Below are 230,045 nucleotides of genomic sequence, written 5' to 3'. Positions count from 1 at the left end.
GGTCGTGACTAAAGTCGCGGCGCGCGAAGGCCTGAACGTGAAGGTGATCGAGTTCAACGACTACGTGCAGCCGAACGCCGCGCTCGACTCCGGCGATCTCGACGCCAACGGTTTTCAGCATCAGCCGTTTCTGGACAGCCAGATCAGGCAGCGCGGCTACAAGATCGTCAACGTCGGCCTGACCTATGTCTCGCCGATGGGCTTCTATTCGAAGAAACTGAAGTCGCTCAAGGACTTGCCGGAAGGCGCGAAGGTCGGCATCCAGAACGATCCGTCGAACGGCAACCGCGCGTTGCTGCTGTTGCAGAAGTACGGCGTGATCAAGCTGAAGCCGGGCGTCGGCACGAACGGCGTCAACGCAACGCCGCTCGACGTCGCCGGGAATCCGAAGAAGATCAGGCTGGTGGAACTGGATGCCGCGCAACTGCCGCGCGCGCTCGACGACCTCGACGCGGCGTCGATCAACACCGACTACGCGGTCAAGGCCGGCCTGCAGCCGACCAAAGACGCGATCGCGATCGAAGACCTGAAGGGCCCATACGCGAATCTGATCGCGGTGCGTGTGCAGGACCGCAATCAGCCGTGGGTGAAAAAGCTGGTCGCGGCGTATGAGTCGGATGAAGTGCGCAAATACATCGACACGCAGTTCAAAGGCGCGATTATTCCGGCGTTCTGAGCTTAATTGCTCAGCAACGAGCCGCTTCTGAACGCCTTCGCCCCGGCAATCCGCGCGAACTCCAGCCCGGCCGTCGCGAAACGCGTCAGATGTCGTGCGTACAGCACGCCGGCCACGCTGCTTTTCAACGTGACGACGCGATCCGTCAGCGGGTCGACGATGTCGGCGATTTCATGGCCGGCGTCGACCCAGGTGCCGACTTCGCAGCGGTACACCAGCACGCCGCTGATCGGCGCGACGATCGGCTCGGCGCCGGCCAGCGGCGTGGCGGCGAATTCGAGCGGCGGCAGCGGGGCGGCCGTGCCGTCGATCACGCCGCGCGAGGTCAGATACTCGACGATCGCCTGCGCGTCGCGCTCGGCATACTCGTACGACACCTCACGCTGGCCGCGCAGTTCGATCGTGACCGAGATCGAGCCGTTCGGAATCGGGAAGCGCTCGCCGAAACGGCCGCGCAGATCCGACCAGCAGAAGCTGTGAATTTCGTCGAACGGATTGCCCACCGAATTGAGCGCCAGCAGCGAGGCCTTCGCGTCCAGATAGCGCGCGAGCGGCTCGACTTCCGGCCACAAGTCGGGGTTCGTGTAGAGGTGCAGCGCGGCTTCCCAGTCGCAATGCAGATCGAGCACGACGTCGGCGTCGTACGAGAGCTTTTGCAGCGCCAGACGTTGCGATTCGAGTTCGGTTTCGGGCTTTTGCGCGTCGAGCGCTTCACGCATGGCCGTGCGGATGGCGCTGCGGTTCGCGTCGATGTCGTCGGTGAGGCGCGCCTCGATCACCGGCTGCACTAGCGCCGACAGATCGTGGAAATTGCGGTTGAAGTTCTGCGCGGTGTTGGTTTCGAAGCGGCCGGTCAGGTGGCCGAGAAAATGCTGATTCAGGCCGATCGGGTTGGCCACCGGCACGATCACGACTTCGCCGCGCACCTTGCCGGCGGCTTCCAGCGCGGCCAGCTTGCGGCGCAGTTCCCACGACACCAGCATGCCGGGCAACTCGTCGGCGTGCAGCGACGACTGGATATAAATCTTCTGCCCGCCGCCGGAACCGTAATGAAAACTCGTCAGGTTACGGGCAGTGCCGAGCGTCGGGGCAATCAGCGGATGGGTTTGGGTTTGCATGGTCTTCGGAGTCGCGGGCAAGCGGGGCGTGCCGCGCTATGTCGTTGATTTCAGTGGGAAAGCAGGTTGGGTGGCAACGCAAAAGCAGGGCGGAGGCGGCGCGTATGGCGCGCCTCGACCGCACGATCTTAGCCGATCCGGCGCACGGCGTGGGTCGAGCGGGCGGCACAAACGAAACGGGCCCCGCGTGTGGCGGAGCCCGTTTTATGCAACCCGGCACGCGCGCCGTCAGGCACGCGGAGAGGGCTTAGCTGCCGTACACGTCGAAGTCGAAGTACTTCTTCTCGAGCTTCTTGTACGTACCGTCCTTGATGATGTCGGCGATGGCCTTGTCGACCTTCACCTTCAGATCGGTGTCTTCCTTGCGCATGCCGATGCCTGCGCCGTTGCCGAGGACCTTCTCGTCGACGATGTCCTTGCCTGCGAAGTCGTAGCCGGCGCCGCGCGGCGTCTTCAGGAAGCCGATTTCAGCTTCCACGGCGTCTTGCAGCGACGCGTCCAGACGACCCGACAGCAAGTCGGCGTAGACCTGATCCTGGTTCTGATACGGAACGACCTTCACGCCCTTCGGCTCCCAGTAGGTCTTCGCGTAGGTTTCCTGGATCGTGCCCTGCTCGACGCCCACCGCCTTGCCCTTCAGCGAGTCAGCCGTCGGCATCACGCCCGAACCTTTCTTCGACACGAGGCGCGTCGGCGTGTTGAACAGTTTCGACGAGAACGCGATCTGTTCGGCGCGTTGCGGCGTCATGGACATGGACGACAGCACGCCGTCGAACTTCTTCGCCTTCAGGGCCGGAATCATGCCGTCGAAGTCGTTTTCGACCCACACGCATTTGGCCTTCAGGCGCGTGCAGATTTCATTGCCGAGGTCGATGTCGAAGCCAACGAGCTTGCCATCCGAGCCTTTGGACTCGAACGGGGGATAGCTGGCGTCAACGCCAAAACGGATAGTCGACCAATCTTTAGCGTGTGCGCCAATCGAGACGGTAGCAAGCAGAGCAACCGTCAAAGCCGCTAGCAGTTTTTTCACTGTTTAACTCCTCGGTGTAGTTCAAATACGCCCGTATGCGGTTTTGCCGCGGCGGGCCGCCCGGCGCGACTCACGACCGGGCTTGGGTGGAAGCCGCCAGCCGGGGCGGCCAGCAGCGCGCGCCAAGCTTATCAGTTCAAAAATATTGGGAAGCTAGTGAAACACCGGATGGCGGGTGAGGATAGCTTTTAACGCGAGAATGTGGTGGGGTTTAAAGTGCCGACCGCGCCGCACCAGAGTTCGCCTTTACCCATCATTTCCGCCTCGCGTGCATTCATGCCCGCGCATGCGCCATGCGAGTCCTGCAAGTCCTGCGGATTGGCTGAATCGCGCTGAATACGCGCGAGCGACGCGCGGTTCATTTCGCCTTGCAGCCAGTTTCCAAAACCCATGACCGAGCCGGCCACGACGGCCAGCAACATCCATTCTGTTTTCTTCAAGCGCATTGTGGTTGTCTTGTTCGACGACCCGAAAACCGGTTCGCTTCATGCTTTGCCCTGGCCGTGACCGGCGCGGGACAAGTTAACGTTATCGGCAGCCTCGCCGTTCTTCTTTAAGTATTGCCCCGGTGTAAGCGCGGCCTGCTTGATACCATAATTCATCGGGCATAGTTGTTCTTTCGAATCGCGCTATTAAGCAAACTTGATTACGCCCTGTTACTACGCGCATGCGTTTCAAGCGGCGGGCCGCCAAATTAAAGATTCCGCATAAATCGCCGTTAATGCGGATGTGCCCGTTTGACCGGTCACGCCAGGTTGCCCGTTTTTCCCGACACCGTCGTGGCCGAAAACAAAATTGTATTGCTTTAGCGCTATCATCAATGCTCCTCGCGCTCGCTTCCTGCGGCGCAATGAGCGTATCTGTCTGAAGAAAGTCACCGAACACCACCTGCGCGGATCGCCTCCGCGTGCGGGCGTTCGTCGGCCAGGCCTTCTGCTAAACGGTGTTGTATATGCACAAGATGTTGATGGCAGATGACATGCGCGGTTGTAAACGATTCTTCCCGCGGAGAATCGCGGGCGCTGCAGCCCGCGCGAATGGTTCGCGCGGCCGGGCTTTATCCGTAATGCTGGCGTTTCTGATCGGCGCGGTTTTTTGCTGCGGGCTTTTCTCTGCCGCGCCGGCGCAGGCCGGCGAGAAAATCCTGCGCGTACTGGCGTGGCCCGGTTATGCCGACGACGACGTGGTCAAGACCTTCGAGTCGCGCTACAAGGTCAAGGTGGAAGTGACGCTGGCCGATTCCGACGAAGCGTTGTGGACGCTGATGCACAGCAAGGACACGCCGCCGTTCGACGTGCTCGCCGCCAACACCGCTGAAATCCAGCGCTATACGCGCGCCAATCTGCTGGCGCCGCTCGATCTCGCGAGCCTGCCGAACACGAAACTGCAACTGCCGCGGTTTCAGGCGCGCACGTCGATCGAAGGGCTGACGTCGGCCGGCAAGGTGTACGCGATTCCGTTCACGTATTCGTCGATGGGCCTGATCTACGATCGCAAGCAGATCGCGGTGCCGCCGCATTCCATGCGCGAGTTGTGGAATCCGAAATACCGCGGCAAGGTGCTCGATTTCAACAGCGCGCAGCACAACTTCTCGTTCACCGCGCTGGCGCTTGGTTACACGCATCCGTTTCAGCTCGACGCCACGCAGATTCACACGATCGCGCAGAAGCTGGTCGATCTGCGCCGCAATCTGTTGACCTATTACACGCTGCCCGAAGAAGCGACCGCGGTTTTCATGCAGCACAAGGTCGCGCTGATGTTCGGCAATTACGGCACCCAGCAGGTCGAATTGCTGCGCCGTGCGGGCGCGGACGTAGGCTATGTGATTCCCGACGAAGGTGCGCTCGCGTGGCTCGATTGCTGGTCGATGACGCGTTCGGCGCAGGACCCTTCGCTCGCGCTCGCGTGGATCAACTACATGCTCGAACCCGGCGTGAGCGGCTTGCTCACGCAACGTCAGGGGCTCGCCAATACGTTGAGCGCGCCGGTCGACAATAGCGAAAAAGCGCACATCGTGTGGATCGGACCGGTGGAGGATATTCAGCGTCGCGAGGACCTGTGGGCCCGAATCGTGTCCGGCGACCGGTCGGAGCGTTTCTGATGATACGGCCCGGCCTGACCGTCAAGTTGTCGGTGCTGCTCGCCTGCATCGGCGTGCTCGCGTCCGGCGCGACCGGCTATTACGCGTATCGCGCCAATCGCACGATGCTGGTGAACGAAGCCGGCCACAGTCTGTTGACTTCCACGGAACTGCTCGGTCAGCGCTTTTCCGCCTCGATCGACGACGTCGGCGCCGACGCCCAGGTGCTCGCGAGTTTGCCGTCCGCGGCGGATGTCGCGCAGACCGACGACGGTCTCGGCAAGAATGCGGCGCGCGAGCAATTGGCGCAGGTGTATTCGAGCTTCATGATCCATCATCCGGAGTACCTGCAGATCCGGTTGATCGCGCGGCAGCACTACGGGCTCGAACTGATCCGCTTCGACCGCGACGGCGACGGCCTTGCGCGCGTGCAGGGCAACAGCCTGCAGGAAAAAGGCCAGTTCGCGTATGTGTTCGAGACGCTGGCGTTTTCGCCGGGCCGCATTTACACGTCGCCGATCTCGGTCAATCACGAGTACGGCGCGCATGGCGCGGAAGGCAAACCGACCTTGCGGCTCGGCACGCCGGTCGCGAACGCGAGCGGCGAGGTGGTGGGCGTCGTGGTGATCGACGTCGACCTCGCCGGTTTGCTCAAACGCCTGCAAAGCGATTTGCCGAGCGACTACCAGGTCTATCTCACCAACGAGTGGGGCGATTTTCTGGTTCATCCCGATCCGTCGAAAACCTTCGGCTTCGACCGGGGGCGGCGTGTGCTGATCCAGGACAGCTTCTCCGTCACCAAACCCCTGTTCGTGCAGTCGCAAAGCGAAATCCTCGTCAACGGCCTCGTGAAGCCGAAGCAGGCGGCGGGTCAGGTGCTCGCCTTCGTGCGGCGGCCGTTCGGCGATTCAGCGGGCAACCGCTTTATTGTGCTCGGACTCGCCAAGCCGCTCCAGGACGTGTTGTCCGGCGCGAATCTGCTCGGCGATCGCATTGTTCGTATGGTGCTGGTGTTCAGCGTGCTGGCGCTGGTCCTTGCCGTGCTGTTCGCGCGCGCGCTGACCAAGCCGCTGCATCTGCTCGCGCACGCGGCGACGCATCTGTTCGCCGAACATGCCATGGAAACGTTGCCGCTCAAACGGACCGACGAGATCGGCGTGCTGGCGCGCTGCTTCGATCGTCTGCGCCGCGAAATCAAATCGCAGATGGACGTGCTGCACACCAAGCAACGCGAGCTCGTGCATCTGGCAACGCACGACGGGCTCACCGGCTTGCCGAACCGCATGCTGTTCATGCAGAAGCTCGAAAGTGCGATCGACGAAGCCACGCGACGTCAGGAGGGCCTGGCGGTGCTGTTCGTCGACCTCGACCGCTTCAAGCAGATCAACGACCAGTTCGGCCATGCGATCGGTGACAAGGTGCTGGCCGCGGTGGCGCGCCGCCTCAAGCAGGTGCTCTGTTCCGCCGACGTGGTGGCGCGACTCGGCGGCGACGAGTTCATCGTGCTGATCGAGGGGCCGCGTTCCGCGGAAGCGGCGCCGGCGATCGCGTCGCGCATCATGGACACGCTGAACGAAACGCTCGTGATGGACGGGCAAAGCATGAACGTGGGCGCGAGCATCGGCATCAGCCAGTTCCCGGACGACAGCGGCACGGCGGAAGAGCTGCTGCTGAACGCCGACGCGGCCATGTATGCGGCCAAATCCGGCGGACGGTGCGCGTATTTGCTCTATCACGATCTGCTTGAAATACGTCGGCGCGAACAGCGCGCCCAGCAGGAAGCGGCACAGGCGAGGGCGGGTAAAGACGCAACGGCCGGCCGCGAGGCCGAGCCGATGGCCTGACGGACGACCTGCCGTGCGTCGTGCCGCGTCTTCGTTAGCGGCTTGCCTTGCACGCCGCTAACGAACGCCTTGCGCGATCCTTCACGCGCGTCGCTTCGCCGGATTTCCCTCTCTCCGACCCGCGCCAGACGGCGCTTTCATCAGACCATTGCGCCTCAAAAACACGAGGCAAGTTTGCCTCCATCGTCGCTTCGGCGAGCGCTCGAGCAATCGTTTGCGCCGATCTTGAGGCAAGTATTTTTCATTTCACTGGAAGCGTTTTCGTCGTCTCAACTTTCGTCGCGGGCTTGCCGACAACGTCGTTATGGCAACAGGATTGACTGGAGATTTTCCGTGAAGCGACAGGTTTGTTTCTTGGTGGCTGCACTGGCGCTCGCCGGTTGCGCGCAGATGCCGCCGTCGACAGCGGCGCATCCGGACAAGGCGCCGAACGAAGTGATCAGTTTCGACATTCCGCCGGACGCACTGGGCGCACGCGATCCGCAACTCACCGCCGTGCTGGCCAAAGCCGGCGCGCTGGCCGCCGCGCAGCCGCAGCCGACGGTCGTGCTCGTCACCGCGTTGGGACAGGATTTCGGCTATCTGAATCAGGCGGTCTGGAAAGGCGTGCCCGCGCAACGCACCGCGCGGGTGAACTTCGAGAACCGGACGGCCGGCTTGGGGCAGCCGTATAGCGTGTCGATCAGGACGGTTCAATGAACGCGCACCTCGTGATCGCTCGCAGCGCATTGCTTACCCTGACCGCACTGCTGGCCGCATCGGCGTTCGCGGGTCAACCGGGTGCGGATCTGCAGTCCGCCGCCGCGTTCCCGCCCGCAGCGGACAAGGTTTATCCGCCGTTGCCGTCGCTCGCCATGCTACCGCCGCCGAGTGCGACCGATGACGACGCCGCGCCGCTCAAACCGACGCCGCATCGCAAGAAATCGCGCGTGTCCGCCCAGATGCAGGAGCGCCGCACGCCGCCGGCGCCGGTGGTGCGGCTGATCGTGTCCGACGCGTCGCACGCGTATCTCGACACCGTACAGCGCCAGATCGATCTGGCCATGAACAAATAGCGCGGCAAGCAGGACCACACACCACGCCGCTTTCACCTCTTTATCGCTCTCGAGCGGAAGGATGAAGCATGTCCTTGAAAATCTTCTTTGCCGCGTTCGCCTGCTGGATGGCGTGCGGTACAGCACAAGCAGCCGATGACTGCTTCAACGAAGCCGCGGCTTATCAAGGCGTCAACCCGTGGGTGCTGCGTGCGCTCGCGTGGTACGAATCGAAGGGCGACCCGAGCGCGATCCGGCGCAACGCCAATGGATCGATCGACGTTGGCCAGTTGCAGATCAACTCGATCCACTTCGGCGATCTCGCGCGCGAAGGGGTGCCGCATCGCGCGCTGATCGATCCGTGCGTGAACGTCTACGTCGCGGCCTGGCTGCTGAAACAGAAGATGGTCAAGCACGGCAACACGTGGCGCGCGATCGGCGCCTACCACTCGGAAACGCCGAGAGAGCGGGACGCCTACGCACGCAGTATCCAGAAGGTGCTGGTGGCGTGGGGGCAACTGTAGTCGGATCGCCAGGCCGTTTTTCCCACGCCCGCACGCACACTCAATCTCAAGCCCGCACCTAGACGATCCGTGCGCCGCCGCGATACGTGGCGCGCGGCACCGGCAGCGTGTCGAGCATCGTCACCCGCACGAAGTCGGCACGCAGGCCCGCTTCGATCGCGCCGCGGTCATGCAAGCCGGCCGTGCGCGCCGGTTCGGCGGAGACTGTTGCCATCGCGCGCGGCAGCGTCCAGTCCGCTTTCGCGACCAGTTCGAACACGGCGGTCAGCAAACTCGACGGCACGTAATCCGACGACAGGATATCGAGTAGATTCGCCTCGGCCAGTTCGAGCGCCGACACGTTGCCCGAATGCGAGCCGCCACGCACGATATTCGGTGCGCCCATGATGGTCGAAATGCCGTGCTCGCGCGCGGCCTCCGCAGCCACGCGAGTGGTCGGGAATTCGGCCAGCACGATCCCTTCGGCGCGCGCCTGTTCGACGTGTTCGACCAGCGTGTCGTCATGGCTCGCCACCGGAATGCCGAGCCGGTTGCAACGTTCGACGATCTCGCGGCGGTGCGCGTCGGCGTAACGGGCCTGTTCGATCGACAACTCGGTCAGCGCGGTCGCGACATGTTCGTCGCTCAGCTTGCCGTTGCGCTCCTGAAAACGGCGCCATTGCTCGCGGTCGTGCCACTGGCGCTGACCCGGCGTATGGTCCATCACCGAGGCGAGTCGCAGCAGCGGATGCGCGCACAACGAATCGAACAGTTCGACTACGTCGGCGGTGGCGATTTCGCAGCGCAGATGCAGAAAGTGTTCAGCGCGCAGCAGGTTGCGTTCGGACAGGCGCGTGAGCGATTCGGCGCATTGCGTTTGCACGTCGCGGCCGCGCAGCCCCACGTTCGAGCGCGAACCGATTGCGAGCGCATCGAACACGGTGGTGATGCCGGCGGCGGCCACCTGCGCATCGTGAATCACGAACGCGGCGTCGGTATTCCATTGCACGCCGGGACGCGGCGCGAGATGTTTCTCGAGATTGTCCGTGTGCAATTCGATCAGGCCGGGCAACAGATAGTCGCCGTCCCAATCCTGCGCTTCGCGCGCCGCGGTCGTGCCGCGCTCGACGTCGCGAATCACGCCGTCTTCGACGTGTACCACGCCGGTGAATATTTCATCTCGCGTCACGATGCGAGCGTTTCTGATCAACATCGACTTGCTCCGTAGTCAGTCAGACTGGAATGGTGCGACTGGGTGGGTGGTTCAGTGTAATGCACGTTTCTCATGCCGTACGGCGCAGATCGATCCGCTCAATGACGCAGCGGCGGCCTCAGTTCGAGCCGGCGCGTCGCCACCTTGTTGCGCGTATCTTCGTCGTGAAAGATGCCGACGATCGCCGCGCCGCGTTCGCGCGCTTCGACGATCAGATCGGCAACCACGTCGCGGTTCTCCGCGTCGAGCGAAGCGGTCGGTTCGTCGAGCAGCAGCAGCGGGTGGCCGGCGATCAGGCCGCGCGCAATATTCACGCGCTGTTGCTCGCCGCCCGAGAAGGTGGCGGGCGCCAGCGTCCACAGCCGCTCCGGCACGTTCAATCGCGCCAGCAACGCCGCGGCCCGCGTGCGGGCTTCGTCTTCGGCAACGCCACGCGACAGCAGCGGTTCGGCGACGAGCGTGAGCGTCGGCACACGCGGAATCACGCGCAGAAACTGGCTGACGTAGCCGACTACGCCGCGCCGCAGTCGCAGCACGTCGTGCGGCTCGGCGCCGGTGATCGACACGGCGCGGCCGTCGTCCGCGGCGTCGCGAATCTCGATCGAACCGGTGCTCGCGAGGTAGTTGCCGTACAGGCAGCGCAGCAGCGTGCTTTTGCCTGCGCCCGATGGGCCGACCAGCACCACGCATTCGCCGCGCTCCACGTCGAGCGACACGCCCGCGAGCGCTTCGATCTGCACGCCGCCCTGGCCATGCAACGTAAAGGTCTTGCCGATGCCGACCGCGCGCAGCATCAGCGCGGCGTTGTCGGCGAATGCGTGCCCGGCGGCGTGGATCGGATTGGCGGTATCAATGGATTGCATCATGAGCCTCAAACCGGCAGAACCGAGGAAACCAGCGTTTGCGTGTACGGGTGCTGCGGATCGTCGAGCACCTGATCGGTCAGACCCGCTTCGACCACTTCGCCGCCTTGCATCACCATCAGCCGATGCGCGAGCAAACGCGCCACGCCGATATCGTGCGTGACGATCAGCACCGACAGATGCAGCGTGGAGGTCAGCGTGCGCAGCAGATCGAGCAGGCGTGCCTGCACCGAGACGTCGAGACCGGCGGTGGGTTCGTCCATGAACACGAGCCGCGGACTGGTCACGAGATTGCGCGCAATCTGCAAACGCTGCTGCATGCCGCCTGAAAACGCGGCCGGAAATTCGTCGATCCGCGACGCGTCGAGTTCGACGCGCTCCATCCACTGCGTGGCCGCGTAGCGAATATCGCCGTAGTGGCGTGCGCCGACAGCCATCAGCGGCTCGCCGATATTCGCGCCGGCCGAGACGCCGCTACGCAGTCCGTCGCGCGGATTCTGCTGCACGAAGCCCCACTCGGTGCGCATCAGCATCCGCCGGCGCGGTTCGGACAGCGTCAGCAGGTCGAGTTTTTCCCCATGCGAGGCGGTGTAGTGCAGCGCGCCGCTGTCGGATTCGGTTTTCAACGCGAGCGCATTCAGCAACGTGGTCTTGCCCGAACCGGATTCGCCGACGATGCACAACACCTCGCCCGGATACAGATCGAAGCTGACGTTCCTGCAGCCGTTGCGGCCGCCGTATTGTTTGGTGAGCGCACGGGCGCTCAGCAGCGGCGTCATGCTGCTTCTCCTTTAGCGGTGGGGCGCGACGACGGATCGAATTCGGCGTCGCCGCGGCGTTCGTGGCAGTAGTCGCTATCGGAGCAGACGAACAGGCGTTGGCCCGCGTCGTCGACGATCATTTCGTCGAGGAAACTTTCCGTCGAACCGCACAGCGCGCACGCGTGCTGCCACTTCTGTATTTCGAACGGGTGATCGTCGAAGTCGAGGCTGCGCACCGGCGTATAAGGCGGAATCGCATGAATGCGCCGCTCGCGGCCGGCGCCGAACAATTGCAGCGCGGGGTTCATATGCATCTTCGGATTGTCGAACTTCGGAATCGGCGACGGTGACGCCAGATAGCGATGATTGACGATCACCGGATAGTCGTACGTGGTGGCGATATTGCCGTGATGCACGATGTCCTCGTACAGCTTCACGCTCATCAGACCGTAGTCCGCGAGCGCATGCAGCTTCTTGCTTTCCGCCACGCGCGGTTCGAGTCGGAACAGCGGCTCGGGCATCGGCACCTGGTAGACCAGAATCTGTTTGTCGGTGAGCGGAGCTTCCGGAATGCGGTGGCGCGTCTGGATGATGGTTGCTTCGACGGTGCGGCGCGTGGTCGCCACGCCGGTGGTGCGCGCGAAAAAGCGGCGGATGTTGACCGCGTTGGTGGTTTCGTCGGAACCCTGATCGATTACCTTCAGCGTGTCGTTACGGCCGATAATCGCCGCGGTGACCTGAATGCCGCCCGTGCCCCAGCCGAACGGCAGCGGCATTTCACGCGAGGCGAACGGCACCTGGTAACCCGGTACGGCGACCGCTTTGAGCAACGCGCGGCGCAGCATGCGTTTGGTCTGCTCGTCGAGGTAGGCGAAGTTGTAGCCGTCCGCGGCGGCGTCGTACGACGGAGTGGGAGGCGGGGTAATAAGCGGTGTAATAAGCGGTGTAGCGGCTGCGGTCATGCTGCCTGCTCCTGCTGATCGTGATCCGTTTGCTGGGGCGTGGTTTGGCTCTCGCTGTCGCTTTCGCTTGCGCCGCGATTCTGCGTGGCGTTCTGCGCGACGTGTTGTGCGCGCAAGCGCCGCACGAGTTCCAGCTCCGATTGAAAGTCGACGTAGTGCGGCAGCTTCAGATGCTGAACGAAGCCCGATGCCTCGACGCTATCGCTATGCGACAGCATGAATTCGATGTCCTGCGTGGGCGAGGCCAGCGTTTCACCGAGTTCTTCAGCGCGCAGCGCGCGATCCACCAAAGCCATGGCCATCGCCTTGCGCTCCGAGTGACCGAACGCGAGACCGTAGCCCTGCGTGAAAGTGGGCGGCACCGCGCCGCTGCCGGCGAACTGGTTGATCATCTGGCATTCGGTGATGTCGATTTCACCGATGTCGACGGTCTCGCCCAACTCGTCGAGTTCCATTTCGACCGAGATCGTGCCGAAGCGGATCTCGCCGGCAAACGGATGCGAGTTCGCGTAGCCGCGTTGCGTGGCGTAACCCATGGCGAGCAGAAAACCTTCGTCGCCGCGCGCGAGATTTTGCAAACGCGTGGCGCGACTCGCCGGAAAAGCGAGCGGTTCGCGCGACAGATCGCCGGGCTCCGGCGCGTTCGGCGCGGGACGTTCCTGTTCGATCAGCCCTTCCTTGTCGAGTAGCGTGACGACGCGCGGCATGGCTTCGGCGGCGACCGGTGCGGCGCGCTTCGTCGACGAGTCGGTCGGTGTGCCGCTTGCGTCGGCATCGCCTTCGGCGAGCAACGCGAAGTCCAGCAGACGCTGCGTGTAATCGTAAGTCGCGCCGAGCAACTGACCGCCCGGAACATCCTTGAAGGTCGCCGAGATACGGCGCTCCACCTGCATGGCTTCGGTATCGATGGGCTGCGTATAACCGAAACGCGGCAATGTAGTGCGATAGGCGCGCAGCAGGAAGATCGCTTCCACCAGATCGCCGGCCGCCTGCTTGATCGCGAGCGCGGCGAGTTCTTCGTCGTAGACCGAGCCTTCGGTCATCACGCGCGCGACCGCCAGACGCAATTGTTCGCGAATCTGCGCGACGCTGAGTTCGGCCAGTTGCGTGTCGCCACGGCGCTCTTTGTCGAGCAGGCGCCACGACGCTTCGATCGCCCGTTCTCCACCTTTGACGGCAACGTACATCAGTTCACCTTCGCTTGAGTTGTGCGGGGCAGGCCGATCAGCGTGTCGCCGCAGACGAGATAACAATCGACACCGCACGGAAACAGCGGCGCGAGCGCGGCGCGTTCGCGCCAGAAGTGTTCGGGCAAGCCGACCGGTGCGATCGTCTCGCTGTGCTGAATGCCGGGACCGCTCAGCACGATCGGCGCACCGCCGGTCAGCGCGTCGACACGGATCAGCAGCGTGACCGCCTGCTCGGGCGATTCCGCGGCGCCGAGCGCGAAGGTCTCGAGCGGCGGCAAGGTGGCGGCGTCGTGGATATAAGCGAACGCGGCCTCAGCGGGATCGTTCGCCAGCGGCGCGCCGGTATGAAAGCGCAACGCCGAACTGAGCGCCGTGTCGGTTTGCGCAAGCCACACCGGCGTGGCGTAGTCGCACAACGCGAGCAAGGCGGCAAACGCGGCGAGGTCGGCGCGCGTGGCAAGCGTGCCACTTACGGCCGGCAACACGTTCTCGACGACGCCGACCGTGCCCGGCCGCGACAACGCGTCGAGCAAGGTGCGGAACACCGCCTGAGTGTCATGCACCGGATCGGCGAAACCCGGCGTGAGCGTGGACAAGGCAATCGGTGAGTTTTCCATTAGTCGCCCCGGACCATCGTGAAGAATTCGACGCGCGTGGCCGCGACGTCCTTGCGCCGCGCGTCGCGTTGTGCGGCCTGTTGAGTGGCAAACGGCCCGATTAGTTGCTCATGCAAGGCCGCGTGATGCTCGGGCATTTGCAGTAATGCGTCCGCCAGCGCGGCGAGTTCGGCGCGGCGGCGATCGCGGCCCAGATGGCAGGCAACGCCGACCGTGGCAACGGCGCCTTCGGCCACCCGCAAACGCAACGTGGCGCGCGTGACCGTGGCCTCGCCGAGATTGAACGGATCGCCGCTGCCGCCCACGCGTCCCCGCACCATGGCGAGGCCGATTTCAGGTGGTCGCAGCCAGTCGTAAGCGGGAGGGGGGGCGTCGTTCAGCGCGTGCTGCAGCGCGGCTTCGAGATCGGCGCGCGGCGTGCGGGCGAGGACGGCCATCCAGGCGCGCCGGACCGATGAAGGCGCAGAGGAAGAGGGCGAGACGGAAGGGGCACTCATCGAAGTTCCTGTTGATCCAGCGAGTCAACATTTGACCATCTATTCATCTAAACGTCTAGACGTTTAGGGGTATGCTCGTCGAGCCGTGTAGCGCTTTGCGGACGTTTCACATTTCCATCACGGCTTGCGCACTACAATGCACGTCATAGCGATAATTTGAACTCAAGGGAATGACAGCACCATGACATCGAACGACAACGCGACGCCGGGCACGATGCTCGAACGCGGCGCTGGCGTTGCGGTATGGCGGCAGATCGAACAGATCCTCGCCAAGGAAATCGCCGCGAGCGGTTTCGGCGAAGAAGGGCGTTTGCCGAGCGAAGGCGAACTCGCCAAACGCTTCGAGGTGAACCGGCATACCGTGCGCCGCGCCATGCTTGGGCTCGCCGCGTTGGGCCTCGTCAGCGTCGAGCAGGGTCGCGGCACGTTCGTGCAACCCGGCGCGATCGACTACACGATCGGCCGTCGCACGCGCTTTACAGAAAACCTGCGTCAGCAGCATCACTCGGCAGCGGGCACGATGTTGTCGGCGATGCGGGTGAAGGCCGAACCGAGCGTCGCGAAGGCGTTGAGCCTGCGAGCCGGCGCAGCGGTCTACCGGATCGAATCGCTGCACGAGTCCGACGGTGTGCCGCTCACGTTCGCGCGCAACTGGTATCCCGCCGCGCGTTTTCCCGAGCTGCCGGAGGTGCTGGAGCGCACCGGCGGCATTACCAAAGCGATGGCGGAACTCGGGGTGAACGACTATCTGCGCAAGTGGAGTCGCATCGGCAGCGTGCTGCCCGAGCCGGAAGTCGCGCGGCGTTTGAATATCAATCGTCAGCAGCCGGTGTTGTGGGTCGAAAACGTCGACGTGGATCTGCAAGGCACGCCGATCAAATATGGCTTCACGCATTTCGCGGCGGACCGCGTGCAACTGCTGGTGGAGCACGACGTATGAGCGGCGCGGCGTGGCGGGCCGATGCGCGTTTCGCGGTCTATTACGCGCCGTCGCGCGAGTCGGCGTGGTGGCAAGCCGGCTCGACATGGCTCGGCCGTGATGCCGAAAGTGGCGACACCTGCGTGCCGCCGCAACCGCCGGGTCTGACACGTCAGCTGACGGCGTTGACCGAAGCGCCGCGCCGTTATGGTTGGCATGGCACGCTGGTCGCACCGTTTCGCTTGGCGGACGGCGTGACGCAAGACGACGTGCTCGCCGCCACGCGTGCATGGGCCGATACACAGCGCCCGTTCAACTTGCCGGTGGAGGCCGCGACGCTGGGCGATTTCGTCGCGCTGCGTCCGGCGGATCAGCACGCGGAGGCTGACATTCGCACGCTCGCCACGAGTGCCTTGCAAACGCTCGACACGCTGCGCGCCAAACCTTCGGCCGCTGATCTCGCGCGCCGGCTCGCCGCGCCGCTGAGCGAGCGGCAACGCACGCTGCTGATCGAATGGGGCTACCCGTACGTGTTCGATGAATTCCGTTTCCATATGACGCTGTCCAGTTCGCTCGCCGACGCGCACGAACGCGCCGTGCTGGTCGCGTGGTGGCAGGCGCACGCGGCGGAACTCGGTCCGCTGCCGGTCGATCATGCGGCGCTGTTCGTCGAGCCGGCGCCGGGCGAGCCGTTCGTGCTGTGGCAGCGGGTGCCGTTCCAGAGCCGCGAGGTGAAATAACTATGGCTGGTCGTTTGATCTACGTAATGGGGCCGTCGGGCGCGGGCAAGGACTCGTTGCTGGCCTTCGCGCGCACGCGTCTGATGGGCGAGCCGATCCTCTTCGCGCATCGTTACATCACGCGGCCGAGCGGCAACGGCGAGGCACACGTCGCGCTGAGCGTCGAAGAATTCGCGGTGCGTTCCGTGCTTGGCCTGTTCGCGCTCGAATGGTCTAGTCACTCGTTGCGCTACGGCATCGGCATTGAACTCGATGGCTGGCTCGCGCGCGGTTGCACGGTGGTCGTCAACGGTTCGCGTCAGCATTTGCAGCATACGTTGGCGCGTTATCCGCACACCGAGGTCGTCCACGTGGACGCCGCGCCGCATATTCTCGAAGCGCGGCTCGGTGCGCGGGCGCGTGAATCGGCGGAACAGGTCGCGGCGAGACTCGCGCGGCGCGCGCCGTTTTCATTGCCCGACGGCGTGCGCTGCACGACGATCGACAACTCCGGCGCGCTCGAAGACGCCGGGCACGTGCTGGTCAAGTTCCTGACGGCCGGGGCGCACGTTCAGTAAACAGCCTTAGCCGGCTGCCGCCAGTCGCTCCCGGGTTGCTTCCTGCAGACAGGAGATGAATTGCAGCACCGCCGGCGTAGGCAGCAGATCGCGCCGCGAGATGATGCTGAGGTCGTAAGTGGGGAGCGCCTCTTCGATCTGCGCGATGCGAATGCCGAGCGGCGCGACCATTTGCGCGAGCGGCCTCGTGAAGCAGCCGATCACGTCGGTTTGCGACACCAGCCCGAGCGTCACCGCGAACGAAGACGGCGCGCGCAACAGTCGCTTCGGCACCGGCAAACCGTGCGTGTCGAACATGGCCATCATCACGCTGTGCGGAAAGTGATCGGCGCCCACGGTGGCGATCCATTCGGCGTCGATCAACTCATGCAGACGCGTGACGTTCGCGAGCGGATGCCCCGCGCGCATCACGACGACGAACTCCGTCGAATAGAGCCGCGCTTGCACCAGATCGCTATCCAGCGTTCGCACATGATGGATCGCGGCGATGTCGAGCGCGCCGTTGCGCAAACGCGCGACCGCGTCCGGAATCGTCACCTCTTCCAGATGCAGACTCACCAGCGGCATCGCCTGGCGAAACTTCGACACCGCCTGCGGCAGCGCCGTTAGCGCGATCGACGGCATCGTCCCCACGCTGACCTTGCCGGCCAGTTCTCCCTTCACCTGTTCGACCGCTTCGACGGTGCGCCGCATGTCGCCCAGCAACTGCTCGGCGCGCGGCAGCAGCGCGAGCCCGCACGCCGTCAATTCGATGCCGCGCACGCTGCGCACCATCAACTCCGCGTTCAGCGCGCTTTCGAGTTCGCGGATGGTATGCGTGACGGCCGGTTGCGTCACGCCGAGTTCGCGCGCGGCGGCGCGCAAACTGCGGTGGTGAGCTGCCGCGACGAAGGCTTGCAGTTGCTGAAACTTCATTAGGGTAATCCCCGTGATAAGGCGTGTTAATCGGGGTGAAAAAAACAGCATCTTATTCGAACAAAACGGCGTGGCTATAGTGCTCGCCTGTTAGCCGCCTTTCGTGCGGCTTGAATTCATGGAGCGATAGCGATGAGCGAAGCCGCGCGTTTTACCGAAGTGTCCGATCTGGCGCCTGCCGCCGAGAGCCTGCGCGAGATCCGTCATCACATTCACCATCACCCGGAGCTGGCTTACGAAGAGCTGCAAACCGGCGCGCTGGTCGCCGACAAGCTGGAGCAGTGGGGCTGGCAGGTCACGCGCGGGGTCGGCCAAACCGGCGTGGTGGGGACGCTGACGGTGGGCGAGGGCACGCGCCGCATCGGCATTCGCGCCGACATGGACGCGCTGCCGATCATCGAGGAAACCGGCCTGCCGTATGCGAGCGGCACGCACGGCAAGATGCATGCATGCGGTCACGACGGCCACACGACCATGCTGCTCGGCGCCGCGCAGCGCCTGGCGGCAACCCGCAATTTCTCGGGCACGGTGCATCTGTACTTTCAGCCGGCGGAGGAAAGCGGCATCGACAGTGGCGCGCTGAAAATGATCAACGACGGCCTGTTCGAGCGCTTTCCGTGCGACGCCGTGTTCGGCGTGCACAACCATCCGGGCGAACAGCCGGGCGTGCTGCTGTTCCGCAAGGGGCCGTTCATGTCGGCGGGCGACAAGGCGATCGTCACGATCCAGGGCGTCGGCGGTCACGCGGCGCGTCCGCATCTGACGGTGGATCCGGTGGTGATAGCGGCGAGCATCGTGATGGCGTTGCAGACGATCGTCGCGCGTAACGTCGACCCGTCGCAGCCGGCGGTGGTGACGGTCGGCTCGATGCATGCGGGCACCGCGAACAACGTGATTTCGAGCAGCGCGAAGCTGGAGCTGAGCGTGCGTTCGTTCAGCCCCGAAGTCCGCGCGCTGCTGAAAAAGCGCATCACCGAACTCGCTGAAAGCCAGGCCGCGAGTTACGGTGGCAAGGCCGTGGTGCAGTACATCGAGGGCTATCCGGTCGTGGTCAATTCGGACGCGGAAACGGACTTCGCCGTGCAGGTGGCGCGCGAACTGGTCGGCGACGACAAGGTGGTCGCGCAGACGGACATGCTGATGGGCAGCGAGGACTTCGCGTTCATGCTGCAGAAACGACCGGGCACGTTCCTGCGTATCGGCAACGGCGCGGGCGAAGACGGCTGCATGGTGCACAACCCGCACTACGACTTCAACGACCGCAATCTGCCGGTCGGCGCGGCGTTCTGGACGCGGCTGGTGGAGCGCTACCTGGGTCAGTGAGTTGGGAGATGAGCGCGCGCCAACCGCGCGCCTCCAACCCAATCACCCGCGCCGCGCCACCATCTCCGACACGGTCTGCGCAGCCTGCTGCAGCGGCTCCAGAAACGCCTTCACCATTTGCTTCGCCGAATTGCGCTGGGCGTTGCCGCTGATGTTCATCGCCGCGATCACACGCCCCTGGCGGTTGCGAATCGGCGCGGACAGTGAAATCAGTCCGCCTTCCAGTTCCTGATCGACGATTGCCCACCCCTGGCGGCGCACCTGCGCGATCAGTTTCTTCAGCTCTTCCTTGTCGGTGACCGTGCGCGGCGTGTGTGCGTAGAGCGGCGCGGAGCTCAGCGTCGCTTCGAGCGCGTCGTCGTCGAGCGCGGCCAGCAGCACGCGGCCCATCGACGTGCAATACGCCGGCAAGCGGCTGCCGATCGACAGGTTGATCGTCATGATCTTGTGCGTCGGCACACGCAGAACATAGACGATCTCGGTGCGATCGAGCACGGCCGCCGAGCAGCTTTCGTGCACTTGCGCGGACAGGCCTTCCATGACCGGCTCGGCCAGATTCCAGAACGGCATCGAGGTCAGATACGCGAAGCCGAGGTCGAGGATCTTCGGCGTGAGGCGGAACAGGCGGCCTTCGGCTTCCACGTAGCCGAGCGTCTGCAGGGTCAGCAGAATCCGCCGCGCGCCGGCGCGCGTCAGGCCGGTGGCGGTGGCGACGTCGGTGAGCGTCTGTTCCGGGCGCGTGGCGTTGAACGCGCGAATCACCGCGAGCCCCCGGGCGAACGACTGCACATACGAGTCGCCCGGTTTGTCCGGGGCCGGATCGGCGCTGGCAGGAACGGCGGAAGACGGCGGCAGGGCTTGGCTCATGGACCTTGAAGGATGCGTTCGGGAAAGCGCGGGCGGCGCACCGCGCAAAGCCGTGACGATAGCTTAAGCCTTCTGTTTCGCCAACTTCGCGCTGGTTTCGAGCAAAAATCCCAGGGTTAGCGTGGATGCTCCCGGCAGACGGACTTTGTATGATGAGCCGACGACTTGATCCATCGGGGTATCGATGTTCGACAGGATCTTCCCCGGCAATCCACCCGCCGCGAGCGAAGTCAGCCCGGAGTCCCCGCCATGACCGCCACTTCACGCCGCGCGCTGCTCGGCTGCATCGCCGACGACTTCACCGGCGCCACCGATCTCGCCAACATGCTGGTGCGCGGCGGCATGCGCACCGTGCAGAGCATCGGCGTGCCGACGGCGGCTGAATCAGCCGACACTTTCGCGGCCGATGCGCTGGTGGTCGCACTGAAATCGCGCACGATTCCCGCCGCCGACGCGGTCGCGCAATCGCTTGCCGCGCTCGACTGGTTGCGCGCGCAAGGATGCCGCCAGTTTCTTTTCAAATACTGCTCGACCTTCGATTCGACCGATGCCGGCAATATCGGTCCGGTCACGGACGCGTTGCTGGACGCGTTGTCCGCCCAAGGCGGCGCGGGCGCATTGACGATCGCCTGTCCGGCGTTTCCCGAGAACGGCCGGACGATCTTTCGCGGCCACCTGTTTGTGGGCGATACGTTGCTGAATGCGTCGGGCATGGAAAACCATCCGCTCACGCCGATGCGTGACGCCAACCTGGTCAATGTGCTGCAACGGCAGACCCGCTCGCAAGTCGGTCTGGTGCGTTACGACACCGTGGCCGACGGCGTGTCGGCCGTGCGCGAGGCGTTCGACGCGTTGCGCGGGCAGGGCGTGCGAATGGCGATCGCCGACGCGCTGTCCGACGCCGACCTCTACACGCTCGGCGCCGCGTGCGCCGAGTTCCCGCTGATTACGGGTGGCTCGGGCATCGCGCTGGGCTTGCCGGGCAATTTCCGCGAGGCGGGGCTGCTCGCCGATCACGCCGACGCTGCTGAGTTGCCGCGTGTGGAAGGCTTGTCGGCGGTGCTGGCCGGCAGCGCGTCGAAGGCAACCAACGCCCAGGTGGCGGCATGGCGCGAGACACGGCCCGCGTTTCGGGTCGATCCGCTCGCCGTGGCGCACGGCGAGGCGGTGGTCGAGCAGGCGCTGGCGTTTGCCCAGCCCTATCTAGAACGCGCCGAGCCGGTGCTGATCTACGCCACCGCCACGCCCGACGAAGTCAAAGCGGTGCAGCGCGAACTCGGCGTCAGTCAGGCGGGGCATCTGGTCGAGGCCACACTGGCCTCGATCGCGCGCGGCTTGCGCGAGCGTGGCGTGCGCAGGTTCGTGGTGGCGGGCGGCGAGACATCGGGCGCGGTGGTGCAGGCGCTCGACGTGCGCACGCTGCGCATCGGCGCGCAAATCGATCCGGGCGTGCCGGCCACCGTCGCGACGGCGACCGATTCCGAACCGCTCGCGCTCGCGCTGAAATCCGGCAACTTCGGCTCGACCGATTTCTTTGCCAAAGCGTTGCGTCATCTCGATGGAGCCGCGTCGTGACCGGCAAGCCCGCTCTGCTCATCACGAACGAAGCCCGCGTGCGCGAGGAAATTTGCGCGACCGGCGCGAGTCTGTACCAGCGCGGCTACACGGTCGGCACGGCCGGCAACATCAGCGCGCGGCTCGACGACGGCTGGCTGATTACGCCAACCGACGCCTGTCTCGGCCGGCTCGATCCGGCCGACATCGCCAAGGTCGATCTGGACGGTCACGCGGTGTCGGGCGGCCCGCCGTCGAAGACCCTGGCGCTGCATCGCGGCATCTATGCCCGCAACAGCGCGGCGCGCGGCATCGTCCATACGCATTCGACGCATCTGGTCGCGTTGACGCTGGCGGGCGTCTGGAGCGAGGCCGACGTGCTGCCGCCGATCACGCCGTACTACGTGATGAAAGTGGGCCACGTGCCGCTGATACGCTACCGTCGGCCGGGCGATCCGCAGGTGGCGGAGCAGATCGCCGCGTTGGCCGATCGGGTTCGCGCGGTGCTGCTCGAACGGCTCGGTCCGGTGGTGTGGGAGCGCTCCGTCGCGCAGGCCGCGTACGCGCTTGAAGAATTCGAAGAGACCGCGCGCCTGTGGTTGATGACGAATCCGCGGCCCGCGCCGCTGAGCGAAGCCGCGCTCGAGGAGTTGCGCGCCGTGTTCGGGGCGCGCTGGTAGTGGATGGTGGCTCCGGCCTTAACCGAGCCGAGGCGAGTCGAACCGAACCGCGTCGAACCGAACCGAGCCGTACCGCTGTTTAAGCCATGAATCGAATCGCGCACGCGGCGCAGGTTTTCCCGCTCATGCCGCGCGCGCAGAATCCATCCGTTTTCCTGGAGTTGCTGTCATGCCCCGTTTCGCCGCGAACCTGACGATGATGTACAACGAGCACGCGTTCCTCGACCGCTTCGCCGCCGCGGCGAAAGACGGCTTCGACGCGGTCGAGTTCCTGTTTCCCTACGACTTCCGCGCCGACGAGATCAAGGCGCGACTCGACGCCCACGGTCTGACCCAGGCGCTCTTCAATGCGCCGCCCGGCGACTGGGCGGCGGGCGAGCGCGGCCTTGCGTCGTTGCCGGGCCGCGAGGACGAGTTTCGCCGCGGCATCGACACGGCGCTCGACTACGCGCGCGTTATCGGCAATCGCAAGCTGCATGTGATGGCCGGCCTGATCGGCGCCGATCAGCCGCGCGCGCAGCATCGCGACGTGTATCTGCGCAACCTTGCGCATGCCGCGCAGGCGGCGCGAGCCGAAGGCATCCTGATCGTGATCGAGCCGATCAACCTGCGCGATATGCCGGGCTTCTTTCTGAACCGCCAGGACGTCGCGCAGGCGATTTGCGCGGAAGTGGGCGCGCCGAATCTGAAGGTGCAGTTCGACTGTTACCACTGCCAGATTGTGGAAGGCGACCTCGCGGTGAAACTCAAACGCGACATGGCCGGCATCGGCCACATTCAGATCGCGGGCGTGCCGGAGCGCCACGAGCCCGATAGCGGCGAACTGAACTACCCGTATCTGCTGGAGTTGATCGACGCGCTCGGCTATGACGGCTACATCGGCTGCGAATACCGGCCGCGCGCGGGGACGTCGGCGGGGCTTGGCTGGCTCAAGCCGTATCTGGACGCCGCCGCCCGCTAACCGCGCCTGAACGACGACGCAATCCCGACGCAACCCCGACGCAACCCCGACGCACCCCGACGCACCCCGACGCACCCCGACGCACCCCGACGCACCCCGACGAAAAAAGGAAAACCGATCATGAAGGTTCTGATTACCGGCGGCGCGGGTTTTCTCGGTCAGCGGCTCGCCCGTGAACTGCTCGCGCGCGGTGCGTTGAAGGACGCGCAAGGCGTGCCGCAAACGCTCACCGAACTGGTGCTGCTCGACGTGGTGCGCGGCGACGATTTCGGCGATCCGCGCGTGCGCACGGAAGTGGGCGACATCGCGGAGCGCAGCGTGCTCGAGCGCGCGATCGACGAGAAAACCACGACGATCTTCCATCTCGCCGCGATCGTGAGCGGCCAGGCCGAAGCGGATTTCGATCTCGGCATGCGGATCAATCTGGACGCGCCGCGCCTGCTGCTGGACATCTGCCGGCAGCGCGGGCATCGGCCGCGCGTGGTGTTCACGAGTTCGGTGGCGGTGTATGGCGGCGATCTGCCCGAGGTCGTGCAGAACGACACCGCGTTGAATCCGCAGTCGTCGTACGGCGCGCAGAAGGCGATCGCGGAGTTGCTGCTCAACGATTATTCGCGGCGCGGTTTCGTCGACGGCCGGGTGCTGCGGCTGCCGACCATCAGCGTGCGGCCGGGCAAGCCGAATGCGGCGGCGTCGTCGTTCGCGAGCGGCATCATCCGCGAGCCGTTGAACGGTGTAACGGCCGTGTGCCCGGTGGCGGGCTCGACGCGCCTGTGGCTGCTGTCGCCGCGCAAGGCGATCGAGAGCCTGATCGCCGGGCTCGAACTCGACGCCGCCGCGCTCGGCAACCAGCGGGTGCTGAATCTGCCGGGGATTTCGGTGAGCGTCGACGAGATGGTCGCCGCGCTGCGCGAGGTCGCGGGCGACGCCGTCGCCCATCGGATTCTGTGGGAGCCGGATGCGCGGGTGGAAAAGATCGTCGGCAGTTGGCCGGGGCGGTGGGATACGTCGCGCGCCGAACGGCTGGGCCTGAGCGGCGAGCGCAGCTTCGCCGACGTGATCCGCAGCTATATCGCCGACGAGCGCATCGCGATTCGCTAAAGCGTGCCACGGGCCTCGTGTGGGCGGCGCCGAAGCAGACGCGCCGGCGCGAGCGCTTCAATCGTCTGATCCTTCGAACGACACGGGTCGCCCGGCGCAGATTCGCCGGCGCGGGACGGTCCGCGCTTGACATGGTTTCCGCCACGCGCCTATTATCGAGTCTGATTGTTCGATATATGACCTTGTGTTCGTGTAAAGAACAAATTGCACATCGACCGGAGACATTCCTATGACCGAAGCATTCCTGTGCGACGCGATTCGCACCCCCATCGGCCGCTATGCGGGCTCGTTGTCGTCGGTTCGCGCCGACGATCTGGGCGCGGTGCCGCTCAAAGCGCTGATGGAGCGCAACAAGGAGGTTGACTGGAACGCGGTCGACGACGTGATCTACGGCTGCGCGAATCAGGCCGGCGAAGATAACCGCAACGTCGCGCGCATGTCGCTGCTGCTGGCCGGCTTGCCGAAAGACATGCCGGGTTCGACGGTTAACCGCCTGTGCGGTTCGGGCATGGACGCGGTGGGGATCGCCGCGCGTGCGATCAAATCGGGCGAGGCGGCGCTGATGCTGGCGGGCGGCGTCGAAAGCATGAGCCGCGCGCCGTTCGTGATGGGCAAGGCGACCAGCGCGTTTTCGCGCCAGGCCGATGTCTTCGACACCACGATCGGCTGGCGCTTCGTCAACCCGCTGATGAAGCAGCTCTACGGCGTCGACTCGATGCCGGAAACCGGCGAAAACGTTGCGACGGATTACGGCATCAGCCGCGCCGATCAGGACGCGTTCGCGCAGCGCAGCCAGCAGAAGGCCGCTCGCGCGCAACGCGACGGCACGCTTGCGCAGGAAATCGTCGGCGTGACGATCGCGCAGAAGAAGGGCGACCCGGTCACGGTGTTGCAGGACGAGCATCCGCGCGAGACCAGTCTGGAAACGCTCGCGAAACTCAAAGGCGTGGTGCGGCCGGACGGCACGGTGACGGCGGGCAACGCGTCGGGCGTGAATGACGGCGCGGCGGCACTGCTGCTCGCGAATGAGGAAACCGCCCGGCGCTTCGGCCTCACGCCGCGCGCCCGTGTGCTCGGCATCGCGACGGCCGGCGTCGCACCGCGCGTGATGGGCATCGGCCCGGCACCCGCCACGCAAAAGTTGCTGGCGCGGCTGAACATGCGCCTCGATCAATTCGACGTGATTGAACTGAACGAGGCGTTCGCGTCGCAAGGTCTCGCCGTGTTGCGCGCACTCGGTGTCGCCGACGACGACGCACGCGTGAATCCGAACGGCGGCGCGATCGCGCTCGGCCATCCGCTGGGGATGAGCGGCGCGCGCCTGGTGACCACCGCAATGTATCAACTGCATCGCACGCAAGGCCGCTTCGCGCTGTGCACGATGTGTATCGGCGTCGGCCAGGGCATCGCGATCGCGATTGAACGCGTGTGACGGGATGACGGTTGGGGCGATGCGCGCCGTTTATCGAATGGAGGCCTGATTCGGGCTTAAGGCCCGTTTCGATTTTCAATTCGGCCGCGTCGCCCCATTCGCTTTTGATTCAATGTCTGTGCAGTATGTATTTAATGCTGGCTGGATATTTCTGCTGGCATCGAATACGATGAACGGAATCGGATAAAAACGCCGCGGCGGTCCGAAAGGGCGCCGCGGCTTGCCTTTCCAGCCCTTTGCGCTGGCTTGCGCGTCGACTTGAAGTCAATATTCAAACAATTGCGGCTTCCTGTCAGGCATGTACTATCATTCGCGCTGTACCTTTTTTAAATTGTCGTTCTGAAAAACCGGTATTCATGGCGTTATAAATCGGCATATCAGTGTGTCGAATCGCCGTTACGCCAGATCGAACAATTTCTCGAGGAGAGCGGAGATGAAGGCAGCCCTGGCCCAAGCCCTATCGGCAGCAGCATTCACGGTCGCGACGCTCGCGGCGAGTCAGCCGGCGTCGGCACAAGACGCGATGGCCAGCGCCGCGCGCGGTATCGTCAGCGCGGTGCAGCCGGTGCATGTGAAGGCGGAGATCGTCGGTATCGACCCGGGCAGCCGCACGCTCACGCTCAAGGGTCCGGGCGGCAACGCGGTCGTCGTGCTGGTGAGCCAGCAGGTCGCCGGCTTCGATCAACTCAAGGTCGGCGACCGGGTCGACGTGCTCTACAAAAACGCGTTGCTCGTGAAGGCCGACAAGGTCACCGGCAAAGACAACGGAATTCGCAAGCGCGTCGATACGCAGGTCTACGCGCCGGCCTCGGGCGGCTTCGAAGCGGCGCGTCAGATCGAAGTGCTCGCCACCGTGCAGAAGATCGATCACAAGAACCGCCTCGTCACGTTGCGCGGCGCGTATCAGACGCAAACGCTCGAGGTCGGTCCGGACGTCGATCTGAAAGGCGTCAAGGTGGGCGACACGATCCACGCGGTGTTCGTGTCGGCGGCGGCCGTGCAGGTGACGCCGCAAGAAGCGGCGCAATAAGCGAAGTAATAAGCGAAGCAATGAGCGAAGCAATGAGCGCGCGTCTCAGTTCGCCCGGCTGGTCGCGACGCTCATGCGAATCTGCGCGGTGAGCGCGGTTCGCAATGCATAGCGTTTGCGCTTCAACGCATTGCCGGTATCGGCGCCTTGATGCTCGGCCAGATAGCGCAACGGCGGCGCCAGCACGAACCAGCCGTTCCAGCGCGCGAGCGCGCCGCATTCGAGCGACAGGCCGTCATAGTCGGCGGCCACACGGCGTTTGCGCAGGCAGTAGCGCCAGTTCGCGTAGATGTGCGCCTGCTTCGAGACGATAAACGTGCCGCCCGCGTTGAGCGACGCCGCGACGCATTGCGCCAGATAGATCACCAGCACCTTGGGCCGCAGTCCGTGCCAACGTTTGGTCAGCGCGCGAAACAGCTCGCGGCCGTTGACCGTGCGGTCCGGACCTTGCACCGAGCCGATGCACAGGCGCGGCCGCCGCACTTTACCGCCGAGATACGCGAGGCTGAAGGTGCAGGACACAACGCGCTGATCGCGTCCGTCGCGAATACACAAGGTCCAGTCGCCTTCCTTCTGAAACTGTTCGATCGACTCCAGCGACACATACCAGCGCTCGCCGCCAATCGTGAACGACGCGATCTCCGCCGAACCGGTCGCGGCGATCCGCGCGGCGAGCAGCGGCACACGTTGCTGCGTCAGCCCATGATGATCGAGACTCGCCGCCAGGCGCTCACGCGGACTGAAACGGCTGTGCAGAAACGGCCGGTGCATCCGTTCGAGCGCGGTAGGGTGGCGTTGCACCAGGTCGCGCAACGGCGAAATCGCGCAACGGTTCAGCCAGACCTGGGTTGAACGCCAGGACACCAGCGAGCGCAGCCACAGGCGGGCGCGCCGCCAACGGTGAAACAGACTGGTGCCGGGGTAGAGGGCGTGGGCGGCTTGCTGAATCGCTGCGAAGGAAGCCTGGACTCGCGTGAACCACGGCGAGCGGGCGGTCTGGTTGGAAACAGTCGTCATGGCAACTCCTAGGCCTATTTCAACCGGGGCGATGCTATCGGCGCGTTTCAGGCGGCCTTGTTGAATTGGTTGCGCGTTTGTCGAGTTTTGTCGTCTGTGTCGCATGATGTAGGGCGCATCAGCTATGCTGTGCGTCGGACGCGGCCTCCGACGCCGCCATTCATACCGTCAGCCCTGAACGATTCGCCCCATGCCCTTCCGGATACTGCTTGTCGAAGACGATGACCGCCTGTCCGAACTGGTCGCCGCCTATCTGCGCAAACACGAGTACGAAGTCGAAACCGTGCTGCACGGCAACGACGCCGTACCGGCCATTCTCAAGCGCCGCCCGGACCTGGTGATTCTCGACGTCAACCTGCCGGGCAAGGACGGTTTCCAGATTTGCCGCGAGGCGCGCGAGCAGTTCGACGGCGTGATCATCATGGTGACCGCGCGCGACGAGCAGTTCGACGAAGTGCTAGGCCTCGAATTCGGCGCCGACGATTACGTGCACAAACCGGTCGAGCCGCGCGTACTGCTGGCGCGTATCAAGGCGCAGCTGCGCCGTGTCACCGCGCGCACGCCGGAATCGGCCCAGCCCGAGGGCTACGTGTTCGGCAAGTTCGAGATCAACCGCGCGAGCCGCACGGTCAAGCTGCCGGACGGCAGCCTGCCCGATCTGACGTCGGCGGAATTCGATCTGTTGTGGGCGCTGGTCAGTTGCGCGGGCGAGGTGGTCAGCCGCGACGAGCTGATGCGGCAGTTGCGCGGCATCGAATTCGACGGTCTGGACCGTACGATCGACGGCGGCATCTCCAAGCTGCGCCGCAAGCTGCATGACGACGCCAGCACGCCGCAGCGCATCAAAACCGTGCGCGGCAAAGGCTATCAATTCAGCAAGCTGGCGTGGGACTAACAAAGCGGCGCGGCCGGCTTCGTCCCGTAATTCACGGAAATTTGACGCGACAAAAATCCACAGTCGCCTCAGCAAATCGACAGTCGCGCCAGCCTCGCGCGACTAGGATCGCAGACTTGTCCTTCGACCGGTTTCGCGATGTCTGCATCCGTCTCTCCTCTTTCCCGCCATGCCGTGCTGATGATTCACGGCCTGGGCGGTACACGTCATGATTTCGGCACGCTCGATCGCAAGTTCGAGCAGATCGGCTGCGACGTGCATCTGCCGTCGCTCCCGGGGCACGGCTCGAATCCCGACGCGTTGAGCGGCGTGACGCTGAACGACTACATGAAGCTGCTCAGCCGCACGTACCGCGAACTGCTGACGCGCTATGAACGCGTCGACGTCGCCGGTATTTCCATGGGCGCGTTGCTCGCGTTGATGCTGAGCGCGCGCGAACGGATGACCAACGGCCGTTTGATCCTGCTGTCGCCGCCGGTGTTCCTCGACGGTTGGGGCGGTTCGCGCCTGCAGCCGCTGCGCTATCTGCTGTATTGCGTGCCCGGCTTGCGGCATCTGATTCGCGTGCCGGAAGGCGAGCCGTTCGGTATCAAGAACGCGCGGATTCGCAACCTGATCCGCCGGCATTTGCAGAAGGGCAGCGGGGTTCATTACCCGTATGTGCCGCTGTCGGCGATCGAACAGGTCGACTGGATGCGCTTCGCGGCGAAGCGCGCGATGCGGCGTGTTACCTGCGAGACGCTGGTGATGCATTCGGAAGAAGACGAAGTGACGAGCATCCGCTCGGCGGAGTTCGTCTGCGACAATCTCGCCAGCCGTTCGGTGACGCTGGTGCGCTTGACCGACAGCTATCACATGATCACACTGGACAACGAACGCGATACGGTAGCGCAGCAAACCATGGCGTTCGTTCAAAGGGCGCCCATGTTGGCGCCGTAGCACAGAGAGAAAGATGCCACACCGAGCGGAGCCAAAAAAACTCAATCCCTACCGCTACTGCAAGTGGCGTTTGCTTCGTTTTCGCCGCTCGTGGACCGACATTCGGGCCGATCGAATTCCGAGCTGGTCGCGTCTTTATGTACGGGTCTACACGCGTCTGCTGACACTCACCGTGCTCGTGCTGGCGTTCTCGATCACCACACTCGGGCTGGCGCTCAATAGCACGCCGTCGCTCTGGCAAACCTTGATGAATAGCCGGGTGCTGCTGCCTATCCTGATCGTTACGCTGGTGCTGCCGGCCATTACCGCCTACCGCTGGATGCGTCCGGTCTGGCTGGATCTGGTGATGGTTCGCGAACGCGCCATCGACTTCACCGGCGGCCGCTTCAACACGCGTGCGCGCGAGTCGTATAGCGTCATCATCGGTCCGCTGGCGCGCACGTTGAACGCGCTGGCCGAACGCATGGAACGTCTGATCGCCGCGCAGCGCGAACTCACCAACGGCATCTCCCACGAACTGCGCACGCCGCTGGCGCGCGTGCGTTTTGCGCTGGAGAGCCTGCGCGAACCGGCCTCCGCCGCCGAATATCACAGTGCGTTGATGAGCATCGACCAGGACGTCACGGAGCTCGACGAACTGATCGACATGAGCCTGACTTACGCGCGCCTCGAATACAGCTCGCTGCAATCGAACCTCGAAGCGACCTCGCTGGCCGCCTGGTTCGACAGTCAGATCACCGACGCGACCCTGCTCTACGCGGACAAACAGATCGTTCCGCACAAGGATATCGACGTCGCGTTGCGGGTGGTGATGGACAAGCGGCTGATGTCGTACGCCATGCGCAATCTGCTGCGCAACGCGAGCAAATACGCGCAGTCGCGCATCATGGTCGGCCTGAGCGCGCGGCACGGCAACGTGGAGATCTACGTGGAAGACGACGGCGCCGGCATACCGCCCGAGCAGCGCGAGCGCATTTTCAATGCCTTCGTGCGGCTCGATCGCCAGACCGGCGGCTATGGCCTCGGGCTCGCGATCACGCAGCAGGTGCTGCGCGCGCATCATGGCCGCATCGCCGTGACGGACCCGCAGACGCTGAGCGGGGCGCGCTTCGAAATGAGCTGGCCGGTCGGCACGGTGTGAGCTCCACGGCGCTAGCCGGAAAAGTGAACCCGGCCGGTACGACACGAACGCCGTGCAGGCCCGGCCACGCTCGACACGTCAGTACTTCAAGACGTCATCAATACGTGTGGCCGAGCTGGAAATAGAAGTTGCTGCGGCCACCCGGCGCGAACGCCACGCCCAGATAGATCGGTCCGAACGAACTGGTCAGCGCGGTGAAAAACGTCACGCTGCGTTTCAGCGATCCGCTGCCGAAATCGGAGTCGCGATTCCACACGTTGCCGGCTTCGACGCTCAATCCCGCGAACAGGCCGCGAATCGGCGACGCATTGAAGGTGGCGAGCTGGTTCATGTACGTGACCTGGGCGTACGCCATCGAGTTGCCGGATAGCTGATCGGCAGCGTAGGCGGACAAATGCTGGAAGCCACCCAACGTGAAGCCGAACGGATTGGTCAGATTGGTGCCGCCGAAATCGTTGCCCGCCTCGATACTCGCGTTGATGCTGTGGCGCCCATAGCTCGCCGCGACGATGGTCTTGGCGTACACCTCGGTGAAACTGTTGTCGCCCGCGAACAGCGAGCGCTCGGCGCGCAATTCGCCGAAATAGCCCTTGCGCGCGAACAGCGGATCGTCGAGCTGATCGATCACGAGGCGCGCGCGTACGCTGAGCTGCCGGCCGTAGATGTCGGGGAACAGCAGCGGCGAATTGGACGCGCTGTCGTCGAGCGGCAAGTTGTATTCAGGCGTGGCGTAGCCGTGCGCGTACGCGATGCCGACCCGGAAGTCGCCCAGACGCGCGAGCGGCAGGCCGAGGTCGAGGCCCGCGCGCTCGGTCTGCAAGCGGTATTGCGTGACCTTGACGTTGCCCGGGTCGTCGTAGATGTTCGCGTAGCGGCGTTGAAACTCCACATACGGCGCGACGTAGTAGCCGAACGAACTCGACAGCGGCTGGCGCAGCTCCGCATGAAAGTTGAGCAGATCGCTGCCGAGGGTGCTGTCCACGCGTCCTTCGAGCCCGGACTCCGTCAGCCACGGACGGCGATAACCCAGATGCAGCCGGAAGCCGCCTTCGTCCGTCGAACTGCTCGACAGGCCGAGTCCGAACAGCAGGAAATTCGGCCCCCACATTTTCTCGTGCGCGTTGACCACGAGCTTGTGCTGATCGCCGTCGTCGACGAGTTGCTGACTCACGCTGTCGAAGTCGCCGGCGGTGGTGAGCGAGAGCAGGTCCTTGTTGAGCGCGACGGGATCGTAGACGTCGCCGGGTTTGACGTGCAGCGCGTTGCGAATGCGTGACTGCGGCACCGCGCCGTGCGAGTCGATCTCGATCTGTGTGATCCGCACCGGGTGCACGACCGGCGTGCCATGGTGCGCGCGCCACGCGGCGTAATCGGCCGGCGACAGCGCGAGGTGCTGGAGTTGCGGCAGCATCGCGCGCGTGGCGGCGGCGCCCGCCGCGATCGCCTGGCTCGCGTTGGCGAAATCGGTGAAGCTCAGCGACCCCAGCGCCGGCTGGATCAATACGTCTTCAGGTTGCAACTGCTCGCGTTGTCGCGCGACGTTCTGGTGAATCAGAATGCCGATCATCTGCTGCATCACGTCGGCGGGCGACGCCAGTGCGTCGAGCGACCGCAGCGGCGAGCCGATGTCGACCGCGATCACCACATTGGCGCCCATGTCGCGCGCCGTTTCGATCGGCAGATTACTGACGATGCCGCCGTCCACCAGCGTGCGTCCGTCGATATCGGCGGGGGCGAACAGACCGGGCAGCGCCATGCTGGCGCGAATCGCCTGCGGCAGCGAACCATGGTCGAGCACGACTTTTTCGCCGGTGCGCAGGTCGGTGGCGATCGCGCGATAGGGGATCGGCAGGCGGTCGAACGAGACATTGCCCGGCACCGCCGAGGTCCAGTCCTGCAACAGCGCCTGCAGCCGGTTGCCCTGCACGAGCCCGACCGGCAGCCGGAAACCATTCGCGCCGTAGCCGAGCGCGAGGCTGTTCACATACAGCCGCTCGTCTTCACGACGCGATTGCGGAAGATCGGCGCGGTCGGTGACGTCGAACGCGATATCCGCGAGGTTGACGCCCGCGAGGCGGTTTTGCATGTCCTGCGCGGTCATCCCGCTCGCGTACAGGCCGCCGACGACCGAACCCATGCTGGTCGCGGCAATGCAATCCACCGGAATGCGATTTTCTTCCAGCACTTTCAGAACGCCGAGGTGTGCGTAGCCGCGCGCGCCGCCGCCGGACAGCACGAGTCCGACGGACTGCCGGCCCGGCGGACCGGCTTCGGCCTGGCAGGCGGAGTCGGCGGCCAGCGCGCGCTGGCTGAAAGCGGCGATCCCACACGCCAGCAACACGGCAGCAGTGCAGCGTAAATGAAGAGCGATAGGCCGGTGACGCGTGTCAGGCGCTGCTTGTCGTCGTCGGTGGCTGGCCAACACTCGGTTCATCTATTTCGGGATGGAGAGAAAACCGAGAGATTACATGGTTTTGCATCGGTAAAAACAGGGTATTTCGTGTAAGCGGGCGTTTACGGAAAAACGTAAGGGTCGCGCAGTCGATGCCGGCCGTGGCGACTCTCGATCTGCGCGCATAGCGCTCACGCCGTGTGGTTTGCATGGCGTTGCAGGGCGTTGCGATGCCGGGCGGCGCGGCTATCGGCGGGTACGCTCCATACGCTCCCGCGACCGCTCATCGCGCTGCGGCGATCTATGTCGGGATATGTCACGGCCTCGGCAAAATGCCCGCAAACCCTTGTCGCACGGGCTTCCTCCGTGGTGAAACAGGGCGACATATGTTCGTTGCTGATTAACCCGGGCCATCCTTCTATAGTCCGTTCGTCGCCACGCCGAAGTGACCGCAGTGGCCCGAATCCCAGAAGGACATACCGTGAAAATCCGTTCATTTGCCACGCCGGCCACTCCGGCCAACGCCGCCTGCGTTGTCTCAGCCACACCGCTTTCCTCCACTCGCCATGCGCTGCGCAAGCTCGTGCTCAGCGCCACCGTCGCCGTGCTCGCGTTAGGTAGCGCGTCGGCGTTCGCGTGGTCGCAGCACGGCACCGCTTACACCTCGCGCGGCACCTATAACGGCGCGCGTTACGGCTCGTGCGGCGGCGGCAGTTGCTCGCATGCGGGCGGCGTCGTCGGTCCTTATGGAGGTCTGGCCACCAACACCGGCACGGTGACGCGCAACGCGCCGGGGCAATTCTCGAACTCGGGCACCGCGACCGGGCGCTACGGCAACTCCGTCCAGCATGCCGGCGACACCAATTGCGCCGGCGGCACCTGCGCGCATACCGGTTCCCTGACCGGGCCGGACGGTAAAACCGCCACCACGTCCGGCTCGGTGACGAAGACCGCGCCGGGGCAGTATTCGTCGTCGGGCTCGGTCACGGGGGCGAACGGCAACACGGTCGACCATTCGGCGTCGACCAATTGCGCCGGCGCGACGTGTTCGCGTTCAGGCACGGTAACCGGTGCGGACGGTGGCACGGTCAATCACGCCGGCACGGCCACGCGGGTCGCGCCGGGCGTCGTGACGACTTCGACGAGCGTGACCGGCACGCACGGCAATACGGTGACGTCGAGTGGGGCCGTGGTCACGACGGGCGGGGTTGTCACGACGGGCGCGGTCGTTACGACGGGCGGCGCGACGGTGGTGGTTGCGCCCAAGCCGGTGGTGGTCGCGCCGCCGGTGGTTTATGTGCCGCCGCCTCCGGTGGTTTATGCACCGCCGCCGGTGGTTTATGTGCCGCCCAAGGCGGTAGTCGTAGCGCCGCCGGTGGTTTATGCGCCGCCGCCGCCGGTCGTCTACGTGCCGCCGCCCCCGCCGCGGGCGGTTTATGTCGCGCCGCGTGTCGTGTATGTCGCGCCAGCGCCGCGCCCGGTCGTGTGGGTGCCGGGGCACTGGATCGGTAATGTCTGGGTGCCGGCGCACTGGTCGTGAGGAGGCCGGTCATGCGAGTCAGAATCTTCACAAGGATGCTGTCATGCCGCGATCGGACGATGGGCGAGCGGCGCGCGGTTTCGCAGTCGCCCGTCGCGGTTCATGGGGCCCAAGCGATCCGCTCGACTCATGCGGCGCAAGCGGCCCACGCAGCCCAAGCAACCCACACGATCCGCTCCTGCCGCAAAGCAGCTGTATTAGCAACGATCGTCGCCGCCGCGAGCCTTGCGCTCGCCACGAGCCGCTACGTGGCAGCCCATGTCGATACCTCCCACGAGCAGCGGGAAATACAAACCTCGCAGGATTGTTCGGCACGCTACGCCGCGTTGCTCGATCTTGCCGAACTCGCCAGGCGTGACGGCAAATCGTCCGAGGTCGTGGTGCGCGGCCTGAGCGACCGCGCGGGCGCGATGAGCGCGTGTCTGCCGACCGTCCACGCCGCCCAGCCAGGCCGCCGCGCCGACGCCACAAAGAAAAGCGCTCCCGATTCCTGACGGAACCCGGAGCGCTTGCAGAACAGCTACTGCTACTTTTCTACTTCTACTGCCAGATACCAAGCCCCTGGCTTAACGTCCCTGCTGCTGCAGATACTGCTTCACATCGCTCAGCGTCACGCTGCCTTTATGTCCGCTGTCGATCTGATCGAAGTGCTTGGCCACAAAACCCAGCCCCTGGGTTTGCGCCTGCGTCTTCGTGACTGCCGCGCCATTGCTCAGCGCCGAGTTGGCCCCGAGGCGCGCTTCGAGCCGTTGCTGGGCCTGTTGCTGCAGCGCGGTCCCGGTCGACGGTGCGACCGGCGCCGCCCGATTCTGCGGAAAAAACGGACCGTCGACGCCACGCGCGCCGCTCGGCGGCGTCGCGGGCGCCACCGCTTGCGGCGGCAACGCATGCGCACTGCCGATCAAACCGGCGATCGCGAGCAACGGGGAGAGACGTCGCAACTTAGTGAAAAGAGACATGATGACTCACCTGAATTGAGTAATAGGGTATCGCGAACCGCGCATCTCGTCCGGCCGCTCAAGGCGACGGCAGTTGCGTGGAAGCGGTGGCGGTAGCGGTCGGTTCGCTGGCGGGACTTTCGTCGCGCCACGGGGCCGGCAGCGTCCACAGCGCGAGCGCGTCAGGCAGCGGCGTGCCGCGGTAGAAGCGCACCAGATCGCGCTTCATCGCCGGACGGGCGGTGTCGTCCAGATAAATCATGTGGCCGCCCGGGAAGAAGTTGACCTGCAAGTCCGGATTGATGCCGGGCACCGTCTGCAGCCGCGCCAACTGTTTCTCGGTATTGAAGAACGGCGTCGCCAGATCGTGGAAGCCGTTTTCCGACAACACCTTCAGCCTCGGATTGAGCGTCAGCGCGCCGAGCAGATCGGGGATCGTGTCGGGCATCGCCTGGCCGTCGTGCGAGAAATTCCACACCTGGATGATGGCGTCGTTCAGCGGCATATACGTCGCGTTCGGCGCCGTGTAGCCGAGGTAGTCCGGCATCTGGGTCGCCAGCGCGTTGGTGAACGGCTGCGAGATCAGAATGTCGGACGGGTCGCCGTCGCTTGCCAGACGCGGATCCGAGTTCGGCAACGACACGCGTCCGTCATACCGGCCGATCGTCGTGCCGGGCAGCAGGCTCGTCGAGAAGCCATTGACGTTGAAGTAGCCTTGCAGCGCCTGCATCGTCAAACCGGACGGAATGGTCCACGCTTGCAGCGTCTTGTCGTTCGGCAACACGGGCTTGCCGAGCGCGTTCGGTGCGCCGAGCTGACTCAGCACCCACGACTGCGAGTAGCGTCTGAGCTTGCTGTACTCGGCGGTCACGAACAGACTGGTTTGCAGCGCGTAAAGGCCCTGGTTGACCGGCGCCGGCGACACCTGGTTGTAGTACGACGCAACCGCTGCGTAGCCCGGGAAATAGCCCGCCAGCGTATCCGTATCCAGCGCGAGCGCGCTGGTCGAATTGGTGATGGCGACGGCTTCGATCGCATCCGCGAAATAGTTGAGAATCGCGGACTGCAACACGATGCCGGTCAGATGCACGCCCGACGATTCCAGCGCGAGCGCCAGCATGTCGGTACGCGGCGTCCCATACGATTCGCCGTACAGATAGATCGGCGAACTGCTGCGATTGTTGACCGTCAGATAGCGCTGAATGAAGTCGCGCATGATGTCGACGTCGGCGTCGGTCGTCCAGTACTTCTGGTTCGTATTCGGCAACACCGCTTCGGAGAGGCCGGTGCCCGGCGGGTCGATGAAGACCATGTCCGTGGTGTCGATCAGGCTGTCCTTGTTATCGACCAGCGGGTAGTTCGGCCAGTTGCCGAACACCGGATCGGGCGTCGATACGCGCGTCGGCGCGAACGAGCCGAGCCGCAACCAGATCGACGACGAACCCGGGCCGCCGTTGTAGACGAACGTGACCGGGCGCGGTGCACCGTTGGTGCTCGGCGCGGTGTAGGCCACGTAGGACATCGAGGCTTCGGGGTTGCCGTTCGCGTCGGCGGCGGTCAGGTGGCCGGTGGTCGTCGTGTAGTTGACCGGCGCTTTGCCCTGGGTCCACTGGTAATGCATGACCGCGGCTTTTTCCGACACCTGCGAGGGCGTGAGACCGTCCGTGGCGTTCAACGAATAGGCGACCGGATCGATATAGGTCTGATTGGCGGTCGACGCTTGCGACTGCGCGGCGGCCTTGGCATTGAGCTGCTGACTTGCGGGGGTTTGCTGCATGCTCACCGCCGCGCCGTTCGACGAACTGCCGTCGCCGCCGCCGCAGCCGCCGAGAAGCGTGATTGCAACCGCTAAAGTCCCTATGGCCGGCAGCTTGCGCTGGCGTAGAGGGGAGTTGCCTCTAAGACGCTCGTGTCGTTTCATCTCATTCCTTGGTGGATGGGTTCAGCTACCGTTTCACAAAGGTCTCTTCGCGGATGAATGTGCATTGAATTGGAATTATTTTTAATGCATCGCCGACGTGTAATAGTGAACAACGACAGACTCGAACAGCAACACGCGTCAATACCCACGGGCATTAAAAAATGCCCATGCTTATTGAATAAAAATGACTAACACTCTGAATGGGATAAGCCGGTTCTTTTCGGGAATTTTTTCCGTGAGTTCCGTTGGGTAAGAATTCGTAATATCTGCGGCAGAAGAAAAATAGGCGACGCGCTAGGGACTTGTCAAGCATTTAGCGAAATTACGTAATTCGAATATCGGCGTCTTGAATTTAAAGGCCGGTAGGGTTTAGGCGGGGTGAATGACTGCGCGGGTTTGTTTATTACGGCTGTAAATATAATCGTTTGCTAAATGTAATTGTTAATTGACGCATTGCGTCAAATCGCATTCCATAAAAATCGTTCCGGGAATGGGATTGAATACGTAAGCGGGAATCGGCACAAAACCCAGTAACGCATAAAGCCGTTGTGCGGCATTGCTTCGATTGCGCTCTACGCTTTATTGCGGTTCCTCGAGCACCAGCGGAAAGCGGATGTTGAACGTGGTGCCCACCCCTTCGCGCGATACGAAATCGATCTGCCCATCGAGCACGCGGCACAGCTCCTTGACGATCGCGAGGCCGAGACCCGTGCCGGGAATATCGTCGCCCGCGGCGCGTTCGAATTCGTCGAACACGCGGTCCGCATCCGCGGGCGCAATGCCTTCGCCGGTATCCGATACGCGGATCGACCAGTGGTCCGCATCGGCCATCGCGAAACCGAATTCGATTTCGCCGGACTTCGTGTACTTGGTCGCGTTGGACAGCAGATTCACCGCGATCTGTTTCAGCTTGAGCCGATTGGACGTGATCGCGGGCAACGCCGGATCGAAGGCCGTGCGCAGCTTCAGTGCTTTGGCTTCGATCAAAGGGCGCGACGCGGCGTCGAGTTCGTCGAAGAGCTCGCGCAGTTCGACGGTTTCGAGCGTGAGCGGCGCACCGTCGCCGAGCACGACCGAATACTCGACCATTTGATCGACCAGTTGCTTCATGTCGGCGGCTTGCCGGTTCGCCAGTGTCAACGCGGTCTCGGCTTTGGCGGGGGCGCGCGCGATCAATTGCAGCGCGATGGAAAACGCGTTCAGAAAGTTGCGCAGATCGTGAACCACGCTGCGGGTGATCTGCATCCGCGACTCGTACAGATCGCCCACGAGCCGCTGTTTCAGCGTGAGTTCGTGGTTGGCGCGTTCGAGCCTGCCGGTGTATTCGTCGATCTTGCGGTCGCGTTCGCTGACCACCTGCTTGATTGACGTGAGCGTGACCACGCTGAGCGCCTCGGCGATCAGACGCCGCGCGCGGCGTTCGTGGCGGCGCGTGAACGCGCTGTCGCGTTCGGCGAATTCGTCCAGCGCGTCGGCGAGCACCTGATGAAACAGATCGAGTTCGCGCACCAGTTCTTCGATCCGGTAACCCTGGCGCCAGCGGACCATGCCGTGCTTTCTCGCGTCGCTTTCAATGCTCGACTCCACGAGTTCGAGGTCTTCAATGTCGAGCGCGGTGCAGAGTCCGTCGAGAATGTCCGGCAGATGGTCGGCCAGTTGCTGGTAAGTGAGCTTGTCGGCTTCGACGAGTTCGACGTCGCCGAATACGGCTTTCATCCATTGCTCGGTGAAGCGGGTTCGTTCGGTGCGAACGAAGTCGGCGAAATTGCGCAGCGGGCTAACGAGGGTTTCGGCCATGGCACGTTTCAGGATGAAGTTTCTACAACCTACAAAGGCTCGAACCACTCCAGACGCGCCGAACCGGAAACCGGCGCCCGCGCTCCGCGAGAAAACACGCTGTTGGCTGGAGTGAATGAGAAGCTTGGCCGGCGGGCACCGTGCTTTCCGAACACGCCGAAAGCCTGCTGCCGCGGCCAATAATCCGCCTCATTATCACCGCAATTGCGGATCGTGGAACAGCCCTTGCGTGACGGTGGATAGATGATAAAGATGTTCAAACCGGCGACCCCTGATGCATTCAATCCTGTTGGTGGACGACGAGCCGGAAATTCTGGCGGCGTGGCGCCTGATTCTTGAAAACGAAGGTTACGAAGTCGGTTGCGCGAGCAATGGCGTCGAGGCGGTCGCGCGCGTGGCATTGCGGATGCCCGACACGCCCGATCTGATCATTACCGACTGGATGATGCCGCTGATGGACGGCGCGGAACTCTGCCGCCGTCTGCGCGCAATGCCGGAACTCGCCAACGTGCCGATTCTCGTCCACACGGCTGTGCCGCCGTCCTCCGACGGCCGCGACAAACATTGGGACGCGTGCCTGAGAAAGCCGGTCGGCGCGGATCTGTTTTTGACCACCGTGGCGCAGCTTTGCAAGCAGCGGCATTGAAGGAACGGGCCTTGCGGTGGGAGCGGCGGCTTGCCGTTTGCCGCATCGCCCAAGTCTGTTCACGACCATTCACTCCCCGTGACCCGCCTTCACAAAATCGACGAACACGCGTAGCGGCGCGGGCACATGCCGGTGCCCCGGATAGTAGAGAAACGGCCCCGAAAAGCTCGGCCACCACGACTCCAGAATCGGCTCCAACGCACCGCTGTCAAGCTGCGGACGCAGCCAGTCTTCGAACAGATGGATCACGCCCACGCCGGCGACCGCTGCGCTGATCGCCAGATCGAGCGCCGCGCCCGGACGCACGAGCAGCGGCCCAGTCGGATTCAACTGAAGCGCTTCGCCGTCGCGCTCGAAATGCCACATCGGAATCGCGCCGCCGGCGAATTGGCCGCGCAGGCACGCATGCGCGAGCAACTCGCGCGGGTGCTCGGGGCGGCCGTGCTCGTCGAGATAAGCGGGCGCCGCGGCGGTCGCGAAGCGCTGCACGCGCGGCCCGATCGGCACGGCGATCATGTCCTGTTCGAGCCGCTCGTCGTAGCGAATGCCCGCGTCGCAGCCGATCGACAGCAGGTCGACGAACCCGTCCTCCACCACGACCTCGACGCGAATGTCGGGATACGCCTTGAGGAAGGGCACGATCACCGTGGGCAGCGTAATGCGCGCGGCGCTGGACGGCACGTTCAGCTTGAGCGTGCCGGTCGGCTTGTCGCGAAAGCCGTTCAGCACGTCGAGCGCGGCTTCCATTTCGGTGAACAGCGGCGTCAGCTTTTCGATCAGGCGCAGACCGGCTTCGGTCGGCGCCACGCTGCGCGTGGTGCGGTTGAGCAGGCGCAAGCCGAGTTTCGCTTCGAGACGCCGCACGGCAATGCTGAGACTCGACGCGGACACGCCGCCGATGCGCGCCGCGTCGCGAAAGCCGCCAGCCCGCGCGACGGAAACGAAAGCGGAAAGATCATTTAATTCCATGGTGGCTGTGCATATTTTTGAACAACCCGTGCACGTTATGCCTATTTATTTGACAACACAACCCGGTGATACTGCGGCTCAACCCCACCCATTCAAGGAGCGCACCATGTCCGACCTCAAGACCACCGACACTTTCCCGCTAGCCGGACGTCCCGTGCGGCGGATGGGCTACGGCGCGATGCAACTGGCCGGTCCCGGCGTATTCGGGCCGCCGAAGGATCGCGAGGCGGCCGTCGCGGTGCTGCGCGAGGCGCTGGCAGCGGGCGTCAATCACATCGATACGAGCGATTTTTACGGGCCGCACGTCACCAACCAGATCATTCGCGAAGCGCTGCATCCTTATCCGGACGATCTGGTGATCGTCAGCAAGCTCGGCGCGGTGCGCGACGACAAGGGCGGCTGGTTGCCGGCGATGGAGCCGCAAGCGATCGAACGCGGTCTGCACGACAACCTGCGCAATCTCGGGCTCGACGCAATGGAGATCGTCAACCTGCGCATCATGGGCAGCATTCATGCGCCCTCCGAAGGCTCGATCGAGAAGGAGGTCACGGCGCTGGCCGAACTGAAGCAGCGCGGCCTGGTTCGCCATATCGGTTTGAGCAACGTGACGTCGGCGCAGATTGCCGAGGCACAACGCATTACGGAAGTGGTCTGCGTGCAGAACCACTACAACCTGGTGCATCGCCACGACGACGCCCTGATCGACGAACTGGCGGCGCAGGGTATCGCTTATGTGCCGTTTTTCCCGCTGGGCGGTTTTACGCCGATTCAGTCGTCGGCGCTGTCGGACCTCGCGAGTACTTTGGGCGCGACGCCGATGCAGGTCGCGCTGGCCTGGCTGTTGCAGCGCGCGCCGAACATTCTGCTGATTCCCGGCACGTCGAGCCTTCAGCATTTGCGCGAGAACCTGCAGGCCGCGCATTTGACGCTGAGCGATGAGGTTCGCGCCGAACTCGACGCGATCGGCCGCGCGAACGGCGCAGCGTAAGCTTAGGCATCAAGGCGCGGCGGAGATCAGCCTCCGCCACGCCTCACGTGGTTCTCACCGCACCCGCACCCACTTCGAATCGCATCGAGCTCCTGGCACACGCACCACGCCCGCTAGCCGCATCGCGCCAATCGCCCGCTCACACCCGCCATTGCGGAGGTCGACCCGACCCCATGCGCATTCCTGCGATTCTGGAATGGTAGATTGGTCCGCGCTTAATCGGGGGCAAACTCTATGGCGGTGGGCTCAAACCAGTCGGGCGGTGGGTTTCCCGCGTTGACCAGTATCCGGTTCATTGCCGCATTCGCGGTCGTCATCTCTCACTTCTCGGAACGCGACCTGCTGCCGTTGCCGGCTGCGTTGTTCAATTTCATCGACGGCGGCCGCTCGGCCGTGTCGCTGTTCTTCGTGCTGTCCGGTTTCATTCTGACCTTCACGTATCGCGACAAACTGGCCCACGGCGGCGTGCGCTCATTTTACGAGGCACGGGTCGCGCGCATTTATCCGATGATCCTGCTCGGCCTGCTGATGTGCGTGCCGGTTGTGATCTACCTCGTGCTGAATGACAATCCGCAACTCATGCTGGAGTGGTACGCGCTGAAGGGCGCGATCTATCCGGCGCTGCTCGTCAGTCTGATCGCGCAGTTGCTGTTGCTCAACGGCTGGCTGCCGTTTTCGGCCATCAATCAGCCATGGAACGGACCCTCGGATAGCGTCTCCTGCGAGGCGTTCTTCTATCTTCTGTTTCCGTTTCTATTGCGCCGAATGACGACGATGAGCGTCGCGCGAATCGGTTTGATTGCCGTCGCGATGTGGCTCGTGACCGGTGCGTGGATAGCGTTGTTGCAAAACTTCGTACCGCTGTCGCGCAGCGCCGCGATGATTTACGCGATGCCGGTCACGCGGCTCGCCGAGTTCGTGATGGGTATCGCGGTGGCGATCTACTATCTGCGTCTCAGAGCGAGCGGCAGGTCGCAGCATGGTAAAGGCATCGTGCTGATCGGCGTGGCGTTGAGCGCGATCTTCATACTCAGCGTCTGGCGGCCGATCTGGCCGGCCTACTATCTGGAGTCGCCGTTTTACGCGGCGTTGATACTGGGACTCGCGTTGCTGGAGCGACCCGTGTTGGGCCTGTTGAGCTGGCGGCCGCTGGTGCGATTGGGGGAGGCGAGTTATTCGTTGTACCTCACGCATTTGCCGCTTGCGCTCTGGTCGGTGATGCTGGGTTTCGGGCCGTCGAACGGCTGGATCATGATTCCCGTGAGCGTGCTGATCAGTCTGCTGTGCTTCCGCTTCTATGAAGAGCCGATGCGTCGGAAGATCAAGACGCGCTTTGCCAGTCAGAAGACCGCTCGACTGCCCGCGGCGGAGTCGGGGCAGACGGCGGTTTAAGCGCGGCGTGGTCACGTCTCACGCTAAACAGCCTAAGGCCGGTAGCGCAACGCGTCGATCAATACCGCGAGCGCGCGCGACGACTGCCGGCGGCTCGGGTAGTACAGGTGATAACCGGGGAACGTCGGACACCAGTCCTTCAGCACCGCTTTCAGCCGCCCCTCGGCGACATGCGGCCGCGCCAGTTCCTCGGGTACGTACGCAAGACCACAGCCCGTCAACGCCGCGTTGAACATCTGCTGCGTGCCGTTGCATGTCATTTGTCCTTCGACGCGCACCTTCAGTTCGTGCCCGGCCTTTTCGAATTCCCACGCGTACAAACCGCCATAGGTCGGCAGCCGCAAGTTGATGCAGTTGTGCCCGGTCAGATCCTGCGGCGTCTTCGGTCGCGCGCGCTTCGCGAAGTAGGCGGGCGCGCCGACCACCGCCATGCGCATGTCCGGCGCAATGCGCACCGCGATCATGTCTTTGGCCACCTGGTCGCCTAGACGGATACCCACGTCGTAACGTTGCGCGACGATATCGGTCAGCCCGAAATCCACCACCAGTTCGATCTTGATGTCGGGATAGTCGGGCAGCAGTTGCGCGAGCTTCGGTTGAAGAATCGTGTTCGCCGCGTGTTCGTCCGTCGTGACGCGGATCGTGCCGGCCGGTTTGTCGCGCAATTCGCCCAGCGCCGCGAGTTCCTCGTCGATTTCGTCGAAGCGCGGTCCCACCGTGGTCAGCAAGCGCTCGCCGGCCGGCGTGGGCGACACGCTGCGCGTCGTGCGGGTGAGCAGGCGCAGACCGAGCCGCGTTTCGAGGCCGCGGATCGTGTGGCTCAGCGCCGATTGCGATACGCCCAGTTTCGCCGCCGCTTTGGTGAAGCTGCGTTCGCGGGCGACCGCGATAAAAGCCAGCAGGTCGTTCAGATTGTCGCGTGCCATTCATGAATCTCACTCATGGGTGTTTGCCGATTCTACCGTCTAGTCGCGAGCCGCCGCAGCGCTTAAATTGAAGGTCTGATGCAATCGGATCGACGTGAGGCGCGACTTGCCCCACGCATCGATGCCGATGCCGCTTCTTAACCGAACCGAACCGCACCGCACCAAATCGAACTGGAGGATCTTGCATGGCGAACGAACCCAACACCGCGCACAAAGCATTCGGCGATATCGCACCCGCGCTGGCGGACTACACCGACAAGGTGCTGTTCGGCGAGGTCTGGCAACGGCCGGGGCTGTCGCCGCGCGATCGCAGTCTCGTCACCGTGGCCGGCCTTGTGGCGATGTATCGCAGCAACGAACTGCCGTTTCATCTCGGCAAGGCGCTCGACAACGGCGTGTCGCGCGACGAGCTGATCGAGTTGATCACGCACCTCGCGTTCTATTCGGGTTGGCCGACCGCTAGCACGGCGCTCGGCATCGCGCGACAGGTTTTCGCGAGCCGCGACGCTTGATCATCTGATGCGCCCGATCGCCGCTCGGGCGCGTCGCTTCACAGCGTATCGAGCCATGCAGGCGCCAGGCATGGCATGACAGGAGAGCAAGGAATGGATTACCGGTATCTGGGCCGCAGCGCCCTCAAGGTTTCGCCGTTATGTCTCGGCGCGATGATGTTCGGCGGCGAGACCGACGAAGCGACGTCGACGCGCATCATCGACAAGGCCTACGATCAGGGCGTTAATTTCATCGACACCGCGGACGTGTATCACGCGGGACGCTCGGAAGAAATCGTCGGACGGGCTATCGCGCCGCATCGCGATAACTGGGTGGTCGCCACCAAGTTCGGCTATCCGGGCGGCCAGGGTCCGAACGAACAGGGGCAGTCGCGCAAGTGGATCATGCAGTCCGTCGACGCGAGCCTGAAACGGCTCGGCACCGACTACATCGATATTCTGTACTTTCACCGCGCGCTGACCGATGCGCCGATGGAAGAGGCCGTGCGCGCGATCGGCGATCTGATCCGTCAGGGCAAGATCCGCTACTTCGGCGTGTCGAATTTCCGTGGCTGGCGTATTGCCGAAATCGTGCGACTCGCCGATCAGCTCGGCATCGACCGACCGGTCGCGAGCGAGCCGTTATACAACCTCGTGGACCGTACCGCGGAAGTCGAGCAATTGCCCGCCGCGCATCACTACGGTCTGGGCGTCGTGCCGTACAGCCCGCTCGCGCGTGGCGTGCTCAGCGGCAAATACGCGGTGGATACGCCGCCGCCGGCCGACTCGCGCGCGGGCCGCGGCGACAAGCGGATTCAGCAGACCGAGTGGCGTCCCGAGTCGTTGCACATCGCGCGGACTATTGCCGAGCACGCGAAGCAACGTGGCACGACCTCGATCGCGTTCGCGCTTGCGTGGGTGCTGAAGAACCAGATGGTCAGCAGCACGATCGCCGGTCCGCGTACCGAAGCGCACTGGGACGGCTATCTGGAGGCCCTGAAACTGCAACTCGGCCCCGACGACGAGGCACTCGTGAATAGCCTCGTACCGCCTGGCCATGCGTCGACGCCGGGTTATACGGACCCCGGCTATCCGATCGAAGGACGGCGCGTTGCGTGACCGTGTCTCATGACCGTGTGAGGCGCCTGCGAAAACCGGCGCCTCACACCGAAGCCGCGATCGTGTCCCGTAGCCACCGATGCGCGGGATCGCGATGCACGCGCTCGTGCCACAGCATCGCCATCTCGTAGCCCGGCACCTCGACGGGCGGCTCGACCATTCGCAGCGCGCAGTTTTCGTGCACCAGCCGCGCCGGCACCATGCCGACCAGGTCGGTGCTCGCGAGCGCCGACACCATGAACAGAAAATGCGGCACGGACAGCACCACGCGGCGCGTGAGGCCGATCTTCGCGAGCGATTCATCCGTGACGCCGAAGAATCCGCCGCCGTCCGGCGACACGATCACCTGCTCCAGTTTGCAGAACTGCGCGAGCGTCGGCCGGCGCTTCAGACGCGGGTGGCCGGCGCGGCCCACCAGCACGTAGCGCTCGGCGAACAGCACGCGACGGCGCAAACCGTCGGGCGCGCCTTCGCTGGTATGGAAGCCCAGATCGATTTCGCCCTGTTCCGCTTGCCGCATCAGCCGCGGCGGTACCGCTTCGACGACCGCCAGACGCGTGCCGGGCGCGGCCGCTCTCAACGTGGCCAACGTGGGGAGGATGATGGTCGATTCGGCGTAGTCGGTGGCGGCGATTCGCCAACTGTGAGTGGCTTCGGCCGGATCGAACGGACTCGCCGGCGCGACCGCGCGTTCGAGTGCTTCGAGCGCCTCGCGCAACGGTTCGCGCAACGCTTCGGCCCGGGCAGTGGGACGCATGCCGCGCGGTCCCGGCAGCAACAGCGGGTCGCCAAACAGATCGCGCAATTTCGCGAGATGCACGCTGACCGACGGCTGAGAGAAGTTCAAACGTTCGGCCGCGCGCGTCACGTTGTGCTCGGACAGCAGCACGTCGAGCGTGACCAGCAGGTTCAGATCCAGCCTTCTGAGATTAACCAAAGCAATACCTAATATATTGGGAATTCATTTCCAATATACCGGAGCGGAATCTATCGTGGTTTCTTTTAGCCACGAAGGCACGATCATGAACGTTCTAATTGTCTACGCCCACCCGGAACCCAAATCGTTGAATGGGTCGCTGAAGGACTTTTCAGTCAAACGTCTCGAAGACGCGGGGCACACCGTGCAGGTCTCCGATCTCTATGCAATGAACTGGAAAGCACGGCTCGACCCGCACGACAGCATCGAGCGTGTAGCCGGCGAGCGCTTCGATCCGTCGCGCGAGTCGAAGCATGCGTATGCCAATGGATTGCAGAGCAAAGATATCGAACGCGAGCAGGAGAAGCTGAAGTGGGCGGATGCCGTGATCCTGCAGTTTCCGCTCTGGTGGTTCTCCATGCCGGCCATTCTCAAAGGCTGGGTGGAGCGCGTTTATGCGTACGGTTTCGCGTATGGCGTCGGTGAGCATTCCGACGTGCGCTGGGGCGAACGCTATGGCGAGGGCATGTTCGCCGGCAAACGCGCGATGCTGGTCGTCAGCACTGGCGGATGGGAGTCGCACTACAGTTCGCGCGGCATCAACGGGCCGATGAACGACGTGCTGTTTCCGATTCAGCACGGCATTCTGTATTACCCCGGTTTCGACGTGCTGCCGCCGTTCGTGATTCATCGGACGAGCCGTGTCGACGCAGCGAAATATGCCGAGGTGAGCGACGCGCTCGGTCAACGCCTGGACGCGCTGTGGACGACCGCGCCGATCCCGTTCCGGCCGCAGAACGACGGCGCTTATACGATTCCGGATCTCACGTTGCGGGCGGACATTGCGCCGGATCGGGTTGGGTTCGCGGCGCACGTCGAATAGGGCGGCGTAGTGCGATGCAGCATGGGCCCGCTGTCGAAACCCCAAGCTGACGGGGCCGTAGGGTTGGTTGAAATATGGTTGTAAGTCCTCCTTGCTAGAGTCGGCGACAGAATTTTGCCGCCGGATGCCTGACGTGTTCGTCGAACACCTCAGGCCACTTCGTTGCATGGGACCGGAGTCAGCGCTAAAGCGCTAGCGCCGGTCGACACGAGAGCGACAAACCATGATTCAAGCGCGTACGTTCTGGCTCATTCTGATGCTGCTCGTCACGGCCCCCGCATGGGCGTTTCAGTCGAGGGTCGTGACCATTCCGAGCGCCGCCATGCACAAGTCGCTCGAAGCGACAGTGGTGCTGCCCGATCAATACCGGCGCGGCAAAGCGGCCGACCGTTTCCCCGTCGTCTATCTACTGCACGGCTCGGGCGGCGACTACACCGACTGGACCAGCAATTCCCACATCGGCAAACTCGCCGACCGCTACCACGTGATTCTCGTGATGCCCGACGGCGGCCACGAGAGCTGGTATATCGACAGTCCGGTCGATCCGCGCAGCCGTTACGAAACCTATGTGGGCACCGAAGTGGTCGGCTATATCGACGCTCATTTCCGCACCATCGCAACACGCCAGGCGCGTGCGATTACCGGCTTGAGCATGGGCGGTTTCGGCGCCTTGCATATCGCGTTGGACCGGCCGGACGAATTCGGCGCGGCGGGCAGTATCAGCGGCGCGGTGGATCCGCGCGGCTGCGAGGACGAGCCCGGCATCGACGATGTGTTCGGCGATCCCACCCGGCATGCGGACTTCTGGAACAACGAGGCGATCGTCGCGAACGCGCGGACCTTCGGCAACGCGCATATCGCGCTGACGATCGATTGCGGCGTGAACGACTCGCTCGTGCAATCGAACCGCATGCTGCACGCGCGGCTCGTCGAACTCGGCGTGCCGCACGATTATGCCGAGCGGCCCGGCGGCCATACGTGGACTTATTGGGCCAATGCGGTGCAGTACCAGGTGCTGTTCTTCGCCGGCACGTTTAAACGGAACGGAAGCGCCGCAGGTGGCGCTGCGGCCTGACGTCGAACGGTTGCGGCGCCCGCATCGTGCAGGCGCCCCGCCCGCATCTCAATCGATGCCGTGAAACACCGCGTCGTCCGGACCGAGATAAACCGGCGGCCGCCACGCGGCGTCGCGCATGGAATGCTGGACCAGTTTTTCGACACCCAGCAGCACCGCGAAAATCGCCATCCGCACTGGAATGCCGTTGTCGGTCTGGCGGAAAATCGCCAGCCGCGAATCGTGATTCAAATCCACGCTCAGATCGTTCGCGCCCGGCCGGCTGTCGCGCGGCAGCGGATGCATGATCAGCGTATCGGGGCCGCACACGCTGTCCATCAGCGCCTGGTTGATCTGGAAGTCGGGCGTGTAGCCTTCGAACGATTCGTCGGTGAAGCGCTCTTTCTGAATCCGCGTGGCGTACACCACGTCGGCGCCTTGGAGCCCGGTGCGCAGGTCGCTGGTCTGTTCGATCACGTGGCCGTTGCGTGAAATCTGCTCGATGATATAGCTCGGCATTTCCAGCATGGGCGGCGAGATCAGCGTGAACTTGATGCCGCGGTACAGTGCCAGCAGCTTCACCAGCGAGTGCACCGTCCGCCCGTATTTCAGGTCGCCGACCAACGCGATATGAGCGCCGTCGACGATCTTGCCCAGCCGCGAAAACTCGCGCTGAATCGTGTAGAGGTCGAGCAGCGCCTGGCTCGGGTGTTCGCCGGGACCGTCGCCGCCGTTGATCACCGGCACGTTGGTGGCGCGCGCGAATTCGGCCACCGAACCTTGCTCCGGGTGACGGATCACCAGCGCGTCCACGTAGCCGCTCATCACGCGGCTGGTGTCGTAGATCGACTCGCCCTTTGCCATCGACGAAAACGTGAAACCCGTGGTGTCGCACACCGAACCGCCGAGCCGGCAGAAGGCCGCGCCGAAGCTCACGCGGGTCCGCGTGCTGGCTTCGAAGAACAGATTGCCGAGCACCGCGCCTTCCAGCACGCGCGAGATTTTGCGGCGCCGCGCGATGGGTTGCATGATGTCGGCCACCCGAAACAGCGCCTCCACCGAATCGCGCGAGAACTGATCCACCGACAGCAACTGCGCCTTGCCCTCGAACAGCATCTGACTGGCGAGCGACTGCGAATCTACGCTTTGCGTATATTTATCGCCCGGTTCGCCGTGCACCACGATTTCCGACACGAAACGCTCGACGATCTCCGGCATGGCGCGCGATTCCTGCGAGTCGTCCGGCAGCAGCCACGTGTCCAGCGCCCGTTTCGACACACCGATACGGCTGGCGAAGGTATCGCGGGTCATGTTCAGACGACGCATCGCATCGCGGAGGAAGGCTTGCTGCGGGACGCTCATGAGGGCACCTGTCGGGGAAAGGGAGGGCGTGGCGGATGTACGCGGTGCGTATATTAGTTTCCCTGCCGCAGAAGTCAAGCAATTTTGCGATGGGTTTTGCCAAGCCGCGCCGGAGGCGGTTACACTGCGCTTCATGCATGCCGCCCTCACGCTCCGACCCTGTTCGTCGACCGTCGCCCGTCTCGCTTTCGCGAGCGTCGTCGGTGCACGTGCGCGTCGCTTGAGCCGTCGGGCGGTTCGCGCGTTGGGCCGTATTCCGGCCGTTAGCGCCAAAGCCAAAAAACAGCCGCTCATCTGACCGGAGCACGCTGTTCCGTCGTCAGATGTGCGACGGAACAGCGGTCAAGCCACCCCGGCATCTCCCTGTTTTTCCTCCTTCGCACCGCTGCACGGAATCGATACGGTCGTCATCGAGGTAAAGACATGTCTATTTTTTCGGGTATCTGGGTTCCGCTGATCACGCCGTTTGCCGACGGCGCGGTCGATCACGCCGCGTTGCGCGCGCTGGTGCGCCGTTATGCCGAGGCCGGCGTCGCCGGATTGTGCGCGCTCGGCACGACCGGCGAACCGGCCACGCTCGACGCCGCGGAACAGGACGCCGTGCTGGCGACGATTCTCGACGAGGCGCAAGCGTACGCGCATGCTCATGTTGCCGAGCAGAGTCAGCCGCTCCCTGTGCTGGTCGGTGTATCGGGCAACCACACCGCCAGCATGCTCGAGCGCATCGAGCAACTGAACCTGCTGCCTATCGCCGGTGTGCTGATGGCCGCGCCGTATTACATCCGGCCGTCGCAGGCGGGCATCGTCGGGCATTTCACCGCGTTGGCCGATGCCAGTGAAAAGCCGGTCGTGCTGTACGACATTCCGTATCGCACCGGCGTGCGGCTCGAACTGGACACGCTGCTGACGCTCGCCGCGCATCCGCGGATTCAGGCCGTGAAGGATTGCGCGGGGTCGCTCGATACCACGCTCACGCTGATTCGCGACGGCCGCCTGCAGGTGCTCACCGGCGAAGACATGCAGATCTTCACCACCTTGTGTCTGGGCGGCAGCGGGGCGATCGCGGCGTCCGCGCATGTGCGCCCGGAGCGCTTCGTCGCGCTGTACGACGCGCTGGCGGCGGGTCGTCTTGCAGAAGGCCGGCGGATGTTTCACGCGCTCGCGCCGCTGATCCAGGCGCTGTTCGTCGAACCGAATCCGGCGCCCGTGAAGGCGCTGCTAGCCGCGCAGGGATGGATCCGCGACGAACTGCGCATGCCGATGACGCGCGCCGGCGCCGCGCTGGCCGAGCGGCTCAGGGCGCTGGACGCGGAACTGGACGTGGAAGTGGAATGGGACGTGAAACAGGCGGTTTAAATCGTCCCCGGCAGCGACTGCCGTTGCGTCGATCCGTCATGACCCAGCGCCTCGCCGCGGGCGCTGTGCAATTCACGTTCGACGCGCGCCAGCCGCGCGTGGGCGAGGCGGTCGATGGCGCCGCGGTCGAGCGTCGCGAGCATGTCGCGCTCGACCACCAGCAGTTTGAACGCCAGCACGATCAGGCCCGACGCCAGCAGCAGATCACCCGCGAACACCACCGCGTATAACGCCGACGTGGTTTGCGGATTGCCGAGCAGCAACGACAGGTTGGCGCGATCGAGCAGCACGAGCGTGAGCGGCACGATCGCGTTGAGCATCGCGATCACGCTGCCGATCACCACGATCAGCCGCGCCGGCCCGAGTTCCGGGCGACGGCGGCGGCACACCTCATACAGCGTCGCGGCGCGGCAGGGCAGGAAAAACAGCGTGAGCAGCAAGGCGCGCAGCACCAGCGGCGCCTTGAACTGCAACGCGCTGCCGTACAGCACGCAGAACAGCGCCGAAATGGCGAGCCCGGTGCGCCAGAACGCGGCGCTGCCGAACAGGTCGCGCGTGCCGGCCCAGATCAGCAGGCGGCTTTGCAGCGCGAGCGTTGCGGTGGCGACCAGCAGCAGATCGCTACGCCACGTGAGATGCAACGCGAAACACGCCGACGACGCGGCGAGCAGATAGAAACCGATGGCCCAGAAGCGGAACGCGCCGACCCGCGTGAACATACGTGACAGGGCGGTCGTGATGAGAGCGCAGCACAGGAACGTGATCAACCACAGCGAGGTGAACGTCGCTACATCGAATTTCATGAAATCTCCAGCACCTGAGTTGCTTGTTGTTCTTCATTCGTGGAACGACGGTTTGTTACTGGCCGCGACGCAACGTATTTCAGAAAAGTGACAGCTTCATGCAAGCACCATCCGGTTCTTGAGTAGATCGCCGAAATCGTCGGCGCTGAGCGGTTTGCCGAGCAGGAAGCCTTGCATCTCGTCGCACATCATTGCCTTGAGCATGTCCAGTTGCGATTCGGTTTCGACGCCTTCGGCCACCACGTCCATTTCCAGCGAGTGCGCGAGCGCGATGATCGCCGACACGATCGCGCTGCCTTCCGGGCCGTGTTCGTCGAGCCCGTTCGTGAAGAAGCGATCGATCTTCAACTGCTTGACGCGAAAGCGCTGCAGATAGGCGAGGCTGGAATAGCCGGTGCCGAAATCGTCGATTGCGATCTCGAAGCCGCTCGCCTGGAATTCACGGATCATTTCGATGGTTTTGGGCGCGTCCTGCATGGCCACCGTTTCGGTGATCTCGAACATGATCTGCTCGCAGGCCACGCCTTCGGCCTCGACGATCTCGAGCATGCTGGCCACCAGATTCGGCTGCATCAACTGGCGCGGCGACAGGTTGATCGCCACCTTCATTGACGGCAGGCCTTGCGCGACCCACACGCCAATCTGCCGGCAAGCCTCGCGCACGACCCAGTAGCCGATCTGCACGATCTGGCCCGAGCGCTCGGCGATCGGAATGAATTCGAGCGGCGCCAGCGAGCCGAGTTGCGGATGAGTCAGACGGATCAGCGCTTCGGCGCCGACCAGCGCGTCGCTGCCGCCGTGAAACTTCGGCTGGAAGTGCAGCGAGAAATGGCCGGCGGCGAGCGCGTCGTGCAACGCATTCTGAATTTGCAGCGTGCGCGTGACGGCTTCGTTCATGCTCTGTTCGAAGAAGCGATACGTGCTGCGGCCTGCGCGCTTGGCCTCGTACATGGCCGCGTCCGCGTGCTTGAGCAGTTCGTCGACGGTGTCGCCGTCGTACGGATAAAGCGCAATGCCGATGCTCGGCATCACCTGCAGCGGTTGCGAGTCGCCCCAGGCGCCGTTGCGCATCCGTTCGAGCACGCCTTCGGCGAGCGTGCCGGCGTCTGCGCGCGAACTCAGGTTCTCGGACAGCACCACGAATTCATCGCCGCCCAGTCGGGCCACGGTGTCGCTCGAACGCACGCATTGCAGCAGGCGTTGCGCGAAAGCGGTCAGCACCTGGTCGCCGGCCGAGTGGCCGAGCGAATCGTTGATGGTCTTGAAACCGTCGAGGTCCATGAACAGGATCGCGAACACCGTGCGTTGCCGGCGCGAGTTCAGAATCGCGCGCTCGATGCGCTCCGTTAGCGTGCTGCGGTTCGGCAGGCCGGTCAGCGTGTCGATGGTGGCGAGCCGCACGATCTGGCCGTTCAGATTCGATACCGCGCCGACCAGGTAGGTGGTGCGCGCGTCGAAACGCGACAGGATCAGCGTGACGATCAGAATCGCAAAGGTAAGCAGAATCACCGAACTGGCAAGCCACGGCGCGTTCAAGCCGTTGGCCGCGCCGCAAACGGCGCCCAGCGGAATCTCGGCGGCGGCCATGCCGGCGTAATGCATGCCGCTGATCGCGACGGCCATTACGAGCGCCGCGCCCAGACGTTTGAGCACCACGTGGCCGGCGTTTTCGTTGCTGAGCGCACGCGCTATCCATAGCGCGGCGGTCGAGGCGCCGACCGCGATCGCAAGCGAGCCCGTGAACCAGGCCGGCTGGTAGTCGATGCCCGGTGACATCCGCATGGCAGCCATGCCGGTGTAATGCATGCCCGCGATGCCGCAGCCCATCAGCACGCCGCCGGCCAGCAGGCGGGGCGCGGTGAGCCGTTCGAGGGTGGTGACGTAGAGCGCGAGATACGACGCGCCGATCGCCAGCCCGAGCGAACACGCGGTGGTGGCCAGATCGTAGCCGAGCGGAATGGGCAGCGAGAACGCGAGCATGGCGACGAAGTGCATCGACCAGACGCCGACGCCAAGTGCCGCGGCGCCGCCCAGGCGCCACGCATGCCGCAGACGTGCCGACGCCAGCAGGAAGATGCGGCCGGTCAGATCGAGCGCCGTGTACGACGCCAAAGTCGCGACGACGAACGAGATACCGACCAGCCAAAAATTGTATGAGCTCTGCATGTTAAGTCCAACCGCTGCGAAGGAAGCGGCTGAACTTGTTATCGACAGATCGTGGCGTTTATTTAATTGATTTTCAATATGTTAGGCATTGGTTGCGATGCATCGCGTCGATGCGCCGCGGATATGGCCTGATCCGCGGCGCCATTCTGGAGACTCTAAGGCACCGCGTCGGCGACCCGAGGGGGCACGATCGGAAAATCAAAGCGTGATTTCGTACACCGCGTGGCTTGGCGTTAGAAAATTTGTATATCGCGAAAAATATTAAACGAAGGCGATGGTGATGGCGCGCGTGGCTAAGATACGCCGTAATCTACGGCGTTGACTCGCATCGGCGTTCGGTCATGTTTATTTTCTCGTTTCGACAACGTCGTGAGTAATTAAGAGTCGATGAAAACCAATGCCGCATTGACAGATATCGCTGTGGTCCGCAAAGAACTCCTCGATCGTGCCGCCGACAGGACAATGGTTTGTTCTATCAAATTATGGCGTCCGGTCTTTGATCTGACTCTCGACTGGGGTGTGATTATGCTCGCCAGTCTCGGCGCTTATCATCTGGGTCTGCCATTTTATTTACTTGCCCTCGGTATCGTGGGAAATCGGCAAAGGGCGCTTGGCAATTTGCTGCATGAGGCGGGTCACAGAAATCTCTACCGGAGCAGGGTGCTGAACGATTCTCTCGCGGCAACGTTTCTTGCGCCGGCCCTGGCGGCGAATTTGCATCTTTACCGGGTGTCGCATTCGCAGCATCACACCATGCTGGGTGTGCCTGGTCAGGATCCTGACTACATCGCGCCCGATTCGGCCGCCCGGGGTGCGTGGCTGGGCGTGTACGTTCGCCAGCTATTTGCGCGTGCCAACTGGCTAGGTTCCGTTCTGGGGCAGATGACTGATCGTCGTCTTGCGTGGCATGGCTACGTCCGGATCGGGGTGTGGTGGATGGCGCTGCTGGCCGTTTTGACGTTACTTGAAGGTCCCTCGTTTGCAATTTTCTTTACGATTCTATGGCTCGCCGCGAAAGCTACGGTCTTTCACGCGATCACGACATTTCGCGAAATGTGCGATCACTTCGGTCTGCAACCGGGCGGTATTTATTCATTTACCCGAGATGCCGTAATCGGCCGCTGCTGGCATTGGGTGATTCATCCGCACAACAATGGCTATCATTTATCTCATCATATGATGCCGTCCGTTCCCTATTACAAACTGCCTTCCGCGCAGAAGATGCTTGCCGGGTTGCCGAGTTATGCCGAGAAAGCAGTGGTATGCGATTCGTATTTTTTCGGTAACAAAGCCGTGGTTCGCGACGGATCCAGGTTATCGAGGTTTAATTGAGTTCTCGCGAATTGGGTTGTCTGCAGGTTGCGGCACTCCTGGTCTCGGCAAGTTACGGTGTCGGTTTTCTGTTCGGCTCGGGTGAACTTGCAGTAACGCTTGGGATGGCCGGCTGTCTGTATCCATGGCTCACGGCGTTTGGCATGGTGCTGCTCGCGATGTCGGCCGGCAAGGTGTGGTCGTCGCGCGCGCCGATCTGGGCGATGTTCGGCCGGGCCTATGGGTCGGGTGTCCAACGTCAGGTCGCGCTGCTTTCGGCGATCTGGATGACAGGCGTACTGGCTGCGCAAATTCACGGCAGCGCGGCGGTATTGCTGCTCACGGGCTTGCCACAAAACGTCGCGTTGCCGGTCGTACTGGTACTCGTGTTCGCCGCTTCCCGGCTGAATCTGAAAGCCGCGTCGGCGGTGTTTTCGTTGTGCCTGCTTGCCAGCAGCTTCGTACTGGGATTTGCACTCTGGAAGATGGGTGGAGCGACGGTCTATTTCGACGCGGCCCCCCGCTTTCTCAGTGACGTTCATGCAGTGAGCTACAGAGAGCTTGCCGCCATGGCGATTGCCGTTGTGTTTCTGGTGGTGACCGGAGCGGACTACCAGCAGTTCGTGATCGCCGCCAGGCGTAAGGTGGATGCATGGATCGGCTGCGGCCTTGCCGCGATCATTCTGTTGCTGGTCGGCGCGCTGCCCGCATCCGCCGTCATCATTGCTCGTAATACAGGTTTGCTGGCCGGCATGACGAACGCCAACCAGGCGATTCCCGTCATCTTGTCCCATGTATCGTCTCAAGTCGGTCGCGGCTGGGGCGCGGCGATGTTGCTCGCGCTGCTGGGCGCTGCCCTGGGTTCCGGCGCCGCGATCGTGCGGGCCATGAGCAGCGCGCTGCAGACCGTCGTTCCCGCGACCACGGGGGCCCGCGGCGTTTGCCTGTCCGCGGGCATCGTCCTGCTCGGTGGGCTGGTTGCGCAGCGTGGGCAAGGGATTATCGACACCATGGTCGAGCTCAATGTGGTCTATATCGCGAGCGTCGCGCCTCTGTTCGTCTTTTTGCTCAGCGGTTTATCCGTGCCGCGTGTCGTCGCGCAACGGGCAATCGCCGCCGGATTCGCGATGTCGTTGCTGCTGTACCTTGGTAAATGGCTCGGCTTCGCTTCGGGGCAGGTCGAGTTGTCCTTTTTATCCGCGGGTGCGTTCGCGTCGTTTATGGTTCTCGCGTTGAGCAGGCGCACGACCGCATCGACGGTCTAATCGAACGAATATTCGGCGCTGACGGGGGCGGGGAGCTCGTGGTGACCGGAACCGGTCGGGATATCGCAGACCAATGCCGCCTTGGCCGACCTCGCAATGAATTCGGTGACTTGCCTGGCGAGGGGCGGCTCCTGCTCCCAGTGGTGCCAATAGAGCGGTACCCACAGAGAGAGCGACGGCGCCAGATTGAGCAGGCGGCCGGACTCCAGAAGTTCTTTTGCCTGATCGACAGGAACGACGCCGTAGCCGCCGCCAGTTTGAATGGCGCTCAATAATGCGGCCGGTGAAGGGAAATAGTGCTTCACATAGCGTCCCACACTGACACCAAAAAGCAGTCTGAGAAATTCGTCGTGCAACGAATCCTTCTTGTTGAAGAGGATCGCCGGCACGGAAAGCACCTGATGTAGCTTCAGGCCGTCGGGAAAGTACTTCTGCGCAAAAGCAGGCGTCGCCACACATTGGTATTCCATTGCGCCAAGCCGGATAACGTCGAATCCTGGAGCGGCTTTGGGTTCTGTGCAGATGCAACCGACTACTTCTCCACGTAGCAACATCGGCCATGTATGGTCCTGATCTTCCGACAGAACCTCAAGAGCGACAGGCAACTCGTCCAGCAAGGAACGGGCGCAGGCACCGAACCAGGTCGCGAGGGAATCCGCGTTGATCGCTACGGCCAGCATGGCACGCTCACGCTGTTTACCGTCAGGCGCGACCTTACGGTAAACCTCCTGTTCAAACAGCCGAACGGCTTTGACGTGACGAAGCACGGCTTCTCCCGCGGTGGTGGGCAGTATCGGCCGGTCACGAATCAACAGGATAGCCGACAGCGTGCCTTCCAACGACTTGATACGCTGTGACACGGCTCCGCGCGTGATGCTGAGCGCAATCGCCGCGCGTTCGAAACTCTGGTGCTCAACAACCGCGGCGAACGCTTCCAATTGGCTTCTGTCGAGCATCTTTACTCCTGATTAGAAATACATTGCGCCACACAAAATATCTAACCGACGGATTGCCGGTCGATCACGCTGATACTATCGATTTCGTGTCGTTCGCAATGTTGAAAAACGTCAATCGCGCTATTCAAATTGATTGCTTGTACGTCAATGCATGCGTCCTGACTCATTTTCTTCTTATGGGTATGCCTCGTGAATATAAAGTGATTCCGGCCAGAACCACGAAGCCTCGAGAAGATTGCGTAATGAAAGAAATTCTGAAAACGTGTACTGCCGACAAGCCGCTCATTGTCGGTGACTGCATCGTGACCGGCAACGCGTCGCCGGGTTATGTTGGAGATACGGCGCATGGATCGAAGTGCTGCGCGCTCGGCACATCCTGCGCGCGCATCGGCAAATCGTTAAGTTTTCTGGCGCTCTCCGCGGAATTATGCAGTTCCCTCATGGGTATATCAATGGGTGCCCTGCATCAATTTCGCGTTGCAATGTCTTGATCCGATGCGCCTGTTTTCGTGCTTGCTTCAAGGTGTGAAATCGCGGCGAAGCGATTAAAAGAATTGTTCCTTCCCAGGTCGGAGAATATATAAATGAATAGTTTTCATCAGCCGCTTGATGGTAGGCGGATGTTCGTGCGATCTGTCGAACAATTCGAAACATTCGAATTCGCCGATGAGCAACATTCAATACGCATGGCGGTAACAACCGGCGACGCGACTACTTTCGACGCTGGCTCAAGTCATTACATCGTCGTATGCGACGGTGAGTTCCAGGTTTCGCTAGCGGACAGGAAGCATCAACTCTGGGCGGGTTGCTTTGGTAGCTTCCCGGGTGCCGTTCGACTCGAAGGCGAAGGGCGCGCCGTGGTGTTGTCGAGTGTCGGCTATCACAGCCCGATTCTTGCCGGAGGTCCGATCGAGGAGCAAGGGCGCTTGCGGTATGTCGACGGATGTACGTCCAGTTTGCTGTTGCCGCCAACCGTACGTGGCGAGCCGTGTCTTAACTTCATGCATTTGCCCCGCCGGATCTCGCAAACAATGCATACGCACCCCTCTCTGCGGGCCGGGATCATTTTGTCAGGATGCGGTCAATGCGAGACCGAAGACGGTGTCTTCGAATTTCGTCCGGGCACGGCGTTTTTCATTCCGCCGAATCTGCCCCACAGCTTCCAGAGTCATGACGAAACGCTGCGCATCGTCATCTATCACCCCGACTCCGATTCGGGGCCAACACACACCGATCACACCATGTTAAATCGCACCTATGTCGGCGGGCAGTCGGCACAGCAACTGACGAGTATTCATAGCCGGGAAGGAGTTCAGCATGACGCGCGCTAGTTCGCCATTGCAGAAATGGAGTACGCAACTCTATGCGGACAACGCACGCTTCGTGAGCAATCTGGCAGACGCCGCCGTAGGTTTGTTGCAGCCACGTGCGGGGGAACGGATTCTCGACATAGGCTGTGGAGACGGCTATCTGACAGAACAGCTTGCCGCCGGCGGTGCGCATCTGGTCGGCTTCGACTACAGCCCCGAACTGGCCGGCGCGGCTCGCGCTCGCGGACTCGAGGTTCATGTCGGCAATGCCGAGGAGATGGATTTCGACAATGAGTTCGACGCGGTCTTCAGTAACGCCGCGCTTCATTGGATGTTACGCGCCGATGCGCTGGTTGCAGGCGTCGAGCGGGCGCTTAAACCCGGAGGGCGCTTCGTCGGGGAGTTCGCAGGTGCGCGTAATGCCCACCATATCCGCCGCGAGGTTCACGACGCGCTGGCAAAGCGGGGAATCGATCCCGCGGAAGTTGATCCCTGGTACCTGCCGACCGCGCAAGCGTATCGGGAAGTGCTCGAACGGGGCGGACTGCGAGTGTCCAGCATCGAGCTGTTCGATCGTCCCGTCGTGATCGATTATCCGATCGGGGGTTGGATCAGAACATTTGGCAGCCCGTATTTGACCGTTCTTAAGAACGACGATACCAGGATCGAGTTTCTCGACGAAGTCACCCGCAATCTGGTTCCTCATCTCCTTGGCGCAGATGGCCGCTGGACAGTCGACTATACGCGCCTGCGTTTTCGTGCCGACAAACCCTGAGGGTGCCTGCCTGGGTCGGCCCGATGCGGCGTTGAATAATACGAACCAATTCTTGGTGAACACTTAGGTATCTTGTCCTATATGGAAAAGTGGAAAATGTTCGAAACTGGAACGCGGGAGTCGATGCATGGCCTTCCCCGGTTCACGCAGCCCGTGTTGACGTGGATTACAGGCAAGCCACTGCATGCGAGCGATATCCGGTTGATTCTCCCACGCTGGCTTGACGTCACGGCTACGCCTTTGGCAGGCGTCTTCATCGTGTTCGCGTTGGCGCGTCTATCCAGATTCGATACGCCGCTTGCGTGGTTCGGCATCGTGGTGCTTTGGCTGGTGCTGGTTGGCCTCTTCAGGAAAATACAGGTGACTCACCTGCACCACGCGATTCACAACCGCCTGTTCGATAGCGCGGTTCTCAACAAGGCGTACGCACAGTTTGTCCCGGCGCTGCTGTTCGTTCAGAACGGCATCGAGTACAAAAAAGAGCATCTTGAACATCACAACGCCAATTTCTTCACGACGCACGCCGATGCAGATGCCGCCTTTCTTGCCAAACTCGGTTTCCTGCCGGGCCGAACGAAGGGCGAGTTGTGGATGAATCTATGGATGACGGTACTGAGTCCTGTCTTCCATTTGTTGTTCGCGCGGGCCCGTCTGCGGTCGACTTTTTTGCGAGCGAAGCCGACGGCCATCGCCGTGGCGATGGTCGCCGCGTGCGGCTACTCGACCTTGTTCGCGTTGCTGGGATGGCGAGCTTTTTTGATTGCGGTAGCGCTGCCGCTGTTTCCGATCTATCACGTCAGCGCATTGCTTCAGTTTCTCACTGAGCACGCATGGAACGTTGCCGCCGGTCCCGTGCGGGACTGGAAGCACTATGCGGAGCGATGCTGGGCGCGATTCTGCGGCGAGCGGTTCCCATTTCGTCGAAGCGGGATCATGGGAAGCGTGCTGTTCGTCCGCGACGTGTTGATCTGGACACTGAAAATGACGTTTCTGCATCTCCCGATACGGGTGTCGTGTCTGGTGTCGGATCTGCCGGTTCACGACTGGCACCATCTTGCTCACCTCGCGGGGCAGAACGCCAGGGACTGGCAACGCGGTCTTTATCTGCGCCAGGCCGCGATTGCGGACGGTGACCGGGCCGGGTTTGCCGAACGTGAGCTGTGGGGTATGCCGCGGATGATCGATCACCAGTTTGGGTGGCTTGAAAGTATCGTTTGCAAGTACGAATACCAGGCCGGCCAATCCCAGGCAACTGAAACCTAGGAAGAGAAGAATGACTTACGCAAACAATACCAGGAAGACTGTACTGGTTCTGAACACCGAGTTTCCGGCGCCTGTACTGATGAACGCCATCGGGCACACCTCGCTGGGGCTGATCGGTGCGCGCGATCATCGCGACTGGGCGCTTCTCGACTATCCGAGTCCGGCTTTCGAGGCCAGCAGCACGATCAGCGAATATCCCGTGGTGGTTCTTCGTTCGAAGCGATCCGGACCGCTGGAAAAACTCGTTGTGCAGTTGAAGGACGCCGGTATTGCGCACAACGTTTTCATCGATTCCATGCTCGGTTCAACCGCGGCGGAGCAGCAGGAAGCAACACGAGGCGCTGTGCCGGGTACGCAGCGGATTGTTTGCGTCGCACTCTTTGGCGAAGAAACGGAGATCCGGCCATTGATCAAGTCGTTTTCGGTGTACAAAACCTCCGACGCCGTCCATCCGGAATTGGTAGCATGAAGAGCGGCATCTGGAAGGAAATCTTCCAATTGACTCTTCCTGTCGGGATGGGCTATTTGCCGACAGGGTTCGCTTTCGGTGTGCTCGCGATTCAATCCGGTTTGTCGCCCATGATCACCGTGGCGATGAGTGTCTTCATCTTTGCCGGTGCTTTGCAGTTTTCGGCGGTCCCCATGCTGGCTGCCGCAACGGGGCTTGGCACGGTGGTTCTCACCACCTTGCTGATCAACCTGCGGCACGTGTTGTACGCCATTCCGTTACTTGACGACCTCCCGTTGAATCGTGCAAGTAGGAGCTATGTCGTCGCCGTGTTAACGGACGAGAACTATTCTCTACTGACGACTATTCCGGAAGCGGAGAGACGACGTGTAGCCCTCCGCGTCTGCCTGATCAATCACGGCTACTGGATTCTGGGCACTGTTCTGGGTGTTGCATTCGGTGCGCAGGCAGCGCGTTGGATTCCCAATCTCGGCTTTGCATTGCCCGCACTGTTCACCATTCTGGCGATCGAGCAGTATCTTGCGAGGCGGCGCTGGGCACCGGCCATGATCGGCATTGCAGGCTACCTGATCGCACGATCGGTCTTGCCTGGCTACGCGCTCATTTCCGCACTCGCGTTCGGCCTGATTGTGCTTCTTGCCATCGCCGTTGGCGATCGGCACGTGTCGAGCCGCAACAGGCTCGATTGGAGTAGCGATGAGAATCGGTGAACCCTGGCTCGCCGTGGCGGCAATGAGCAGTATTACCGTTCTGCTTCGAGCCGTCCCGTTGCTCATGCGCAAGTCGCTGCTTCGTACGCCCTGGATGCTTCGTTTAAACCGGGAACTACCGTTGTGCGTCATGGTGATTCTTGTCGCGCACTCGCTGGGCGGGTCGGGGGCGTCCGCGCCACTGTTGGCGGAAATCGCCGCGCTCGGCATCGTTGCCGGCAGTTATCTGCACTGGCGTAACGCGCTACTCAGTGTGGTGATTGGTTTGGCAGCACTCTCGCTGCTGGAGCGAAGCCACATGTTCTGGGTTTAGGCAGAACGGTCGCACGCGTTGCACTCAGTGGGATATGACAAATGCAGTCAAACGTAGAAGCGGTTCCCTTGCGTTTCTATTTTACTGTTGTGCTTCTCACGTTGGTCGACAGTACGGTGTTGATCGGAGTCGTCTGCCTGTCGTTGAGGCTGACCGGCTCTGCCATACCGGTAGGCGTTGTGCTTTGTCTATCGGTTGCTTTTCCATTCCTCATCGAACGCCTGCTCGGGAATCGGGTATTGCGAATTACGCTCAAGTCCCTTGCGGTGATCAGAGTCGGCGTCTTCGCATTGGTGATTCTGGGTTCGTGGTTAGGTATGACGCGCGACGTGGCGGGGTTTCTCGGCGTTGCGCTTGCGGTTGGGATTGCAGATTACTTTACCGTGGTTGCGTTCGAAAGCCAGAATGCGCGCTTTGCGGTCGCGAAACTGATGTCGCCTATCCAGGCTTCCCGCTGGTTCCAAACGGCAGTGCAGTTGGGCAACTGTGGCGGCGACATGGTGGGGGGCGGGTTGTTCGATCATGTGGACGGAGCGAGTTTCATATGGGCGGTAGGTATCACCGGACTGCTTGCCAGTTTTTTGCTATTGGGGATGAAATCGCCTCTCGAGGGCGCGTCTTCCGATGTGGCAACGGCTGCCGCCGGCGCATCGACGGTTGGAATGACGCGTGGCTTGCCGCCCGTCAATGTCAGTCGAGCCATGAGCATCGGCATGAATCGGTCGACCGCATTGCTGGTTTGCATTGCGCTGTTCGGATTGCACATCGGTGCGTTCAATAGCATGGTGCCGGTCGTCTTTCTGCAACTCGGCGGGCGGGACGGCACCACCTACGGGCTGGCGGCAGGGTTGGTCGGGATCGGAGCGCTGGCGGCCGTGGTGCTTCCGGGAATACAGATCAACCGGTTTGCGGTGGCGGTGGCGCTCGTGATGTGTGATGTCGTGCTGGTTCAGGTGGACTCACGGTTTATGTTTTTCGGTGCGTCGTTGCTCCTCGGCTATCTGTTCAATTACCTGAGGGTCAATGTACGCGAGCAACTGCTAGGCGCGGCGCGTACCACGGCCGACGCGGACTGGGTCGGGTCTAGAAGCACGTATGCAAACCTCTCCATGCAGTCTTTCGGACCTTTGGTGTTTACGTTTTTATTGAGCGGCGGCGTGCTCTCGCCGCGGGCCGCTCCGTGGCTGATGATTGGAACCGGTGTGGCGCTGGCGGCGGCCACGTTCGCGGTGGATGCGATGGCAGGGCTGCGGCGTCCCGCCGTGCCGGAGCGAGTGGGAACGGATAACCGATAAAGCTGGAGACGCAGGACATGATGAACGACGAGATGCTGCATTACGTGGACAAAAGCGTTCTATGCTGGCTGGCGACTATCGATGAAGGGGGCTGTCCGAATGTATCGCCAAAGGAAATCTTCTGTGCTTGCGGGCAAAGTGAGCTTCTGATTGCCAATATCGCCTCACCGGGCAGCATGTCCAATATTCAGCGTAATCCGTTGGTCTGTGTGAGTTTTGTCGATGTGTTTGTCCAGAAGGGTTTCAAGGTGAAAGGCGAAGCCAGGGTGATCGACAGCACGCAACGTGAATTCGTGGCACGAGCCGAGCCGCTGGCGCGGATGGCCGGCGAGCGTTTCCCGTTCGCAAGTTTGTTCGTGGTGAACGTGACCCGGGTCGAGCCCATCGTCGCCCCAAGCTATCGGCTCTACCTGGACACGGTCGAGTCCGTTCAGGTTGCGTCTGCGATGAAGGCCTACGGCGTGCGGGCAACGGGTTTCTGACATGTGTCGATCCGGTATTTCCGGAGTCGGCTCTCGCACGTCCATGGCATCCGGCGTATCCGGCGGGCCTCGACTATTCCAATTGGGCGTTTGGTAGGGGAGAAAGTCATGTTTGTGCAACGCAAGTCGGAATCCACGGCGAAGTATGAGTACGGCTGCGATCTGCGGAGACTGTTCCCGTGGCAGGGGATCGTCGAACCGTCGTGGGGCGCGGGAATCGCCAGCGTTCGACCCGGGGAAAGTACCACCGTCGACCAGCACGACGAGTTTGAAACCTTTCTCGTTCTGTCCGGCACCGGCCGAATGACGATCGAGGACGAGTGCTGTGAGATGAGTGAAGGCGACGTAGTTTTCATCGAGAAGAACCGTCGTCACTATTTTACGAATCTATCCAACGCCGAACCGTTGGTCTTTATCACTATCTATTGGGACTCGCCACAGGCTAGAGCGTGGCTCCAATCGATTATCGAGGCGGATCGCCCTGACCGTTGAACCGTTCTTCGTTTCGCCAAGGAAGGTAGTGTTTATGGTTATCCATGTAATTGCCCCGCCGCCCACACCGAATGGTGATCTGCATGTCGGACATCTCTCCGGGCCCTATCTGGCTGCGGACATCTACAGCCGTTGTCTGAGGCAGAGCGGAGCGACGGTGAGTTATGTGATTAGCACGGACGACCATCAGTCGTATGTCGATACGTCGGCGACGCGGCTGGAGACGACCCCCGCGCAACTCATCGCCCGCTCCCGTGCGGAGATTCGGGCCACGCTGGATTCGTTTTCGATCGAGCTGACCCGGTTCGCCGCCATCGATCCGGCTTACGTCGACTTTGTGGAGGACTTTTTTCGAACCTTGCTAGTGCGGGAAAAAATCGAAGTTCGATCGACAGCCGTCCTGTACGACCGCGTCAGCGCGCGTTACGCGGTGGAGGCGTTCGTTTCGGGCTTCTGCCGCACGTGTCTTGCCCGCTCCTCGGGAGGGATTTGCGAGGCATGCGGTCATCCCAATCGCTGCATCGACCTGCTGGATGTCGACTCTGAGCGATTCGCGGTACTTCACGAACCTCGCCTGATCCTGGATCTGGAGCGATACCGCTCCAGGCTCGAAGTGCGTCTGCTAGGCATGACGACGCATCGGCCGTGGCTGGGAAACCTGATTCGCTCGCTGCTGGCTAACGAATTGCCGCCCTTCGTGCTGTCGTATAAGACCGGGCGCGGTGTCGACACCGCGTTTGCAGGACTGGGTGACCAGAAGCTCAATGTGTGGGGCGAGATGTTTCCCGGTCACATGTATTTTTTGCAGCAAGCCTCGGGGGCGCTGTCGAGTCGCGATGGGTATATCCAGTTCCTTGGATTCGATAACTCCTATTTCTACGCCATTGTCCATGTTGCGTTGTCCATCGCGGCTGAAGAGGCCGGCTTCGATTGGCCCAAGCCGGGCGCTTTCGTGACCAATCAGTTCTACAACCTCGACAACGCGAAATTCTCTACCAGCAAGGGGCACCTTGTTTGGGCGCGTCCGTTGGCCGAGGAGTTCAACAGCGACCTGATCCGTCTCTACCTGGCGATTCACGGGCCTGAATATCAGGAAGCCAACTTCTCGAAGGATTCGTTTCATGCGACTGCCATTCAATTGGCCGGCGACATCAACCGTCTGGTGTGCGGCTTCAATGACATCGCCGACCTGAGCGCGAAGGCCGACGACGTAGCCGCCGCCACACTGGCCGCGGCCGCGAGGCCGCTGACCGGACTCGATCGATATTCGTCGTCCGACGCGGCCCGGCGAGCAATGAATTGCATCCGCTTTCTCGGTGAGCGCATCAGTGCGGGAGACCTTGGACTGGCTGCCTATGTTCCCGGACTATTGGCGTTGTGTCTGGAGCCGTTCTGCCCGCGTTACTCACAAGCTATCCGGCACGGGTTTGGCATGGCTTCAACGAATTGGGATCGACTCGCGCCGGTTGGACTTTCCGGAACCTTACCGGGCATCGAGATCAAGGCCGGTTCGCCAGCTTGAGTCATGACGCGACAGACGAACACTTATCTTCAACAACTCGTGGGAGCGGTTCCGTGACGTACGATGTTTTGGGCATTGGATTCGGTCCATCGAATATTGCCTTGGCAATCGCAATGGACGAAGGTCGATTCGACGGCAGCGCCCTGTTTGTGGAGCGGGCTTCGAATTCTTTCTGGCATCAGGGCATGCTGCTCGAAGGTACGGATATCCAGAACAACCCACTACGAGATTTGATCACACCGGTCAATCCGCAAAGCCGGTACACCTTCGTTAACTTTCTGCACAAAACCGGGCGACTCTTCCATCACCTCAACATGGGCCGGGTCCATCCACTGCGCCGTGATTACTTCGACTATGTCTCGTGGGTCGCGAAGCAGTTCGACAACGTACGCTATGGACATGCTGTAACGGGCGTCGCGCCCTGCGTGCTTGAGGGGAAGCCTGCCTGGCGAGTCAAGGTGGACGGACAGGAGCTGTTTGCTCGCCGGCTTGTTCTTGGTGTTGGGCGCAATCTCAACGTTCCGAAGCAATTTGAGCTCTCGCGGCGGGTCGTGCATTTCACCGACTATCTGCATGCCATCGAATCGCTTCCGAAAGACACGCCGATCGCGGTAGTCGGCGCGTCGCAAAGCGCGGTCGAAATACTGAACGACCTGCTCGGCCGGGGCTTCGAGAGGATCCGGTCGATTCACCGGACCTTTTCGTACCGCCTCAAAGACACCAGTCCGTTCAGCGATGAGGTTTATTTTCCAGAGTTCGTCGACTACTACCATCGCCTTTCGCCCTCGCAGCGGGCACGACTCGACGAACAGGTGCGTCCCACCAACTATTCGTCCGTCGATGGGGACATTCTGGACGCGCTCTACCAGCGGGTCTACGAGATGAAGCTCTATGGACGGGAGCCCCTCGCGATCGTACGGTGCACCGAAGTCGAAGAGGTCATCCCGTCGGCGGACGCCATAACTTTGAAGTTGCGGGAGCAATACACTGGCGTCCGCTCGGAGATGCAGGCCGGACTGGTGATTCTGGCCACCGGTTTTCTGGATGTTGGGCGCAATGGCCGGGACGGTCTGCCGCATCTCCTCAGGCCTCATTGGGATGCGTTTGCGTGGCAGGGCGACTGCCTCGACGTCGGACGGGACTATCGCATTACCGCCGGCGCGACAGGCGTCGGGTTACCCGCGCTCTATCTCAACGGCCTGTGTGAGTCGTCACACGGGCTAGGGGATGCGGGTTCGTTCAGCCTCGTGTCCGTCCGGGCGCAAACCATCTTCAACAGTATTCAGGGAAGCGTCTGATGCGGCTCGCTTTCACGACTTTTGCGATTCTTCACGAACCGTACGGACATCCGGCGGTCCAGGAGTTCGACGATAGAACGCCGTACGTGTTCAGGGCCGCAGAGATCAGCCCGGGTTTCATCGCGCGTGCCGTCGAGATCGACGACTCCGGACTGCCGAACTTCGAGCGGAACTGGGGGGCCTGGGGCACGTTTCAGGTACCACGGTTTTATACGTTGGGGCGTGAGTTGGGTACCGATCAGCGGGCTTCCACGCTTTCCATCTGGCGCGACGTGCAGTCGGTCTTCGACTTTGCCTACGGTGGTCTGCACCTTCGTGCTTTGAAAAAGCGGGAGCACTGGTTCAAAAAACCGGCGTGGCCGACCTATGCCTGCTGGTGGATTGACGATGCAGGGATTCCGACGTGGAGTGACGCTTGCGACAAGCTCGAGTATTTGCACGACCATGGGCCGACGCCGGGTGTTTTCAACTTTCACTCGTGTTTTGACGAACATGGGAATCCCTTGATGTTGGCAACGCAGTCCCACGCGGGTTGAGCGGGCGGGATCCCAGGAGGGGAGGCGAGATGACGTACTTTGAACACGAAGGGACCGACGACAAAACACTCGAGTCCAACGTTCGAACCTATTGCCGGACGTTTCCGTCGGTCTTTGCCAAGGGTGAGGGCACTTTCATTTACGACGAAGATGGCCGGCGCTGGTATGACTTCCTTAGCGGCGCCGGGGCATTGAACTATGGCCACAATCATCCGCTACTGAAGGCCGCGCTATTGCAATACATCGAGCAGAACGGCGCGGTGACCACGCTCGATCTGAACACGCGGGCCAAGCAGTCCTTCCTGGCATCGTTTGACGACATCATTCTGCGGCCGCGCGATTTGAAGTACAAAGTTCAGTTTTGCGGACCGACTGGAGCGAATTCGGTCGAAGCCGCACTCAAACTGGCCTGCAAGGCAACGGGGCGATCGGGGCTGGTGGCGTTCTCCAATTCGTACCATGGGATGAGCATCGGTGCGATGTCGGTCACCGCCTCGTTCCGGCGTCGCAAGGAACAATATCTGAACCCCAGCTGGGTTCACTTTCTCCCATTCGACGGCTTCACGGGAATGCGGGAAGAACTGCAATTCGTCCGCAAGATGTTGACGTCGAAAGGCAGCGGTATCTCCGCGCCGGCGGCGATCATTGTGGAAGCTGTGCAAGGTGAAGGCGGGGTCAATGTCGCCTCGTCGGAGTGGCTGCGGGAAATCCGCCAGTTGGCCACGGAGATCGGCGCGGTACTGATCCTCGACGAAATCCAGGCGGGTTGCGGAAGGACGGGGCGATTCTTTTCGTTCGAACATCACGGCGTGAAACCCGACATGGTGTGTCTGTCCAAATCCATCAGCGGCATGGGATTGCCAATGAGCCTCCTGCTGATCGCGCCGACATTGGACGTCTGGAATCCCGGAGAACATAACGGCACCTTTCGTGGCTTTAACTATGCGTTTGTCACGGCAAAGGAGGCACTGCAGAAATTCTGGAACTCGCCTGGTTTTGCCGACACGGTCGACGCGCGTTGCCGCTACCTGGCATTGGCACTTCAGGCCTGGAAAAAGGATTTCCAGCTACGGATCGTCAGAACTTCGGTGCTGGGGATGTTTGCCGGCATCGAACTCGCCAGTGAGGATCTGGCGGCGATCGTCCAGAACGAGTGCTTCCGGAACGGACTGATCGTCGAACGCTGTGGACCGTTGAACGACACGCTCAAGCTGTTGCCGCCGGTTCTCATCGAGGCGGAGGAACTTGACGGCGGGCTGAGAATTCTCGGCGAAGCATTGGCGAGGCACTGCAGATGAAGTGCGACTACTGCATCGTCGGCATTGAATCGTGTTGAACGTCAATGAATGGATTCGATGCGCGGTGTTTGCCGGCTTGCCGGCGGGCGGCAATCCAACCGTCGTGGCAAGGCTGTCGACGTGGCCCTCCGACGACGTACTGCTCGCGCTCGCTTCAGCGTTGCCAGCGGAAGAAGTGACATTCCTGTACCGCGACGATGGCGGCGAAATTCGTATCCGGTGGTTTGGTCCACGGGGCGAACTTCCCAATTGTGGTCACGGCGCACTCGCGGCGACGGCCGTCATGCAGTGCGGCTTGCGCGGCATGCCGAGCAAAGCCACGGTGGGACCGAAGTCGGTGCCACTGGCACTGGATCATTCGAAGGGTCTGCCGACGATCGGCATGGCACCGGCCATGCTCCACGAGCGAGCGTCGGCGTCGGTCGAGATCGGACTGCCGGTTATCAGGTTATTCGATGCGGGGCGTGACTATCTTGCTGTCGTACGCGATGAGCAAACGCTCAGAGCGTACCGCCCTGACTGGGATGGTCTCATGCGCATCGGGAAGATCGGTCTGATCCTCTCGGCGCCTGGCGCGACCGGGGTTGCGACGTTCCGTTTTTTCGCGCCCCGGGCCGGCATTCCCGAGGACACGGCTTCGGCTTCGGTGATCCCGGCTCTCGTGAAGTACTGGTTCGGTGAAGCACAAACCCACGGCACCTTTGTTCAATGCTCAGGACAAGATGTGCGGATCACGGCGCGTGTAGCAGGCGACGAGGTGCGTGTCTCCGGAAAAGTGCTTGAGTTGACCCGTGGGCGATTCGATATTGCTCTTTCGACGAGTACAGATATCTCGGTCCATTCGTTTTGACGATGGCCTCCGCGATTGAAATTGGAACGTGACGCTATGGATCCGATCGACACACAGAATAGAGAATTCATGATTGACAACAGCGTGATGCCGTTCCAGCGGTCCGCGGCTCAGACACTTGGGGATCTGCTGCAGTGTGGGTTGTCAGTGCGTCCTGATGCGCCCGCCGTCGTGGATCTTGATCGTGCCGTCAGTTTCCGCACGTTGCACGACATGTCCGTGGCGATCGCGCATGAAATGTCCTCGGGCTACCACGTCCGGTTTGGCGAGCGGGTCGTCGTGCTGGCGGAGAAGTCCGCGACCATTGTTGCCGTCGCGCTCGCCTGCTGGCGGCTCGGCGCGATTTATGTGCCGGTGGATCCGGGCAATCCGCCGAATCGCATCGACACGATTCTGGATTCCATCCAACCTGCGCTGGTGGTCTCCACTGAGTCCCGCCTCGCGGCGGCAGCGGCGTCGGTCGCGCCATATCCCCAACTCTCGTACGAACGGTGCGGATCGCTACCCTCCCGGACCGGGGGCGATCCGGAGCGCGCCGTGCCGCAGAACGCGGCTGCGCTGATCATTCACACATCCGGATCGACGGGCACGCCAAAAGGCGTGGTTCTGTCGCATGCCAGTGTCATCGAGTATTTCCGCAATCACAACGAGTTTCTGGCATTCGGACCGGCGAGTGTCGGCATGAACAACGGCCCCTTCTATTTTGATGTTTCCGTTCAGGACACATTCCTCCCGCTGTATTTCGGGGCGTCGGTCGTTTTCCATCGCGGATTGTGGGTCAGCGCGGTCATCCTCTCCCTGATTCTAAAGTACCGGGTGACGCACTTCATCGCCGTTTCTTCGATACTTGAGTTGATTTCGAAAGATCAGGACAGGTTGCGGTCGCTGGCCGATTCGAACCTCAAAGTGGTGGTGACGGGCGGCGAGGTATGCGCCCCCCGCCTGCTCAATCGGTGGCTGGCAACGGTGGACGGCTTGCGCGTGCTGTACGGATATGGTCCGACCGAAGTCAATTCGCTGTGTACCACCTTCGTCATCACTGAGCCGGAACCGGAGCGGGTCAAGCTGTTCCCGATCGGCAAACCTTTCCGGGGGCACAAGGCGCTACTGCTGGACCACGATCGCGCGGTCGTCGATATCGACGATGTGGTCGGCACTCTGGCGATCAGCGGTCCGCAGTTGATGCTGGGCTACTGGAAAGATCCGCTGCTGACCTCGAGCGTGATCTTCGAGCACGTGGGCGAACGCTACTACGTCACCGGCGATCGGTGCCATCGGGATCCGGACGGAAATTACCATTTCGACGGCCGAATGGATTCCGAAGTCAAGATTCGCGGCCGACGAATCAACCTCAACGAAATCCGCAATGCGCTGACGGCTTGCGAGGACGTATCTCATGCGGTGGTGGTCACCGCGGAGGTCGAGGGCGAAACAAGGATAGTGGCCGGCGTCACGATAACCGATACCGACGACACGATCGAAGAAAGACTGCTTACCTGGCTTGGCTTGCGCGTGCCGGACTACATGGTGCCCTGGTACATAGGGATATTTGCCACCGCGGTGCGAACAGCAACCGACAAGATCGACGAAAGGCAGATAAAGACGCGACTACTCGAACGGATCGCCGTCCATCCGCATGGTCGCTATTTTCGTGTGGCCGGCTGACCCGGCGTGCCGGGTTCTTCACATTCAATTGGAAAGGAGTTTTTCATGGATCGGCAGTCATTGGTCGATGCGGTACTCGACGTCATTCGCGAGAGCGTGGCGCCTGGGACGAGGATTGCAGAGGATAGCGGATCGATGGCGCTGCTCGACCTGGGTGTCGACTCGATGCGATTGATCTCGATCATCGTGGCATTGGAAAGCAGGATCGGACTCGACTTCGACAAAGTCGTAGGGATGAACCCGCCACGCACGGTCAACGATCTGCTGGAACTCGCCGCCAAAGGGTGTGAAGACGGATCGATCGCAACAGGAGGTCTATTGTGATTGATTGTCTGATCATCGGGCAGAGCGATGCGGATTTCGACAAGCATGTCCGTATGCTGAAGTTTTCATTCGGCGCCGATTCCGGCGTGTACCAGGACCTGGATTTTGCTTTCGTGACCTATAAAGGGCAGCACTACCGGGCACTCGAGTTCATCAATCTGGTGAACCGGGAGAGGATCGAACATCCGTTGAGCAATATGGACTTCCTGTGGCCGACCATCGCGGTATTGGGCTCCTTTCTGCACAAGCACGGATTGACGTTCGACTACGTAAATCGTTATGCGTACGAGAAGGAATTGCTGCAGGATAAATTGGCGCAGAACCGCTTTAGAGTTATCGCGATCACCACCACGCTCTACGTGACGGATGCGCCTATCAAGGAGATCATCAGTTTTATAAGGCGTTGCGGCTCCGATGCCTTGATCATCGTCGGCGGCCCGCATGTCAAGAACCGGTTGGCGGAGGTCGATTTCACGTTAGTCGACAAGGAGTTTCATGGTGTCGGTGCTGACCTGTTCGTCAATAGCGCCGAAGGGCAGATGACGCTGGTCAACACGATCAGGTGTCTGCGAGACGGCGGCGCGCTTGCCGGTGTCAAAAATCTTATCTGGCGAAAGGATCTTCGCCCATCCGTGCCGGCGCAGCGAGACGATTCACTGCAGACGAAGCCTCGTGGAACCGGCGTCGTTATTCCGATCAGCGGAGAGGAGACAGGTTGGATCGGTGAACACTTTGTTTTCAATCCGGTCCTCGTCGAAGACAATCCTCTCGAGGAGAATCCGGTCGACTTCAGTCTCTTCCGCAGGGAGGACATGGGCGAGTTCTATTCGCTGGCCACGGCAAAGTCCTGTCCGTTTGCCTGTGCATTCTGCTGCTTCCCGACTCGCGCGGGAGAATACCGGTACATCGATGTGCCGCACGTCGAGCAGTACCTCGACAACGTGAGGAGTCTGGGGATTAAGACATTGACGCTTCTCGACGATACGTTCAATGTACCCAAGACCCGATTCAAGGAAATCTTGCGGATGATGATCCGCAACAACTATGGGCTCCGATGGAATTCCTTTTACCGCAGCGATCAGGGAGACCAGGAGACGATTGAGTTGATGGCTGAATCGGGCTGCGAGGGCGTGTTCCTTGGCATAGAGAGCGCTAGCGACGAGATGCTGAAAAAGATGAACAAGACTTCTCGCAAGAAGCACTACCAGACTGCGGTGCCGCTGCTGAAGAAGCACGGCATTCATACGCACGCGAATTTCATCATCGGCTTTCCCGGGGAAACGGAGGCGACTGTCAAGGAAACGCTCGATTTCCTTGAGGAGTATCAGCCTGACACATACAAGGGGCAGCTCTGGTATGCCGACAACAAATCTCCGATCTGGAAGCGCAAAGACGAACTCAACATCAAGGGTATCGGTTTTCGCTGGTCGCACGAGACGATGAATTCCGATGAGGCCGCACGCTGGCTCGACTACGTGTTCGCCAATGTAAAAGGATCGGTCTTCCTGCCTGAGGACGGTTGCGGTCTGTGGAGCGTGTTCTACCTGCAGCGCCATGGCATGAGCAAGGCTCAGGTACATGAGTTCCTGCAGGCTTTCGAGGCGGGTATCCGGCTTAAGCGGCAGGATCCGTCCCGGCAGGAACTGCCGGATTTTTTGGTCAGGAGATTGTTCGAAGCCGGAACGATCCCGGGCTCCGGCCCGGTGAATACGAAGCGGATGAGCACGTATGCCGGCTGAGACGCCACTGCTGAAAGGCAAATCGTTCGATTACGACCGCGATTTATATGACCGGCAGTTCATGAGTTGCCTGTTTCGGCACGCCGTCGTCTGGTTCGGCAAGATGGGGCTGCCCGCGGATCTGCTCTTCTACGACGCGCTCGCGTCGTCGGACGCGGTCATGCAGCAGATGGTCGTCGACAAGTTACCGAAGTTCGCTTTTCGCTGCGATTCGTTTTCCGACGCCGATTTCGATTTGATCGGGGTGAAAGAAATAGGGGTGCTCGCGGATACGTTCGTTGAGGTGAGGCCGCTGATCGTCAAACAGATCGAAAGCGGGAAAGCCGTGTTGCTGGAAGGGAATGTTTTCTACTTCCCTCATTGCCCGGAGTACCGCAATGCGCACGCGCAGCACGTGGTAGTCATCGATCACATCATGCCTGACGGTAGTTGGCACATCGTCGACGATGATCCCGCGAGCGTACTTTGCGAGTATGTTTATGAGGATGCCGTCGTTGCGCGGTTCTTTGAAAATAGCGTCAATCGGAAGTTGAGATACTACGAGTTGGACCCATCCCGGCCGCTGGGTGAGGTCGTGTCGTTGATCGACGACCGGTTTGAGGCGTTCGTCAGAGGGCACCGCGATACGTTTACCTTCTACGATGCGGTCAGGGATATTCTCCGCAATCCCTACGACTCGAACGTGAACAAGCATCGGCTGCTGCACGATTGTTTTTCCATCCTCGCCGGCTCACGCAAATGTTTTGCCCGATATCTGCAGATAAGTCACTGGCCTGATTCGCTCGTGATCGGGGCGATGCGCTGTTCGAAGGAGGCGTCGGTACTCAAGAGCGTGATGGCGCGAGCGATGATGACGGGTGCGCTAAGGTTCGATGGGCTGGTGGACCGCTGTCTCCTGTTGAAGCAACTGGAGAGCGACTTGTACGGTTCATTGGTGGCGGGACTGCGCAAGTAATGTTCGGATGCAGCTTGATAGCCTATGGCGTGATGTTGCCGGAAGTTGTCGACGTGGCCACTGTGTGGAAGGGCGCCGCCTTCGCGCGCGACCCGTGGCGCTATTCGGCTGGCGGAATTGGACCGGCCCGTGAAGGTCATGATCGGCGGCGTGACCGGCTGGCTCGACGAGGGCTTTGAGCTAACGGTCGTCGAACCCGCCTGACGGTATCGCAGGTTCCGGCGCGTGACTTCGGCCGCGCGGTAGCGACGAATCGACGCGTCAGCGGTCCGCGGTTTCGGCGCGCGAAGCCGCGAGGAAATTCGCTGGCCGCTAGCTGTCAATTCCCCGTGCCCCACGGCCAAAGTGTGCCTGTTTGCTGCCGGCAAAGCTTGCCAGAATGAGCCTTCATCTCAACGAAGAGCGCCTTCCCGGCGCGGCCAAAACTTTCAATATGAAGCTGCCGATCCACCACATTGACGCCTTCACCAGCGAGGTGTTCAAGGGCAACTACGCCGCGGTCGTTCCGCTCGATAGCTGGCTGCCGGTGCCCCTGATGCAGGCCATTGCGTCGGAAAACAACCTTTCCGAAACGGCCTTCCTCACCCCCAACGCTAACGGCGGATTCGACATCCGATGGTTCTCGCCGATCACGGAGATTGCTTTTTGCGGACATGCGACGCTCGCGAGCGCGTTCGTGCTGTTCAAGCGCTTCCCGGAGCGCGAGCAGATCGAATTGCACGCAGCGGCCCTTGGCGCTTTCACCGTGCGCCGTGCTCCGCGAGACCTGATCGAAATGGATTTTCCGCAGCGCGGAGTTGAACCGGTCACGGCGATCCCCGACGAACTCGTGCGTGGTCTTTCCATTCGGCCCACGGAGGTTTTCGTCACCCAGCAGGCCTTCATCGCGCTCTACGACACGGAGCGTGACGTCCGCGCTGTGGTGCCCGATCTCGAACTGATCGCGCAACTCGCGCCGCGCGACGTCGCGGTCACCGCGCGCGGCGATCAGCACGATTTCGTCTCGCGCTATTTCTGGCCGGCAAACGGCGGGGAAGAAGATCCGGTGACCGGTTCAATTCACGCCGCGCTCGCGCCGCTGTGGTCGGATCGCCTTGGCAAGACGAAGCTGGTCGCGCTGCAGGCGTCGCAACGCACCGGGGTCTTGCATTGCGAGGTGGATGGCGAGCGGGTTCGCGTGTCCGGCCATGCAGTGCAGTATCTCGAAGGCACTATCGAGGTCCCCGGCGTGTGATCGCCTCGCAAATATCGCGGTTGCGTCGCGCTGGCTTACGAGCGGCTCTGCACCTTCGAATACGGCTGCGTGACCGAGCTGTTCGCGCTCGAACGTCCCGAACTCGAGGTGGACTGGTATCGCTTCGCCGTCTGCGCTATTGAACCCGGTCCGATTCGTGCGGCCGCGGCATCACCGTTGCCGCGCCCTACACGCCCAGGCTGCTGGCGCACGCGACACCATCGTCATTCCCGGTTAGCGCGATGAGTCCGCGCACCTTGCAGCGCAGTTCCACGATGCTACCGGCATGGCGCCTTACGCGTGGCTGGTGCGCGAGCGCGTGGCGATTGCCCGCGAGCTGCTCGAAGCGGCTGGACCGCTGCTGATGCCGCTGGTCGCGGCGCTGGCCGGATTCGGTTCCGAGGAATCGTTGCACCGGCATTTCCGGCGGATCGCGCTGACGAGCCCGGGCGCGTATCGCAAGAAGTTCGGCAGGTCCGGCTTGAGCACGGATTAGCACAAACCCGTGCCGCGCGAGACTATCCGCAACGGGTTCGCACAATCGCCGTTTTTCTGTCAGCATCACGGCCAGCGTCTGTGTTGATCGCAGTGTCAACGTACTGCATGTGCCACGCATAGATCTCAGCGAAGCAGATTCTCGAAACGCGTTGTTCGAACAGCGTCATGGCCACCGTCCCGCCACTTCCAATGAACGTCAAAACTGTCTTCGCCACTGCTGTCGTCGTCACCTGGGGTGCGTGCGCCGCGCTCGCGTCCGGCTACGTCGCGGCTCAGACGCCGCGCGGCGACTCGCGCGCCGAACTGTATCGCCGCAACCTGCTGTCGGGTAAAGACGTGCCGTGCCGGACCAACGCGTCCTGCGCGGCGCTGGGTGTCGTCGCGCTCGATGCGGGCCGCATCAAGGAAGCGCAAACCCTGGTCGCGATGGAAGGTGCGCTCGCCGAGGCCACCGCGATGCAGGCCGAAGAAGAGAACTCGCCGAAAGCCAGCAGTTCGGCACGCGCCCGCATTGCCATGGCGTATGTGCATCAGGGCGACGTGCAACTGAAGCTGGGCGAGCTGCCCGACGCGCGCGCCTCTTACCGCACCGCGGTGAGCCGCGGCGACGACTATCCCGGCGATGCGCTGCTGGGCCGCGCGGTGGCGGCCGCGCGCGAACGCCTCGAAGCGATCGCCGATAAAGCGGTCGTGCACGGCGTGCCGCCGCAAGGCGCGCGCTTTATCCACTACGTGACCTTCGACGCGTGGAACAGCATTGCGCTGAAGCCGGTGAAAGGGCGCCACGGCGTGTATCGGATCGATGGCGACTTCGTGCATCCGAGCGTCAGCGAAGACGGCCAACCGAGCGCGAGCACCGGCAATCTGTCGGCCTACGTGCGCTTCTACGACGGCGTGGCGCGCGTGCCGGTGAGCGAGGCCGGCGGCGATGCGCCGCTGGAGGCCACCGCGAAGATCGCCAACCTCGCGCCCTACGACAAACACAACGACAGGCGCGACGACAAATGCCTGCTCGAGTTCAGGCTCTCCGCGCCGGAAACGCTCGACGTGCTCACGCATGGTTCGGTGCTGGAGTGCGGATTCGGCGTCAACGTGAGCGCCGACGGCCGCTACTATCTGGCGACCGGTTCCTGAGCGGCGGCGCGCGCCGCTCCATTCCGCGCGCGTATCTTCCACGCGGGCGCGGCGGCGCTTATCATGCAGCGGTGGCACAGGTTTTGTAGCTGTCAGAAGGCGTTCCCCGATCAACCGCTCAGAGAAAAACGCTCGCCCATGCAGAACATCCTCGACTATCCCGCGCTCGTGTTTATCGTGTCTTTTGTCATCATGTGGTTGGCGGCGCGCATCGGCGCGGCGCTGCTGAGGCGCTTCAGAAGAATCGAGGACGACGCCCGCGAAGACTTCAGCGTGATTCAGGCCGCTACGCTCACGCTGCTGGCGTTGATCATCGGCTTTACGTTTTCGATGGCGGTGGGGCGCTACGACCAGCGCAAGAACTACGAGGAAGAAGAGGCGAACGCGATCGGCACCGAATACGTCCGTGCCGATCTGCTGCCCGCCGCCGACGCGGCCACCGTGCGTGGCTTGCTGAAAGCTTATCTCGACGAGCGCGTGCTGTACTACACCACGCGCGACAGCCAGGAACTCGCCAAGGTCAACCGCGAGACCGAGCGCCTGCAGAACGCCATGTGGGCCACCGTGAAGAACGCCGCCGTTGCGCAACCCACGCCGATCGCCGCGCTGACCGTCTCTGGGATGAACGACGTGCTGAACACTCAGGGCTACACCCAGGCCGCGTGGTGGAACCGCATACCGTATGCCGCGTGGGCGCTGATGACCCTGATGGCAGTGTGCGCGAACGTGCTGGTCGGCTACGGCGCGCGCGCGCTGAAAGCGGGCGCCGGCTTGCTGCTGATCGTGCCGCTGGTGGTGTCGTTGTCGTTCACGCTGATCGCGGATATCGACAGTCCGCGCGGCGGCGTGATTCGCGTGAAGCCTCTCAATCTTCATGCGCTCGCGGATTCGTTCCGGGCGCCTTGAACGCGCCCCGAAGCGGCGGTGTCGAGCCGCTTCGGGGCGCACCGTACTGTATTCGAGAGGAATGTGATGTCCGATATCGTCAAGACCATGACCCGGTTCAACGCCGGTCGCGATCCCGAACGGCTCGCCATGAAATACCAGGCCATGCGCAGTTCGCCGTTCGTGTTTCTGCGCGGCACCTGTCATCTGTTCTACGCGGGTTTGCCGCGTGACAAGATCCTCGACGAAGCGCCGCCGGTCTGGATTTGTGGCGATATGCATCTGGAAAATTTCGGCAGCTACAAGGGCGATAACCGCCTGATCTACTTCGACAACAACGACTTCGACGAAGCCTGCCTCGCGCCGAATCTCTACGAACTGGCGCGGCTGCTGACGAGCGTGCTGGTCGGCGCCGCCGACCTCAAGCTGAGCCGCGCGCAGGCGCTCGCGCTCTGCCATACCGCGCTCGATTCGTACGGCGCGGCGCTCGCATTCGGCAAGGCGCGCTGGATCGAAGCGGAGACCTCGGTCGGGATGGTGCGCGATCTGTTCGACGCGCTGGCAAGCCGCCCGCGCGCCGCGTTTCTGGACCGGCGCAGTGTGCTGAAGGGCAAGACCCGCGTGCTGAAAGTGGACGGCAAGAAGGCGTTGCCGGTCAGCGATCAACAGCGCGCGGCGGTCACGGAGTTCATGAACAAGTTCGCGGCAAGCCAGCCCAATCCTGACTTCTATCGCATTCTCGACGTCGCGCGGCGCATTGCCGGCACCGGCAGTCTCGGCGTGGATCGTTACGTGATGCTGGTGGAAGGCAAAGGCTCGCCGGACAGCAACTTCCTGATCGATCTGAAAGAAGCACTGCCGTCTTCGGTCATGCCGCATGTGCATACGCCGCAGCCCACGTGGCAGAGCGAGGCGCAACGCGTCGTCGAAGTGCAGCGGCGCAATCAGGCGGTCTCGCAGGCGTTCCTGCACGCGGTCGATTTCAATCAGCGTTCCTACGTGTTGCGCAGTTTGCAGCCGTCGGAGGATCGCGTGGCCCTCAGCGATTGGAACGGCAAGCTGCCGCGGCTCGAAGAGGTGATCAACAGCATGGCCCAACTGAGCGCGTGGGCCCATCTTCGCAGCGGCGGCCGGCAACACTCGTCGATTGCGGACGAGCTGATCGCGTTCGGCCATCGCAAGGACTGGCAGTTGCCGTTGATCGAACTGGCAACGCAGTGCGAGACCCAGGTCGCCGACGACTGGAAAGCGTATTGCGAAGCCTACGACCGCGGCGAGTTCAAACTGCCTGCGGCCCATTGAGGTTCGCGCGCGCTACCGTGCATGACACGCGGCGCGCTTGATTCGCTTGATTCACCTCACTCGCGCGCTGCCTCGCTTCACGCAATCTTGCCAAATGCATGGCGCATGACAGCGCCGTGCATGCCAGCCTCGCTCCAGACAAACCCTGATTGCTGCGCGGATTGCCCCGCTGATATCGTTCGCTGGACTGTTGTGGAAGCGCTTCCACTCACGCGCCGGCTTCACCGGCGCCGTGCCTTCCGCCGTACCCGGTTCAATGACCTCAGCGCAGGAGAATCCGTGGCAAACGACGCATCCGCTGTATCCGACGCACGCTCCCCCCAATCGCTCACCGATCCGTTCACGCCGCCCGCCGACTCGTCGCTGTGGCGCAAAAACTTTCTGCTCGGCGCGGCCACCGCGTCATATCAGATCGAAGGCGCCGTGGATGAAGACGGCCGCCTGCCGTCGATCTGGGACACCTTCTCGGCCACGCCCGGCAAGGTGCTCGCCGGCGACACCGGCGCGGTGGCCTGCGATCACTATCATCGCTGGCAAGAGGACGTGGACATGCTGGCGGGGCTCGGCCTCGAAGGCTATCGGCTGTCGATCGCGTGGCCGCGCGTGATGGGCGCGTCCGGCGTGCCGAATCGCAAAGGGCTCGACTTTTACAAGCGCTTGCTGGCGCGCCTGAAAGAGAAGGGCATCACGACCTTCGTCACGCTGTATCACTGGGATCTGCCGCAGCACCTGGAAGATCGCGGCGGCTGGCTGAATCGCGATACCGCGTACCGTTTCGCCGACTACACCGACCTGATGAGCCGCGAACTGGCCGGCAGCGTCGACGCCTGGGCCACGCTCAACGAGCCCTGGTGTTCCGCGTATCTCGGCTACGGCAATGGTCATCACGCGCCGGGTCTTGCCGATGGGCGCTTCGCGACGCAAGCCATGCATCATCTGCTGCTCGCGCATGGTCTCGCGATACCGGTGTTGCGCGCCAACGATCCGGCCTCGCAGAAAGGGATTGTCGCCAACATGGGGCGCGGCACGGCGAATAGCGACAGCGCCGCCGACCAGCGCGCCGCGCATCTGTTCGAAGTTCAGCACAACGCGTGGATTCTCGATCCGCTGCTCAAGGGCGCGTATCCGCGCGATCTGTTCGAGTTGTGGCCGGGCACGGAACCGCTAGTGCTGGACGGCGACCTGCAGACGATTGCCGCGCCGCTCGATTTTCTCGGCGTCAACTATTACTTCCGCACGAACCTGGCGAGCGACGGCGCGCACGGTTTCAAGGAAGTGCCGCCGGAAGGCGTGGAGCGCACGCAGATGGGCTGGGAGGTGCATCCGGATGGCTTGCGCGATCTGCTGACCGGCTTCAGGAAAACGTATGCGAACCTGCCGTCGATCTACATCACGGAAAACGGCATGGCGTCGGACGACAAAGTGACAGACGGCCACGTGGACGACACGCAGCGCATTGCGTTTCTCAAGCGCCATCTCGCCGCGGTCGATCAGGCGATCAAGGCGGGTGTCGACGTGCGCGGGTATTTTCTCTGGTCGCTGATGGATAACTTCGAGTGGGCGTTCGGTTACGAGCGGCGCTTTGGGGTCGTGCATGTGGACTACGCTACGCAGAAACGCACCATCAAACGCAGTGCGGAGCTGGTGGCGAAATTCCTGCGGGAGCGGAAGTTACTCGCATAAAGCACGCACATAAAGCACGTACATAAAGCACGAACATAAAGCACGCGTATAAAAGCAGTAAAGCTGGTTTGCATGTCGACTTGAAACACGGGCGCCAGGCCTGGCGCAACTATGTGGCATGGGATCGGTGTCAACGCTTTGCCCAGGCGGCGAAAAGCGCTGACGCCGACCGACAGGAGACGGAATGAACAGCAAAAAAATGGCCTTGCGAGGCATCGTGGCAGCATTGGCGTTGTATGGCGTCGTCGCGCAGGCGGATCCCTTGAAGGCCAACGTGATTCACTGGTGGACCTCGGGCGGCGAGTCGGCCGCGATTCGCCAGTTCGCCGATGCGTATAACAAAGCCGGCGGCCAATGGGTCGACAACGCGGTAGCGGGCGCCGATCAGGCGCGCTCCACGGCGATCAACCGGATTATCGGCGGCGATCCCCCCACCGCCGCGCAGTTCAATACCTCCAAGCAGTTTCACGACCTGATCGATCAGGGCCTGCTGAACAATGTCGACGACGTCGCCGCGAAGGAAAACTGGAACGGCGTGTTCCCGCCGTCGATCATCGACAGCATCAAGGTGAACGGGCACTACTACGCCGCGCCCGTCGACATTCACATGCCCGCCTGGTTCTTCTATTCGAAGCCGGCGTTCCAGAAGGCCGGCATTGCCGCCGAGCCGAAAAACTACGACGAATTCCTCGCCGATCTCGGCAAGCTGAAGACCGCGGGTGTGATTCCGCTCGCGCTAGGCGGCCAGCCGTGGCAGGAAAAAATCACCTTCGACGCCGTATTCGCCGACGTAGGCGGCCCCGACCTCTATCTGAAGGTGTATCGCGATCGCGACCAGAACGCGGTGAAGTCCGACGCGTTCAGGAAGGTGCTCGCCTCGTTCAAGCGCCTGCACGATTTCGTCGACGCCGGTTCGCCGGGCCGCAACTGGAACGACGCGACCGCGCTGGTGATTTCCGGCAAGGCGGGCGTGCAGATCATGGGCGACTGGGCCAAGGGCGAATTCTCGGCGGCTAAACAGGTCGCGGGTAAGGACTTCGGCTGCTTCCCGGGCTTTGGTCCGCATTCGCCGTATCTGGTCGCGGGCGACGTGTTCGTGTTCCCGAAGACGGATAATCCGACCACGATCAAGGCGCAGAACCTGCTCGCCACGGTGATGACCTCGCCGGCCGCGCAAGTCGCGTTCAGCGCGAAGAAAGGCTCGATTCCGATTCGTCCCGACGTGGACGTGAGCAGTCTCGACATCTGCGCGAAGGAGGGCATGGCGATCATGAAGGACAAGTCGCGTCAGTTGCCGAATCCGGAAATGCTGCTGTCGCCCGACACGCAGGGCGCGTTGATCGACGTCATCACCAACTTCTGGAACAAGAACCAGTCGGTGGATGACGCGCAGAAGGCCTTTGCCAGCGCGTTGAAGAGCTAGGGGGGCGCAGCATGCACGCGCTCAAGGTGCCCGCCACCGGGTCGAAGTCCGCTGCGCCGTTGCGCAATGCGCCACGCAAAGGGTCACGTAAAGGACCGCACGGCAAGCCGCTGAAAAAGCGCTTTCCGTTCGCGGCCTGGCTGGCGTTGCTGCCGATGGTCCTGACCGTCGTGTTCGCGTATCTCGGCACGATGGTCTGGACCGCGCGTGTGTCGCTCAGCAATTCGCGCACGTTTCCTTCCGGCGACTTCGCGGGCCTCTCGCAATACACGCGGCTGTTCAACAACGACCGCTGGTTGCTGTCGCTGCAGAACATCGTGATCTACGGCGCGTGCTTTATCGTTGCGTGCATGGTGATCGGTTTGCTGCTGGCGATCTTCATCGATCAGCGCGTGGTCGCGGAAGGTGCGTTGCGGACGATCTTTCTCTATCCGTACGCGATGTCGTTCGTCGCGACCGGCCTCGTCTGGCAGTGGATTCTGAATCCGGAGCTCGGCGCGCAGGCCGTGTTGCACAAGCTCGGCTTCGCGCATGCGCGCTTCGACTGGATCGTCGATCAGGACTGGGTGATCTACACGATCGTGATCGCGACCGTGTGGCAGGCCTCGGGGCTGGTGATGGCGTTATTGCTCGCCGGCTTGCGCGGGATCGACGAGGAACTGTGGAAAGCCGCGCGCATCGACGGTATTCCGCGTTGGCGCGTGTATGCGAGCATCGTGGTGCCGATGCTCGGGCCGTCGATGTCCACCGCCTTCGTGCTGCTGTTCGTGATGGTCGTGAAGCTCTACGACGCCGTGGTCGCGATGACGCAGGGCGGTCCCGGCACCGCCAGCGAAGTGCCGGCCAAGTTCATCATGGACTATCTGTTCGGACGCGCCAATATCGGCCTCGCGTCGGCGGCTTCCATCGTGTTGCTGGCCACCGTGCTAGCGATTCTCGCGCCGTTCTTCTATGCCCGCAGCCGCGCCGCGTTGCGCAAGGAGGCGTGATGAACACGCTCAGTTCTCCGCTGAAAAACGGCACGCCGGGCCGCGTACGCCCGCGTCGCCGACGTGCCGCATTCACACCGGCGCGCCTTGGCGTCTACGCGTTTCTGCTGACGGCCGCGCTGTTTTTCCTGCTGCCTTTGTATGTGATGCTCGTGACGTCGGTCAAGCCGATGAGCGAGATCCGTCTCGGCAATCTGCTGGCGTTTCCCGCGCATTTCACATTGAGCGCCTGGAGCGCCGCGTGGCAATCCGCCTGCACCGGACTCGACTGCAACGGCATTCAGGTCGGCTTCTGGAACTCGGTGCGGATTGTCGTGCCGAGCACGGTCTTGTCGATCGCGATCGGCGCGGTGAACGGCTACGCGTTGTCGTTCTGGCGGCCGCGCGGCGCCGGGTTGCTGTTCGGCGTGCTGCTGATGGGCGCGTTCATTCCGGTGCAGGTGATGGTCTATCCGCTCGTGCGGGTGCTGGCGAGCGTGCATCTGTTCAGTTCGTTGCCGGGCATCGTGGTGATTCATACGATCTTCGGCATGCCGGTCATGACGCTGCTGTTCCGCAACTACTACACGTCGATTCCGCAGGAACTGTTCAAGGCCGCGCGCATCGACGGCGGCGGCTTCTGGCGCATCTTCACGCAACTCATGCTGCCCATGTCCACGCCGATCATCGTGGTGGCGGTCATCATGCAGGTAACGGGCATCTGGAACGACTTCATTCTTGGGCTGGTGTTCGCCGGCACCAAAAATCTGCCGATGACCGTGCAACTGAACAACATCATCAACACGACAACCGGCGAGCGGCTTTATAACGTCAATATGGCGGCGACCATTCTGACTTCCATGGTGCCGCTGGCGGTGTATTTCGTTTCGGGCCGCTGGTTTGTGCGCGGCATTGCATCCGGCGCGGTGAAGGGGTAGACGGGTATGGCAAATCTTGCGAATACGGTTGATATGGCGGACGCTACTGGCATCACCGACGCAACAGGCACGGCGGACCGGGTCGACGCGGCGGGTCTCGCGAATCCGGCCAACGTGGCGGTGCGTAATCTCACCATCCGCCTCGGCGCGAACACCGTAATCGAAAATCTCGATCTCGACGTGCGTGCCGGCGAGTTCGTGGTGTTGCTCGGCCCCTCGGGCTGCGGCAAATCCACGTTGCTGCACAGCATTGCCGGACTGATCGACGTGAGCGACGGCAGCATCGAAATTGCCGGTGAAGACATGACGTGGGCCGATCCGAAAGATCGCCGCATCGCGCTGGTGTTTCAGTCGTACGCGCTGTATCCGACCATGAGCGTGGAGCGTAATCTGTCGTTCGCGTTGCGCATCAACGGTACGCCGAAGGCGGAAATTGCACGGCGCGTGGCGCGCGCGTCCGACATGCTGCAACTCGGCCCGCTGCTCAAGCGCAAACCGGCGCAGCTGTCGGGCGGCCAACGGCAGCGCGTGGCGATCGGCCGCGCGATCGTGCGCGAGGCGGACGTGTTTCTGTTCGACGAACCGCTGTCGAATCTCGACGCCAAATTGCGCACCGAACTGCGCCGCGAACTCAAGCAGTTGCACCAGCGCCTGGGCGCGACGATGATCTACGTGACGCACGATCAGGTCGAGGCGATGACGCTCGCCACCCGCATGGCGGTGATGCGCGGCGGCGTGATCCAGCAGTTCGGCACGCCCGCCGAAGTCTATGCGCGGCCCGACAATCTGTTCGTCGCGACCTTCCTGGGTTCGCCCGCGATGAACCTGCTCAAGGGCACGCTGGAGACGCGCGACGGCGCGGTCTACTTCTGCACGCCGCAATGGCGGCTCGAGGTGTCGGCGTATCCGTTCAAACACGCACCCGCGCAAGCGTTGCCCTGCGTGCTCGGCGTGCGGGCCGAAGACGTCAAGGTCGGCGCAGGCCTGAGCGAGCGTGCAAAAGTTTCGCTGGTGGAGCCGATGGGCAACCACCGCGTCATTTGGCTCGACTATCATGGCGTACAGATCGCTTCGATCGATCAGACGAAGACACCGGTGGCGCTCGCGGACACGGTCGCGTTTTCGTTCGATAGCGAACAGGTCTCGCTGTTCGACGAAGCGGGGGGCGAACGGTTATAGCGCGATTGGCGACGCTAACGGCGCTCTCGAATACAACAGGGATAAAACGAGGCTTGACGGAGATCCGCGTGGCTACACTCAAAGATGTCGCGGCACTCGCCGGCGTGGGCATGTCGACCGCGTCGCGCGCCATTTCCGGCAAAGGGCCGATCTCGGCCGATGCGGCCGCCCGCGTGAATGCGGCCATCGAAACACTGAACTTCCGCCCGTCGTCGATCGGGCGCGCCATGGCCACGCAGTCGCTCGGCATGGTCGGCATTTTCGTGCCGACTTTCTTCGGCTCGTACTACGGCACGATTCTCAAACAGACCGATACCGAACTACGCGCGGTGCGCCGTCACGTGGTGGTGGCGACCGGCTGCGGGGAAGTGTCGCCGCGCGAGCAGGCCATGGAAGCGGTGCGCTTTCTGATCGGCCGCGATTGCGACGGCGTGGTGGTGATCAGTCACGATCTGCACGACGAAGACCTGATCATGCTGCACAAGATGCATCCGAAAATGGTGTTTCTGAATCGCGCGTTCGATCAGTTGCCGGAGGCGTCGTTTTGCGCTGATCACCGGCGCGGCGGCGAGTTGGCGGCACGCACGCTGCTCGATCACGGGCACCGCGATATCGCGGTGATTTCGGGGCCGTTCAGCGCGTCGGACAACCAGATCCGGCTCGGGGGTTTCTTCGCCGAACTGGCGCGTGAAGGCATCGCGCAAGACGATGTCACGCTGATCGAATCGGACTTCTCGCCGGAGGGCGGTTACGCCGCCACGCGCAAGCTGCTCGACACGACGCGGCGCTTCACGGGGCTGTTCTGCGCGAACGACACCATGGCGGTGAGCGCGCTCGCGTACCTGCACGAGGCCGGGGTTGCGGTGCCGGAGGAAGTGTCGGTGATTGGGTACGACGACGATTACTCGGCCGCTTATGCGTCGCCCGGGCTGACGTCAGTGCATATTCCGACCGCGGAGTTGACGCAGAACGCGGTACGGTGGTTGCTCAACGAGTGCTACCGGACTACGTGGGAAGTGTTCCGCGAGTTTCCGGTGAGCGTAACGATGCGCAAGTCGGTGGGGCCGGCGCCGGGTGTGGCTCAGGTGCCGCTGCGCAACGACTGTTCGTGACGCTGACGCGCTTCTTCGTCGAGCCGCGTGTCTTCGAGTTCCTGCAGCACCGCTTCCAGATCGATCGGCGTGGTGTCGAGTTCGACGCGGCCGGTCAATTCACTCTCCACATGTAACGCACCCGCTTCGTAAAGCGCCCAGATTTCCTTGCCGTAACTGGCCTCGAGCAAGGCCGGTGCGAACTGCCCGAAATACGTGGCGAGGTTATTCACGTCGCGTTCCAGCATGGCGGGTGCTTCGAGATTGCCGGCGGCGTTCACCGCTTGCGGCAGGTCGATGATGACCGGGCCGTCGGCGGCCAGCAGGATGTTGTATTCGGACAGGTCGCCGTGAATCATGCCGGCGCACAGCATGCGCACCACTTCCCGAACCAGCACGGCGTGCAGTTCGATTGCGCGTGCTTCGCTCATGTCCACGTCGTTCAGACGCGGCGCAACGTTGCCGTCGGCGTCGGTGACCAATTCCATCAGCAATACGCCGTCGGTGCAGATAAACGGCTGCGGCACGCGCACGCCCGCGTTGGCGAGCTGGAACAGCGCGTCGACTTCGGCGTTCTGCCATGCCTGTTCCTGCACCTCGCGGCCGTAGCGGCTGCCTTTTTCCATGGCGCGCTGTTCGCGGCTGTTCTTGACCTTGCGGCCTTCGCGATACGACGCGGCCTGGCGGAAACTGCGCTGTTTGGCGTCTTTATAGACCTTCGCGCAGCGGATGGAGTCGCCGCTGCGCACCACGTAGACGGTGGCTTCCTTGCCGCTCATCAACTGCGAGATGACTTCGTCGATCAGGCCTTCTTCGACCAGCGGCAGCAGACGTTTCGGTGTTTTCATGCGGCGGCCTTGGAGCGGAAGGCGGCGCGGCGGCCGTGTGCGGCCGGTTGGGAGAGGGTATCGAGCGAAATTCGGATCATGCCGGATTATAAAGGGTTAGGCGGTCCATACCGGAACGCGCGCGCCAATGCGCCGGGTTTCGCTGGTTTTCGCCGGTTTTCGCCGGCAAATGTGGCTGAGCCGACGTCGCATCAGACCTGAAAGACACTTTCCATCCGCTGGATTTCGGGCCGCGACAGATTGAGCGCGGCGGCCTCGTCCCGCCATGTTGCGACGGCATCCCGCACCTCGCCGACGATCTGCCGCGCCTGGGCCGCGTCGACGCGATAGAACCCGGCTGTGTCGATCACGGCGTCGAGATCGGGCAGCGCGCTCATCGAGTCCAGCGTCAACGCATGTTCGCGCTTGCTCGGGTTCGGATTCATGTCGAAGGCGGGCGACAGACGCCAGCCCGACGCTTCACGAATAAAGCCGTGATTGCGCAGATGATCGTCGCGATTGCCCACCACGACGTTGAAGACGACGCGTTTGAAGAGCTGCGCGAGATCGCTGTCGATATGGCCTTGCGCGCCATTGTTCGCCAGATATTCGGCGAGGTCCAGATAGCTTGCGTCCGAATCGCCGTCCTGCCGTTCAAGCAAGGTCATGGCCGACGCAACCATACGCCGGCGGCTGTCGTGCCGGTCGAATCGTTCGACGCAGAAGGTGCCGTAACGCGCGCCCACGTATTTGAGCTCGGACGCGGGCACCCAGATACCCGCTTTGCTTGCCAGCCGATGAACGAGGTATTCCCACGCGCCAATGTCATAGCGGTCCTCTTTCGCCGGGAATTTGGCGATCCACAGGTCATTGCCGAGGCTGGTGAAATTGGCTTTGGGACGCGCGCCGCCCAGCGACGTGCCGGGCGCGATCAGCATGGCCAGCCATTGCTCGTATTCCGGCATTTTTTCGATGTCGGCCTCTTCGATGCGAAGGCTGATATACGCGAGGGTCGCGAGATCGGTGACGGGCGGCGCGGCCTCGGCGCTGTTGTCGAGAAAATCGCCGGCGGTGTTCTGAAACCGCAGCGCGCCGACTCTCGTCAGGTCGTGAACGCCGAGCAGGAAATCGATTTCCTGCAATTGACGCATGGGCCGGTCTTCCCGATCCGCGGCGGCGGCTTCGCGACGCTCCATCAACACGCGGCCCCAGCGGTCCGGCGCCGAGTCCATGAAGATGCCGAACGCCACGGCTTTCGCGGGCGGGTATTGCTCGTCGGTCCACAACTCGAGGCGCGGGTCGAGCATGAAGGCGTGGCGTCCGTCCACCCAGTTCTGCTCGTAGGCAAACGAAGCGGGCAAGTCGGACCGCGTGGTCTGGCGATACAGCGTGCCGACCTGCTGCAGGCTGCCGACCGTGACGTCGTCGAGGAACACCTTGAAGGTGTCGCGAGGTTTATTGCTGGCCATCGGTTTTCCGGGCGGGTTTTCCGGCCGGCCGCGCGGCCTTGGTGCGAGCGACGCCAAGCGCGTTCGCACGCGGCTTGCGTTGACCCGCCAGCTTGAGGTCCTGCAGCTTCCGGCCGAGTGCGTCGTCGCGGGCGACGACGTCCATGTCCTTGTCGAGTCCCAGGACCCGCAGCGCTCGCATATAGGTGCCGAGCGCGATGCCAGAATCGCCTTTCTCGAGACGGTGCAGCGTATCGCGCGAAATGCCGAGCCGTTCGGCGAACAGCGTAGCGGGCAGTTCGCGGCGCAGGCGGGCCAGTTTCAGGCGTTCGCCGAGCGCGCGTATCTGCTTCTCGACGGACGGAAAGGGGCGCTGAAGGGTGCGGGACATGTCCGATAGATTAGTCAAATAGATTAAATATGTCAAAAGTATCGGACAAATATCTATTTTTTCAATGTCTTGGGCGTCGTGATAGCGCTGTTTCTTGGAGATAGCGTCCGATATTTCAGGCAAAAATGGCATCTGTGTCTGAAGTATCGGACGTTTTGATGTATCAAAGGTACTCGAAAAGTGTGCCGTCGCCGTAACGACGCCGCAACCACCTGCAACAGTGTTTTGCTGTTTCCCCTCCTGCGGTTTGTTTTTGCTTCGCTTAAACTCGCCGGTAACAAATTGTTACGGGGTCCGAGATGTTGACCGCATTCTTCATTGCCTGTCCGCTTTGGATCGTCGTGCTGTTCAATTTCGCGCGTCATGTCGATCCAGCCACGGGCCACTTCAAGCGTTAAATCCAGAAACCGGATAGCCCGGGTCTTGCCTTTGTGTGCCGAAACGCGGCACGATGCGCGATTACCATCAAGAATGGGGCAGCATCGCGTATGCGAGATTTTCTGGCGGGTATGACGGCGCGCATGAGCGTGTTGAAGGGCGTCCTTCCGTTGACGCGCGGCAGCGCCGCGCGTGATGCGCTGGCCGGCGTGCAACTCGCGTCGATGGATATTCCGCAAGTCCTGGGCTACGCGCGTATCGCCGGCATGCCGGCCGTGGCAGGGCTCTACACCGTTTTCCTGCCGTTGCTCGCCTTTGCGTTTTTCGGTGCCTCCCGGCACCTCGTGGTCGCCGCCGATTCCGCGACCGCCACCATCTTCGCAAGCCGGCTCTCCACCATGGCGCCGCCGTCGAGCGTCGAATACGCGTCGCTCGCCGCGATGGTCGCGTTGCTGACCGCCGGGTTGCTGCTCGTCGCGCGTATTTTCAAACTGGGTTTTCTGGCCGACTTCCTGTCGCGCACCGTGCTGGTCGGTTTTCTCGCGGGCGTCGGCGTGCAGGTCGGCATTGCCATGCTCGGCGACATGTTCGGCGTGCCCGGCCATGCGGCGAGCAGCGTTGCGCAAGTGGCGCTGGTGGTGCGCGAAGCGGCGCAGATCCATCTGCCGACGGCAGGTATTTCGCTGCTGGTGGTCGTCGTCATTCTCGCGTGCAAACGCTTTTTGCCGCGTGCGCCGGTGCCGCTGTTCGCCGTCGTGGCGGGCATTGCCGCCAGCGATATCTACGGCTTCGTGGCGCACGGCATCTCCGTGCTCGGGCCGGTGGCGGGCGGACTGCCGCCGCTGCGCATGCCTTCCGTGACGTGGCAGCAGATGCTCGATCTGTTGCCGGTCGCAGCCTCCTGTTTCGTGATGATCGTCGCGCAGAGCGCCGCCGCGAGCCGTGTGTTCGCGGAGCGTTATCACGAACCCGTGGATACCAACGCCGACCTGCTGGGCATCGCCGCGGCCAACGCGGCGGCGGCGTTCACCGGCGCCTTCGTGGTCAACGGCAGCCCGACGCAAACGGCCATGGGCGATCGCGCGGGCACGCGCAGCCAGTTCGCGCAGGTCGTGTTCGCGGCGGTGGTGGTGGTTGTGCTGCTGTTTTTCAGCCGCTTTTTGCAGTATCTGCCGCATTGCATTCTCGCCAGCATCGTCTTCACGATCGCCGTCGGGCTGATCAATGTGCAGGCGCTGTTTTCGATTCGCCGCGAAAGTCCGGGCGAATTCACGCTGGCCGTGTTTACCGCGCTGGCGGTCGTGCTGATCGGTGTCGAGCACGGCATTCTGGTGGCCGTGGCGCTCTCGCTGCTGCGCCACGTGCGCCACAGTTACCGTCCTCACACGATGATTCTCGCGCCCGGCGACGACGGCGTCTGGGTGCCGGTGCCTGCCGCGCCCGGCATGCAGACCGCGCCGGGGTTGATCGTCTATCGCTTCGGCGCCGACCTGTTCTACGCGAACGATCACTTTTTCGTCGACGATTCGCGCCGTTTGATCGATCACGCGCCGAGCAAGGTGCGCTGGTTCGTCGTCGACGCGAGTGCGATTACCGACCTCGACTATTCGGCGGCGCGTTCGGTGGGGGAGTTGTGCGAGGCGTTGAAGGCGAGCGGCATCGAAGTGATCTTCGCCCGCGTGAATCGCTATCTGCGCGCGGACATGGACCGGCATGGGATCACGCCGGTGATCGACACGAGCTGCATTTTCAGCACCTTGCATGAGGCGCTGCGCTCGGCCGGCGTGGAGAAGCCGGACGTGCACGTCAAGGAAGCCACCTAGCCGCCGTTCTGTTTAGCGCGGCGCTTCGTCGTCGAAGAAGAAGTGGCCGATAAAGAAGCACGCACCGGCAACGGCCACGCCCAGCACGGCCACCGTATAAGCGAGCGCGGCGCCGTGCCACAGTCCGTCGAACCAGTCGTGAAGCTGCGCCATCAGCACTTCCGCCGTGCCGCCGATACGCTGCAATTCGATCTGATAGCGCGGATCAGCCATGCCGTACTGGGAGACGGCGCTGTCGGGCGGCGCGGCCGTCGCGTAGAGAATCACCGCGGCGATCAGACTGGCGATCAGCACCGCGGCGCCCGCCAGATAAAACCGCTTCTGCGATGACGGACGTTGCGCGCCCGGGTTTGAATGGTCGCTACCGCTCATTGTGTTCGTGGATCCGCTCTGCCTGTCGTGGCGACAGTATCGCAGAGCGGCGCCGCGCGTCATGCACCGCGCGCGGCTAGCTTTTCGATGTCAGCATCTTGAACCCGGCGATCCCGAACATGATCGCGAGCGAGCCGTCGAGCCAGCGCCGGACCGCCAGATAGATACGGCGCGCCGACGCGGTCGAGAACAGCACCGCGTAGCTGCTGAACACCGAAACGCCGATGCACATGCACCCCAGCACCACCGGCAAGGTATGCGAGGCGCCGCTGGCCGGCGACATGGCCAGCGACACGATCGACAGCCAGACCAGAATCGCCTTCGGATTGGTGAGATGCATCAGCAGGCCGCGCAGATAGAGACGCTGCGGTGCCTCGTTCTGGCGGGTCGCGCTGGTCGGCAACGCGCTAGCGCTGAAGGCGGAACGCGCGGACTTGAAACCGAGCCACAGCAGATAGAGTCCGCCGGCAATCTTGATTGCGACCAGACACTCCGAGTAAGAGGCCAGCACCGCCGACAACCCCAGCGACGCCAGCAGCGCCCAGAAGAATGAACCCGATACCACGCCGAGCGCGAACGTGAGCGCGGCGCGGCGGCCCGCGCTCATGGCCAGCGACATGATCGCCAGGTTGCTCGGCCCGGGGCTCGCGGTGCCGACGAAGTACGCGCCGTAGGCGATCAGGACATCGGCGGTGACGAAGCTGCTGGTGATCATGGGTTGAAAACCTCAATGGCGGGCAAACCGTGCCGCTCGACACGAACAAGGGAAGAAAAGGCGACTCGATGCGCGAGCAACGATTCTGAGTGCTCACGCGCCAGGCTCACAGATACAGTTGGTACGGACGGCGACAGCACAATCGCAGGTGGCCGTTGGCGTCGGCATGATCGCTCACGCGCCGGCTGCCGTGCCGATGCAGTCGGCGAGCGCCGCCGCCACCGCTTGCCGGCTGTGCCGCGGACGCTGCACGAGGCCGATTTCACGATGAAAAGTCGCGTCGCCGAGTTCGAGCGCGACGACATTGGCGGGCCACTTGCCGAGCCCGACCGTGTTCGGAATCAACGCCACGCCGATGCCGCGCGCGACGAGTTGCACGATTCCCTGCAACTCGTCGAGCTCGATCACGTCCTGCACATTCAGCCGCGAGCGCCGCAGAAACCGGTCGACCAGCCGGCCGCCGAACGACGCGCGGTCGTAGCGGATAAACGGCGCGCTCCTGAGCAATTCGCGCCAGGCGGGCTGGTTGCGCGCGAGCGCTTTCGGCGCGAGCAGCACGAACGGCTCGCTGGCGAGCGTGCGCCATTCGAGTTCGGACGGCAGCGCGAACGGCGGCCGGATGATCACCGCCAGGTCGAGTTCGCCGGAATCCACCTGACCCAGCAAGCCTAGCGACACGCCCGGCACCACGCGAATTCGCCAGCCGGGGCGGTCGTCGCGAAAGCGCGCCAGCGCATCGGCCAGAAACGACACCTGCGCGGACGCGATCGCGCCCACCCGCAGCATGCCGCTTTCCGCCGCGACCGCGCCGCGTTCCGAGAGCCGTGCGTACAGCGTCATCATTTCTTCGGCGAGCGCCAGCGTTTCGCGGCCCGCGTCGTTCAGCGTGGCGGAGCGCCCGGTGCGGTCGAACAGCGCGAAGCCGAGTTGTTCCTCGAGCCGCTGCATCTGCGCGCTCACGGCGGATTGCGTCAGGCCGATACGCGCGCCCGCGCCGGAAAACGTGCCGTACTGACTGACGGCGATAAAGGTCTTGAGTTCGCTCAGCATGATCGATTGATCGAATTTAGTGTTGGTCAGGTCAAATATATATCGTTTTGAAGCAATTTTGGTCATGGTTAAAATTGGCTTCAACGGTGTGGCGTTGTGCGCCGTGGTGCGCTGATCTCAGCCCACCGCAATGTCAACCCGACGCATTTCAATCCCTCATACCCACCACGAGCCTTTCCCATCATGAGCGTTGCCGAAACCAGTTTGCCGCCGTTCCATCTGGCGTTTCCTGTTCATAGTCTCGCCGCCGCACGCGAGTTTTACGGCGACCTGCTGGGTTGTCCGGAAGGCCGCAGTTCGGAGGCATGGGTCGATTTCAATTTCTACGGTCATCAGATCGTCGCGCACCTCGCGCCGGACGAAATTGGCCACCGCCAAACCAGTAAGGTAGACGGCGACGCCGTGCCGGTCCGTCATTTCGGCGCCGTGCTGTCCATGCCGCAATGGCAGGCTGCCGCCGACAAACTGCAACAGGCCGGCATCGATTTCATCATCGAACCGCATGTGCGTTTCAAGGGCGAAGTCGGCGAGCAGGCGACTATGTTCTTTCTCGATCCGTCGGGCAATGCGCTGGAATTCAAGGCGTTTGCCGATATGTCGTCGTTGTTCGCGAAGTAGTTTTTTACGGATGTAATGCGGTTCGGCGTTGAGACTGAACCCGTTTTGAAGGACAAGTTAAGTATTTGCTTGTCATAATTTGTTCTGAGCGCCTGTCTCGTGGTTTCCGCGCGAGGCGGGCGATTTCAAGTATCGCCAACAGCGCCCATCTTCATTCAACAAACGTTTGCTCATCGCCAATTGCGGCGGTGTTTCAAACGCATTTCGCCTTACATTAACCTTCCTGACAGTTCCGCCATTTTCACGCCATGCAGGTGTTGGTGCTAGCGATCTAGCATATGCGCTGGATTCAACCATCCCTTACCAGCATTCTCTCGGGCGCGTTTCATGTGGATCGTCAACGTTGCGCTTAAACGGCCATACACGTTCATCGTGATGGCCATTCTGATCTTGCTGGCGACGCCGTTCGTGCTGTTGACCACGCCGGTCGACGTGTTGCCGGAAATCAATATTCCGGTGGTCAGCATCATCTGGAATTACACCGGTTTGTCGGCCGAAGATATGGCCAACCGTATCACCTCGGTCAACGAGCGCAGCCTGACCACCACCGTCAACGACATCGAGCACATCGAGTCGCAGTCGCTGGCGGGCATCGCGATTCTGAAAATCTTTCTGCAACCCACGGCGAACATCCAGACCGCGATCGCACAGACCGTTGCGGTGGAGCAGGCGCAGCTCAAGCAGATGCCGCCGGGCGCGACGCCGCCGCTCGTGATCAGCTATTCGGCCTCGAGCATTCCGGTGATCCAGCTCGGCCTGTCGAGCCCGAAGCTCTCGGAGCAGGCGCTCAACGACACCGCGCTGAACTTCCTGCGTCCGCAACTCGTGACGATTCCCGGCGCGGCCGTGCCGTATCCGTACGGCGGCAAGTCGCGTCTGATCTCGGTCGACCTCGACACGCGCGCGTTGCTGGCAAAAGGCCTGACGCCCTCGGACGTGGTCAGCGCGTTCAACGCGCAGAACCTGATTCTGCCGACCGGTACGGCCAAGATCGGGCCGAAGGAATACACGATCAACATGAACGGCTCGCCCGCCACGGTGGAAGGGCTCAACGACATTCCGGTGCGCACGCTCAACGGCGCGACGACTTATCTACGCGAGGTCGCGCACGTGCGCGACGGCTTCTCGCCGCAGACCAACGTGGTGCGTCAGGACGGCCACCGCGGCGTGTTGATCTCGGTACTCAAGAACGGCAGCGCGTCGACGCTGTCGATCGTCAATACGTTGCGCGATCTGCTGCCGAACGCGCGCGCGTCGTTGCCGCCCGACCTGAACGTGACGGCGCTGTTCGATCAGTCGGTGTTCGTGAAGGCGGCCGTGCAGGGCGTGGTGCGTGAGGCGCTGGTGGCCGCCGCGCTGACCGCCGCGATGATTCTGCTGTTCCTCGGCAACTGGCGCAGTACCTGCATCATCGCGATCTCGATTCCGTTGTCGATTCTGTCTTCGCTGATTGCCTTGCATGCGCTCGGGCAGACCATCAACATCATGACGCTCGGCGGGCTCGCGCTCGCTGTCGGGATTCTGGTCGACGATGCAACGGTGACGATCGAGAATATCGAACGGCATCTGCATATGGGCACGAATCTGCACGACGCGATTCTCGACGGCGCGGGCGAAATCGCGATTCCGGCGCTGGTGTCCACGCTGTGTATCTGTATCGTGTTCGTGCCGATGTTCTTCCTGACCGGTGTGGCGCGCTATCTGTTCGTGCCGCTCGCCGAAGCGGTGGTGTTCGCGATGCTCGCCTCGTACATTCTGTCGCGCACGCTGGTGCCGACCATGGCGATGCTGCTGATGGGCCACGCGCACAAGCCGAAAGCCGGCGCGAAACCGAATCCGTTCATGCGCATCTATCACCGCTTCGATCAGGGTTTCGAGCGCATGCGGGCCGGCTACATCATGATTCTGAGCAGCGTGCTGGTGCGGCGCGGGCGCTTCGGCAGCCTGTTCCTCGGCTTTTGCATTGTCTCGATGGGGCTGGTTTTCGTGCTCGGCGAAGACTTCTTTCCGAGTGTCGACGCGGGCGATATCCGCCTGCATATGCGTGCGCCGACCGGCACCCGGATCGAGGAAACCGCGCGTCTCGCGGACGAAGTCGAGAAGACGATTCGCGAGGTCGTCCCCGCGAAGGAACTGGGCACGATTCTCGACAACCTCGGCTTGCCGTATAGCGGTATCAATCTCTCGTACAGCAATGCCGGCACGATCGGCACGCTCGACGGCGAGATCCAGGTCGCGCTGAACGAAGACCACAAGCCGACGCAAACCTACATGGACAAGTTGCGCACGATTCTGCCGCAGCGTTTTCCAGGCGTGGAGTTTTTCTTCCAGCCGGCCGACATCGTCACGCAGATTCTGAACTTCGGTTTGCCGGCGGCAGTGGACGTGCAGATTTCCGGTGCGGATCAGCAGGGCAACTTCGACATTGCGCGCAAACTGCTGAAGCAGGTGCGGATGATTCCCGGCACGGTGGATACGCACATCCAGCAGAAACTGGATGAACCGGCCATCAATCTTCAGATGGATCGCACGCGTTTGCAGCAGCTCAATCTGAGCGCGAGCAACGTGGCGCAAAACGTGCTGATTTCGTTGTCGGGCAGCTCGCAAACGTCGCCGGGTTTCTGGTTCAACAACCGCAACGGGGTCGAATACAGCGTCGCGGTGCAGACGCCGCAATACCAGGTGTCGTCGATCGACGAATTGCTGCGCACGCCCGTGTCGGGCTCGGCCAACGGGCCGACGCAACTGCTCGGCAACCTGGTGCGTGTGTCGCCGCAGAGTCAGTTCGCGGAAGTCACGCACTACAACATCAAGCCGGTGATCGATCTGTACGTGAGCGTGGAAAATCGCGACCTGGGCAGCGTGGCGAGCCAGGTCGACAAGCTGGTGAATGACGCGCGCGCGTCGCTGCCGCGCGGCAGTCAGATCGTCGTGCGCGGCCAGGTGCAGACCATGCGCAGTTCGTTCTTCGGGCTAGGTATTGGCGTGGCGATGGCGATCGTGCTGGTGTACCTGTTGATCGTGGTGAACTTCCAGTCGTGGGTCGATCCGCTGATCATCGTCAGCGCGTTGCCGGCGGCGCTCGCGGGCATTGTGTGGATGCTGTTTCTGACCGGCACGCATCTGAGCGTACCGGCGCTGACCGGCGCGATCATGACGATGGGCGTGGCGACCGCCAACAGTATTCTGATGGTGTCGTTCGCGCGCCAGCGGCTCTCGGCCGGCGCACCGCCGCTGACCGCTGCGCTCGAAGCCGGTGCGAGCCGGATCCGGCCGGTGCTGATGACCGCTTTCGCCATGATCATCGGCATGATTCCGATGGCGCTCGGTCTCGGCGAAGGCGCCGAGCAGAACGCGCCGCTCGGCCGCGCGGTGATCGGCGGCCTGCTGTTCGCCACGGTGTCCACGCTGTTTTTCGTGCCGCTGGTGTTTGCGGGTATTCATACCCGGCTCGCGCGGCGCCACGGTAAAGACGACGATGCGGACCACTCGGGCCGCCACGACGATGGCCACGACGGCGGTAACGGTAATGGCAACGACGGCCCCGCGCCGGACCACGGCGGCGCTGCCAAGCCCGCGTAAAGTTAAATGATGGCTGACTGAAATGACCGAAAAAACCCATGCATCGCTAGCGATCCCCGCGCGAGAGACCGAAGGCGGGCACGCATTGCCGCCGCGCCATCGCGAATGGAAGCGCGCCAAAATCGCCATCTGGATCGTGCTGGCGCTGCTCGCCGTGGGCGCGTTGCGCACCGTGGTCGCAGACGTGCTGCAGAGCCGTTCGGTGGCGGAGACGACCAAACAGAACGCCACCCAATACGTGAACGTGGTGAGCCCGACGCAGACCGCGGGTGGCGGCGACACGCTGTTGCCGGGCACCTTGCGCGGTAACGTGGAGTCGCCGATCTATGCGCGCTCGACGGGTTATCTGCTGCACTGGTACGCCGATATCGGCGCGCGGGTGAAGCAGGGGCAACTGCTGGCCGATCTGGACACGCCGGAAATCGATCAGGAATTGGCGCAGGCGTTGGCGCAGCGTCAACAGACCAGCTCGAGTCTCGGCCTCGCGAAGAGCTCGCTGGACCGCTGGCAGCAATTGCGTCAGCGCGACGCGGTGTCGCAACAGGAACTCGACGAGCGGCAAAGCACGTACACGCAGGGCGTCGCCAACCTTGCCGCCGCCGATGCCAACGTCAAACGTCTGCAGCAACTGGAATCGTTCAAGCGCATCGTCGCGCCGTTCGCGGGCGTGGTCACGCAACGCAACGTCGACGTCGGCGATCTGATCGACGCGGGCAGCGGCACGAGCCGCGCGCTGTTCGCGCTGGCGCAGTCGGATCCGCTGCGCGTTTATGTGCAATTGCCGCAGGCTTACGCGCAAAACGTCTCGGTTGGCCAGAAGGTGGTGGTGACCCAGGCGGAACTGCCGGGTCAGCAATTCCACGGCACGATCACGCACATGTCCGGCGCGATCGACGTGCCGACCCGTTCGCTGCAGATCGAAGTGACGCTGCCGAACCCCGACGACAAGCTGCGCCCCGGCGCGTATGTCCAGGTCGCGGTGCCGGCAGTGGCCCACGCGCAACTGATGGTGCCGGGCAACGCGCTGCTGTTCCGCGCGGAAGGTCCGCGGCTCGCGGTGGTCGACGGGGACGGCAAGGTGCAGTTGCGCAAGATCGTGATCGCGCAGGATCTCGGGCAGACGCTCGAAATCGAAAGCGGGATCGAGGCGAGCGACAAGGTGATCATCAACCCGAGCGATTCGATCGCGGACGGCGATCACGTGCAGATCACCCAGCCGCAGAAAAACGGCAAGGGGGCGTCGTGAAGGTCGCAGGCCCCTGCCGGGCGATCACGACACTCGCGGGCGCGGCGTTGCTCGCGGCGTGCACGGTCGGTCCGGACTATCAGCGCCCGCAAGCCGAGGTGCCGCCTACATGGCAGACCGATTCGTACTGGCGGGTGGCCGAGCCGTCGCACGCGCCGATCGCGCTGGACTGGTGGAGCGGTTTCGGCGATCCGGCGCTGGCCGCGCTGGAAACTCAGGCGCTCGCGCAGAACCAGACGCTGGTGGCCGCTAGCGCCCACTATGCACAGGCCACGGCGACGCTTGCAAATACGCGCGCGCAGCAGATTCCCGAGGTCGACCTTGGCGCAACCGGCTCGCGCTTCCGTATTTCGAAGGACCGTCCGCTGACCAATTACGCGACGCCGACCGAGTCGACGGTGCAGAACAACGTGCAGCTCGGCCCCACGATCAACTACGACACCGATCTATTCGGCCGGATACGTCGTCAGGTGGAAGGCGCGACGGCGTCGGCGCAGCAATCGGCCGACGACCTCGCCAACGCGCGGCTGGTGCTGACCACCGACCTCGCCACCGACTATTTCTCGCTGCGCGAACTCGACGCCGAGATCGACGTGCTGAACCAGTCGGTGAAACTGCAGCAGAAGGCGCTCGATTACGTGAGCTCCGAGCATGAGTTGGGCTCGGTGTCGGGGCTCGACGTGCTGCAGCAGAAGTCGCTGCTCGACTCGACCAAGGTGCAGGCGCAACTACTGCTGAATCAGCGCGCGCAATTCGAACATGCGATCGCCGCGCTGGTCGGCGTACCCGCGCCGCAGTTCGCCATCGCGCCCAAGGTGCTCGACACGCAGGTGCCGGCAATTCCGCTCGGCGTGCCGAGCGACGTGTTGCAGCGCCGCCCGGATATCGCCTCCGCCGAACGGGCGATGGCCGCGGCGAATGCGCAGATCGGCGTGGCCAAGGCGGCGTTTTTCCCGAGCCTGACGCTGACGCCGGGCATCGGCTGGGAAGCCACGCAGTTCGCCAGCCTGCTGAGCGCGCCAACGCTGATGTGGACGCTCGGCGCGACGGTCGGCCAGGTGCTGTTCGACGGCGGCCGCCGCGCGGCGAACGTGAAGTTCGCGAGCGAAGGCTACAGGGCCAACGAGGCCAACTACCGGCAAACCGTGCTGACCGCATTCCAGCAGGTGCAGGACGGTATCACCGGGCTGTCGGTGCTGGACGGCGCGGCGAAGCAGTCGCACGAAGCGGTGACCGACGCGCAGCATCTGCTGTCGCTCGCCAACGACCGCTATTCGGGCGGCCTCGTCGCGTATCTCGACGTGATCACCGCGCAGCAGTCGCTGCTCACGAGCGAGCGCCAGGACGTGCAGATTCACGGCCAGCAGATGACGCTGTCGGTGGCGCTGGTGAAGGCATTGGGCGGCGGCTGGGAGGCCGGCACGGCAGTCGCGGCCACCTCGACAGACGCACAATCGAACGACGCGAAGGAGGCGATGGCTCCCGCGCGGTGAGCCGGCCGATCATGAGCAGGCATGGGTGGGAGAGGGATGCGCAAGCAATGCGAGGCGTTTCGTATAATGCACAGACAAGGGGACGCGCATGAAATTGCTGATTGTTGAAGACGAGCACAAGGTGGTGGACTATCTGCGCTCCGGTTTGACAGAGCAGGGCTGGGTCGTGGACGTCGCGCTAGATGGCGAGGAGGGCATGCATCTCGCCACCGAATTCGATTACGACGTGATCGTGCTCGACGTGATGCTGCCCAAACGCGACGGCTTCAGCGTGCTGAAGGCGCTGCGCATGCGCAAGTCCACGCCGGTCATCATGCTGACCGCGCGCGACCATGTGAACGACCGCGTGCGCGGCCTGCGCGAAGGCGCGGACGACTACCTCACCAAACCGTTTTCGTTCCTCGAACTGGTCGAGCGGCTGCATGCGCTGGCGCGCCGCACGCGCTCGCAGGAATCGACGCTGATTTCAGTGGGCGATCTGTTCGTCGATCTGATCGGCCGCCGCGCGACCCGCGACGGCGTACGCCTCGACCTGACCGCCAAAGAGTTTCAGTTGCTCAGCGTGCTGGCTCGCCGGCAAGGCGACATTCTGTCGAAGACCGCGATCACCGAACTCGTCTGGGACGTCAATTTCGACAGCCACACGAACGTGGTGGAGACCGCGATCAAACGCCTGCGCGCGAAGCTCGACGGTCCGTTTCCGTCCAAGCTGCTGCATACCGTGCGCGGCATGGGCTATGTGCTTGAAGTGCGCGAGGAGGCTGAGCAGTCATGAACCGATCGATCGCCCGCCGCCTCGCGCTGATGTTCGCGCTGGTCGCGTTGTCCGTGTTCACGCTGGTGGGCACGGGACTTTTCGTGGTGTTGCGTACGCAGCTCGAACACCATCTGCGCGAGTCGCTCGACGATCGCGTGCAGATCGCGCGCATCATCGTTTATCACGCCGTGACGCCGGAAAAATGGCGCATGTGCCGCGAAAAACTCACCGACATGACGCCGCACGACGGCAGCACGGTGTACTCGGTGTCGAGCACCGATCCGTATTTCCATTACGGCCAGCCGGTCGAAGGCACGGCGGTGAAAAACTGGCCGGGCGGTTATGCGCGCGTGAAGCCGGCCGGCGGTGGCCAGGACATGCTGACCTCCACGGTGACGGTCCCGTCTTACGACGCGCGCCCGCCGCTGCAATTGCAGGTGGCCGCGAGTTATTCGCCGAACATTCGCACCATGCGCGTATTCGGCTCGGCGCTCGCTGCGCTGTCCGCGTTGGGCAGTCTCGCGGTGCTGCTGCTCAGTTATTCGGTGACGCGTCTCGGCCTCGCGCCGCTCACGCGCCTCACGCGCGACGCGTCCGCCGTCAGTCCGAACAACCGCTCGCAGCGCCTGAATACCGCGTCGCTGCCGCTCGAACTGAACGACCTGGCCAACTCATTCAACGGTGCGCTCGAACGGCTGGACGGCGCGTATGGCCGCCTCGAATCGTTCAATGCCGACGTGGCTCACGAACTGCGTACGCCGGTGACGATTCTGATCGGCCAGACCGAAGTGGCGTTGACCCGTAATCGTTCGGTGGACGACCTGCGTCATACGCTGCAATCGAACCTCGAAGAATACGAGCGGATGCGCGCGATCATCAACGACATGCTGTTCCTCGCGCGCGCCGATCAGGGCGAACGCGCGACCGGTTTGGTCGAGGTGTCGCTGGCCGCGGAAGTGGCGCACACGCTGGAGTTTCTCGAGATTCCACTCGAGGAAGCGCGCGTGCATGCCCAGCTTCGCGGTGACGCGCAGATCCGCGTGAACCGCTCGCTGTTCGGCCGCGCCTGCACGAATCTGCTGATGAACGCGATCCAGCACTGCGAACCCGGCGCGTCGATCAGCGTAACGATTGCGCGCGACAACGATCAGGTGCGTGTGGCGGTGGCGAATCCCGGCGAGCCGATCGAGCCCGGCGTGCTCGAGCATCTGTTCGACCGCTTCTATCGCGCGGAAGTCTCGCGCACGAATAGCCGAGAAAACCATGGCCTCGGCCTGGCGATCGTGAAGGCGATCGCGGAGATGCATCGCGGCACGGTGTCGGCGCACAGCGCGAACGGCATCAATACGTTTTCGTTTTCGATCGCGGCCTCGCAGATCGACACGGCCTTGCCGACCATGCGTCAAGCTACCGGCAACAGCGCCAATGTCGCGGCTGAGGCGACGGGTTATTCGTCGCTGGTGAAAGGCAAATCCGCCTGAACCGGCAGGCGCGGTTTGGCCGCTTGCGCGTTGGCCGGCGTCAACGCGCTCACGCGTACGCCCAGCAGCCGCAGCTTGCGGTTCAATTCCACCCGCCGCAGACATTCGGTCGCCGCGCGGCGGATTTCGGCGGCGTCGGCGGTGGGTTCGTCCAGCGTCAGGTCGCGCGTGACCGTGCGGAAGTCGTCGTAGCGCAGTTTGATGCCCACGGTGCGGCCCACATAACCCTTGCGCACGAGATCTTCCGCGACCCGCACGCACAGGCCCGTAAACGAACTGGATAGCGCAGGCCGGTCGTGGCGCGGGTGCAGATCGCGCTCGAAAGTGGTTTCGCGGCTCATCGACTTGGGCTCGGATTCAACCACCACCGGCCGTTCGTCATGACCTTGCGCGATCTGCATCAGCCACGCCGAATAGCTGCGCCCGAAGTGATCCTGCAATAGCCCCGCGTCCGCCGCGGCCAGATCGCCGACCGTCGCGAGACCCAGCCCCGTGAGTTTTTCCGCGGCCTTCGGGCCGATTCCGTTGACCTTTCGCACCGGCAGCGGCCAGACGCGCAACGGCACGTCGGCCGGTGTGAGGATCGTGAGGCCGTTGGGTTTGTCGAGTTCGGAACCGATCTTGGCCAGCAGCTTGTTCGGCGCGACGCAGATCGAACACGTGAGGCCAGTGGCTTCATTGACCGCGTTCTTGATGCGCGCGGCGATCTCGTGCGGCTCGCCCGGCAGGTCGGTGAGATCGATATAGATTTCGTCGATGCCGCGATCTTCAATCCGATCCGTGAACGTGGCGACCGCCGTTTTGAAGACGCGTGAGTAATGGCGATAGGAGTCGAAATCGGTGGGCAGCAGAATTGCGTCGGGCGCGAGCACGGCGGCTTTCATCATGCCCATGGCCGAGAACACGCCGAGCGCGCGCGCTTCATACGTGGACGTGGTGACCACGCCGCGACCCGCGTAATCGCGCAGTTTCGCAAAGCGGCGAGTGCCGTCTTCAAGGAGTTGCGGCGCGGCGTTGCGGCCGCCGCCGATCACCACGGCCTGACCACGCAGTTCCGGATAGCGCAACAACTCGACGGACGCATAAAACGCGTCCATGTCGAGGTGCGCGATGCGGCGGCTTGCAGAATTCATGGCGATGGATAATGGCAATAACGGGGATAACGGCAGCAGATGAGGCGTTCAATGCGCTTGCCGTGCTGCGTTGCGATAGCGTATGCCGCGCGGGAAGCCAAACCATCATAGTACCTTGCCATGCGGCGGAGTAGCCGCACCAGCCGGCCGCTTTCGATATGCGGCCGCACGAGGTACTCCGTGGATTGACTGAAGCCCAGGCCGGCGCACGCGACGTCGATTTCCGCCTGCATGTCGTCCGTCACGAACACGGCCGACGACGGTTGAAACTGCCGTTCGCCTCGAAATACCCACGGCCACGGCCGGCCGCTCGCCCGATCGATCAGATTGGTCACTGGCATTGACTCCCGATCCTTCAGCGTGCGCGGTTCGCCGACCCGGTAAGTGTCCGGTCACGCGCGGGTGGCCGGTGGCGGCTATTCGATTGCGTGATCAACTGAGCGCGAGCCGCGAAGCGATTTCTTCAGGAATATTCACGCTTTTTAACAGGTGGGGGCAGCGGCGAGAGGCGGCCGCTTTTCGCGGGCAGATCGCGCTTAGTAAGGCTTAAGAAGGATTTAGGGGCGTTAGCGGGAAACGGCCACTACGATGGTGTCGTTGCAATGGCGGCAGGCTCAGCATGCCGCGACAGGGCCTTTACGGTCTCTTCTCCCCGAACCTCTATCAGGAATCCATCATGCGAATTTCCGCATTCGCCGCGGTAGGTATCGCGGCCGCGTTTGCCTCCCACCTCGCCATCGCTCAAACCGCCAATGACGCCGCCGCATCGCAGCCGGCAGTTGCCATGACGAAAGCGGATGCCCGTCTGCACAACCGTCAACTGTCGAAGTCCGTGCGCCACGCGCTGTATTCGACCAAGGGTCTGCAGGCCAGCAACATCGCGGTGCTGGTGAAAGGCGGTACGGTCTCGCTCGTTGGCACGGTACCCGATGCAAGCCAGATCCAGAAAGCGGGCGATGTCGCGCAACGCGTTCCGCAAGTGGCGGCCGTCGACAATCGTCTGATCGTCGAAGAAGAAGGCGCGCAGTAAGCGCAGTAGCGTCGCGCATTCAATCACTTCGAGGATCACAACATGGAAACAGAGTCGATCGCGATCAGGCATCACACGATTCGTGCCAATGGTATCCGGCAACATTACCTGGATGCCGGCAGCGGCCCGGTGGTCGTGCTACTGCATGGCTTTCCCGAGACCAGCTTCGCATGGCGTTATCAGATGCCCGTGCTGGCCCGGCATTATCGGGTCATTGCGCCCGACCTGCGGGGCTACGGCGAAACCGACAAGCCCAGTTCGGGCTACGACAAGCGCAACATGGCGCTGGATATCATCAGCCTGCTCGACCAGTTGGGTATCGGCAAGGTCGCGCTCGTTGGGCACGATCGCGGCGCGCGCGTGGCGACGCGGCTGACCAAGGATCATCCCGAGCGGGTGGACCGGCTGGTGGTGATGGACAACGTGCCGACCCGCGTGGTCGCACAGAACATGAATCCGCAGACGGCGCGCGCGTACTGGTTCTTCCTGTTCCACCTCGTGGCGGACCTGCCGGAAACGCTGATCGCGGGTAAGGAAGAGGCGTGGCTGCATCACTTCTTCGCGGACTGGTGCTACAACCCGCACACGATCGAAGGCGCGGACTTCGATACTTATGTGAAGGCCTACAAGCGGCCGGGCGCGGTGCGCGGCGCGATGTCCGACTACCGCGCGAATGCCGACGATGTCGCGCAGGATCTGGTCGACGCCGACGTGAAGATTGCCTGTCCGACCATGGCGCTGTGGGGCGAAGACTTCTACGCGGTGGGCGGCATGTTCGACATGAAGGCGGTGTGGGAAGGCATGGCGACCCATCTGCGCGCGGAGCCGATTGCGCAATGCGGGCATTTGCCCCAGGAAGAGCAACCGGAACGGGTCAACGAACTGCTGATCGATTTCCTGCGCGGCTGGACCGGCAACTGATTGTCCGACGTGGAATGGCAGGCAGCGTGCCGGCGCGGCTACCGATCTTCGGGTCGGTGGCCTCGCCGGCTATTCCGCGTGCTTGCGGACTACGCGGTCAAAGATAGCCCAGCAGAAAAATCGTGGCCGTCAGCGAGACGATCGACAACACGCTAGACATGACCAGCGTCGTCCCGGCCGTGGTGTCCTGCACGCCATACGAGAGGCCGAACAGAATGCCGAACGAACCGCAGGGAATGGCCGACAGCAGAATCGCTTCACCGGCAATCTGTTTGGGCAATGCGAGCACGACGACGAGCGCGAGCGCGATCAGCGGCTGAACGATATTACTGAGCGCCACGCCCGCCCATACTTCCCGGTCGAGCCGGAACGGTTGAGACGCCAGGATCAGCCCGGTTGAAAACAAGGCGAGGCCCGCAGTCGTGCTGCCGATAATCCCGAGCGACTGAACCAGCAGCCCCGGCAATTCCCAGCCCGCCAGCGAAACAAACACACCGAGAATCGGCGCGATCACGATCGGTTTCACGAAGGTCGTGACCAGTGCCTTCGCCAGCAGGTTGGTGTGCGGGCCGCCACTGTCCCGCGTTTTCGCGCGCTCCAGCAGAATCAATCCGGCCGGCGACATCACGACCGACGCCGTCGTGATCGCGAGCGCCACCGTCAGATTGCTCTCGTCGCCGTAAACACTGTGCAGCAGCGGCAAGCCGATCGCGGCGAAGTTCGGCATGCCGATGGTGACGGCGCGAACCGCCGCATTCGACGGCGCCACGTTGAAGACGAAACGTGACAGCGCGAGCGACGCGAAATACGGCACCAGCATCACCGCGACCAGCAACAGGATCAGCATGAGATGGCTGCCGAGGCTGGCGCGCTGCATCTTCGCCGTATAGAGAAACAGCGCGAATGGCAGCGCGTAGTCGACCAGCATCGAGTTGATCGCCGACAGCGGCATCGCGCCCCGCGCGAGTTTTCCGGCCAGATAGCCCATTGCCATCGAGAAGAAAAACGGCACGAGTGCATAACTGATTTCGTGAAGCATGGGTGGTGGCTCGCTTGATGGTGTCGCGGTGGACTTGAGGACCTGACACGGGCGCAACCGCTCAGCGCCGCATCGATCTCGATCAACGAGTCTATTGAGCAGCGTGCATTTAGTCGTTTGATAAAAATGAAATGTTCTGAATCGCGGGGGCAGTGACTTAAGTGTTGCTTCGCGATTGTTTGATCGGCCACGCAACAGCAGGGTGGTGCGTCACATTAATAACTCTTCAGGCTCGGCTAATTTAATTAATGGCTTGCCCACGTAGGATCTCGCTCAACCACGATCCAATGCAATCCCAATCGGAGCGCTTGCATGAAACCCATTGGTATCTCTCCAGGGCGACGCGCATTCATGCGCAGTGTCGCCAGCGCGGCGCCGGCCGCCGTGGCGATCGGCGCGGGCGTTGCCGGCGTGATGGCGAATTCGACGGCGGGCAGCGCGGCTCCTTTCCAGCCTCGCTATTTCACGGCGACGGAATGGCGGCTGCTGGTCGGCCTGGTGGATCGTCTGATCCCCGCGGACAGTGAAGGGCCCGGCGCGCTCGAAGCCGGCGTGCCGGAATTCATCGACCTGCAGATGAACACGCCGTACGGCTATGGCGCGCTCTGGTACATGCATGGACCCTTCGTCGCGGGGCCGGCAACGCTGGGCTATCAGCTCGAATACAGTCCGCGCGCGATGTACCGCGTGGCACTCGCCGGACTCGACGAACAGTTGCACAAGCAATTTTCCCGGCACTTCGACGAACTCGACAGCGCGACGCGCGACAGCGTGATCGGCCAACTGGAGCAGGGCAAGCTCGATATCGGCGCGGCGCCCGCCGCGGACTTTTTCAACCAGCTACTGCAGAACACGCATGAAGGCTACTTCTGCGATCCGAAGCACGGCGGTAATCGCGATATGGCGGCCTGGAAGATGATCAATTTTCCAGGCGCGCGTGCCGACTACATCGACTGGGTCGAGCAATACGGAAAACGTTATCCGCTTGGGCCGGTGTCCAGCGCCTGAATACGATGTTCCGATGCCGGTTTATGGCGTTTGCACCTTGGGGCAAGCGGCGGAACCGGCACGTCCCCATCAGGACCATTCAATGACCGATAAAACGATGAAAGAGGTCGACGTGGTGATCGTCGGCTTCGGCTGGGCCGGCGCTATCATGGCGAAAGAGTTGACCGAGGCCGGCTTGCAGGTACTCGCGCTGGAGCGCGGACAGTACCGCGATACCTATCCGGATGGCGCGTATCCGACCACGCTGGACGAACTCACTTATCTGCAGCGTTTCAAGCTGTTTCAGGATATGTCGCGCAGTACTTTCACGTTCCGTCACAACGTGAACGACACCGCATTGCCTTATCGGCAGATCGGTGCATTCAAACCGGGCGAGGGCGTAGGCGGCGCCGGTTTGCACTGGGCGGGCCAGCACTGGCGAATCTATCCGGAAGAATTGCGGTTGCGCTCGCATTACGTCGAGCGTTACGGCGCGAAGTTCATTCCGAAGGACATGACGCTGCAGGATTTCGGCGTGTCTTATGAAGAACTCGAACCGTACTTCGATTTTGCCGAGAAGGTGTTTGGCACTTCGGGCCAGGCGTACCGTGTGAACGGTACGGTGGTGGGCGACGGCAATCCGTTCGAAGCGAACCGCTCGGCGGCGTTCCCGCTACCCGCTCAGAAAGTGCCGTACGGTCCACACCTGTTCATGAAGGCGGCGCGAGAAGTCGGCTTTCATCCGTTCCGTGCGCCGTCGGCCACCGTCTCGGCCGCTTATACGAATCCGTATGGCTGCCAGATGGGACCGTGCAACTTCTGTGGTTTCTGTTCGGGCTATGCGTGCTACAACTACTCGAAAGCCTCGCCCAACGTGAACATTCTGCCCGCGCTGCGCGGCCTGCCGAACTTCGAGCTGCGGCCTGATTGCACCGTGCTGCGCATTACGCTCGACACGGCCGGCAAAGTGGCGACCGGTGTGGAGTATGTGGATGCCGCCGGCAAAGTGGTCGCGCAACCGGCGCGGATCGTGATTGCCAGTACCTTCGCCTATAACAACGCGCATCTGTTCATGCTGTCGGGCATTGGCCGTCAATACGATCCGGTGAGCGGCGAAGGCACGGTCGGCAAGAATGTGTCGTACCAGATGCTCTCGAATATTCAGCTCTTCTTCGAGCCCGGCAAGAACAGCAATCCGTTCATTGGCGCGGGCGGCAATAGCGTCGCGTTCGACGACTTCAACGGCGATAACTTCGATCACGGTCCGCACGGTTTTGTCGGCGGCGCGGCGCTATGGTGCAATCCCGCCGGCGCCAAACCGATTTCCGGCATTGCGGTGCCGGCCGGCACGCCGCGCTGGGGCAGCACGTGGAAAAAGGCGGTCAAGGACAACTACGTGAACACCGTGTCGATCGATTCGAACGGCGCCAACATGGTGTATCGGGATTGCTACCTCGATCTCGACCCCACGTACCGGAACAAGTTCGGGCAGCCGCTGTTGCGCTTTACGTTCGACTGGAAAGACAACGATATCCGCATGACGCGCTTCGTGACCGACAAGCTGGTTCAGGTCGCGAAAGCCATGGGACCGAAGGACTACACGGTCACGCAAAAGAACTTCGGCGATCACTTCGACGTACGGCCGTATCAGACGACGCATTGGGCCGGCGGCCTGATCATGGGCGAGTCGCCGCGAACCAGCGCGTTGAACCGCTATCTGCAAAGCTGGGACGTGCACAACGTGTTCGCGATCGGCTCGAACGTGTTTCCGGTCGGGCTGGGTTACAACCCTACGGGCGCGGTTGCCGCGCTGGCTTACTGGTCGGCGAAAGCGATCCGCACGCAATATCTGAAAGACCCGCGACCGCTGGTGGATGCGTGATGATCAATCTCGAAGCTCTGCGATACCGCGTCGGCGCGGCGCTCTCCATCCTGTCGCTGTCATGGAGCGCTTACGCGGCGCCGGCAGCGGACTCCGCGCAAATTGAACGAGGCGCTTATCTGGCTAGCGCCGGCGATTGCGTGTCCTGTCACACGGCGAAGAACGGCAAGCCGTTCGCCGGTGGTCTACCGCTCGCCACACCGCTCGGCAAGGTCTATTCGACCAACATCACGCCTGATCCGGCGACGGGTATCGGCACGTGGTCTTATGAGGATTTCGCGGCGCTGATGCGGCACGGTAAAACCCGAGAGGGGCATACGGTTTATCCGGCCATGCCGTACCCGTCGTACGCGCATATCGACGATACCGACATGCACGCGTTGTACATGTACTTCATGCATGGCGTCACGCCGGTCTCGCGGACCAACCGCGCGAGCGATATTCCCTGGCCGCTGTCCATGCGCTGGCCGCTGAGCGTGTGGAGTCGGCTCTTCGGACCGGCAACGAAGGCGTACGTGGCTCAGCCCGGCTCTTCGACACAGAGCGCGGCACAGATCGCACGCGGCGCGTATCTCGTGCAAGGTCTCGGCCATTGCGGCAGTTGCCATACGCCGCGAGGCTTCGCGCTGCAGGAGTTGTCGCTCGGCGACGACGCGAATCCGGTTTTTCTGGCCGGCGGCCAGTCGGTCGACGGCTGGATTGCGCCGTCGTTACGCAACGAACACGGCGACGGGCTCGCCGCCATGCCGGCCGCGGAGATCGTCGCGTTTCTGCGCAGCGGTCGCAATGCGCATGCGGCGTCATTCGGCGCCATGAACGACGTCGTGGCCAACTCGATGCAGCACATGAGCGAAGCGGACCTGACGAGTATCGCGGCCTATCTGAAGTCGCTGCCGCCGCACAAGCAGGACGCGCCGCCTTATCGCTACGACGCAACCGTCGCGACGCAGCTTTATCACGGGCAGGTGCCGAATGCCGGCGCGCAGATCTATCTCGATCGCTGTGCCGGCTGCCATCGCTCGGACGGGAAAGGTAACGGCAAAGCCTTCCCGGCGCTGGCGGGCAATCCAGTCCTGCAGACCAACGACCCGACCTCGGCGATTCATATCGTGCTGACGGGCGGTTCGATGCCGCCGACGCGCAGTGCGCCGTCGGCGCTCGCCATGGGGCCGTACGCGGCCATCCTGAGCGATCGCGAGATCGCGCAGGTGGTGACCTTCGTGCAGACCAGTTGGGGCAATCGGGGCGGCGCGGCCAGCGATCGTCAGGTCGCGAAACTGCGCAAGGCATCGACGCCGCCGGTTACGTCCAGAACGGCTTCGGCCGGCGTGCTGGAATGATCGCCCTCCAATCGCCAAAACCGCCGCGCGTTAATTGAACCGATAACTCACACCGATCTGCACGACCGGATAAACCTTGTAGCGCTCCACCTTATTGCTGATGTTCTGCTCTTCCTGGTCGATGTTGGCCTGGGTGGCGAGCATCGAATAGATCGCCGGCACGCTGTACGAGGTGCGCGGCCGTCCATAGGCGACACCGAGATCGAACGTCACGCCGAAGCCCTTCGAAACGGGCTTATGCCCATAGCCGATGCCGAGGTACGGCATCACGCGCGGCAGCGTGATCGTGGTGGATGGCGCGGCGCCCACCGCCGGCACGAACGCGTCGCCGATCTTGTAGTTGCCCTGCGCGTTCGGCACGGCGTGGGCCGTGACTTCGTCGTCGTTGATCAGCGCGCCCGCGGTCACGCGAAACCCGCTCGATTTGAACGGGAACAGATCGACATAGAGGCCGCCTTGCAGAAGCTTCAGATGACCGTCGTACTGGTTGCCGTCCACATTGAACGAACGCGACAGGCCAAAGCCTTCGAATTCCGCATGCACGCCCACCCACGAATTCAGCGGTAGCGCCGCGCCGACACCCGCGCCGAGCGTGCCGCCGTGTGCGTAGATTTCCTGAGCCTCGGCCTGCGTGCCCGCCGTCATTACCATCACCGTTGCGGCCAGGGCCGCAAGTTTCACCTGTTTCACCCAACGTCTCCAGACAAGGTTATTTCCGTGCTGGCGACTTTAAGGTTGAGCGGAGCGGTTCAAATGGGTGAATAACGGGGAGATGTGGCGGCTCTTCGCGCTCAAGTTTTCTGGCGCGACGAAACCGGAACTTATGACCTGAAAAAGACGGAATACGCCTGTTTTAAAGGGGTATTCGTAGGATGAATCGCGTGCTCGACGCTGTGCCCGGCACCCGCGCTGCACTCGAAAAGCGAGCCGATTCGTCAGATAAAAAAAGCGGTCGCGGTAATACGCGGATCTGCCGACCCGCTACCGCGACCGCCTTGCTACTCAACCAGAACGGCGTTTATTGCTTGATGCCTTCAGCCTGAATGTGCAGCGTGGTTTGCATCTTGAAGCCGTAAGCCTTGCCGAAGTCGATGCCGAAGTCGTCGCGATTGAACGTGGCGGTCGATTCGGTGCCGCACACTTCACGCTTGAGCATCGGGTTCGTGAAGCACTTGAACGATTCGATCTTCAGATTGACCGGCTTGGTGATGCCGTGCATGGTCAGCGTGCCGATCACTTCAACCGGCTTGTCGCCGTCGAAGCGGATCTGCGTGCCCTTGTACGTTGCGGTCGGGTACTTCGCGGCGTCGAAGAATTTTTCCGTGACCAGTTCCGCATCGAGCTTGTCATTGCCGATATCCACCGAGCTCATGTCGATCGTCACGTCCACCGTGCCGGTCTTCGCCGCGCGATCCAGCACGACGGTGCCGCTGCTCTTCTTGAACTTGCCGCGCCACGTCGAGATGCCGCCGAAGTGGTCGGTTTCGAAGCTCGGGTAGGTGTGGGTCGGATCGAGCTGATACGTGTCGGCCGCCATTGCGTTGAACGACAGGGCAGCGGCCAGCGCGCCGGCGGCGAGCAAAAAGGATTTCTTCAAGGTGTTCTCCAGATTTCTAAAGGGGATTTCTAAAAAGACTGCGGCGCTTCGGGTGTCGAATTACTTCTTCGAAGCGACGAGGTGAAATTTGATGACGACTTCGTCGGCCACCACCGAGGTATCTTTCCATTCGCCCGTGCCGACGTCGAACTGCGAGCGCTTGATGGGCAGCGAGCCGTCGAAGGTTTGCGTGGCGCCTTGCGCCGTGACGGTGACCGGCACGACGACGGTTTGCGATTTACCCTTGATGGTCAGCTTGCCGGTGATCTTGTACTGGTTGCCGCCGGCCGGCGCGATCGCGCTGGAAACAAAGGTCGCGGCCGGATAGGTTGCGCTGTCGAACCATTCCTTGCCTTGCGCCTGCTTGTTGTAGTCGTCCGCGCCGAGGTCGTAGCTGCCGGTGTCGATCGACACATTGGCGCTGCCGGCGGTCGGCCTGGCGGGATCGAAATTCAGTTGCGCGGAGAACTTTCTGAACTTGCCGTCGACCGGCACGTTCATCTGTTTCGTGGTGGCAATGACCGTGCTTTTGCTGGCGTCGACGTCGGCATGCGCGAGCCCGGCGCCGAACAGCGAAAGCGCCGCGATGCCGGTGAGGATCGGTCGAATCGCGGGACGAATTGCCGCGCGAACGGCGGAGTGATAAAGGTTTGATTTCATAGTGGTACGCATCCTATCGAACCCGCGTGCGTTGATTGCACACCGTGGGGAATTAGATTGCCAACAGGCTGTAGCCAATCGCCGGCTACGCCTGTCACATGATGGTCAGGCGACGTTACTTGAGGAACGGAATCATCCTTGCAAGCAAGCCGTCGCGGTCGACGAATTGATGCTTGAGCGCCGCCAGCACATGCATGACAACCAGCGCGAGCAGCGTGTAATTGAGCAGCACATGAACCGTGCGCAGCGTGGCCTTGAGCGCCTGATCCGGGCCGATGAAGGTAGGCAACGGCACGATGCCCAGATACACCACCTGAATACCGGCGGCGGAACTATAGAAGTAGCCGGACAGCGGAATAGCCAGCATCAGCAGATATAACAGACCATGCACCAGATGCGCCGCGGCCTTCTGCCACGTGGGCGTAGCGCTGTCGAGCGCCGGCGCGCGGTGGGTGGCGCGCCACAGCACGCGGATCACGGCGAGCGCGAAGACGGTCACGCCGATCCACTTGTGCCACGAGAAGTACTTGAGCTTGGTGGGCGTAAAGCCGTGGATATCGGTCATGATCCAGCCGATATAGAAACCGCAGATGATCAATGCAGCGATCAGCCAATGCAGCGCAATGGCGGTTCCGTGATAGCGATCAGGATCTGAAGGACGGGTTTTCATTCTTGTGCTGTGGGTTGGGCATGCGGTATCGCAGGTGAATGCGGATAGTAGGCAGGCCAATGAAAACTGAATAGACGGGTAGAAGAGAACAGATCGTTCTAGTGGTGACGCTAATGGCGCGTGGCATGAAACGCGAGGCGCTACGTAAGCTACGTAAGCCACATAAACGCGAAAACGCCTGACCGTACCCGGCGCTGTGTTAATTTGCCGGCTGGACCGCGAGGAAGGATTGAATCGATGAACAGCACTGGCAAACACAACGCGCCGCTCGGCGCGGATTTTCTGCGTCACGATTCCGCACCGGCCGCTGCCGGCGTGGAAGGTTACATAGAGCACGACGCCGCCGTCTACCGTACTTTGCTTGAATCGACGAAAGCGATTCCGTGGAAGATCGATTGGGCGACCATGGGGTTCGCCTATATCGGCCCGCAGATCGAAGCGCTGCTCGGCTGGGCGCCGTCGAGCTGGAAAACCGTGCAGGACTGGGCCGCGCGCATGCATCCGGAAGACCGTGACAAGGTGGTCGATTTCTGCGTCGCGCAGTCGAAGGCGGGCACCGATCACGAAGCGGACTATCGCGCGTTGACGAGCCGCGGCGAATACGTGTGGTTGCGCGACGTGGTGCATGTGGTGCGCGACGCGAACGGCGAGGTCGAGGCACTGGTCGGCTTCATGTTCGACATCAGCGAGCGCAAGAAGACCGAAGAGAAACTGGCCGAACTACAGCGCGAACTCGAAGCGCTGTCGTTCAAGGACGGCCTCACGGGCGTCGGCAATCGCCGCGAATTCGACGCCGTCTTGCAGCGCGAATGGAGCGCGGCGCAGCGGCATGCCGCGCCGCTATCGCTGATCATGGCCGACATCGATTTCTTCAAGTCGTACAACGACTACTACGGCCACGTGCAAGGCGATGCGTGCCTGAAGCGGGTGGCTGCCGTGCTGGGCGAAGCGGTGCGGCCGGGCGATTTCGTCGGCCGCTTCGGCGGCGAGGAATTCGTGCTGATTCTGCCGAATACCGGTGCGGAGGCCGCGCGGCAAGTCGTCGAACGATGCCGCGACCGGCTCTCGGCGGAGGAGATTGCGCACGAGCGTTCGCCGTTCCGGCAGACGGTCACCGCGAGTTTCGGCGTTGGCACGCTGATTCCGGCGTCCGATGCCGATCCGGTGGCGTTCGTGAATCTGGTGGACTCGCAGTTGTACCTCGCCAAAGACAATGGGCGCGACTGCATCGCGGCGGTGAACCGGGTGGGCTGATGGCGTGTGCCGTGGCGCCGGCGCGGCGTTGCTCTGGCACAAGCTTTGCTCCCTTAGCGCCGGCAGCGGGCGGCCCACCGGGCCTACCAGACCTGCCGCGTCCCGGACGCGCCTGTGCGCCACTCATTCTAATCAAGGCCACCTTTTGAATTCCGTTTTGCTGTCCTGGGGTATCGCCGCGGCCGCCACGGCCGGTGTCATCACCCGGCCGTTCAAATGGCCCGAGGCGGTCTGGGCCGTGGCCGGCGCGCTGCTGCTGGTGTCGTTGGGGCTGTTGCCGGTCGATCTGGCCATCGCGGCGGTCGGCAAAGGCACCGACGTTTATCTGTTTCTGTTCGGCATGATGCTGCTGTCCGAAGTGGGCCGTCGCGAAGGACTGTTCGACTGGGTCGCGGTGCTCGCGGTCAATCATGCCCAGGGTTCGCCGCGCAAGCTGTTCCTGCTGGTCTATCTGGTCGGCGTGGTGATCACCGCCTTTCTTTCCAACGACGCAGCCGCCGTCGTGCTCACCCCGGCCGTATTCGCCGCCGCCAAAAAAGCGAAGACGCACCCGTTGCCGCTGCTGTTCGTCTGCGCATTCATCGCCAACGCGGCGAGCTTCGTGCTGCCGATCTCGAATCCGGCCAACATCGTGCTGTACGGCAATCACACGCCCGCGCTCGGTGCGTGGCTGATGCGCTTCACGCTGCCTTCGCTGCTGTCGATCGTCGCGACTTACCTGATGCTGCGCTGGAGCCAACGCGACGCGCTGGCCGGCACCTGCGAGGCGAATCTGGAACCGCTCGCGCTGTCGGCGAGCGGCCGCGTCGCGCTCGCGGGTATCGCGGTGACGGCGGTCGCGTTGCTGACGGTGTCCGCGTTCGATCTGCCGCTCGGCCTGCCCACCGCGATCCTCGGCGCGCTGACGGCGCTGGTCGTGCTGATCCAGGAGCGCAAATCGCCGCTGCCGATGATCCGCGAAATCTCATGGAGCGTGCTGCCGCTGGTCGCCGCGCTGTTCGTGCTGGTCGAAATGCTCGATCACACCGGCGTCATCACGACGCTCGCCGGCCTGACGCAGCGCGCGGCGCTGCACAACGAAATGAGCACCGCGGGCTGGGCCGGCGCCGCCATCGCGTTTGGCAGCAACCTGATGAACAACCTGCCGGCCGGGCTGATCGCCAGTTCGACGGTGATGCAGGCGCATAGCCCGGAGCGCGTCATCGACGCGCTGCTGATCGGCGTCGACCTGGGGCCGAACCTGTCGATCACGGGGTCGCTCGCCACGATCCTCTGGCTCAACGCGATTCGCCGCGAAGGCGAAGACGTCGGCTTCCTGAAGTTTCTGAAGGTCGGCGCGGTGGTGATGGTGCCGGCGCTCGTGCTGGCGCTTGGCGCGCGGATTCTGATCCACTGAGCGGCGGCGCGCCGCGCGCACGCCTCGTCCGCCATTCTTCAGCACAACGGGAATTCACCAGGCAATCTTGCGGACAGCATGTTCTATGCTGGTTCAACAGCCTTTTTTGCAATCGATACGTTATCCGCGGCTGCCTGAGGCGCCGTGGCGACGATCCACGGCGTCACGCGAACCGGCGCCAGCGGAGGCGCGGCCACGTGGACCGGATCGACCGGCACGCCGCTGTAGACCGGCCGGGGCGGCGGCGCATAGACCACGGCGGCGGGCGGCAAGGCAAGCGTGCGGGCGAATGGGGTCGACGACCAGGCGAGACCGAGGGCGGTCAAGGTGGAGACGCAAACGCGGCGAATGGTCATGGAGTACTCCTGAGACGGTGAACGGCGCCGTGCTTCTTGCGGTGAAAAAAGCCTGTCGCGTGGTTCGGATTGCTTGAAAGCCGGGGCGTTCCGCGGGTTGCGGCGGCGCCGCTGACGGCGCTTGCTGCGTCGCTCGAGCCGGCAGACGAAAGATACGCAAAGCGCGTTAGGAACGGCATCGCAAAGTCATTTCATTCCATGTCACGCCGACCGGCCGTGGCGGCGCGATGGCGTGTTGGGAGTGCGTGCTGTATTGCGGCAAGGAACGTGAGCCTCGTGAGCCTTCACATGGCGCGGCGTTGATCGCGGCACCCGTCGGTCATGACATAAGTCGACATGATTCTGAAATTGCGTTCGCCCGGCGCTTGCCCAAGAATTCGGCCTGTCATTGAACGGATCGCGGCACCAGCAGGCGACGCTCGATGACCCATCAAGGAGTCGGTCATGAAGAAGTTGTTCGCCATCGTGTTGCTGTGCTGCGCATCCACCGCTACGTTCGCTCAATCCGCCGCGCCGCAGGCCGGTAATCCCCAGCGTATGCAGCGCATGGAGCAGCAGTTGCAGACGCGTTTCTCGAATGCCAACACCACGCACGACGGCAAGCTCACCAAAGACCAGGCGGCGGCCGGCATGCCGATGGTGGCCAAGCACTTCGACGAGATCGACGCGCAGAAAGCGGGCTACATCACGTTGCCGCAGATCGAGGCATTCATGCAGCAACGCGGGGCAGCGCACTGAGCCGCGCGGGTATCGGCGGGATCGTAGGGCCGTGGCGCGGCGCGCGAGCCGTTCCGCAGCCGAACCCTCAGTCGTCCTTTGACCCACCAGCCTGCGCGATGAAATCCGCCCCGTCCCGCCGTTTGCGCTTTGCCTGCGCGTCGATGATCGTCTCGATGAGCGTGGCATTGAGCGCCTGCAAGAGCGTCGGCCCCGATTTCAAACAGCCGGACGTGACGCTCGAAAACCGCTGGCTCGAAACCTTGCCGGACCCGGGGCAGGCCACGCCCGCCGCGCAGGCCGCCTGGTGGACCGCGTTCAACGACCCGGTGCTGAGCGCGCTCGAAGAGCGGGCTTACCAGCGCAACCTGTCGCTGCAGGTGGCCGGTCTGCATATCTTCAAGGCGCGCGCGCAACTCGCGACCAGCGCGGAAAATCTGCTGCCGCAGTCGGGCAGCGTGTCGGCGGGCGCGGACCATATCAACACCAGCGGCGTCGGACCGTTGCCGCCCACGCATTTATGGGCCGAACATTTACGCGTAAACGCCGGCTGGGAAATCGATTTCTGGGGTAAATATCGTCGGCAGATCGAATCGGACCGCGCGCAATTGCGGGTGTCGGAAGCTGCGTATGACAACGCGCTGGTGTCGCTGTTCGGCGACCTCGCGAATGCCTATATCGACTTGCGCACGCTCGATCAGCGCATCGCGGTGGCGCAGCAGAATCTCAAGTCGGTGCAGCAGAGCCTCACGCTGACGCAGGCGCGCTACCGGCACGGCGCGGCGACGCAACTCGACGTCGAACAGGCCGCCACGCTGGTGGCCGAAACGGAAGCGCAGATTCCACCGCTCATCAAGGCGCGTGCGCAGGACCGCGACACGCTGGCCGTGCTGCTCGCCGATCCGCCCGACGCCGTCGAGGCGCAACTCAAAGGCGGCACGGTGATTCCCGTGCCGCCCACGCAGATCGATGTCGGCATTCCCGCCGATCTGCTGCGGCGCCGTCCCGACGTGCGCCAGGCCGCGCTCAACGCGGCGGCGCAATCGGCGCTGATCGGCGCCGCGAAGGCGAAGCTGTATCCGTCGCTGTCGCTGACGGGGCTGTTCGGGTTGTCGTCGGGCGAACAGCACGGCATTGGTTTGACGCAGTGGGGCAGCAAGACGATCGGGCTGTTTTCCGCGGGCATCACACTGCCGATCATCGATCGCGGTCAGCTGAAAAACGCGGTGCGAGTTCAGGACGCGACGTTTCAGGAGGCCGTGCTCGACTATCAGAACACCGTGCTGCAGGCGCAGAAAGAAGTGGAAGACGCGATCGCCGCGTTGCGCACGTCGCTGGATGCGCTCGCCGCGTCCGCGCGCGCATCCGATGCATCGCAGCGCGCGCTGCGGCTCGCGAACGCGCAGTATCGCGCGGGCTCGGTGACCTACGATCCGGTGCTGGACGCGTCGCGTTCGGCGCTGCGCGACGGCGATGCGCTTGCGCAAAACCAGGGGCTGGCGGCGCTCGCGGCGGTGTCGCTGTATCGGGCGCTCGGCGGCGGATGGGAGGTCGCGCAAGGGCAGCAGGTGGTGAGCGAACAGATTGCCACGCAGATGGCGCAGCGCACGGATTGGGGGCGTTTGTTGAATCCGCCCGCCGGTTCCGCTTTGGCGCGTGCGAGCGTGGCGCAGCCTGAGAACGGGAAATAAGAACATGGCGAATCGATGCGTGAACAACGAGCGGGGCGGCGCTGAGCGTTGTGTGAAAAGCCGGACCCCATCCGCAATCGCCTTTGGCATTACTCCACCAGCAGTCATCACCCAGCTCGTACTCGCCGCGCTGATCCTCACGCTGACGGCTTGCCACGACAACACCACCCAGGCCGCGCAGAATGCACCGCTACCGCAAGTCAGCGTCAGCCGGCCGGTGCCTCGCGAAGTGCGCGAACAGCTCGACCTGAGCGGCACCGTCGCGCCTTCCGCCACGGTCACGCTGGTGGCGCGCGTGCAGGGCGTGCTGCAGCAGATCGGTTTCGCCGACGGCGCGTACGTCAAGCAAGGGCAGTTGCTGTTCCGCATCGAGCCGGATTCGTATCGCGCGCAACTCACTTACGACCAGGCCGCGCTCGTCAACGCGGATCAGGAACTGACGCGCCAGAAACAGCTCACGTCCGACAACGCGACCTCGGAATCGTCGTTGCAGAAAGCGCAGACCACGCGCGACCAGGCGCTTGCCAAACGCGACATGTCGCGCATCAATCTCGGCTATACGGAAATCCGCGCGCCGTTCGCGGGCCGCATCGGCGCGCGTTCATTCGACGTCGGCAATCTGGTCGGCGCATCCGACTCCAGCAAGCTCGCCACGTTGGACCGCATTCAACCGGTGTACGTGAATTTCACGCTGAACGAGCGCGACGCGAATCGTATCGGGCTGTTCACCCAACCGCCGCGCACCGTGCGCGTGAACGTGCTCGGCGCGCCGGCCGCGCAGGGTGAAGACGCCGCGCTCGAATTCGTCGATACCCGCGTGGATTCGGGCAGCGGTGCGCTCAAACTGCGCGCCGATATCGCCAATCAGGACGCGCATCTGATTCCCGGCATGTCGGTCGAGGTGCATATCCCCGCCGGCGCGCCGCACAACGTCATGCTGATTCCCGATACCGCCTTGCTGCGCGAGCAGGCCGGCACCTTCGTGCTGATCGTGAACGGCGCGGGTGTGATCGAGAAGCGCGCGGTGCAAACCGGCGGCCTGTACGGCGCCTTGCGAGCCGTTACCGTGGGCCTGAACGCAAACGATCAGGTGGTGACCGGCGGCGCGCTGGCCGTCGCGCCCGGCACCAAAGTGCAGGTGGTCGCGGCCGCGGCGCAGGCTCAGTCATGATCCGCTTCTTTGTCGAGCGGCCGGTTTTTGCCAATGTGATCGCGCTGATCGTGATGCTGCTGGGCGGCGTGGCGCTGATCAATCTGCCGATCGCGCAGTATCCGCCGATCACGCCGCCGACCGTGCAGGTGGTCGCGCGTTTTCCCGGCGCGAGTGCGGCGACGGTGATCGATCGCGTGGCGCTGCCGATCGAAACGCAGGTCAACGGCGTGGAAAACGCGCTGTACATGCAATCGACCAGCACCAACGACGGCACCTACACGCTGACCGTGACCTTCGCCGTCGGCACCGATGTCGACAAGGCGCAGGTGCTGGTGCAGAACCGCGTTTCCGCCGCCACCGCGCAATTGCCGCAAGCGGTGCAGCAGCAGGGCGTCACCGTGCGCAAGCGCTCCACCGCGATCCTGCAGTTGTACACGCTGCAATCGCCCGATCCGAAATACGATTCGCTGTTCCTCAGCAACTACGCGGTGATTTCGCTGCGCGACACGCTCGCGCGTTTGCCGGGTGTCGGCGACGTCACCGTGTTCGGCACCGGTCAATACAGCATGCGCGTGTGGCTCGATCCGCAGAAACTCAGCGAGCGCGGTTTGACCGCCGCCGACGTGGTACAGGCGATCCAGAGCCAGAGCAAAGACGTGAGCGCGGGCCAGCTCGGCTCGGAACCGAACGCGGGCGGCTCCGCGTTTCAACTGACGCTGACAATGCAAGGCGCGCTCACCGATCCGCACGAATTCGACGACATCATCGTCAAAGCCGATCCGAACGACGGCGGCCATTTCGTGCGTATTCGCGACGTCGGGCACACCGAACTCGGTTCATCCAGCTACGGGCAGTTCTTTAACCTCGACGGCAAACCCGCGGCCGGTATCGCGATCTATCAGTTGCCCGAGGCGAATGCATTGGAGGTCGGCAATGCGGTGAAGGCCACCATGGCGCGTCTCGCGAAAGACATGCCGAAAGGCATCAGCTACCAATTGCCATTCGACACGACGACCTTCGTGCGGCAATCGGTGCTCGACGTCTACAAGACGCTGTTCGAAGCGGCCCTGCTGGTGCTCGCGGTGATCCTGCTGTTTCTGCAGAACTGGCGCGCGATGCTGGTGCCCGCCACGACGATTCCGGTGACGATCATCGGCACGTTCGGCGCGATCTATCTGCTCGGCTTTTCGATCAACCTGCTGACGCTATTCGCGATCGTGCTGGCTATCGGGATCGTGGTGGACGACGCGATCGTCGTGGTGGAAGGGATCACGCAACATATCGAGCTAGGCAAGACGCCAAAGCAGGCGGCCATCGACGCGATGCACGAATTGCTGGGGCCGATTATCGGCATCACGCTCGTGCTGATCTCCGTGTTTCTGCCGTCGGCGTTTCTCGGCGGCGTGACGGGGCAGATGTACCGGCAGTTCGCGCTGGTGGTGGTCGCCACCACGGTGATCAGCGCGATCAACGCGGTGACGCTCAAGCCGGTGCAAAGCGCAAGGTGGTTGCGACCCGCGCGGCCGGGCAAGCCGAACGTGGTGTATCGCGTGTTCGACAAGGGCTACGCGCGTGTGGAAAGCGGCTACGTGCGGGTGGTCGCTTGGTTCGTGGCGCGTTGCCGTCTCGCGCTCGTGATCGCGCTGGCGCTCGGCGCGGCGTCCGCGTTTCTGCTCACGCGTATTCCCACCAGCTTCATTCCGCTCGAAGACCAGGGCTACATGCTGATCGCCGCGCAACTCGCGGACGCCGCGTCGCTCGGGCGCACTCGCGAGGCGAGCACGCAGATCGAAAAACTGATCGGCGCGATTCCCGGTGTGAGCCATGTGGTGTCGATCGGCGGCATCTCGCCACTCGACAATAACGCCTCGCTGCCGAACTCCGCGCTGATCTACGTGACGCTCGACGACTGGAGCAGGCGCGGCAAAGGCGAAGACCTGCGCTCGCTGTATCTGCGCATGAACCGCGAACTCGCGAAACTGCCCGACGTGCGCTCCGTGGTGATCGTGCCGCCGCCGATCCAGGGCCTGGGCAATAGCGGTGGTGTACAGATGCAGGTGATGCTGACCGACGGCTCGCAAAACTATCAGCGGCTGCAGGACGCTACCGACGCGTTGATCGCCAGCGTTTCAAAGCGCCCCGAATTGCAGCGCGTGTTCAGCCCGTTTCGCGCGTCGGTGCCGACCGTCGAACTGACGCTGGATCGCGCCAAGGCCGAATCGTTGCAAGTGCCGGTCGGCAATGTGTTCGATCTGCTGGAGGACTATGTCGGTTCCAGCTACGTGAACCAGTTCACGACCTTCAACCATACGTTCCCCGTGTTCGTGCAGGCCGACGGCGCGTTCCGTCGCGACACCGACGACATTCGCCGTTTGCAGATTCGCAGCAATAGCGGCCACATGGTCGAACTGGGCACGTTTATCGACGCGCACACGAGCGTCGGCCCGGCTGTCGCGACGCTCTACAACCTCGCCCCAGCCGCGGCCATCAACGGCAATCCGGCGAACGGCTACAGCACCGGCGACGCGATCGCGGCGTTCGAACAGGAAGCCGCGCGGATTCTGCCGGCCGGCGTCGGCTACGAATGGACCGCCATGTCGTATCAGGAGAAGCTGGTCGGCAACTCGGCCTACTGGGTGTTCGCCGTGGGCGTGTTGCTGGTGTTCTGCGTGCTGGCCGCGCAGTACGAAAGCTGGCTGCTGCCGGTCGCGGTGGTGCTGGCCGTGCCGCTCGCATTGCTCGGCACGGCGGGCACGCTGGCGTTGCTCGGCGCCGCCAACAACCTGTACACGCAGATCGGCCTCGTGCTGCTGATCGCGTTGTCGGCGAAGAACGCGATTCTGATCGTGGAGTTCGCGCGGCATTTGCGCGCGCAGGGCGTGGGCATTGCGGAGGCCGCGGTGGAAGCGGCGCGTTTGCGGTTCCGGCCGATCATGATGACCTCGTTCGCCTTCATTCTCGGCGTGGTGCCGCTCGTGATCGCCACCGGCGCGAGTGCGAGCGCGCGCCGTTCGCTCGGGATTGCGGTATTTTCGGGGATGCTCGCCTCCACCTGTATCGCCGTGCTGTTCATCCCGTCGTTCTATGTGCTGTTGCAGCGCCTGGCCGAACGGCACGCGGCGCGTCAGACGCCGCCCGACGCTTAAATCAAGGAGCTTTCGCATGGATCGCCCCGCCAAAATCATCGTGCTCGACGACGAAGTCGAATTGCGCAACATGCTGCAGCGCTTTCTGCGCGGCCACGGTTTCGACGTGCGCGTCGCGGAAGACGGCAAGCGGCTCGATCGTTATCTGGAGCGCGAGCCGTTCGACCTGCTCGTGCTCGATCTGATGATCGGCGACGAAAACGGCCTCGAAATCTGCGCGCGTCTGCGTGAACAGGGGCAGACGTTGCCGATCCTGATGCTGACCGCGAAGGGCGATCCGCTCGACCGCGTGGTCGGCCTCGAAACCGGCGCCGACGACTACCTCGCCAAACCGTTCCTGCCGCGCGAACTGGTGGCGCGTATCAATGCGCTGTTGAGGCGCCAGAAGATGGCGTCCGGCGAAGTCACCGTGACCTCGCAGTCCGTGCGTTTCGGCGATTTCACGCTCGACGTCGGCAAGCAGCAACTGTCGCGCGCGGGCGCGCTGCTGGAGATTCATTCGGCGCAGATGCTGTTGCTGGTTGCGCTGGCGTCGTCGCCGAACCGGCCGGTGAGCCGTGACAATCTGCTGGCGCGCGCACGCGGCCGCGAGCACGACGCGCTCGACCGCAGCATCGACGTGCAGGTGCTGCGGCTGCGGCAGATCGTCGAGGACGATCCGTCCAAACCGCGCTTCATCAAGACGGTGTGGGGCATCGGCTACATGCTGGCCGCGGACGTCGACTCATGACGCGCCCGGAGCCGGACGGGACGCAAAAACACGCTGTGCAAGGCGGCGTGGAAGTAGGGGGGCAAGCCGCGCCAGGCGGCGTGCTACGAGCGCTACTGCCCAGAACGCTGCTCGCGCGCAACATCGTGTTGCTGATCGTGCTGGTGATGCTGAGCCAGGCCTGCGCGCTCGGCGTGTTGCTGCATTACGTGCAGCGGCCGCGGGTCGAACGCGCGGCCGCCGTTTTCGCGACCTATGTGACGACGCTCGACAACCTGCTCGCCGCCACGCCGCCCAGCGCGCGCGCCACGCTGACCGCGCGGCTCGACGCTCGTACGCAACTGCCCGACGACGCCACCGAGGCGCAGCCAACCAATCTGCTACGCGCCTATCGCATCTATCAGCGCGACGTGTTTCTCGACAGCTTGCGCGCGCATTTACCTGCCGACATGCCGGCGCGCTGGCAGTCGGTCGGCGGTCAGCGCCTGTGGATTCGCATGCATGCGCCGGCCGATGCGCCGCAAACACCGTACTGGATCGCCCTGCCGATTCCCGAAGACGCGCAGGGCAACGGACTCGACGCCGCGATCCTGCTGTCGCTCGGTCTGGGCGCGCTGGCGGCGTTGACGGGCTACCTGATCCAGCGCCACCTCAACCAGCCGCTCCAGCAATTAACTCGAGCGGCGCGCCGCGTGAGCGCCGGCGAGACGCCCGCGCCGCTGCCCACCGACGGCCCGACCGAAATCGCCACGGTGAGTCATGCTTTCAATCAGATGACACAGGCGTTGCAGCAGGCCGAGGCAACCCGCGCGCTGATGCTGGCCGGCATCTCGCACGACATCCGCACGCCGCTGACCAAACTGCGCCTCGCGATGGCCATGGCGATGCCGCACGGCAGCGACAGCAGTTTCGTGGTCGCCGCCGAGTCGTACCTCGACCAGATCGAAACGATCCTGCAGCAGTTCATGGATTACGCGGGCAGCGGCGAACGCGAGGCCGCGGAGCCCAGCGATCTGAACGCGCTGATCGAACGCCTCGCGGGCGATTTCGCGGGGCTGGGGCATGAGTTCGCGTTGTCGCTCGCGGTGTTACCGGCTCTCGCATACCGGCCGATCAGCATGATGCGGCTGCTGATGAACCTGATGCAGAACGCGATCGTATATGGCGGAACGGGGCTCGCGGTGCGCAGCTGGACGACGCCGGAGGCGGTGTATGTGGCGGTCGGCGATCGCGGCAAAGGCTTGTCGGCGCAGGAGCTGGAGCAATTGAAGGCGCCGTTTCAGCGCGGCAGCAATGCGCGCGCGCATAGTGGCGGCACGGGGCTGGGACTGGCGATCGTCGAGCGGATCGCGCGGCTGCATCACGGCAGCCTGCAGTTTCATGCGCGCGAGGGCGGTGGGCTGGAGGTGTGGGTGGTGTTGCCCGTTGTGTTGCCCGCCGGGTTGCCCGTCGTGCCGCCGCTCGCGTAGTGGATTGTGCTTAGACCCGATCCAGCCAGGCATCCAGCCCGACCCGGAACGCCACGCCCGCGATAACCGGCACGGTGAGCATGAGGATGATGCCGAAGTTCGGAATCTCGTCGCCATACGTAATGGGACCGTAAAGAACGACACCCGCGACGATCGCGAACACCACGACGCCGACGGCGACCATCAGAAGATTGCGCGCCGGCACCGGCAGCGCCTTGCGTTTCGCCTTGCCCGGCGTGGCGTGGGCGGTGGGAGCTTCGTCGTGTTGGGCAGGCATGATGATTCTCGTGGCTGGAAAAGGCGACGTGAGGAGCGGCGGCGAACCGGACTCCGCTAAGAGTGCGACCGGCATCATACCCGGGCGCGTGTGTGCCGCGCATGTCACGCCGAAACGTCGGGCGTGTGGATGCGGCAACACCTCTAACATCAATATAAGCCGCATTGGCGCAAGGAGGATAAAAAGCGCAATACCGGCGGTTACGGCAGATAACCCGGCGGGCGCCGGAGCGGCGCTGCAACAGCGATAGCGCGCGCTTGTGGCATGGCGCCGCCCGCGTCGGGCGGACTCAGGCGCGCTCGCGTTTGCGCAGCAGATACGTGTCCATGATCCAGCCATGCGTGCGGCGCGCCTCTGCCCTGACGCGTTCGATTTCGTCCATCACGTCGCGCAGTTTTCCGGCGATCAGAATTTCGTCGGGCGTGCCGACATAGGCGCCCCAGTAAATGTCGAGATCGTCATTCGCGAGATGCCGGTAGGCGTTCTGCGAGTCGAGCATGACGACGACGCTGTCCACGTTGTCCGGGAAGCCTTCGGCGATCGAGCGGCCGTTGGTGATGGTGATCGAGCGGCCGATCAGGTTCAGCGGAACCTTGTGCCGCGCCGCCAGCGCCTGGACGCTGCTGATGCCGGGAATCACTTCGTAGTCGAGCGCCTCGCCGCCGCCTTCTACGATCGACCTGGCGATTGCTTCGACAATGCGAATCGTGCTGTCGTACAGCGACGGATCGCCCCACACCAGAAACGCGCCGACCTCGCCGTCGTTCAGTTCCTCCGCGATCAGGCGTTCGAAGATGCGTTGCTTGTCGCGGTTCAACTCGTCCACTGCGGAGCGATAGTCGCCTTCGTCGGGGCGGCGTTCGGGGCTGCTCGCCTCGACGATCCGGTAACGCTCGCCGTCCACGAAACGCTCGATGATCTGCTTGCGCAGCGCGATCAGCTTCTCTTTCGCGACGCCTTTATCCATCACGAAGAACACGTCGGCCTGGTTGAGCGCGTTGATCGCCTGAACGGTCAGGTAGTCCGGATCGCCCGCGCCGATCCCTATGATCAGGATTTTTTTCATCAAGAGATTTCCGGTTAATGAGGATGAGTGGAGATCAGCTCGATGCTGTCGAGCTGCGCCGCGCAGATGTCGCGAACGATCCTCACGAAATCGTCGAAGTAGGGCCGCCCCGCAATGTCTTTAGGTGCGACCGCATACAGTTCGCTCCACAGCCCTGCGGCGCCGACCCGTTTCGCGAGCACGTAGTCGTGATCGACGTAATTCTTCACGCCCCAGTTCGGCAGCGCCGCGATGCCGCGCCGGCTCGCCACGAGTTGCATGATCGCGATGGTCAGTTCGGCGGTGCGCCGTTCGAGCTTGATGCCGGCCGGTTCGAGCACCTCGCGGATCAGGTCGATACGCGCCTCCGGCACCGGGTAGGTAATCAGCGTCTCGCCTTGCAGGTCTTCCGGGCCGACACGCCGCTTGTTGCGCAGACGGTGTTCATTGGCGATCACCACCTGGATCTCGAAGCGGAACAACGGCGCGACGTGCAGGCCGCGTTTAGCGGTGGGCTTCGAACCGATCACGACGTCGGCTTTGCGTTCGTTCAGCAGCTTCATCGGGTCGGCGTGAAAACCCGCGACCAGATCCACTTCGACCTCCGGCCAGCGGCGCCGGAATTCGTCCATGACCGGCATCAGCCAGTCGAAACAGGTGTGGCATTCCAGCACGATCCGCAACTCGCCGCGCACGTCGCCCTTCAGGCGAACCAGATCGCGTTCGGCGGTGGCCACGGCGGCCAGCGTGTCGCGCGCGAGCGCGAGCAGCCGCTCGCCGGCGGCGGTGAAACGCAGGCCGTGGCGAGTCCGCTCGAACAGCGAGACCTCGTAATGGGCTTCCATGTCGCGGATCTGGTGCGATAACGCGGACTGGCTCAGATTGACGCGTTCGGCGGCGGCGACCAGCTTGTCGGACTCGGAGATCGCGATCAGCGAGCGAAGATGGCGCAGTTCAAGCATGGCGATACACCGAAACGGGAAAAGTCTTGATATGAATGTGGCTCATATGATGATGAAAACATGTCGCTTGATGAATCATAGCGCGACTCGCACACTGCGCGGCATTCACTCAAGGATTCTGCATGGCCCGCACCCATATTTCCGGTTTTCCGCGCATCGGCGCGCAACGTGAACTGAAGTTCGCGCAGGAGTCGTTCTGGCGCGGCGAGTCCGACGACGCCTATCTGCGCGGTGTCGGCAAGGCGCTGCGCGCGCGTCACTGGGCGTTGCAGCGGGACGCGAAGCTGGATTTCGTCGCGGTCGGCGATTTCGCGTGGTACGACCCGATGCTGAACCTGACCGCGTTGCTCGGTGCGCTGCCGGCGCGCTTCGGCTTCGAACCGGCCACGCTGTCGCTCGCGCAGTATCACGAACTGGCGCGCGGCAACAAGGCGCAGCCGGCGATGGAAATGACCAAGTGGTTCGACACCAACTATCACTACCTCGTGCCGGAACTCGGTCCCGATACGACGTTCAATGGCGGCGTCGACTGGTTCTTCGACGAAGTCGACGAAGCGCTAGCGCTGGATTTCGCGGTCAAGCCGGTGCTGATCGGGCCGATCACTTACCTGTGGCTCTCGAAGAGTCGCGTGGCGGGCTTCGACCGGTTGTCGTTGCTGCCGGGTCTGGTGATCCGCTATATCCGCATCCTCGACCAGTTGAAGGCGCGCGGGATCGAATGGGTTCAGCTGGACGAACCCGCGCTGTGCCTCGACCTCGAAGCGGACTGGCTCGAAGCGTTCGCCGCCGTCTATAACGTGCTGGGCGACGGCGGCGTCAAGGTACTGTTGGCCACGTACTTCGACACCGCCGCCGACCATGCGCCGCTGGTTGCCGGGCTGCCGGTTCACGGCGTGCATATCGATCTGGTTCGCGCGCCGCAACAACTGGACGCATGGCGTTCGGCGCTGCCGGCGGACAAGGTGCTGTCGGTCGGCGTGATCGACGGGCGCAACGTCTGGCGCGCCGATCTGGGCGAGATCGCGGCTTCGCTGGAAAGCGTTGATGCCGAGCGCGGCGAACGGCTGTGGATCGCGCCGTCGTGCTCGCTGGCGCATGTGCCCGTCACGCTCGCGTCCGAAAAGAAGCTCGACGCCGAACTCCGCTCGTGGCTCGCTTTCGCTACCGAAAAGCTCGACGAGATCGGCACGCTGGCCCTGGCGCTGCGCGATCCGGCGGCGGCCGAACCGGCGCTCGCGGCAGCGGACGCCGCACTCGATTCGCGCCGCAGTTCCGGCGGCGTGTTCAACGTGCTGGTGCAACGGCGCGTCGCCACGATTACCGACGCGATGGCGGACCGCAAGAGTCCGTTCGCCGACCGTAGCCGCGTGCAGCGTCACGCGTTGAAGTTGCCGTTGCTGCCCACCACGACGATCGGCTCGTTCCCGCAGACGCCGGCGATCCGGCAAGCACGCGCGGCGTACCGGCGCGGCGAACTCCGCGCGCTCGACTACCTCGAGCGGATGCGCGCGGAAACGGCGAGCGTCGTACGCAAACAGGAAGAACTCGGGCTCGACGTGCTGGTGCATGGCGAAGTGGAACGCAACGACATGGTCGAGCATTTCGCCGACAAGCTGTGGGGCTACGCGCTCACCGAAAACGGCTGGGTGCAGAACTACGGCTCGCAATGCGTCAAGCCGCCGATCATTTACGGCGACGTGTACCGGCCCGAACCGATGATCGTGGACAACGCCTGTCATGCGCAGTCGTTGACCGACAGGTTGGTGAAAGGCGTGCTGACCGGTCCGGTCACGCTGCTCGAATGGTCGTTCGTGCGCGACGACCAGCCGCGCTCGACCACGGCGCTGCAACTGGCGCTGGTGATTCGCGATGAAGTGGTGGACCTCGAGAAAGCCGGCATCCGCATCATCCAGATCGACGAGCCGGCTTTCCGTGAAGGGCTGCCGCTGCGTCAGGCGGACTGGCCCGCGTATCTCGACTGGGCGACCCGCGCATTCCGCATCGCGGCCGGCGGGGTGTCGGACGCGACGCAGATTCACACCCATATGTGCTATTCGGAGTTCAACGACATTTTGCCGTCGATCGCCGCGCTGGATGCGGACGTGATCACGATCGAGACGTCGCGCTCGTCGATGGAACTGCTCGACGGTTTCGGCGAGTTCGCCTATCCGAACGGAATTGGCCCGGGCGTGTACGACACGCATTCGTCACGCGTGCCGAGCGTTGAAGCGATGCAGCGTCTGCTGGAACGTGCCTGTGAGGTGATTCCCGCCGAGCGCTTGTGGGTCAACCCGGACTGCGGCCTGAAAACCCGTGGCTGGCCCGAGACGGAAGCCGCGTTGACCAATATGGTGCAGGCCGCGAAGGCCTTGCGGCAGAAACTTGTTGCGCCCGAGGTGACGTCCGATATCACGAATAATTGACGGACGGCACTACCAGTCGTTACGCTTGCGCCCTGATGGTTCCCCTGACCGGGATCAAAAGGGAACGCAGTGAGGCGCAGCAATGCGCCGAGTCTGCGGCTGCCCCCGCAACTGTAAGCGACGAGTTCGCGCCACTCATGACCACTGGGACACCGGGAAGGTCGGCGCAGAACGGCGACTCGCGAGCCAGGAGACCTGCCATCGACCGAGGTCTGCGCAGCCGTATCGGGCGGGGTGTCCCGATGCGCCAGCACCGCTCCATGCGGTCGCTCGTTGCAAAGACAGCCTAACCTCAGGACCTGTCATGTCCACCAGCACGTTTCAGAACGCTCCACCCGCGGGGGCGTTGTGCCTTCGCCTTTCCGCATCAGGCATTGGCTCACTATGAAGTTCCGTCATCTCCTCGTTACGTCCGCGCTGACGGTTTCCGCAGTATCCGCATGGCAAACCGCTCACGCCGCGGACGACGCGTCGCTGTCGCCCGACGCCCAACCGCCGGCTCAAACCACGCTGCCAAACATTCTCGTGACGGGCGATACGCAGCATCTGCCGCAATCGTTCGACCAACGCTATGCGTCGACGCAGGTGTTGAGCAAGGCGGATCTCGACCGTCTGTCGCCGGCTGATCCGAGCATCACGCAAGCGCTGGCGACGTTGCCCGGCGTGACCGTGTCGCAAAACGGCGGACCGGGCGCGACGGCGGCCGTCAGCATTCGCGGGTCGAGCGGCAGCCAGGTGGCGGTGTTCATCGACGGCATCCGGGTCGGTTCCGCGACGACGGGCCAGGCCTCGTGGGCCGATCTGCCGACCTCCGCGTTCGACCGCGTCGAAGTGATCTCGGGACCGGCCGCCGCGTCATTCGGCGCGGACGCGGTGGGCGGTGTCGTGCAACTCTTCACGAACCATGCGGCGAATCAGCCTAACCGGACCACGGTCTCGGTGGGCGGCGGTTCGAACAAGACGTTCGACACGCAAATCCGCACCTCGGGCAGCATTCCGTCCACGGGGCCGCTTTCGGCCTTGTCCGGGTTGACGTACTCGCTCGGTCTGCACGACTACAACACCGCAGGGATCGACGCCACCAAACCGTTCGCCTACGGGCACGAGGACGGCCGCAATCCGTACCACGCGCAAGACGTGGACGCGCGGCTCGGCTATGCGCGCGACAACTGGTCGATCTCGACCTTCGCGCTTTATCACAAGTCCACGTTTTCCTACGACAACGCCGGCGGCGACAACCAGCAGCTCGATCATCAACTGACGACAGGTATCGCGCTGCACGTCGATATCACGCCGTACACGCAGTTCGACCAGTCGGTCGGCTACGCGAACGACCGCCAGTTCCTCTACGCGAACGACCCGACCCTCGCCACCGATGAAATCGACTCGACGCGTTTCAGCACGTCGACTTCGCTGACGCACCAGGAGCATGGGCATACGCTGTTCGGTTTGCCGTTGTCCGGCGAGACGAAGCTCGCTTATGACTTCTCGCGCGAGCAGGCCTTCCTGCCGATCGATATTCCGTCGGGCGTGCCGGCTCGCAACGATTCGGCGGTTTCGCTGCATCAGTCGGCCGTGCTCGGGGCGTTCACGCTGTTCCTCGCGGGCCGCCACGAGATCGTGCAAGGGCAGTCGGTCAATACCGGCAATGTCGCGCTCGCTTATGCGATTACGCCGGTTTATACCGCGCGTGTTTCGTATGGCAACGCGTTCCGTCTGCCGACGTTCAACGATCTGTATTACCCGGGTTTCTCGAACCCGAACCTGTCGCCCGAACGCAGTGATACGGTCGAAGCGGCGCTCGATGCTACGACGTCGATCGGTACGTTCACGGCCGCGTTGTACGACACGCGGGTGCATGACCTCATCACGTACGACCCGGTGACGTTTGCGCCGGTAAACGTGGGGCGCGCGCATATTCAGGGCATCGATCTGTCGTACCGTGGCACGCTCGGCCGCTCGACGCCGGTGAGCCTCGCGATCGGTCTGCTGAATCCGCAGGATGTTACCGACCGCACGTGGCTCAATCGTCGGCCGCGTCAGACGGTTAGCCTGAGCGTCGATCACACGTGGGACGAGTTTCATCTGCACGCGCTGAGCACCGGCGTGACGCTGCAGTACGGTGGCTCGACTTACGACGATCCGGCGAATACGACGTATCTGCCGTCGTACGCGACGGTCGGTCTGCGTGCCGCTTACACGGTCAATTCGCATCTGACGTTGTCCGCGTCGCTGTCGAATCTGTTCAATCATCAGTACTCGACCGCGTATGGCTATAACACGTTGGGTCGGACGGCATTCGGCAAGCTGGCGTATACGTTCTGATGTTTTTTGGCGGTGTGCTGAACTGAAGAATCACTGAACCGTACGCCGCAAAAAAACGTCTGCTACGCGCTCGCGTAGCAGACGTTCTAATATGAAACTCAAACAGCGGCTTACCGCCTGAATCAGATCGCCGTCGTCACCGGCGCAACCGCGGCCGGGTCCGTAATGCTCGGCTTGCCGGTTTCGACGTGGCCGGCAATGCGCCGCACCCAGCTCGCGTTCCCCGCCACCGTGAACTGAAAGTCATACCACTGGCTGTTGCACGACAGGTCCCAGTGCGCCTCGGCCGTTTTTCCCGCCGGCACGGTCAGCGTTTGCGGCGGCGTGCCGTATGCGACGTCGGTGGCGGTGACGGTCAGCGGCGTCGTCCCCGCGTTGGCGAGCGTGACGTAGACGTTGCCGTTCGCCACGTCGTAGCAGGTCACCACATCCGGCTTCGCCGCGGCATCCGCGACCGCCGTCCCGCCAAAACGCCGGAAATAGCCGTTCGGACCGTACACGTTCACCATGTAGTTGCCGTTCGCATCCAGCGTCCACGTGTCGGTCAACTGCTTGCCGGCTTCGACGGTATACCGGCGCGGCATCGCGGTCGGGTCGCCCGTATAGACCCAGAAATGCGCGCCCTGCGTGCCGGTGTTGGCGAACGTCAACGCGTAGCCTTGCGCCTGCAACTGGCCGTTCACGTGCAATTCATACGGCAGCGCGCGCGCCGGCCGCGTGCCGGGTTCCTGTGCGCTCACGAGTTGTTGCGCGGTGCTGGCAGGGGCGGCTTGCGCCGTCGGTCGCGCGCACTGCATGTCGGCTTGCGAGACATAGGTCGTCGTGTTCGGCAGGGACGGCACGGTCGAGTCCGACTTCGAGAAGTCGAGCGCGGTGGTCAGGTCGCCGCAGATCGCGCGACGCCATGGCGAGATATTGGTTTCCATCACGTCGAAACGCTTCTCGATGAATTGCAGCACGGACGTGTGATCGAACACCTGCGAACAGACGAAGCCGCCTTTCGACCACGGCGACACGACCGTCATCGGCACGCGCGGGCCGAGGCCGTAGGGCAGGTTGTCGGCGGTGTAGGTGCTGGCCTGGGTCGCGGTCACGACGTTGTGACGTTCGAGCGAAATGTCCACCGTGCTCATGCCCGAGCCCGGCACCGTCGGCGCTTGCGGCGGCACGACATGATCGAACAGGCCGTCGTTCTCGTCGTACATGATGAACAGGACGGTCTTGCTCCACACGTCGGGATTCGACGTCAGCGCGTCGAGGATCGTCGCGATGTAGTTCGCGCCATACAGCGGCGTGAATTTCGGATGCTCCGAATAGGCCGCCGGCGGCAGCAGCCACGACACTTGCGGCAACGCGTTCGCCTGCACGTCGGCCTTCAACTGCGTCAGCGAGCGCGTGCTCATGCCGCGATTCGCCAGCGACGAACCCGCCGGCGCGTTCACGAAGTTCTGGAACGCGGCCAGCATGTTGGTGCCGTAATTGCCGGTGAAATTGTCGAAGCCCGTGCCTTGCTGATAGACCTGCCACGAGACGCCGGCCGTTTCGAGCCGCTCGGGGTAGGTGGTCCAGTTGAACGGCGCCAATTGAATGGCATCGAACTGGTTGTCGATGTAATCGGTATTGTCGAGCAACGGGCCGCCGCCGGTGGCCAGCGGATCGACCATGCCCGTCATCAGATACATGCGGTTCGGGTGCGTGTTGCCGGGGATCGAGCAGAAGTAGTTGTCGCACACGGTGAACGCATCGGCGAGCGCGTAGTGGAACGGAATGTCCGCGCGCTCGTGATAGCCCATCGTCATATTGGTCTTCTGCACCGCCCATTTGTCGGCGCGGCCGCTGTCGATCGCACCGTGCGTCGTGGCCCACGTATGCGGCAGGCCGCCGATACACTGCGCGTTGATGCCCGGATTCGTGGTGTCGTAGCGGAACGGCGCGATCACCTTGGTCTGATCTTCCTGGCGCGGCTGGAACCACACCGGCTGACCGTTCGGCAGCGTCACGGGAAAGCGGTCGTTATAGCCGCGCACGCCGCTCAGGTGACCGAGATAGTGGTCGAACGAACGGTTCTCCTGCATGAAGACGACGATATGCTGCACGTCCTGAATCGTGCCGGTGACCGAATTCGGCTCGATGGCCAGCGCCTTGCGAATCGACTCGGGAAACAGCGTGCTGGCGGCTGTCGCGCCGGCGAGGCCGGCGGACAGCTTCAAAAAATCTCGACGGGTTTTGGGGGCCATGCGAAGGACCTAATTGGAATTCTGATGTCAGGAGGCGGGCGAGACGGTGCCCGGAGGACAGCTCATATGCGTATTGGCGACGGGCGTATTGCCGCACGCGGATTTCGCCACGGGTGCCGCCGATGGCGACACGTTATCGCCGCAAGCGCCGAGCAGCGCGGTGGCGGCAATCAGGCCAGCGAGCGCGAGTGGACGGAATGCCAAACCCGGCATGAGTGTCTCCATGAAAGTGACTGAGGGGACGCGAGCGCGCGCCGGCGAGCGCGGCTCATTGGCGTCCGCGATGCCGAGAAGATAATTTCGAATTATTACGTGCGAGTGTCTCGTGGATAGAGAGATGTCGCTTTTTGACTTCGCGATTGATGAACTGAACTACTGATCCGTTAAGATCAATTCAGTTGCGCGAGCAATGTTCTTCAAAAACTATTCGAATGCCGAGGAGATGGCGATGGCCGAAGAAGTCATGCTGATGATTCTGATTCAAACGAAACCCGGACGAGGCGCGGAACAACTGGTGGCGTACCGTCAATTGGCGCCGATCGTTCGCGCGGAGGAGGGATGTGTTCAATATGACTTACACCCCGTCGCGGGCGACGAGGACCGTTTCGTCCTGCTCGAAAAGTGGTCGTCAAAAGAAGCACTGGCGGCGCATGATGTCACCGCTCATATGATCGCGGCGGATGCGCATAGCCCTACGTTCAGGGCTGGGCCCGCGACGGTGTTGCAGCTTGGAGCGACGAGCGTCGCGTAGGCATACACAAAGCCGGCACGTGCCGTACGGCAAGCAGCGCCGTCGTTAATCTGTCGGATAACAACCCATAACAACGAATAACAACCGGGAGTGCCGTGTCGCAAGTACACATTGTTTTCGGACCGCAGGGAGCGGGTAAGTCTTTTTACGCGCGCAAGCTCGCCGAGTCGTGCCATGCCACGCGTTTTTCTATCGATGAATGGATGGCCGGCTTATACGGTCCCGATCTACCGAGTCCGATGAATCTCGCCTGGATCATGGAGCGGGTGCAGCGTTGCGAGCGCCAGATCTGGTCGGTGGCTCAGCAGATCGTCCAAAGCGGTGCAGGCGTCGTGCTGGACCTGGGTTTCATGAAAGTAGAGAGCCGGTCCACGTTTATCGCGCGCGCCAGCGATGCCGGCATCGCGGCGCGGCTTCACTACGTCACCGCGCCGTACGATCTGCGTAAGCGCCGCGTCACGGAGAGAAACGAGGAGAAGGGCGCTACCTTTGCATTCGAGGTCACGCCCGCCATGTTCGAATTTATGGAGGCCCAGTTCGAAGCCGCAACTGAAGTCGAGTTAGCGGCAGCCACGGTGATCGAGTCGCTTACTGACCCGACGCATGCGTCCGGAGAAACGCCGCATAGCCATTCTGGGCGTTGATGATTTTCTCGGCGCACTCGTCATAGTCCGAACCTTGCTCGTTGTCCGGTCCGTACATGTTGCGGCACTGCGCGAACAGGGTGAGCGTCGCGCCCGCGCCCTTCGCGTCGCGGGTCGCCGATAAGGCAGCCTTGCCTGAACGGGACGGCACGTCGGTTTCGATCGCGACGGCGTCGGCGCGCGTCACGGACGTGTCGGAATGTTGCTCGATATAACGCTTCGTCAGCGCCCACGCGGCGTCGCAGTTTGCCGGGGTGCAATTGACCGTGGCATTGCGTTGGGCAGCGGTCAGGCTTGCCTCGTCGTGGACGAATTGCTGGGCTTGCTGAGCCTGCTTTTCAGCAGACGAGCAAGCCGTGAGAGCGAGCGCAACAAGCGCAACGGTAGCGATCTTTTTCACGAGCGAGACTTCCCTGGCGATGGTCGAGCGCGATTATAGCTGTGCGCCGCCAGCAATCGCAGAATCGGACAGGGAGCCTGGTAACGCGGCAGGCGGGGCACGGCCGCATCGACATGGCGTCGAAAGGCGGTGAGCGGCAGTGAATGAGCGCGGTCCGCGGATCGATGGCACTATGGTCGCCAGCTTGCCGGACTTTCACCCAGCCGAATCCAGATCGGGAGAGATCGATGGCCGACAGACCGACTTCCAGCGCGTCCCCCGTTCGTTCGCTGGTACTGATTGCAGTCGTGGTGGCCGCGTTGGTCGCGGCCTTCGCCTTTACGGCCGGCTGGCTCTCGCCGGGCCGCCTGACGCCGACGAAGATCGTCAACAGCCTGGCGCCACCCGGCGGCCCGACGCTCGGCTTCCGCCGAAATCATGCGAAGGGCATCTGTTTTACCGGCAGCTTCGAATCGAACGGCGCGGCCGCGGCCCTGTCGACGGCGCCGATGCTGGCGCCCGGCTCGTACCCGGTCACCGGACGTTTCAACCTCGCCACGCCGGACCCCAAAGCGCCTGACGCCGCCGTTCGGGTGCGCGGCCTCAGCTTGCGCATCGTCGCGCCGGACGGGCGCGAATGGCGCACCGCGATGATCGATGCACCGTTCTTTGCGGTCTCCACACCGCAAGCGTTCTACGGTCTGCTGCAGGCTTCGGCCAACAAGCAGGACCCGGACGCCATGAAGAATTTCATCGGCGCGCATCCGGAGTTCGGCGCGTTCGTCGCGTGGGCGGGGAGTGCGCCGTGGACGGCTTCGTACGCGGAGGAACGGTACAACAGCCTCAATAGCTTCATCTTCACGAATGCAGCGGGACAGGACCAGGCGGTGCGCTGGTCCTTCGTCCCCGCCGCGCAGCCCGAGGCCGTCCCGCACGATCAGTTGAAGGCGCGCGACGCCGACTTCCTCGCCGCGGACATCACGCAGCGAGTCCACAGTGCGCCGCAACACTGGACGTTGGTCTTCACGCTCGCCAATCCCGGCGACCCGACCGCGGACCCCACCAAAGCCTGGCCCGACGATCGACGCAAAGTGGAGGCGGGTACGCTGGTGGTCAATGCCATCGAACCGGAAGCCGACGGGCCGTGTCGGGATATCAACTTCGATCCGACCGTGCTGCCGCCCGGCATGCACGTCTCGGACGATCCGTTTCCCGCCGCGCGCTCGGCCGCCTATGCCGTCTCGTTCGACCGGCGGACCGCTGAAGACAAGGACTATCCGCACCATCCGGCGGGAGGAGCCACGCCATGAACCCGATCCACGATCGCTTCACACCGCTGCAGCGCGCGCTTCACTGGCTGATGGCGGTTTGCATTCTGGCGATGCTGTTCATCGGTGTCGGGATGGTGTCCACCGTGCGCCCGGATTATCTGTCGCTGGTGTCGATCCACAAACCGCTGGGCATGGTGATTCTCGTGCTGGCGCTGATTCGCCTCGTGGTGCGATTGACGCGCGGCGCACCGCCGTTGCCGACCTCGATGCCGGAGCCGATGAAGCTGGCCGCTCATCTGTCGCATCTCGCGTTTTACGTGCTGATGATCGCGTTGCCGCTACTGGGCTGGGGCATGTTGTCGGCCGCGGATTATCCGGTGGTGGTGTTCGGTGTTCAGTTGCCGTCTATCCTGCCGCATAGCAATGGGCTGCACACGCTGCTGTGGAATACGCACCGAGTGCTCGCGCTATGCTTCTTCGCGCTGATCGTGCTTCATCTGGCGGCGGCGCTGTTGCATGCGCTGGTCCGGCGCGATGGTGTGTTTGAGACGATGGCGCGCTGGCGATGAGGGGCGCGTAGCGGTTTCACATTGGGAGTGATGCATGGGTGTGGTTTCACCGACCGAGCTTTACCTTCAGGATTTTCACCAGCGCGTCACGGGCGCGACGGGCGCTGCGTTCAACGACCTTCGCGCCCGCTATCGTCAGCGCGAGTATCCGTCGTCATATCACGTGCTGGCCTCGTTGGTACCGGATTCGGACGAGGCGCAAACGGTGCTCGACCTTGCCTGCGGCGACGGTCAATTACTGAAGCTGCTGGCTGAGCGTCGGCGGTCTTCGCTTCGACTGATGGGCGTGGACATGAGCCAGGGCGAACTGGACGTCGCGCGGGCCTGTCTGCCGGCGCACGTCGTGTTGCTGAAAGAGCGCGCGCAGCAACTATCGATAGAAACGGGCTCCGTGGATTGCGTGTTGTCCCACATGGCCATGATGCTCATGGACCACATCGACCAGGTGCTCGGTGAAATTCGGCGCGTTCTCCGTTCCGAAGGACATTTCGCCACCGTCGTCGGGCGCACGTTCCTGCTCGGCGAGGCGAACGAGGTCTTCATGGACGTGTTCCGGCCAATCGCCAGGGAATATCTGCCGCATTTGCCGTTTGGGGACAGTCGAACCCGAACCGAAGCCGGTTGGACCGAACTGCTCGAGCCGCATTTCAAAGAGATTCTGATCGAAGACGTCGACGTTGGCTGGGAGCCCACGCCGGAAGAGCTATGGCAATCGCTGACGGAAACGTATGACATCGACCGGCTCTCCGCGAATGCGCGAGAGCGCTTGCGTAGTGAATTACTGCAGGCGGTGTCCGCTCTGCGGCACGGTGACGGCAAAATCAGAACGGGTTGGGGCTTGCGACTGGTTCGCGCGCAGGCGGCATAAAACCATCATCAGATGAATCAAATGACGATCGCCCGTTTCGACGGGCGATTTGCGTTTATGGCGACCGTGAGGTTTTGAATTCGGCGCGGGAACTCGACGTGGCGTTGCACGGCACGCAACGCTGCCTTGCGCAGCGAACGGATTCTCTAAAAGGCGGCGCCCACCTATCGTTGAGTCCATCGACAACCCACCTTCCCGATGGAACAACACAATGACCGCCCGCCTTTTCAGCCCCCTCAAGCTCGGCCGCTTCTCGCTCGATCATCGCGTGGCCATGGCGCCGCTGACCCGCTCGCGGGCCGGCCAGCCCGGCAATGTACCGACGTCGATGAACGTGGAGTATTACCGGCAACGTGCCGGCGCCGCGCTGATCATCACCGAAGCCACGCAGATCTCGCAGCAAGGGCAGGGCTATGCATGGACGCCCGGCATTTACACGCCGGAACAGGTCGACGCATGGCGCGCGGTCAGCGGCGCTGTGCATGCCGAAGGCGGCCTGATGTTTCTGCAACTGTGGCACGTCGGCCGCGTTTCGCATCCGGTGTTTCAGCCTGACGGCGGATTGCCGGTCGCGCCGAGCGCGATGCCCGTGCCCGGCAAAACCTTCATCGTCGACGCTGAAGGCAACGGCGTCTGGGGCGACATCCCCGTGTCGCAGGAACTGAGCGTCGCGGGCATCCGCGAGATCGTGGACGACTATCGCCGTGCCGCGCGCAATGCGATGTCGGCGGGCATGGACGGCGTGGAAATTCACGCGGGCAACGGCTATCTGCTCGATCAATTCATCAATAGCGCGAGCAACCATCGCGACGATGAATACGGCGGCAGTATCGAGAACCGTGCGCGCCTGCTGCTCGACGTCGTCGCAGCGGTGTGCGATGAAGTCGGCGCGCAAAACGTAGCGGTGCGCCTCACGCCGATGGGCCGCTTCATGGGCATGGGCGACGAGACGCCGGAAGCCACGTTCGGTTACATCGTGCGCCGTCTCGACGCATTGAACCTGGCGTATCTGCATCTCGTGGAACCGGCGATGGTCGGCACGGTCAAGGACCACGACGTGGATCCGCGCTGGGACGCGATCATCAAGCAACTGCGCAGCGAGTTTCGCGGCGTGCTGATGCTCGCGGGCGGCTACGACGCCGTGACCGCGGAAGCAGCGCTCGCGTCCGGCCGCGCCGACATCATTGCGTTTGGCCGGCCGTTCATCGCGAATCCCGATCTGCCGGTCAGGTTGCGTGATCAACTACCGCTCAACGTGGCCGACAGCAGCACGTTCTTCGGTGGCGCTGAAGCGGGCTACATCGATTATCCGGCGCTGGTCTGAGGCTCGTCTGACGTGAGTGCCTGCGGTCACCGACGTTTCGGAGCCGCAGGTTGGTGGCGTCGCTGATCGAGGGCGTAGTTTGAGGGCGCGTTTCGCAACGTCGCAAAGATCACAGCGATTTCCATGACCATCGGGCCATCGAGCCATCGAGCCGTCATGCTATATGACGGTCATCATGAAAAATAAATCCATCCCTTCAGCCCAAACCCGCTAGCCGGAAGGAACTCACGCACGAGCGCATCGTGGAGGTCGCCGCGCGCGCGATCCGGCGTAGTGGCTATGACGGCACGGGCGTGGCCGACATCATGAAAACCAGCATAGCGCTCGTGACGGGCGCGTCGTCAGGAATCGGCGAAGCCACGGCAAAACGGCTGGCCCGAGCCGGCTACACGGTCTACGGCACCAGCCGCCATGGTGCGCAAGGCGGCGAGCGCCCCTTTCAGATGCTGCCACTCGACGTGACCGACGAAGAATCGGTCGAAGCCGCGGTCAACGAGGTGCTGCGCTTGCACGGCCGAATCGACCTGCTGGTGAACCACGCGGGATCTGGCTTACGTCGAAACCGGACGGACCAAGGGAAAGGTCGTCATCAAGATCCGCTAGAAGGGGCGATAGCTTCTACCCCGCACCAGTCAACCCAATAATGAAATCAAGAAACACCCGCGTCTTAGCCGGCGTGTGGTGCCGCGACGGGTGATACGCGTAAAGCGGGAAACGCTCGTCCGGCCAGTCCGCGAAAAGCTGGACCAGCCGTCCCTCCTGAATCAGATGCTCGGATCCCAGCAGCAGCATCTGCGCAATGCCGGAGCCGGCCAGGCAGGCGTTGATGAGCGCGCTCGGATCATTGACCGTCAGCCGGCCATTCGTCTTGACAATCAGCTTCTTACGCTTGCGATGAAACTCCCACGGAAACGGCTTCCCGGTTTCCGGATTGCGGAACTCCAGGCATCGGTGCGCGCCGCTTTCCAGTTCCTGCGGCTCGGTAGGGCGCCCACGACGCGCCAGGTACGAGGGCGCCGCGACCGTCACAACCGGCGTGTCCAGAAGCTTCCGTGCCACCAGCGTGGATGAGCGCGGTTCGCCGAATCGCAAGGCCAGATCGAACCCATCCACGATCAGATCGCCAAGCTGATCGCGCGCCATGAACTCGAGTTCGAGCTCGGGGTGCGCGTCCATGAAGGCATCGAGCCGCGTGCCCAGAATAACTCGCGACGAGACGGGATCGAGATTGATGCGCAGTTTCCCGCGTACGGTCGTGGCGCCGCCGGTGGCGGAGGCGGCCGCTTCCTCGATCCCTCTCAAGTGCGGCATGACCTGTTCGTAGAAACGCCGGCCTTCTTCGGTCAGCGAAACGGAGCGGGTCGTTCGATTGAAGAGCCGTATTTTCAGCCGCTTTTCGAGTCGCGCGATCGCCCGGCTCACGCCAGGCGGCGACATACCCATCAAATCGGCCGCGGCGGCGAACGTGCCCGCGTCGACCACAGCGGCGAACACGCCGATCCCGCTGGAGAGGTTTTCACTGGACGATCTCATCGGCGCTCCATTCCGGTCATTGACGCGATCTACGGTGGATTAGTAACCGTGTGTCACCTCACAAGTGTAATTCATGTCATTTAGTTTCTCTTCGCGTTTACCGACAATGCAGTTCAGCAACACGTCGCAGCGCGGGTCGTCTCAGTGGGGCGGGCCTTCTGAGCGGACTACCCCTGCGCCGGCATTCAATCAGACAAGGAAACCAGATCATGTACGCAATCACTGGCATTACCGGCAAAGTCGGCGGCGCGCTGGCACACACGCTGCTCTCGGCCAATCTCCCCGTGCGCGCCGTCGTGCGCGATCCGGCGCGCGCGCAGGCATGGGCCGAGCGCGGCTGCGAACTGGCGGGCGCCCATATGGACGACGCCGCGTCGCTCACCGCGGCATTCGAAGGGGCCACCGGCGTGTTTATCCTGCCGCCGTCCGAATTCGATCCGTCGCCCGGCTTTCCCGAGGCACGCGTTTTCATCGACGCCGTGAAGACGGCGCTCCTTGCGGCGCGTCCCGGCAAAGTGGTTTGTCTTTCGACGATCGGCGCACAAGCCGTCCACGAGAATCTGCTGACCCAGCGCACGCTGATGGAAGAGGCACTCAACGAACTGCCGATGCCGGTGACGTTTCTACGTCCCGGCTGGTTCCTGGAAAACGCCGCGTGGGACGTCGCCCCGGTGCGTGACGAAGGCGTGCTGCACAGTTTTCTGCAACCGCTCGACAAACCGGTCCCCATGGTCGCGACGGCGGATGTGGGCCGCGTCGCCGCGCAACTGCTGCAGGAGAGCTGGAGCGGCAAGCGCGTGGTGGAACTGGAAGGACCGCATCGCGTGAGTCCGAACGATCTTGCAGCGGCGTTCGCCGCGATTCTCGGACGCCCGGTTCGCGCGGAGATCGTTGCGCGCGACACGTGGGAGTCGTTGTTCAGAGGGCAGGGCATGAAAGAGCCGATGCCGCGCATCCGGATGCTCGATGGTTTTAACGAAGGCTGGATCGACTTCGAAGGCGATGAGGCCAGCGTTATCAAGGGCCGTGTGACGTTGGAGACGGTATTGCGGGAACTGGTGTCGCAAGCCGGCTAAGGCGGCGCGCTTCGACTGAGCGGCGGGGCTGGCATGCCAGCCCCCGCGTGCGTTTGGATCACATGCGTTTCTGATCAATGAGGTAGAGATGGAATACAGAACCTTGGGCCGCTCGGGCCTTCGCATCTCGCGCCTTTCGCTGGGCGCCATGACGTTTGGCACAGGCACTGGACTCGAACGGCTCGGCCGCGATCACATCGACCTGTTCCAGTTGCACGACCGCGACGCGCTGGTGCCGATCGAGGAGACGTTGCGCGCGGCTGAACTTCCCGCCGATCAATTCGGAAAAGGCCGACCCGATCGCGTGTCGCAACCCGAGGTAACCTATCCGCACTGGATGCAGCATTTCCACGACAGGGATCGCGTCCTGTCGTGATTCGACTTGACGGAGCCCACCATGAGCAAAGATTCTTCAACCCCTCCGGGGGATTTGTCGTTAGGCGGCAGTCGACACCATCAGGTGTATCCCACGCTCGACGACAGACAACTGGCGATCCTGGAGCGATATGGTGAGCGACGCAAGCTGAAAGCGAACGACATTCTCTACGCCGAAGGCGAGCGGCACACGGCCATGTTCGTCATCCTGTCCGGCACGATCGAGGCAAGCCGAACCTCCGTTCGGGGCACTCAGGTCCTGGGCACGCATGGCCCCGGCAATTTCACGGGCGAGGTCGGCACGCTCGCCGGTCGCGCGGCCGCAGCCAATGCGCGCGCCATTTCCGATTGCGAGGTCCTCGTGATCGACGAGGAATCGCTGCGCACGCTGGTGGTGGCCGAAGCGGAGTTGAGCGAAACCATCATGCGTGCGTATATCCTGCGCCGGGTCGCTTTCATTCAGGGCATGCATGCCGGCGTGATGGTGATCGGTAGCACCGCCTCGGCCGCTACGCATCATGTGCGTCACTTTCTGAGCCGCAACGGTCAGCCGTCGGCGTACTTCGATATTGTCGAGCATGCCGAGACGAAAGACCTGCTGGCGCGTTATGACGTCACGGTCGCCGACATTCCCGTTGTGGTCACGTCGCAAGGCACGGTGCTGAGGCAGCCCAGCAACCGGGCCGTCGCCGATGCGATCGGTCTGAGTCCGGACCGGTTGAATGGCGAGTCCTTCGATCTCGTCGTGGTGGGCGCCGGGCCGGCCGGACTCGCGGCCGCGGTTTATGCCGCGTCGGAGGGATTGAAGGTCGCGGTGCTGGATGTCAAGGCACCGGGCGGCCAGGCCGGCACCAGTTCGAAGATCGAAAACTATTTCGGTTTTCCGACCGGCATATCGGGGCAGGCGCTGGCCGGCCGCGGCCTGTCGCAATGCCGCAAGTTCGGGGCTGAAGTCGGCGTGCCGATCGAGGCGTTGACGATCGACTGCGACGACGGCCGGGCCTTTCACATCGGGCTCAACTATGACGAGACGGTTCACGCGCGGGCTGTCGTCATCGCGACCGGCGCACGTTACCGGAAGCCGGAGATCAACCGGCTGGAGGAATTCGAAGGGCGCGGCATTTACTACAGCGCCACCTTCATGGAGGCGGCGCTCTGCAACAACCACGAGGTGATCGTGGTGGGCGGCGGGAATTCGGCCGGACAGGCCGCCGTCTTTCTCGCGAAGTTTGCCAGGCATGTGCATGTCGTGATTCGCGGCGAAGGACTCAGTGCGAGCATGTCGGATTACCTGATCCGACGCATCAACGTCGCGTCCAACATCACGATTCATGCGAAGACCACGATCGTCGAGTTGTGCGGCGAGTCGCAACTCGAAGCGATCAAGTGGGATCGGCAGGGCAAAATCGAACACCAGGCCGTGCGGCACGTGTTTCTTTTTCTGGGTGCTCAGCCCAGCACCAAGTGGCTCGGCAGTTGCGTCGCGCTGGACAAGGCGGGGTTCGTCTTGACGGGCGCGGCGACCGGCGGCGAATGGAAAGCGGAGCGGCCGCCGCATGATCTCGAGACCAGCACACCCGGCGTCTTTGCGGCCGGCGACGTGCGCAGCGGCTCCGTCAAGCGGGTGGCGGCGGCGGTGGGCGAGGGCGCAGCCGCTATTCAGGCCGTTCATCAATATCTCGCAAGCTGAGCGCGGCGGCCAGAGGTGGAGGGCGGTCGCCGCGTCGACGCGCTGGCCTGGCGAAACGCGGTACAACTGTGTCTGTCCTGGCGATGACGCATGGCGATAATGGGGAGATCGAAAAAACCGACCCATGAACCGAGGACGCCATGAATCGCCGCTATGTCACCGCCGATGTATTCACCGACGAGAAGTTCAAAGGCAATCCCGTCGCCATCGTGCTCAATGCTGCCGGCTTGTCGACTCGCCAGATGCAGGCCATCGCGAGCGAGTTCGGGTATAGCGAAACAACCTTTGTGTTGCCGCCGCGCGACGCCGCGAATACCGCGTGGGTGAGAATATTCACGCCGACTCGCGAGATTCCTTTTGCGGGACATCCCAACATCGGCACGGCGTTTGTGCTTGGCACGCAAGCTGTGTCGAACGGAAATCGCTTGCCGGACCGACTCGTCTTCGAGGAGCTGGCCGGCCTGGTTCCGGTCACCCAGTTAAAAGACGGGGAGACGGTGGTCGGTGCTGAACTGATTGCGCCCGAACCGTTGGCGAGGCTTTCGCAGGTCTCGGCGGAACGGGTGGCGGCGTGCCTCTCACTCAGCGCGCACGACATTCGGATTGACGCTCACGCGCCTCAGGTCGCGTCGGTGGGTCTCCCGTTTCTGGTCGTCGAACTGGCTTCCCGCGATGCGTTGAGGCGGTGCGTCCCCGATCTCGTGGCGTATAAGAGTTTGCTTCCCCTCGATGGCGCCCTGTCCATCTACGCCTATACGCGCGAGATCGATCGCGCCGACGCAGAACAGGGCTGTGATCTGGCGGCGCGCATGTTCACGTCGCGCATGACGGAAGACCCGGCCACGGGTAGCGCGACAGCCGCCGCTACGGCGCTCATTGCTGATACGCGGGGCGTGTCGGCGCTGTCGCTATGCGTCGCTCAAGGCGTGGACATGGGGCGACCCAGCACGCTCTTTGCCAGCATCGACTCGCACGGTGGAAGTCCACTGATCCGCGTCGGTGGGAAATGCGTCACCGCTATGGAGGGATCGTTCGAGCTTGCGGGTGAAGGCTGACCGTGCGTCAGCAATGGCTCTCTACCGCGTCACCGATTACGCGTTCGACGATCGATACGAGTTCCGGCCGAGCGCTGCGAACGGTGGTGAACCCCGATACGGCAATGGCAAGCTGAGGCGCGTAATAGACCACCGTTCCCCAGAATCCGGCATGTGAATAACATACGGTGCCCGAGATCTCATTGACGGCGATGCCTAGCCGATAGGTATCGGCGCCTTCATGTTCGCCCTGCCGAAGCATCTCGACCAGCGTTTGCGGCTTGTCGAATACGCGGCCTTCAAACAGATCTTGTGTCAACGCGGCAAGATCGCGCGCGGACGTGACCAGTCCTCCGCCACCATAGAGGTCCATGCTGGCATCGACGTCGGTAACGTCTATGTCGTCGAAGAATTGCCGTGCGCGAGGCTCAATCCCGGACGGCGGCTGTTCGAGTACTTCCCACCATGTTGAACGTAGTCCCCGTTGTTCAAAGCGCAACGCTTTTCGAACTGCCGCTGCAAGCGTTTGGCCCGTTGTCCGCTCAACGATATCGCCCAGCAGGATATAGCCCGTGTCGGAGTACTGAAACCGGGTGCCGGGTTCGCTTTGAGGCCCGGCGTATCGAGTCGATAAACGGACCTGCTCTTCGCGCGTCCACTGATGGTGCGGTTGAGCAAGCACGGTCTGCATGAAACGCGGATCGTCGCCGTGATCGTAGAGTCCGGCGCTATGTGCCATAAGATGACGCACCGTGATCCGCTTGGTGCGATAGCCGCCAGCTCGCAGCAGCGAGATCAGACCCGGCGTTGCAACAGAAGCAATCGGTGCATCAAGGTCGATCTCGCCTTGCTCCCACAACCTCAGCATGGCCGCCGCGACGAACGTCTTCGTATTGCTGGCAATCCGCAGCGGCGTGTCGACGGTCAACGGCCGGTTGATCGATGCGTCGGCCATGCCGGCCGCCGCACCAAACGGCGCCGGTGTACCGTTGCCCGTGACGAACAGCGCCATGGGCGCACTCGCTGCGCTCAAGTCCGCGACAATTTTTTCTGATTTCAAATACGTCTCCGCGATGAAAGCATGACGGGCGGCAGGCGCTCGCTCAAATGCGCCGGTAGACAGAGTCTTGCCGTGTCATCAGCTGGTTGCCGATCAACGCTCTGCGCGGCCTCGGATCGCGACCGGCAACCACCGCCTCAATGCTTCGGCACGTCACCGAGATGCTCGGCCAGAAACGCCTCCATAACCTCATAGAACTCGTACTGGTTCTCTTCGTTGTGGAAGCCGTGCCCTTCGTTTTCCTTGAGCATGTACCTGACGTCTACACCGCGCGCTCGCAAAGCGTCGACGATCTGATCGCTCTCGGCCTGTTTGACGCGCGGATCGTTCGCGCCTTGCGCGACCAGCAGCGGCGTCACGATCCGGTCCGCGAAGAACAGCGGCGACGCATCGTGCAAGGCCTTCTTGCCTTCTTCGGTGCGCGGATCGCCGATCATCTCGTACATCATTTCGATCATCGGCTTCCAGTACGGCGGCAGCGAGTCGAGCAACGTGAAGAGGTTCGATACGCCGACGTAGTCGACTGCCGCCGCGTAGCGATCCGGCGTGAACGCCACGCCCGCCAGCGTCGCGTAACCACCGTAACTCGCCCCGTAAATACCCACGCGCGCCGGATCGACAATGCCTTGCGACACGAGCCAGTCGACGCCGTCGTCGATATCGTTCTGCATCGTGAGGCCCCATTGCCCGAAGCTCGCTTCCCAGAAAGCGCGGCCATAGCCGACCGAGCCGCGGAAATTGAGCTGCACGACCGCATAGCCACGATTCGCCAGCAGTTGCGCTTCGACGTTGAAGCCCCACGTGTCTCTTGCCCACGGTCCGCCATGCGGATTGACGATCAGCGGCAATGGCTTGGCGACAGGTTGCCCGAGCTCGTATCCCGCCGGCAAGGTCAGGTAGCCGTTGATCTGCAAGCCGTCGCGTGAGGTGAAATGAATTGGCGACATCGGCACCATATCGGCCGGGTCGAGCCAGGGTTTCAAGTCCGCCAGCTTGACGAGATGCCGGCGTTCGACGTCATAGAGCCAGGTCGAGCCGGCCGAGCGGTCGCTCGCGGCATGCACGATCACGCGCGACTCGTCGCGCGTCAAACTGGTGATGTGGACTTCCTGGCCCGGCAACTGACGCTCGAGATCGGCGATCACGTCGCGCGCCCAGTCGTCGAAGAAATGACGATGAGTCCGGTCGTCCACGTAGGACGCCGCGATCAGCACGCGGCGATGTTCCGAATACGTGAAACTGGTCACATCGACATGCCCGGTTTCGAACAGCAACGCACCTTCCTGGCCCGTTTGCGGATCGAACTCGAAAACGGCGACCTTGTCGCGGCCACGATTCGACATGACGTAGAGCGCTTTATTGTCGAACGTGAAAAACACCGGAGAGACGGTCTCGCGGAAATCGGTCGTGACAATGGGCCGGAAAGGCTCGGTCTCGACGTCCCGATAGTGCAGGGTCTGGTTGACGCCGTCCGACGCGATCGCGACGCGCAAGCATCCGTCGTGATCGGTCATCCAGCCCATGATGTTGCCGGGATTCTCGGCGATCTGCGTCAGCTCGCCGGTTCTGACGTCGGCGCGAAACACGTCGAAGACCTGCGGATCGCGACGATTCATCTGGATCAACACATGGCGGTCGTCTTCGCGCAGATCGTCGACAATGCCGGCGCGCACGCCGTCGAACGGCGTCAGGTCACGTGGTTCGCCGCCGTCGATCGGCACCGACAGCACATGAAAGTTCTCGTCGCCGCCGAAGTCCTTGACGAACAGAACCTGGTCGTTGCCTTTCCATGAATGGCCGGGCACGTCGCGCTCGGTTTCATTGGTCAAGGGACGCGGTTCGCCGACGAGCGCGCCGTGAGCATCGATTTCCTGCACGAAGATGTTCTGGCGGCCGGAGCGCCGTGCGAGAAAGGACAGGTGCCGTCCGTCAGGAGCGATGGTGAACGAATGCTGGTCGGGTCGGCGGAAAAAGTCTCGCACGGGGTACTGCCTGACCGCGCCGTCGTGGCCCTTAACGTTGTCTTGACCTTCTGCGACCATGCCTGCCTCCGTGAGTAAAAGTGCATTTGAACACGAGCGGCGGCGTTATGTCGCGAGTCGAGGCAAAGCGGCTTTGCACGCAATGAGTTGATCGTCGGTCGTGGCCACGAGCCACAAGCGCGCGTGCTCGGTGATCTGGCGGTTGTGATCTTTCAGCGGACCCATTGCGGCGGCCGCTTTCCAGACCACCGGCGCGGCGCGGCTTTTTCTGCCCGACGCGGCACCTACCAGCAGGCAGTAAGGGCCCAGAGGCAACGACACGAACGGCAGGGCGGGACTGGTGCGCACGCGCCAGTCGATGAAAGGCGCGTCACTGATCAGCAGCGGCGTGGGCAGCCCGTAAAGCACGCTGAAGTCGTAGAGCGCCAGCTGTTCCCGTGCATCGCTGTAGAGCCGCCGTATATCGTCGACCACCGCCGCGCGGATTTCGTCGTCGAACATGGCTTCCTGCGCGTAACGCGCCAGCGCCTCGCGAGCGGCGCTCTGGTAGGCGGAGAACAGGCCGAGTTCGAGGCAGTCTTCCACCGCGCGTGAGACCTCGGCCGCGGAGCCGGCTTCTTCCGGCTTGCCCAATTGCGCGGCTTTCAGGAATCGCGCCAGTCCTGCTTCCTGGATCGCGGGTCCGTGTGCGGCGGGATCGTCGGCGGCTTGCCTGTCAAGCGGCACGTAAATATATTCTTCAGACGCGAAGTGCGATTTCTTGCCTTCGTCGAACTTGATCTCGCCGTCGGCGAAGTCCAGATAGCGGGTGCCGATCCGGCCATGCTCCCAGATCCAGTTCTTCAGTAGCGGACGTAGCGGATGCAACCTGTCTTGACCAGCCATTGAAGTCTCCTAGTGCCACCGTTCAGTTAGCTGCTCCCACTCGCGGCAAAATATTCGCCGACGCGCTCGCTTGCCGCTTCCCACAGGGCCGGTGAGCCGCGCGCGATCACGGGGCCGTACCTTTCCATGACCTGCTGCTGCGTGACCCCGTTCTCAGTCCATGTTCCCCCGTTCGATAGGGTATTGATCAACAGGGGCTGCAATCGATCCAGCGCTTTGGCAAAGATCGCCTCGGGGGTTTGCGCGGCCTCGAACTCGAGCCAGAGATCGAGCAGTTCGCGCCCCTGGGGTTCGGGCAGTAGCCCAAAAATTCGCTCGGCGGCGTGTTGCTCCGCCTCGGCAATCTGTGCGGCCTGACCGCTGGATGAATGCATCGGATGGTCGCCGGCGTCGATCTCGACAACGTCGTGCACGAGCAGCAGTTTGACGACGTGGAGGGTGTCGACCGCTTCCTTTGCGTGCGCCGAGAGGACGAGCGCGAACAGGCTCAGGTGCCAGGAATGCTCCGCCGAGTTTTCCTTGCGACTCTGATCGATCAGTGGAGATTGCCGCAGTATCGACTTCAGTTTGTCCAACTCCACGAGAAAGGCAAGCTGCTGCGCGATTTGATCAGTGGGTCGGGAAGTCATAGACGGCACATTGATGGGTGTAGATGGAGAGAGCTTACCGATCTTCTTCGTGGAGCGCTGCGATTCGGCTGACGGCTGATGGTTCAGGGTTGGCGTTTGCCGCGGCCGCTAGCGGGTTTGCTAGCCGGTTTATGTGAACCCGCAACGGGTTTGCTGCGCGGCGCCGCAGGCTTGCGTTTGTTTTCGCCACCTTGCGGGCGCGGCTTTTTGCTGGGCGCCGGCATGGCGCGCGGCGCCGCTTGCGGCATTTTCGGCTTCTTGGGCTTTTTGGGTTTCTTGATGATTTCGCCCGTCGCGCTGGTTTGCGGCACGCGGTGTTCGGCTTCGAAACCCGGCTCTTCTTCACGGCGCAGCGTTTGCCGGATCAGCGCTTCGATCGCGGCCAGTTGCGGCGCTTCATCGGCACACACGAGGGACACCGCCACGCCGCTCGCGCCCGCGCGGCCGGTACGGCCGATACGGTGCACATAGTCTTGCGCCACGATCGGCAGATCGACGTTGATCACCAGCGGCAGATCGTCGATATCCAGTCCGCGCGCGGCCACGTCGGTGGCGACCAGCATCGATACTTCGCCCGTCTTGAAGCGCTCCAGCGCACGCAGGCGCGCGGGTTGCGGTTTGTCGCCGTGGATGGTGTCGACCGCATAGCCCGCTTCATCCAGCATGGCCGCCAGGTAATCCACGCCATTGCGGGTTTTGACGAACACCAGCGCGTGCGTCCAGTTGTTCTCCGCCACCAGGTGCATGAAAAGGTCGGGCTTGTTCTTTTTATCCACCAGCACCACCCACTGCTTGATCCTGCTGGCCGTGGCATTGGGCGGGCTGACGCTGATATCGACCGGGCCGCGCAGAATGCCCGCCGCCATGGCGCGGATGTCGTCGGTAAACGTGGCGGAGAACAGCAGGGTCTGGCGCTGAGCGGGCAACGCGGCAAAGACGGCGTTGAGTTCGCGCTCAAAGCCCAGATCCAGCATGCGGTCGGCTTCATCCAGCACCAGCGTTTGCACCTGATCGAACTGCACGGCGTTCTGGCGATGGAGATCCAGCAAACGGCCCGGCGTGGCAACGAGGACATCCACGCCTTTGCGCAACTTCATCATCTGCGGGTTGATGCTCACGCCGCCGTAGGCCGCCAGAAATCGTAAGTCGAGGCCTTTGCCGTAATCGATAAAGCTTTGCAGCAATTGTTCGGCCAGTTCACGCGTGGGCACCAGCACCAGAACCCGCGCGCGGTTGCTGGACACCGCCGGGCCGTGTTGCACCAGGCGTTGCAACAGCGGCAGCGCAAAACCCGCCGTTTTGCCGGTGCCGGTCTGTGCCGCGGCCATGACGTCCTTGCCACTGAGCACAGCGGGAATCGCCTTGGCCTGCACCGGCGTAGGTGTCTGGTAATTGAGGTCCTGCAGATTACGCAGCAAGGGATCGATCAGGCCAAGCGAGGCAAAAGACATTGGCGGTATTCCGGGCTAAAGGCGCAATTCTAGCGGTTACCGCCCGTGATTGCGCCGCGCAACCGGTTCCTGTCGAGGTTCACGCAGAATTGTGCCTTGTCCATGGCGGATTTTTGACACCCTGGAGGTACTATGGAGCGTTGCATGGGTCAACGACAGGAGCGTTGGGAGGGGCGGTGCGCTGGTCGTTAACGTCACGCCGTCACGGGAGCCGGCATACTGATCCCTACTAGCATATCGGGTGTGTGAATGAGTCAACACGCAGTTTGCAACGTCATTCGTCGTTGTGCACTCGCAGCGGGTTTGATTGCCGCCACCTCCGTTGCGGGTCAGGCACTTCCCACCCCACACGACATAGTTGCATCACCAACGAACGCCTCGGCACAGATAGCGTCCCCGTTGATCGATCCCGCGTTCATTTTGGCTCAGGCCGATGCTGACGAGCTATTCGCCACAACGACGATTGAACAGGCTCAGGCAGCGGACGTGACGTTGAGGCTCCAGCCAGGCCTGGACAAGATTGCGCATTCGGTCGACGACCGCTTGCGGGACCTTACCCCGACGCAGTTGATGCAGCTCTCAGTGATGCGGCTGGAAAGCCTGGAGCGGCACTGGCATTTCGACGCACGCCTCTATGAACGCTGGCACGACAGCTTGCGACTGGCGACAACACCTTATGTCGCCGACGCTGCCGAGCTGGCTCGTCGGCGTGCCGTCTGGCAATCGACAGCCGACCACGACGCTAACCTGCCCGGCGTTCTTAAGTTGCGCGTTGAAGCAGTCATCGCACTTCTCGATCGCGCCGAGCAGGAGATCTCCGTGCCACTGGCGCGCCAGATCGCGCTTGGCACACGCGCCAACGCGATAGAAGCCCGTATTCAGGTTGCGCAGGCATCGATTACCCAGGCCATCGCCTTGATCGACCGCCGTTTGATGATCTGGGATGTGAGTCCGCTGTGGCGCGCGGATGCGTGGCTTGTGAGCGCAGCGGGGGACGCCCGCAGCATACCGGAAGGCCTGAAGATCGAAACCGACTTCGCCCAGGCCTACAGCGACGCGAACTTTGGAAATCAGATTGCTTTGGAAGTGCTAGCGTGGGGGCTGTTGCCATTGCTGCTATGGATCAAACGCTACACCCGGCCGGCACGCGCGTCCGGCATGCTGGATCCCAGTGCCTCCCGCGTCCTGTCGCGCCCATGGTCAACGTGGCTGCTCCTGTGGATGGTAGGTTCATTGGGCCTTGAGCCCAATGCACCGATATTGACGACTCAAGCCTCGATGATCATCACGCTGATCCCGGTTCTGCGTCTGTTGCCGCACGACAGCAAGTCTTTGCTCGAGCGTTGGCCCTACCTCGCATCCGTACTTTATGCACTGTCGGGCGTTGGCCTGGTGTTTGCCGTCAACGGGTTAGGGTTTCGATTGTTTTCGCTGGGGTTGACGCTATTGGGTGCGCTGGGAACGGCGTGGCTGCTCTGGCGCGTCTACCGGCGCGACCATCCGAAACGGACCGGCACGCCAGGAAAGGTGCTGCGTGCGATTGCCTGGTTCGCGCTGGGCGTGTTCTGCGCGGCGGTGCTCATCAACGTGACGGGCAACGTGTCGTTAGCGGACATGCTGACCACCGCCGTGATAAGTAGCGCTTACCTGGCGCTGACGCTCTACGTGAGCGCAACGGTTGCTCTGACCTTTCTCCATCTGTTGCTGACTGGTACGAGCATCAACAACCTCAGCTTGGCGCGCCGGCATGTACCGCACCTGGTTCAGCTTCTTAAACGCCTCATTCTCATTGGCGCGGTGATCGGCTGGGTCATCTTCACGGTGGATTCGTTCCGGGTGCTGCGGCCGGTGTACGCTTTCCTGAGTCTGGCGCTTGGCTACGAATTCACGATTGGCGAGTTCTCCATCACCATGGGGCACATTCTGGCCTTTATCGCGACGGTCGCCATCGCGTTCTGGATATCGCACGTCACGCGCCTGCTTTTGCGGGACCTCATGAGCGGTTATTCGACGCCGTCGCGCGGCATCGGAAACAGCGTAGCGTCGCTCGTCTCCTATGCCATATTGTTGCTCGGCATAGTCATCGCGCTGTCGGCCGCCGGCTTCAAGGGGAGCCAGTTGGCGCTGGTCTTTGGAGCCCTCGGCGTTGGCGTGGGATTCGGTTTGCAGAACGTTGTACACAACTTTGTCTCGGGTCTGATCCTGATGTTCGAGCGGCCGATTCAGGCCGGCGATGTTGTCGAGATCGGATCGACCAGCGGCAGGGTTAGCGACATCGGGATGCGTGCCACGCGGATCAAAACCTTCGATGGCGCTGACGTGATTGTCCCGAATGGCTCGTTGCTTTCCGAGCGACTGACTAACTGGACGCTTCGGGATCGGCATCGCCGCCTGGAAATATCGGTAGGCGTCGCCTATGGTAGCGACCCACAATGCGTCATGACGTTATTGTCCAACTGCGCGTTGCAAACCCCGGGCGTCGCCAGCGAACCGAAATTGTCGGTGTTCTTCATGGGGGCCGGCGCGAGCGCTTTAGATTTTGTCATGCACGCGTGGATCCACGATCTCGATCGCTCCACCGCCATTCGCAGCGAGCTTCTCACTCGTGTCCATGTCGCGTTGAAGCAGGCTGGTATCGAGGTGCCTATCCCACAACGCGACGTGCATATACGAAGCATGCCTGATGATAGGCGTGAGCGGCCACGTGTGGACGAATGAACTCATTGTTCCGGTTCCATCCGGTCACATTATTCTGAAGTGGCACGGCTTCTTCCCGACCTGTTCGAGTTTGAATCCCTTCTGGGTCGTGCAGGAAGAGATCTCGTCCGGTAACCGGCCGTCGACTTTCTCCAAAGCGATCAATCGACGCGGTCACCGACGTGACGACCCAATGTCCTCATCCAAACACTCGAACGGGTTTCCCACCATGTCAGTCGCAAAAGGAGGAACTCTCGTCAAAGCCTCGTTTCCAGTTTCTTATTTTGAGGCTGCTCTCGGGGACGTCGGCGGTCGTCTCGTCGGCATTGATCTGCTTGAGCTTGATCAGGCACACGTCGTGGCCGGTGACCAGTTCCGCCGCATACGACGCGCCATTTTTTGGGGCGAACGTCACGGTCGCATTGCATCCGCGAACCACAAACCCGATTGGCAAAGGGATGATTGCGCGGTCGACACTCATTGTGATGGATAGCGGCTCGCTGGCCTTGACGGCAACGGTGGTTTTTTTGGAATCCGACCTCATCAACGCAATGCTATGTCTTGAGGAACACGTCTCGGCATTGTCATAAGTTTGAATGCTGGTCGTTGAGTCCTTATATTTACTGAATGTAATGTGGGCCGTGTCGCCCGATGTCGGCGGCGCGTAGGTGCTTGCGCATCCCGCAATGCTCGCTGCCGTCACCAGCACAGTACCGATATACCGAATTCCCATATTCGCAACCCTCGTCGTTATGCTGCCGATTTGAAATCTCGTGTTCGACGCCTGTTAACGGCAACGTCCGGCAAGTCTTGAGCTCGGGGGCAGTTTTATGGCTGATCTTGTTGGGATCGGCAGCGTGGCGGGGAGTTATTTTCATTCGTGGAATTCGGTGTTCCGGCGTCTGGCTTGAAGTTGAACTACGACGTGACCTATAACGCGCCATCCAGGGCGACCATTCTCGCTCTACAAAGCTTTCACTCACGGAGCATAGAAAAAACTCGCGCTTCGCGACCACCTGTTTCTTGCTGGAAAAAGCTTTGAGACAGCACTATGATCGATCAACCGAGTAGCGCTAATTTTTTAATTTGCGGAGATTCCTTTGAGAGTGGAAACCAGATTCATCTTTTTCCCGGGCAACAATGCGCCAAGCCTGGTTCGAGCCGCAGCCGCAGTTTATTGGGTCGTGTTTTTGGTATTTTCAGTTCGTATCGTTGTTGGAGTGGGCGTTCCGCCTTTCAGCACACCTCGGGAAGTGGAAGCGGCGCTCACGGTGTTCGGGCTGCTCTCCGCGATTACAATTTTCTATGCATTCACTATCATGCGGCTTTCGGCTGGAAAGCTTTGGGCAAGAAATGTTGCACTCCTTTTGACGGGATTCCTGATCATGGTAGCCCTCTATCATTTGTTTTCGGACGGGTTATCCTCCGAGAAAAATAACGTGGTGGGCTTGCTAATCATTGTCGCCGAAACGGTTGCCGGGTTATTTTTGCTGACTTCCGAAAGTAGCCGTTGGTTTAAGTCAATGGCCCGCTAAACCGGCATACTCAAAACGGACGGGGATTGCGCTTTGTAGCGACGGGTAGCTGATAGCCGCACGAAATTTATAATTCTGGAGCAACAGCGCTGCCCTCCAGAATCCCTATCAACGTCTGCGCATTCCGCTGCCCCTGATCCTCAAAGCAGTTATTAAAAATAACATGCGTTCTTCCGGCCTTCGTCGCGATCGCGCGAATCGGCGTCGCCAGCTCACGCAACTCATCATCGTCATAATCGTAATCAAAACGATCCGCGGCACTGGCCGCACCCGTCGCGCTCCACGTCTGGGTATTGCGGCCGTGCAAACGCACCATCGCAAGCTGGGGATTCGTCGCTTCCCACACGGTATGCACGCGGTTCGTCACGTCAGGCGGTGCGTCGACGATCACGTGTACGAGGCTGCGTTCACGCAGAAAATCGAGCGACCACGGCGCGTGCTGTTCATCGAACCACGACTGATTGCGAAACTCCGCCGCCATCAGATAACCCGCCATCCGAGCCCGGCATTCATCGACGAGCGCGAGGCCGTCCGGCGCGCGCGTGATCCACGGCGCGAACTGGAATAGCACCGCACCGAGGCGGCCAGTCACGCGCAAGGGTTCGAGCGCTTCCAGATAGCGGCGCCACAATTCGTCGAGGATATCGGTGGGCATGTCGCGGTAATACACGTTCTTTTTGCGCGGACCGGTGATCCTTTCCGGCAGCGCCATTGCGATGTCTTTGGGCAGCGCGTCGGGCGAGGTCTGATGCCCGGTGAACAGGCGGAACGCCTTGAAATTGAACGTGAAGCCTTCGGGCGTGCGCTCGGTCCACAGTTGCGCATTGCTTGCCGACGGCATGGCGTAGTAAGCCGAATCGACTTCGACCAGCGGGAATTGCGACGCGTAAAAGCGCAGGCGCGCTTCAGCGCTGCTGCTGCCGCGCGGATAGAAGCGCTTGCAGGCAATCAACGTCTTGTCGGTCCAGCCAGCGGTGCCGCATTGGATGTTCATGAGCGAAGTCGTGTGAATTGCGCCGTCCGCGCCGTCGCGCGGCTTCGCGGCTCAAATCATTGTAGGTCACCAGTTCGCGACCTTGGCGCAGCCGGCCGACTGCCAGACCTTAGGCCCGATTCGTGCTCTCGCTACTTGTTCGCGCGCGCCAATGAGCGCAAGGTGCAACTGGACAGCACGCCGAATTCGAACATCAATAAACGCGGACCCTACCATGTCGAAGAAAAACCTCACACGCGCCAGACTGCCGAAAGCCGACGCCCGCCAGGCACTTTTGATCACGCGCCGCAACGCCAGAATGGCGCGCTCCGCGCACGCGTATGTGCGCGGCAACACCAGCAAATTCTACGAATGGCTCGAGGGTATGGAGAGCCACACGTTGCCCGAAGGCCCGGCGATCTGGATCTGCGGCGATTGCCACACCGGCAACCTCGGGCCGGTGGCCGACGCGCAAGGCCGCGTCGAAATCCAGATACGCGATCTCGACCAGACCGTGATCGGCAATCCGGCGCACGACCTGATTCGCCTTGGCCTGTCGCTAGCCACCGCCGCTCGCGGTTCCGACCTGCCGGGCGTGACGACGGTGCGCATGATGGAAGCGCTCGCGGACGGCTACGAGCGCGCCTTCGACGAAGCCGCGGGTGACGCCGACATCCACGCCGAAAAGCCCGAGGCGGTGCGCGTGGTGATGAAGGAAGCGGTGCGCCGTTCGTGGCGTCATCTGGCGGAAGAGCGGATCGAGGATATCGAGCCGACCATTCCGCTTGGGCCTCGCTTCTGGCCATTGGCGAAGAGCGAGCGGCGCGAGATTGACGCGTTGTTCGAGAAGGGCACGCTGGCGCGATTGGCGACCGTGCTGCGCGGCGCCAGCGACGAAGCCGACGTGGAAGTGCTCGACGCCGCGTACTGGGTCAAGGGATGCAGCTCGCTGGGCCGATTACGCTATGCGGTGCTGCTCGATATCGACGGCGCCGCATTGGACGGCGACGATCTGTGTCTGATCGATATCAAGGAGGCCGCGCAGGCGGCCGCGCCACGTTATCCGCGCGTGCGGATGCCGCGCGACAACGCCGAGCGGGTGGTGGAGGGCGCGCGCCATCTGTCGCCGTCGCTGGGCGAGCGGATGCGCGCGGCGCGCCTCGCGGACCGCGCGGTCGTGATCCGTGAGCTGCTGCCGCAGGACATGAAACTGACGATCGAACAACTGACCCGCGACGAGGCCATGAAAGCAGCGCGCTTTCTTGCGCTGGTAGTGGGCAAGGCGCACGCGCGGCAGATGGATAGCGGCGAGCGCAAGGCGTGGCTCACCGAATTGCGCCGCAACCGCTCGAAGACGCTCGACGCGCCGGGCTGGCTTTGGACAAGCATCGTGGAACTGGTGAGCAGCCATGCGGCCGGCTATCTGGAGCACTGCCGCCGCTACGCGACCGAACGCCGGGACGACTGACAGCGCATCCCGGGGCTGCCTGCGACGGCGACGGCGACAGTGGCCCGAAAGAACTCACCGTCGCCGCAACCCGCAAACTCCTACATCAGTTCGACAGCGACACGTACGGCGAACTGAGCGGCGTCGGCGGGAACGGTTGCAGGCCGGTCTGCTTGCTGAAGCTGTAGCGCACATAAACCGACGCGAGCCATTCGCGGTATTCATACGCATTGCCGAGCGACGCCGTGGCGCCGAACGCCAGTTGCGGCGCGAGTTGATATTCGCCGACAGCGCTAAGCGAATACGACACGCCGGTCTTGCTCTGGCCAGGATAAACCGCGTTGCTGTCGAGCCCGCCCCCGAGGGAATTGGCCCGTGCTGCCGCGTTGCTTTGACGATCGGAGCCGTCGTTGAGCGGGAAGTAGTTCGACGCATCCTGCCGGTAATGCTGCACGCCGATCGAGCCCTTCACGTCGTACGTGAACGCGCCGTTGCGGCCCATCCACTCGATCGGAAGATTCAGGATCATGTACTGCTGCGGGCTGAAATAGCCGCCCTGGCCATACGTGAAGTACGACAGGTTGTTGTTATAGGTCATCAGCGTGGTGTTCACGCCGACCGTGAGCGTCTGGTCGGCGTCTTTCAGCAGACGCGTATAAACACCGCCGCCGCCCTTGTACGCGTTGTTGCTCGCGACGTGGTAGCCCATGTAATGCTGATAAGAAGCGTTCACGTACAGGCCGCTCGTGCCGTCGTCCCACGCGAGGCTGCCGAGGCCGCCATTGGACGTGACGCCGCCCCATTCGAGGCCCGAGCCCGAATCGCGCGCGCCGGCATACGAGAGCAGGCTGTCGGTCACCGCGCGCCGTGCGACGGCGAGCGAGTAGGTCACCTTGTCGGTGATCGCGCCGTTGTACTGCGCGCCGCCCACGATGTTTTTCTCGGGGAAGCCGAGCGGCGTCACGCCGATATCGGCGCTGATGCTGCGGCCTTCGTAACCGAGCGACAGGCCCACGCCGTTCGCGGTCTGGCTGCCGTACGTGTTGTTGCCGGCCACCGCCGAGATCGCGGACTGCGGGTTGGACAGACCGGCGCCGAAGCGGGCCAGCGTCGACGTCGTGCCGGCGGCGGTGCCTGCGTCGAGCGTCACCGGCGTGGCCGTGATGACGATGTGGCCGTTGCCCGCCTTGATGCGTCCCTGAACCGGCGCTTCGATATCGGTGAGGGTGGACAGGCCGTCCTCGCCGGTGCGGTTGCGGAACACGATGCCGCCCGTCACGCTGCTCGATTGTTCGCGATTGACCTGCGCGAGTTCTTCCGCGACGCCGAGCGTTTGCGTGTTGGCGACGTTCGACGGCGCGTAGTTCGCGCCGTTGCCGTTCGCTCCCGGCTGCTGCGGGTAATAGGCCTGTGCATAGCCGGTCGGCGGCTGCGGAATGTATGGCTGCTGCTGTTGCGCGTAATAGCCCTGATTCGGATAAGCCTGCGGCGGCACCGGTTGATACGGCTGCTGGCCATACCCTTGCTGCTGCGGCGGATACGGTTGATAGGGCTGCTGCGCGTAACCCTGTTGTTGCTGCGGATACGGCTGCTGGCCGTAATAGCCCTGTTGTTGCGGATAGCCTTGCTGTTGTCCATAGGGCGCTCGCGCGTAGGTCGGCGCACTGCGCTTGCTCTTCGACGCGGTCTGCTTTTTAGCGGTCGGCCGTTTCGCGTTGGCGTTATAAGGCGCATACGGTTGCGCTTGCGTCGAACCGGCGTTGGCCTGCGCTTCGCGCGCCGCCGGCGACATGGGCCACGGCGTCGCGGCGTAACCATCCGGCGCGCCGTATTGCGCTTGCTGCGGATAGGGCTGCTGCGGATACCCCGCGTTATACGGCTGTTGCTGCGGCTGCTGCGCATACCCCGCGTTATACGGCTGTTGCGGCGCCTGCATCGGCGCCTGAGCCTGCATCGGCTGTTGCCCTTGCCCCGGATAAGGCTGCAACGGCGCGCCCGACTGGCTCGACCCATAAGTTTCCTGCCCATAGCCACCGGAATTCACGGCGGGGCGAGGCGTGTTGTACGGCAAGGCAGCGGGCGCACCGTTCGGCGTATAAGGCTGCGCGGGCGCCGTATAAGGCGCGACGTACGGCGCGGGCTGCGTAGGCGGCGGATAGTTCGGCACGGTCTGTGTCGGCAAGGAGGACTGCGAGTACGGAAGCGCGGCGCGCGCGGCGGTGTAATTGCCGCCGCCCAACGCGGCGTTGTCGGCGTCGGACGGTGTGACGGTAGCGGTTTTGCCTTCGAACGGATTGGTGCCGGGCAGCGGCGTCGCGCCGATCCGGCGCATGGCCACTTCCCAACCGCGCGGCACGTTGCTCGCCGGGGTGCGCGGCGCGTTGGCCATCAGCGGCGTATTGGCGGCGACCAGCGAGCGCTGCAGATACGTCGACGCGAGCGACAGCTTGCCTTCCGCGCGATACATGCGGCCGACGGTGGCCAGCACGCCCGGATCGCCGGGCGCTGCGCGCAACGCCTGATTCGCGAGCGATTCGGCGTAGCTGAACTGCTTCGCGCCGACCGCGGCGGGAATCGTGGCCTGCAACAGGTTCAGGTCGTCGGGCTTGCGTTGCAGCGCGACGCGATAGCTGGCGAGCGCATTGCGGTCGTCGCCCGCGCTCGAATAAAGACGGCCGAGCGCGGCCTGCAGATCGGGGTTGTCCGGCATGGCCGCGAGCCACGGCGCGATCACGTCGTAGGCGCTAGCCAGATCGCCGCGCTGGCGCACCGCGTCGCATTGCTTGATGACGATGCCCAGATTCAGATTGCCGAAGTCCGTGCGTTGCTGCGGCGTCAACTGCATCGCGGCGAGCCGGCGCATCACCATGCCGAGTTCGTTTTCCTGCTGCGTGGCCGACAGAATGCCCGCGTATTGCAGCAGCAGATCGGTGTTGCCGGGCGCCGCGTTCATCGCGCTGCGCACGAGGCCCAACGCGCGGTTCGGGTCGCCCGCCTGCTGATAACCGGCGGCGATCACGCCGATCAGTTCGGGGTTGTTGCCGGCGACCGGTTCGGCCGCGTGCAGCGTGGCGAGCGCCTGCTGGTTCTGACCGTTGCGCGCCATCCGCGTCGCGAGATCGGCCTGTTGATGCACCCACAGGCGGTGCTGCAAGGTCGTCATCGCGTCGGTGCGCTGCGCGGCCGGAATCCGCTCCAGTTGCGCGAGCCCCGCCGCCCAGTCCTGCGTTTCCGCCGACAGCAACGCGCTCGCATAGAGCGCGTCGGTCATGTCGGGATGCGCGGCCAGCAGGCCGTCCATCATGCTGCGGGCGTTGGCGACCGCGCCTTGCCGCACGTAAATGCGCGCGAGGTCGAGCCGCAGCCACGGGTCGTCCGGCGTGTTCAGCAGCGCGTCTTCGAACAGGCTGCGGGCGCTGCCGAGATCGCCGCGCGCTTCGGCGGCGCGTGCCTGAGCGGCTTGCGCTTCGCCGCGCAGACGGTTGATGCCGCCGGCCTTGGTCTGCTGTTCGGCGTTCAACTGATTGGCGAACTGCAGCGCCTCGTCGCCGCGGCCTTGCGCGGCGAGCGCGCCGACCAGTCCGCGCACCGCGTCGGGATTGTCGGCCTGGCGGCGCAGCGCCATCCGGTACGCCTGTTCCGCGCCGACCGGGTCGTTATTGGCGAGCAGCATTTCGCCGAGCAGCACCTGCGCGGTGACGTCGGACGGATTCAGCGCGATCGCGCGTTCGAACAGCGACTTCGCTTTCGCGAATTCGCCGTTGCTGCGCGCGCCGATTGCGTCGCTGGTGTAGGTCCAGTAGGTCGCGCTGTCGAGCGCGGTTTTCCAGCGCGCCGGATTGCCGCTGCGCGACGCGCGTTCCAGATAATTGCGCGCCTCGGCGAAGCGTTCCTGCTTCAGCGCGGCGATCCCCATGCCGCCGAGCGCGTCGGTGTCGTTCGGGCTGTTGGCCAGCACCGAGGAAAACTTCGAGCGCGCGGTCGCGACGTCGTCTTTGTCGAGCGCGGTGAAACCGTCGGCGACGGTACGGCCGCGTGCATCCGTCGCGGCGTTCTCTTGCGAGCGGTCGCGCGCCGCCTTGTCCTGCTGCACCATCGAATCGAAGCGCGCCTTGACCGCGGCGTCGTCGCCGGCGCTTTGCAGATACGACTCGTACAACGCGGAATCGGAGGGCCGCGCGTCGAGCCACAACAGCGCCTGACGCCAGCTCTTTTTCGCCGACGTGCCGACCGTGTTGTCGGCGGAGAGTTTTTGCAGACGCGCGATACCGTCGCGCCGCGTGACGTCGCGATACGTTAGATGCTGCGCGTAGGCGAGGGCGTAGCGCGGGTCGTCGGGGTTGTCGCGCGCGAGCTGTTCGAGGCCGCGGCGGGCCTGGTCCCAGCCTTGCGGCGTAGCCGACAGCGCCTGGTAATACTCGAGCTGCAATTCGGGCGTGGCCGGCTTGCCGTTCAGCGCGCGCTGGTATTGCTCCACCGCGCTCGCGCTCTGGCCGCTTTGCGCGAGCCGCCGCGCGTCGTTCACGGTCTGGTCGCGCACGCTCGATTCGCCCAGACGCCGGCCGAGTTCATCCATATTCGGGTAGTTCGGCGCGACCGCTTTCAGGCGCGCCAGATATTGCTGCGCGCCCGCGCCGTCCTTGCGGTCGGCGAGCACCATGCCCATGCCGTAGAGCGCGTCGGGCTGCTTCGGATCGAGCCGCAGCACCTTCAGCCAGGCCTGCTCGGCGAGGTCGCCGCGCTGATGCGACTGCCAGTACTTGCCCTGATCGATCAGCACGTTCAGCGGATCTTTCGACGCCTGCGCCAGCACGTCGGGCGCGGCGGTCGCCACATAGCAGACCGCCGTGACGCTCAGCGCGAAGCGCAATGACAACGCGAGGGCGCTCAATCGCATGCATTTCTCCAGCCAGGCACGAGACGGCCGGCTTCGTCGAAGCGATAGCGGCCGTCGATAAACCCCGTGCCGAACAAACCCAGCACACGATCGTAGTAAACCGGCTCGCGGCCGGGCACATTGGCGTCGAGCGCCGCGAGATGGGTGCGCGCGAGGCCGAGGCCGCGCTCGTCGCCGAGCGACTTGAAATACGGCGCGAGCGCGCCCCAGTAACTGAGCGGACCTTCGCCGCTGGCCGTGCCGCTGGTCGACGAGACTTTCTCCGGCGGAATGCCGGTTTGCGCGACCTTCGCGCGCATGCCGCCGAGCGCCGCGAGCCAGGGTTTGGCGAGCGGATCGGCGGGCGAGGCGAGACCGGCCCACAGATAAACGCGGATCGCGTCGTAGCTGCCGGTGTCGCCGTTTTTCGGATCCACCACGAACTGGCCGTTCTGCCACGCCGCCCAGTCGGGCGAGAAGCCTTGCGGCGCGGTGGTCTTGATCAGCTTGTAGGCGCTCTCGGCGAGCTTGGCCCACGGACCGTTCGGCTGTTCATGGGCGAGCGCGCGCAACACCGGCAAGGGCAGATAGCTCGGATTCAGACGCGTCACGCCGCCCACCTTGAAGCCTTGCGGTCCCGGCAGCAGCATCGGGCCGACGCCCGGCAAGGTGGTCATTTCCTGGCGCGCGATCTGCGTGGCCAGCGCCTGGCCGAGTTGCGTGTAGGTGGGGTCTTTCCACAGACGGCCGGCTTGCAGCAGGTCGTAGGCGATCCACAGATCGGAGTCGGAGGCGGAATTCGGATCGAGTACGCCGAACGAGCCGTCCGGTTTTCTGCCCCATTGCCACGACGGCAGCCGCATGTTTTGCGCGTCGAACTGATTGTCCGCGAGGTTGGTGCGGGTCCACGCGAGCAGCCGGTCGAAGGTCGCGCGGTCGTTCGCGACCAGCGCGAAGAACAGACCGTACGACTGACCTTCGGAGGTGGTTTGCTGGGTCGGCGTGGAGTAGTCGATCACGCGGCCGTCCGCCTGCACGAAACGTTCGACGAAGCGCCGGTAGCCGGTCCACTCACCGCACGCCCCGGACGCCGCGGCTGCGGGATTGACCTGCGCCACCTTCACGAGATTGGCAAAACTCGCCGACGCGGCGAGGCCGAGCGTCAATGCGAGGCATGCCTTCCGGTTGATTCGAACCTGCATAAACAGTCCTCAGTCCTTCAGGCGGCGCGCGGCGACCGAGCGCAGCGTCCGGTAGAACAGGCCCGCGATGATCAGCGCGGCGAGCACGCCGCCCAGCATCAACAGCAGCGGATGCGACGACAGCGCCCAGCGCAGATACTCCTGCGGCGACAGATGGCCGATGTAATACGCTTCGCCGTTCGACGTGATGGTCACGTTGCGGCCGTGAATCACGGCCATCGCGCCTTGAATTTCCGGCAGCACGTCGGCATCGAGCAGCGCGGTTGACAGATCCGCGTCCGACTGGCCGGCCGCGCTCACCAGCGCGACCGCGCTGCGGTTCTTCTGCAACGGCGACTCGAAACCGGTCAGCAGCGCGTCGCCGTTCGAACTCACCAGCGTCAGGTCGGCGCGCGCCGGCGTGCGTTCGACACCGCGCTCGCCGTGCCACCAGTCCTCGAGTTTGAAGACGATGTCGGAGAGCTGGAAGGTGCGCGAATCGCCGTCGCTGGAGAACGGCATCGACCTGGCCCAGCGTTGCAGCAGCGGCTGCTTGCCCGGCGCGCCGAAAATCAGCAGGTCTTTATTGGCGTACTTGTCGACGTCGTCCGCGGTGCCGACGCTCACGCCGTTCACCGGATAACCGGTCGACGCGCCCATGCGGCCCATGGTCAGCAAAAACAGGCTGTAGTCGCTCGAATCGGCGTCGTTCGGCAGGATGGCGGCGGTCTCGGAGAGGTCCGCCATACGCGTGAACGGGAAGCCGCTATTGGCGAACGCGGCCAGATCGGGCAGCGCCATGTAATGCGGGAACGACGACAGGTCGATCGTCGAATTCGGATCGATTGCGCCGACCACGTTGTCGAGCAGACGGCCGTGGCATTCGCCGGTATCGGGAATGTCGTAGTAGAAGTGCAGGCGCACCTGCGCGCGCGGCGTCAGCAGCAGCGGCGGAATGTAGACGGTGCGGCGCGCCTCGGCGGTCCTGTCCGGCAACACGCGCGCGAAGTAATGGCTCAGATCGAACACGGAGGCGGACTCCGCCGGAATCGGCAGCGCCTGCACGAAGCCGTTGTTCACGCTCACGTTCAACGACGACCGGTCGACGTGCGGGCGCACCGTGTAGCGGTAGCGCAGATCGATCGGCGCGCCCTTGGTGTGCCACATGAACAGATCGGGCGGCACGCGCAGATTCACGCGCACCGCGTCGGCGTCGTAGCCTGACACGGTCAGATCGCGCGCGTCGGCGAGTTCGCCGAAGCGCACCGGACGATGGGTCGGCAACCAGTTCGGCGCGTCGTACGGCGCGCGCGGCCCGAGTTCGTTCAACTGCGTGATGGTTGCGCTCGCACCCGTCAGCGTGTTCTGGCCGATGCCGAGGGCCTTGGCGGCGGTCTTCAGTTCGGCTTCGGTGCGCCCGAGCACGAGCAGCAGCTTGCCGCGCGCCGGCACTTCGCGATCCACCACCGCGATGGTCGGACCGGAGATCGCCGGAATCTCGATGCCGGCCGGGCGCTGGTCGGAAGTGGCGAACACCACGGCGTTGCCCGACAACGGCGCATTGTCCAGTTGCGCCGGAAACACCGCGCCGCGATAACCGGCCAGCGCGCCGAACCACGAGGCGACGATGCCGCCCGCTTCGAGCGTTGCGGCGCCCGGCTTTTGCGGGAACACGAACGGCAGTTCGAGCCGGCGCACGTCGCGGCGGTCGAAGAACGGCTGCGGCAGCGCCGCCAGATCCGGCTTGCTGGCGAGCGATGCGTAGGTCAGATCGAGCGAACTCGCATTGCTGACGGTGGCCCACAGCGACGAGTTCGCCGGGTCCTCGCAACTCGTCGTGTAATGGCCGATCAACTGCACGTTCAGGTGATTGAACTCGGTGATGAAGCGCGGATCGATCGACACGTCGCGCGCCACCAGCATGCCGGACTGTTCGTGCGGCACGGGCAGGGTCGCGGCGACTTCGCCGTTCACCAGCACTTTCAGTTGCGAGAGATTCGGCAGCAGCGCGGGCGAGTAGCTATAGACCAGGTGCAGCACCGCGCCGGTCACCACTTCGTCGCCACGTACCGAGAACGCGACGCCGTTCTGACCGTCGGTGCCGCGCAGTTGCAGCGGATCGAGCGCGCCGAGATCGGCGAAGGTCAGCGTCTGCCGCCGGCCGCCCGGCACCAGCGTGCCGGGTTCGGCGGTGGTCGGCGTCTTGATGCCCAACGCCTTCACCGACGACGCGGCGAGCGCGGGCGTCGGCGTCGCCAACGCGGCTTGCGTGAGCGTGTTCGGGTCGTACGGCACGGCGGGGCTCGGCGCGGGCACGCTGCCCACGCCGGTGGCGACGAGGGGAGTGGGTGTACCGGGTGTGCCTTGATTGCCCGCCGTCGCGCGCGTTTGAGTGGAACCCGCCTGGGTGGAGCCCGCTGCCGCCGCGACGGCTTCAGCCGCCTGTGCGACCGACACGAGCGGCGCCGCCAGGGCGGTCTGCAACGCGAGCCAGCAGGCGAGCCCGCGCATCAGCCGTTGCGAGCCGGGACCTGCGAAGCGGCGCGCTGCCGGTTCCATCCCACTGCGCTCGTCACGCGAGCGTTCCTTGTGTGCCTTCGCCATCCGGTTGCGCATAGATCAGTCTTTGGTTTTTAGCTTCTTGACGTCCACTGGACGGCTTTTCATCGAGCTGCGAAGGTCGGCGTAAAGATGTTCGAACAGACCCACGATGCCGCGCGCGCCGACCGTCAGCACATGCGACAGGCCGCGCAGCGGCGTGTCCTGCTGACGCCCTTCGGCCCAACCGGTCCATGCATCCGCACGGGCGAAGGTGGTTTTGACGAACTCGTATTCCTGCTCGCGCGTGAGCTGCGAGAAGCGCAGGCCGACACGGCCCGGCGCGGTGAAGCCGACCGTCGCGGGGAAGGCGTATTCCTCGTCGCCGCGAAACAGCGACACGGTCACGCGTTCGTGCATCGGCACCTGGATCGCCGCGGGCAGCGCGACACCCACGCCGCCTTCCGAGTAGTCGATGGTTTCGCAGGCGAGCGTGCGGCCGGTCGAGAACTTCAGCATCACGGGCATTTGCATCGCCACGCGGTGCACCGCGCGAATCTGCCGGCGCTCACTCGCGGCGGCCACGCTCGCGCCGAGAATCAGCATGTTGTAGGTGGTCCACGCGAGGTTCAGCACGGTGGTCTGCACCACGCTGCGCAGATGCCAGTTGAAATAGATATGGACGATGCCCACGCAGAAGCCGATCAGGTTCAGCAACAGCAGGAACAGATACGGCCGCGAGATCGCCCAGTCGAAGTAGTTCTTCTCGATCTGGCCGCCCTTGGCGGTCACGTTGAACTTGCCGAGCTTCGGGTTGATCAGCGCGAGCAGCGTCGGCGCGGTGATGTACGAGGCCAGCACCGACTCGTACACCTCGGCCCAGAACGAATGGCGGAACGAGCGCTGCATCCGCGAATTGGTGATGCTCGCGTGCATCATGTGCGGCAGCGCGTAGATCGCGATCGTGCTGGCGGCGGCTTCGATCACGTGCGCGCCGAAGAACAGATACGACAGCGGCGCGGTCAGGAACACCAGACGCGGAATGCCGTAGAAGAAGTGCATCATCGCGTTCAGATAGCACAGCCGCTGACCGATTTTCAGACCCTTGCCGGTGAGCGGATTGTCGATCCGGAAAATCTGCGTCATGCCGCGCGCCCAGCGAATCCGCTGGCCGATGTGGCCCGACAGCGATTCGGTGGCGAGCCCGGCCGCTTGCGGAATCGCCAGATACGCGGTGGTGTAGCCGAGGCGGTGCAATTTCAACGCGGTGTGCGCGTCTTCGGTGACGGTTTCGACCGCGATGCCGCCGATCTCCTCGACCATGGTCCGGCGCAGCAGCGCACACGAGCCGCAGAAGAAGGTCGCGTTCCACAGATCGTTGCCGTCCTGCACCAGACCGTAGAACAGCTCGCCTTCGTTCGGCACCTTGCGGAAGGTGCCGAGGTTGCGTTCGAACGGATCGGCGGAGAAGAAGTGGTGCGGCGTCTGCAGCATGGACAGCAGCTTGTCGCGCAGGAACCAGCCGAGGCCGATCTGCAAAAACGAGCGGGTCGGAATGTGATCGCAGTCGAAGATCGCGAGATATTCGCCGCTGGTGATCTTCAGCGCTTCGTTGATGTTGCCGGCTTTCGCGTGGCGGTTGTGCGTGCGGATCGTCCAGTTGACGCCGACGTCTTCGCAGAACGCCTTGAACTCGGGACGGCGGCCGTCGTCGAGCACGTGGATCGAAATTTTTTCGGCTGGGTAGTCGAGCGCGAGCGCGGCGTAGATGGTCGGCTTCACCACCGAGAGCGGCTCGTTATAGGTCGGAATGAAGATGTCGACGGTCGGCCACAGATCGCGCGAGGCGGGCAGCGGCATCGGCTTGCGCTTGAGCGGCCACGCGGTCTGGAAGTAGCCGAGCAGCAGCACGACGGTCGAATAGACTTCGGCGGACACCAGCAACAGACCCCAGGCGGCGTCGAGCGGATGTTCCCAGTAAGTGGTGGCGGTCAGCCGCCAGTACATATAGCGGCCCGACGTAACCACCGACAGCATGATCATCACCATCGTCGCGTAACGGCCGGGCAGGCGGCGGAACAGCAGCGCGGTCACGAAGCAGCAGGTCGCGAACGTGAGTTGCTCGTAGAACGCGAGCGGCACCGTGAACACGAAGTACAGCATGGTCAGCGCGAACAGCGTCACCAGCCCGGTGACGACGCGGCTGTTCCAGAAGCGCGCGTCGACGAAGCGTTCCAGCCGCGATGGTTCGGCGGCCTCGATGTCCTGCGACTGTGCCGTGCTCATGCGACGTTCCTCGGCGAGACAACGATCGCGTCGACCGCTGTCATCAGCCAGGCGCCGCACGCGCGGAAATCGGCGGCGGCCTGACTGAGTGGATCGTAATGAATCAGCGTGGTGTCGCAGGCGAGCGCCTCGCTCACGCCTTCGTCCAGATGGATCACGCCCGGGAAGAGCCGCGTGCCGAGCATCTGGCGCAACACCTTGAGCACGTCTTTGGTGAGCTGGCGCGACTGGTCGATCTGGTTGACCACGTAGCCCACGCCGCCGAACTCGGCGCGCGGCGTCGCATAGGTATCGATCAGCCGCTCCATCAGCGGAATCGCCGCGTACGAGGCAGCGTCGGCGAGCACCACGTTCAGCGCGAAGGTGGCCGTGCTGAGCGCGGCGCGGACATACGCGGACGAACCCGGCGGCGTGTCGATGATCACGACGTCCGACGGATCGAGCCGCAGGTTCTGCAACGCTTGCGCAAGCCAGTGCGGGTCCTGGTCGACGAGCGCCTCGAAGCGGCGGCGGTCGTCTTCGAGCACCGCGCCGTAGGGCAGCACGGTCACGCCGTCGAGACCGTCGAACAGCACCGATTGCCACGGGTCGCCCGTCAGCGTGGCGCGCGACAAACCGTCGATGCTGTCGAGCGGCACGCCGAAGTGCAGACGCAGCGCGTTCTGCGGATCGAGATCGATCGCGATCACGCGCCGGCCGCCGGCGGCCAGCACGCAAGCGAGATTGGCGGCGAGGGTGGTTTTGCCGACCCCGCCCTTGGCGGACACCACCGCGATGACTTTCATGAGCGACGAGGGCCGTTGACCAGCCACGAGTTGGAGGGGGCGGGCGCGGCGGCGCGGGTGGCGCTGACCGGAGCGGCGACGGTTTGAGCGGGCGTGCCGCGCAGACGGTCGAAGACCGAATGCAGCGGCGCGGCGGCGGCCTGGGACGCGGCGGGTTGCGGCGGCGTCGCGGCGGGTTCGGGGGTGAAGAGTTTGCCGAGGATCGAAGGCGGCGCGGCGGGTGCGGCCGGTTGCGCCCAGGTTTGCGCGGCGGGTTGGATCGGCGGGATCGGTTGCATGGCTGGCGCGCGATATTGGACCTGGGCGAGCGGGGCGCTTGCGACGGCTGCAACCGGTGCAACGGGAGCAAAGGCCGCAGCAGGTACGACAAAGGGCGCCGCCGCCGCGACCGGTGCGACAGCGGGCGCGGCAACCGGCGCAGCCGACACAACCGGCACAGCCGAAGCCACCGGCGCAGCAGCCCGCGCCGCCGGCACGACCTCCGCTGCCACCGCGTCGACCCGCACAACAGCGGACGCCGCCGGCGTAACGGCATCGACCTTAGAAACCGCTTCCGCCGGATCGAGCTCGCCGAAGCGCGAAGCGCCGCGCGGTGCCGTGGAGGGCGCGGCGGCCACCGCCACCGGCGGAATATCGCGCCGATGCGAGCGGGTGAACAACGGCGCTTTCGCGCGCGTCACCGAGGCGGCATCTTTGGGTGTGGTGTCGAGCGGATCGACGGCGACCGGCGTTGCGGCCACCTGCGGGTGAGCCCGTGCCACGCGCTGTCCGATGGCGGGAATCGTCGGTTGACTCAGATCCAGCGTGACCAGTAAAGGCCAGCGCGTGCGCGCCGAGCGCGCCTCGTTTTCGCGGCCGATTTCCTGGTACGCATTGGCGTCGCCGCCGAAATGATCGAAAAGCTTCTCGATGTCGCTGGATGAACTCATAGTGCCACCGTCTTGTTCATGACTTGCGTAACCCCCACGCCGATACGTGCCTGCCTGCTTCCGGCGCTGGAAAGCGGATCCTGCCACTGCACGCGCACCGGTCTGGCGCGTTGTTCCACTGCCTGATGCTGTTCATGCAAAAGCAACCGCTAAGTAGCCGCTAAGTAACGACTAAGCAACCGCTACCGCCACTGTCATTGCTATTGCTATCTCTACTACGCCCACTCACGACCTGTTCGCAAGCCGCGTTCAACCCGGATGGCGCCCGAGCCGAAACTCGATCGCGGTGTCCTCACCGTAACCGCTCGTCTGCGCGACAGACAAGCCTTGCGCGCCCAACGCGCTCAACCAGGTCTGATAGACGCCTTCGAGAAACGCCGGAGTCCACGTCAACGCCGTGCCGCCGAATGCGAGCAGCGGCGAACAGTAGTGGACGATCCGCAACGACTCGGGTTCGTCCGCCAGTTCCACGTAGCCCCAATCCATGTCATGCCAGACCAGATTCAACGTGTGCGCGAGCTCGGCGGTCGAGCCGCAGGCCGGAAGCGGATGCGCGGCCGCGAAGCGGCTGCCGACGCGGTGCATCAGTTGACGCAGTTCATCGCGACCAATCTGCGCTTCGAACTCGGTCGCCAGTGCGCTCAGCATGCCGCGCCATTGTGGCGAGATCTGGCGTTCCAGCAGGTAATCGAGAATGGAGACCATGTTTTCCGGGAAGTGGCCGTGGCGCCTTTTTGTGAAGCAGGCAGGCGATGACGGCCAGTGCAAAAAAACGTGTTTCGGGAACCGCGTTTTGCGCGCGGCAGGTTGCTTTTACCGGCTTGTCTGGTTTGTCAAACTTTGTCAGACACAATTCGCAGGAGTCTACTTAAGACGTTAAGTTTTAGCCACTTTCCATTCGTCTTTTGATACGCGCAATCGATTGCGTCGGATGCAGCGCAACAACGTAATTTTTTCTGATTCCGTTGTGTTAGCGCTTGTACCTGGGCACACATCGTAAGATCGACCGCTCAACCCGGTCTAACGGCAATTCGCGCAGATGTTTTAGCTTTTCTTTTTCGTGTTAAATGCAACGCTACGCCATAAGAGCCGGGCATGGGGCACACAATTGTCTACGCAGACATTCTTTCCGATTCTTTCCTGCTTATTGCCGTTCGTCGAGCCCCCAACTTTTGCCTGGGCCAGCTAAGCTTACGGACGCACAACGGTCGGCCGTGTCAGACAAGCGTGCGGACTGATTCAGGCAGCATGCGCATCGCGCCGTTGCATTGCCGTTCGACCCATTCATTGCGATGCTCAATCCACTCAGTATTCTGCTGGTCACCGTTTTGTCGAGCGCCATGGCGATGGCCGTGCTCGGCTCGTTGCGGCGCGCGGCCATTCCCGGCGTCGGCTGCTGGATCGCCGCGAACGCGCTCGCGCTCGTCGCGTTGCTGGCCTTCGCGTTGCAAGGTCACGCGCCGCGCTGGCTGACTTTCGTGGCGTCGAACATGTTGCTGGCCGTCTCGCCGTTGCTGGTGGTGGCGGGCTGCCGGCGCTTTCTCGCGCGCCCCGGGCGACCCTGGGCGGCCTACGCCGGTCTGGCGGTTCTGTTCGCCGGGCTGTGTTACTGGACCTTCGTCGTGCCGGACTTCAACGCGCGCGTCACGCTGGTCTCGGTGTTTCACGCGATCCTTTATGCGGTGCTGGCCGTGACCTTGTTGCGCGGCCGGCCTTTGAACCGGCCGTGCTACAGCTATTACTTCCTCACGGTCGCGGCCGCACTGCTATGTGCTGGGCATACTTTGCGCGGCGTGATGTACGGCTTCGGTCTGCTGGTTCAGACCGACCTGATGCAGGTCACACCGTCCAACATCATTTTTCTCGCGATCGGGGTGCTGGCGCCGCCCTGTCTGTCGATCGGCGTGGTGATGCTCGCGCACGACCGGCTGGCCGAGCGGCTCGAACGTCTGGCGAACATCGACGATCTGACCGGCGTGCTGGCGCGCCGCGCGTTCCTGAAGCTCGGCGACGCCCTGCTCGACGCGTCGCGGCAAAGCGGTTTGCCGCTGGCGCTGGCGATCATCGACATCGATTCGTTCAAGGCCGTCAACGACCGCCACGGTCACGCGGCCGGCGACCAGGTGCTGAGCCATTTCGCGACGTTCGTCACCGCTCATCTGCGGGACGGCGATGTGCTCGGCCGACTCGGCGGCGAAGAGTTCGGCGTACTCTGTCCGGCGACCGGCGCCGCCGAAGCGGTGAACCTGCTGGACCGGCTGCGCGCCAGCCTGGCCGCGGCCACGTCGGCCGAGTTGCCGCCCGGCGGCTTGCGCTACACCTTTAGCGTCGGGGTGGACCAGCATCGGCAGGATGAATCGCTCGCGCAGTTGATGGTGCGCGCCGACAACGCGCTGTATGCCGCCAAAGCTGCCGGGCGCAATCGCGTGATGGCCGCCACGGCACAAGCCGCGTGAAGCGCGTGGGAAGAGGGGGGAGGTAGCTTTGATGCAGCCCAAAGCAACCCAAAGCGGCCTGAAGCAGCCGTAAGCGAACAGGCGTTCGTATCGATTTGCGTGGAAAGGTTAAATATTAGTCAGATGTTTGCCGATAACCATGGGCAGAGTGACCGGAACGAGCCTGATACCAATCAATATGCTTTCGAACTCCACGCAACATCTGTCCGATTCCGGTTTACGCGATCGCTTCCATCGACGATCGCTTGAACACCAGCGCCCACTCTCCACAGTGACCATGGCGTTCACGGTGGTCGCGTTCCTATGCTTCGTCGGGGCGCGCAACCTGGTCGGCGGTCCGGCCGCGCCGCTCGCCTACCGGCTCGCGTGCGCGCTCGTGCTCGCCCTGCTGGTGCTGGCGATTCCGCGCGCCCGAACCATCGGGCTATTCGGCGCGATCGGCATCGTCTATCTGCAGGTGCTGGTGGCCGGCATGGCGTTGAACGTCGCCGGTGTCGAAGCGCCGCTGCTGTGGGTGCTGCCGGCCCTCGCGGTGATCCCCATCTGCGCCGCGCCGCTGTGGCTCACGCCCACGCACTTCTTCACCGGCACCGTGCTGTTCTATGCGGCGGCCCTCGCGCTGCTGTCCGGCGAGCCGCGCCCGCATGACGTCAACGTGGTCGTGTGGATGTGGATCGCGGCGATCGGCATGCCGACGTCGGCGGTCTTTCACTTCGGGTTCTACCGCTTCCGGCGCAACCACTTTCTCCTTGAGAGCCAACTGGCGCAACTCGCGGCGACCGATCCGCTGACCGGCCTGCAAAACCGTCGCGCGTTCGTCAAGCAGGCCGAGCGCCGGCTCGACGCCGGCGCGCCCGACGAGCGCATCAGCGCGATCTTTCTGGACATCGACAGTTTCAAATCGCTGAACGACCGCTTCGGCCATGCGGTCGGCGACCACGCGCTGTATCAGGTCGCTCAGGTGCTGATGGAGGAGACCTCGGCGGAAGACAGCGTGAGCCGGATCGGCGGCGAGGAGTTCGCGGTGCTGCGGCGCGACGGGCTGGCCGGCGCGTTGCATCTGGCCGAGCGGCTGCGCGGCGCGATCGCCGCGATCGAGCGGCCGGACGGTCATCTGACCGCGAGCTTCGGCGTGGCCGAGCACCGGCGCGGCGAAAGCATCATGGTGCTGCTCGATCGCGCCGACGAGGCCTTGCTGCGCGCCAAGCACTCCGGCCGCAACCGCGTGTGCGCCGAACGCGCGCTGCCGCTCGAAGTGCTGCAACTGCTCGGCGACGATTTCTCTGCAGACGGGGAGGTGCGCCGGCATCGCTGGGAAGAGTATTACCTGACCTCGCACTTCCAGCCGCTCTACAGCCTGTCGCATCAGAAGCAGGTCGGCTTCGAGGCTTTGCTGCGCGGCGAACAGGACGACGGCACGCTCGTGCCGCCCGTGGTGCTGTTCGCGCCGAGGCCGTCCAGCGACGAAGGCGCGCTCGACCGCGCGAGTCATGCGGTCCACCTGGGCAATGCGCGCAAGTCGCTGCCCGCCGATGCGTGGCTGTTCCTCAATATTTTGCCGGCCACCTTCATCGCCGAGGGTTACGCGGATCAACTCGCGAAGATCGTGCGGGCGGTCGGGCTCGATCCCGAGCGCGTGATCCTCGAAATTCTCGAGTCGCATGGCGGCAGTGTGGACGACATGTCGCGCGCGGCGGCCTTGTATCGCGAGCACGGCTTCCTGATCGCCGTCGACGATTTCGGCGCCGGTCAGTCGAATCTCGACCGCTTGCTGCGTATTCGCCCGGACCTCGTCAAGCTCGACGGCGAACTGATTCGCGCGACCAGTCACGGCACCGAACAGCCGATCCTGCCGAAGCTCGTGTCGCTGCTGCACCAGGCGGGCATGCTGGTGGTGGTCGAAGGCGTGGAGACGACCGAGGAGCTGATTCTCGCGGTGGAGTCGAACGTGGATTTTGCGCAGGGCTATCTGCTCGGACGGCCGGCGGCGGAGATCGCGCCGCCGGAGTCGGTGCATCGGCGCATCGACGACGCGTTCGACGTGATCGCGCAAGGCCGCGCGCATCAGCATGCGTTGTTTGAGTCGGAGGTGGAGCCTTACCGGGTGGGTTTGCGCGCATCCGCGGACGCGTTGCTGGCGGGCGTCGTGATGGACAACGCGTTTGCCGCGCTGTCGCGCTTCGAGCGCTGCATCAGTTGCTTCATTCTCGACGACTCCGGCCGGCAGGTCGGGCACGAAGTGCCGGGGCCGGCGCATAACAGCGAGGGCGCGTCGCTGCATCCGGTCGCGAATCCGCGCGATGCGCGCTGGGATCACCGGCCGTATTTTCGCAACGCGGTGCTGCTGCCGGGCGTGGCGGTGGCAAGCAATCCCTACCTCTCGCTGGCGAGCGGCCGGCCGTGTGTCGCGGTGACGTTGGCGGTGCAGTTCGCGGCCGGGCGCTCGGTGATCGGCGTGGAGCTGGACTGGTCGGCGCTGGGCTTGCCGTGGCCGGCGGGGGATTAGCGATTAGGCTGGGCGATAAGGCTGAGCGGCTACTAAACGGCTACTGAATCAATACCCGCCTTTAACCGGCGCGGCCGCGCCCGCCGTGTTCTTATACGACGCCGCCAGATCCGCCGCCGCGCGACTCAGCAAGCCGGTGTCCGTGCCGACCGCCACGAACGTCGCGCCCGCCGCGAGATAGTCCGCCGCGAGCGCCGGGTCCGGCGCCAGCACACCCGCCGCCTTACCCGCCCGCCGCACGATGTCGATACCTTGACGGATCGCTTCGCGCACGCCCGGATCGCCGGGTTTGCCCAGCAAGCCCATCGACGCGCTCAAATCCGCCGGCCCGAAAAACACACCGTCGACGCCGTCCACCGCCGCAATGGCCGGCAGATTCTCCATGCCTTGCACGGTTTCCACCTGCACCAGCACGCACAACTCGCTCGCCGCCGCGTTCAGATAATCGGGAATCCGGTTCCAGCGCGAGGCGCGCGCCAATGCGCTACCCACCCCCCGAATGCCTTGCGGCGGATAACGCGTGGCGGCGACCGCGTCGGCGGCTTGCGCGGCGGTATCGATCATGGGCAGCAGCAGGGTCTGCGCGCCGATGTCGAGCAACTGCTTGATCAGCGCGCTGTCGCTGCGTACCGGCCGCACCACCGGATGCGACGGGTAAGCGGCCACGGCCTGCAATTGCGCGAGCGTGCTGCGCACGTCGTTCGGTGCATGTTCGTTGTCGATCAGCAGCCAGTCGAAACCGGCCGTGGCCAGCAATTCGGTGACGTACCCATCGGCGAGCGCGGCCCACAGGCCGAATTGCGGTGTGCCTTCGCTCAGCGCGCGTTTGAAGGGGTTCTGCGGTAGGGATAAGGACATGAGCCGCCTCAGATGAAATTCAAACCGATGCCGCCCAGCGGACCGTAGTCGACATGGAACGTGTCGCCCGCGCGCGCCGGGATCGGGCTCGTGAAGGAGCCGCTCAGGATCACGTCGTTGGCGTTCAGCGATTCGTCGTAAGGGGCGATCTTGTTCGCGAGCCAGGCCACGCCGGTTGCCGGATGGTTGAGCACCGCGGCGGCCAGGCCGCTTTCCTCGACCGTGCCGTTCTTGTAGAGCAGCGCGCCGACCCAGCGCAGATCGACGTCCAGCGGCCGCACCGGTCGACCGCCGAGCACGATGCCCGCATTGGCCGCGAAGTCCGAGATCGTGTCGTAGACCTTGCGCGGCGCTTTGGTATCGCGGTCAAACTGTTCGATGCGCGCGTCGATGATCTCCACTGCGGGGGTCACGTAGGCGGTGGCGTCGAGCACGTCGAACAGCGTCACGCCGGGGCCTTTCAGCGGCTTGCTCAGCACGAACGCCAGTTCCACTTCCACGCGCGGCGAGATGAAGCGATCCGCGCGAATATCCTGGCCGGCTTCGATAAACATGCTGTCGAGCAACGGCGCGTAGTCGGGTTCGTCGATCTGCGACGAACGCTGCATGGCGCGCGACGTCAGGCCGATCTTGCGACCCTTGATCACGTGGCCCGCGGCGAGTTTGAGCTTGACCCACTCGCGTTGAATCGCGTAGCCGTCCTGGACGGTCATGGTCGGAAACCGGGCGGAGAAATGGCGCAGTTGCGTGCGGGTTTTCTCGGCGTGGTCGAGTTCTGCCGCGAGGTCGCGGATAGTTTGTTCGTCTAGCATGATGGGTTCTCGATGAGCCGCGTTTTTTCCGGTTGGATCAGGCCTTGAGCCGTGCGTGCAGATTGTTGTGCTTCCATGTGCCGGCTTCGCTGAACTCGTTGATCTCCAGCGACAACGCGAGGCCGTGCTGCTCGAATTCCGCGGCGAAGTGCTGTTTGATCAACGCGAACAGGGCCTCGCCGGTGGCCTTTCTGGCGGCCTCCGAGCGGCCCGCGCCGATCTTCAGATTCGCGTGCAGGAACGCGGCGTCGGGGCGGCCGTCGGCAATGCAGTACTGCTCGCAGCGCAACGCGCGCACGCGGATGCCGCCGAGCGGATAGACCCGTTGTTCGTTTTCGCGCTGGGCGTCGAGGCACTGCGCGAGTGCGTTGCACAATTGCCCGATACTGTCGGCGTTCGCGAGATTGGCGCTGTATTCGAGTGTGAGATGCGGCACGTTAGGCTCCTAACTCTGATTCAGGCGAATTCAAACGGGCAGCGGTGTGACCGGAAAGATCGCATTGATCTGGCCGGTGCCCGAACTGCCGAAATACGGCGTGACGACTTCAACCTTGCCGTCGTAGCGATCCCAACCGAGTGCGCCGAGTAGCATCGCGGTGTCGTGCATGCCGCCTTCGCCCCAGCATTTCTCGTTGTAGAGCGGCAGCATGTCGCAGAAGGTTTTCCAGTCGCCGGCTTCCCACATCTCGACCACTTTGCGGTCCATCTGTTCGAGGAACGGGTTCCACACCTTGTGCATGAACTGCTCGGCGGTGCCGTTATCGGCGAAGTGGTGGCTGAGCGACCCGCTCGCCAGAATCGCGACGGTGCCGTCGTAGCGCTCTTCGATCGCCTTGCGCACCGCGAGGCCGAAGCGGGCGCTGGTGGCGAGGTCGTGCCACATACACCAGCCCGCCACCGAGACGGTCTTGAAGTGCTGATCGGCGTTCATATAGCGCATCGGCACCAGCGTGCCGTACTCGAGTTCGAGCGTGGTCTGGCTATGCGCGCGGCTTTTCACGCCCATTTCGTTCGCGACTTCCGCGATCAGGTCGCCGAGCCCGACATTGCCGGGGTACGCGTACGGCATGTTCTTGATGAAATGCGGCAGTTCGTTGCTGGTGTACACGCCTTCGAACTTCGGCGCGCAATTGATGTGGTATTCGCTGTTCACCAGCCAATGCACGTCGAACACCACGATCGTATCCACGCCGAGTTCGCGGCAGCGGCGGCCGATTTCATGATGACCGTCGATCGCCGGTTGACGGCAGCCTTTATGCGGGCCGTCGAGTTCCGACAGATATAACGACGGGACGTGCGTGACTTTTGCTGCTAATGCCAGTTTGCCCATGACAGTCTCCTTAGACGCCCCAGCGCGGAATGTGATGCGAGCCCAGCGACACGCAGACGTTCTTCGGTTCGAGGAACACTTCATAGCTCCACGTGCCGCCTTCGCGACCCACGCCCGAGGCTTTCGTGCCGCCGAACGGCTGACGCAGATCGCGCACGTTCTGACTATTGACGAAGCACATGCCGGCCTCGACCGCCGCGGCGACGCGCAGCGCGCGACCCGTGCTCTCGGTCCAGATGTAGCTCGACAGGCCGTACGAGATGTCGTTGGCGAGTTTGATCGCCTCGGCTTCGTCGTCGAACGGAATCAGGCAGGCCACCGGGCCGAAGATTTCTTCCTGCGCGATGCGCATGCGATTGTCGACGTCGACAAACACCGTCGGTTTCACGAAGTTGCCTTTGCGCATGGCGTCCGGCAAATCCGGCGCGTCGAGTCCGCCGCACGCGAGCGTTGCGCCTTCTTTCGGGCCCAGTTCGATATAGCTGCGCACTTTCGCCAGATGCCCCTGGCTGATCATCGGTCCGACGATCGTGCTGTCGGCGAGCGGATCGCCCACCGTCAGACGCCTGGCACGCTCCACGAAGCGCTCGGCAAAACGCGCGTAAATCGAGCGCTGCACGAGAATGCGCGAACCGGCGGTGCAGCGTTCGCCGTTGTTCGAGAAGATCATGAACACGGCGGCGTCGAGCGCGCGTTCGAAATCGGCGTCGTCGAAAATCACGAATGGCGACTTGCCGCCCAGTTCCATCGAAAACTTCTTCAGGCCGGCGCTCTGCACGATACGGTTGCCGGTTGCGGTCGATCCCGTGAACGACACGGCATGCACGTCGGGATGCGCGACCAGCGGTTCGCCGGTGTCTTTGCCGAAACCGTGCACGACGTTCAGCACGCCCGCCGGAATGCCGGCTTCGAGCGCGAGCTGGCCGAGCATCGACGCGGTGAGCGGCGACAACTCGCTCATCTTCAGCACGGCCGTGTTGCCGAAGGCGAGGCAGGGCGCGACCTTCCACGTGGCGGTCATGAACGGCACGTTCCACGGCGAGATCAGCGCGCACACACCGACCGGATGGAACAGCGTGTAGTTCAGATGCGTCTCGGTCGGATACGTATGGCCGTCGACGCGCGTGCACATCTCGGCGAAGTAGTTGAAGTTGTCGGCGGCGCGCGGCACGAGTTGCTTGCGCGTTTGCGAGATCGTCTGACCGGTGTCTTTCGTTTCGGTCTCGGAGATTTCCGGCACGTTCTTCACGATCAGCTCGCCGAGCTTGCGGATCAGTTTCGCGCGTTCGGCGGCGGGCTTGGCGGCCCATGCGGGAAACGCGTCTTTGGCCGCGCGCACGGCGGCGTCCACTTCCTGCGCGCCGCCGCGGGCCACTTCGGCGAGCACGTCTTGCGTGGCCGGATTGACCGTTTCGAAGTAATCCTGCGCGGCGCTGGTTTTGCCGTTGATCAGATGGTCGATTCGCATTGCCTTGTCCTTTCTCTATTCACTGTCGATCAGGCGCGGCCGAAGTCCGCGTCGGAGACGATCCTATTGACGAGACGGCCCAGGCCGTCGATTTCGCAGATCACTTCGTCGCCGGCATTCACGTTGACGATACCTTCCGGCGTGCCGGTCAGGATCACGTCGCCGGGCGCGAGCGTCATGAAGCCGCTCAGGTATTCGATCAGCGCGGGAATGTCGGTGACGAGATCGCGCGTGTTGCCGTGCTGCTGGCGCGTGCCGTTCACGAACGTGCGCAACTCCAGTTGCGTGACGTCGGCGATATCCGCGGCGTCGACGAACCAGGGGCCCAGCACCGTGCCGCCGTCGCGATTCTTCACGCGCAGGTTGGGGCGGTAGTAGTTTTCGAGGTAGTCGCGGATCGCGTAGTCGTTGGCGATCATGTAGCCGGCCACGTGCTGCATGGCGTTGCCGCGCGTCACGTTCTGCGCGGTGCGGCCGATCACCACCGCCAGCTCGCACTCGTAGTGCATGAAGGCGACGCCGGCCGGGCGACGCGTGACGCCGCGATGGCCGATCACCGTGCCCGGTCCCTTGAGGAACACGAGCGGTTCTTCCTGCTTGCTGAACTGCAATTCTTTGGCATGCTCGGCGTAGTTCAAGCCGAGCGCGAAGATCGTGCCGACGTCGATCGGTGCGAGCCAGACCACTTCCTCTTCGCGACACACGCGGCCATCGGCAAGGCGCACGCCTCGTGCATCCGGATAGGCTTCGTGAATCGCGCCTGCATACGCTACGCGGCCGCGCATCATGACGGTTCTCCAACTTGTTCTGCTGCGCCGGCGGATGCGGCGACAAACGAAATGGTCAGCGGCGGCAAGCCGCCGATAGACAGCGTGGCGGTATCGCCGACATGCGCGACCGGCGAACCGTGCGGCACGCCGAGCGTGATGACGTCGCCCGCGTTGAGGGTCATGAAATCGGTGACGTCGGCGAGCAATTGCGCCACGTTACGCACCGACGAAGCCGTGTTCGCCGTGAACGGTTCAGCGCCGTTGAGCGACACCGCGATGTCGAGCCGATCCGGCGCGGCAACATGACGCGCTGCAACGACTGCCGGTCCGATCACGCAAAAACCGTCGCGCGCCCGGAACCGCACCGAGGGGCGGTACACGCTCGCATGCGGCACGCTGAGGTCGCCCACCAGCGTGTAACCGGCGACGTAGTCCAGCGCGCTAGCCGCATCGACTCGTGTTGCAGTGCGGCCGAACACGATACCGAGCGACGCACCCACTTCCACGCCCAACGCGTTGTCCGGCACGACGACTCGGGCGCGATGCCCGGCGAACGTATTGCGCGGCTTCAGATACAGCACCGGCGCTTGCGGCGGCGCCTTGTACGGCGCGGCGTGCATCGCGTCGCCGAGCGCCACGAGCGCGGCGCGGTCGTTCAGCAAGGTTCCATAAACCGCGCCGCTTACCGGCGCGCGGCATGCGATGCCACGGCCCAGCAGGGCGGCCGCAGTGGCGGCGTCCACATCGCGAGGCAGCGCGTCGCCTTCGGGATGCAACAGATGATCGGCAAGTGCAAACATAGTCTGGCTATCTCTCGGCAAAAACACTAACATGTTAGTAGTATCGCGCTTGATATGATCCATGGTCAATAGCCATGTCGGCTGATCGCGGGTTTTCCCTTAAGCTTCGACGGCTGCTTTTAATTCTTCTTCGAAACATGTCCGCTGCCTCCACCCGAGTTTTGCACCGCAACCTGCCCATGCTGTTGTTGCGCGCCCGAGAAAAAATGATGGAGCGTTTCCGCCCATTGATTACCGCGCATGGATTGACCGAGCAGCAATGGCGCGTGATCCGCGCGCTCAACGAACACGGCCCGATGGAGCCGCGTCACATCTCCGACATCTGTACGATTTCAAGCCCAAGCATGGCCGGCGTGCTCGCACGGATGGAGAGCATGGAACTGGTGATCAAGGAGCGTTTCGCGGAAGACCAGCGGCGCGTGCTGGTGTCGCTGACCGATACCAGCGTGGAACTGGTGCGGGTGATTTCAAAAGATCTCGAAGCGCATTACCGCGAGTTGGAGCGCCGGGTCGGACCGGAGATCGTCGAACGGGTTTATCGCGCGGTGGACGATCTGCTGGCCGGTCTCGAAGAAGAGGACGAGTAACTCGGGGCCTAGTTGCCCGCGTCGGCGCTCGTAGCATGGCCGGTGTTGTCCCGCAGGCCGAGCAGCCAGGGAATCTGACTCTTGTCGTGCATGCCGAGCTTCTTGTACGCGCAACGCAGATAGTGGCGCACGGTAGCGGGTGAAATCGCCATGCGCTGCGCGACTTCCTTGTGCGAGAGACCATCGCCATAGAGTTTGATCGCGCTGAGTTCGCGCGGACTCAACCGGTCGAGCGGCGAACGCTGGCGCGCTTCGAGCTGAAACAGGCCGACCACCGGCGAGCAACTCACGGTGACCGTTTCGCCCACATAAGGCTGCCCCGTGTCCGCATGCAGATGCGCGATCAGCGGCGCCGGCAGATGCTGGTTCTGATAAACCGGCCACTCGCTGCGCAGAATCGTTTCGAACGCTTTATCCGCCTGGTGCACTGCACCGAAACCATCGCAGATCGCGCGAGCCGGTGTGGCGACGCTTTCACCACGCTCGCGCGTCAACTGGAATGAACGGCTGATCGTGAGTGCCGCGGTCAGATGCGGGATCACGTCTTCGAGCGTTTGCGCGTCGGTGGGGGAGAACGGTTTGTCGAGCGCGCGGCGGTAGACCGACAGAAATGTCGTGAGGCCGAAGCGATGATCGAGCGCCGACACCACCATCAGTTGCGCGAGCCCGTATTTGATCGCCCAGTTGCGAAACCGCGGGTCGATGCCCGGCGCGACGATCGATACCTCCAGCGCGCGCCCATAGCGATTCATCGAACCGATCGCGAGCGGATCGCAGTCGCGCACGCGCTGCCAGTCGGTGAAAAATTCGCCCGGCAGGCCATACACGAAACTGTTGTGCATCACGGGACCGTTCGCCGTGTGCGTCGTCACGCCGGTCCAGCCGGCGTCGAACGGCAAGTGCCGCGATAGCAGGCGGAAGAAGCCGTGCTCGAATTCGCCGATGCCGGTGCGGTTGGCGAGTGCGTACAGGTCGAGCAGAAACAGACTCAGGCCGCGCGCGGCGGTGCCGTTGCCGGCGAGCGGGCCTTCGAAGTCGGCGCTGCGCGGGTCGAGCGGCGCGCCCGCGTAATCGTCGAGTGGAATCGCGGCGGGCATTTCGCCCCACTGATCGATAAACCGCTTGGTGTCTGCGATGCCTGTCACGCTGGCTCCTTCGGCTGTCGATAACGCGCGTTCCGCGAGTGTTTCGCGAATGTCCCGCTGGTGCCCCGCTTGTGTCCCGCTCGTGTCCCGCTCGTGTCCAGCGGATGCGGCGTGCCGGTCGATTATACGTGGCGCTTTTTTTGAAAAGCGCGGTGCCGGAAAGCACGCTTTACCCCCCTCATTTGAACGGCCCTCCACCGTGAATTGCGCGCCGCAGCACGGTTCGCGCGGGTTCAACGCATGTTGCTCGAACGCGCGCAGCGGGCCGCATCGACCCATCGCCAAGCGTCGTGCGGGTTTTCCATACCGTTCATCTGGACGTCTATTCAGCGCAATTGCCGCTACCGACACTGCCGTTGCACTCGATACGGGATGCAGGCCGCCGCGGCGGACCTACGACAACAACATCGGACGGTTTGGAGCCTCTCAATGAAACGAAACGAATCACGGCAGCGCGGCGGTCGACGAACGTGGGCAGCGGCATTGAGCGCGGCGGCTTGCGTCGGCAGTGGCGCCGCGCATGCGCAGTCTACGGTGACGTTGTACGGGTTGATCGACGCGGGCGTTCAGTACCGCACCAACGCGGACGGTCAGCACAGCGCGGTGAATCTGCAGAACTACGGCGTGCTGCCGTCGCAGGTCGGCCTGACCGGCACGGAAGATCTGGGCGGCGGATTGCAGGCGCTGTTCCGCCTGGAGCAGGGCATCAATGTGAACGACGGCACGGCCACCGTGCCGGGCTATGCATTCTTTCGCGGCGCTTATGTCGGCTTGAGCGGCAAGTTCGGCACCGTCACGCTCGGGCGGCAGTTCAGTGTGCTGTTCGACCGCACGGTGTTCTACGACCCGTTGCTGTACGCCGCGTACAGCGGTCAGGGCGTGATGGTGCCGCTGTCGGCGAACTTCATCGACAACTCGGTGAAGTTCAAATCCGCCGACTACGGCGGCTTCAGCGCCGAAGCGCTGGCGGCGACCGGCGGCGTGGCCGGCAACTCGCGCTCGGGCCGCGTGCTGGAAATCGGCGCGCAATACGCGGGCAACGGTTACGGGATCAGCGCGGCGCTGCATCGCGCGCAAGGCACCGTGTCCGGCGACGTCGACACCTCGGGATTGCAACAGACCATCGGCACGCTAGCCGCGCATTGGGACATCGCGACGCTGTCGCTCTACGGCGGCGCGGAACGCCAAACCGGTCCACTCGCGCCGTCGAAAACCGTCGCATGGGGCGGCGCGCGCTATCAGGCGACGCCGTTCGTCGGCTTCGCGGGCGGCATCTACAAGACCTGGTCGAGCACGCCGAGCGTCGGTCACCCGACGCTGTTCATCGCGAGCGGCACGTATGCGCTGTCCAGGCGCACGGTCGCTTACGTGAATCTGGGCTACTCGCGCAACAGTAGCCAAAGCTCGCAACCGGTCTATGAATACGACCCGACGCCGTTGAATGGCGCGTCGCAGTTCGGCGCGATGCTCGGCATGTATCACACGTTCTGAGTTGGCCCGGCGCCGGCGTGGCGCTTCAGCTTGCGGCAGTGCCGGTGATTTGCGTTTTCTGTCTTCACCGCGCTGTCGTTGCAACCGCAACCGTTACCTCTGAGCCCCAATGAAAACTCCTTCGACTTCTTTCGCTCCGTCTGTCGCCGCGCCGCGCGAATTCGCGACGTCCACGCTGCTATCGCTGGTCGTGTTCGCGGCGATCACACCGTTGCTGCTGCTGGTCGCGCCGGCGGTCGCCGCGCAACTCGGCGGGCAGCTCGGTCTGAGCGCGTCGCAGATCGGCACGTACTTTTTTGTCGAACTCGGCGCGTTCAGTTGCGCGACCTTGCCTTCGCTGCTGTGGCTCGGACGCGTCGACGCGCGACGCGTCGCGGCCGTCGCCACGGCGGTGTTCTGTATCGGCAACGTCGCCACCGCCGTGCTGATGCCGGGTTTCGTCGCGCTGCTGTTGCTGCGCGCGTTGACCGCGCTCGGCGGCGGCACGCTGATGGTGTTGTGCATGACGAGCGCGGCGACGAGCGGTAATCGGGACCGCGTGTATGGGCTGTGGGTGGTCGGGCAGTTGGTGGCCGGTGCGCTCGGTCTGTTCCTGCTGCCGCATCTGTTCGACGCGTTCGGTTTGCGCGCGCTGTATGGGGTGCTGGCGGTGTTGGCGTTGCTTGCTTCGCCGTTGACGCGTGGGTTCGATGCGGCTTTGGGTGGGGCGAATCGTGCGGGTGGTGCGGGTGGTGCGAGTGGTGGAAGCGGTGCGGACGTCAAGCAATCGCAAAACGAAGGCTCCGGCGCACGCGGCACATGGCAACTGGCCACGCTGGTCATCGGCGGTGTGCTCGCTTTTTACGTGGCGATTGGCGGCGTCTGGACTTTCGCGAGCAAGGCCGCGTCGCTCGCCGGACTCGATGCGGGACACACCGGCGAACTGCTGGCGATTGCCAGCGTGATGGGGATTATCGGCGCGGCGTGCGCGTCGCTGATCGGCAACCGGCTCGCGCGCGCGGCGATGCTGCTGACGGGTTACGCGATTCTCGTCGCGGCGTTGCTCGGCCTGTCGACCCACCCTGGCGCGACCGGCTACGCCGCCGCGATCTTCGCGTTCAAGTTCGCGTGGACCTTCGTGCTGCCGTTCATTCTCGCGGCCGCCGCGAAAACCGATACGTCGGGCCGCTTGATCGCCACCTTGAACTTCGTGATCGGCGCGGGTCTCGCGGTCGGTCCGCTGATTGCGGGCGTGCTGCTCGACGCCGGCGCAGGACTTTCCAGCCTGTTTCTGGGCGCGGCGGCGATCAGCGCGCTGTCGTTCGTGTGCCTGCTGCGAGTGGAGCGCAGCGGGCGCGAAGTAACGGCCGCGCAGCGTTGAAAGCGCGCGTGGCCGGTCGATCTGAATCCACAAGTGAACTACAGGTAACGGACATCATGAGCAAGACAGCTTTTTTCACGGACGAACGCACTTTCTGGCACACGGGCGGCACGCATGCGCTGTTCTTCCCGGTCGGCGGCTGGGTACAGCCGCCGTCGAGCAGCGGCTACGCGGAGTCGCCCGACTCGAAGCGCCGCCTGCTCGCGTTGATCCAGACCTCGGGGCTCGCCGATACGCTCGCCATGCAGGGCGCGCCGCTCGCGACCCAGGACGATCTGCTGCGGGTTCATCCGCGTGACTATCTGAGCCGTTTCAAGGCGCTCAGCGACACGACCGGCGGCGATCTCGGCGACCTCGCGCCGTTCGGCAAGGGCAGTTACGAAATCGCGGCGCTGTCGGCGGGTCTCGCCATTGGCGCGCTCGACGCCGTGCTCGCGCGGCGTGCGAGCAATGCGTTCTCGTTGTCGCGGCCGCCCGGTCACCATTGTCTGCGTGACAAGCCGATGGGCTTCTGCCTGTTCGCCAACATTCCGGTCGCGATCGAAGCGGCGCGCGCCAAGCATCGCGTGGAACGGGTCGCGGTGATCGACTGGGACGTGCACCACGGCAACGGCACGCAGTCGATCTACTACGACGATCCGAACACGCTGACCGTTTCGCTGCATCAGGACCGCTGCTTTCCGCCGGGCTATAGCGGCGCGGACGAACGCGGCGCGGGCGCTGGCATCGGCGCCAATCTGAACGTGCCGTTGCTACCGGGCGGCGGCCACGACGCGTACCTGTATGCATTCGAGCGCATCGTGCTGCCCGCGCTGGACGCGTTCAAGCCCGATCTGATCGTGGTGGCGAGCGGACTCGACGCCAGTGCGGTCGATCCGCTCGCGCGCATGCTGCTGCACAGCGAAAGCTATCGCACGATGACGCAGTTGATGCGCGACGCCGCCGAGCGGCATTGCGACGGCCGGCTCGTGATCGTCCACGAGGGCGGCTATTCGGAAGCGTATGTGCCGTTCTGCGGCCACGCGATCGTGGAAACGCTGGCGGACGTGCGTACTCAGGTGAGCGACCCGATGCTCGATCTGGCCATCGCGCAGCAGCCCAACGCGCGTTTTCAGGCGTTTCAGCGTGGGTTGATCGATGAGCTTGCGGACGAGTTCGGGTTTTCATGCCTGATGAGCGTGTGAGCGTGTGAGCTTGGAAGCTTTTGAGCCTTTGAGCGCGGCGTCCCACGGGCACGTTGTCATCCTTCTGGTGGATGCCGCCGCGCCCGTGGCCTCCGTACAGTAGCCACAGGCGCTGCGGCGGATAACAACCGCGGCTATTCATCGAACTACTGGAGTAATACCGTCATGACATCTCAACCCGTTTTCATCCAGGTCGGCGCGCTGGCCGAAGGCTTCGCACCCGACAGTCACATTCTTTCGCCAGTCGACGATCTGAGCGGCCGCACGCTGCGGCTCGATTTCGCCGACGGCCCGGCGGTTACGCTGACCTTCGTGTCGGCGGACGTGGTGCGGACCGAACACGGCGAATTCGAATGCCGGGTCACGTCGGTGCGCGACGGCATCTATTTCGTCGATTACATCGGCGGCGATGCGGGTGCCGACAAGCAAAGCGACGGCAGCGCGCGACCGGTTTCCACGAGCTACGTGCTCGACGTGGCGCAAGGACTGTGTACGTCGGTCACCGGTACGCTGCCGAACGAAAGCGAAGCCCGCACGGATGCGTTCACGCGTGTCGAACGCGGCATGGAACTGACGAGCGTGCAGGCGACTTTTCGCCACGGCCGGATTGCGCAGCAGGGCAGTGCGGCCTCATCCCAGACAACTTTGCATCATCCGACGCGCGAGCTGATCGGCATGCGCAATCTGTACACGTACAGCGCCACCGAACGCTACGAGCACGTCTATCTGAACGAAAACTTCTACGCGTGGCAGTGTCTGTCGGGCGTGGAAGCCGGTCTCGCGGACGTGGATCGCTGTCATTACATTGCCATCGCCGACGATCTGTTCCTGTTCGTCTGGCGCGAAAAAATCATTCCGACGCTCGGCGTGGTGATGATCGATCTCGCGCGCAATAAGACCGACGGCAAGATTTTCGGCTACCAGGGCAGCCAGTTCGGCACGCTGTCGAACTTTCCGGTCGGCGCGCTGGCGCAGGTGCTCAACGTGACGCAGTACCCGCAATGAACAGCGCAGCGCAAATGCCGCTACAGGTACGCGATTTCGCGGGCAAGGCGGTGCTGGTCACGGGCGGCGCGCAAGGCATCGGCTTCGGCATCGCCGCGGCGTTTGCGGCGCGCGGCGCTGATGTGGCGATTGCCGATTTGCGCGGCGAGGCGGCTTCGGCTGCCGCGCAGCGCATCGCGCAGCAGGGCGGCACGGCACGCGCTTATGAAGCGGATCTCGCCGAGCACGCGCAAATCGCGCGCCTCGTCGCCGAGGTGGAAGCGGATTTCGGTCGCCTCGACGTGGTCGTGCACAACGCCGCGTATTTCCCGCTCACCGCGTTCGACGCGATCACGCCCGCCATTTTGCAGCGCACGTTAGCGGTGAATCTCAGCGCGCTGTTCTGGCTCGCGCAGGCGGCGACGCCCGCGTTTATCCGGCAGGGCGGCGGGCGGATGCTGGCGACGTCGTCGGTCACGGGGCCACGGGTCGCCTATCCTGGGCTCGCGCATTACGCGGCGTCGAAGGCGGGCGTGAACGGCTTCATTCGCGCGGCTGCACTGGAACTGGCTCGGCACAGGATCACGGTCAATGGCGTCGAGCCCGGCATGATCCGCACGCCTGCCATGGACAACCTTGGCGACGACGCGCACAACCGGCGCATCGAACAGGGCATTCCGCTCGGGCGTCTGGGCGAGCCGTCGGATATCGCGGCGGCCATGCTGTTTCTCGCTTCGGATGCGGCGTCGTATATCACCGGGCAGACCATCGTGGTCGACGGCGGCGCGACGCTGCCCGAGTCGACCGCTGTGCTGGGGTAGGGCACGGCGGCGTTGTTCAATTCGAAGCGCTCGCGAGCAACGCTCACGAGCGCTAACCAGCGCATGCAAACGCATCAAAGACGCATCACAGATGCTCGAACGCCAGCGTCGGTACATCGACAATCGACGAACCACCGTCGGCGACCAGCGTGGCCCCCGTCACGATCGACGCCGCCGGCGACGCCAGAAACTCGCACACGCTGGCGATTTCCTCGGCGGACGCGGGGCGGCGCAACGGCACGTCGGCGCAGACACGCTGATAGGCCGCATCGAGCGATTCGTCGTAGTGCTGCATCAGCGGCGCCATTTCCGCATCGGCCATCGGCGTGCGGACCCAGCCGGGGCACACGGCGTTGACGCGCACGCCGTGCGGGCCGTAATCGCGCGCGAGCGAACGGGTCAGGCCGATCAGCGCGTGCTTCGATGTGGTGTAGCCGCATACGGCCGGGCCGGCCGCAAGCGATGCGATCGACGCCACCAGCACGATCGCGCCGCGTCGTTCGATCAGATCCGGCAGGCAGGCGCGCGCGGCAACGAAGGCGGTGTCGAGATTGGCGCGCATCGCGGCGGACCACGCGGCGTCGTCGGTGTCGGTGGCGCGGCCCATGCCGAAGCCGCCCGCGCAGGCGATCAGCGCGTCGACGCTGCCGCCTTGCGCCTTGATCGCGGCGTTGAAGCGGGCCCAGTCGGCGCTGCTGGCGGCGTCGCCGTCGAGCACGAGGCCGCCGGTTTTGCGCGCCACCCGTTCGAGCGGTTCGCGGCGCCGGCCGATCAGCGCCACGCGCGCGCCGCGTGCCGCGAAAAGACGGGCGCAGGCTTCACCGATGCCGGTGCCCGCGCCTGTGATGACCACCGTGCGTTGTTCGGACATGGGGTTCCTTATGACTGTCGTGTTGAGTTGAATTCGCGGAGGCGAGGAGGTGAAGCATGAAACCAGAGTCTAGGCACGCTGGCGGCGGTGCGAAATCAGGCAAAAGGATGACAACGCAAGCATCGTCCGCGGGTTCGGTGAACACGCTCGGTGAACACGATGAGCCGCATCGATTTGCCGATTCGTGCTCACGCGGCACCGACCCCCATTCGTACGATGGGTTCGAGCTGGCGAACCGGGAGCGCGTAATGCTGAATCTGATCCGCGACGAAGCCGCACGGACAGGCGCTTTTCTGCCCGCGCTGGATGCCGCCGTGAACGCGCTCGCGCAACTGGTGCGGCCCTCCGCGACGGTGTTTTACTGGGTCGGCGCGGACCATCAGCCGTCGGGCTTCGAACTCTTCGGGATGGCGGAGGCGATGCATCGAATGTATCTGCAGCGTTATTGCGCGCTCGATCCCATGCATCCCGCGCGCTTCGCAGGGCATGCGGGCAGCGTGCTGACGCTGGCGGGCGCGTTGCCCGAACCGGCGCGTGGCGGTTCGGTGTACTGGCGGCGCTTTCTGAATCCGCATCAGGTGGTCGACGTGATGGAAGTGCTGTTGCGCGATGGCGCGCGTCCGGCGGCGGCGTTTTCGCTGCTACGCATGGCGCCCGCGGACACTTTTTCCAACGACGACCAGCAACGCGCGCAGGCCATACAGCCGCTGCTCGAAGCCGCGCTCGTGCCCGCGTTGCGCGATCAGCGGCCAATGCGTACGCACACGCGCGCCGAGTCCGAGACGGCGCTTCGTCCGACCCTCACGCATCGTGAGCAGCAGATCGCGCGGCTGGTGCGCAACGGGTTGTCGAACAAGGAGATCGCGCGCGATCTCGCGCTCGCGCAGCCGACCGTCAAGACCCACTTGCTGCGCATGTTCCGCAAGCTCGGCGTGTCGAGCCGCACGGAAATGATCGGCGCGCTGTTTCTGTGAGGAGGCCGGGTTCATGATCGACAGCGAATTGCGACGCAGCTTGCGCGATGAACCGCGCGGGCCAGTCGGGACTTTTGAAAGCACGGAGAGCGCCGAGCCGATGCTGCTCTACGCGGTCGCGGCACTCGCCGTGCAGCGCGCCAATGGCTCACCTGACGAGCGGTGGTTCCAGCGTCGCCCCTCAGCGCTAGCCGCCGTGATTTCACGCGAAGAGGACGTGTCGGACATTCTGCTGCGCCTGCCCGATAGCTGGAACATTGTCGACGGCGCGCGCTGCGTCGGCTTGCACGACGACGTGGACATTCTGGGTGGCGATCCGCGTTTCAATCGTGGCTTCGTGAAAGCGAACTGCGCGATTGTCGGCCATAGCGACGGCGTGCGCTTCGCGCTGCTGATGCAGATCAACGCGGCCGAAGCGGTGCTGTTGCCGGAGCGTCTGTTCGCGCGTCGCGACGCTTTCGAGGCCTGCCTGAAGGCATGAATCCATGAACGCACGAACTCAAGCCTCGCTAGATGTTTTCCCTGACCGCACGGACGGCCTGCCGATTTGCGCTAACGCTGCATGGGCGGGCCTGACTACATTGATCCCACAGCAACACAGTCACGCATTCAGGCAGTCACAGTCACGCGCAACACCAACAAGAGACCCAGGATATGAGTAACGATGCAACGGTGGTCGTCAGCGACGCGGTTCGCGCGTTCGTGCAACGCGATTTCGGTTTGTTTATCGGCGGTACGCAGCAAGCGGCGCATTCGGACCGGCGTCTGGACGTGTTCAATCCGGCAACCGGCGAACGTCTCGCCACGGTCGCCGATGCGGACGCCAGCGACGTCGACCGCGCGGTCGTCAACGCACGCGCCGCATTCGACACCCGGGTGTGGAGCGGTCTGCGTCCCGCCGACCGCGAACGCATTCTGCTGCGTCTGGCCGACCTGCTCGAAGCCAACGCCGAAGACCTCGCGCAACTCGAAACGCTGAATCAGGGCAAGTCGATCAACATTGCCCGCGCGGTGGAAGTCGGCGCGACGATCGAATATGTGCGCTACATGGCGGGCTGGGCGACCAAGATCACCGGCGAAACGCTCGACGTGTCGATTCCATTTCCACCCGGCACGCGTTACACGGCCTATACGCGCAAGGAGCCGGTCGGCGTGGTGGCGGGCATCGTGCCGTGGAATTTCCCGCTGATGATCGCCGTCTGGAAGCTCGTGCCGGCGCTCGCGGCAGGCTGCACCATCGTGATCAAACCGTCGCCGGAAACGCCATTGACCGCGCTGCGGCTGGCCGAACTGGCGCTCGAAGCGGGCGTGCCCGCGGGCGTCTTCAACGTCGTGACGGGCGGGCGCGAATGCGGCGCCGCGCTGGCTGCGCATCCGCGTATCAACAAGATTTCGTTCACCGGTTCCACGCCGACCGGCAAGCTGGTCGGCACGGCCGCGGTGCAGAACATGACGCGTTTTTCGCTGGAACTCGGCGGCAAGAATCCGGCGGTGATGCTGGCCGATATCGACGTCGAACAGGCCGTTCAAGGCGCGCTCGCGGGCGGTTTCTTCAACCAGGGGCAGGTGTGCGCGGCGGCCTCGCGCATCTACGTGCATCGCAGCAAGTACCGGCAGGTGGCCGACGGTCTCGCCGCTGTCGCCAGTGCGATGACGCTCGGCGCCGGCCTCGACCCGAACGCGCAGATCAATCCGCTGGTGTCCGCGCAGCATCGCGAGCGGGTGGAGCAGCACATCGCGCGGGCGCAGGCTGCCGGGCTGACGTTTCTCACGGGTGGCAAGCCGGTCGATCTGCCGGGCTATTACGTGCGCCCGGCGGTGATCGCCGACGTCCCGCACGACGCCGCGATTTTGCGCGACGAAGTGTTCGGTCCGGTGCTCGCGATCGTGCCGTTCGACGATCCGCTCGACGCGCTGCGCCTCGCCAACGACACGCCCTTTGGTCTCGCCGCGAGCCTGTGGAGCAACGACCTCAAGACGGTGATGAACCTCGTGCCGCAAATGGATGCGGGCACCGTGTGGGTGAATTGCCATGTGCCGCTCGACCCGGCCATGCCGTTCGGCGGCTTCAAGCAATCGGGCATGGGCCGCGAATTCGGCAAGTACGCGATTGAAGGCTTCACCGAAACCAAATCGGTGTGTATCGCGCATTGAGCGTCACACCAGCATCCGTACACGACAAGCAATCCGCACTTCATGGAGTAGGTCCTATGAGCACCAACGAATCCGCCTTCTGGCATCCCATGCAGCATCCCGCTGAAATGCAGCAGCGCGAGCCGATCCGCATTGTGCGCGGCGACGGCTGTTATGTGTTCGACGATCGCGGCAACCGGCTCGTCGACGGCGTGGCGGGACTGTGGAACGTCAACGTCGGCCATAACCGGCGCGAAGTGAAAGACGCGATCGTGCGTCAACTGGACGAGCTCGAATACTTCCAGTTGTTCGACGGCATCTCGCATCCGCGCGCGGAAGAACTGTCGATGCGGCTGATCGACATGCTCGAACCGGAAGGCATGCGCCGCGTGATCTACAGTTCGGGCGGCTCGGATGCGGTCGAATCCGCGTTGAAGCTCGCGCGTCAATACTGGAAGCTGGAAGGTCAGGCGGATCGCACCAAGTTCATTTCGTTGAAACAGGGTTATCACGGCACGCACTTCGGCGGCGCGTCGGTGAACGGCAATACCGTGTTTCGCCGCAACTACGAGCCGAATCTGCCGGGCTGTTTTCATGTCGAAACGCCGTGGCTGTATCGCAATCCGTTCACGCAGGACCCGGCTGAACTCGGTCGTATTTGCGCCGAGATGCTGGAGCGCGAGATCGTTTTCCAAAGCCCCGACACAGTGGCGGCATTTATCGCGGAGCCGGTACAGGGTGCGGGCGGCGTGATCGTGCCGCCGGAGAACTACTGGCCGCTGATTCGCGAAGTGTGCGACAAGTACGGCGTGCTGCTGATCGCCGACGAAATCGTCACGGGCTTTGGCCGCACCGGCAGTCTGTTCGGCAGTCGCGGCTGGGGCGTGAAACCCGACATCATGTGCTTCGCGAAGGGCATTTCGTCCGGCTACATTCCGCTCGGCGCGACCGCGTTCAACGAACGGATCGAGCAGGCCTTCATGCGTAACGCCACCTTCACCGGCGCGTTGATGCACGGCTACACCTACGCGGGTCATCCGGTGGCGTGCGCGGCGGCGCTGGCGAACCTGAAGATCGTCGAAGACGAGAATCTGCCGGCCAATGCCGCGCAACAGGGCGCGCATCTGATCGAGGCGCTGCGGCCGTTCGCGCAGCGTTACGAGGCGGTCGGCGACGTGCGCGGCAAGGGCCTGATGGTGGCGCTCGATCTGGTGAAGTCGAAAACGACCCGCGAGCCGATCGATCCGACCTCCGGCTATGCGAACGCGGTGGCCGAAGTGGCGCGCGCGCATGGCGCGCTGGTGCGGCCGGTCGGCACGAAAATCATCCTGTCGCCGCCGCTGGTCGTGCAGGCCGAACAACTCGACGCCTTGGTCGGCGCGCTGGCGGCAGGTTTCGATGAAGTGAAATTTGCATAATTGACTTGGTCAAGTGTTGGCGCGCGCTGCAGAATGCACAGGTGCATTCCGGGTTGGCGCAGCGCGCAACGAGAGGGAATCCGCGGCAACGTCCTCGCGGTGTGGTGTGTTCAACTCGCGCCGTATCGCCCAGCCTGGAATTACATTGCGCTTTCATTTGCAGCAGCGGCGCCGCGTGTGGCGGCCGCCGTTTGCGTCCAGGTTGGCGTCCGCTATGACAGGCCGGGCCGTCATCGTATGAATGTAGCCTGTTCAGAGTAGGCGGGAGGGGACATGGACTTCCGGATCAGTACGCTGGCCGACGTGCACGATCATTCACTTGCCGTGAGCGGCTGGGAACAGGTCTACCGGCAGATGACGCCGGGCCGTTTCCAGAGCACGCTCGTGCAGGCGAGTTCGACTGATTTTCATTTTTTTCGCGAGACCACCAATCGCCGCGTGGCGCAGCATGGCGTGTCGCCGGCCGGTCTCGCTTCGATTGCCGTGCCGCTGTATGCGCCGCTGGTCGGCACGTTCCAGGGGCAACGGGTGGATGGTTACGCGCTCCTGTTGCTGGGGGCGGGTGAAGAATTCCGCTTCTACACGCCGGAGTCGATGCACTACGCCGGCATCAGCGTGTGCGCCGAGCTGATGGAAGAGTTGTTGAGCTTCGCGGTGGGCGAGCACGCGGGCCGGCAGGCGAGGCGTGGCGTGCTCGCGCTGTCCGACGCGCAGGGCGTGATGCTGCGCGAGCGGCTCGCCCCTTTCCTCGACGCCGCCGAAGGCAATCCCGCCGCATTCGCGCACCCGGGCGCCACCAAAGTTTTCCGCGACGAGATGGTGAGCGTGCTGATCGGTCTGATCGAAAGTGCCTCGCACACCCCGCCGCGCGACCTCACGCACACCACGTATAGCGATATTGTGCGGCGCTGCGAACGCATCCTGCAGGAGAACGCGGAGCAGCCCATCACGGTGCTCGATCTGTGCCGCGCGCTACGCTGTAGCCGCCGTACGTTACAAACCAGCTTTCAACGCGTGGCCAACGTCACGCCCGTCGAATATCTACGCTCGATCCGGTTGAACGCGGTGCATCGGCTGCTGCGCACGACGAACGCCGAGCAGCTCCTGATCGGCGACGCCGCCTGTCGTTGGGGGTTTACTCATCTCGGCTATTTCGCCCGCGAATATCGCGACCTGTTCGGCGAACTGCCTTCGCAGACGCCGCGTTTGAGCTAGCGCGCTGCGCGTGTTCAGGGCCGCATGACGGCGCGGCCCATGGCGCCCCATCGCGCCCGATCATTTCCGACGCTCTTCCGTTCACTGCCGTACCTCGCCCGCATGCGGGCGCGCCGGCGCGCGTCCCGTTCGATCTCTCACGTCCCGTTTCGATGCACAAGCCGACGTCTAGGCGTAAACCCAGATTCGCGCCGCGTTGCCGATTTGTGCTCCCGCTCGACATTATTGGCTTTCTACAGTGCATCAACACTTGCACTGCGCACGACCTCTTCGCGATGCAGACGAAGGACCATTCTGGAGAAAGAAGCATGAGCATCGTCGCTGAACCGGCACCGTCCACCGAATTGCGTAAGGGCGCGCTGGGACTGGGCTTCATCATTTTCTTCGTGATCTCGGCGGCCGGACCGCTGGTCGCGATCGCGGGCGGTTTTCCGATCGGCATCATGCTCGGCAACGGCGCGGGGACACCGGCGTTGCTGGTCGCGACGGTGGCGATTCTGCTGATGTTTTCCGCCGGCTACACGGCGATGTCGCGGCACGTGACCAACGCGGGCGGCTTCTACGCGTTCACGGCGCGCGGCCTCGGCGGCACGGCGGGCGGGGCGGCCGCATTGATCGCGCTGCTTGGCTACAACACGATGCAGATCGGGCTGTACGGCATGTTCGGCGCGGTCGCGTCGGGTTTCCTGAAGACCCACTTCAACCTCGATACGCCGTGGTGGATCTGCTCGCTTGCGGCGATGGCGAGCATCGGCGTGTTCGGCTACCGGCAGATCGATCTGTCCGCGAAGGTGCTCTCGCTGCTGGTGTTCGGCGAATACGTCGTGGTGTTGATCCTCGATCTGGCGATTCTGAAAAGCGGCGGCGACAGCGGCATCAATGCGGCGTCGTTTGCGCCGCATACGTTCATGAGCGGCACGCCGGCGATCGGTTTCCTGTTCTGTTTCGCCAGTTTTATCGGCTTCGAAGCGACCACCATCTATAGCGAAGAGGCGAAAGACCCGCAACGCACCGTGCCGTTGGCGACCTACATTTCGGTGCTGCTGATCGGCGTGTTCTATGCCTTCTCCGCGTGGTGCATGGTGATCGGCGCGGGCAGCGACAAGATCGTCAAGACGCTCACCGCGTTGAGCGATCCGACCACCTTCCTCTATTCGCTATCCGATCACTACGCCAGCAAGACCCTGACCGCGGCCATGAGCGTGCTCTTCATCACCAGCGTGTATGCGGGCTTGCTGGCGTTTCACAACTCCGCCTCGCGCTACTTCTTTGCCACCGGCCGTGAAGGTTTGCTGCCGCAAGTGCTGGGCCGCACGCATCGCGTGCATTGCAGCCCGCACGTCGGCTCGCTGCTGCAGACGGCGCTCGCCGCCGTGGTCGTACTGGTGTTCATCGTCGCGCATGCCGATCCGGTGCTGACGCTGTTCTCCTGGCTCACCAACGTGGCGACGCTTTGCATCATCGCGTTGATGGCGCTGTCGTCGGCGGCGGTGGTGGTGTTCTTCCGACGCCACCATCGTGGCGACGCCGGGGTCATGCGGGTGGGCGTGTTGCCGGTGCTGTCGGGCGTTGCTCTCGCGGTGGTGCTGGTGCTGGCGATCGTGAATTTTCCGCTGCTGACGGGGGCGGGCGTGGGCGTGTCCTACGCCTTGACCGGCTTGCTGCCGCTGTTCGCCGTGGCCGGTGTGATCGCGGCGAGAACGCTCAAACGACGCGACCGTGCCGCGTTCGAGCGGCTGGGGCGATCGAGGTTGTGAGGCCGGTTTGTGGGCCTGGTTGTGAGCCTGGTGGTGAGCCTGGTCGTGAGCCGGTTCGTCTCGGCGCCGCTTAGGAACAGGCCTTGATTTTCAGGTTACGAAGACATCGTGGGTAACGGATCAATGACGGAGAAGAAATGAGCTTTCGCACTATCCTTGCAGCAACCTTTGTCGGCGGCGCGTGCACGGTTGTGATGCCGTTCGCGCACGCGGCGGACGCGGCCGCGGCGGCGGCGGCGGCATCGACGCCCGCCGCGACACCCGCGGCGACACCTGTCGCGCGTCCCAACGTGCTGCTGATCCTCGCCGACGACGTCGGGCGTTCGGACCTCGGCGCATTCGGCAGCGAGATCGCCACGCCGAATCTCGATGCGCTGGCCGCGCACGGCCGGCTGCTCGACACGATGTACGTTGCGCCGACCTGTTCGCCCACCCGTTCGATGTTGCTCTCTGGCATGGACAATCATCTGGCCGGCGTCGGCAATATGGCGGAGATGATCACACCGCATCTGACGCCCGAAGAGATCAACCGTCCCGGCTACGAAGGCGGCCTGAATCAGCGGGTGGCGGCATTGCCGGAGATCATGAAAGACGCCGGCTACTGGACGGTGATGGCCGGCAAGTGGCATCTGGGCGGCAGCGACGGCATGCGACCCGACCAGCGCGGCTTCGAACGCTCCTATGCGTTGATGAACGGCGGCGCGTCGCATTTCAAACAGAAGGTCATGACGATCGCCTCGGACGCGCCGGAGCCGACCTATCGCGAGAACGGCAAGAAGATCGACCTCCCGGCCGACTTCTATTCGTCGCGCAACTACACCGACAAGCTGATTGCCTACCTGCAGGACTCGCAGCGCGGCGGCAAGCCGTTCTTCGCGTATGCGGCCTACACGGCGGCGCATCTGCCGCTGCAGGCGCCGGACGACGAGTTGCAGAAGGTGCGCGGCCAGTACGACGTGGGCTACGACGTGATCGCGCAGCGCCGCATCGACAAGATGAAGCGCCTCGGGCTGGTGCCGAAGGACGCGCAACCCGCGCCGCTGCCTGAAGGCACGAAGCCGTGGAACGCCTTGAGCGCTGACGAAAAGGCGCGCTCGGCCCGCACCATGGAAGCCTACGCGGCGCTGGTGGGCGATCTCGACCGCAATGTCGGTCGGCTGATCGCCTATCTGAAAGCGAGCGGCCAGTATGACAACACGCTGATCGTCTTTCTGTCGGACAACGGTCCGGAAGGCAATGCATGGGACCTCGACGACGGTAACGCGAAATGGATTACGCAGACTTTCGACAATTCACTCGCCAATATTGGCCGCGCCAATTCGTTCGTGTTCGAGGGACCGGCCTGGGGACAGGTGAGCGCGCAACCATTCCGCCTCTTCAAGGCGTACACCAATGAGGGGGGCATTCGCTCTCCCGCGTTCGTGTCGTTTCCGGGGCATGTTCAGGCCGGCAAGAGCGAGCAGGTGCTCACCGTCAAGGACCTGACGCCGACCATTCTCGACTTCGCCGGTATCAAGCAGCCCGGCATTGAGTTCCACGGCCACACCGTCTTGCCGATGCAGGGCATGTCGATGAAACCGTATCTGACCGGCGAGCGCAAACGCGTGCACGTGGACGACTACGTGTACGGCATGGAACTGATGGGGCGTAACGCGCTGCGCAAGGGCAACTGGAAGCTCGTCTATTCCTACGACAACGGCAAGGGGCACTGGCAGTTGTACGACCTCGCGCACGACCGCGGCGAGTTGCACGACCTGTCCGCGAAACGTCCCGAAGTTCTCGAGCAGATGCTGACCGAGTGGGCGCAGTACGTGCAGCAGAACAACGTCGTCGAGACCGGGCGCGATACGTCCTATCCGCGCGCGGACTACTGAGGAGCGTTGGCATGAGCAGGCAGGTCCGTGGAACGATCGTGCGGTATGGGGCGGCGGCGTGCGTCGTGCTGACTCTGGCGGTGTCGGCGGCAGGGATTCCCGCGGTGGCGGCTGCGGCCACCACGGCCACTGCGGCCACCGCCGCGCAGCCGGCCGTGCGGCTCGGCAGCTTGCCGGCGTGCAAGGCCTTCAACGGCTTGCCGCCGGCGTCGGAACAGAACGATCAGGTGCGTGTGCCGGCCGGCAGCTTCGTGATGGGTTCGGATGGCGGCTATCCGGAAGAAGCGCCGGCACGGCCCGTGAAAGTGGGCAGCTTCATGATCGATCGATACGACGTGACGAACGCGGAGTTCGCCCGCTTCGTCGCGGCGACCGGTTACCGGACGCTCGCCGAACGCGGGCTCGATGCAAAGCGCTATCCGTCGTTGCCGGCGCAGATGACGCGCCCCGGCTCGACGGTGTTCCTGCCGCCGAAAGATCTGCTGGTCAGTGCGATGCAATGGTGGCATTTCGTGCCGGGCGCCGACTGGCGGCATCCCACGGGACCGGACAGTTCGATCGACGGGCTCGCCAATCACCCGGTCGTGCATATCGCGTACGAAGATGCGCTGGCCTATGCGAAGTGGCGCGGCCGCGATCTGCCGACCGAAGCGGAATACGAGTACGCGGCGCATGGCGGCACCTCGACCACTTACCCATGGGGCGACACCTTCGAGATCCGCGCGAAGCTGATGGCCAACACATGGCAGGGCGCTTTCCCGTTTCAGAACACCGCGAAAGACGGCTTTGTGTCGACCTCGCCGGTGGGCTGTTTTCCGGGCAACGGCTACGGCCTTTACGACATGGTCGGCAATGTCTGGCAATGGGTGAAGGACCCGTGGCAGCAGAACCACGCGCAGCAGGCGAACGAGCCGCCGCCGAACCCCGATGTCGATCTCGAAGACGCGCTGGTCGCCAAGGCGCGTAGCACCGAACTCGGCACCATTAAAGGCGGCTCGTTTCTGTGTTCGCCGATCTATTGCAAACGCTATCGGCCCAGCGCGCGTCACGCGCAGGACGTGACGATGGGCACCAATCACATCGGCTTTCGCACCGTCTTGAGACTGCCGCCCGGGTCATAAGCGCGACCACGGCGGCGCCGTCAGCAGAAAAACTACAACCGATACACCTGGATCTGGAGAGTACTTTGAAATCACGAGAAAGAGCCGTGAGGGTGACGCTCGTCGCCGCGTCCTGTGCATGGCTGTTAAGCGCGCCTCTCGCCGCGCATGCGCAAAGCCGCGTGACCTTGAGCGGCATTATCGACGCAGGCGTGCTGTACGCGAACAACAGCGGCGGCCATGCCGACTGGTCCACCACCAGCGGGCAACTGACCGCCTCACGCTGGATCATGACCGGCAGCGAAGACCTGGGCGGCGGATCGCACGCGATCTTCCGCCTGATGAGTCCATTCAATATTCAGAATGGCAATGGCACGGGCCGCGCGTTCAACGTCGCCTACCTGGGCCTCGCCGACGACCGGTTCGGCACGCTGACGATAGGCCGGCAATGGGACACGACCATCGACACCGTCTCGGGATTCGCCACCAACGAAACATGGGCCGGCTACGTCGGCGCTCATGTCGGCGACGCGGACAACACCAACGCGAGTTTCAAGGTCAGCAATACGGTCAAATACGCGAGCCCGCAATTTGCGGGTCTGAGCTTTGGCGCGACCTATGGCTTCAGCAATCAGGCCGCTGCAACGGACGGCTCGGGCGGCTTCGCGAACAATCGCATGATGAGCGCGGGGGCGGCTTATGCTCACGGGCCGTTCGCGGCCGGCATCGGTTTTCTGCAGGCGGACCGGCCCGATGCGCAACCGGCCGGCGCGTTGGGCGCGCCGGGCGCCGGCGTGTACGACGACTATGAGAATACGTTTTCAACCAGCATCGCCAGCACGGCCGGGGTGAAACGGCAGCGCATCTGGCTGGCGGGAGCGTCGTACCGGTTCTTCGGCGCGCTCACGCTGGGCGGCATGTACTCGAAAACGCAGTATCGCTATCTGGATGCCACCGCGTTGACGCTCGATAACTACGAGGCGAACCTGACGTGGCAGGTCACGCCGGCGTGGCAAACCGGACTGGCCTACATCCGTACGAACGGAAGTTATTCGGGCAGCGGGACCGGCAACGCGGAACCGGGCTGGGATCAGATCAACCTCGGCACCTCGTATTTGCTGTCCAGGCGCACGACGCTTTATCTGATCGGCGTCGCGCAACAGGGGCGGCATGCCGTCGCGCAGATCTATGGTGTGAGTCCGTCGAGTACGCGCCGGCAACTGGTGGTGACAACCGGTATTCAGCACCAGTTCTGATCACGGCGTGACAGGGGCGTACCTGAGCCCCTCACCAGCCGTGAAAGCGTCGCCATTCCACGCTGGCGCCGTCCGGCGTCACCGCGTGATACTCGGGAAACTGCGCGCCGGTTGCGCACGCATGGTTCGGCAGAATGCGCAGCTTCATGCCGAGCGGAAAGCGCTGGGTGATGTCGTCGGCGGAACCTGTGTGTGCTGCGGCCGACGTTGATCTCGACGTCGACGACAGTATCCCGTGCTCCTGATTCGCGCCGCTCACCACGTACCCGGCTAGCGGCGTGCCGTTCAGCAAACACGGCTGGCCGTAGCCGAAATCGTGCGCCTGCTTCGAGGTGCCGCGATCGCGGCTCAACGCCATCCAGCCCGCGTCGAGAATCGCCCAGCCCTTGTCCGCCTGATGGCCGATCACGGTGGCGAGCACGCTCAGCGCAATGTCGTCGAGCGCGCACACGCCGACGTTGTGCATGACCAGATCGAACAGCACGTAGACGCCGGCGCGCACTTCGGTCACCCCGTCCAGTTGCGCGGCGGCCAGCGCGGTCGGCGTCGAGCCCACGCTGACGGCGGGGCACGCAATGCCGGCTTCGCGCAGCCGCTCCGCCGCGCGCACGCAGCCCGCGCGTTCCTGCTCCGCGAGCGCGGCGAGCGCTTCGGGCGTATCGAGTTCGTAGCTGGAACCGGCGTGCGTCATCACGCCGCCTACCTTGACGCCGTTCTCATGCAGAATCCGGCCGACGACGAGCAAGGTGTCCTGTTCGGGCGTGATGCCGGAGCGGTGTCCGTCGGTGTCCACCTCGATCCACACCTCGAACGTTTCACCGTGCTGGTCGCCGAACGCGGCAATCGCCGATGCGGCGCCCGGGTTATCCACCACCAGCTTCAGATCGCAGCCCTGACGGCGCAGCGCCAACGCGCGCGGCAACTTGGCGGGCACCATGCTGACCGCGTACAGAATGTCGGTGACCCCGGCCGCGAAGAACGCCTCCGCTTCCTTCAGCGTGGACACCGTGATGCCGCACGCGCCGGCCGCGATCTGCGCGCGCACCACGTCGATACATTTGGTGGTCTTCACGTGCGGGCGGAACGCCACGCCCAGCGTGTTCATCTGCCCCTGCATGCGGGCGATGTTCTTCTGCATGCGCGCGACGTCGATCAGCGCGGCGGGCGTTTCAATATGGTCGAGTTTCATGTTTTCACCAGTGAAAAGCGTGAGTTCAGTTCGTGCCGAAGCGGCGCAGCCACGGCGTCAGCAGATCGAGCGTGGGCGATTCGATCTCGGGCGGCTGCGCGCCGCTGACGAGCGGCAAGCCGACGCGGTTGTGCCAGTATGTTCGCAAGCCGACGGCGGCGGTGCCGAACATGTCGTAACTGGAGCCCGCGACGAACGCGGCTTCGTGCGCTTGCACGCCGAGTTGGTCGAGGGCGAGCCGGTAGGGCAGCGGATCGGGTTTGTACACGCCGGCTTCTTCGGCGGTCACGATGGCGTCCCAGTGAACCGGGAACAGATTCGCGGCCTGCTTGCCGAGGCGCGCGGAGCAGTTGGTGACCACCGCGAGTTTGCAATGCGGCGCGAGCGCCTGCAACGCGTCGACGGCGCCGCTCCAGGGCGCAAGCTTCAGCCAGTCGGCTTCGAGCGCGAGCGGCGCGGATTCGGGCAGGCCGACTTCCTTGGCCGCGTCGCGCACCAGTTGTTCATACGGAACGTAGTGGCCGCAGCCGTAGGTCAGACGCAGATAGGCGGCCCGCCACGCCCGGCCGGTTGTTTCGGACCCGGCGGCGTGGTTCCACGACGTCCACGAGTCGAGCAGCGCGGTCAGAAGGTCGAAGAGCACCGCTTTCGGGTAGGCGGCGGGTGCGGATGTGTCGGTCATGATGTGCCCGGCTTTGAGTGTGAACCGATTATAGATTTGCATCGGCACCGTGGCGTTTAGCCGGCTTTACTCATAGATTCAGCCAGACTGAATCTTCGCGCGATCATGCAACCTGGCGACCGTGCTTTGATATTCAGCGCCGCCACGGCGGCAGCGGCCTGAAACGGCCTTGCAGATACTGCATGAAATGACGGGTGCGCGCGGGCAGTCCGGCGCGCTGGTGCGTGAGCGCGACCACGTTGGCATCCGGCGTTTTCCAGCCTGGCAGCAAACGCACCAGCTTGCCTTTGGCGAGGTCGTCGGCGACATCCCACTCCGAGCGCAAGATCACGCCGCGACCTTCGCAGGCCCACTGGCGGATCACGTCGCCGTCGTTGCAGCTCATACGCGGCGCCACGCGTACGCTGTGACGCGCGCGGCCCTTGCTGAACTGCCAGAGCGTGACGTCTTCGTTATTCTCGCGCAGCACGATGCAGGGCAGCCGGCTCAGTTCTTCGGGCGACGCCGGCGCACCGACGCGGCGGATCAGCGCGGGCGCTGCGCAGACGAAGCGCGCATTCGGCGCGATCGTATAGCCGACCCGATTCGACACCGGCAGCTCGCCGATATGCACGACGATGTCGAAGCGATCCATCGTCTCGGTCAACGGCTGATCGGAGAGCGTGAGCGCTACGTCGATATCCGGATTCTCCTGCTGGAAGGCCGCAATCGCCGGCGCGAGGTGGCGCCGGCCGAAACCGAGCGGCGCGTTGATTTTCAGCGTGCCGATCAGGCCGCCGCGGCGCATCTGCAAATCGTCGAACAGGGCGTCGAACTGCTGGACCAGTTCGGCGCCGCGTTCGCACAGCAAGGTGCCTTCTTCCGTGAATTGCAGGCGGCGCGCGCTGCGGTTCACCAGTTGTGTGCCCAACTTCTTTTCGAGTTGCTGAAGACGCTGTGTCACCGCCGACGGCGATAGCCCCAGTTTTCGCGCCGCGGCGATCAGGCTGCCGCTGTCGCGAATGGTCAGCAGGAAACGGATATCGGTCGAATCGTTCATATCGGCGATGGTTGAATGCTGGAATCTGGCAGCTTAAAGCCTTTCAAAGGGCTTCAAACCGTTTTAGCGGTTTTGGACACACGGTTTCCACCGCCGTGCTGCCTGCACCGCCCGACATGCACGGCCGGCGTTGCAAGGTAAAGTGATGCTTCTGTAACGCGGTCGACAGCTTGACCCGCTAAAGTGGGCGCCAGGATTGAAGCGGCGCAGGCCGCGTCCATTTTCCATCGCCTCGCTGCCGCTTTTACTGGAAGAGAAGTCTCATGTCGTCTTCAGCCAATCCGTCAGGCGCCGCTTCATCGAACGATCCGGCCGTGCAACCGGACGCTACCGTGCAAGAAAATCCCCTGAAACAAGGGGTATTTCTGCATACGGGCTGGCGTAGCGCGGGAACGTGGGTCTGGTCGCGCCTGCGCGCGCTCGACACGGCAACCGGTTTCTACGAACCGCTCAGCAACGTGCTCGCGGACCTGAGCCTCGCGGATGTTGCCGCGTCGCGTCCCACGCTGACATCCGGTCATCCGCCGCTCGCCGCGCCGTATTTCGACGAATACCGGCCGTTTCTTCACGAAGGCGCGCGGGGTGTCGAGGGATATAGAAAGCGCTTCGGCATCGATCGTTTCGCCATCGCACCGGATGCGGAATTCCCCGCGTTGCAGGCCTATTTGCGCAATCTTTCCGAGCGTACGCTCGAACAAAGACGTGTGCCGGTCTTCAAGTTCTGCCGTTCATCGGGCCGCTTGCCGTGGCTGAAGCAGGCCTTTCCGCAAGCCATGCATGTGGGCGTGTTGCGCAATCCCGCGTCGCAGTTCGCGTCGGGCTGGCTGCTCAGTCAGCAATGGAGCAATGCATTTTTTGTCGCGGCGCCGTTTCGCGTGCTGGGTTTGAATCAGACGGACCCGCTGGTCAGGGAGGCGATTGCCGTCTGCGGCGTAAGTCTGCCGCCCGTCGCGCCCACCTCGGACGATGCGTACGCGCTGGCGTGCGAACAATATGCGCGCAGCGCGGAAGCCCATAACGCGTACCGGGCCTTCGTCGCGTTGTGGATTCTTTGCGCGTTGCGGATGGCCGACGGCGTGGATCTGCTGGTCGATATGGACCAACTCGGGCCGTCGCGCGACTACGCGGCCGGCTTGCGCGCCGCGTTCGAGACGCACAGCGGTCTGTCCCCCGACTTCAGTAGCGCGCGCGACCTGGTGGACGAGACGCGGCGTAGCGCGTCGCGCATTACCGGCATCGACGGACGGTCCATGCGTACCGTTCACTCCGCCGCGCTGAAGTTCCTCAAGGCGCACGGCGCGACCGATACAGCGTTCATCGAACGGGTTCGCGAGAAGATGGTGCTGGCCAACGAGCTGACGGAGCTTTGGCGCTGATTTCGCCAGCCGGCACACCTGCCGGACCAATACAGTTGCCGCACAAAAAACAATACAGTGAGGCGCGGTTTTATTGCGCTGTATCGGGAATCCGACCGGCGCCGTCGATACAGTTTGCAAGTCTTGGCGAGCCTGCCGGCGAGCGGAACACCGCTCGCGCGCGGCGCGACTCAGCCTGATCTTTTTGCCTGCGGCCGGGAACCCGACCTGCGTCGCGGCCGATCCCGAACCCGAGGTAAGGACATGAATGCAGTGAACGAGCAGGCGAAGCTGTCGGTGCAGCAGTTGGGCCACTTTATCGGCGGCGCGCCGGTTGCGGCGACCAGCGGCCGCTTCAAGGACGTGTTCAATCCGGCCGCCGGCAGGGTGACCGGTTCGGTTGCACTGGCTTCGGTCGAGGAAGTGGACGCCGCCGTGCAGGCCGCCAAAGCCGCATTCCCGGCCTGGAGTGAAACCGCACCGCTCAAGCGCGCGCGCATTCTGTTCAAGTTCAAGGAATTGCTGAACCAGCATCACGACGAACTTGCCATGCTGATCACGCGCGAACACGGCAAGGTGTTCACGGACGCGCAAGGCGAAGTGGTGCGCGGTATCGAAGTGGTCGAGTTCGCATGCGGCATTCCGAACCTGCTGAAGACCGACTTCACCGACCAGATCGGCGGCGGCATCGACAACTGGAATCTGCGTCAGGCGCTCGGCGTGGTCGCGGGCATCACGCCGTTCAATTTCCCGGTCATGGTGCCGATGTGGATGTTCCCGGTCGCGCTGGCTTGCGGCAATACGTTCGTGCTGAAGCCGTCCGAGCGCGATCCTTCCGCATCGCTGCGTATCGCGGCGTTGCTGAAGGAAGCCGGTCTGCCCGACGGCGTGTTCAACGTCGTGAACGGCGACAAGGTGGCGGTCGACGCGCTGATCGAGCACCCGGACGTCGCGGCGCTGTCGTTCGTCGGCTCCACGCCGATTGCCGAATACATTCACGCGGAAGCGTCGAAGCGCGGCAAGCGCGTGCAGGCGCTCGGCGGCGCGAAGAATCACCTCGTGGTGATGCCGGACGCAGATCTGGACCAGGCGGTCGACGCGTTGATCGGCGCGGCCTACGGATCGGCGGGCGAGCGCTGCATGGCGATTTCGGTGGCGGTGGCGGTCGGCCATGTCGCCGATACGCTGATCGAGAAGCTGGTGCCGCGCGTCAAGTCGCTGGTGATCAAGAACGGCGAGCATCTCGATGCGGAGATGGGCCCGCTGGTGACCGCTGAACATAAGGCCAAGGTGGCCGGTTATATCGCTTCGGGCGTGGAGGAAGGCGCGAAGCTGATCGTCGACGGGCGCACGCATCCGGTGGCGAATGAGGCCGGCTTCTTTATCGGCGGCACGTTGTTCGATAACGTCGGGACCGAAATGAAGATCTATCAGGAAGAGATCTTCGGCCCGGTGCTGGCAGTGGTACGCGTGCCCGATTTCGCGAGCGCGGTCGCGTTGATCAACGCGCATGAGTTCGGCAACGGCGTGTCGTTGTTCACGTCGGACGGCGGCGTGGCACGCGCGTTTGGCCGGCAGATTCAGGTCGGCATGGTCGGCATCAACGTGCCGATTCCGGTGCCGATGGCGTGGCACTCGTTCGGTGGCTGGAAGCGCTCGCTGTTCGGCGATCATCATGCTTATGGCGAAGAGGGCGTGCGCTTCTATACGCGCTACAAGAGCATCATGCAGCGCTGGCCGGATAGCATCGCGAAGGGTGCGGAATTCACGATGCCGGTAGCGAAGTAATCGGTAGAGAATAAAAAAGTATTGCTGTAATGAGAAAGCTACGCCTGATTCAGGCGTGGCTTTTTTTCATTTGAGGCCTGGAAATAGGCTAGATATTCGTTATGCATTGAATCAGGTTGCTTTCTGAAATTTCTCATCTTTGCCTCATCAATTTCGTCATCGCGTCCTACGTAGAATCGCGCCTTCTGGCCCGTTAGCGTTGGCAGCGCGAGCCGAGGGAGACAAAAATTGGGCATAGAGAATGAAGCTAACCGATTTGATTCAGGCCATTCGCAGCGATCTGATCCAGCACGAGCGACTGCTAAAAACGGATATTCCGTCGCTGCCTGCCAACACGCTATTACCACGCCGGGCTGTGACGGTTGCCGAACTCGGTCGCGATTTCAGCGTCACGATCGACATGGTCTCGGTCGATAGCGATATCGAACTCAAGAAGCTGATGTCTCAGCCGATGACGCTCTGGATTCAGCAGGCCGACAAATCCTATTTGCCTATCAACGGCTATGTTCATCGCTTCCGGCGACTCGGTACTAACGGCGATCTGACCAGCTATCAGATTAGCGTCGCGTCATGGCTGCATTTTCTGCGCTTGCGCAGCGACATGCGGATCTGGCAGGACCGATCCGTCGACGACATCCTCAGCGACGTATTCAACGAGCACCCGCAGGCGCAGGGCAAATTCACCTTCGCGCTATCGCGATCCTTGCCGTTGCTGTCGTATTGCCGTCAGAGCGAAACCGACTGGAATTTCGTCCACCGACTGATGGAGTCGGAGGGGCTATACGGATTCTTCCGGTACAGCGCGGACGGGCAATCGCATACGTTCGTTATTACGGACAATCTTCGGTACGTCGACGAGATCGCGCCCGTGCGCTACTACCGATCCGATAGATGCGGCAGCGACGTCGACGCGCTCACGCTGTGGACGGGTTCGCGCACGCTGCAAAGCGCCGCGTATGCGACACGTACCTCCGATTACAAGAATCCGCCCAGTCCGTCCCGTCCGAAAGGCACGCTTGTTCACGCTCGCCCGAATCAGGGTGCGTTGCCGCGGCAAGCCGAAATCTTCGACTACACCGGCTCGTACACGTACCGGGAAAGCGAGCGGGGCCATGCGCTGTCGAAGATTCGTGTCGAAGAATGGGAGTCGCGCGCGAAGCGGTTTCATGGCGTGGGCGGTCTGCCCGGTATCGATGCGGGCCGCGTTTTCCAGTTGGTGGATCATCCCGAACACGATCGCGAGCCGGAAGAGCAGCGGCAATTCGTTGCGCTCAAGGTATGGCGCTACCTCGAGAACAATCTGCCCGTCTCGCGTCAGGAGCAGGATTATCCGCACAGTCTGAAACGCGAGTTGAAACAGGCGATGGCGGGACGCACCGACGACGAGTCCTTGAAGATTCGTCACTTCGACGGCAGTGAAGGATGCTGTCTGGTCGAGATCGAAGCGCAGCGTACGACGGTGCCGTATCGCAGCCCGTTCGACCATAAGAAACCGGTGATGCATCTCGAGACCGCGATTGTGGTCGGACCGAAGGGCGAAGAGGTCTACACGGACGAACTGAACCGTATCAAGGTGGTGTTTTTGTGGGACCGGCACAACCCCGGCAACGCGGGCGCGTCATGCTGGATTCGTGCCGCGCAGGCCGATACCGGCGCGGGTTACGGCGGCGTGCATGTGCCGCGAGTAGGCGAAGAGTTAATCGTCGATCACGTCGGCGGGGATTGCGACAGACCGCTTGCTGTCCATCGCGTCTACAACGGAGCGGTGCGTCCGGCGTGGCACACGAACGGCATTCTTTCGGGCTACCGGTCGAAGGAATATCACGGCTCGGATTTCAGTCACTTCGTCATGGATGATGCGACGGGCCAGACACGCGCTCAATTGTTGAATAGCGGCAGCAACGGCATAACTCTGCTGCAAATAGGCTACCTGATCGATCAGAGCGGCAATACACGCGGCGACTATCTCGGCTCCGGCTTCGACCTGAAAACCGATGCATGGGGTGCGATACGAGCCAATCGCGGCCTGTATGTGAGCACGTATGCGAAACCGTCGGGCAGCCAGCCGCTCGATGCGCGCGAGACGCAGGAGCAACTCGGCAATTCGGCAAGTCTGCTCGAAACCTTGGCCGACGCGAGCGAACAGATTCAGGCCGAAAGCCTGAAACCGGGGCATCAGGAACTGAAAGACTTTTCCGATGCGACGCGGCACAGCGTGTCAGGCACTTCGAAGGGAGGGCGGACAGCCGGTGGCGGCACCGGCAATGCGAATGTGTTTGCCAAACCGCTGCTGGCGCTCGGAAGCCCGGAGCACATTGGGTTTTCGAGCGAGGCTTCCATTCATACCACTGCCGATCGGCACATCAATCTCGCGAGTGGCCTGAGTACTTTCGTGGCGACGGGAAAGTCGTTCATTGCGGGTGCGGTCGAGAAGATCAGTTTGTTCGCACAGCGCAGCGGAATCGATTTGTTCGCCGCCAAGGGGCCCGTCCGGATTCAGGCTCACGACGACGATATCGAATTGATCGCCGAGCGGGTGATCAAGCTGCTGGCAATCAAGGGGAAAGTCGATATCGCGGCGCTGGACGGCATCCGGCTGTCGTCTGGCGAAGGTTATATCGAGTTAGCTGGCGGCAAGGTCAACATTCAGGCGCCCGGCGAGATCTCTTTCAAGGGCAGTCAGTACAGCTTCGAGGGGCCGGGCGGTGAGTCCTATCTTTTGCCGATGTTCAGACCGCCGTATCAGGCGCAGTACGTTCTGGAAAGCGAAACGGACGGCGCGCCGATGATTCACCACCCTTATGAATTGAAGCTGCCTTCCGGTCGGATGTTGTCGGCGCGCACGAATGATCTGGGGGAGACGGTGCCGGTGTTTACGTCCAGTGAGCAGGATGTGAATTTGCGGGCGCTTGAACAGGATTCGGCCGAGGTGAAGCCCTGGACGTTTGCGGGTGGTGGGCAGGCGGATATTGAAGCCGACTATCTGGGCGATACCGGTAACGATTGAATAAGACAGGAGGCTATATAGCATGGGGGCATCGCTTAAAGAAGCAGGGTCGACCTGCACGACGATTAACGAGAAACCGGAATACGCGCGTATTCCGCCGGGCAAAAAGGGTTATTTACAGGAGAAGGTCGAGCACGCGTTGCAGATGCCGAAGATCGTGTACATCCGGTTGCCGGATGGTAAGACGACGGTCAATTTGTTGAAGCAGGTCGCGATGACACTGGCGATTCGCTACGATGAAACGAAGGCGTTGTTTTACTGGCAGTACAAGGCGGAGGTGAGCTTTGATATGTCGCCGTATTTTGCATCGAACAAGATCGTTGCTCCGATTCCATTTTTGAGCGGTGACAAGACAGAGGGGCCAGGTCGGCGTCACAGTTTGAATCCGTTTCCGCCGGGAATGAAACCTGGCTATCTCCGCCGCCCCGACGTGATTATCGTAAAGAATCCGGCGGACAGATGGCCCGGTCGTGGTGACGTCGATCAGGACAGTAAGCCTCATGTCGATAACATGTTACGACTGGTAGAGATCAAGTTTCCGGGGGATCGTTGGAATGAGGACCAAGAGACGGCCTATCAGATCATTGCAGGCAACTTCAAAAATCGCATGACGGTGATTGACGTAAGCGATTGTAATGGCGAGTTGGAGAAAGTGCGTCAGCGTGCCTTGGCAAACGTACCTGCTCCGCAGTCTGCTAATGGAAGGCAACGACAACGCGTGCCTATCCGCACGATTGCGCCCGTGACTGAGCCGGTCTGGTATGAGGACTGGTGGTCGTCGGCGGAACGGCACGCCGAAGATGTTGCCGACGCGGTCGCGCCGGTATGGGATGCTGTTCATCGCGGCTACACCTACCTGTCAGAAGAAACGAGCGCTTTTCTCCACGAACAGGCACCTTGGATATTCACGGCTGGTCAATGGGTCGCGGATAAGGCGAGTGACGCATGGGTATGGGTTGATGAAAAAGGGCAGGAGATTTATCGCTACACGATGGAGCAGTTACGGGCCGGTTGGAATGAGATTGTTCGCACCACCGACATGACTTGGGAATTTCTGAAGCAGATTGATTGGGCACAAGTCGCCATTACTACGCTCAAGGTGCTGGCTGCAATTGTCGTCGTGGTTGCTGGCGTCGCAATTGTCGTCTTGCTTGCTCCGGTACTGGTCGCAATCTTCACTGCGCTGGCCGCGATTGTTTCTGCGGCTAGTGCAGAAGCGCTTGCGGCACTCGCCTTGGGGCTCGGCGTGACGGTGGTTGCGTCGGCTGGCTAATCCTTCAATAGACTCAATAGATACAGAACAGACTATGACGCTGCGTGATTCAAAACCCGTATTGACACCCTTGCAGGCGCTGGCACGCTACAAGGAAGATTTGAGTGTGCGCCTTGCGGATAACAGTATGGGCGTGCTGCCGGGTGTAATTGGCACGGTGAATTTCGAGCGTGGTGCCCAGCCGGCCGTGCGTCAAGCCATTCTCGATTGCTTTGACCGTTTCGAGGAAATGTTCGGCGAGCATCTGAAGGGGGGCAAAGATATCGATCTCAGTAATTTCACCAAGCGTACCGCGGCCGGTGTCGAAAAGATAAGGCGCGCTATTCTTGATACTCCGTCACACCTCGGAGTCAGCGCGATTCGTTCCAGCGCAACCAGTCAGGACATGGCCGCTGAATACAACATCAAAACGCTAACCGGTGTCGCGACAAACTTCGACTATGTTTCGCCCACAGGGAGATTAAAAGTAGCCAAGGGCAAAGAGTCCTGCCTGTCGTATCTAAAATTCAATGTGCCGATGGATTTGGTGACGACGGAAGAGGGCATCGCGCAGTACGAAAACTTCCTGTGTTACGTATGTGAAAAGTTGGTTGTACGCGGCGGTTACGGTGGACTTTCTCCGATTCTTCCCTATAGCTATCACCGCTATACATCGCAGGAATGGGCACTTGCTAGCCGATTCAGTGGGCTGGAAATCGACAGCACTGCGCATCTATCGATCGATACCTATAACCCCGCCTCATATGAAGGCGAATCCAGGGACGATCCGACCGCAACGTACGATCACCTGCACCCCGGCGCTATAGTCAACGAGTGGGGTTTCATCAAAGGCGTGAACTGGTACACGATTCTCGGCGATTTCTTTGTGGAGCGTTTTGGCGGCGAAGCCGCACTGCGCAAAGCACTCGACCGCCCCGACATCCATATCGAACATATCGGGTCGTCATTACTGATTCGTGCAGGTGACTTCCCGCGTCTCGGCGCACCCGAAGAAGGTCTACCCGAACCATATGTCTTCGTGAACAGCGTATTGCGTGTGCTGCGCGACCCGAAGCCGGATGGCCTGCATCTATACGACCCGTATCTTCCGCATGCGGATACGAAGAATGCACGGACTTGGACAGCGCGTTTCGATCTACCCGATGCGCCGCCCATTCCCGAGCCGCCGACTATCGTGCCGTACCCCGTCAAACGTAAACCCGTTCGCCATAGCGTGCCGGGTGGTAATCCATGCCCCGAAGCGGGATGGTGGCAAACCCCCGCGAAGGCGGACAGTCGTCGCTATTTCGAAACGGGAGAAATCATGCCGGTCTTTGCGGGCAGCAGATGGGGTGCAACAAACTGGATCTGGTCTGAAGACGAGAGTGCGTCATGACGCACAGACAAGGGATGGTGCGTCGAACGAAGGCCGATTTTTCGTCGGACTTGAATCGTAGTCGGGTTAGCGCGAGTGACAGTGGTTACGTCGGCTGGTTAGTCCTTTGATAGCACCAACAGATACGGAACAAACAATGACATTCCGTGATTCAAAACCCATATTGACGCCCTTGCAGGCGCTGACCCGCTACAAGGAAGAGTTGAGCGTGCGCCGTGCGGATAACAGCATGGGCGTGCTGCCGGGTGTGATTGGCACGGTGTACTTTGAGCGCGGTTCTCAACCGGCTGTGCGTCAAGCCATTCTCGATTGCTTTGACCGCTTCGAGGAAATGTTCGGCGAGCATCTGAAGGGAGGTAAAGATATCGATCTCGGCAATTTCACCAAGCGTACCGCAGCCGGCGTCGAAAAGATAAGGCGCGCTATTTTGGATACTCCGTCATACCTCGGAGTCAGCGCGATTCGTTCCAGCGCAACCAATCAGGACGCGGCCGCCGATTACAACATAAAGACACTGACCGGAGTCGCGACTCCCGATGACTATGTTTCGCCCACGGGGCGATTGAAAGTACCCAAGGGCAAAGAGTCCGGCTTGTCGTATCTGAAATTCAACGTGCCGATGGATCTGGTGACGACGGAAGAGGGCATCGCGCAGTACGAAAATTTCCTGCGTTACGTGTGTGAAAAGTTGGTTGTACGCGGCGGTTACGGTGGCCTTTCTCCGATTCTCCCCTATAGCTATCACCGCTATACATCGCAGGAATGGGCACTTGCTAGCCGATTCAGTGGGCTGGAAATCGACAGCACGGCGCATCTGTTGATTTATAGCTACGACCCCGTTTCATATGAAGGCGAGTCGAGGGATGATTTGACTGCGGCCTACGATCACCTGCACCCGGGAGCCGAGGTAGGTCGATGGGGTTTCATCAAAGGCGTCAACTGGTACACGATTCTCGGCGATTTCTTTGTCGAGCGTTTTGGCGGCGAAGCTGCACTACGCAAAGCGCTCGACCGCCTCGACATCCACATCGAGCATATCGGATCGTCGTTACTGATTCGCGCGGGTGATTTCCCCCGTCTCGGCGCACCCGAAGAAGGTCTACCCGAACCGTACGTCTTCGTGAACAGCGTCTTACGTGTACTACGCGACCCGAAACCGGATGGCCTTCATCTATACGACCCGCATCTTCCCCAAACGGATACGAAGAATGCACGAACGTGGACAGCGCGCTTCGACCTACCCGATGCGCCGCCCATCCCCGAACCGCCAACCATCGTCCCATACCCCGTCGAACATAAACCCGTTCGCCACAGCGTACCGCGCGGTAGCCCATGCCCCGAAGCATGATGGTGGCAAACCCCCGCGAAGGCGGATAGTCATTGCCATTTCGAAGCCGGAGAAATCATGCCGGTCTTTACCGATAGCCGCTATGGCGCAACAAACTGGACCCAGTCCGACAACGAGAGCACATCATGACCGACAAGCAAGAACTGGTACGCCTGACACTGGCCGATTTCGCCCCCGACGTAAATCGTAGCTGGTTAAGCCGTCACGCGCCGTGGACCCTGACAACAGGGCATTGGCTCACTTCTCCATCGCACGAAAACTGGATGTGGATCGATGACGAGGGACGAGAGATTTCCCGCTATACATCTTCGCAGCTAGCGGTGGGTTGGGACGACATCGTGCGTCAGTCGGATATGACGTGGTCGACGCTTGAACGGATCGACTGCATGCAACTCGATCTGATGATTATCCAGGGCGTGGTGTCGGTGATTTGTACGGCGGAAGAGACGATGTTCGGCGTGTCGCTGAACGATGGCAACACACCGCTGCAGCGGAGAAACGAAGCGCCGGCAGCCATCTTTATCGCGCTGGTCGTCATGATCGGCACGGCTGACGCGGAAGCACTCAAGGCACTCGCCACGAGCCTTGGTGTCGATGAATCGAACACCGGTTGAAACCAGTGCTGAATGAGTCGGCCTCGACGAGACGAGTTTGCTGACTCCCGAACACGGCGACGGACAGCGGCTACGTCAAATACCCGCTCGTCGCCGCTTCATCCTCACACGCTCGACGACGTATCCTCTTCGGCCTCGTTCAACACCGCGTTCTGCACCGCCGTAGCCGGGCTCACATAAGCCGGCGCCTGGCGAGGATCGTCGATCGTATAGCGCAACCGTCCACCCTCTACATATACGCGCAACTGCCGGTACTTCACCAGATACATCAACCCCACCAGCGCCGCCGCGAACCCCGACGCCGCCCCCACGCCGAGTGCCCAACGCGGCCCAAAGCGGTCCGCAACCCAGCCGACTACCGGCGCGCCGAGCGGCGTGCCGCCCAGCGCAATCGCCAGCAGGATCGCGATCACGCGGCCACGCATGGCGGGCTCGGTGGAGAGTTGCACGAGACTGTTGGTCGACGTGGTAAAGGTCTGCGTCGACATGCCGATCAGGACGAGCGCGATACCGAACAGCACGTAGTTCGGCATCAACGACGCCACCGTGCAGCCCACACCGAAAACCGCGGCTGCGCCGAGCAGCAGCGCCATGCGCGGTTTTGACCTACGCGCCGCGAGCAGCGCGCCGGTCACCGAGCCGATCGCCATGGTCGAACTCAATAGACCATATTGACTCGCGCCCGCATGAAACGCGGTGACCGACATGGTCGAAATGAAGATCGGGAAGTTGAGCCCGAACGTGCCGATCAGGAACAGCATCAACAACGCGGCCTTCAGATCGGGACGCGTCCATACATACTTGAAGCCTTCCACGAAACTGCCGCGCGCACGTTTCGCGCGTGGCTTCAGATACAACTGGTCGAGCCGCAGCATGCGCAGCGAACCGAGTACGGCGACGAACGAGAGAGCGTTGATCAGAAACACCCAGCCGGTTCCCACCGAGGCAATTAATAGCCCCGCGACCGCCGGCCCGATCATCCGCGCGGCGTTGAACGACGTGGAATTCAACCCGACCGCGTTGGAGAGATCTTCTTCGCCGACCAGATCGGATACGAAAGTCTGACGTGCGGGCGAATCGAACGCGGTCACACAGCCGAGCAAACCCGCGAACACGTACACCTGCCAAAGCTGCACGAGTCCGGTGACGGTGAGGAGCCCGAGGCCGAGCGCCAGCGAGCCCATTGCCGCCTGTGTGATGAACAGCAGCTTGCGGCGGTCGAAGTGATCGGCCGCATAGCCGGTGAGCGGCAATAGCAGCATTTGCGGGCCGAACTGCAGCGACATGACGATGCCGACGGCCGTCGCGTTGTGATGCGTGAGCTCGGTGAGGACGAGCCAGTCCTGCGCCGTGCGCTGCATCCACGTACCGATGTTGGACACGATCGCGCCGCTAGCCCAGACCCGGTAATTGAACGTGCGCAGCGAACGGAAAGTACCTGTCACCGGATCGTTTCCGTTGTGGAGAAACGAGTGGCGAGCAGCGCTACGCGCGGACTGGCGAACTCGCTCATGCGTGGGACTGTTCGAGCAGATCGAGCACTTCCTGCGTCGTGCCGGTTTCGCCGATTCGCGGGAAGATGCGCGCGAGCGTGTTGTTGTGCGCGTCCAGATGCATATCGGTCATGGCGTCGACCACCAGCGTGAGGTTCAGCCCGAGTTCATGCGCGAAGCGCGCGGTCGATTCGACGCCGATGCTGGTCGCCACACCGAGCAATACCACTTGCGTGACGCCTTGCTGTTGCAGATACGCCTGCAGATCGGTGTTCGTGAACGCGCCCCACGTTCGCTTGGTGACCACGTGATCCGACGGCTGCTGGTTCAGCTCAGGCATCAGGTCCGCGAAGCCGGCCGGGAAGTCGCCCTTCGGACCCGTCTGGTCCGCGCGACCCGGCGCGCCGCCGGCAACGTTGACCAGCACGACCGGCAAACCGTGGCGGCGAAACGCTTCGGTCAGCAGCGCCGCGCGTTGCACGACCTCGGCGGTGGGGTGCGCGGTGGGCAGCGCAACGATGCCGCGCTGCAAATCGATCACGACCAGTGCGGTCTTTGCGTCGAGAGTGGTGAGTGCCATGGGGTTTCTCCTGCGGGTTACGAGTCGATGAGGCGTTTGAGCAAGTCGACGCCGATAGCGAGTTGCTGCTGCTCGGCCGCCGAAAAGCGCGTCTGGATGGTGCGGAACAGCCAGTCTTCGCGCGCCGCGCGGCTGGCTTTGACCTTCTTGCGGAAAGCGGGGGTGAGAGAGAGAACCGTTTGCCGGCCGTCGTTCGGATCGGGCGCGCCGGTCACTAGTCCGGCGGCCTTCAGCGCCGAAAGCATTTCGCCCATGGATTGCGGGCGCATGCCGTGCAGACGCGCAAGGGCGCTGACGGTGGCGGAGCCTTCGCGTTCCAGCAGACTCAAGACCTGAATCTGCGACGGCGTGAAGTCGCCGATATGCGCTTCTTCGCGCAGCCGCCGGCGCAGTTTGCCGGTTACCACGCGCAGATCTTCCGCCATGGCGTGCAGGGCGTCGGCACTGGGTGCCGAGGCAGGTGAAGCGGCAGGGGTATCGCTCTTACTCATGGCTTACAGATATGAAGGTTACCTACAAAGGTTACCTTCATATCTGCGTCGAGTCAAGGCGATGCAGGCAGGGGGAGAAGAACGGCTGGGTGGCGGCGCGACCACCCAGGCTTAAATCGGTCGCGCGCGCCGTCCGCGATTTAGCGGACCTTAGAACTTATGACGCAGCGCCACGCGCGCCACGACCTGATTCTGCGTCGACGACGGCGACTGCACGCCGGGAATGAACGCGTCGTCGAGAATCGAGTGGGTCGAACTGCCGGCCACCTTCTGATATTCGCCCTGCACGTAGACGTCCGTGCGTTTCGAGATGTTGTAGTCCGCCATCAAACCGACCGAGTGAATCTTCGGCTTCACGCTGCCCGACGACGCGTCGTAGTTCTCCAGCGTGTAGACATATTGCGCGCCGACAAAGAACGCGGGTGTGAACTGGTATTTCGCGTTCACCTCGAAGTTTTGATACTTCAGCGTGTTCAACGTGACGCCGGCCGCGGCGAGCGGAATGCCGATATAGCCATTGCCGGTCGGGTTCTGGTAATTCGAGTTGGTGTACGCGAAGCCCAGGGTCGTCGAACCGAAGGTGTAGTTGATGCCGCCGCCGAACACGCGCATGCGTTCGGCGATAAAGCTCGCGTCGTTCGCGGTGATTGCGCCGTTCGAGCCTACGCCCGGATTGTCCGCCTGCAAATAGGCCGCGGCGACCAGCAGGCCACCGGTCGCGTATTGCGCGCCGAAGCTATACGCGCGGTTATTGGCGAAGTTCGTATCGTTGCTGAAGCTATACGTGCCGCCGAACTGGAAACCCGAGAACTGGGGGCTCGCGTATTTGATGGTGTTGTCGAGGCGGAACGAGTTGTCGGTGTTGTCGTTGTCGTACGGATGCGCGAACAGATAGCCGGCCCAATTGCCGTTGGCGGTTGTCTGCGCGAGGTAATCGACCACGGAATCGTACTGACGGCCCAACGTCACCGTGCCGAATTTGTCGCTGCTAATCCCCACATACGCCTGGCGTCCAAACATACGGCCGCCCTGATTGAGTCGGCCGGAATTCAGGTCGAAGCCGTTCTCGAGTTGAAAGATCGCCTTGAGTCCGCCGCCGAGATCTTCCGCGCCTTTCAGGCCCCAGCGGCTGCCTTGCGCATAACCGCTGGCGAGTTCGACGACGCTGCCGTGTCCAACGTTATTCGTGTAGTCGATGCCTTCATCGATCACGCCGTAGAGTGTGACGCTGCTTTGCGCGAACACGGGGGAAGCGGCGCCCAGCAGGGCGAGGGCGATGACTTTCTTTTTCATGTGATCTCCAGTGTGGATTGGCTAGGGGCCGTCGCATGATTTTCCGGCCAATACTTTTTGCAAAGCGAGGAATTCTGATGGGATCAATCGGCTTCGCCGATGGAGCAAGCGCTGGAGAACGCGAGCTCGCAGTCAAACGTTGGCGATCCGAAGTACTTCGAGGAGAGGCGAAGGGTCTCGCCAGGGAGAAGAAGCGTGTGAGGTCAGACTAAGTATGTCGATGAAACGCGGCGGCGCTCTGTGCAGCGCCGCCGGAAAAGTCACCGCCTCGCAACGAAGACCGCAAAGGCGGACTCCATCGTCAAGCGGCCACGCCGACGGCCACGTTTCTGCGTTCTTCGACCATCGCTTCGATCAGCGCGGCGAGATCGTCCACCGCCGGATCGCGATTGACCGATGAGCGATGCAACTCGAGATCCGCCGCCGGCAACAGCGGCAGGCCGTCACACACGCCGAGCACACGCCAGTTCTCCGGCAACGTGCAGCGGTCGATGATCGTCACGGCCGCGCCGTGATTGACGGCCACCTTGATCCCCGTCGGACTCTGGCTGGTGTACACCACCTGGTACTGCCGCTGGAACGCGGCGAGCGCTTCAAGTCCGCGCTGACGGTAGCAGCAGGTCTCGGGAAACAGCGCCAGCGGCACGGGCGCGTCGGGCTCCAGCACGAAATCCCGGTGCGCCGCCCACACCACCTCTTCACGCCCGAGATGCCGCCCGCTCGTCTGCGAGCCGTGCCGCACCACCAGCGCCAGATCCAGTTCGCCGGCCTGCAGTCGCTCCAGCAATTCGAGCGACATCCGGCAATGAATATGCGGCCGTGCGCCAGGCCGCAGCGCGTAGAACTTCTTCAGCAACTCCGGCAGCCAGAGCTCCGCGTAATCCTCCGGGAGGCCGAAACGGATCACGCCGTCGCTATTGCTCCGGTTCAGTGCGGCGATCGCTTCGTTTTGCACCTGAATAATGCGGCGGGCGTGAATCAGAAAGTTTTCGCCGTCGCGTGACAGCGCGAGCCGCCGGCTGTTACGCAGAAACATGTGCGTTTCCAGCCGCTCTTCCAGCGTACGAATACGCAGACTGATGGTCGATTGGGTGCGGTGCAGCAACTTCGCCGCCGCGGTGAATCCGCCGCTGTCGACCACGGCCACAAAGGCTCGCACCAGTTCGGGATCGAGAGAACTCAGTTTTGACCAATCGGGTCCGCTGATGGAAGCCATCGGAATTACTCGCTTTCCAAAGAAATTTGGCGATCAAAACATGGGGGCGTCAGTGAGGTGATTGTTGTCGAAAACAATTCGCGTCACAAATCAGTCCGAACCCCTAATCTGGAGTCCCGCCGTGTCAGTCAGTCTTCCTCTTGCCGATGCCGAATGCAACGATTTGAGCGACATCGTCGATACCGGGCGTTATCCGCTGCACGATCCGGACCACCCGCGCATGCGCGAGCTGGTGGCGAGCTGCCGTGCCCACCTGGCGGGCAACGGCAGTGCCGTGCTGCACGGCTTCCTGCGGCCCGAGGCGCTGGCCCAGGCGCGCGCCGAAGGCGTGGCGCTGGCCGCCAAGACCTACTTTTCAACCCGTAAGGTCAACGCCTATTTCACCGCGGACGATCCCTCGCTGCCCACCGACGATCCGCGCCGCGTCTTCATGGACCGCACCAGCGGCTTCGTGACCCGCGACGTAATTCCGGCCGACGCGATCGTGCATCGCATCTATGTGGCGCAGGCCATGAAGCGGTTCGTCGCAACCTGCCTCGGCGAAACGCGTGTGTGGGAATACGCGGACCCGTACGCCGGCCTGGTGCAGAACGTCATGCCACCCGGCACCGAGCAGCCGTGGCACTACGACACCAACGAATTCATCGTATCGATGATGACGCAACAGCCGGAAGCGGGCGGCGACTTCGAGTACTGCCCGAATATCCGCTCGCCCGAAGGCGAGAACTACGGCGGCGTGGGCAGCGTGGTGCGCGGCGAGACGCGCGCGCCGATCAACGTGATCACGTTGCAACCGGGCGATCTGCAACTGTTCAAAGGGCGCTTTTCGCTGCACCGCGTCACCCGGGTGGAAGGCACGGTGGAACGTCACACGGCGATCTTCGCGTACTCGCAGAAGCCGGGTGTGATCGGCCGGCTCGAACGAACCCGGCAGTTGTACGGGCGCGTCTCCGAAATGCACCTGGAAGCCGAGCAGAGGCTGGTGCGTGCCGACAACCTGGTCGATTGAAACCGCTTTACCAAACTGATAACCCCGTCCCCCTGTCGAGAAACCATGACGATTATTCGCCCGACTCATCTTCCGGAAGATTGCGAACCGACCGCGGAAGAAATCGCGCAGATTCAACGCGACCGGCTCGCCGCCGTGCGCCGCGAACTGAAGAAGCGCGACCTCACCGCCGCGATCCTGTTCGACCCGACGCATATGCGCTACGCCACCGGCTCGCGCAACATGCAGGTGTATTCGATGCGCAATCCCGCGCGCTATCTGTTCGTGCCGGCTGAGGGCAAGGTCGTGCTGTTCGAATACGCGGGCTGTGATTTCCTCGCCGACGGCCTCGACACCGTCGACGAAGTGCGACCCGCTACCGCGATTTCCTACTACTTCTGTGACGACATGCTGGGCCGCGTCACCGAGCGCTGGGCCGACGAGATCGACGAACTCGTCAGGCAAAGCGGCGGCGGCAAGCGGATCGCGATTGAAAGCGCGACCTCGGCGGCGGCCTTCGCGCTGCAGGCGCGCGGCTATCAGATCAGCGACGCGCAGGAACCGCTGGAACGCGCCCGTTCGATCAAGGTGCCCAACGAGATCAAGATGATCCGCTCGTCGCTGCGTGCCGCCGAAGAAGGTGTGCGCCGGCTCGAAGCGGCGCTGGTGCCGGGCATTAGCGAAAACGAACTGTGGTCGTATCTGCACAAGCACATCATCGAGACCGACGGCGATTATGTCGAGACGCGTCTGATCAGCTCGGGGCCGCGCACCAATCCGTGGTTCCAGGAAAGCAGTCCGCGCAAGATCCAGGCGGGCGAACTCGTCGGACTCGATACCGACGTGGTGGGCCGCTTCGGTTATTACGCCGATTTCTCGCGCACCTTCCTGTGTGGCGATCTGCCCGCCACCACGGCACAGAAGACGCTCTACACGCTCGCCTATGAGCAGGTGCATTCGAATATGGAGAACGTGCGCGCCGGCACGACCTTCCAGGAGTTCATCGCGAAGGCGTGGAAGATTCCCGGTCCTTATCAGGCGCGCCGCTATTTCGCGCTCGCGCATGGTGTGGGCATGACGGGCGAATATCCGTACATCGTCCATCGCGAGGATAACGAGGCCAAGGGGTACGACGGCGTGATCGAGCCCGGCATGACGCTGTGCATCGAAAGTTATATCGGTCATGAAGCCGGCGGTGAGGGGGTCAAGCTGGAAGAGCAGGTTTACGTGCGTGACGACGGCCGTGTCGAACTGCTGTCCGACTATCCATTCGAGAAACGCCTGCTGGCCTGAACGCTCAGCGCGGCCGCATTCGGAGACATTGCGGCCGACGTTTCCCATGCCAACCCATTCAATGCAATTCATTACTCCAAGGGTGATCCACGATGCAATGCAGACAACTCCGCGCGGTGCTGTGCGCCGCCGCCATCGCCTTGACCGGCACGACCGCGCACGCCGCGGATAGCTGGTGCGCGCAAGGCAAGACCGTCCACTTTGCCGGTATCACATGGGAAAGCGGTTCGTTCGCGACCGAAGTATTGCGGCAGATTCTGGAGAAGGGCTACGGCTGCAAGACCGACGTCGTGCCGGGTAGTACCGCCGCCACCGAAACCGCGCTCGCGCACAACGACGTGCAGGTGTGGGCCGAACAATGGACCGGCCGCAGCGAGATCACCGCGAAGGCGGTCGCATCGGGTAGCGTGAAACTGGTCGGCGATACCTTGCCGGGCGGTACGAAAGAAGGCTGGTTCGTGCCGGAATACGTGGTGAAGGGCGATCCGAAACGCGGCATCAAACCGCTTGCGCCGGGCCTCGTTGCCGTCACCGACTTGCCGAAATACAAAAGCGTATTCGCCGACGACGAGGAACCGGACAAGGGCCGCTTTCTCAACTGCCCGACCGGCTGGGATTGCGAGCGCGTGAATACGCGTCTGCTGAAAGTACTGAATCTGGACGCGACCTATACCAACTTCCATCCGGGCACCGGCGCGGCACTGGATGCGGCGATCGCCTCCGCGTATCAGCGTGGCGCGCCGATCGTGTTCTATTACTGGGGACCGGCCGCGCTGATGGCGAAGTACAAGTTCGTCGAATTGAAAATGCCGCCCTATAACGACGCCTGCTGGAAGACCTTGCGCGACGAGAGCAGCACCTCGCAGTGCGCGTCGTCGTACATGGTTTCGCATGTCACCGTCGGCGTGTCCACGCCGTTCTACGACGCCGACCCGCAACTCGTGTCCATGCTCAACAAGGTCAAGTTTCCGATGGACTTTCTGAACAGCACGATCCTCGAAATGAGCACGAAGAAACTCGATGGTTCGGCCATGGCCACGCAATTCCTGCGCGAGCATCCGGAGATGTGGAAGCAATGGGTGCCGGCCGACGTCGCGTCCAAAGTGCAGGCCGGACTCAGCGGCGCCTGATCGATAGCTGAGTGCGATAGCGAAGTGCCGGACCGTTGTGACGTCCGGCCGATTTCGACGGCGTGAGGCTCTCGCGGCTTCACGCCCGACCGCAGATGCGAGAGCGAGCTGACCCGCTGTCCATTTGCCGTGGAGGCTTGATCATGAATTCGTTTTTTCTGCATCTTTCGATTGCCGACTGGGTGAACGACGCCGTGCAATCGTTCGTGACCCGCTACGGCGACGGTTTTCATCAGTTCAGCATTACCGTGTTGCGCTATGTGCTGGTGCCGCTCGAAGGCGCGCTGCGCGCGTTGCCGCCGTGGCTGATCCTGCTTGCGGTCGGCGCGATCACGTGGAATGCGACCCGGCGATTGACCATCGCCGGGTTCTTTATCTTGCTGCTGTATGCGATCGGTTGCTTCGGGCTGTGGGAAAAGCTGATGCAGACGCTCGCGTTGATGCTGGTGGCCACCGTGCTATCGGTGTCGTTCGGCGTGCCGCTCGGCATTCTGACTTCGCGCAGCGCGTGGCTGCGTCGCGTGTTATTGCCCACGCTCGACGTAATGCAGACGCTGCCCAGTTTCGTCTACCTGATCCCGGTGCTGATGCTGTTCGGTCTCGGCAAGGTGCCGGCGATTCTCGCGACGATCATCTACGCGTTGCCGCCGCTGATTCGCCTGACCGATCTCGGCATTCGTCACGTGGATGGCGAAGTGGTCGAGGCGGCGCGCGCCTTCGGCACCACGCGCTGGCAATTGCTGGTCAACGTGCAGTTGCCGCTGGCGCGCCCGAGCATCATGGCCGGCATCAACCAGACCACGATGATGGCGCTTTCCATGGTGGTGATCGCCTCCATGATCGGCTCGCGCGGTCTCGGCGAAGACGTGCTCGCCGGGATTCAGACGCTCGACGTGGGCAAGGGTATGCAGGCCGGCATTGCCATTGTGATTCTCGCGATCGTGATCGACCGTATCAGTCAGGGCTATGGGCAGGACCGTCGCACGCGGCGTCTGTTCACGCAGCGCAAAAAGGCGAAAGCGGCCTCGCGGATTCCTTATCGCGTGAGTGGCGCGGAGGCGAACGAGCAGGGCGCGGCGGAAAGCGGACTCGAAACCCGCGTGGCGAAGTAAGTGCCGTAGCCGATAGCCCAATAGCCGAATAGTCCATTCAGAGCAAAGCACCAGGAGAGCGAGATGGCAGCGATCGAAGTCAAACACGTGTACAAGCTGTTCGGGCCGCCCACGAGTCACGCGCGTGTGCTGGATCTATTGCGCGGCGGTAAAGGCAAAGCCGACGTGCTCGCGCAAACCGGCTGCAATGTCGGTCTCAACGACGTCAGTCTGAACATCGGTTCGGGCGAAATTTTCGTAATCATGGGCCTTTCCGGCTCCGGCAAGTCGACGCTGGTGCGCCACTTCAACCGGCTGATCGAACCGACCGCGGGCGAGATCGTGATCGACGGGTCCGACGTCATCAAGCTCGGCGCGCAGGGCTTGCGCGAACTGCGCCGCTACAAGGTCAGCATGGTGTTCCAGAACTTCGGGCTGCTGCCGCATCAAACCGTGCTCGACAATACCGCGTACGCATTGCGCGTACGCGGTGAGAGCCGCACGCAGGCCAACGACAAGGCGCGCGTGTGGCTCGGCAAAGTGGGCTTGAACGGGTACGACGAACACTATCCCGACGAGTTGTCCGGTGGTATGCGTCAACGTGTCGGCCTCGCCCGTGCGCTCGCCGCGGATACGGACGTATTGCTGATGGACGAAGCGTTCTCCGCACTCGACCCGCTGATTCGCACGGAAATGCAGGATCAGTTGCTGCAATTGCAGGCCACGCTGAAGAAGACGATTGTGTTTATCACGCACGATCTCGACGAGGCGCTGCGGATCGGCAATCGCATCGCGATTCTGCGGGACGGCAAGCTGGTGCAGCAGGGTACGCCCGACGAAATTCTGACGCGTCCGGCGGACGATTACGTGAGGCGTTTCGTGGAGCGCCGTTCGGATCGGAGCGCGACGCGACAGTGAGGTAAACGCCGGCTCGCTGCAACGCGAACCGGTCTCACGGAATCGGATTCTGAATCGCTTCGCTTCACTGCGTTGTCACTCGGTACTCGTAGATTGGAGGGGCTGTACCCTTTCAATCCATGAGAACCGAAATGACAAAGATCAGATGGCATCATGCAGGAACCGTTGCCTTGCTATGCGCAAGCAGCGTCGCTCACGCGGGCACACCGTCGGTGGGCAGTCGTGAATACAAAGTACTGCTCAACCCCGCGAGTTTCGCGAGCCAGCCGGCGGATGCGGCCAATCGCTTTCTCACCGACCTGCAAGCGAGTCTCGCGGCGAACGGCTTCGATCGTACGGTCACCGGCAGCTTCGCGGCCGACAACGATCGCACCGTGCTGTACTACGATTCGCCGGGCACTTGCGCGGTGAAGCAGGCCGGCTATTCGATGCGCGAACGCGACGACAGCAGTGGCCGCAATATCGAACTGAAATTCGGCTCGCCGAACCAGACGACCTCAGCGAATACCGACGTGAGCGGCAGCTCATCGAAGGCGAAGAGCAAACTCGAAGACGACATCACGCCGCCGTCGAACCAGACCTATTCGCATTCCACCAACGAACCGCTGTCGGACTCGAAGAACATCAATCATCTGAGCGACATCAAGGACCTGTTCCCGACCACGCACGTGTTCGACAGCATCAGCACTCAAACGCTGGTGCCGGTGAGCGGCCTGTCGATTCATGAAGTCACGTACGACGGCGCGGTCAGCGATCTCGGTCAGGAAGATGCCGACTTCACGATGACGGTCTGGTACGCGAACGGGTCGACGACGCCCGCGCTGGCCGAGATTTCTTTCGAGGTCGACGTGAACAGCGACGGTGTTTTCACCGACAAGGTGACTTCGCGTTCGCAACTCATATTCAGCGTGATTCAGGGCATGACGAACTGGGTGCAATCGCCGAGTTCGACGAAGACCGCGTGGGTGTACAAGTATCAGCCGACGTTCTGCGGGCAGTAAGGTGGTAGGACGGTAGGGCGGTTCTGCGTTAATGCAAAGGCCACGGCATTAGCGCAGAACCCAGGCGAGTGCAGTGAAACTGATCAACTCATTGCACTCGCCTCTAATCACATTCAAGCTGCGTCGTCGAAACGTTTCGCCCAGCGTGCGCCGCAACCGAGCAACGCGCCGCTGATCAACAGGGTCACGGTGCCCATCGCCATTCCGTCGCCGATCGAGCCTTGCTCGAACTGCTGCCAGATAAAAATCGACGCGGTCTGCACGCCGCTCGGCGCGAGTAGCAACGACGTCACCAGCTCACGCGAAGCGACCGCGAACACGATCATTACGGACGATATCAACGCCGGCGCAACCAGCGGCAATACGATCCTCAGCAACACGCGTGCGCTCGACGCGCCATGCACGCGCGCCGCGGCTTCGAGTCCCGAACCGAGTTGACGCAACGCCGCGCTCGTATAACGAATCGGATACGGCAACAGCAGGCAACTGTACGACAGCAGCAGAATGCCCCACGTGTTGTACGGCGTGACGGGCCAGATCGGCAGATTCCACGCCAGAATCAACCCCACGCCGACGACAATGCCGGGCAACGCATGCGGCAGCAGCGTCAACGCGTCGAGCGCGGCACGGCCCCGCAGGCGCGTTTTCACGACGACCCATGCGCTGAGAAAACCCAATGCACCCGTCACTAAAGCCGTCGCGGCGGCAAGCGCGAGACTCGTGCCGAGCGCGCTCGCGCCGTCGCTGCCTGCGGAAAGCGCCTTGAAGTGCGCGAGCGTGAGGTTGTTGATCGCGAAACCACCCGACAGCGTGCGCGAAAACGCCGTCGTGACGATCGCGAACAACGGCGCGATCGCCGCGCATAGCGCAACGAAGCCGAACATCGAAAGCACCGGCCAACGCCAGCGGCCCAATTCGCGCCGCAACGTTGCGGTGGGTTTGCCGGTCTGCGTTTCGAAGTCGCGGCCGGCGAGTACCCGCCGTTGCAGCATAAAGGCCGCTAATGCGAGCAACGCAAGCAGCAGCGCGAGTACCGAAGCGCCGGGCAGATCGATCGGCCAG

At 63.0% G+C, this 230,045-nt stretch carries 201 protein-coding genes, 4 pseudogenes and 1 riboswitch (2 of these 206 running past the window's edge); of the genes and pseudogenes, 128 read left to right on the top strand and 77 right to left on the bottom strand.

The annotated features are described in order from the left end of the window. On the top strand, positions 1–676 hold the 3' portion of the coding sequence (locus tag HWY05_RS20240; protein ID WP_176059365.1) for a MetQ/NlpA family ABC transporter substrate-binding protein. 131 nt of this gene lie to the left of the window's left edge; 676 of the gene's 807 nt are visible here — the last part of the coding sequence; its start codon lies off the left edge, out of view; it ends in the stop codon at positions 674–676. A gap of 2 nt (positions 677–678) precedes the next feature. Here HWY05_RS20240 and HWY05_RS20235 read toward each other — a convergent pair whose 3' ends face one another. The 3 genes from HWY05_RS20235 to HWY05_RS20225 all read right to left on the bottom strand — a co-directional run bounded on the left by HWY05_RS20235 (position 679) and on the right by HWY05_RS20225 (position 3,270). Next, positions 679–1,794, bottom strand: a complete 1,116-nt coding sequence (locus HWY05_RS20235; RefSeq protein ID WP_035555979.1) for a succinylglutamate desuccinylase/aspartoacylase family protein — start codon at positions 1,792–1,794, stop codon at positions 679–681. 247 nt (positions 1,795–2,041) lie between these two features. Then, positions 2,042–2,824, bottom strand: a complete 783-nt coding sequence (locus tag HWY05_RS20230) for an ABC transporter substrate-binding protein (RefSeq protein WP_035555981.1) — start codon at positions 2,822–2,824, stop codon at positions 2,042–2,044. Between the two features lie 188 nt (positions 2,825–3,012). Further along, entirely contained in the window at positions 3,013–3,270 is a 258-nt protein-coding gene (locus tag HWY05_RS20225) for a hypothetical protein (RefSeq protein ID WP_035555983.1), read from the bottom strand. Positions 3,271–3,890: 620 nt separating this feature from the next. Here HWY05_RS20225 and HWY05_RS20220 point away from each other — a divergent pair. The 5 genes from HWY05_RS20220 (at position 3,891) to HWY05_RS20200 (ending at position 8,306) form a co-directional block, all read left to right on the top strand. Next, complete coding sequence (locus tag HWY05_RS20220; RefSeq protein ID WP_244146655.1) at positions 3,891–4,925, top strand: extracellular solute-binding protein; 1,035 nt, start codon at positions 3,891–3,893, stop codon at positions 4,923–4,925. Next, positions 4,925–6,748, top strand: a complete 1,824-nt coding sequence (locus tag HWY05_RS20215) for a diguanylate cyclase (RefSeq protein ID WP_035555986.1) — start codon at positions 4,925–4,927, stop codon at positions 6,746–6,748. Before HWY05_RS20220 ends, HWY05_RS20215 begins: the two co-directional genes overlap by 1 nt. Positions 6,749–7,138: 390 nt before the next feature. Then, positions 7,139–7,447 carry a hypothetical protein gene (locus HWY05_RS20210; RefSeq protein ID WP_231585135.1) on the top strand — a complete coding sequence of 103 codons (309 nt, stop codon included), beginning with the start codon at positions 7,139–7,141 and terminating at the stop codon, positions 7,445–7,447. Further along, a complete protein-coding gene (locus HWY05_RS20205; protein ID WP_035555988.1) occupies positions 7,444–7,803 on the top strand; it encodes a hypothetical protein in 360 nt (119 codons plus the stop codon). The genes HWY05_RS20210 and HWY05_RS20205 overlap by 4 nt, the downstream gene beginning before the upstream one ends. A 107-nt stretch (positions 7,804–7,910) precedes the next feature. Next, positions 7,911–8,306 carry a lytic transglycosylase domain-containing protein gene (locus HWY05_RS20200; protein ID WP_244146668.1) on the top strand — a complete coding sequence of 132 codons (396 nt, stop codon included), beginning with the start codon at positions 7,911–7,913 and terminating at the stop codon, positions 8,304–8,306. 58 nt (positions 8,307–8,364) lie between these two features. Here the strand turns inward: HWY05_RS20200 and HWY05_RS20195 are convergent, their stop codons facing one another. The 7 genes from HWY05_RS20195 to phnG form a co-directional block, all read right to left on the bottom strand. Then, positions 8,365–9,498 carry an alpha-D-ribose 1-methylphosphonate 5-triphosphate diphosphatase gene (locus HWY05_RS20195; RefSeq protein WP_176059362.1) on the bottom strand — a complete coding sequence of 378 codons (1,134 nt, stop codon included), beginning with the start codon at positions 9,496–9,498 and terminating at the stop codon, positions 8,365–8,367. A gap of 98 nt (positions 9,499–9,596) precedes the next feature. Beyond that, entirely contained in the window at positions 9,597–10,361 is a 765-nt protein-coding gene (phnL, locus tag HWY05_RS20190; RefSeq protein WP_176059575.1) for a phosphonate C-P lyase system protein PhnL, read from the bottom strand. An 8-nt stretch (positions 10,362–10,369) separates the two neighbouring features. Next, positions 10,370–11,140 (bottom strand): phosphonate C-P lyase system protein PhnK, encoded by a 771-nt coding sequence (phnK, locus tag HWY05_RS20185; RefSeq protein WP_035555991.1) that lies wholly within the window; start codon positions 11,138–11,140, stop codon positions 10,370–10,372. After that, positions 11,137–12,084, bottom strand: a complete 948-nt coding sequence (locus HWY05_RS20180) for an alpha-D-ribose 1-methylphosphonate 5-phosphate C-P-lyase PhnJ (protein ID WP_051980701.1) — start codon at positions 12,082–12,084, stop codon at positions 11,137–11,139. Before HWY05_RS20180 ends, phnK begins: the two co-directional genes overlap by 4 nt. After that, positions 12,081–13,271, bottom strand: a complete 1,191-nt coding sequence (locus tag HWY05_RS20175; RefSeq protein WP_035555994.1) for a carbon-phosphorus lyase complex subunit PhnI — start codon at positions 13,269–13,271, stop codon at positions 12,081–12,083. The genes HWY05_RS20180 and HWY05_RS20175 overlap by 4 nt, the downstream gene beginning before the upstream one ends. Further along, positions 13,271–13,891, bottom strand: a complete 621-nt coding sequence (phnH, locus tag HWY05_RS20170) for a phosphonate C-P lyase system protein PhnH (protein WP_035555995.1) — start codon at positions 13,889–13,891, stop codon at positions 13,271–13,273. Before phnH ends, HWY05_RS20175 begins: the two co-directional genes overlap by 1 nt. Continuing rightward, positions 13,891–14,388, bottom strand: coding sequence for a phosphonate C-P lyase system protein PhnG (gene phnG, locus HWY05_RS20165; RefSeq protein WP_176059361.1), 498 nt, complete (start codon positions 14,386–14,388; stop codon positions 13,891–13,893). Before phnG ends, phnH begins: the two co-directional genes overlap by 1 nt. Before the next feature lie 181 nt (positions 14,389–14,569). Here phnG and phnF point away from each other — a divergent pair, with 181 nt between their 5' ends. Genes phnF through phnN form a run of 3 tightly spaced genes read left to right on the top strand, consistent with a single transcriptional unit; the run spans position 14,570 to position 16,604 of the window. Further along, the gene (gene phnF, locus HWY05_RS20160; protein ID WP_176059360.1) at positions 14,570–15,328 is read left to right on the top strand and encodes a phosphonate metabolism transcriptional regulator PhnF; all 759 of its coding nucleotides are present in this window, start codon (positions 14,570–14,572) and stop codon (positions 15,326–15,328) included. Continuing rightward, positions 15,325–16,047, top strand: coding sequence for a DUF1045 domain-containing protein (locus HWY05_RS20155; RefSeq protein WP_176059359.1), 723 nt, complete (start codon positions 15,325–15,327; stop codon positions 16,045–16,047). Before phnF ends, HWY05_RS20155 begins: the two co-directional genes overlap by 4 nt. Positions 16,048–16,049: 2 nt before the next feature. Further along, complete coding sequence (gene phnN, locus HWY05_RS20150) at positions 16,050–16,604, top strand: phosphonate metabolism protein/1,5-bisphosphokinase (PRPP-forming) PhnN (RefSeq protein WP_035556003.1); 555 nt, start codon at positions 16,050–16,052, stop codon at positions 16,602–16,604. A 6-nt stretch (positions 16,605–16,610) separates the two neighbouring features. Here phnN and HWY05_RS20145 read toward each other — a convergent pair whose 3' ends face one another. Further along, positions 16,611–17,519: a LysR substrate-binding domain-containing protein gene (locus HWY05_RS20145; protein ID WP_035556005.1), complete on the bottom strand. Its 909-nt coding sequence runs from the start codon at positions 17,517–17,519 to the stop codon at positions 16,611–16,613. 132 nt (positions 17,520–17,651) lie between these two features. Between HWY05_RS20145 and HWY05_RS20140 the strand changes: the two genes are divergently transcribed. Beyond that, on the top strand, positions 17,652–18,842 hold the full coding sequence (locus HWY05_RS20140) for a M20 aminoacylase family protein (RefSeq protein ID WP_176059358.1): 1,191 nt from the start codon (positions 17,652–17,654) through the stop codon (positions 18,840–18,842). A 42-nt stretch (positions 18,843–18,884) separates the two neighbouring features. Here the strand turns inward: HWY05_RS20140 and HWY05_RS20135 are convergent, their stop codons facing one another. Then, positions 18,885–19,709 (bottom strand): IclR family transcriptional regulator, encoded by an 825-nt coding sequence (locus HWY05_RS20135; protein ID WP_035556040.1) that lies wholly within the window; start codon positions 19,707–19,709, stop codon positions 18,885–18,887. A 249-nt stretch (positions 19,710–19,958) separates the two neighbouring features. Here HWY05_RS20135 and otnK point away from each other — a divergent pair, with 249 nt between their 5' ends. The 6 genes from otnK to HWY05_RS20105 all read left to right on the top strand — a co-directional run bounded on the left by otnK (position 19,959) and on the right by HWY05_RS20105 (position 26,467). After that, positions 19,959–21,284, top strand: a complete 1,326-nt coding sequence (gene otnK, locus HWY05_RS20130; RefSeq protein WP_176059357.1) for a 3-oxo-tetronate kinase — start codon at positions 19,959–19,961, stop codon at positions 21,282–21,284. Further along, entirely contained in the window at positions 21,281–21,943 is a 663-nt protein-coding gene (locus tag HWY05_RS20125; protein ID WP_176059356.1) for an aldolase, read from the top strand. The genes otnK and HWY05_RS20125 overlap by 4 nt, the downstream gene beginning before the upstream one ends. 169 nt (positions 21,944–22,112) lie before the next feature. Further along, positions 22,113–22,904, top strand: a complete 792-nt coding sequence (gene otnI, locus HWY05_RS20120; protein ID WP_176059355.1) for a 2-oxo-tetronate isomerase — start codon at positions 22,113–22,115, stop codon at positions 22,902–22,904. A gap of 120 nt (positions 22,905–23,024) precedes the next feature. Next, on the top strand, positions 23,025–24,005 hold the full coding sequence (gene denD, locus HWY05_RS20115; RefSeq protein WP_176059354.1) for a D-erythronate dehydrogenase: 981 nt from the start codon (positions 23,025–23,027) through the stop codon (positions 24,003–24,005). A 229-nt stretch (positions 24,006–24,234) separates the two neighbouring features. After that, positions 24,235–25,437: a 3-oxoadipyl-CoA thiolase gene (pcaF, locus tag HWY05_RS20110; RefSeq protein ID WP_035556049.1), complete on the top strand. Its 1,203-nt coding sequence runs from the start codon at positions 24,235–24,237 to the stop codon at positions 25,435–25,437. A gap of 433 nt (positions 25,438–25,870) precedes the next feature. Beyond that, positions 25,871–26,467, top strand: coding sequence for a hypothetical protein (locus tag HWY05_RS20105; RefSeq protein WP_035556051.1), 597 nt, complete (start codon positions 25,871–25,873; stop codon positions 26,465–26,467). Between the two features lie 45 nt (positions 26,468–26,512). Here the strand turns inward: HWY05_RS20105 and HWY05_RS20100 are convergent, their stop codons facing one another. Then, positions 26,513–27,484 carry a DUF535 family protein gene (locus HWY05_RS20100; RefSeq protein WP_176059353.1) on the bottom strand — a complete coding sequence of 324 codons (972 nt, stop codon included), beginning with the start codon at positions 27,482–27,484 and terminating at the stop codon, positions 26,513–26,515. A 190-nt stretch (positions 27,485–27,674) separates the two neighbouring features. Here HWY05_RS20100 and HWY05_RS20095 point away from each other — a divergent pair, with 190 nt between their 5' ends. From HWY05_RS20095 to HWY05_RS20085, 3 genes are all read left to right on the top strand, one after another. Next, complete coding sequence (locus HWY05_RS20095) at positions 27,675–28,379, top strand: response regulator (RefSeq protein WP_035556054.1); 705 nt, start codon at positions 27,675–27,677, stop codon at positions 28,377–28,379. Positions 28,380–28,517: 138 nt separating this feature from the next. Further along, on the top strand, positions 28,518–29,318 hold the full coding sequence (locus HWY05_RS20090) for an alpha/beta fold hydrolase (protein WP_176059352.1): 801 nt from the start codon (positions 28,518–28,520) through the stop codon (positions 29,316–29,318). 13 nt (positions 29,319–29,331) lie between these two features. Continuing rightward, positions 29,332–30,459 carry an ATP-binding protein gene (locus tag HWY05_RS20085; protein ID WP_035556058.1) on the top strand — a complete coding sequence of 376 codons (1,128 nt, stop codon included), beginning with the start codon at positions 29,332–29,334 and terminating at the stop codon, positions 30,457–30,459. A 97-nt stretch (positions 30,460–30,556) separates the two neighbouring features. On the opposite strand, the gene HWY05_RS20080 is transcribed toward HWY05_RS20085, so the two are convergent. Continuing rightward, entirely contained in the window at positions 30,557–32,800 is a 2,244-nt protein-coding gene (locus tag HWY05_RS20080) for a patatin-like phospholipase family protein (protein WP_231585023.1), read from the bottom strand. A gap of 532 nt (positions 32,801–33,332) precedes the next feature. Here HWY05_RS20080 and HWY05_RS20075 point away from each other — a divergent pair. Then, positions 33,333–34,391 carry a hypothetical protein gene (locus HWY05_RS20075; RefSeq protein WP_176059351.1) on the top strand — a complete coding sequence of 353 codons (1,059 nt, stop codon included), beginning with the start codon at positions 33,333–33,335 and terminating at the stop codon, positions 34,389–34,391. Between the two features lie 11 nt (positions 34,392–34,402). Next, positions 34,403–34,885: a hypothetical protein gene (locus tag HWY05_RS38370; RefSeq protein ID WP_244146654.1), complete on the top strand. Its 483-nt coding sequence runs from the start codon at positions 34,403–34,405 to the stop codon at positions 34,883–34,885. A 72-nt stretch (positions 34,886–34,957) separates the two neighbouring features. On the opposite strand, the gene HWY05_RS20065 is transcribed toward HWY05_RS38370, so the two are convergent. From HWY05_RS20065 to HWY05_RS20055, 3 genes are all read right to left on the bottom strand, one after another. After that, a complete protein-coding gene (locus HWY05_RS20065) occupies positions 34,958–35,350 on the bottom strand; it encodes a 2-oxoglutarate dehydrogenase (RefSeq protein WP_176059350.1) in 393 nt (130 codons plus the stop codon). A gap of 58 nt (positions 35,351–35,408) precedes the next feature. Further along, on the bottom strand, positions 35,409–37,250 hold the full coding sequence (locus HWY05_RS20060) for a peptidase S10 (RefSeq protein ID WP_176059349.1): 1,842 nt from the start codon (positions 37,248–37,250) through the stop codon (positions 35,409–35,411). 579 nt (positions 37,251–37,829) lie between these two features. Continuing rightward, positions 37,830–39,047 carry a sensor histidine kinase gene (locus HWY05_RS20055; RefSeq protein ID WP_035556064.1) on the bottom strand — a complete coding sequence of 406 codons (1,218 nt, stop codon included), beginning with the start codon at positions 39,045–39,047 and terminating at the stop codon, positions 37,830–37,832. Between the two features lie 274 nt (positions 39,048–39,321). Between HWY05_RS20055 and HWY05_RS20050 the strand changes: the two genes are divergently transcribed. Beyond that, positions 39,322–39,693 (top strand): response regulator, encoded by a 372-nt coding sequence (locus HWY05_RS20050; RefSeq protein ID WP_035556066.1) that lies wholly within the window; start codon positions 39,322–39,324, stop codon positions 39,691–39,693. 69 nt (positions 39,694–39,762) lie between these two features. Here the strand turns inward: HWY05_RS20050 and HWY05_RS20045 are convergent, their stop codons facing one another. Further along, the gene (locus HWY05_RS20045; protein ID WP_176059348.1) at positions 39,763–40,662 is read right to left on the bottom strand and encodes a LysR family transcriptional regulator; all 900 of its coding nucleotides are present in this window, start codon (positions 40,660–40,662) and stop codon (positions 39,763–39,765) included. Positions 40,663–40,768: 106 nt separating this feature from the next. Between HWY05_RS20045 and HWY05_RS20040 the strand changes: the two genes are divergently transcribed. Both HWY05_RS20040 and HWY05_RS20035 read left to right on the top strand, forming a co-directional pair. Further along, positions 40,769–41,650: an aldo/keto reductase family oxidoreductase gene (locus HWY05_RS20040; RefSeq protein WP_035556071.1), complete on the top strand. Its 882-nt coding sequence runs from the start codon at positions 40,769–40,771 to the stop codon at positions 41,648–41,650. Between the two features lie 234 nt (positions 41,651–41,884). Next, positions 41,885–43,042 (top strand): acyltransferase, encoded by a 1,158-nt coding sequence (locus HWY05_RS20035; protein WP_176059347.1) that lies wholly within the window; start codon positions 41,885–41,887, stop codon positions 43,040–43,042. 32 nt (positions 43,043–43,074) lie between these two features. Here HWY05_RS20035 and HWY05_RS20030 read toward each other — a convergent pair whose 3' ends face one another. Beyond that, positions 43,075–43,968, bottom strand: coding sequence for a LysR family transcriptional regulator (locus HWY05_RS20030; protein WP_176059346.1), 894 nt, complete (start codon positions 43,966–43,968; stop codon positions 43,075–43,077). Between the two features lie 185 nt (positions 43,969–44,153). Between HWY05_RS20030 and HWY05_RS20025 the strand changes: the two genes are divergently transcribed. Together HWY05_RS20025 and HWY05_RS20020 are read left to right on the top strand one after the other, a co-directional pair. Then, positions 44,154–44,480: a carboxymuconolactone decarboxylase family protein gene (locus HWY05_RS20025; protein ID WP_035556075.1), complete on the top strand. Its 327-nt coding sequence runs from the start codon at positions 44,154–44,156 to the stop codon at positions 44,478–44,480. 93 nt (positions 44,481–44,573) lie between these two features. Next, positions 44,574–45,578: an aldo/keto reductase gene (locus HWY05_RS20020; RefSeq protein WP_176059345.1), complete on the top strand. Its 1,005-nt coding sequence runs from the start codon at positions 44,574–44,576 to the stop codon at positions 45,576–45,578. Between the two features lie 43 nt (positions 45,579–45,621). Here HWY05_RS20020 and HWY05_RS20015 read toward each other — a convergent pair whose 3' ends face one another. Then, positions 45,622–46,530, bottom strand: coding sequence for a LysR family transcriptional regulator (locus tag HWY05_RS20015; RefSeq protein ID WP_176059574.1), 909 nt, complete (start codon positions 46,528–46,530; stop codon positions 45,622–45,624). Positions 46,531–46,600: 70 nt separating this feature from the next. Here HWY05_RS20015 and HWY05_RS20010 point away from each other — a divergent pair, with 70 nt between their 5' ends. Continuing rightward, positions 46,601–47,377, top strand: coding sequence for an NAD(P)H-dependent oxidoreductase (locus tag HWY05_RS20010; RefSeq protein ID WP_176059344.1), 777 nt, complete (start codon positions 46,601–46,603; stop codon positions 47,375–47,377). A 223-nt stretch (positions 47,378–47,600) separates the two neighbouring features. Beyond that, entirely contained in the window at positions 47,601–48,452 is an 852-nt protein-coding gene (locus tag HWY05_RS20005) for an alpha/beta hydrolase family protein (protein WP_176059343.1), read from the top strand. Positions 48,453–48,500: 48 nt separating this feature from the next. Here the strand turns inward: HWY05_RS20005 and HWY05_RS20000 are convergent, their stop codons facing one another. Then, a complete protein-coding gene (locus tag HWY05_RS20000; RefSeq protein WP_035556083.1) occupies positions 48,501–49,793 on the bottom strand; it encodes an aspartate carbamoyltransferase in 1,293 nt (430 codons plus the stop codon). 423 nt (positions 49,794–50,216) lie between these two features. Between HWY05_RS20000 and dapA the strand changes: the two genes are divergently transcribed. Then, entirely contained in the window at positions 50,217–51,149 is a 933-nt protein-coding gene (gene dapA / locus HWY05_RS19995; protein ID WP_176059342.1) for a 4-hydroxy-tetrahydrodipicolinate synthase, read from the top strand. Here dapA and HWY05_RS19990 read toward each other — a convergent pair. Together HWY05_RS19990 and HWY05_RS19985 are read right to left on the bottom strand one after the other, a co-directional pair. After that, on the bottom strand, positions 51,146–51,952 hold the full coding sequence (locus tag HWY05_RS19990) for a hypothetical protein (protein ID WP_035556084.1): 807 nt from the start codon (positions 51,950–51,952) through the stop codon (positions 51,146–51,148). The genes dapA and HWY05_RS19990 overlap by 4 nt on opposite strands. Before the next feature lie 96 nt (positions 51,953–52,048). After that, the gene (locus HWY05_RS19985) at positions 52,049–54,118 is read right to left on the bottom strand and encodes an EAL domain-containing protein (protein ID WP_176059341.1); all 2,070 of its coding nucleotides are present in this window, start codon (positions 54,116–54,118) and stop codon (positions 52,049–52,051) included. 387 nt (positions 54,119–54,505) lie between these two features. Between HWY05_RS19985 and HWY05_RS19980 the strand changes: the two genes are divergently transcribed. After that, on the top strand, positions 54,506–55,450 hold the full coding sequence (locus HWY05_RS19980) for a fatty acid desaturase (RefSeq protein ID WP_176059340.1): 945 nt from the start codon (positions 54,506–54,508) through the stop codon (positions 55,448–55,450). A 143-nt stretch (positions 55,451–55,593) separates the two neighbouring features. Beyond that, positions 55,594–56,694 carry a hypothetical protein gene (locus HWY05_RS19975; protein WP_244146653.1) on the top strand — a complete coding sequence of 367 codons (1,101 nt, stop codon included), beginning with the start codon at positions 55,594–55,596 and terminating at the stop codon, positions 56,692–56,694. Here HWY05_RS19975 and argP read toward each other — a convergent pair. Then, positions 56,691–57,650: an HTH-type transcriptional regulator ArgP gene (gene argP / locus HWY05_RS19970; protein ID WP_176059338.1), complete on the bottom strand. Its 960-nt coding sequence runs from the start codon at positions 57,648–57,650 to the stop codon at positions 56,691–56,693. The two genes, HWY05_RS19975 and argP, sit on opposite strands and share 4 nt — an antisense overlap. A 242-nt stretch (positions 57,651–57,892) precedes the next feature. Here argP and HWY05_RS19965 point away from each other — a divergent pair, with 242 nt between their 5' ends. From HWY05_RS19965 to HWY05_RS19820, 31 genes and pseudogenes are all read left to right on the top strand, one after another. Next, positions 57,893–58,141 carry a hypothetical protein gene (locus HWY05_RS19965; RefSeq protein WP_176059337.1) on the top strand — a complete coding sequence of 83 codons (249 nt, stop codon included), beginning with the start codon at positions 57,893–57,895 and terminating at the stop codon, positions 58,139–58,141. A gap of 93 nt (positions 58,142–58,234) precedes the next feature. Then, positions 58,235–58,981, top strand: a complete 747-nt coding sequence (locus HWY05_RS19960; protein ID WP_176059336.1) for a cupin domain-containing protein — start codon at positions 58,235–58,237, stop codon at positions 58,979–58,981. Continuing rightward, on the top strand, positions 58,968–59,735 hold the full coding sequence (locus HWY05_RS19955; protein ID WP_176059335.1) for a class I SAM-dependent methyltransferase: 768 nt from the start codon (positions 58,968–58,970) through the stop codon (positions 59,733–59,735). The genes HWY05_RS19960 and HWY05_RS19955 overlap by 14 nt, the downstream gene beginning before the upstream one ends. Positions 59,736–59,831: 96 nt before the next feature. After that, positions 59,832–60,998, top strand: coding sequence for a fatty acid desaturase (locus tag HWY05_RS19950; RefSeq protein WP_176059334.1), 1,167 nt, complete (start codon positions 59,832–59,834; stop codon positions 60,996–60,998). A gap of 10 nt (positions 60,999–61,008) precedes the next feature. After that, positions 61,009–61,467, top strand: a complete 459-nt coding sequence (locus HWY05_RS19945; RefSeq protein ID WP_176059333.1) for a DUF2000 family protein — start codon at positions 61,009–61,011, stop codon at positions 61,465–61,467. Beyond that, a complete protein-coding gene (locus tag HWY05_RS19940; protein WP_176059332.1) occupies positions 61,464–62,177 on the top strand; it encodes an AzlC family ABC transporter permease in 714 nt (237 codons plus the stop codon). The genes HWY05_RS19945 and HWY05_RS19940 overlap by 4 nt, the downstream gene beginning before the upstream one ends. Further along, positions 62,164–62,490 (top strand): AzlD domain-containing protein, encoded by a 327-nt coding sequence (locus HWY05_RS19935; protein ID WP_176059331.1) that lies wholly within the window; start codon positions 62,164–62,166, stop codon positions 62,488–62,490. Before HWY05_RS19940 ends, HWY05_RS19935 begins: the two co-directional genes overlap by 14 nt. A gap of 41 nt (positions 62,491–62,531) precedes the next feature. Then, positions 62,532–63,785, top strand: coding sequence for a hypothetical protein (locus tag HWY05_RS19930; RefSeq protein ID WP_176059330.1), 1,254 nt, complete (start codon positions 62,532–62,534; stop codon positions 63,783–63,785). 17 nt (positions 63,786–63,802) lie between these two features. Then, the gene (locus HWY05_RS19925) at positions 63,803–64,267 is read left to right on the top strand and encodes a pyridoxamine 5'-phosphate oxidase family protein (protein ID WP_176059329.1); all 465 of its coding nucleotides are present in this window, start codon (positions 63,803–63,805) and stop codon (positions 64,265–64,267) included. A gap of 108 nt (positions 64,268–64,375) precedes the next feature. Beyond that, positions 64,376–64,759, top strand: a complete 384-nt coding sequence (locus tag HWY05_RS19920) for a cupin domain-containing protein (protein ID WP_176059328.1) — start codon at positions 64,376–64,378, stop codon at positions 64,757–64,759. A gap of 34 nt (positions 64,760–64,793) precedes the next feature. Further along, positions 64,794–66,281, top strand: a complete 1,488-nt coding sequence (locus tag HWY05_RS19915; protein WP_176059327.1) for a class I tRNA ligase family protein — start codon at positions 64,794–64,796, stop codon at positions 66,279–66,281. Positions 66,282–66,334: 53 nt separating this feature from the next. Next, a complete protein-coding gene (locus HWY05_RS19910; RefSeq protein ID WP_176059326.1) occupies positions 66,335–67,579 on the top strand; it encodes a SidA/IucD/PvdA family monooxygenase in 1,245 nt (414 codons plus the stop codon). Next, a complete protein-coding gene (locus HWY05_RS19905; protein ID WP_208459098.1) occupies positions 67,579–68,115 on the top strand; it encodes a DUF3291 domain-containing protein in 537 nt (178 codons plus the stop codon). The genes HWY05_RS19910 and HWY05_RS19905 overlap by 1 nt, the downstream gene beginning before the upstream one ends. 29 nt (positions 68,116–68,144) lie before the next feature. Beyond that, positions 68,145–69,413: a diaminobutyrate--2-oxoglutarate transaminase gene (ectB, locus tag HWY05_RS19900; protein WP_176059325.1), complete on the top strand. Its 1,269-nt coding sequence runs from the start codon at positions 68,145–68,147 to the stop codon at positions 69,411–69,413. Between the two features lie 31 nt (positions 69,414–69,444). Next, positions 69,445–70,263 carry a PhzF family phenazine biosynthesis protein gene (locus HWY05_RS19895; protein ID WP_176059324.1) on the top strand — a complete coding sequence of 273 codons (819 nt, stop codon included), beginning with the start codon at positions 69,445–69,447 and terminating at the stop codon, positions 70,261–70,263. Positions 70,264–70,299: 36 nt separating this feature from the next. Continuing rightward, positions 70,300–71,928 (top strand): AMP-binding protein, encoded by a 1,629-nt coding sequence (locus HWY05_RS19890; RefSeq protein WP_176059323.1) that lies wholly within the window; start codon positions 70,300–70,302, stop codon positions 71,926–71,928. Positions 71,929–71,973: 45 nt separating this feature from the next. Next, the gene (locus HWY05_RS19885) at positions 71,974–72,252 is read left to right on the top strand and encodes a phosphopantetheine-binding protein (RefSeq protein WP_176059322.1); all 279 of its coding nucleotides are present in this window, start codon (positions 71,974–71,976) and stop codon (positions 72,250–72,252) included. Then, positions 72,249–73,991, top strand: a complete 1,743-nt coding sequence (locus tag HWY05_RS19880) for a radical SAM protein (protein WP_176059321.1) — start codon at positions 72,249–72,251, stop codon at positions 73,989–73,991. Before HWY05_RS19885 ends, HWY05_RS19880 begins: the two co-directional genes overlap by 4 nt. Continuing rightward, a complete protein-coding gene (locus tag HWY05_RS19875; protein ID WP_176059320.1) occupies positions 73,981–74,946 on the top strand; it encodes a hypothetical protein in 966 nt (321 codons plus the stop codon). The genes HWY05_RS19880 and HWY05_RS19875 overlap by 11 nt, the downstream gene beginning before the upstream one ends. A gap of 81 nt (positions 74,947–75,027) precedes the next feature. Next, a pseudogene (locus tag HWY05_RS38365) lies at positions 75,028–75,150 on the top strand (rhodanese-like domain-containing protein); the annotation flags it as partial. Between the two features lie 175 nt (positions 75,151–75,325). After that, complete coding sequence (locus tag HWY05_RS19870; RefSeq protein WP_244146652.1) at positions 75,326–76,180, top strand: PhzF family phenazine biosynthesis protein; 855 nt, start codon at positions 75,326–75,328, stop codon at positions 76,178–76,180. 30 nt (positions 76,181–76,210) lie between these two features. Continuing rightward, a pseudogene (locus HWY05_RS19865) lies at positions 76,211–76,676 on the top strand (helix-turn-helix domain-containing protein). A 191-nt stretch (positions 76,677–76,867) separates the two neighbouring features. Continuing rightward, a complete protein-coding gene (locus tag HWY05_RS19860) occupies positions 76,868–77,812 on the top strand; it encodes a hypothetical protein (protein ID WP_176059319.1) in 945 nt (314 codons plus the stop codon). A gap of 138 nt (positions 77,813–77,950) precedes the next feature. Then, positions 77,951–78,718, top strand: a complete 768-nt coding sequence (locus HWY05_RS19855) for a hypothetical protein (RefSeq protein ID WP_035556108.1) — start codon at positions 77,951–77,953, stop codon at positions 78,716–78,718. A 66-nt stretch (positions 78,719–78,784) separates the two neighbouring features. Then, the gene (locus HWY05_RS19850; RefSeq protein WP_176059318.1) at positions 78,785–79,999 is read left to right on the top strand and encodes a DUF2252 domain-containing protein; all 1,215 of its coding nucleotides are present in this window, start codon (positions 78,785–78,787) and stop codon (positions 79,997–79,999) included. Positions 80,000–80,278: 279 nt separating this feature from the next. Beyond that, positions 80,279–81,682, top strand: coding sequence for a GH1 family beta-glucosidase (locus HWY05_RS19845; protein WP_176059317.1), 1,404 nt, complete (start codon positions 80,279–80,281; stop codon positions 81,680–81,682). Between the two features lie 184 nt (positions 81,683–81,866). Next, the gene (locus tag HWY05_RS19840) at positions 81,867–83,105 is read left to right on the top strand and encodes an ABC transporter substrate-binding protein (RefSeq protein WP_176059316.1); all 1,239 of its coding nucleotides are present in this window, start codon (positions 81,867–81,869) and stop codon (positions 83,103–83,105) included. Between the two features lie 11 nt (positions 83,106–83,116). After that, entirely contained in the window at positions 83,117–84,094 is a 978-nt protein-coding gene (locus tag HWY05_RS19835) for a sugar ABC transporter permease (RefSeq protein WP_176059315.1), read from the top strand. Continuing rightward, a complete protein-coding gene (locus HWY05_RS19830) occupies positions 84,094–85,011 on the top strand; it encodes a carbohydrate ABC transporter permease (protein WP_035556119.1) in 918 nt (305 codons plus the stop codon). Before HWY05_RS19835 ends, HWY05_RS19830 begins: the two co-directional genes overlap by 1 nt. Positions 85,012–85,017: 6 nt before the next feature. Then, positions 85,018–86,190, top strand: coding sequence for an ABC transporter ATP-binding protein (locus HWY05_RS19825; protein WP_176059314.1), 1,173 nt, complete (start codon positions 85,018–85,020; stop codon positions 86,188–86,190). Positions 86,191–86,258: 68 nt separating this feature from the next. Then, a complete protein-coding gene (locus HWY05_RS19820) occupies positions 86,259–87,302 on the top strand; it encodes a substrate-binding domain-containing protein (protein WP_035562928.1) in 1,044 nt (347 codons plus the stop codon). On the opposite strand, the gene HWY05_RS19815 is transcribed toward HWY05_RS19820, so the two are convergent. From HWY05_RS19815 to HWY05_RS19805, 3 genes are all read right to left on the bottom strand, one after another. Further along, the gene (locus HWY05_RS19815; protein WP_035556123.1) at positions 87,272–88,129 is read right to left on the bottom strand and encodes a PA4780 family RIO1-like protein kinase; all 858 of its coding nucleotides are present in this window, start codon (positions 88,127–88,129) and stop codon (positions 87,272–87,274) included. The genes HWY05_RS19820 and HWY05_RS19815 overlap by 31 nt on opposite strands. A gap of 191 nt (positions 88,130–88,320) precedes the next feature. Further along, complete coding sequence (locus HWY05_RS19810; protein ID WP_035556124.1) at positions 88,321–89,577, bottom strand: HipA domain-containing protein; 1,257 nt, start codon at positions 89,575–89,577, stop codon at positions 88,321–88,323. Continuing rightward, positions 89,564–90,079, bottom strand: coding sequence for a helix-turn-helix transcriptional regulator (locus tag HWY05_RS19805; RefSeq protein ID WP_244146651.1), 516 nt, complete (start codon positions 90,077–90,079; stop codon positions 89,564–89,566). The genes HWY05_RS19810 and HWY05_RS19805 overlap by 14 nt, the downstream gene beginning before the upstream one ends. Positions 90,080–90,435: 356 nt before the next feature. Here HWY05_RS19805 and HWY05_RS19800 point away from each other — a divergent pair, with 356 nt between their 5' ends. Further along, a complete protein-coding gene (locus HWY05_RS19800) occupies positions 90,436–92,148 on the top strand; it encodes a SulP family inorganic anion transporter (protein WP_176059313.1) in 1,713 nt (570 codons plus the stop codon). Positions 92,149–92,160: 12 nt separating this feature from the next. Here the strand turns inward: HWY05_RS19800 and HWY05_RS19795 are convergent, their stop codons facing one another. The 3 genes from HWY05_RS19795 to HWY05_RS19785 all read right to left on the bottom strand — a co-directional run bounded on the left by HWY05_RS19795 (position 92,161) and on the right by HWY05_RS19785 (position 94,285). Beyond that, on the bottom strand, positions 92,161–92,520 hold the full coding sequence (locus tag HWY05_RS19795; RefSeq protein ID WP_035556128.1) for a hypothetical protein: 360 nt from the start codon (positions 92,518–92,520) through the stop codon (positions 92,161–92,163). A 76-nt stretch (positions 92,521–92,596) separates the two neighbouring features. Further along, positions 92,597–93,235, bottom strand: a complete 639-nt coding sequence (locus HWY05_RS19790) for a LysE family translocator (RefSeq protein ID WP_176059312.1) — start codon at positions 93,233–93,235, stop codon at positions 92,597–92,599. A gap of 174 nt (positions 93,236–93,409) precedes the next feature. Next, positions 93,410–94,285, bottom strand: coding sequence for a LysR family transcriptional regulator (locus HWY05_RS19785; protein WP_035562933.1), 876 nt, complete (start codon positions 94,283–94,285; stop codon positions 93,410–93,412). A gap of 183 nt (positions 94,286–94,468) precedes the next feature. On the opposite strand from HWY05_RS19785, the gene HWY05_RS19780 reads away from it, so the two are divergent. The 6 genes from HWY05_RS19780 to HWY05_RS19755 all read left to right on the top strand — a co-directional run bounded on the left by HWY05_RS19780 (position 94,469) and on the right by HWY05_RS19755 (position 103,462). Then, entirely contained in the window at positions 94,469–94,903 is a 435-nt protein-coding gene (locus tag HWY05_RS19780) for a VOC family protein (protein WP_035556130.1), read from the top strand. A gap of 327 nt (positions 94,904–95,230) precedes the next feature. Continuing rightward, entirely contained in the window at positions 95,231–98,485 is a 3,255-nt protein-coding gene (locus tag HWY05_RS19775; RefSeq protein WP_176059311.1) for an efflux RND transporter permease subunit, read from the top strand. Positions 98,486–98,507: 22 nt separating this feature from the next. Further along, complete coding sequence (locus HWY05_RS19770; protein ID WP_035556134.1) at positions 98,508–99,731, top strand: efflux RND transporter periplasmic adaptor subunit; 1,224 nt, start codon at positions 98,508–98,510, stop codon at positions 99,729–99,731. Continuing rightward, a complete protein-coding gene (locus tag HWY05_RS19765) occupies positions 99,728–101,224 on the top strand; it encodes an efflux transporter outer membrane subunit (protein ID WP_035556136.1) in 1,497 nt (498 codons plus the stop codon). Before HWY05_RS19770 ends, HWY05_RS19765 begins: the two co-directional genes overlap by 4 nt. An 88-nt stretch (positions 101,225–101,312) precedes the next feature. Continuing rightward, entirely contained in the window at positions 101,313–101,999 is a 687-nt protein-coding gene (locus HWY05_RS19760) for a heavy metal response regulator transcription factor (protein ID WP_007176723.1), read from the top strand. After that, positions 101,996–103,462: a heavy metal sensor histidine kinase gene (locus tag HWY05_RS19755; protein ID WP_035556138.1), complete on the top strand. Its 1,467-nt coding sequence runs from the start codon at positions 101,996–101,998 to the stop codon at positions 103,460–103,462. Before HWY05_RS19760 ends, HWY05_RS19755 begins: the two co-directional genes overlap by 4 nt. On the opposite strand, the gene dinB is transcribed toward HWY05_RS19755, so the two are convergent. Together dinB and HWY05_RS19745 are read right to left on the bottom strand one after the other, a co-directional pair. After that, positions 103,429–104,595 carry a DNA polymerase IV gene (dinB, locus tag HWY05_RS19750; protein ID WP_035556141.1) on the bottom strand — a complete coding sequence of 389 codons (1,167 nt, stop codon included), beginning with the start codon at positions 104,593–104,595 and terminating at the stop codon, positions 103,429–103,431. The genes HWY05_RS19755 and dinB overlap by 34 nt on opposite strands. Beyond that, a complete protein-coding gene (locus tag HWY05_RS19745; protein ID WP_176059310.1) occupies positions 104,592–104,930 on the bottom strand; it encodes a hypothetical protein in 339 nt (112 codons plus the stop codon). Before HWY05_RS19745 ends, dinB begins: the two co-directional genes overlap by 4 nt. 341 nt (positions 104,931–105,271) lie before the next feature. Between HWY05_RS19745 and HWY05_RS19740 the strand changes: the two genes are divergently transcribed. Both HWY05_RS19740 and HWY05_RS19735 read left to right on the top strand, forming a co-directional pair. After that, positions 105,272–105,625 (top strand): BON domain-containing protein, encoded by a 354-nt coding sequence (locus HWY05_RS19740; RefSeq protein ID WP_035556144.1) that lies wholly within the window; start codon positions 105,272–105,274, stop codon positions 105,623–105,625. Positions 105,626–105,667: 42 nt separating this feature from the next. Continuing rightward, entirely contained in the window at positions 105,668–106,546 is an 879-nt protein-coding gene (locus tag HWY05_RS19735) for an alpha/beta hydrolase (protein WP_035556146.1), read from the top strand. Between the two features lie 97 nt (positions 106,547–106,643). Here the strand turns inward: HWY05_RS19735 and HWY05_RS19730 are convergent, their stop codons facing one another. Further along, positions 106,644–107,585 (bottom strand): AEC family transporter, encoded by a 942-nt coding sequence (locus HWY05_RS19730; protein ID WP_035556148.1) that lies wholly within the window; start codon positions 107,583–107,585, stop codon positions 106,644–106,646. 312 nt (positions 107,586–107,897) lie between these two features. Here HWY05_RS19730 and HWY05_RS19725 point away from each other — a divergent pair, with 312 nt between their 5' ends. The 3 genes from HWY05_RS19725 (at position 107,898) to HWY05_RS19715 (ending at position 111,794) form a co-directional block, all read left to right on the top strand. Next, on the top strand, positions 107,898–108,593 hold the full coding sequence (locus HWY05_RS19725; protein WP_176059309.1) for a gluconate 2-dehydrogenase subunit 3 family protein: 696 nt from the start codon (positions 107,898–107,900) through the stop codon (positions 108,591–108,593). An 82-nt stretch (positions 108,594–108,675) separates the two neighbouring features. Then, positions 108,676–110,454 carry a GMC family oxidoreductase gene (locus HWY05_RS19720; RefSeq protein WP_035556152.1) on the top strand — a complete coding sequence of 593 codons (1,779 nt, stop codon included), beginning with the start codon at positions 108,676–108,678 and terminating at the stop codon, positions 110,452–110,454. Continuing rightward, positions 110,454–111,794 (top strand): cytochrome c, encoded by a 1,341-nt coding sequence (locus HWY05_RS19715; protein WP_176059308.1) that lies wholly within the window; start codon positions 110,454–110,456, stop codon positions 111,792–111,794. Before HWY05_RS19720 ends, HWY05_RS19715 begins: the two co-directional genes overlap by 1 nt. Before the next feature lie 30 nt (positions 111,795–111,824). Here HWY05_RS19715 and HWY05_RS19710 read toward each other — a convergent pair whose 3' ends face one another. From HWY05_RS19710 to HWY05_RS19695, 4 genes are all read right to left on the bottom strand, one after another. Continuing rightward, complete coding sequence (locus tag HWY05_RS19710) at positions 111,825–112,445, bottom strand: hypothetical protein (RefSeq protein ID WP_176059570.1); 621 nt, start codon at positions 112,443–112,445, stop codon at positions 111,825–111,827. Between the two features lie 367 nt (positions 112,446–112,812). Beyond that, positions 112,813–113,391: a YceI family protein gene (locus tag HWY05_RS19705; RefSeq protein WP_176059307.1), complete on the bottom strand. Its 579-nt coding sequence runs from the start codon at positions 113,389–113,391 to the stop codon at positions 112,813–112,815. A 60-nt stretch (positions 113,392–113,451) separates the two neighbouring features. Continuing rightward, entirely contained in the window at positions 113,452–114,051 is a 600-nt protein-coding gene (locus HWY05_RS19700) for a YceI family protein (RefSeq protein ID WP_176059306.1), read from the bottom strand. Between the two features lie 115 nt (positions 114,052–114,166). Further along, a complete protein-coding gene (locus HWY05_RS19695) occupies positions 114,167–114,721 on the bottom strand; it encodes a cytochrome b (protein ID WP_176059305.1) in 555 nt (184 codons plus the stop codon). 237 nt (positions 114,722–114,958) lie between these two features. Here HWY05_RS19695 and HWY05_RS19690 point away from each other — a divergent pair, with 237 nt between their 5' ends. Beyond that, positions 114,959–115,975, top strand: coding sequence for a sensor domain-containing diguanylate cyclase (locus HWY05_RS19690; protein WP_176059304.1), 1,017 nt, complete (start codon positions 114,959–114,961; stop codon positions 115,973–115,975). 145 nt (positions 115,976–116,120) lie between these two features. After that, positions 116,121–117,371 (top strand): arsenic transporter, encoded by a 1,251-nt coding sequence (locus HWY05_RS19685; protein ID WP_176059303.1) that lies wholly within the window; start codon positions 116,121–116,123, stop codon positions 117,369–117,371. Positions 117,372–117,454: 83 nt separating this feature from the next. Here HWY05_RS19685 and HWY05_RS19680 read toward each other — a convergent pair whose 3' ends face one another. Further along, entirely contained in the window at positions 117,455–117,727 is a 273-nt protein-coding gene (locus HWY05_RS19680; protein ID WP_035562942.1) for a hypothetical protein, read from the bottom strand. 444 nt (positions 117,728–118,171) lie between these two features. Between HWY05_RS19680 and HWY05_RS19675 the strand changes: the two genes are divergently transcribed. The 6 genes from HWY05_RS19675 to HWY05_RS19650 all read left to right on the top strand — a co-directional run bounded on the left by HWY05_RS19675 (position 118,172) and on the right by HWY05_RS19650 (position 126,612). After that, positions 118,172–118,465, top strand: coding sequence for a hypothetical protein (locus HWY05_RS19675; protein WP_035556163.1), 294 nt, complete (start codon positions 118,172–118,174; stop codon positions 118,463–118,465). A 98-nt stretch (positions 118,466–118,563) separates the two neighbouring features. Continuing rightward, positions 118,564–120,135: an efflux transporter outer membrane subunit gene (locus HWY05_RS19670; RefSeq protein WP_176059302.1), complete on the top strand. Its 1,572-nt coding sequence runs from the start codon at positions 118,564–118,566 to the stop codon at positions 120,133–120,135. Between the two features lie 4 nt (positions 120,136–120,139). Continuing rightward, the gene (locus HWY05_RS19665; protein ID WP_176059301.1) at positions 120,140–121,306 is read left to right on the top strand and encodes an efflux RND transporter periplasmic adaptor subunit; all 1,167 of its coding nucleotides are present in this window, start codon (positions 120,140–120,142) and stop codon (positions 121,304–121,306) included. Further along, positions 121,303–124,434 (top strand): efflux RND transporter permease subunit, encoded by a 3,132-nt coding sequence (locus tag HWY05_RS19660; protein ID WP_176059300.1) that lies wholly within the window; start codon positions 121,303–121,305, stop codon positions 124,432–124,434. The genes HWY05_RS19665 and HWY05_RS19660 overlap by 4 nt, the downstream gene beginning before the upstream one ends. A 16-nt stretch (positions 124,435–124,450) precedes the next feature. Next, a complete protein-coding gene (locus HWY05_RS19655) occupies positions 124,451–125,164 on the top strand; it encodes a response regulator (protein ID WP_035556166.1) in 714 nt (237 codons plus the stop codon). A gap of 146 nt (positions 125,165–125,310) precedes the next feature. Beyond that, positions 125,311–126,612 (top strand): ATP-binding protein, encoded by a 1,302-nt coding sequence (locus tag HWY05_RS19650; RefSeq protein WP_244146667.1) that lies wholly within the window; start codon positions 125,311–125,313, stop codon positions 126,610–126,612. Positions 126,613–126,622: 10 nt separating this feature from the next. Here HWY05_RS19650 and HWY05_RS19645 read toward each other — a convergent pair whose 3' ends face one another. The 3 genes from HWY05_RS19645 to HWY05_RS19635 form a co-directional block, all read right to left on the bottom strand. Next, positions 126,623–126,889 (bottom strand): hypothetical protein, encoded by a 267-nt coding sequence (locus HWY05_RS19645; RefSeq protein WP_035556168.1) that lies wholly within the window; start codon positions 126,887–126,889, stop codon positions 126,623–126,625. A 289-nt stretch (positions 126,890–127,178) separates the two neighbouring features. Continuing rightward, a complete protein-coding gene (gene cobF / locus HWY05_RS19640; protein ID WP_035556170.1) occupies positions 127,179–127,955 on the bottom strand; it encodes a precorrin-6A synthase (deacetylating) in 777 nt (258 codons plus the stop codon). A gap of 14 nt (positions 127,956–127,969) precedes the next feature. Then, positions 127,970–128,896: a LysR family transcriptional regulator gene (locus HWY05_RS19635; protein ID WP_176059299.1), complete on the bottom strand. Its 927-nt coding sequence runs from the start codon at positions 128,894–128,896 to the stop codon at positions 127,970–127,972. A gap of 122 nt (positions 128,897–129,018) precedes the next feature. Here HWY05_RS19635 and metE point away from each other — a divergent pair, with 122 nt between their 5' ends. Together metE and HWY05_RS19625 are read left to right on the top strand one after the other, a co-directional pair. After that, a complete protein-coding gene (metE, locus tag HWY05_RS19630; protein WP_176059298.1) occupies positions 129,019–131,319 on the top strand; it encodes a 5-methyltetrahydropteroyltriglutamate--homocysteine S-methyltransferase in 2,301 nt (766 codons plus the stop codon). A 19-nt stretch (positions 131,320–131,338) separates the two neighbouring features. Next, positions 131,339–131,537: riboswitch (cobalamin riboswitch) on the top strand. A 166-nt stretch (positions 131,538–131,703) separates the two neighbouring features. Continuing rightward, complete coding sequence (locus tag HWY05_RS19625) at positions 131,704–133,644, top strand: TonB-dependent receptor (RefSeq protein ID WP_176059297.1); 1,941 nt, start codon at positions 131,704–131,706, stop codon at positions 133,642–133,644. Between the two features lie 122 nt (positions 133,645–133,766). On the opposite strand, the gene HWY05_RS19620 is transcribed toward HWY05_RS19625, so the two are convergent. Further along, complete coding sequence (locus HWY05_RS19620) at positions 133,767–135,881, bottom strand: phospholipase C, phosphocholine-specific (protein WP_176059296.1); 2,115 nt, start codon at positions 135,879–135,881, stop codon at positions 133,767–133,769. A 27-nt stretch (positions 135,882–135,908) separates the two neighbouring features. After that, positions 135,909–136,094 (bottom strand): hypothetical protein, encoded by a 186-nt coding sequence (locus tag HWY05_RS19615; protein WP_035556179.1) that lies wholly within the window; start codon positions 136,092–136,094, stop codon positions 135,909–135,911. A gap of 196 nt (positions 136,095–136,290) precedes the next feature. Here HWY05_RS19615 and HWY05_RS19610 point away from each other — a divergent pair, with 196 nt between their 5' ends. After that, the gene (locus HWY05_RS19610; protein WP_244146650.1) at positions 136,291–136,632 is read left to right on the top strand and encodes a putative quinol monooxygenase; all 342 of its coding nucleotides are present in this window, start codon (positions 136,291–136,293) and stop codon (positions 136,630–136,632) included. A gap of 95 nt (positions 136,633–136,727) precedes the next feature. Then, positions 136,728–137,276, top strand: coding sequence for an ATP-binding protein (locus HWY05_RS19605; protein WP_176059295.1), 549 nt, complete (start codon positions 136,728–136,730; stop codon positions 137,274–137,276). Here the strand turns inward: HWY05_RS19605 and HWY05_RS19600 are convergent. Further along, entirely contained in the window at positions 137,221–137,676 is a 456-nt protein-coding gene (locus tag HWY05_RS19600) for a hypothetical protein (protein WP_035556180.1), read from the bottom strand. The genes HWY05_RS19605 and HWY05_RS19600 overlap by 56 nt on opposite strands. 227 nt (positions 137,677–137,903) lie before the next feature. Between HWY05_RS19600 and HWY05_RS19595 the strand changes: the two genes are divergently transcribed. The 5 genes and pseudogenes from HWY05_RS19595 to HWY05_RS19570 all read left to right on the top strand — a co-directional run. Next, complete coding sequence (locus HWY05_RS19595) at positions 137,904–138,965, top strand: catalase family peroxidase (protein WP_035556182.1); 1,062 nt, start codon at positions 137,904–137,906, stop codon at positions 138,963–138,965. Then, entirely contained in the window at positions 138,962–139,495 is a 534-nt protein-coding gene (locus HWY05_RS19590) for a cytochrome b/b6 domain-containing protein (RefSeq protein WP_176059294.1), read from the top strand. The genes HWY05_RS19595 and HWY05_RS19590 overlap by 4 nt, the downstream gene beginning before the upstream one ends. 34 nt (positions 139,496–139,529) lie before the next feature. Beyond that, complete coding sequence (locus tag HWY05_RS19585) at positions 139,530–140,363, top strand: class I SAM-dependent methyltransferase (RefSeq protein WP_176059293.1); 834 nt, start codon at positions 139,530–139,532, stop codon at positions 140,361–140,363. Between the two features lie 211 nt (positions 140,364–140,574). Next, on the top strand, positions 140,575–141,687 hold the full coding sequence (locus tag HWY05_RS19580) for an alkene reductase (protein ID WP_176059292.1): 1,113 nt from the start codon (positions 140,575–140,577) through the stop codon (positions 141,685–141,687). A 305-nt stretch (positions 141,688–141,992) separates the two neighbouring features. Next, positions 141,993–142,232 (top strand): annotated as a pseudogene (locus tag HWY05_RS19570) (SDR family NAD(P)-dependent oxidoreductase); the annotation flags it as partial. Between the two features lie 73 nt (positions 142,233–142,305). Here HWY05_RS19570 and HWY05_RS19565 read toward each other — a convergent pair. Continuing rightward, positions 142,306–143,220 (bottom strand): LysR family transcriptional regulator, encoded by a 915-nt coding sequence (locus HWY05_RS19565; RefSeq protein WP_176059291.1) that lies wholly within the window; start codon positions 143,218–143,220, stop codon positions 142,306–142,308. A gap of 209 nt (positions 143,221–143,429) precedes the next feature. Between HWY05_RS19565 and HWY05_RS19560 the strand changes: the two genes are divergently transcribed. The 4 genes from HWY05_RS19560 to HWY05_RS19545 all read left to right on the top strand — a co-directional run bounded on the left by HWY05_RS19560 (position 143,430) and on the right by HWY05_RS19545 (position 147,416). After that, positions 143,430–144,296, top strand: coding sequence for an NmrA family NAD(P)-binding protein (locus tag HWY05_RS19560; protein ID WP_176059290.1), 867 nt, complete (start codon positions 143,430–143,432; stop codon positions 144,294–144,296). Positions 144,297–144,384: 88 nt separating this feature from the next. Then, entirely contained in the window at positions 144,385–144,672 is a 288-nt protein-coding gene (locus tag HWY05_RS19555) for an aldo/keto reductase (RefSeq protein ID WP_035556194.1), read from the top strand. Positions 144,673–144,693: 21 nt separating this feature from the next. Continuing rightward, complete coding sequence (locus tag HWY05_RS19550) at positions 144,694–146,361, top strand: FAD-dependent oxidoreductase (RefSeq protein ID WP_176059289.1); 1,668 nt, start codon at positions 144,694–144,696, stop codon at positions 146,359–146,361. Between the two features lie 140 nt (positions 146,362–146,501). Then, positions 146,502–147,416: a PhzF family phenazine biosynthesis protein gene (locus HWY05_RS19545; protein WP_176059288.1), complete on the top strand. Its 915-nt coding sequence runs from the start codon at positions 146,502–146,504 to the stop codon at positions 147,414–147,416. Between the two features lie 7 nt (positions 147,417–147,423). Here the strand turns inward: HWY05_RS19545 and HWY05_RS19540 are convergent, their stop codons facing one another. The 5 genes from HWY05_RS19540 to HWY05_RS19520 form a co-directional block, all read right to left on the bottom strand. Beyond that, on the bottom strand, positions 147,424–148,407 hold the full coding sequence (locus HWY05_RS19540) for a serine hydrolase domain-containing protein (protein ID WP_176059287.1): 984 nt from the start codon (positions 148,405–148,407) through the stop codon (positions 147,424–147,426). Between the two features lie 185 nt (positions 148,408–148,592). Then, positions 148,593–150,497, bottom strand: a complete 1,905-nt coding sequence (locus HWY05_RS19535) for a S9 family peptidase (protein ID WP_176059286.1) — start codon at positions 150,495–150,497, stop codon at positions 148,593–148,595. Between the two features lie 45 nt (positions 150,498–150,542). Further along, on the bottom strand, positions 150,543–151,322 hold the full coding sequence (locus tag HWY05_RS19530; RefSeq protein ID WP_176059285.1) for a hypothetical protein: 780 nt from the start codon (positions 151,320–151,322) through the stop codon (positions 150,543–150,545). 26 nt (positions 151,323–151,348) lie between these two features. Beyond that, positions 151,349–151,951 carry an HD domain-containing protein gene (locus HWY05_RS19525; RefSeq protein ID WP_176059284.1) on the bottom strand — a complete coding sequence of 201 codons (603 nt, stop codon included), beginning with the start codon at positions 151,949–151,951 and terminating at the stop codon, positions 151,349–151,351. An 83-nt stretch (positions 151,952–152,034) separates the two neighbouring features. After that, positions 152,035–153,402: a DEAD/DEAH box helicase gene (locus HWY05_RS19520; RefSeq protein ID WP_176059283.1), complete on the bottom strand. Its 1,368-nt coding sequence runs from the start codon at positions 153,400–153,402 to the stop codon at positions 152,035–152,037. 399 nt (positions 153,403–153,801) lie between these two features. Between HWY05_RS19520 and HWY05_RS19515 the strand changes: the two genes are divergently transcribed. Continuing rightward, positions 153,802–156,120 (top strand): mechanosensitive ion channel domain-containing protein, encoded by a 2,319-nt coding sequence (locus HWY05_RS19515; protein ID WP_176059282.1) that lies wholly within the window; start codon positions 153,802–153,804, stop codon positions 156,118–156,120. Positions 156,121–156,331: 211 nt separating this feature from the next. On the opposite strand, the gene HWY05_RS19510 is transcribed toward HWY05_RS19515, so the two are convergent. Continuing rightward, entirely contained in the window at positions 156,332–156,832 is a 501-nt protein-coding gene (locus tag HWY05_RS19510) for a hypothetical protein (protein ID WP_035556207.1), read from the bottom strand. A 373-nt stretch (positions 156,833–157,205) separates the two neighbouring features. Here HWY05_RS19510 and HWY05_RS19505 point away from each other — a divergent pair, with 373 nt between their 5' ends. Further along, the gene (locus HWY05_RS19505; protein WP_156126700.1) at positions 157,206–157,634 is read left to right on the top strand and encodes a hypothetical protein; all 429 of its coding nucleotides are present in this window, start codon (positions 157,206–157,208) and stop codon (positions 157,632–157,634) included. Between the two features lie 67 nt (positions 157,635–157,701). On the opposite strand, the gene HWY05_RS19500 is transcribed toward HWY05_RS19505, so the two are convergent. Then, positions 157,702–158,628: a DUF72 domain-containing protein gene (locus HWY05_RS19500; RefSeq protein ID WP_176059281.1), complete on the bottom strand. Its 927-nt coding sequence runs from the start codon at positions 158,626–158,628 to the stop codon at positions 157,702–157,704. Positions 158,629–158,842: 214 nt separating this feature from the next. Here HWY05_RS19500 and HWY05_RS19495 point away from each other — a divergent pair, with 214 nt between their 5' ends. Beyond that, positions 158,843–160,075 (top strand): DUF2252 domain-containing protein, encoded by a 1,233-nt coding sequence (locus HWY05_RS19495; protein WP_176059280.1) that lies wholly within the window; start codon positions 158,843–158,845, stop codon positions 160,073–160,075. A gap of 85 nt (positions 160,076–160,160) precedes the next feature. Here the strand turns inward: HWY05_RS19495 and HWY05_RS19490 are convergent, their stop codons facing one another. From HWY05_RS19490 to bcsD, 7 genes are all read right to left on the bottom strand, one after another. After that, positions 160,161–164,951 (bottom strand): cellulose biosynthesis protein BcsC, encoded by a 4,791-nt coding sequence (locus HWY05_RS19490; protein WP_176059279.1) that lies wholly within the window; start codon positions 164,949–164,951, stop codon positions 160,161–160,163. Then, a complete protein-coding gene (gene bcsZ / locus HWY05_RS19485; RefSeq protein ID WP_176059278.1) occupies positions 164,942–166,132 on the bottom strand; it encodes a cellulose synthase complex periplasmic endoglucanase BcsZ in 1,191 nt (396 codons plus the stop codon). The genes HWY05_RS19490 and bcsZ overlap by 10 nt, the downstream gene beginning before the upstream one ends. Positions 166,133–166,141: 9 nt before the next feature. Further along, positions 166,142–168,727, bottom strand: a complete 2,586-nt coding sequence (bcsB, locus tag HWY05_RS19480; protein WP_176059277.1) for a cellulose biosynthesis cyclic di-GMP-binding regulatory protein BcsB — start codon at positions 168,725–168,727, stop codon at positions 166,142–166,144. Between the two features lie 3 nt (positions 168,728–168,730). Beyond that, positions 168,731–170,935, bottom strand: a complete 2,205-nt coding sequence (bcsA, locus tag HWY05_RS19475) for a UDP-forming cellulose synthase catalytic subunit (protein ID WP_176059276.1) — start codon at positions 170,933–170,935, stop codon at positions 168,731–168,733. After that, positions 170,932–171,720: a cellulose biosynthesis protein BcsQ gene (gene bcsQ / locus HWY05_RS19470; protein WP_176059275.1), complete on the bottom strand. Its 789-nt coding sequence runs from the start codon at positions 171,718–171,720 to the stop codon at positions 170,932–170,934. The genes bcsA and bcsQ overlap by 4 nt, the downstream gene beginning before the upstream one ends. After that, positions 171,717–172,649 carry a cellulose biosynthesis protein BcsP gene (bcsP, locus tag HWY05_RS19465; protein ID WP_176059274.1) on the bottom strand — a complete coding sequence of 311 codons (933 nt, stop codon included), beginning with the start codon at positions 172,647–172,649 and terminating at the stop codon, positions 171,717–171,719. The genes bcsQ and bcsP overlap by 4 nt, the downstream gene beginning before the upstream one ends. Before the next feature lie 249 nt (positions 172,650–172,898). After that, entirely contained in the window at positions 172,899–173,354 is a 456-nt protein-coding gene (gene bcsD / locus HWY05_RS19460) for a cellulose biosynthesis protein BcsD (RefSeq protein ID WP_035556225.1), read from the bottom strand. Positions 173,355–173,941: 587 nt separating this feature from the next. Between bcsD and HWY05_RS19455 the strand changes: the two genes are divergently transcribed. Both HWY05_RS19455 and HWY05_RS19450 read left to right on the top strand, forming a co-directional pair. After that, positions 173,942–175,105, top strand: coding sequence for a GGDEF domain-containing protein (locus HWY05_RS19455; protein ID WP_176059273.1), 1,164 nt, complete (start codon positions 173,942–173,944; stop codon positions 175,103–175,105). Between the two features lie 178 nt (positions 175,106–175,283). Then, the gene (locus HWY05_RS19450) at positions 175,284–177,611 is read left to right on the top strand and encodes a bifunctional diguanylate cyclase/phosphodiesterase (RefSeq protein WP_176059272.1); all 2,328 of its coding nucleotides are present in this window, start codon (positions 175,284–175,286) and stop codon (positions 177,609–177,611) included. Between the two features lie 48 nt (positions 177,612–177,659). On the opposite strand, the gene hpaI is transcribed toward HWY05_RS19450, so the two are convergent. Genes hpaI through HWY05_RS19415 form a run of 7 tightly spaced genes read right to left on the bottom strand, consistent with a single transcriptional unit; the run spans position 177,660 to position 183,649 of the window. Then, positions 177,660–178,469: a 4-hydroxy-2-oxoheptanedioate aldolase gene (gene hpaI / locus HWY05_RS19445; protein ID WP_035556229.1), complete on the bottom strand. Its 810-nt coding sequence runs from the start codon at positions 178,467–178,469 to the stop codon at positions 177,660–177,662. 8 nt (positions 178,470–178,477) lie between these two features. Next, on the bottom strand, positions 178,478–179,281 hold the full coding sequence (gene hpaH, locus HWY05_RS19440; RefSeq protein WP_176059271.1) for a 2-oxo-hept-4-ene-1,7-dioate hydratase: 804 nt from the start codon (positions 179,279–179,281) through the stop codon (positions 178,478–178,480). Positions 179,282–179,318: 37 nt separating this feature from the next. Then, positions 179,319–179,717, bottom strand: coding sequence for a 5-carboxymethyl-2-hydroxymuconate Delta-isomerase (locus HWY05_RS19435; protein ID WP_176059270.1), 399 nt, complete (start codon positions 179,715–179,717; stop codon positions 179,319–179,321). Positions 179,718–179,747: 30 nt separating this feature from the next. Continuing rightward, complete coding sequence (gene hpaD / locus HWY05_RS19430; protein ID WP_035556236.1) at positions 179,748–180,611, bottom strand: 3,4-dihydroxyphenylacetate 2,3-dioxygenase; 864 nt, start codon at positions 180,609–180,611, stop codon at positions 179,748–179,750. 10 nt (positions 180,612–180,621) lie between these two features. Then, positions 180,622–182,079 carry a 5-carboxymethyl-2-hydroxymuconate semialdehyde dehydrogenase gene (gene hpaE / locus HWY05_RS19425; protein WP_035556237.1) on the bottom strand — a complete coding sequence of 486 codons (1,458 nt, stop codon included), beginning with the start codon at positions 182,077–182,079 and terminating at the stop codon, positions 180,622–180,624. A 29-nt stretch (positions 182,080–182,108) separates the two neighbouring features. Next, positions 182,109–182,867 (bottom strand): fumarylacetoacetate hydrolase family protein, encoded by a 759-nt coding sequence (locus tag HWY05_RS19420; RefSeq protein ID WP_176059269.1) that lies wholly within the window; start codon positions 182,865–182,867, stop codon positions 182,109–182,111. Continuing rightward, complete coding sequence (locus HWY05_RS19415; protein WP_176059268.1) at positions 182,864–183,649, bottom strand: fumarylacetoacetate hydrolase family protein; 786 nt, start codon at positions 183,647–183,649, stop codon at positions 182,864–182,866. Before HWY05_RS19415 ends, HWY05_RS19420 begins: the two co-directional genes overlap by 4 nt. A gap of 179 nt (positions 183,650–183,828) precedes the next feature. On the opposite strand from HWY05_RS19415, the gene hpaR reads away from it, so the two are divergent. Then, positions 183,829–184,236 (top strand): homoprotocatechuate degradation operon regulator HpaR, encoded by a 408-nt coding sequence (hpaR, locus tag HWY05_RS19410; RefSeq protein WP_035556244.1) that lies wholly within the window; start codon positions 183,829–183,831, stop codon positions 184,234–184,236. Positions 184,237–184,244: 8 nt separating this feature from the next. Here hpaR and HWY05_RS19405 read toward each other — a convergent pair whose 3' ends face one another. Then, a complete protein-coding gene (locus HWY05_RS19405; protein ID WP_176059566.1) occupies positions 184,245–185,333 on the bottom strand; it encodes a helix-turn-helix transcriptional regulator in 1,089 nt (362 codons plus the stop codon). Positions 185,334–185,810: 477 nt separating this feature from the next. Here HWY05_RS19405 and HWY05_RS19400 point away from each other — a divergent pair, with 477 nt between their 5' ends. The 5 genes from HWY05_RS19400 (at position 185,811) to HWY05_RS19380 (ending at position 191,221) form a co-directional block, all read left to right on the top strand. Beyond that, the gene (locus HWY05_RS19400) at positions 185,811–186,872 is read left to right on the top strand and encodes a porin (RefSeq protein WP_176059267.1); all 1,062 of its coding nucleotides are present in this window, start codon (positions 185,811–185,813) and stop codon (positions 186,870–186,872) included. 109 nt (positions 186,873–186,981) lie between these two features. Further along, positions 186,982–188,232: an MFS transporter gene (locus HWY05_RS19395; RefSeq protein ID WP_176059266.1), complete on the top strand. Its 1,251-nt coding sequence runs from the start codon at positions 186,982–186,984 to the stop codon at positions 188,230–188,232. A gap of 56 nt (positions 188,233–188,288) precedes the next feature. Then, positions 188,289–189,416, top strand: coding sequence for a class II histone deacetylase (locus HWY05_RS19390; RefSeq protein WP_176059265.1), 1,128 nt, complete (start codon positions 188,289–188,291; stop codon positions 189,414–189,416). Positions 189,417–189,581: 165 nt separating this feature from the next. Continuing rightward, positions 189,582–190,421, top strand: coding sequence for a MoaF C-terminal domain-containing protein (locus tag HWY05_RS19385; protein WP_176059264.1), 840 nt, complete (start codon positions 189,582–189,584; stop codon positions 190,419–190,421). Then, positions 190,418–191,221: an SDR family oxidoreductase gene (locus HWY05_RS19380; protein ID WP_176059263.1), complete on the top strand. Its 804-nt coding sequence runs from the start codon at positions 190,418–190,420 to the stop codon at positions 191,219–191,221. Before HWY05_RS19385 ends, HWY05_RS19380 begins: the two co-directional genes overlap by 4 nt. An 85-nt stretch (positions 191,222–191,306) precedes the next feature. On the opposite strand, the gene HWY05_RS19375 is transcribed toward HWY05_RS19380, so the two are convergent. Next, positions 191,307–192,092, bottom strand: a complete 786-nt coding sequence (locus HWY05_RS19375) for an SDR family oxidoreductase (protein ID WP_176059262.1) — start codon at positions 192,090–192,092, stop codon at positions 191,307–191,309. A gap of 248 nt (positions 192,093–192,340) precedes the next feature. Here HWY05_RS19375 and HWY05_RS19370 point away from each other — a divergent pair, with 248 nt between their 5' ends. The 9 genes from HWY05_RS19370 to HWY05_RS19330 all read left to right on the top strand — a co-directional run bounded on the left by HWY05_RS19370 (position 192,341) and on the right by HWY05_RS19330 (position 203,819). Next, positions 192,341–193,066, top strand: coding sequence for a LuxR C-terminal-related transcriptional regulator (locus HWY05_RS19370; protein ID WP_176059261.1), 726 nt, complete (start codon positions 192,341–192,343; stop codon positions 193,064–193,066). Between the two features lie 13 nt (positions 193,067–193,079). After that, positions 193,080–193,547, top strand: a complete 468-nt coding sequence (locus HWY05_RS19365; protein WP_051980725.1) for a hypothetical protein — start codon at positions 193,080–193,082, stop codon at positions 193,545–193,547. 173 nt (positions 193,548–193,720) lie between these two features. Beyond that, positions 193,721–195,220 carry an aldehyde dehydrogenase family protein gene (locus HWY05_RS19360; RefSeq protein ID WP_176059260.1) on the top strand — a complete coding sequence of 500 codons (1,500 nt, stop codon included), beginning with the start codon at positions 193,721–193,723 and terminating at the stop codon, positions 195,218–195,220. 56 nt (positions 195,221–195,276) lie between these two features. Further along, positions 195,277–196,617, top strand: a complete 1,341-nt coding sequence (locus HWY05_RS19355; RefSeq protein WP_035556260.1) for an aspartate aminotransferase family protein — start codon at positions 195,277–195,279, stop codon at positions 196,615–196,617. A 273-nt stretch (positions 196,618–196,890) separates the two neighbouring features. Further along, positions 196,891–197,832, top strand: a complete 942-nt coding sequence (locus HWY05_RS19350; protein ID WP_176059259.1) for a helix-turn-helix domain-containing protein — start codon at positions 196,891–196,893, stop codon at positions 197,830–197,832. Positions 197,833–198,140: 308 nt separating this feature from the next. Continuing rightward, complete coding sequence (locus HWY05_RS19345; protein WP_176059258.1) at positions 198,141–199,589, top strand: APC family permease; 1,449 nt, start codon at positions 198,141–198,143, stop codon at positions 199,587–199,589. Positions 199,590–199,726: 137 nt separating this feature from the next. After that, a complete protein-coding gene (locus tag HWY05_RS19340) occupies positions 199,727–201,463 on the top strand; it encodes an arylsulfatase (protein WP_208459097.1) in 1,737 nt (578 codons plus the stop codon). A gap of 11 nt (positions 201,464–201,474) precedes the next feature. Then, positions 201,475–202,584 (top strand): formylglycine-generating enzyme family protein, encoded by a 1,110-nt coding sequence (locus tag HWY05_RS19335; protein ID WP_176059257.1) that lies wholly within the window; start codon positions 201,475–201,477, stop codon positions 202,582–202,584. 86 nt (positions 202,585–202,670) lie between these two features. Beyond that, positions 202,671–203,819, top strand: a complete 1,149-nt coding sequence (locus HWY05_RS19330) for a porin (RefSeq protein ID WP_176059256.1) — start codon at positions 202,671–202,673, stop codon at positions 203,817–203,819. 31 nt (positions 203,820–203,850) lie between these two features. Here HWY05_RS19330 and HWY05_RS19325 read toward each other — a convergent pair whose 3' ends face one another. The 3 genes from HWY05_RS19325 to HWY05_RS19315 all read right to left on the bottom strand — a co-directional run bounded on the left by HWY05_RS19325 (position 203,851) and on the right by HWY05_RS19315 (position 206,729). Further along, the gene (locus tag HWY05_RS19325; protein WP_176059255.1) at positions 203,851–205,008 is read right to left on the bottom strand and encodes a DSD1 family PLP-dependent enzyme; all 1,158 of its coding nucleotides are present in this window, start codon (positions 205,006–205,008) and stop codon (positions 203,851–203,853) included. 25 nt (positions 205,009–205,033) lie between these two features. Next, the gene (locus HWY05_RS19320) at positions 205,034–205,690 is read right to left on the bottom strand and encodes an HAD-IA family hydrolase (protein ID WP_176059254.1); all 657 of its coding nucleotides are present in this window, start codon (positions 205,688–205,690) and stop codon (positions 205,034–205,036) included. A 133-nt stretch (positions 205,691–205,823) separates the two neighbouring features. After that, entirely contained in the window at positions 205,824–206,729 is a 906-nt protein-coding gene (locus HWY05_RS19315) for a LysR family transcriptional regulator (protein WP_176059253.1), read from the bottom strand. Between the two features lie 263 nt (positions 206,730–206,992). Between HWY05_RS19315 and HWY05_RS19310 the strand changes: the two genes are divergently transcribed. The 7 genes and pseudogenes from HWY05_RS19310 to HWY05_RS19280 all read left to right on the top strand — a co-directional run bounded on the left by HWY05_RS19310 (position 206,993) and on the right by HWY05_RS19280 (position 217,489). Continuing rightward, positions 206,993–208,105 carry a hypothetical protein gene (locus HWY05_RS19310; protein ID WP_244146649.1) on the top strand — a complete coding sequence of 371 codons (1,113 nt, stop codon included), beginning with the start codon at positions 206,993–206,995 and terminating at the stop codon, positions 208,103–208,105. A gap of 243 nt (positions 208,106–208,348) precedes the next feature. Beyond that, positions 208,349–209,872 carry a CoA-acylating methylmalonate-semialdehyde dehydrogenase gene (locus HWY05_RS19305; protein ID WP_176059252.1) on the top strand — a complete coding sequence of 508 codons (1,524 nt, stop codon included), beginning with the start codon at positions 208,349–208,351 and terminating at the stop codon, positions 209,870–209,872. A gap of 241 nt (positions 209,873–210,113) precedes the next feature. Further along, on the top strand, positions 210,114–212,879 hold the full coding sequence (gene tssI, locus HWY05_RS19300; protein ID WP_176059251.1) for a type VI secretion system tip protein TssI/VgrG: 2,766 nt from the start codon (positions 210,114–210,116) through the stop codon (positions 212,877–212,879). A gap of 22 nt (positions 212,880–212,901) precedes the next feature. Then, the gene (locus HWY05_RS19295; protein ID WP_035556273.1) at positions 212,902–214,152 is read left to right on the top strand and encodes a VRR-NUC domain-containing protein; all 1,251 of its coding nucleotides are present in this window, start codon (positions 212,902–212,904) and stop codon (positions 214,150–214,152) included. Positions 214,153–214,186: 34 nt separating this feature from the next. Beyond that, on the top strand, positions 214,187–215,527 hold the full coding sequence (locus HWY05_RS19290) for a type VI immunity family protein (RefSeq protein WP_176059250.1): 1,341 nt from the start codon (positions 214,187–214,189) through the stop codon (positions 215,525–215,527). Positions 215,528–215,663: 136 nt separating this feature from the next. Then, positions 215,664–217,004 (top strand): annotated as a pseudogene (locus tag HWY05_RS19285) (type VI immunity family protein). Continuing rightward, positions 217,001–217,489 carry a hypothetical protein gene (locus HWY05_RS19280; RefSeq protein WP_176059249.1) on the top strand — a complete coding sequence of 163 codons (489 nt, stop codon included), beginning with the start codon at positions 217,001–217,003 and terminating at the stop codon, positions 217,487–217,489. Before HWY05_RS19285 ends, HWY05_RS19280 begins: the two are co-directional and overlap by 4 nt. 104 nt (positions 217,490–217,593) lie before the next feature. On the opposite strand, the gene HWY05_RS19275 is transcribed toward HWY05_RS19280, so the two are convergent. From HWY05_RS19275 to HWY05_RS19255, 5 genes are all read right to left on the bottom strand, one after another. Then, the gene (locus HWY05_RS19275) at positions 217,594–218,934 is read right to left on the bottom strand and encodes an MFS transporter (protein ID WP_035556282.1); all 1,341 of its coding nucleotides are present in this window, start codon (positions 218,932–218,934) and stop codon (positions 217,594–217,596) included. Positions 218,935–218,998: 64 nt separating this feature from the next. Then, positions 218,999–219,562, bottom strand: coding sequence for an isochorismatase family protein (locus HWY05_RS19270; protein ID WP_176059248.1), 564 nt, complete (start codon positions 219,560–219,562; stop codon positions 218,999–219,001). A gap of 17 nt (positions 219,563–219,579) precedes the next feature. Next, entirely contained in the window at positions 219,580–220,053 is a 474-nt protein-coding gene (locus HWY05_RS19265; protein WP_176059247.1) for a MarR family transcriptional regulator, read from the bottom strand. Positions 220,054–220,203: 150 nt separating this feature from the next. After that, complete coding sequence (locus HWY05_RS19260; protein ID WP_035556288.1) at positions 220,204–221,346, bottom strand: porin; 1,143 nt, start codon at positions 221,344–221,346, stop codon at positions 220,204–220,206. Between the two features lie 301 nt (positions 221,347–221,647). After that, positions 221,648–222,562, bottom strand: a complete 915-nt coding sequence (locus HWY05_RS19255) for a LysR substrate-binding domain-containing protein (protein ID WP_035556290.1) — start codon at positions 222,560–222,562, stop codon at positions 221,648–221,650. A gap of 121 nt (positions 222,563–222,683) precedes the next feature. Between HWY05_RS19255 and HWY05_RS19250 the strand changes: the two genes are divergently transcribed. The 6 genes from HWY05_RS19250 to HWY05_RS19225 all read left to right on the top strand — a co-directional run bounded on the left by HWY05_RS19250 (position 222,684) and on the right by HWY05_RS19225 (position 228,983). After that, positions 222,684–223,571: a hypothetical protein gene (locus HWY05_RS19250; RefSeq protein ID WP_035556292.1), complete on the top strand. Its 888-nt coding sequence runs from the start codon at positions 222,684–222,686 to the stop codon at positions 223,569–223,571. A 45-nt stretch (positions 223,572–223,616) separates the two neighbouring features. Next, complete coding sequence (locus tag HWY05_RS19245; protein ID WP_035556294.1) at positions 223,617–224,843, top strand: Xaa-Pro peptidase family protein; 1,227 nt, start codon at positions 223,617–223,619, stop codon at positions 224,841–224,843. 92 nt (positions 224,844–224,935) lie between these two features. After that, entirely contained in the window at positions 224,936–225,973 is a 1,038-nt protein-coding gene (locus HWY05_RS19240) for an ABC transporter substrate-binding protein (protein WP_035556296.1), read from the top strand. Positions 225,974–226,116: 143 nt separating this feature from the next. After that, positions 226,117–227,085: a proline/glycine betaine ABC transporter permease gene (locus tag HWY05_RS19235; protein WP_176059246.1), complete on the top strand. Its 969-nt coding sequence runs from the start codon at positions 226,117–226,119 to the stop codon at positions 227,083–227,085. 63 nt (positions 227,086–227,148) lie between these two features. Continuing rightward, the gene (locus HWY05_RS19230; RefSeq protein WP_176059245.1) at positions 227,149–227,982 is read left to right on the top strand and encodes a betaine/proline/choline family ABC transporter ATP-binding protein; all 834 of its coding nucleotides are present in this window, start codon (positions 227,149–227,151) and stop codon (positions 227,980–227,982) included. Between the two features lie 131 nt (positions 227,983–228,113). Continuing rightward, a complete protein-coding gene (locus HWY05_RS19225; RefSeq protein WP_176059244.1) occupies positions 228,114–228,983 on the top strand; it encodes a hypothetical protein in 870 nt (289 codons plus the stop codon). A 113-nt stretch (positions 228,984–229,096) separates the two neighbouring features. Here HWY05_RS19225 and HWY05_RS19220 read toward each other — a convergent pair whose 3' ends face one another. Further along, positions 229,097–230,045, bottom strand: the 3' portion of a protein-coding gene (locus HWY05_RS19220; protein WP_176059243.1) for an iron ABC transporter permease. The gene runs 755 nt beyond the window's last position; the window shows 949 of its 1,704 coding nt (coding positions 756–1,704); the start codon falls outside the window, past its right edge; it ends in the stop codon at positions 229,097–229,099.

The sequence above is a fragment of the Paraburkholderia sp. BCC1876 genome (assembly GCF_902833695.1).
In the GTDB taxonomy this organism is placed as follows: Bacteria; Pseudomonadota; Gammaproteobacteria; order Burkholderiales; family Burkholderiaceae; genus Paraburkholderia.
This window is presented reverse-complemented; position numbering and strand designations above follow the sequence as displayed.

What these genes read in the sequence shown, in the direction of transcription:
- HWY05_RS19850 (WP_176059318.1), top strand. Translation starts at nt 78,785, where the DNA reads ATGTCCGATATCGTCAAGACCATGACCCGGTTCAACGCCGGTCGCGAT.
- HWY05_RS19825 (WP_176059314.1), top strand. Translation starts at nt 85,018, where the DNA reads ATGGCAAATCTTGCGAATACGGTTGATATGGCGGACGCTACTGGCATC.
- bcsD (WP_035556225.1), bottom strand. Translation starts at nt 173,354, where the DNA reads ATGGTCTCCATTCTCGATTACCTGCTGGAACGCCAGATCTCGCCACAA.
- HWY05_RS20025 (WP_035556075.1), top strand. Translation starts at nt 44,154, where the DNA reads ATGGCGAACGAACCCAACACCGCGCACAAAGCATTCGGCGATATCGCA.
- HWY05_RS20205 (WP_035555988.1), top strand. Translation starts at nt 7,444, where the DNA reads ATGAACGCGCACCTCGTGATCGCTCGCAGCGCATTGCTTACCCTGACC.
- HWY05_RS19755 (WP_035556138.1), top strand. Translation starts at nt 101,996, where the DNA reads ATGAACCGATCGATCGCCCGCCGCCTCGCGCTGATGTTCGCGCTGGTC.
- HWY05_RS19810 (WP_035556124.1), bottom strand. Translation starts at nt 89,577, where the DNA reads ATGGCCAGCAATAAACCTCGCGACACCTTCAAGGTGTTCCTCGACGAC.
- dinB (WP_035556141.1), bottom strand. Translation starts at nt 104,595, where the DNA reads ATGAATTCTGCAAGCCGCCGCATCGCGCACCTCGACATGGACGCGTTT.
- HWY05_RS19645 (WP_035556168.1), bottom strand. Translation starts at nt 126,889, where the DNA reads ATGCCTGCCCAACACGACGAAGCTCCCACCGCCCACGCCACGCCGGGC.
- HWY05_RS19360 (WP_176059260.1), top strand. Translation starts at nt 193,721, where the DNA reads ATGAGTAACGATGCAACGGTGGTCGTCAGCGACGCGGTTCGCGCGTTC.
- HWY05_RS19495 (WP_176059280.1), top strand. Translation starts at nt 158,843, where the DNA reads ATGTCGAAGAAAAACCTCACACGCGCCAGACTGCCGAAAGCCGACGCC.
- HWY05_RS20035 (WP_176059347.1), top strand. Translation starts at nt 41,885, where the DNA reads ATGGCGGTGGGCTCAAACCAGTCGGGCGGTGGGTTTCCCGCGTTGACC.
- HWY05_RS20235 (WP_035555979.1), bottom strand. Translation starts at nt 1,794, where the DNA reads ATGCAAACCCAAACCCATCCGCTGATTGCCCCGACGCTCGGCACTGCC.
- HWY05_RS19985 (WP_176059341.1), bottom strand. Translation starts at nt 54,118, where the DNA reads ATGCAGAGCTCATACAATTTTTGGCTGGTCGGTATCTCGTTCGTCGTC.
- HWY05_RS19240 (WP_035556296.1), top strand. Translation starts at nt 224,936, where the DNA reads ATGCAATGCAGACAACTCCGCGCGGTGCTGTGCGCCGCCGCCATCGCC.
- HWY05_RS19400 (WP_176059267.1), top strand. Translation starts at nt 185,811, where the DNA reads ATGAAACGAAACGAATCACGGCAGCGCGGCGGTCGACGAACGTGGGCA.
- HWY05_RS19950 (WP_176059334.1), top strand. Translation starts at nt 59,832, where the DNA reads ATGTTCGAAACTGGAACGCGGGAGTCGATGCATGGCCTTCCCCGGTTC.
- cobF (WP_035556170.1), bottom strand. Translation starts at nt 127,955, where the DNA reads ATGAAAAAAATCCTGATCATAGGGATCGGCGCGGGCGATCCGGACTAC.
- hpaD (WP_035556236.1), bottom strand. Translation starts at nt 180,611, where the DNA reads ATGGGCAAACTGGCATTAGCAGCAAAAGTCACGCACGTCCCGTCGTTA.
- HWY05_RS19695 (WP_176059305.1), bottom strand. Translation starts at nt 114,721, where the DNA reads ATGAAAACCCGTCCTTCAGATCCTGATCGCTATCACGGAACCGCCATT.
- HWY05_RS19780 (WP_035556130.1), top strand. Translation starts at nt 94,469, where the DNA reads ATGAGCGTTGCCGAAACCAGTTTGCCGCCGTTCCATCTGGCGTTTCCT.
- HWY05_RS19760 (WP_007176723.1), top strand. Translation starts at nt 101,313, where the DNA reads ATGAAATTGCTGATTGTTGAAGACGAGCACAAGGTGGTGGACTATCTG.
- dapA (WP_176059342.1), top strand. Translation starts at nt 50,217, where the DNA reads ATGTCTATTTTTTCGGGTATCTGGGTTCCGCTGATCACGCCGTTTGCC.
- HWY05_RS19965 (WP_176059337.1), top strand. Translation starts at nt 57,893, where the DNA reads ATGAAAGAAATTCTGAAAACGTGTACTGCCGACAAGCCGCTCATTGTC.
- HWY05_RS20175 (WP_035555994.1), bottom strand. Translation starts at nt 13,271, where the DNA reads ATGTACGTTGCCGTCAAAGGTGGAGAACGGGCGATCGAAGCGTCGTGG.
- HWY05_RS19315 (WP_176059253.1), bottom strand. Translation starts at nt 206,729, where the DNA reads ATGAACGATTCGACCGATATCCGTTTCCTGCTGACCATTCGCGACAGC.
- ectB (WP_176059325.1), top strand. Translation starts at nt 68,145, where the DNA reads ATGACGTACTTTGAACACGAAGGGACCGACGACAAAACACTCGAGTCC.
- HWY05_RS19490 (WP_176059279.1), bottom strand. Translation starts at nt 164,951, where the DNA reads ATGCGATTGAGCGCCCTCGCGTTGTCATTGCGCTTCGCGCTGAGCGTC.
- phnL (WP_176059575.1), bottom strand. Translation starts at nt 10,361, where the DNA reads ATGCAATCCATTGATACCGCCAATCCGATCCACGCCGCCGGGCACGCA.
- bcsQ (WP_176059275.1), bottom strand. Translation starts at nt 171,720, where the DNA reads ATGAAAGTCATCGCGGTGGTGTCCGCCAAGGGCGGGGTCGGCAAAACC.
- hpaI (WP_035556229.1), bottom strand. Translation starts at nt 178,469, where the DNA reads ATGTCCTTATCCCTACCGCAGAACCCCTTCAAACGCGCGCTGAGCGAA.
- HWY05_RS19660 (WP_176059300.1), top strand. Translation starts at nt 121,303, where the DNA reads ATGATCCGCTTCTTTGTCGAGCGGCCGGTTTTTGCCAATGTGATCGCG.
- HWY05_RS19610 (WP_244146650.1), top strand. Translation starts at nt 136,291, where the DNA reads ATGTTCTTCAAAAACTATTCGAATGCCGAGGAGATGGCGATGGCCGAA.
- HWY05_RS20135 (WP_035556040.1), bottom strand. Translation starts at nt 19,709, where the DNA reads ATGAGCCAAGCCCTGCCGCCGTCTTCCGCCGTTCCTGCCAGCGCCGAT.
- HWY05_RS19960 (WP_176059336.1), top strand. Translation starts at nt 58,235, where the DNA reads ATGAATAGTTTTCATCAGCCGCTTGATGGTAGGCGGATGTTCGTGCGA.
- HWY05_RS19795 (WP_035556128.1), bottom strand. Translation starts at nt 92,520, where the DNA reads ATGAGCGGTAGCGACCATTCAAACCCGGGCGCGCAACGTCCGTCATCG.
- hpaE (WP_035556237.1), bottom strand. Translation starts at nt 182,079, where the DNA reads ATGCGAATCGACCATCTGATCAACGGCAAAACCAGCGCCGCGCAGGAT.
- HWY05_RS19800 (WP_176059313.1), top strand. Translation starts at nt 90,436, where the DNA reads ATGCGAGATTTTCTGGCGGGTATGACGGCGCGCATGAGCGTGTTGAAG.
- HWY05_RS19655 (WP_035556166.1), top strand. Translation starts at nt 124,451, where the DNA reads ATGGATCGCCCCGCCAAAATCATCGTGCTCGACGACGAAGTCGAATTG.
- otnK (WP_176059357.1), top strand. Translation starts at nt 19,959, where the DNA reads ATGACCGCCACTTCACGCCGCGCGCTGCTCGGCTGCATCGCCGACGAC.
- HWY05_RS19545 (WP_176059288.1), top strand. Translation starts at nt 146,502, where the DNA reads ATGAATCGCCGCTATGTCACCGCCGATGTATTCACCGACGAGAAGTTC.
- HWY05_RS19370 (WP_176059261.1), top strand. Translation starts at nt 192,341, where the DNA reads ATGCTGAATCTGATCCGCGACGAAGCCGCACGGACAGGCGCTTTTCTG.
- HWY05_RS20195 (WP_176059362.1), bottom strand. Translation starts at nt 9,498, where the DNA reads ATGTTGATCAGAAACGCTCGCATCGTGACGCGAGATGAAATATTCACC.
- HWY05_RS19680 (WP_035562942.1), bottom strand. Translation starts at nt 117,727, where the DNA reads ATGACCATTCGCCGCGTTTGCGTCTCCACCTTGACCGCCCTCGGTCTC.
- HWY05_RS20085 (WP_035556058.1), top strand. Translation starts at nt 29,332, where the DNA reads ATGCCACACCGAGCGGAGCCAAAAAAACTCAATCCCTACCGCTACTGC.
- HWY05_RS19365 (WP_051980725.1), top strand. Translation starts at nt 193,080, where the DNA reads ATGATCGACAGCGAATTGCGACGCAGCTTGCGCGATGAACCGCGCGGG.
- HWY05_RS19740 (WP_035556144.1), top strand. Translation starts at nt 105,272, where the DNA reads ATGCGAATTTCCGCATTCGCCGCGGTAGGTATCGCGGCCGCGTTTGCC.
- HWY05_RS20030 (WP_176059346.1), bottom strand. Translation starts at nt 43,968, where the DNA reads ATGGCACGCGACAATCTGAACGACCTGCTGGCTTTTATCGCGGTCGCC.
- HWY05_RS19230 (WP_176059245.1), top strand. Translation starts at nt 227,149, where the DNA reads ATGGCAGCGATCGAAGTCAAACACGTGTACAAGCTGTTCGGGCCGCCC.
- HWY05_RS20005 (WP_176059343.1), top strand. Translation starts at nt 47,601, where the DNA reads ATGATTCAAGCGCGTACGTTCTGGCTCATTCTGATGCTGCTCGTCACG.
- bcsA (WP_176059276.1), bottom strand. Translation starts at nt 170,935, where the DNA reads ATGAGCACGGCACAGTCGCAGGACATCGAGGCCGCCGAACCATCGCGG.
- bcsZ (WP_176059278.1), bottom strand. Translation starts at nt 166,132, where the DNA reads ATGCAGGTTCGAATCAACCGGAAGGCATGCCTCGCATTGACGCTCGGC.
- HWY05_RS19670 (WP_176059302.1), top strand. Translation starts at nt 118,564, where the DNA reads ATGAAATCCGCCCCGTCCCGCCGTTTGCGCTTTGCCTGCGCGTCGATG.
- HWY05_RS19940 (WP_176059332.1), top strand. Translation starts at nt 61,464, where the DNA reads ATGAAGAGCGGCATCTGGAAGGAAATCTTCCAATTGACTCTTCCTGTC.
- HWY05_RS20105 (WP_035556051.1), top strand. Translation starts at nt 25,871, where the DNA reads ATGAAGGCAGCCCTGGCCCAAGCCCTATCGGCAGCAGCATTCACGGTC.
- HWY05_RS19355 (WP_035556260.1), top strand. Translation starts at nt 195,277, where the DNA reads ATGAGCACCAACGAATCCGCCTTCTGGCATCCCATGCAGCATCCCGCT.
- HWY05_RS38370 (WP_244146654.1), top strand. Translation starts at nt 34,403, where the DNA reads ATGCGAGTCAGAATCTTCACAAGGATGCTGTCATGCCGCGATCGGACG.
- hpaR (WP_035556244.1), top strand. Translation starts at nt 183,829, where the DNA reads ATGCTGTTGTTGCGCGCCCGAGAAAAAATGATGGAGCGTTTCCGCCCA.
- HWY05_RS19510 (WP_035556207.1), bottom strand. Translation starts at nt 156,832, where the DNA reads ATGGGAATTCGGTATATCGGTACTGTGCTGGTGACGGCAGCGAGCATT.
- HWY05_RS19920 (WP_176059328.1), top strand. Translation starts at nt 64,376, where the DNA reads ATGTTTGTGCAACGCAAGTCGGAATCCACGGCGAAGTATGAGTACGGC.
- HWY05_RS19295 (WP_035556273.1), top strand. Translation starts at nt 212,902, where the DNA reads ATGGGGGCATCGCTTAAAGAAGCAGGGTCGACCTGCACGACGATTAAC.
- HWY05_RS19635 (WP_176059299.1), bottom strand. Translation starts at nt 128,896, where the DNA reads ATGCTTGAACTGCGCCATCTTCGCTCGCTGATCGCGATCTCCGAGTCC.
- HWY05_RS19255 (WP_035556290.1), bottom strand. Translation starts at nt 222,562, where the DNA reads ATGGCTTCCATCAGCGGACCCGATTGGTCAAAACTGAGTTCTCTCGAT.
- HWY05_RS19690 (WP_176059304.1), top strand. Translation starts at nt 114,959, where the DNA reads ATGAACAGCACTGGCAAACACAACGCGCCGCTCGGCGCGGATTTTCTG.
- HWY05_RS19715 (WP_176059308.1), top strand. Translation starts at nt 110,454, where the DNA reads ATGATCAATCTCGAAGCTCTGCGATACCGCGTCGGCGCGGCGCTCTCC.
- HWY05_RS19225 (WP_176059244.1), top strand. Translation starts at nt 228,114, where the DNA reads ATGACAAAGATCAGATGGCATCATGCAGGAACCGTTGCCTTGCTATGC.
- HWY05_RS19550 (WP_176059289.1), top strand. Translation starts at nt 144,694, where the DNA reads ATGAGCAAAGATTCTTCAACCCCTCCGGGGGATTTGTCGTTAGGCGGC.
- HWY05_RS19620 (WP_176059296.1), bottom strand. Translation starts at nt 135,881, where the DNA reads ATGGCCCCCAAAACCCGTCGAGATTTTTTGAAGCTGTCCGCCGGCCTC.
- HWY05_RS19675 (WP_035556163.1), top strand. Translation starts at nt 118,172, where the DNA reads ATGAAGAAGTTGTTCGCCATCGTGTTGCTGTGCTGCGCATCCACCGCT.
- HWY05_RS19245 (WP_035556294.1), top strand. Translation starts at nt 223,617, where the DNA reads ATGACGATTATTCGCCCGACTCATCTTCCGGAAGATTGCGAACCGACC.
- HWY05_RS19350 (WP_176059259.1), top strand. Translation starts at nt 196,891, where the DNA reads ATGGACTTCCGGATCAGTACGCTGGCCGACGTGCACGATCATTCACTT.
- HWY05_RS19325 (WP_176059255.1), bottom strand. Translation starts at nt 205,008, where the DNA reads ATGAAACTCGACCATATTGAAACGCCCGCCGCGCTGATCGACGTCGCG.
- HWY05_RS20220 (WP_244146655.1), top strand. Translation starts at nt 3,891, where the DNA reads ATGCTGGCGTTTCTGATCGGCGCGGTTTTTTGCTGCGGGCTTTTCTCT.
- otnI (WP_176059355.1), top strand. Translation starts at nt 22,113, where the DNA reads ATGCCCCGTTTCGCCGCGAACCTGACGATGATGTACAACGAGCACGCG.
- HWY05_RS19785 (WP_035562933.1), bottom strand. Translation starts at nt 94,285, where the DNA reads ATGCTGAGCGAACTCAAGACCTTTATCGCCGTCAGTCAGTACGGCACG.
- HWY05_RS19855 (WP_035556108.1), top strand. Translation starts at nt 77,951, where the DNA reads ATGCAGAACATCCTCGACTATCCCGCGCTCGTGTTTATCGTGTCTTTT.
- HWY05_RS19885 (WP_176059322.1), top strand. Translation starts at nt 71,974, where the DNA reads ATGGATCGGCAGTCATTGGTCGATGCGGTACTCGACGTCATTCGCGAG.
- HWY05_RS20045 (WP_176059348.1), bottom strand. Translation starts at nt 40,662, where the DNA reads ATGGAATTAAATGATCTTTCCGCTTTCGTTTCCGTCGCGCGGGCTGGC.
- HWY05_RS19980 (WP_176059340.1), top strand. Translation starts at nt 54,506, where the DNA reads ATGAAAACCAATGCCGCATTGACAGATATCGCTGTGGTCCGCAAAGAA.
- HWY05_RS19805 (WP_244146651.1), bottom strand. Translation starts at nt 90,079, where the DNA reads ATGCCATTTTTGCCTGAAATATCGGACGCTATCTCCAAGAAACAGCGC.
- HWY05_RS20210 (WP_231585135.1), top strand. Translation starts at nt 7,139, where the DNA reads ATGCCGCCGTCGACAGCGGCGCATCCGGACAAGGCGCCGAACGAAGTG.
- HWY05_RS19955 (WP_176059335.1), top strand. Translation starts at nt 58,968, where the DNA reads ATGACGCGCGCTAGTTCGCCATTGCAGAAATGGAGTACGCAACTCTAT.
- pcaF (WP_035556049.1), top strand. Translation starts at nt 24,235, where the DNA reads ATGACCGAAGCATTCCTGTGCGACGCGATTCGCACCCCCATCGGCCGC.
- tssI (WP_176059251.1), top strand. Translation starts at nt 210,114, where the DNA reads ATGAAGCTAACCGATTTGATTCAGGCCATTCGCAGCGATCTGATCCAG.
- bcsP (WP_176059274.1), bottom strand. Translation starts at nt 172,649, where the DNA reads ATGAGTTCATCCAGCGACATCGAGAAGCTTTTCGATCATTTCGGCGGC.
- HWY05_RS20060 (WP_176059349.1), bottom strand. Translation starts at nt 37,250, where the DNA reads ATGAAACGACACGAGCGTCTTAGAGGCAACTCCCCTCTACGCCAGCGC.
- HWY05_RS19280 (WP_176059249.1), top strand. Translation starts at nt 217,001, where the DNA reads ATGACCGACAAGCAAGAACTGGTACGCCTGACACTGGCCGATTTCGCC.
- HWY05_RS19395 (WP_176059266.1), top strand. Translation starts at nt 186,982, where the DNA reads ATGAAAACTCCTTCGACTTCTTTCGCTCCGTCTGTCGCCGCGCCGCGC.
- HWY05_RS19535 (WP_176059286.1), bottom strand. Translation starts at nt 150,497, where the DNA reads ATGGTCGCAGAAGGTCAAGACAACGTTAAGGGCCACGACGGCGCGGTC.
- HWY05_RS19725 (WP_176059309.1), top strand. Translation starts at nt 107,898, where the DNA reads ATGAAACCCATTGGTATCTCTCCAGGGCGACGCGCATTCATGCGCAGT.
- HWY05_RS20155 (WP_176059359.1), top strand. Translation starts at nt 15,325, where the DNA reads ATGAGCGGCGCGGCGTGGCGGGCCGATGCGCGTTTCGCGGTCTATTAC.
- HWY05_RS19265 (WP_176059247.1), bottom strand. Translation starts at nt 220,053, where the DNA reads ATGAGTAAGAGCGATACCCCTGCCGCTTCACCTGCCTCGGCACCCAGT.
- HWY05_RS19235 (WP_176059246.1), top strand. Translation starts at nt 226,117, where the DNA reads ATGAATTCGTTTTTTCTGCATCTTTCGATTGCCGACTGGGTGAACGAC.
- HWY05_RS19455 (WP_176059273.1), top strand. Translation starts at nt 173,942, where the DNA reads ATGCTCAATCCACTCAGTATTCTGCTGGTCACCGTTTTGTCGAGCGCC.
- argP (WP_176059338.1), bottom strand. Translation starts at nt 57,650, where the DNA reads ATGCTCGACAGAAGCCAATTGGAAGCGTTCGCCGCGGTTGTTGAGCAC.
- HWY05_RS19580 (WP_176059292.1), top strand. Translation starts at nt 140,575, where the DNA reads ATGACCGCCCGCCTTTTCAGCCCCCTCAAGCTCGGCCGCTTCTCGCTC.
- HWY05_RS19975 (WP_244146653.1), top strand. Translation starts at nt 55,594, where the DNA reads ATGGTGCTGCTCGCGATGTCGGCCGGCAAGGTGTGGTCGTCGCGCGCG.
- phnG (WP_176059361.1), bottom strand. Translation starts at nt 14,388, where the DNA reads ATGAGTGCCCCTTCCGTCTCGCCCTCTTCCTCTGCGCCTTCATCGGTC.
- HWY05_RS19270 (WP_176059248.1), bottom strand. Translation starts at nt 219,562, where the DNA reads ATGGCACTCACCACTCTCGACGCAAAGACCGCACTGGTCGTGATCGAT.
- HWY05_RS19340 (WP_208459097.1), top strand. Translation starts at nt 199,727, where the DNA reads ATGAGCTTTCGCACTATCCTTGCAGCAACCTTTGTCGGCGGCGCGTGC.
- HWY05_RS19915 (WP_176059327.1), top strand. Translation starts at nt 64,794, where the DNA reads ATGGTTATCCATGTAATTGCCCCGCCGCCCACACCGAATGGTGATCTG.
- HWY05_RS19525 (WP_176059284.1), bottom strand. Translation starts at nt 151,951, where the DNA reads ATGACTTCCCGACCCACTGATCAAATCGCGCAGCAGCTTGCCTTTCTC.
- phnH (WP_035555995.1), bottom strand. Translation starts at nt 13,891, where the DNA reads ATGGAAAACTCACCGATTGCCTTGTCCACGCTCACGCCGGGTTTCGCC.
- HWY05_RS19385 (WP_176059264.1), top strand. Translation starts at nt 189,582, where the DNA reads ATGACATCTCAACCCGTTTTCATCCAGGTCGGCGCGCTGGCCGAAGGC.
- HWY05_RS19870 (WP_244146652.1), top strand. Translation starts at nt 75,326, where the DNA reads ATGAGCCTTCATCTCAACGAAGAGCGCCTTCCCGGCGCGGCCAAAACT.
- HWY05_RS19560 (WP_176059290.1), top strand. Translation starts at nt 143,430, where the DNA reads ATGTACGCAATCACTGGCATTACCGGCAAAGTCGGCGGCGCGCTGGCA.
- HWY05_RS19990 (WP_035556084.1), bottom strand. Translation starts at nt 51,952, where the DNA reads ATGAAATTCGATGTAGCGACGTTCACCTCGCTGTGGTTGATCACGTTC.
- HWY05_RS19625 (WP_176059297.1), top strand. Translation starts at nt 131,704, where the DNA reads ATGAAGTTCCGTCATCTCCTCGTTACGTCCGCGCTGACGGTTTCCGCA.
- HWY05_RS20050 (WP_035556066.1), top strand. Translation starts at nt 39,322, where the DNA reads ATGCATTCAATCCTGTTGGTGGACGACGAGCCGGAAATTCTGGCGGCG.
- phnK (WP_035555991.1), bottom strand. Translation starts at nt 11,140, where the DNA reads ATGACGCCGCTGCTGAGCGCCCGTGCGCTCACCAAACAATACGGCGGC.
- HWY05_RS19590 (WP_176059294.1), top strand. Translation starts at nt 138,962, where the DNA reads ATGAACCCGATCCACGATCGCTTCACACCGCTGCAGCGCGCGCTTCAC.
- HWY05_RS19585 (WP_176059293.1), top strand. Translation starts at nt 139,530, where the DNA reads ATGGGTGTGGTTTCACCGACCGAGCTTTACCTTCAGGATTTTCACCAG.
- HWY05_RS19310 (WP_244146649.1), top strand. Translation starts at nt 206,993, where the DNA reads ATGTCGTCTTCAGCCAATCCGTCAGGCGCCGCTTCATCGAACGATCCG.
- HWY05_RS19320 (WP_176059254.1), bottom strand. Translation starts at nt 205,690, where the DNA reads ATGACCGACACATCCGCACCCGCCGCCTACCCGAAAGCGGTGCTCTTC.
- HWY05_RS20100 (WP_176059353.1), bottom strand. Translation starts at nt 27,484, where the DNA reads ATGACGACTGTTTCCAACCAGACCGCCCGCTCGCCGTGGTTCACGCGA.
- HWY05_RS19375 (WP_176059262.1), bottom strand. Translation starts at nt 192,092, where the DNA reads ATGTCCGAACAACGCACGGTGGTCATCACAGGCGCGGGCACCGGCATC.
- phnN (WP_035556003.1), top strand. Translation starts at nt 16,050, where the DNA reads ATGGCTGGTCGTTTGATCTACGTAATGGGGCCGTCGGGCGCGGGCAAG.
- HWY05_RS19930 (WP_176059330.1), top strand. Translation starts at nt 62,532, where the DNA reads ATGCAGTCAAACGTAGAAGCGGTTCCCTTGCGTTTCTATTTTACTGTT.
- HWY05_RS19890 (WP_176059323.1), top strand. Translation starts at nt 70,300, where the DNA reads ATGGATCCGATCGACACACAGAATAGAGAATTCATGATTGACAACAGC.
- HWY05_RS19840 (WP_176059316.1), top strand. Translation starts at nt 81,867, where the DNA reads ATGAACAGCAAAAAAATGGCCTTGCGAGGCATCGTGGCAGCATTGGCG.
- HWY05_RS20020 (WP_176059345.1), top strand. Translation starts at nt 44,574, where the DNA reads ATGGATTACCGGTATCTGGGCCGCAGCGCCCTCAAGGTTTCGCCGTTA.
- HWY05_RS19530 (WP_176059285.1), bottom strand. Translation starts at nt 151,322, where the DNA reads ATGGCTGGTCAAGACAGGTTGCATCCGCTACGTCCGCTACTGAAGAAC.
- HWY05_RS20055 (WP_035556064.1), bottom strand. Translation starts at nt 39,047, where the DNA reads ATGGCCGAAACCCTCGTTAGCCCGCTGCGCAATTTCGCCGACTTCGTT.
- HWY05_RS19650 (WP_244146667.1), top strand. Translation starts at nt 125,311, where the DNA reads ATGCTGAGCCAGGCCTGCGCGCTCGGCGTGTTGCTGCATTACGTGCAG.
- HWY05_RS19730 (WP_035556148.1), bottom strand. Translation starts at nt 107,585, where the DNA reads ATGCTTCACGAAATCAGTTATGCACTCGTGCCGTTTTTCTTCTCGATG.
- HWY05_RS19595 (WP_035556182.1), top strand. Translation starts at nt 137,904, where the DNA reads ATGGCCGACAGACCGACTTCCAGCGCGTCCCCCGTTCGTTCGCTGGTA.
- HWY05_RS19420 (WP_176059269.1), bottom strand. Translation starts at nt 182,867, where the DNA reads ATGATGCGCGGCCGCGTAGCGTATGCAGGCGCGATTCACGAAGCCTAT.
- HWY05_RS19945 (WP_176059333.1), top strand. Translation starts at nt 61,009, where the DNA reads ATGACTTACGCAAACAATACCAGGAAGACTGTACTGGTTCTGAACACC.
- HWY05_RS19790 (WP_176059312.1), bottom strand. Translation starts at nt 93,235, where the DNA reads ATGATCACCAGCAGCTTCGTCACCGCCGATGTCCTGATCGCCTACGGC.
- HWY05_RS19500 (WP_176059281.1), bottom strand. Translation starts at nt 158,628, where the DNA reads ATGAACATCCAATGCGGCACCGCTGGCTGGACCGACAAGACGTTGATT.
- HWY05_RS19615 (WP_035556179.1), bottom strand. Translation starts at nt 136,094, where the DNA reads ATGCCGGGTTTGGCATTCCGTCCACTCGCGCTCGCTGGCCTGATTGCC.
- HWY05_RS20200 (WP_244146668.1), top strand. Translation starts at nt 7,911, where the DNA reads ATGGCGTGCGGTACAGCACAAGCAGCCGATGACTGCTTCAACGAAGCC.
- HWY05_RS20010 (WP_176059344.1), top strand. Translation starts at nt 46,601, where the DNA reads ATGAACGTTCTAATTGTCTACGCCCACCCGGAACCCAAATCGTTGAAT.
- HWY05_RS20090 (WP_176059352.1), top strand. Translation starts at nt 28,518, where the DNA reads ATGTCTGCATCCGTCTCTCCTCTTTCCCGCCATGCCGTGCTGATGATT.
- HWY05_RS19770 (WP_035556134.1), top strand. Translation starts at nt 98,508, where the DNA reads ATGACCGAAAAAACCCATGCATCGCTAGCGATCCCCGCGCGAGAGACC.
- HWY05_RS19835 (WP_176059315.1), top strand. Translation starts at nt 83,117, where the DNA reads ATGCACGCGCTCAAGGTGCCCGCCACCGGGTCGAAGTCCGCTGCGCCG.
- HWY05_RS19700 (WP_176059306.1), bottom strand. Translation starts at nt 114,051, where the DNA reads ATGAAATCAAACCTTTATCACTCCGCCGTTCGCGCGGCAATTCGTCCC.
- HWY05_RS19450 (WP_176059272.1), top strand. Translation starts at nt 175,284, where the DNA reads ATGCTTTCGAACTCCACGCAACATCTGTCCGATTCCGGTTTACGCGAT.
- HWY05_RS19665 (WP_176059301.1), top strand. Translation starts at nt 120,140, where the DNA reads ATGGCGAATCGATGCGTGAACAACGAGCGGGGCGGCGCTGAGCGTTGT.
- HWY05_RS19935 (WP_176059331.1), top strand. Translation starts at nt 62,164, where the DNA reads ATGAGAATCGGTGAACCCTGGCTCGCCGTGGCGGCAATGAGCAGTATT.
- HWY05_RS20140 (WP_176059358.1), top strand. Translation starts at nt 17,652, where the DNA reads ATGAGCGAAGCCGCGCGTTTTACCGAAGTGTCCGATCTGGCGCCTGCC.
- HWY05_RS20180 (WP_051980701.1), bottom strand. Translation starts at nt 12,084, where the DNA reads ATGACCGCAGCCGCTACACCGCTTATTACACCGCTTATTACCCCGCCT.
- HWY05_RS19335 (WP_176059257.1), top strand. Translation starts at nt 201,475, where the DNA reads ATGAGCAGGCAGGTCCGTGGAACGATCGTGCGGTATGGGGCGGCGGCG.
- HWY05_RS19735 (WP_035556146.1), top strand. Translation starts at nt 105,668, where the DNA reads ATGGAAACAGAGTCGATCGCGATCAGGCATCACACGATTCGTGCCAAT.
- HWY05_RS20215 (WP_035555986.1), top strand. Translation starts at nt 4,925, where the DNA reads ATGATACGGCCCGGCCTGACCGTCAAGTTGTCGGTGCTGCTCGCCTGC.
- phnF (WP_176059360.1), top strand. Translation starts at nt 14,570, where the DNA reads ATGACATCGAACGACAACGCGACGCCGGGCACGATGCTCGAACGCGGC.
- HWY05_RS19815 (WP_035556123.1), bottom strand. Translation starts at nt 88,129, where the DNA reads ATGAAAACACCGAAACGTCTGCTGCCGCTGGTCGAAGAAGGCCTGATC.
- HWY05_RS19830 (WP_035556119.1), top strand. Translation starts at nt 84,094, where the DNA reads ATGAACACGCTCAGTTCTCCGCTGAAAAACGGCACGCCGGGCCGCGTA.
- HWY05_RS20065 (WP_176059350.1), bottom strand. Translation starts at nt 35,350, where the DNA reads ATGTCTCTTTTCACTAAGTTGCGACGTCTCTCCCCGTTGCTCGCGATC.
- denD (WP_176059354.1), top strand. Translation starts at nt 23,025, where the DNA reads ATGAAGGTTCTGATTACCGGCGGCGCGGGTTTTCTCGGTCAGCGGCTC.
- HWY05_RS19860 (WP_176059319.1), top strand. Translation starts at nt 76,868, where the DNA reads ATGAACGTCAAAACTGTCTTCGCCACTGCTGTCGTCGTCACCTGGGGT.
- HWY05_RS19380 (WP_176059263.1), top strand. Translation starts at nt 190,418, where the DNA reads ATGAACAGCGCAGCGCAAATGCCGCTACAGGTACGCGATTTCGCGGGC.
- HWY05_RS19925 (WP_176059329.1), top strand. Translation starts at nt 63,803, where the DNA reads ATGATGAACGACGAGATGCTGCATTACGTGGACAAAAGCGTTCTATGC.
- HWY05_RS19405 (WP_176059566.1), bottom strand. Translation starts at nt 185,333, where the DNA reads ATGCCCGCCGCGATTCCACTCGACGATTACGCGGGCGCGCCGCTCGAC.
- HWY05_RS19415 (WP_176059268.1), bottom strand. Translation starts at nt 183,649, where the DNA reads ATGTTTGCACTTGCCGATCATCTGTTGCATCCCGAAGGCGACGCGCTG.
- metE (WP_176059298.1), top strand. Translation starts at nt 129,019, where the DNA reads ATGGCCCGCACCCATATTTCCGGTTTTCCGCGCATCGGCGCGCAACGT.
- HWY05_RS20145 (WP_035556005.1), bottom strand. Translation starts at nt 17,519, where the DNA reads ATGAAGTTTCAGCAACTGCAAGCCTTCGTCGCGGCAGCTCACCACCGC.
- HWY05_RS19720 (WP_035556152.1), top strand. Translation starts at nt 108,676, where the DNA reads ATGACCGATAAAACGATGAAAGAGGTCGACGTGGTGATCGTCGGCTTC.
- bcsB (WP_176059277.1), bottom strand. Translation starts at nt 168,727, where the DNA reads ATGCGCAACCGGATGGCGAAGGCACACAAGGAACGCTCGCGTGACGAG.
- HWY05_RS19540 (WP_176059287.1), bottom strand. Translation starts at nt 148,407, where the DNA reads ATGGCGCTGTTCGTCACGGGCAACGGTACACCGGCGCCGTTTGGTGCG.
- HWY05_RS20000 (WP_035556083.1), bottom strand. Translation starts at nt 49,793, where the DNA reads ATGAGCGTCCCGCAGCAAGCCTTCCTCCGCGATGCGATGCGTCGTCTG.
- HWY05_RS20095 (WP_035556054.1), top strand. Translation starts at nt 27,675, where the DNA reads ATGCCCTTCCGGATACTGCTTGTCGAAGACGATGACCGCCTGTCCGAA.
- hpaH (WP_176059271.1), bottom strand. Translation starts at nt 179,281, where the DNA reads ATGCTAGACGAACAAACTATCCGCGACCTCGCGGCAGAACTCGACCAC.
- HWY05_RS19520 (WP_176059283.1), bottom strand. Translation starts at nt 153,402, where the DNA reads ATGTCTTTTGCCTCGCTTGGCCTGATCGATCCCTTGCTGCGTAATCTG.
- HWY05_RS19905 (WP_208459098.1), top strand. Translation starts at nt 67,579, where the DNA reads ATGCGGCTCGCTTTCACGACTTTTGCGATTCTTCACGAACCGTACGGA.
- HWY05_RS20040 (WP_035556071.1), top strand. Translation starts at nt 40,769, where the DNA reads ATGTCCGACCTCAAGACCACCGACACTTTCCCGCTAGCCGGACGTCCC.
- HWY05_RS19710 (WP_176059570.1), bottom strand. Translation starts at nt 112,445, where the DNA reads ATGGTAATGACGGCGGGCACGCAGGCCGAGGCTCAGGAAATCTACGCA.
- HWY05_RS20225 (WP_035555983.1), bottom strand. Translation starts at nt 3,270, where the DNA reads ATGCGCTTGAAGAAAACAGAATGGATGTTGCTGGCCGTCGTGGCCGGC.
- HWY05_RS19875 (WP_176059320.1), top strand. Translation starts at nt 73,981, where the DNA reads ATGCCGGCTGAGACGCCACTGCTGAAAGGCAAATCGTTCGATTACGAC.
- HWY05_RS19390 (WP_176059265.1), top strand. Translation starts at nt 188,289, where the DNA reads ATGAGCAAGACAGCTTTTTTCACGGACGAACGCACTTTCTGGCACACG.
- HWY05_RS19305 (WP_176059252.1), top strand. Translation starts at nt 208,349, where the DNA reads ATGAATGCAGTGAACGAGCAGGCGAAGCTGTCGGTGCAGCAGTTGGGC.
- HWY05_RS19290 (WP_176059250.1), top strand. Translation starts at nt 214,187, where the DNA reads ATGACGCTGCGTGATTCAAAACCCGTATTGACACCCTTGCAGGCGCTG.
- HWY05_RS19565 (WP_176059291.1), bottom strand. Translation starts at nt 143,220, where the DNA reads ATGAGATCGTCCAGTGAAAACCTCTCCAGCGGGATCGGCGTGTTCGCC.
- HWY05_RS19345 (WP_176059258.1), top strand. Translation starts at nt 198,141, where the DNA reads ATGAGCATCGTCGCTGAACCGGCACCGTCCACCGAATTGCGTAAGGGC.
- HWY05_RS19555 (WP_035556194.1), top strand. Translation starts at nt 144,385, where the DNA reads ATGGAATACAGAACCTTGGGCCGCTCGGGCCTTCGCATCTCGCGCCTT.
- HWY05_RS19260 (WP_035556288.1), bottom strand. Translation starts at nt 221,346, where the DNA reads ATGAAAAAGAAAGTCATCGCCCTCGCCCTGCTGGGCGCCGCTTCCCCC.
- HWY05_RS19775 (WP_176059311.1), top strand. Translation starts at nt 95,231, where the DNA reads ATGTGGATCGTCAACGTTGCGCTTAAACGGCCATACACGTTCATCGTG.